Source organism: Asanoa iriomotensis, from assembly GCF_016862515.1.
GTDB classification, from domain to species: Bacteria; Actinomycetota; Actinomycetes; order Mycobacteriales; family Micromonosporaceae; genus Asanoa; species Asanoa iriomotensis.
Genome location: NZ_BONC01000002.1, coordinates 55,090 through 280,168, shown reverse-complemented (window position 1 = coordinate 280,168; position 225,079 = coordinate 55,090). Strand labels below are relative to the sequence as shown.

225 protein-coding genes, 1 tRNA gene and 2 pseudogenes (2 of these 228 running past the window's edge) are annotated in these 225,079 nt (G+C 71.3%); 82 read left to right on the top strand and 146 right to left on the bottom strand.

The features are described from left to right. Both Air01nite_RS03070 and Air01nite_RS03065 read right to left on the bottom strand, forming a co-directional pair. Positions 1–1,078 carry the 5' portion of a glycoside hydrolase family 16 protein gene (locus Air01nite_RS03070; protein WP_239090445.1) on the bottom strand. 164 nt of this gene lie to the left of the window's left edge, so the window shows 1,078 of its 1,242 coding nt (coding positions 1–1,078); the start codon lies at positions 1,076–1,078; its stop codon lies off the left edge, out of view. A gap of 116 nt (positions 1,079–1,194) precedes the next feature. Beyond that, complete coding sequence (locus tag Air01nite_RS03065; protein WP_203700215.1) at positions 1,195–2,871, bottom strand: substrate-binding domain-containing protein; 1,677 nt, start codon at positions 2,869–2,871, stop codon at positions 1,195–1,197. A 471-nt stretch (positions 2,872–3,342) separates the two neighbouring features. Between Air01nite_RS03065 and Air01nite_RS03060 the strand changes: the two genes are divergently transcribed. Further along, on the top strand, positions 3,343–3,873 hold the full coding sequence (locus tag Air01nite_RS03060; RefSeq protein ID WP_203700214.1) for a GNAT family N-acetyltransferase: 531 nt from the start codon (positions 3,343–3,345) through the stop codon (positions 3,871–3,873). Positions 3,874–4,053: 180 nt separating this feature from the next. On the opposite strand, the gene Air01nite_RS03055 is transcribed toward Air01nite_RS03060, so the two are convergent. Continuing rightward, positions 4,054–4,332 (bottom strand): hypothetical protein, encoded by a 279-nt coding sequence (locus Air01nite_RS03055; RefSeq protein WP_203700213.1) that lies wholly within the window; start codon positions 4,330–4,332, stop codon positions 4,054–4,056. A gap of 172 nt (positions 4,333–4,504) precedes the next feature. Here Air01nite_RS03055 and Air01nite_RS03050 point away from each other — a divergent pair, with 172 nt between their 5' ends. Both Air01nite_RS03050 and Air01nite_RS03045 read left to right on the top strand, forming a co-directional pair. Then, positions 4,505–6,211: an aminotransferase class V-fold PLP-dependent enzyme gene (locus Air01nite_RS03050; protein WP_203700212.1), complete on the top strand. Its 1,707-nt coding sequence runs from the start codon at positions 4,505–4,507 to the stop codon at positions 6,209–6,211. Positions 6,212–6,265: 54 nt separating this feature from the next. Next, a complete protein-coding gene (locus Air01nite_RS03045; protein ID WP_203700211.1) occupies positions 6,266–7,222 on the top strand; it encodes a S1C family serine protease in 957 nt (318 codons plus the stop codon). Positions 7,223–7,281: 59 nt separating this feature from the next. Here Air01nite_RS03045 and Air01nite_RS03040 read toward each other — a convergent pair whose 3' ends face one another. The 3 genes from Air01nite_RS03040 to Air01nite_RS03030 form a co-directional block, all read right to left on the bottom strand. After that, complete coding sequence (locus Air01nite_RS03040) at positions 7,282–8,943, bottom strand: choice-of-anchor A family protein (protein ID WP_203700210.1); 1,662 nt, start codon at positions 8,941–8,943, stop codon at positions 7,282–7,284. 103 nt (positions 8,944–9,046) lie between these two features. Beyond that, a complete protein-coding gene (locus Air01nite_RS03035) occupies positions 9,047–10,417 on the bottom strand; it encodes a cystathionine beta-synthase (protein WP_203700209.1) in 1,371 nt (456 codons plus the stop codon). A gap of 64 nt (positions 10,418–10,481) precedes the next feature. Then, positions 10,482–10,838: a YkvA family protein gene (locus Air01nite_RS03030; protein WP_203700208.1), complete on the bottom strand. Its 357-nt coding sequence runs from the start codon at positions 10,836–10,838 to the stop codon at positions 10,482–10,484. 159 nt (positions 10,839–10,997) lie between these two features. Between Air01nite_RS03030 and Air01nite_RS03025 the strand changes: the two genes are divergently transcribed. The 3 genes from Air01nite_RS03025 (at position 10,998) to Air01nite_RS03015 (ending at position 14,232) form a co-directional block, all read left to right on the top strand. Then, on the top strand, positions 10,998–12,116 hold the full coding sequence (locus tag Air01nite_RS03025) for an SGNH/GDSL hydrolase family protein (protein WP_203700207.1): 1,119 nt from the start codon (positions 10,998–11,000) through the stop codon (positions 12,114–12,116). Continuing rightward, positions 12,113–12,907: an SGNH/GDSL hydrolase family protein gene (locus Air01nite_RS03020; protein WP_203700206.1), complete on the top strand. Its 795-nt coding sequence runs from the start codon at positions 12,113–12,115 to the stop codon at positions 12,905–12,907. The genes Air01nite_RS03025 and Air01nite_RS03020 overlap by 4 nt, the downstream gene beginning before the upstream one ends. A gap of 62 nt (positions 12,908–12,969) precedes the next feature. Next, on the top strand, positions 12,970–14,232 hold the full coding sequence (locus tag Air01nite_RS03015) for an acetyl-CoA C-acetyltransferase (RefSeq protein WP_203700205.1): 1,263 nt from the start codon (positions 12,970–12,972) through the stop codon (positions 14,230–14,232). A 303-nt stretch (positions 14,233–14,535) separates the two neighbouring features. Here the strand turns inward: Air01nite_RS03015 and Air01nite_RS03010 are convergent, their stop codons facing one another. Continuing rightward, a complete protein-coding gene (locus Air01nite_RS03010) occupies positions 14,536–15,339 on the bottom strand; it encodes an ABC transporter substrate-binding protein (protein WP_275408175.1) in 804 nt (267 codons plus the stop codon). 70 nt (positions 15,340–15,409) lie between these two features. Continuing rightward, on the bottom strand, positions 15,410–17,248 hold the full coding sequence (locus Air01nite_RS03005; protein WP_239090444.1) for a glycosyltransferase family protein: 1,839 nt from the start codon (positions 17,246–17,248) through the stop codon (positions 15,410–15,412). Between the two features lie 99 nt (positions 17,249–17,347). On the opposite strand from Air01nite_RS03005, the gene Air01nite_RS03000 reads away from it, so the two are divergent. After that, positions 17,348–17,428 (top strand) — tRNA-Leu (locus Air01nite_RS03000). Positions 17,429–17,443: 15 nt separating this feature from the next. On the opposite strand, the gene Air01nite_RS02995 is transcribed toward Air01nite_RS03000, so the two are convergent. From Air01nite_RS02995 to Air01nite_RS02985, 3 genes are all read right to left on the bottom strand, one after another. After that, the gene (locus Air01nite_RS02995; protein WP_203700204.1) at positions 17,444–18,583 is read right to left on the bottom strand and encodes an acyl-CoA dehydrogenase family protein; all 1,140 of its coding nucleotides are present in this window, start codon (positions 18,581–18,583) and stop codon (positions 17,444–17,446) included. Further along, positions 18,576–19,400, bottom strand: coding sequence for a GNAT family N-acetyltransferase (locus Air01nite_RS02990; protein ID WP_344386544.1), 825 nt, complete (start codon positions 19,398–19,400; stop codon positions 18,576–18,578). Before Air01nite_RS02990 ends, Air01nite_RS02995 begins: the two co-directional genes overlap by 8 nt. A 61-nt stretch (positions 19,401–19,461) precedes the next feature. Next, entirely contained in the window at positions 19,462–20,406 is a 945-nt protein-coding gene (locus Air01nite_RS02985; protein ID WP_203700202.1) for an RNA polymerase sigma factor, read from the bottom strand. A gap of 107 nt (positions 20,407–20,513) precedes the next feature. On the opposite strand from Air01nite_RS02985, the gene Air01nite_RS02980 reads away from it, so the two are divergent. The 3 genes from Air01nite_RS02980 (at position 20,514) to Air01nite_RS02970 (ending at position 22,503) form a co-directional block, all read left to right on the top strand. Then, complete coding sequence (locus tag Air01nite_RS02980; RefSeq protein WP_203700247.1) at positions 20,514–21,320, top strand: Bax inhibitor-1/YccA family protein; 807 nt, start codon at positions 20,514–20,516, stop codon at positions 21,318–21,320. 87 nt (positions 21,321–21,407) lie between these two features. Beyond that, positions 21,408–22,169, top strand: coding sequence for a Bax inhibitor-1/YccA family protein (locus Air01nite_RS02975; RefSeq protein WP_203700201.1), 762 nt, complete (start codon positions 21,408–21,410; stop codon positions 22,167–22,169). A gap of 10 nt (positions 22,170–22,179) precedes the next feature. Continuing rightward, positions 22,180–22,503, top strand: coding sequence for a hypothetical protein (locus tag Air01nite_RS02970; RefSeq protein WP_203700200.1), 324 nt, complete (start codon positions 22,180–22,182; stop codon positions 22,501–22,503). Here the strand turns inward: Air01nite_RS02970 and Air01nite_RS02965 are convergent. Continuing rightward, a complete protein-coding gene (locus tag Air01nite_RS02965) occupies positions 22,500–23,321 on the bottom strand; it encodes an alpha/beta fold hydrolase (protein WP_203700199.1) in 822 nt (273 codons plus the stop codon). The genes Air01nite_RS02970 and Air01nite_RS02965 overlap by 4 nt on opposite strands. Positions 23,322–23,424: 103 nt before the next feature. On the opposite strand from Air01nite_RS02965, the gene Air01nite_RS02960 reads away from it, so the two are divergent. The 10 genes from Air01nite_RS02960 to Air01nite_RS02915 all read left to right on the top strand — a co-directional run bounded on the left by Air01nite_RS02960 (position 23,425) and on the right by Air01nite_RS02915 (position 32,227). Further along, positions 23,425–23,757, top strand: a complete 333-nt coding sequence (locus tag Air01nite_RS02960) for a PadR family transcriptional regulator (protein WP_203700198.1) — start codon at positions 23,425–23,427, stop codon at positions 23,755–23,757. Continuing rightward, positions 23,754–24,743: an HAAS signaling domain-containing protein gene (locus Air01nite_RS02955; RefSeq protein ID WP_203700197.1), complete on the top strand. Its 990-nt coding sequence runs from the start codon at positions 23,754–23,756 to the stop codon at positions 24,741–24,743. The genes Air01nite_RS02960 and Air01nite_RS02955 overlap by 4 nt, the downstream gene beginning before the upstream one ends. Positions 24,744–24,916: 173 nt before the next feature. Next, positions 24,917–25,609, top strand: a complete 693-nt coding sequence (locus Air01nite_RS02950) for a dienelactone hydrolase family protein (RefSeq protein WP_203700196.1) — start codon at positions 24,917–24,919, stop codon at positions 25,607–25,609. Between the two features lie 12 nt (positions 25,610–25,621). Next, a complete protein-coding gene (locus Air01nite_RS02945; RefSeq protein WP_373310298.1) occupies positions 25,622–26,362 on the top strand; it encodes a uracil-DNA glycosylase in 741 nt (246 codons plus the stop codon). 2 nt (positions 26,363–26,364) lie between these two features. Further along, positions 26,365–27,078 carry a DUF4129 domain-containing protein gene (locus tag Air01nite_RS02940; protein ID WP_203700194.1) on the top strand — a complete coding sequence of 238 codons (714 nt, stop codon included), beginning with the start codon at positions 26,365–26,367 and terminating at the stop codon, positions 27,076–27,078. After that, complete coding sequence (locus tag Air01nite_RS02935) at positions 27,075–27,710, top strand: hypothetical protein (protein WP_203700193.1); 636 nt, start codon at positions 27,075–27,077, stop codon at positions 27,708–27,710. Before Air01nite_RS02940 ends, Air01nite_RS02935 begins: the two co-directional genes overlap by 4 nt. After that, entirely contained in the window at positions 27,707–28,762 is a 1,056-nt protein-coding gene (locus Air01nite_RS02930; protein WP_239090443.1) for an AAA family ATPase, read from the top strand. Before Air01nite_RS02935 ends, Air01nite_RS02930 begins: the two co-directional genes overlap by 4 nt. A gap of 70 nt (positions 28,763–28,832) precedes the next feature. Beyond that, the gene (locus tag Air01nite_RS02925) at positions 28,833–30,197 is read left to right on the top strand and encodes a DUF58 domain-containing protein (RefSeq protein WP_203700192.1); all 1,365 of its coding nucleotides are present in this window, start codon (positions 28,833–28,835) and stop codon (positions 30,195–30,197) included. Continuing rightward, positions 30,194–30,760, top strand: a complete 567-nt coding sequence (locus tag Air01nite_RS02920; RefSeq protein ID WP_203700191.1) for a hypothetical protein — start codon at positions 30,194–30,196, stop codon at positions 30,758–30,760. The genes Air01nite_RS02925 and Air01nite_RS02920 overlap by 4 nt, the downstream gene beginning before the upstream one ends. A gap of 87 nt (positions 30,761–30,847) precedes the next feature. Then, the gene (locus Air01nite_RS02915; RefSeq protein WP_203700190.1) at positions 30,848–32,227 is read left to right on the top strand and encodes an NAD(P)/FAD-dependent oxidoreductase; all 1,380 of its coding nucleotides are present in this window, start codon (positions 30,848–30,850) and stop codon (positions 32,225–32,227) included. A gap of 41 nt (positions 32,228–32,268) precedes the next feature. Here the strand turns inward: Air01nite_RS02915 and Air01nite_RS02910 are convergent, their stop codons facing one another. The 7 genes from Air01nite_RS02910 to eno all read right to left on the bottom strand — a co-directional run bounded on the left by Air01nite_RS02910 (position 32,269) and on the right by eno (position 36,630). Continuing rightward, a complete protein-coding gene (locus Air01nite_RS02910; RefSeq protein ID WP_239090442.1) occupies positions 32,269–32,460 on the bottom strand; it encodes a hypothetical protein in 192 nt (63 codons plus the stop codon). Between the two features lie 18 nt (positions 32,461–32,478). Beyond that, the gene (locus Air01nite_RS02905; RefSeq protein ID WP_203700189.1) at positions 32,479–32,682 is read right to left on the bottom strand and encodes a ribbon-helix-helix domain-containing protein; all 204 of its coding nucleotides are present in this window, start codon (positions 32,680–32,682) and stop codon (positions 32,479–32,481) included. A 30-nt stretch (positions 32,683–32,712) separates the two neighbouring features. Then, entirely contained in the window at positions 32,713–33,630 is a 918-nt protein-coding gene (locus Air01nite_RS02900; RefSeq protein ID WP_203700188.1) for a Ppx/GppA phosphatase family protein, read from the bottom strand. 10 nt (positions 33,631–33,640) lie between these two features. Further along, positions 33,641–34,144 (bottom strand): amino-acid N-acetyltransferase, encoded by a 504-nt coding sequence (locus Air01nite_RS02895; RefSeq protein WP_203700187.1) that lies wholly within the window; start codon positions 34,142–34,144, stop codon positions 33,641–33,643. Further along, on the bottom strand, positions 34,144–34,659 hold the full coding sequence (locus Air01nite_RS02890) for a DUF501 domain-containing protein (RefSeq protein WP_203700186.1): 516 nt from the start codon (positions 34,657–34,659) through the stop codon (positions 34,144–34,146). Before Air01nite_RS02890 ends, Air01nite_RS02895 begins: the two co-directional genes overlap by 1 nt. Then, positions 34,656–35,273 carry an FtsB family cell division protein gene (locus Air01nite_RS02885; RefSeq protein WP_203700185.1) on the bottom strand — a complete coding sequence of 206 codons (618 nt, stop codon included), beginning with the start codon at positions 35,271–35,273 and terminating at the stop codon, positions 34,656–34,658. Before Air01nite_RS02885 ends, Air01nite_RS02890 begins: the two co-directional genes overlap by 4 nt. A gap of 70 nt (positions 35,274–35,343) precedes the next feature. Further along, positions 35,344–36,630: a phosphopyruvate hydratase gene (eno, locus tag Air01nite_RS02880; RefSeq protein ID WP_203700184.1), complete on the bottom strand. Its 1,287-nt coding sequence runs from the start codon at positions 36,628–36,630 to the stop codon at positions 35,344–35,346. A 91-nt stretch (positions 36,631–36,721) separates the two neighbouring features. Here eno and nudC point away from each other — a divergent pair, with 91 nt between their 5' ends. Then, positions 36,722–37,534: an NAD(+) diphosphatase gene (gene nudC, locus Air01nite_RS02875; RefSeq protein ID WP_239090441.1), complete on the top strand. Its 813-nt coding sequence runs from the start codon at positions 36,722–36,724 to the stop codon at positions 37,532–37,534. Here the strand turns inward: nudC and Air01nite_RS02870 are convergent. The 3 genes from Air01nite_RS02870 to pdxR are packed head-to-tail and all read right to left on the bottom strand — an operon-like array spanning position 37,506 to position 40,925. Beyond that, positions 37,506–37,913, bottom strand: a complete 408-nt coding sequence (locus Air01nite_RS02870; protein WP_203700182.1) for an ASCH domain-containing protein — start codon at positions 37,911–37,913, stop codon at positions 37,506–37,508. The two genes, nudC and Air01nite_RS02870, sit on opposite strands and share 29 nt — an antisense overlap. Then, positions 37,910–39,523, bottom strand: coding sequence for a DUF885 domain-containing protein (locus tag Air01nite_RS02865; RefSeq protein ID WP_203700181.1), 1,614 nt, complete (start codon positions 39,521–39,523; stop codon positions 37,910–37,912). The genes Air01nite_RS02870 and Air01nite_RS02865 overlap by 4 nt, the downstream gene beginning before the upstream one ends. 10 nt (positions 39,524–39,533) lie before the next feature. After that, positions 39,534–40,925, bottom strand: a complete 1,392-nt coding sequence (gene pdxR, locus Air01nite_RS02860) for a MocR-like pyridoxine biosynthesis transcription factor PdxR (protein WP_203700180.1) — start codon at positions 40,923–40,925, stop codon at positions 39,534–39,536. Positions 40,926–40,992: 67 nt separating this feature from the next. On the opposite strand from pdxR, the gene Air01nite_RS02855 reads away from it, so the two are divergent. After that, entirely contained in the window at positions 40,993–41,916 is a 924-nt protein-coding gene (locus tag Air01nite_RS02855) for an EamA family transporter (RefSeq protein ID WP_203700179.1), read from the top strand. Here Air01nite_RS02855 and Air01nite_RS02850 read toward each other — a convergent pair. The 3 genes from Air01nite_RS02850 to mfd are packed head-to-tail and all read right to left on the bottom strand — an operon-like array spanning position 41,880 to position 47,184. Further along, positions 41,880–42,818 (bottom strand): nucleoside triphosphate pyrophosphohydrolase, encoded by a 939-nt coding sequence (locus Air01nite_RS02850; protein ID WP_203700178.1) that lies wholly within the window; start codon positions 42,816–42,818, stop codon positions 41,880–41,882. The genes Air01nite_RS02855 and Air01nite_RS02850 overlap by 37 nt on opposite strands. Positions 42,819–42,826: 8 nt before the next feature. Continuing rightward, the gene (locus Air01nite_RS02845; protein ID WP_203700177.1) at positions 42,827–43,567 is read right to left on the bottom strand and encodes a hypothetical protein; all 741 of its coding nucleotides are present in this window, start codon (positions 43,565–43,567) and stop codon (positions 42,827–42,829) included. Positions 43,568–43,605: 38 nt separating this feature from the next. After that, complete coding sequence (mfd, locus tag Air01nite_RS02840; RefSeq protein ID WP_203700176.1) at positions 43,606–47,184, bottom strand: transcription-repair coupling factor; 3,579 nt, start codon at positions 47,182–47,184, stop codon at positions 43,606–43,608. Positions 47,185–47,484: 300 nt separating this feature from the next. Between mfd and Air01nite_RS02835 the strand changes: the two genes are divergently transcribed. Beyond that, positions 47,485–48,099: an NYN domain-containing protein gene (locus tag Air01nite_RS02835; RefSeq protein WP_203700175.1), complete on the top strand. Its 615-nt coding sequence runs from the start codon at positions 47,485–47,487 to the stop codon at positions 48,097–48,099. Positions 48,100–48,106: 7 nt separating this feature from the next. On the opposite strand, the gene Air01nite_RS02830 is transcribed toward Air01nite_RS02835, so the two are convergent. Next, entirely contained in the window at positions 48,107–49,135 is a 1,029-nt protein-coding gene (locus Air01nite_RS02830; RefSeq protein WP_203700174.1) for a S66 family peptidase, read from the bottom strand. A gap of 143 nt (positions 49,136–49,278) precedes the next feature. Between Air01nite_RS02830 and ppc the strand changes: the two genes are divergently transcribed. After that, entirely contained in the window at positions 49,279–52,071 is a 2,793-nt protein-coding gene (gene ppc / locus Air01nite_RS02825) for a phosphoenolpyruvate carboxylase (RefSeq protein ID WP_203700173.1), read from the top strand. Positions 52,072–52,107: 36 nt separating this feature from the next. Next, positions 52,108–52,845, top strand: a complete 738-nt coding sequence (locus tag Air01nite_RS02820; protein ID WP_203700172.1) for a hypothetical protein — start codon at positions 52,108–52,110, stop codon at positions 52,843–52,845. A 157-nt stretch (positions 52,846–53,002) separates the two neighbouring features. On the opposite strand, the gene Air01nite_RS02815 is transcribed toward Air01nite_RS02820, so the two are convergent. From Air01nite_RS02815 to Air01nite_RS02800, 4 genes are read right to left on the bottom strand one after another with little or no spacing between them, the layout of a single operon-like run. Then, positions 53,003–53,713, bottom strand: a complete 711-nt coding sequence (locus Air01nite_RS02815; protein ID WP_203700171.1) for an ABC transporter permease — start codon at positions 53,711–53,713, stop codon at positions 53,003–53,005. Continuing rightward, the gene (locus Air01nite_RS02810; RefSeq protein WP_203700170.1) at positions 53,713–54,621 is read right to left on the bottom strand and encodes an ABC transporter ATP-binding protein; all 909 of its coding nucleotides are present in this window, start codon (positions 54,619–54,621) and stop codon (positions 53,713–53,715) included. The genes Air01nite_RS02815 and Air01nite_RS02810 overlap by 1 nt, the downstream gene beginning before the upstream one ends. Beyond that, positions 54,618–55,484, bottom strand: a complete 867-nt coding sequence (locus tag Air01nite_RS02805; RefSeq protein WP_203700169.1) for an ABC transporter permease — start codon at positions 55,482–55,484, stop codon at positions 54,618–54,620. The genes Air01nite_RS02810 and Air01nite_RS02805 overlap by 4 nt, the downstream gene beginning before the upstream one ends. Further along, positions 55,477–56,391, bottom strand: a complete 915-nt coding sequence (locus Air01nite_RS02800; RefSeq protein WP_203700168.1) for an ABC transporter ATP-binding protein — start codon at positions 56,389–56,391, stop codon at positions 55,477–55,479. Before Air01nite_RS02800 ends, Air01nite_RS02805 begins: the two co-directional genes overlap by 8 nt. Positions 56,392–56,561: 170 nt before the next feature. Between Air01nite_RS02800 and cysC the strand changes: the two genes are divergently transcribed. The 5 genes from cysC to Air01nite_RS02775 all read left to right on the top strand — a co-directional run bounded on the left by cysC (position 56,562) and on the right by Air01nite_RS02775 (position 60,437). Continuing rightward, complete coding sequence (gene cysC, locus Air01nite_RS02795; RefSeq protein WP_239090450.1) at positions 56,562–58,064, top strand: adenylyl-sulfate kinase; 1,503 nt, start codon at positions 56,562–56,564, stop codon at positions 58,062–58,064. A 158-nt stretch (positions 58,065–58,222) separates the two neighbouring features. Next, on the top strand, positions 58,223–58,510 hold the full coding sequence (locus Air01nite_RS02790) for a hypothetical protein (protein WP_239090440.1): 288 nt from the start codon (positions 58,223–58,225) through the stop codon (positions 58,508–58,510). Positions 58,511–58,799: 289 nt separating this feature from the next. Continuing rightward, on the top strand, positions 58,800–59,561 hold the full coding sequence (locus Air01nite_RS02785; protein ID WP_203700166.1) for a DUF6082 family protein: 762 nt from the start codon (positions 58,800–58,802) through the stop codon (positions 59,559–59,561). Positions 59,562–59,647: 86 nt separating this feature from the next. After that, positions 59,648–59,971 carry an ArsR/SmtB family transcription factor gene (locus Air01nite_RS02780; protein ID WP_203700165.1) on the top strand — a complete coding sequence of 108 codons (324 nt, stop codon included), beginning with the start codon at positions 59,648–59,650 and terminating at the stop codon, positions 59,969–59,971. 1 nt (position 59,972) lies between these two features. After that, entirely contained in the window at positions 59,973–60,437 is a 465-nt protein-coding gene (locus tag Air01nite_RS02775; RefSeq protein WP_203700164.1) for an SRPBCC family protein, read from the top strand. 48 nt (positions 60,438–60,485) lie between these two features. On the opposite strand, the gene Air01nite_RS40940 is transcribed toward Air01nite_RS02775, so the two are convergent. Beyond that, complete coding sequence (locus Air01nite_RS40940) at positions 60,486–62,492, bottom strand: glycoside hydrolase family 26 protein (protein WP_239090439.1); 2,007 nt, start codon at positions 62,490–62,492, stop codon at positions 60,486–60,488. A gap of 186 nt (positions 62,493–62,678) precedes the next feature. Between Air01nite_RS40940 and Air01nite_RS02765 the strand changes: the two genes are divergently transcribed. From Air01nite_RS02765 to Air01nite_RS02740, 6 genes are read left to right on the top strand one after another with little or no spacing between them, the layout of a single operon-like run. Beyond that, on the top strand, positions 62,679–64,511 hold the full coding sequence (locus tag Air01nite_RS02765; RefSeq protein WP_203700163.1) for a GNVR domain-containing protein: 1,833 nt from the start codon (positions 62,679–62,681) through the stop codon (positions 64,509–64,511). Beyond that, on the top strand, positions 64,492–65,883 hold the full coding sequence (locus Air01nite_RS02760; RefSeq protein ID WP_239090438.1) for an O-antigen ligase family protein: 1,392 nt from the start codon (positions 64,492–64,494) through the stop codon (positions 65,881–65,883). Before Air01nite_RS02765 ends, Air01nite_RS02760 begins: the two co-directional genes overlap by 20 nt. Further along, positions 65,880–67,139, top strand: a complete 1,260-nt coding sequence (locus Air01nite_RS02755; RefSeq protein ID WP_203700161.1) for a phosphotransferase — start codon at positions 65,880–65,882, stop codon at positions 67,137–67,139. Before Air01nite_RS02760 ends, Air01nite_RS02755 begins: the two co-directional genes overlap by 4 nt. Beyond that, positions 67,136–68,008 carry a sulfotransferase domain-containing protein gene (locus Air01nite_RS02750; protein ID WP_203700160.1) on the top strand — a complete coding sequence of 291 codons (873 nt, stop codon included), beginning with the start codon at positions 67,136–67,138 and terminating at the stop codon, positions 68,006–68,008. The genes Air01nite_RS02755 and Air01nite_RS02750 overlap by 4 nt, the downstream gene beginning before the upstream one ends. Then, entirely contained in the window at positions 68,005–69,585 is a 1,581-nt protein-coding gene (locus Air01nite_RS02745; protein WP_239090437.1) for a lipopolysaccharide biosynthesis protein, read from the top strand. Before Air01nite_RS02750 ends, Air01nite_RS02745 begins: the two co-directional genes overlap by 4 nt. A 41-nt stretch (positions 69,586–69,626) precedes the next feature. Then, positions 69,627–70,625, top strand: coding sequence for a glycosyl hydrolase (locus Air01nite_RS02740; protein ID WP_239090436.1), 999 nt, complete (start codon positions 69,627–69,629; stop codon positions 70,623–70,625). Here Air01nite_RS02740 and Air01nite_RS02735 read toward each other — a convergent pair. After that, complete coding sequence (locus Air01nite_RS02735) at positions 70,622–71,335, bottom strand: WecB/TagA/CpsF family glycosyltransferase (protein ID WP_203700159.1); 714 nt, start codon at positions 71,333–71,335, stop codon at positions 70,622–70,624. The genes Air01nite_RS02740 and Air01nite_RS02735 overlap by 4 nt on opposite strands. A 104-nt stretch (positions 71,336–71,439) precedes the next feature. On the opposite strand from Air01nite_RS02735, the gene Air01nite_RS02730 reads away from it, so the two are divergent. From Air01nite_RS02730 to Air01nite_RS02690, 9 genes are all read left to right on the top strand, one after another. Then, positions 71,440–72,387: a sulfotransferase family protein gene (locus Air01nite_RS02730; protein WP_203700158.1), complete on the top strand. Its 948-nt coding sequence runs from the start codon at positions 71,440–71,442 to the stop codon at positions 72,385–72,387. Next, positions 72,384–73,301, top strand: coding sequence for a glycosyltransferase family 2 protein (locus Air01nite_RS02725; RefSeq protein ID WP_203700157.1), 918 nt, complete (start codon positions 72,384–72,386; stop codon positions 73,299–73,301). The genes Air01nite_RS02730 and Air01nite_RS02725 overlap by 4 nt, the downstream gene beginning before the upstream one ends. 45 nt (positions 73,302–73,346) lie before the next feature. Continuing rightward, positions 73,347–74,165 carry an alpha/beta fold hydrolase gene (locus tag Air01nite_RS02720; RefSeq protein WP_203700156.1) on the top strand — a complete coding sequence of 273 codons (819 nt, stop codon included), beginning with the start codon at positions 73,347–73,349 and terminating at the stop codon, positions 74,163–74,165. Positions 74,166–74,238: 73 nt separating this feature from the next. Further along, positions 74,239–75,495 (top strand): CysS/YqeB C-terminal domain-containing protein, encoded by a 1,257-nt coding sequence (locus tag Air01nite_RS02715; RefSeq protein ID WP_203700155.1) that lies wholly within the window; start codon positions 74,239–74,241, stop codon positions 75,493–75,495. A gap of 413 nt (positions 75,496–75,908) precedes the next feature. Beyond that, the gene (locus tag Air01nite_RS02710; protein WP_203700154.1) at positions 75,909–76,262 is read left to right on the top strand and encodes a hypothetical protein; all 354 of its coding nucleotides are present in this window, start codon (positions 75,909–75,911) and stop codon (positions 76,260–76,262) included. Between the two features lies 1 nt (position 76,263). Next, complete coding sequence (locus Air01nite_RS02705) at positions 76,264–76,797, top strand: TetR/AcrR family transcriptional regulator (RefSeq protein WP_203700153.1); 534 nt, start codon at positions 76,264–76,266, stop codon at positions 76,795–76,797. A gap of 88 nt (positions 76,798–76,885) precedes the next feature. Beyond that, positions 76,886–77,410, top strand: coding sequence for a SigE family RNA polymerase sigma factor (locus Air01nite_RS02700; RefSeq protein ID WP_203700152.1), 525 nt, complete (start codon positions 76,886–76,888; stop codon positions 77,408–77,410). Continuing rightward, entirely contained in the window at positions 77,407–78,492 is a 1,086-nt protein-coding gene (locus tag Air01nite_RS02695) for a hypothetical protein (RefSeq protein WP_203700151.1), read from the top strand. The genes Air01nite_RS02700 and Air01nite_RS02695 overlap by 4 nt, the downstream gene beginning before the upstream one ends. Before the next feature lie 75 nt (positions 78,493–78,567). Continuing rightward, positions 78,568–79,593, top strand: a complete 1,026-nt coding sequence (locus tag Air01nite_RS02690; protein ID WP_239090434.1) for an aldo/keto reductase — start codon at positions 78,568–78,570, stop codon at positions 79,591–79,593. A 656-nt stretch (positions 79,594–80,249) separates the two neighbouring features. On the opposite strand, the gene Air01nite_RS02685 is transcribed toward Air01nite_RS02690, so the two are convergent. From Air01nite_RS02685 to Air01nite_RS02670, 4 genes are all read right to left on the bottom strand, one after another. Next, the gene (locus Air01nite_RS02685; protein ID WP_203700150.1) at positions 80,250–81,713 is read right to left on the bottom strand and encodes a metallophosphoesterase family protein; all 1,464 of its coding nucleotides are present in this window, start codon (positions 81,711–81,713) and stop codon (positions 80,250–80,252) included. Between the two features lie 46 nt (positions 81,714–81,759). Further along, positions 81,760–82,398: a formylglycine-generating enzyme family protein gene (locus Air01nite_RS02680; protein ID WP_203700149.1), complete on the bottom strand. Its 639-nt coding sequence runs from the start codon at positions 82,396–82,398 to the stop codon at positions 81,760–81,762. Beyond that, the gene (locus Air01nite_RS02675) at positions 82,398–83,003 is read right to left on the bottom strand and encodes a pentapeptide repeat-containing protein (RefSeq protein ID WP_203700148.1); all 606 of its coding nucleotides are present in this window, start codon (positions 83,001–83,003) and stop codon (positions 82,398–82,400) included. Before Air01nite_RS02675 ends, Air01nite_RS02680 begins: the two co-directional genes overlap by 1 nt. Before the next feature lie 66 nt (positions 83,004–83,069). Beyond that, complete coding sequence (locus Air01nite_RS02670) at positions 83,070–84,284, bottom strand: NADP-dependent isocitrate dehydrogenase (RefSeq protein ID WP_203700147.1); 1,215 nt, start codon at positions 84,282–84,284, stop codon at positions 83,070–83,072. Positions 84,285–84,438: 154 nt separating this feature from the next. Here Air01nite_RS02670 and Air01nite_RS02665 point away from each other — a divergent pair, with 154 nt between their 5' ends. Then, entirely contained in the window at positions 84,439–85,236 is a 798-nt protein-coding gene (locus tag Air01nite_RS02665) for an MBL fold metallo-hydrolase (RefSeq protein WP_203700146.1), read from the top strand. A gap of 54 nt (positions 85,237–85,290) precedes the next feature. Here the strand turns inward: Air01nite_RS02665 and mdh are convergent, their stop codons facing one another. Together mdh and Air01nite_RS02655 are read right to left on the bottom strand one after the other, a co-directional pair. Further along, positions 85,291–86,241 carry a malate dehydrogenase gene (gene mdh / locus Air01nite_RS02660; protein ID WP_203700145.1) on the bottom strand — a complete coding sequence of 317 codons (951 nt, stop codon included), beginning with the start codon at positions 86,239–86,241 and terminating at the stop codon, positions 85,291–85,293. 69 nt (positions 86,242–86,310) lie between these two features. Then, the gene (locus Air01nite_RS02655) at positions 86,311–87,366 is read right to left on the bottom strand and encodes a peptidoglycan DD-metalloendopeptidase family protein (RefSeq protein WP_239090433.1); all 1,056 of its coding nucleotides are present in this window, start codon (positions 87,364–87,366) and stop codon (positions 86,311–86,313) included. 574 nt (positions 87,367–87,940) lie between these two features. Here Air01nite_RS02655 and Air01nite_RS02650 point away from each other — a divergent pair. From Air01nite_RS02650 to Air01nite_RS02625, 6 genes are all read left to right on the top strand, one after another. Further along, positions 87,941–89,578 carry a peptide ABC transporter substrate-binding protein gene (locus Air01nite_RS02650; RefSeq protein ID WP_203700143.1) on the top strand — a complete coding sequence of 546 codons (1,638 nt, stop codon included), beginning with the start codon at positions 87,941–87,943 and terminating at the stop codon, positions 89,576–89,578. Positions 89,579–89,688: 110 nt separating this feature from the next. After that, positions 89,689–90,615 carry an ABC transporter permease gene (locus Air01nite_RS02645; RefSeq protein ID WP_203700142.1) on the top strand — a complete coding sequence of 309 codons (927 nt, stop codon included), beginning with the start codon at positions 89,689–89,691 and terminating at the stop codon, positions 90,613–90,615. Continuing rightward, entirely contained in the window at positions 90,608–91,552 is a 945-nt protein-coding gene (locus Air01nite_RS02640; RefSeq protein ID WP_203700141.1) for an ABC transporter permease, read from the top strand. Before Air01nite_RS02645 ends, Air01nite_RS02640 begins: the two co-directional genes overlap by 8 nt. Then, complete coding sequence (locus Air01nite_RS02635; protein ID WP_203700140.1) at positions 91,549–92,745, top strand: ABC transporter ATP-binding protein; 1,197 nt, start codon at positions 91,549–91,551, stop codon at positions 92,743–92,745. The genes Air01nite_RS02640 and Air01nite_RS02635 overlap by 4 nt, the downstream gene beginning before the upstream one ends. Next, positions 92,738–93,739: an ABC transporter ATP-binding protein gene (locus tag Air01nite_RS02630; protein WP_203700139.1), complete on the top strand. Its 1,002-nt coding sequence runs from the start codon at positions 92,738–92,740 to the stop codon at positions 93,737–93,739. The genes Air01nite_RS02635 and Air01nite_RS02630 overlap by 8 nt, the downstream gene beginning before the upstream one ends. Before the next feature lie 64 nt (positions 93,740–93,803). Further along, positions 93,804–94,229 (top strand): hypothetical protein, encoded by a 426-nt coding sequence (locus Air01nite_RS02625; protein ID WP_203700138.1) that lies wholly within the window; start codon positions 93,804–93,806, stop codon positions 94,227–94,229. Here Air01nite_RS02625 and purH read toward each other — a convergent pair. Further along, positions 94,226–95,782, bottom strand: a complete 1,557-nt coding sequence (gene purH / locus Air01nite_RS02620) for a bifunctional phosphoribosylaminoimidazolecarboxamide formyltransferase/IMP cyclohydrolase (RefSeq protein WP_203700137.1) — start codon at positions 95,780–95,782, stop codon at positions 94,226–94,228. The two genes, Air01nite_RS02625 and purH, sit on opposite strands and share 4 nt — an antisense overlap. Beyond that, a complete protein-coding gene (purN, locus tag Air01nite_RS02615) occupies positions 95,779–96,396 on the bottom strand; it encodes a phosphoribosylglycinamide formyltransferase (protein WP_203700136.1) in 618 nt (205 codons plus the stop codon). The genes purH and purN overlap by 4 nt, the downstream gene beginning before the upstream one ends. Positions 96,397–96,497: 101 nt before the next feature. On the opposite strand from purN, the gene Air01nite_RS02610 reads away from it, so the two are divergent. Next, positions 96,498–96,812, top strand: coding sequence for a hypothetical protein (locus tag Air01nite_RS02610; protein ID WP_203700135.1), 315 nt, complete (start codon positions 96,498–96,500; stop codon positions 96,810–96,812). Positions 96,813–96,849: 37 nt separating this feature from the next. Here Air01nite_RS02610 and Air01nite_RS02605 read toward each other — a convergent pair whose 3' ends face one another. Then, positions 96,850–98,322, bottom strand: coding sequence for a cell division protein PerM (locus tag Air01nite_RS02605; RefSeq protein ID WP_203700134.1), 1,473 nt, complete (start codon positions 98,320–98,322; stop codon positions 96,850–96,852). A 606-nt stretch (positions 98,323–98,928) separates the two neighbouring features. Here Air01nite_RS02605 and Air01nite_RS02600 point away from each other — a divergent pair. Continuing rightward, positions 98,929–99,150: pseudogene (locus Air01nite_RS02600) on the top strand (DUF4190 domain-containing protein); the annotation flags it as partial. 53 nt (positions 99,151–99,203) lie between these two features. On the opposite strand, the gene sucD reads toward Air01nite_RS02600, so the two are convergent. From sucD to icmB, 3 genes are all read right to left on the bottom strand, one after another. Then, positions 99,204–100,091 carry a succinate--CoA ligase subunit alpha gene (gene sucD, locus Air01nite_RS02595; protein WP_203700133.1) on the bottom strand — a complete coding sequence of 296 codons (888 nt, stop codon included), beginning with the start codon at positions 100,089–100,091 and terminating at the stop codon, positions 99,204–99,206. A 3-nt stretch (positions 100,092–100,094) separates the two neighbouring features. Next, a complete protein-coding gene (gene sucC, locus Air01nite_RS02590) occupies positions 100,095–101,273 on the bottom strand; it encodes an ADP-forming succinate--CoA ligase subunit beta (RefSeq protein WP_203700241.1) in 1,179 nt (392 codons plus the stop codon). 350 nt (positions 101,274–101,623) lie between these two features. Next, on the bottom strand, positions 101,624–102,028 hold the full coding sequence (gene icmB, locus Air01nite_RS02585) for a coenzyme B12-dependent isobutyryl CoA mutase small subunit (protein WP_203700132.1): 405 nt from the start codon (positions 102,026–102,028) through the stop codon (positions 101,624–101,626). 348 nt (positions 102,029–102,376) lie between these two features. On the opposite strand from icmB, the gene Air01nite_RS02580 reads away from it, so the two are divergent. Both Air01nite_RS02580 and Air01nite_RS02575 read left to right on the top strand, forming a co-directional pair. Beyond that, entirely contained in the window at positions 102,377–103,087 is a 711-nt protein-coding gene (locus Air01nite_RS02580) for a M23 family metallopeptidase (RefSeq protein ID WP_203700131.1), read from the top strand. A gap of 385 nt (positions 103,088–103,472) precedes the next feature. Further along, positions 103,473–104,243: a M23 family metallopeptidase gene (locus Air01nite_RS02575; protein WP_239090449.1), complete on the top strand. Its 771-nt coding sequence runs from the start codon at positions 103,473–103,475 to the stop codon at positions 104,241–104,243. A gap of 193 nt (positions 104,244–104,436) precedes the next feature. Here the strand turns inward: Air01nite_RS02575 and Air01nite_RS02570 are convergent, their stop codons facing one another. Together Air01nite_RS02570 and pcrA are read right to left on the bottom strand one after the other, a co-directional pair. Then, the gene (locus Air01nite_RS02570) at positions 104,437–104,700 is read right to left on the bottom strand and encodes a hypothetical protein (RefSeq protein WP_203700130.1); all 264 of its coding nucleotides are present in this window, start codon (positions 104,698–104,700) and stop codon (positions 104,437–104,439) included. A 134-nt stretch (positions 104,701–104,834) separates the two neighbouring features. After that, entirely contained in the window at positions 104,835–107,243 is a 2,409-nt protein-coding gene (gene pcrA, locus Air01nite_RS02565; protein WP_203700129.1) for a DNA helicase PcrA, read from the bottom strand. Between the two features lie 194 nt (positions 107,244–107,437). Here pcrA and Air01nite_RS02560 point away from each other — a divergent pair, with 194 nt between their 5' ends. Continuing rightward, complete coding sequence (locus Air01nite_RS02560; protein ID WP_203700128.1) at positions 107,438–109,270, top strand: bifunctional metallophosphatase/5'-nucleotidase; 1,833 nt, start codon at positions 107,438–107,440, stop codon at positions 109,268–109,270. 265 nt (positions 109,271–109,535) lie between these two features. Further along, a complete protein-coding gene (locus Air01nite_RS02555) occupies positions 109,536–109,850 on the top strand; it encodes a chorismate mutase (RefSeq protein WP_373310292.1) in 315 nt (104 codons plus the stop codon). Here Air01nite_RS02555 and Air01nite_RS02550 read toward each other — a convergent pair. From Air01nite_RS02550 to Air01nite_RS02535, 4 genes are read right to left on the bottom strand one after another with little or no spacing between them, the layout of a single operon-like run. Next, a complete protein-coding gene (locus Air01nite_RS02550; protein ID WP_203700126.1) occupies positions 109,847–110,593 on the bottom strand; it encodes a GNAT family N-acetyltransferase in 747 nt (248 codons plus the stop codon). The genes Air01nite_RS02555 and Air01nite_RS02550 overlap by 4 nt on opposite strands. A gap of 49 nt (positions 110,594–110,642) precedes the next feature. Continuing rightward, the gene (locus Air01nite_RS02545) at positions 110,643–112,595 is read right to left on the bottom strand and encodes an FtsX-like permease family protein (RefSeq protein WP_203700125.1); all 1,953 of its coding nucleotides are present in this window, start codon (positions 112,593–112,595) and stop codon (positions 110,643–110,645) included. Then, on the bottom strand, positions 112,592–113,263 hold the full coding sequence (locus Air01nite_RS02540) for an ABC transporter ATP-binding protein (protein WP_203700124.1): 672 nt from the start codon (positions 113,261–113,263) through the stop codon (positions 112,592–112,594). Before Air01nite_RS02540 ends, Air01nite_RS02545 begins: the two co-directional genes overlap by 4 nt. Then, positions 113,244–113,786, bottom strand: a complete 543-nt coding sequence (locus Air01nite_RS02535; protein WP_203700123.1) for a PadR family transcriptional regulator — start codon at positions 113,784–113,786, stop codon at positions 113,244–113,246. The genes Air01nite_RS02540 and Air01nite_RS02535 overlap by 20 nt, the downstream gene beginning before the upstream one ends. An 83-nt stretch (positions 113,787–113,869) precedes the next feature. Here Air01nite_RS02535 and Air01nite_RS02530 point away from each other — a divergent pair, with 83 nt between their 5' ends. Next, a complete protein-coding gene (locus tag Air01nite_RS02530) occupies positions 113,870–114,808 on the top strand; it encodes a MerR family transcriptional regulator (RefSeq protein ID WP_203700122.1) in 939 nt (312 codons plus the stop codon). 46 nt (positions 114,809–114,854) lie between these two features. Here Air01nite_RS02530 and Air01nite_RS02525 read toward each other — a convergent pair whose 3' ends face one another. The 7 genes from Air01nite_RS02525 to Air01nite_RS02495 all read right to left on the bottom strand — a co-directional run bounded on the left by Air01nite_RS02525 (position 114,855) and on the right by Air01nite_RS02495 (position 123,475). Then, positions 114,855–115,892: an ABC transporter ATP-binding protein gene (locus tag Air01nite_RS02525; protein WP_203700121.1), complete on the bottom strand. Its 1,038-nt coding sequence runs from the start codon at positions 115,890–115,892 to the stop codon at positions 114,855–114,857. Beyond that, the gene (locus Air01nite_RS02520; RefSeq protein WP_203700120.1) at positions 115,889–116,971 is read right to left on the bottom strand and encodes an ABC transporter ATP-binding protein; all 1,083 of its coding nucleotides are present in this window, start codon (positions 116,969–116,971) and stop codon (positions 115,889–115,891) included. Before Air01nite_RS02520 ends, Air01nite_RS02525 begins: the two co-directional genes overlap by 4 nt. Positions 116,972–116,990: 19 nt before the next feature. After that, positions 116,991–117,983, bottom strand: a complete 993-nt coding sequence (locus Air01nite_RS02515) for an ABC transporter permease (RefSeq protein WP_203700119.1) — start codon at positions 117,981–117,983, stop codon at positions 116,991–116,993. 99 nt (positions 117,984–118,082) lie between these two features. Further along, positions 118,083–119,831, bottom strand: a complete 1,749-nt coding sequence (locus Air01nite_RS02510; RefSeq protein ID WP_203700118.1) for an ABC transporter substrate-binding protein — start codon at positions 119,829–119,831, stop codon at positions 118,083–118,085. 93 nt (positions 119,832–119,924) lie between these two features. After that, a complete protein-coding gene (locus tag Air01nite_RS02505; protein ID WP_239090432.1) occupies positions 119,925–120,971 on the bottom strand; it encodes an ABC transporter permease in 1,047 nt (348 codons plus the stop codon). A gap of 565 nt (positions 120,972–121,536) precedes the next feature. Next, positions 121,537–122,208 (bottom strand): response regulator, encoded by a 672-nt coding sequence (locus Air01nite_RS02500; protein WP_203700117.1) that lies wholly within the window; start codon positions 122,206–122,208, stop codon positions 121,537–121,539. A 7-nt stretch (positions 122,209–122,215) separates the two neighbouring features. Then, positions 122,216–123,475 (bottom strand): ATP-binding protein, encoded by a 1,260-nt coding sequence (locus tag Air01nite_RS02495; RefSeq protein ID WP_275408177.1) that lies wholly within the window; start codon positions 123,473–123,475, stop codon positions 122,216–122,218. A gap of 318 nt (positions 123,476–123,793) precedes the next feature. On the opposite strand from Air01nite_RS02495, the gene Air01nite_RS02490 reads away from it, so the two are divergent. The 3 genes from Air01nite_RS02490 to Air01nite_RS02480 all read left to right on the top strand — a co-directional run bounded on the left by Air01nite_RS02490 (position 123,794) and on the right by Air01nite_RS02480 (position 126,916). Next, positions 123,794–125,245, top strand: a complete 1,452-nt coding sequence (locus Air01nite_RS02490; protein ID WP_203700115.1) for a PspC domain-containing protein — start codon at positions 123,794–123,796, stop codon at positions 125,243–125,245. Next, positions 125,242–125,592 (top strand): hypothetical protein, encoded by a 351-nt coding sequence (locus tag Air01nite_RS02485; RefSeq protein WP_203700114.1) that lies wholly within the window; start codon positions 125,242–125,244, stop codon positions 125,590–125,592. The genes Air01nite_RS02490 and Air01nite_RS02485 overlap by 4 nt, the downstream gene beginning before the upstream one ends. A 97-nt stretch (positions 125,593–125,689) precedes the next feature. Next, a complete protein-coding gene (locus Air01nite_RS02480; RefSeq protein ID WP_203700113.1) occupies positions 125,690–126,916 on the top strand; it encodes a phosphatidylserine decarboxylase in 1,227 nt (408 codons plus the stop codon). Here the strand turns inward: Air01nite_RS02480 and Air01nite_RS02475 are convergent. From Air01nite_RS02475 to Air01nite_RS02455, 5 genes are read right to left on the bottom strand one after another with little or no spacing between them, the layout of a single operon-like run. Beyond that, positions 126,913–127,509 carry an energy-coupling factor transporter transmembrane component T family protein gene (locus Air01nite_RS02475; protein ID WP_203700112.1) on the bottom strand — a complete coding sequence of 199 codons (597 nt, stop codon included), beginning with the start codon at positions 127,507–127,509 and terminating at the stop codon, positions 126,913–126,915. The two genes, Air01nite_RS02480 and Air01nite_RS02475, sit on opposite strands and share 4 nt — an antisense overlap. Beyond that, positions 127,506–128,189 (bottom strand): energy-coupling factor ABC transporter ATP-binding protein, encoded by a 684-nt coding sequence (locus Air01nite_RS02470; RefSeq protein ID WP_203700111.1) that lies wholly within the window; start codon positions 128,187–128,189, stop codon positions 127,506–127,508. The genes Air01nite_RS02475 and Air01nite_RS02470 overlap by 4 nt, the downstream gene beginning before the upstream one ends. Further along, positions 128,186–129,322: a thiolase family protein gene (locus Air01nite_RS02465; protein WP_203700110.1), complete on the bottom strand. Its 1,137-nt coding sequence runs from the start codon at positions 129,320–129,322 to the stop codon at positions 128,186–128,188. Before Air01nite_RS02465 ends, Air01nite_RS02470 begins: the two co-directional genes overlap by 4 nt. Next, on the bottom strand, positions 129,315–130,538 hold the full coding sequence (locus tag Air01nite_RS02460; protein ID WP_203700109.1) for a class I adenylate-forming enzyme family protein: 1,224 nt from the start codon (positions 130,536–130,538) through the stop codon (positions 129,315–129,317). The genes Air01nite_RS02465 and Air01nite_RS02460 overlap by 8 nt, the downstream gene beginning before the upstream one ends. Then, entirely contained in the window at positions 130,535–131,116 is a 582-nt protein-coding gene (locus tag Air01nite_RS02455) for a biotin transporter BioY (RefSeq protein WP_203700108.1), read from the bottom strand. The genes Air01nite_RS02460 and Air01nite_RS02455 overlap by 4 nt, the downstream gene beginning before the upstream one ends. A 69-nt stretch (positions 131,117–131,185) precedes the next feature. Here Air01nite_RS02455 and Air01nite_RS02450 point away from each other — a divergent pair, with 69 nt between their 5' ends. Beyond that, the gene (locus tag Air01nite_RS02450; RefSeq protein ID WP_203700107.1) at positions 131,186–131,821 is read left to right on the top strand and encodes a TetR family transcriptional regulator; all 636 of its coding nucleotides are present in this window, start codon (positions 131,186–131,188) and stop codon (positions 131,819–131,821) included. Positions 131,822–131,899: 78 nt separating this feature from the next. On the opposite strand, the gene Air01nite_RS02445 is transcribed toward Air01nite_RS02450, so the two are convergent. From Air01nite_RS02445 to Air01nite_RS02435, 3 genes are all read right to left on the bottom strand, one after another. Beyond that, positions 131,900–132,739 (bottom strand): CDP-alcohol phosphatidyltransferase family protein, encoded by an 840-nt coding sequence (locus Air01nite_RS02445; protein WP_373310291.1) that lies wholly within the window; start codon positions 132,737–132,739, stop codon positions 131,900–131,902. A 380-nt stretch (positions 132,740–133,119) separates the two neighbouring features. After that, the gene (locus Air01nite_RS02440; RefSeq protein ID WP_203700105.1) at positions 133,120–134,028 is read right to left on the bottom strand and encodes an NUDIX hydrolase; all 909 of its coding nucleotides are present in this window, start codon (positions 134,026–134,028) and stop codon (positions 133,120–133,122) included. A 284-nt stretch (positions 134,029–134,312) separates the two neighbouring features. Next, positions 134,313–135,257 carry an NUDIX domain-containing protein gene (locus tag Air01nite_RS02435; RefSeq protein ID WP_203700104.1) on the bottom strand — a complete coding sequence of 315 codons (945 nt, stop codon included), beginning with the start codon at positions 135,255–135,257 and terminating at the stop codon, positions 134,313–134,315. Positions 135,258–135,403: 146 nt separating this feature from the next. Here Air01nite_RS02435 and Air01nite_RS41825 point away from each other — a divergent pair, with 146 nt between their 5' ends. Then, positions 135,404–135,814, top strand: coding sequence for a PspC domain-containing protein (locus Air01nite_RS41825; protein ID WP_203700103.1), 411 nt, complete (start codon positions 135,404–135,406; stop codon positions 135,812–135,814). 655 nt (positions 135,815–136,469) lie between these two features. On the opposite strand, the gene guaA is transcribed toward Air01nite_RS41825, so the two are convergent. From guaA to Air01nite_RS02405, 5 genes are read right to left on the bottom strand one after another with little or no spacing between them, the layout of a single operon-like run. After that, entirely contained in the window at positions 136,470–138,023 is a 1,554-nt protein-coding gene (gene guaA, locus Air01nite_RS02425; protein WP_203700102.1) for a glutamine-hydrolyzing GMP synthase, read from the bottom strand. 11 nt (positions 138,024–138,034) lie between these two features. After that, a complete protein-coding gene (locus Air01nite_RS02420) occupies positions 138,035–139,072 on the bottom strand; it encodes a hypothetical protein (protein WP_203700101.1) in 1,038 nt (345 codons plus the stop codon). Positions 139,073–139,117: 45 nt separating this feature from the next. After that, on the bottom strand, positions 139,118–140,467 hold the full coding sequence (locus Air01nite_RS02415; RefSeq protein WP_203700100.1) for a sensor histidine kinase: 1,350 nt from the start codon (positions 140,465–140,467) through the stop codon (positions 139,118–139,120). Beyond that, positions 140,467–141,153 carry a response regulator transcription factor gene (locus Air01nite_RS02410; protein ID WP_275408176.1) on the bottom strand — a complete coding sequence of 229 codons (687 nt, stop codon included), beginning with the start codon at positions 141,151–141,153 and terminating at the stop codon, positions 140,467–140,469. The genes Air01nite_RS02415 and Air01nite_RS02410 overlap by 1 nt, the downstream gene beginning before the upstream one ends. A 1-nt stretch (position 141,154) precedes the next feature. Further along, complete coding sequence (locus Air01nite_RS02405; protein ID WP_203700098.1) at positions 141,155–142,816, bottom strand: FAD-dependent oxidoreductase; 1,662 nt, start codon at positions 142,814–142,816, stop codon at positions 141,155–141,157. Between the two features lie 63 nt (positions 142,817–142,879). Between Air01nite_RS02405 and Air01nite_RS02400 the strand changes: the two genes are divergently transcribed. Next, positions 142,880–144,025: an LCP family protein gene (locus Air01nite_RS02400; RefSeq protein ID WP_239090431.1), complete on the top strand. Its 1,146-nt coding sequence runs from the start codon at positions 142,880–142,882 to the stop codon at positions 144,023–144,025. A gap of 21 nt (positions 144,026–144,046) precedes the next feature. On the opposite strand, the gene Air01nite_RS02395 is transcribed toward Air01nite_RS02400, so the two are convergent. Genes Air01nite_RS02395 through guaB form a run of 4 tightly spaced genes read right to left on the bottom strand, consistent with a single transcriptional unit; the run spans position 144,047 to position 148,830 of the window. Further along, positions 144,047–145,450, bottom strand: a complete 1,404-nt coding sequence (locus Air01nite_RS02395) for a M1 family metallopeptidase (protein WP_203700237.1) — start codon at positions 145,448–145,450, stop codon at positions 144,047–144,049. 12 nt (positions 145,451–145,462) lie between these two features. Then, positions 145,463–146,143 (bottom strand): TMEM175 family protein, encoded by a 681-nt coding sequence (locus tag Air01nite_RS02390; RefSeq protein WP_203700097.1) that lies wholly within the window; start codon positions 146,141–146,143, stop codon positions 145,463–145,465. A 17-nt stretch (positions 146,144–146,160) separates the two neighbouring features. Then, complete coding sequence (locus Air01nite_RS02385; protein ID WP_203700096.1) at positions 146,161–147,279, bottom strand: GuaB3 family IMP dehydrogenase-related protein; 1,119 nt, start codon at positions 147,277–147,279, stop codon at positions 146,161–146,163. 12 nt (positions 147,280–147,291) lie between these two features. Continuing rightward, positions 147,292–148,830, bottom strand: coding sequence for an IMP dehydrogenase (gene guaB, locus Air01nite_RS02380; protein ID WP_203700095.1), 1,539 nt, complete (start codon positions 148,828–148,830; stop codon positions 147,292–147,294). A 115-nt stretch (positions 148,831–148,945) separates the two neighbouring features. Between guaB and Air01nite_RS02375 the strand changes: the two genes are divergently transcribed. Further along, complete coding sequence (locus Air01nite_RS02375) at positions 148,946–149,371, top strand: DUF5319 domain-containing protein (protein WP_203700094.1); 426 nt, start codon at positions 148,946–148,948, stop codon at positions 149,369–149,371. 65 nt (positions 149,372–149,436) lie between these two features. Here Air01nite_RS02375 and Air01nite_RS02370 read toward each other — a convergent pair whose 3' ends face one another. Next, positions 149,437–150,258: a helix-turn-helix transcriptional regulator gene (locus Air01nite_RS02370; protein WP_203700093.1), complete on the bottom strand. Its 822-nt coding sequence runs from the start codon at positions 150,256–150,258 to the stop codon at positions 149,437–149,439. A gap of 213 nt (positions 150,259–150,471) precedes the next feature. Between Air01nite_RS02370 and Air01nite_RS02365 the strand changes: the two genes are divergently transcribed. Then, positions 150,472–150,882: a WhiB family transcriptional regulator gene (locus tag Air01nite_RS02365; RefSeq protein WP_203700092.1), complete on the top strand. Its 411-nt coding sequence runs from the start codon at positions 150,472–150,474 to the stop codon at positions 150,880–150,882. A gap of 104 nt (positions 150,883–150,986) precedes the next feature. On the opposite strand, the gene Air01nite_RS02360 is transcribed toward Air01nite_RS02365, so the two are convergent. The 3 genes from Air01nite_RS02360 to groES all read right to left on the bottom strand — a co-directional run bounded on the left by Air01nite_RS02360 (position 150,987) and on the right by groES (position 154,640). Continuing rightward, positions 150,987–152,540, bottom strand: coding sequence for a molybdopterin-dependent oxidoreductase (locus Air01nite_RS02360; RefSeq protein WP_203700091.1), 1,554 nt, complete (start codon positions 152,538–152,540; stop codon positions 150,987–150,989). 74 nt (positions 152,541–152,614) lie between these two features. Beyond that, positions 152,615–154,252, bottom strand: coding sequence for a chaperonin GroEL (gene groL / locus Air01nite_RS02355; protein WP_203700090.1), 1,638 nt, complete (start codon positions 154,250–154,252; stop codon positions 152,615–152,617). Between the two features lie 79 nt (positions 154,253–154,331). Continuing rightward, complete coding sequence (gene groES / locus Air01nite_RS02350) at positions 154,332–154,640, bottom strand: co-chaperone GroES (RefSeq protein WP_505605519.1); 309 nt, start codon at positions 154,638–154,640, stop codon at positions 154,332–154,334. A 216-nt stretch (positions 154,641–154,856) separates the two neighbouring features. On the opposite strand from groES, the gene Air01nite_RS02345 reads away from it, so the two are divergent. Both Air01nite_RS02345 and ybaK read left to right on the top strand, forming a co-directional pair. After that, positions 154,857–156,068, top strand: coding sequence for a class I SAM-dependent methyltransferase (locus Air01nite_RS02345; protein ID WP_203700088.1), 1,212 nt, complete (start codon positions 154,857–154,859; stop codon positions 156,066–156,068). Next, positions 156,019–156,504, top strand: a complete 486-nt coding sequence (gene ybaK / locus Air01nite_RS02340) for a Cys-tRNA(Pro) deacylase (RefSeq protein WP_203700087.1) — start codon at positions 156,019–156,021, stop codon at positions 156,502–156,504. Before Air01nite_RS02345 ends, ybaK begins: the two co-directional genes overlap by 50 nt. A 503-nt stretch (positions 156,505–157,007) precedes the next feature. On the opposite strand, the gene Air01nite_RS02335 is transcribed toward ybaK, so the two are convergent. The 3 genes from Air01nite_RS02335 to Air01nite_RS02325 form a co-directional block, all read right to left on the bottom strand. Further along, positions 157,008–158,282, bottom strand: a complete 1,275-nt coding sequence (locus Air01nite_RS02335; RefSeq protein ID WP_203700086.1) for a sugar ABC transporter permease — start codon at positions 158,280–158,282, stop codon at positions 157,008–157,010. Further along, positions 158,279–159,100: an ATP-binding cassette domain-containing protein gene (locus tag Air01nite_RS02330; RefSeq protein WP_203700085.1), complete on the bottom strand. Its 822-nt coding sequence runs from the start codon at positions 159,098–159,100 to the stop codon at positions 158,279–158,281. The genes Air01nite_RS02335 and Air01nite_RS02330 overlap by 4 nt, the downstream gene beginning before the upstream one ends. 97 nt (positions 159,101–159,197) lie before the next feature. Next, the gene (locus tag Air01nite_RS02325) at positions 159,198–160,310 is read right to left on the bottom strand and encodes a sugar ABC transporter substrate-binding protein (RefSeq protein WP_203700084.1); all 1,113 of its coding nucleotides are present in this window, start codon (positions 160,308–160,310) and stop codon (positions 159,198–159,200) included. A gap of 237 nt (positions 160,311–160,547) precedes the next feature. Here Air01nite_RS02325 and Air01nite_RS02320 point away from each other — a divergent pair, with 237 nt between their 5' ends. Beyond that, a complete protein-coding gene (locus Air01nite_RS02320; RefSeq protein WP_203700083.1) occupies positions 160,548–160,826 on the top strand; it encodes a DUF1707 SHOCT-like domain-containing protein in 279 nt (92 codons plus the stop codon). 10 nt (positions 160,827–160,836) lie between these two features. On the opposite strand, the gene Air01nite_RS02315 is transcribed toward Air01nite_RS02320, so the two are convergent. The 12 genes from Air01nite_RS02315 to Air01nite_RS02260 form a co-directional block, all read right to left on the bottom strand. Continuing rightward, complete coding sequence (locus Air01nite_RS02315) at positions 160,837–162,627, bottom strand: ABC transporter ATP-binding protein (RefSeq protein ID WP_203700082.1); 1,791 nt, start codon at positions 162,625–162,627, stop codon at positions 160,837–160,839. A gap of 73 nt (positions 162,628–162,700) precedes the next feature. Next, a complete protein-coding gene (locus Air01nite_RS02310; protein ID WP_203700081.1) occupies positions 162,701–164,398 on the bottom strand; it encodes an ABC transporter ATP-binding protein in 1,698 nt (565 codons plus the stop codon). A gap of 44 nt (positions 164,399–164,442) precedes the next feature. Further along, on the bottom strand, positions 164,443–164,697 hold the full coding sequence (locus tag Air01nite_RS02305) for a hypothetical protein (RefSeq protein WP_203700080.1): 255 nt from the start codon (positions 164,695–164,697) through the stop codon (positions 164,443–164,445). Positions 164,698–164,708: 11 nt separating this feature from the next. After that, complete coding sequence (gene tsaD, locus Air01nite_RS02300; protein ID WP_203700079.1) at positions 164,709–165,752, bottom strand: tRNA (adenosine(37)-N6)-threonylcarbamoyltransferase complex transferase subunit TsaD; 1,044 nt, start codon at positions 165,750–165,752, stop codon at positions 164,709–164,711. Further along, the gene (gene rimI, locus Air01nite_RS02295; RefSeq protein WP_203700236.1) at positions 165,745–166,176 is read right to left on the bottom strand and encodes a ribosomal protein S18-alanine N-acetyltransferase; all 432 of its coding nucleotides are present in this window, start codon (positions 166,174–166,176) and stop codon (positions 165,745–165,747) included. Before rimI ends, tsaD begins: the two co-directional genes overlap by 8 nt. Before the next feature lie 2 nt (positions 166,177–166,178). Continuing rightward, positions 166,179–166,844 carry a tRNA (adenosine(37)-N6)-threonylcarbamoyltransferase complex dimerization subunit type 1 TsaB gene (gene tsaB, locus Air01nite_RS02290; RefSeq protein ID WP_203700078.1) on the bottom strand — a complete coding sequence of 222 codons (666 nt, stop codon included), beginning with the start codon at positions 166,842–166,844 and terminating at the stop codon, positions 166,179–166,181. A gap of 22 nt (positions 166,845–166,866) precedes the next feature. After that, positions 166,867–167,550, bottom strand: coding sequence for a uracil-DNA glycosylase (gene ung, locus Air01nite_RS02285; protein ID WP_203700077.1), 684 nt, complete (start codon positions 167,548–167,550; stop codon positions 166,867–166,869). Beyond that, positions 167,547–168,032 (bottom strand): tRNA (adenosine(37)-N6)-threonylcarbamoyltransferase complex ATPase subunit type 1 TsaE, encoded by a 486-nt coding sequence (gene tsaE, locus Air01nite_RS02280; protein ID WP_203700076.1) that lies wholly within the window; start codon positions 168,030–168,032, stop codon positions 167,547–167,549. Before tsaE ends, ung begins: the two co-directional genes overlap by 4 nt. Further along, on the bottom strand, positions 168,029–169,093 hold the full coding sequence (locus tag Air01nite_RS02275; protein WP_203700075.1) for an alpha/beta fold hydrolase: 1,065 nt from the start codon (positions 169,091–169,093) through the stop codon (positions 168,029–168,031). Before Air01nite_RS02275 ends, tsaE begins: the two co-directional genes overlap by 4 nt. Beyond that, positions 169,090–170,211, bottom strand: coding sequence for an alanine racemase (gene alr / locus Air01nite_RS02270; protein WP_203700074.1), 1,122 nt, complete (start codon positions 170,209–170,211; stop codon positions 169,090–169,092). The genes Air01nite_RS02275 and alr overlap by 4 nt, the downstream gene beginning before the upstream one ends. Positions 170,212–170,249: 38 nt before the next feature. Then, complete coding sequence (locus tag Air01nite_RS02265) at positions 170,250–171,695, bottom strand: NAD(P)H-hydrate dehydratase (protein ID WP_203700073.1); 1,446 nt, start codon at positions 171,693–171,695, stop codon at positions 170,250–170,252. Then, positions 171,692–172,060, bottom strand: a complete 369-nt coding sequence (locus Air01nite_RS02260) for a holo-ACP synthase (protein WP_203700072.1) — start codon at positions 172,058–172,060, stop codon at positions 171,692–171,694. The genes Air01nite_RS02265 and Air01nite_RS02260 overlap by 4 nt, the downstream gene beginning before the upstream one ends. 148 nt (positions 172,061–172,208) lie before the next feature. Between Air01nite_RS02260 and Air01nite_RS02255 the strand changes: the two genes are divergently transcribed. From Air01nite_RS02255 to Air01nite_RS02245, 3 genes are all read left to right on the top strand, one after another. Next, positions 172,209–172,496 carry a hypothetical protein gene (locus Air01nite_RS02255; RefSeq protein WP_203700071.1) on the top strand — a complete coding sequence of 96 codons (288 nt, stop codon included), beginning with the start codon at positions 172,209–172,211 and terminating at the stop codon, positions 172,494–172,496. After that, positions 172,496–174,106 (top strand): alpha/beta hydrolase, encoded by a 1,611-nt coding sequence (locus Air01nite_RS02250; protein ID WP_239090446.1) that lies wholly within the window; start codon positions 172,496–172,498, stop codon positions 174,104–174,106. Before Air01nite_RS02255 ends, Air01nite_RS02250 begins: the two co-directional genes overlap by 1 nt. 130 nt (positions 174,107–174,236) lie before the next feature. Continuing rightward, positions 174,237–175,097, top strand: coding sequence for a TIGR03620 family F420-dependent LLM class oxidoreductase (locus Air01nite_RS02245; protein ID WP_203700070.1), 861 nt, complete (start codon positions 174,237–174,239; stop codon positions 175,095–175,097). Positions 175,098–175,246: 149 nt separating this feature from the next. Here the strand turns inward: Air01nite_RS02245 and Air01nite_RS02240 are convergent, their stop codons facing one another. Next, on the bottom strand, positions 175,247–175,669 hold the full coding sequence (locus Air01nite_RS02240) for a hypothetical protein (protein WP_203700069.1): 423 nt from the start codon (positions 175,667–175,669) through the stop codon (positions 175,247–175,249). 79 nt (positions 175,670–175,748) lie between these two features. Next, positions 175,749–177,647, bottom strand: coding sequence for a glutamine--fructose-6-phosphate transaminase (isomerizing) (gene glmS, locus Air01nite_RS02235; RefSeq protein WP_203700068.1), 1,899 nt, complete (start codon positions 177,645–177,647; stop codon positions 175,749–175,751). A gap of 204 nt (positions 177,648–177,851) precedes the next feature. Between glmS and Air01nite_RS41510 the strand changes: the two genes are divergently transcribed. Continuing rightward, positions 177,852–179,174 carry an MmpS family transport accessory protein gene (locus Air01nite_RS41510; RefSeq protein ID WP_203700067.1) on the top strand — a complete coding sequence of 441 codons (1,323 nt, stop codon included), beginning with the start codon at positions 177,852–177,854 and terminating at the stop codon, positions 179,172–179,174. 48 nt (positions 179,175–179,222) lie between these two features. On the opposite strand, the gene Air01nite_RS02225 is transcribed toward Air01nite_RS41510, so the two are convergent. Together Air01nite_RS02225 and Air01nite_RS02220 are read right to left on the bottom strand one after the other, a co-directional pair. Continuing rightward, a complete protein-coding gene (locus Air01nite_RS02225; protein WP_203700066.1) occupies positions 179,223–179,987 on the bottom strand; it encodes an ABC transporter permease in 765 nt (254 codons plus the stop codon). After that, positions 179,984–180,901, bottom strand: a complete 918-nt coding sequence (locus Air01nite_RS02220; protein WP_239090428.1) for an ATP-binding cassette domain-containing protein — start codon at positions 180,899–180,901, stop codon at positions 179,984–179,986. Before Air01nite_RS02220 ends, Air01nite_RS02225 begins: the two co-directional genes overlap by 4 nt. Positions 180,902–180,969: 68 nt before the next feature. Between Air01nite_RS02220 and Air01nite_RS02215 the strand changes: the two genes are divergently transcribed. Continuing rightward, complete coding sequence (locus tag Air01nite_RS02215) at positions 180,970–181,725, top strand: TetR/AcrR family transcriptional regulator (protein ID WP_203700064.1); 756 nt, start codon at positions 180,970–180,972, stop codon at positions 181,723–181,725. After that, positions 181,722–182,894: a pyridoxal phosphate-dependent aminotransferase gene (locus Air01nite_RS02210; protein ID WP_275408172.1), complete on the top strand. Its 1,173-nt coding sequence runs from the start codon at positions 181,722–181,724 to the stop codon at positions 182,892–182,894. Before Air01nite_RS02215 ends, Air01nite_RS02210 begins: the two co-directional genes overlap by 4 nt. Here Air01nite_RS02210 and glmM read toward each other — a convergent pair. From glmM to Air01nite_RS02190, 4 genes are all read right to left on the bottom strand, one after another. Beyond that, entirely contained in the window at positions 182,891–184,243 is a 1,353-nt protein-coding gene (gene glmM / locus Air01nite_RS02205; protein WP_203700063.1) for a phosphoglucosamine mutase, read from the bottom strand. The genes Air01nite_RS02210 and glmM overlap by 4 nt on opposite strands. Before the next feature lie 106 nt (positions 184,244–184,349). After that, positions 184,350–184,850: a 30S ribosomal protein S9 gene (gene rpsI / locus Air01nite_RS02200; protein WP_239090427.1), complete on the bottom strand. Its 501-nt coding sequence runs from the start codon at positions 184,848–184,850 to the stop codon at positions 184,350–184,352. Between the two features lie 23 nt (positions 184,851–184,873). Then, entirely contained in the window at positions 184,874–185,317 is a 444-nt protein-coding gene (rplM, locus tag Air01nite_RS02195) for a 50S ribosomal protein L13 (RefSeq protein ID WP_203700062.1), read from the bottom strand. Between the two features lie 128 nt (positions 185,318–185,445). Next, positions 185,446–186,519 carry a uroporphyrinogen-III synthase gene (locus Air01nite_RS02190; protein ID WP_203700061.1) on the bottom strand — a complete coding sequence of 358 codons (1,074 nt, stop codon included), beginning with the start codon at positions 186,517–186,519 and terminating at the stop codon, positions 185,446–185,448. Between the two features lie 151 nt (positions 186,520–186,670). Here Air01nite_RS02190 and Air01nite_RS02185 point away from each other — a divergent pair, with 151 nt between their 5' ends. The 3 genes from Air01nite_RS02185 (at position 186,671) to Air01nite_RS02175 (ending at position 189,768) form a co-directional block, all read left to right on the top strand. Next, positions 186,671–186,928, top strand: a complete 258-nt coding sequence (locus Air01nite_RS02185; RefSeq protein WP_203700060.1) for a DUF6364 family protein — start codon at positions 186,671–186,673, stop codon at positions 186,926–186,928. Next, positions 186,918–187,211, top strand: a complete 294-nt coding sequence (locus tag Air01nite_RS02180) for a type II toxin-antitoxin system PemK/MazF family toxin (protein ID WP_203700059.1) — start codon at positions 186,918–186,920, stop codon at positions 187,209–187,211. The genes Air01nite_RS02185 and Air01nite_RS02180 overlap by 11 nt, the downstream gene beginning before the upstream one ends. 70 nt (positions 187,212–187,281) lie before the next feature. Further along, positions 187,282–189,768 (top strand): hypothetical protein, encoded by a 2,487-nt coding sequence (locus Air01nite_RS02175; RefSeq protein WP_203700058.1) that lies wholly within the window; start codon positions 187,282–187,284, stop codon positions 189,766–189,768. On the opposite strand, the gene thiD is transcribed toward Air01nite_RS02175, so the two are convergent. Together thiD and Air01nite_RS02165 are read right to left on the bottom strand one after the other, a co-directional pair. Further along, positions 189,765–190,571, bottom strand: a complete 807-nt coding sequence (thiD, locus tag Air01nite_RS02170; protein WP_203700057.1) for a bifunctional hydroxymethylpyrimidine kinase/phosphomethylpyrimidine kinase — start codon at positions 190,569–190,571, stop codon at positions 189,765–189,767. The genes Air01nite_RS02175 and thiD overlap by 4 nt on opposite strands. A gap of 87 nt (positions 190,572–190,658) precedes the next feature. Continuing rightward, complete coding sequence (locus Air01nite_RS02165; protein WP_203700232.1) at positions 190,659–191,603, bottom strand: aldo/keto reductase; 945 nt, start codon at positions 191,601–191,603, stop codon at positions 190,659–190,661. A gap of 195 nt (positions 191,604–191,798) precedes the next feature. Between Air01nite_RS02165 and Air01nite_RS02160 the strand changes: the two genes are divergently transcribed. Together Air01nite_RS02160 and Air01nite_RS02155 are read left to right on the top strand one after the other, a co-directional pair. Further along, positions 191,799–192,749 (top strand): glycosyltransferase family 2 protein, encoded by a 951-nt coding sequence (locus Air01nite_RS02160; protein ID WP_203700056.1) that lies wholly within the window; start codon positions 191,799–191,801, stop codon positions 192,747–192,749. A gap of 4 nt (positions 192,750–192,753) precedes the next feature. After that, a complete protein-coding gene (locus Air01nite_RS02155; protein ID WP_203700055.1) occupies positions 192,754–194,244 on the top strand; it encodes a hypothetical protein in 1,491 nt (496 codons plus the stop codon). 37 nt (positions 194,245–194,281) lie between these two features. On the opposite strand, the gene Air01nite_RS02150 is transcribed toward Air01nite_RS02155, so the two are convergent. From Air01nite_RS02150 to Air01nite_RS02135, 4 genes are read right to left on the bottom strand one after another with little or no spacing between them, the layout of a single operon-like run. Continuing rightward, a complete protein-coding gene (locus Air01nite_RS02150) occupies positions 194,282–195,385 on the bottom strand; it encodes a glycosyltransferase (protein WP_203700054.1) in 1,104 nt (367 codons plus the stop codon). A gap of 30 nt (positions 195,386–195,415) precedes the next feature. Further along, positions 195,416–196,402, bottom strand: coding sequence for a lysylphosphatidylglycerol synthase transmembrane domain-containing protein (locus Air01nite_RS02145; protein WP_203700053.1), 987 nt, complete (start codon positions 196,400–196,402; stop codon positions 195,416–195,418). Positions 196,403–196,415: 13 nt separating this feature from the next. After that, positions 196,416–198,101 carry an ABC-F family ATP-binding cassette domain-containing protein gene (locus tag Air01nite_RS02140; protein WP_203700052.1) on the bottom strand — a complete coding sequence of 562 codons (1,686 nt, stop codon included), beginning with the start codon at positions 198,099–198,101 and terminating at the stop codon, positions 196,416–196,418. Between the two features lie 37 nt (positions 198,102–198,138). Next, the gene (locus tag Air01nite_RS02135; protein ID WP_203700051.1) at positions 198,139–198,756 is read right to left on the bottom strand and encodes a class I SAM-dependent methyltransferase; all 618 of its coding nucleotides are present in this window, start codon (positions 198,754–198,756) and stop codon (positions 198,139–198,141) included. Between the two features lie 113 nt (positions 198,757–198,869). On the opposite strand from Air01nite_RS02135, the gene Air01nite_RS02130 reads away from it, so the two are divergent. Continuing rightward, the gene (locus Air01nite_RS02130) at positions 198,870–199,643 is read left to right on the top strand and encodes a hypothetical protein (protein ID WP_203700050.1); all 774 of its coding nucleotides are present in this window, start codon (positions 198,870–198,872) and stop codon (positions 199,641–199,643) included. On the opposite strand, the gene truA is transcribed toward Air01nite_RS02130, so the two are convergent. The 39 genes and pseudogenes from truA to Air01nite_RS01935 form a co-directional block, all read right to left on the bottom strand. Beyond that, on the bottom strand, positions 199,644–200,474 hold the full coding sequence (gene truA, locus Air01nite_RS02125) for a tRNA pseudouridine(38-40) synthase TruA (RefSeq protein ID WP_203700231.1): 831 nt from the start codon (positions 200,472–200,474) through the stop codon (positions 199,644–199,646). 55 nt (positions 200,475–200,529) lie between these two features. Continuing rightward, entirely contained in the window at positions 200,530–201,048 is a 519-nt protein-coding gene (rplQ, locus tag Air01nite_RS02120; RefSeq protein WP_203700049.1) for a 50S ribosomal protein L17, read from the bottom strand. Positions 201,049–201,080: 32 nt separating this feature from the next. Continuing rightward, positions 201,081–202,103: a DNA-directed RNA polymerase subunit alpha gene (locus tag Air01nite_RS02115; RefSeq protein WP_090787972.1), complete on the bottom strand. Its 1,023-nt coding sequence runs from the start codon at positions 202,101–202,103 to the stop codon at positions 201,081–201,083. Between the two features lie 98 nt (positions 202,104–202,201). Next, positions 202,202–202,828, bottom strand: a complete 627-nt coding sequence (gene rpsD / locus Air01nite_RS02110) for a 30S ribosomal protein S4 (RefSeq protein WP_203700048.1) — start codon at positions 202,826–202,828, stop codon at positions 202,202–202,204. Between the two features lie 14 nt (positions 202,829–202,842). Then, on the bottom strand, positions 202,843–203,250 hold the full coding sequence (rpsK, locus tag Air01nite_RS02105; protein WP_030329919.1) for a 30S ribosomal protein S11: 408 nt from the start codon (positions 203,248–203,250) through the stop codon (positions 202,843–202,845). A 19-nt stretch (positions 203,251–203,269) separates the two neighbouring features. Next, positions 203,270–203,650 carry a 30S ribosomal protein S13 gene (rpsM, locus tag Air01nite_RS02100; RefSeq protein ID WP_203700047.1) on the bottom strand — a complete coding sequence of 127 codons (381 nt, stop codon included), beginning with the start codon at positions 203,648–203,650 and terminating at the stop codon, positions 203,270–203,272. Between the two features lie 154 nt (positions 203,651–203,804). Beyond that, positions 203,805–203,918, bottom strand: coding sequence for a 50S ribosomal protein L36 (gene rpmJ, locus Air01nite_RS02095; RefSeq protein WP_023358216.1), 114 nt, complete (start codon positions 203,916–203,918; stop codon positions 203,805–203,807). Positions 203,919–204,013: 95 nt separating this feature from the next. Beyond that, positions 204,014–204,235 carry a translation initiation factor IF-1 gene (infA, locus tag Air01nite_RS02090; protein ID WP_007073013.1) on the bottom strand — a complete coding sequence of 74 codons (222 nt, stop codon included), beginning with the start codon at positions 204,233–204,235 and terminating at the stop codon, positions 204,014–204,016. Positions 204,236–204,420: 185 nt separating this feature from the next. Next, positions 204,421–204,954 carry a DUF1707 SHOCT-like domain-containing protein gene (locus Air01nite_RS02085; RefSeq protein WP_203700046.1) on the bottom strand — a complete coding sequence of 178 codons (534 nt, stop codon included), beginning with the start codon at positions 204,952–204,954 and terminating at the stop codon, positions 204,421–204,423. Between the two features lie 57 nt (positions 204,955–205,011). Beyond that, complete coding sequence (locus Air01nite_RS02080; protein WP_203700045.1) at positions 205,012–207,084, bottom strand: S9 family peptidase; 2,073 nt, start codon at positions 207,082–207,084, stop codon at positions 205,012–205,014. A 44-nt stretch (positions 207,085–207,128) separates the two neighbouring features. Next, positions 207,129–207,986, bottom strand: coding sequence for a type I methionyl aminopeptidase (gene map, locus Air01nite_RS02075; RefSeq protein WP_203700044.1), 858 nt, complete (start codon positions 207,984–207,986; stop codon positions 207,129–207,131). Between the two features lie 75 nt (positions 207,987–208,061). After that, the gene (locus Air01nite_RS02070) at positions 208,062–208,715 is read right to left on the bottom strand and encodes an adenylate kinase (RefSeq protein ID WP_203700043.1); all 654 of its coding nucleotides are present in this window, start codon (positions 208,713–208,715) and stop codon (positions 208,062–208,064) included. After that, the gene (gene secY, locus Air01nite_RS02065; protein WP_203700042.1) at positions 208,715–210,043 is read right to left on the bottom strand and encodes a preprotein translocase subunit SecY; all 1,329 of its coding nucleotides are present in this window, start codon (positions 210,041–210,043) and stop codon (positions 208,715–208,717) included. Before secY ends, Air01nite_RS02070 begins: the two co-directional genes overlap by 1 nt. A gap of 231 nt (positions 210,044–210,274) precedes the next feature. Continuing rightward, positions 210,275–210,718 carry a 50S ribosomal protein L15 gene (rplO, locus tag Air01nite_RS02060; RefSeq protein WP_203700041.1) on the bottom strand — a complete coding sequence of 148 codons (444 nt, stop codon included), beginning with the start codon at positions 210,716–210,718 and terminating at the stop codon, positions 210,275–210,277. After that, positions 210,718–210,900: a 50S ribosomal protein L30 gene (rpmD, locus tag Air01nite_RS02055; RefSeq protein ID WP_203700040.1), complete on the bottom strand. Its 183-nt coding sequence runs from the start codon at positions 210,898–210,900 to the stop codon at positions 210,718–210,720. Before rpmD ends, rplO begins: the two co-directional genes overlap by 1 nt. Further along, positions 210,900–211,514 carry a 30S ribosomal protein S5 gene (gene rpsE, locus Air01nite_RS02050; RefSeq protein WP_203700039.1) on the bottom strand — a complete coding sequence of 205 codons (615 nt, stop codon included), beginning with the start codon at positions 211,512–211,514 and terminating at the stop codon, positions 210,900–210,902. The genes rpmD and rpsE overlap by 1 nt, the downstream gene beginning before the upstream one ends. 31 nt (positions 211,515–211,545) lie before the next feature. After that, a complete protein-coding gene (rplR, locus tag Air01nite_RS02045; RefSeq protein ID WP_203700038.1) occupies positions 211,546–211,935 on the bottom strand; it encodes a 50S ribosomal protein L18 in 390 nt (129 codons plus the stop codon). Beyond that, positions 211,932–212,471: a 50S ribosomal protein L6 gene (rplF, locus tag Air01nite_RS02040; RefSeq protein ID WP_203700037.1), complete on the bottom strand. Its 540-nt coding sequence runs from the start codon at positions 212,469–212,471 to the stop codon at positions 211,932–211,934. Before rplF ends, rplR begins: the two co-directional genes overlap by 4 nt. Before the next feature lie 17 nt (positions 212,472–212,488). Further along, entirely contained in the window at positions 212,489–212,896 is a 408-nt protein-coding gene (rpsH, locus tag Air01nite_RS02035) for a 30S ribosomal protein S8 (RefSeq protein ID WP_203700036.1), read from the bottom strand. Between the two features lie 73 nt (positions 212,897–212,969). Beyond that, entirely contained in the window at positions 212,970–213,155 is a 186-nt protein-coding gene (locus Air01nite_RS02030; RefSeq protein ID WP_033342853.1) for a type Z 30S ribosomal protein S14, read from the bottom strand. 4 nt (positions 213,156–213,159) lie between these two features. Beyond that, on the bottom strand, positions 213,160–213,726 hold the full coding sequence (gene rplE / locus Air01nite_RS02025) for a 50S ribosomal protein L5 (RefSeq protein ID WP_203700035.1): 567 nt from the start codon (positions 213,724–213,726) through the stop codon (positions 213,160–213,162). Then, entirely contained in the window at positions 213,726–214,040 is a 315-nt protein-coding gene (gene rplX / locus Air01nite_RS02020; RefSeq protein WP_203700034.1) for a 50S ribosomal protein L24, read from the bottom strand. The genes rplE and rplX overlap by 1 nt, the downstream gene beginning before the upstream one ends. A 2-nt stretch (positions 214,041–214,042) precedes the next feature. Then, positions 214,043–214,411, bottom strand: coding sequence for a 50S ribosomal protein L14 (gene rplN, locus Air01nite_RS02015; RefSeq protein ID WP_089244879.1), 369 nt, complete (start codon positions 214,409–214,411; stop codon positions 214,043–214,045). A gap of 64 nt (positions 214,412–214,475) precedes the next feature. Continuing rightward, the gene (gene rpsQ, locus Air01nite_RS02010; RefSeq protein WP_203700033.1) at positions 214,476–214,754 is read right to left on the bottom strand and encodes a 30S ribosomal protein S17; all 279 of its coding nucleotides are present in this window, start codon (positions 214,752–214,754) and stop codon (positions 214,476–214,478) included. Beyond that, complete coding sequence (rpmC, locus tag Air01nite_RS02005) at positions 214,754–214,987, bottom strand: 50S ribosomal protein L29 (RefSeq protein WP_203700032.1); 234 nt, start codon at positions 214,985–214,987, stop codon at positions 214,754–214,756. The genes rpsQ and rpmC overlap by 1 nt, the downstream gene beginning before the upstream one ends. Further along, complete coding sequence (gene rplP, locus Air01nite_RS02000; RefSeq protein WP_088647000.1) at positions 214,987–215,412, bottom strand: 50S ribosomal protein L16; 426 nt, start codon at positions 215,410–215,412, stop codon at positions 214,987–214,989. The genes rpmC and rplP overlap by 1 nt, the downstream gene beginning before the upstream one ends. A 5-nt stretch (positions 215,413–215,417) precedes the next feature. Beyond that, the gene (gene rpsC / locus Air01nite_RS01995) at positions 215,418–216,329 is read right to left on the bottom strand and encodes a 30S ribosomal protein S3 (protein ID WP_203700031.1); all 912 of its coding nucleotides are present in this window, start codon (positions 216,327–216,329) and stop codon (positions 215,418–215,420) included. A gap of 113 nt (positions 216,330–216,442) precedes the next feature. Then, positions 216,443–216,901: pseudogene (gene rplV, locus Air01nite_RS01990) on the bottom strand (50S ribosomal protein L22); the annotation flags it as partial. Between the two features lie 35 nt (positions 216,902–216,936). After that, complete coding sequence (rpsS, locus tag Air01nite_RS01985; protein WP_046567212.1) at positions 216,937–217,218, bottom strand: 30S ribosomal protein S19; 282 nt, start codon at positions 217,216–217,218, stop codon at positions 216,937–216,939. A gap of 6 nt (positions 217,219–217,224) precedes the next feature. Beyond that, a complete protein-coding gene (rplB, locus tag Air01nite_RS01980; RefSeq protein ID WP_203700029.1) occupies positions 217,225–218,064 on the bottom strand; it encodes a 50S ribosomal protein L2 in 840 nt (279 codons plus the stop codon). A gap of 12 nt (positions 218,065–218,076) precedes the next feature. After that, positions 218,077–218,379 (bottom strand): 50S ribosomal protein L23, encoded by a 303-nt coding sequence (gene rplW / locus Air01nite_RS01975; protein ID WP_203700028.1) that lies wholly within the window; start codon positions 218,377–218,379, stop codon positions 218,077–218,079. Further along, positions 218,379–219,026, bottom strand: a complete 648-nt coding sequence (gene rplD, locus Air01nite_RS01970; RefSeq protein WP_203700027.1) for a 50S ribosomal protein L4 — start codon at positions 219,024–219,026, stop codon at positions 218,379–218,381. The genes rplW and rplD overlap by 1 nt, the downstream gene beginning before the upstream one ends. Further along, positions 219,026–219,685 (bottom strand): 50S ribosomal protein L3, encoded by a 660-nt coding sequence (rplC, locus tag Air01nite_RS01965; RefSeq protein ID WP_203700026.1) that lies wholly within the window; start codon positions 219,683–219,685, stop codon positions 219,026–219,028. The genes rplD and rplC overlap by 1 nt, the downstream gene beginning before the upstream one ends. Before the next feature lie 13 nt (positions 219,686–219,698). After that, positions 219,699–220,007: a 30S ribosomal protein S10 gene (rpsJ, locus tag Air01nite_RS01960; RefSeq protein WP_007073037.1), complete on the bottom strand. Its 309-nt coding sequence runs from the start codon at positions 220,005–220,007 to the stop codon at positions 219,699–219,701. A 258-nt stretch (positions 220,008–220,265) separates the two neighbouring features. Beyond that, the gene (gene tuf, locus Air01nite_RS01955) at positions 220,266–221,459 is read right to left on the bottom strand and encodes an elongation factor Tu (protein ID WP_203700025.1); all 1,194 of its coding nucleotides are present in this window, start codon (positions 221,457–221,459) and stop codon (positions 220,266–220,268) included. Positions 221,460–221,572: 113 nt separating this feature from the next. Further along, a complete protein-coding gene (gene fusA, locus Air01nite_RS01950; RefSeq protein ID WP_203700024.1) occupies positions 221,573–223,669 on the bottom strand; it encodes an elongation factor G in 2,097 nt (698 codons plus the stop codon). A gap of 33 nt (positions 223,670–223,702) precedes the next feature. Continuing rightward, positions 223,703–224,176, bottom strand: coding sequence for a 30S ribosomal protein S7 (gene rpsG / locus Air01nite_RS01945; protein WP_203700023.1), 474 nt, complete (start codon positions 224,174–224,176; stop codon positions 223,703–223,705). A gap of 1 nt (position 224,177) precedes the next feature. Then, positions 224,178–224,552, bottom strand: a complete 375-nt coding sequence (rpsL, locus tag Air01nite_RS01940; protein ID WP_014440718.1) for a 30S ribosomal protein S12 — start codon at positions 224,550–224,552, stop codon at positions 224,178–224,180. A gap of 395 nt (positions 224,553–224,947) precedes the next feature. Continuing rightward, positions 224,948–225,079 carry the 3' end of a hypothetical protein gene (locus tag Air01nite_RS01935; protein WP_239090425.1) on the bottom strand. Its footprint extends 321 nt past the window's final position, so only the last 132 of its 453 coding nucleotides appear in the window; its start codon lies off the right edge, out of view; its stop codon occupies positions 224,948–224,950.

Genomic DNA, 225,079 nt, shown 5'->3' with positions numbered 1-225,079 from the left:
TGCAGTCCCAGATCTGCAGCTTCGCGCCGTTGGCCGTCGAACCCGACGGGACGTCGAGGCATTTGCCCAGGGCGCGGACCGAACCGTCGGCGGCCCAGGTCCACTGCTGCGCGGCCGTGCCGTTGCAGTCCCACAGCTGCACGGCGGTGCCGTTGGCCGGGTTGGCTCCGGCGACATCCACGCACTTGCCGCCGATGCCGGTGATCCGGCCGCCACCGCTAGGCGGCGGGTTGGTGCCACCCGGCGGGGCGTACGCGCGGACGTAGTCGACCGTCATCGACTGCGGGAAGGTGGTCGAGCCGTCCGGATAACCGGGCCAGTAGCCACCGACCGCCACGTTCATGATCATGAAGAAGTTGTGGTCGAAGACCCAGCGGTCGCCGCCGAGGTCGGCCGGGGTGCGGCGCTGGTACTCGTTGCCGTCCACGTACCAGATGATCAGGTTGGGCGACCAGTCGACCGCGAAGGTGTGGAAGCCGTCGGCGAACGCCCCGCCGATCGAGTAGGCCGCGCCGATGCCCTCGGCGCCCGAGTAGCCCGGGCCGTGGATCGTGCCGTGCACCATGTTGGGCTCGCGGCCGATGTTCTCCATGATGTCGATCTCGCCGCTGGTCGGCCAGTTGACCGGCGCGCCGAGCATCCAGAACGCCGGCCAGATGCCCTGCCCACGCGGGATCTTGAGGCGGGCTTCGAAGCGGCCGTACGTGCGACTGAAGGTGGCCGCGGTGAGCAGCCGGGCCGACGTGTACTGGCAGGTGCCGTAGTGGCACTGGTAGTTGGCCGGGTTCTCCCGGCGCGCGGTGATCACCAGGTTGCCCGCGCCGTCCATGGCGGCGTTGCGGGTGCTGTTCGTGTAGTACTGCTGCTCGTTGTTGCCCCAACCGCTGCCGCCGATGTCGAAGCGCCACTTCGACTGGTCGACGGCACTGCCGGCGGGCCCGTTGAACTCGTCGGACCACACCAGTGGCCCGGGTGCCGGTGCCGCGCTCGCGGGAGCGGCGGCCAGCGGCACCGTCAGCGCGGTGGCGACCAGCATGGCGCTCACCGCTGCTGAGATCAGTGTGCGGGGACGGCGCACGACGATCACCTCTTCAGCCGGATACAAAGACGGACGTAACTATCTGGAAACTTGTCAGATAGATGAACGTCGTGTCAAGAGAGCGCTCTCACCCGGTTGTCAGAATTTCCGCACCATCACCCGTGCAGGCCGCCGGCCGCCACGTGGATGAACACCGCCGACACCTCGTTGGCCGTCGACAGCGTGTCGACATAGCCCTGGGCCGGCTCGAGCGCCTCCTCCAGCTGCGCCGACGACTGCTTGGTGGCCTCGGCGTCGCCGAACACGACCACGCTCAGGCTGACCGGGCTCTCCTCGTCGGCCGCCGCCTTCAGCTCCGCGTTGAGCGCCGCCAGCGTCAGCGTCGAGCCGCGGTCCTCGTTGCGGCCGTCGGTGAAGACCAGGACCCGATTTGGTACGTCCTTGCGGGCGTTCTCCTGCGCGTTCTTGTACGCGGCCAGGATCGTCTCGTACAACCCGGTGCCGTTGGAATGGGTCTCGAGCCCCCGGCAGGTGTCCACCGTGGCCTTGCGGTGCGACTCCGTCAGCGACTCGGCCGGCAGCAGCTCGCGGTAATCGCGCGGCGGGTCGAGCTGCGTGCCGAACTCCCAGACACCCAGCCGGCTGTCGTCGGGCAGGAGGTTCTCGAGCTGCTCGCAGCCCTGGGCGACCAGCTTGATCAGCGACTGGTCGGAGCCCGGCGCCGGGTCGTTCATCGAACCGGACACGTCGACGACCACGAGCAGGTCGGTCTGCCGGTCCTCCGCGTACCAGGTGGCCAGCACGTGGTCGACGTGGTGCGCGCCGAGGAACGGCATCTGTTTCGCCGCCAGCGCCGGCAACTGCTCGGCGCCCGGCGGCGGCTCGTCCGGCTCGTCGGACCTCGGCGAACGCAGGCCGGCGGCGGCGATCGCGGCCGCACCGTCGGGCGAGCCCAGCGCGTCGAGCAGGCGGTCCAGGGCGCCGGCGCGGTCGTCGTCCGCGAGGGCGGCGTTGGTCGGGAACCAGGTGTAGCGCAGCGCCACCCGGAAGTCCTTGCCGGCCAGCACGGCACCCGTGCGGCCCAGCCGGCCGAGCTGCGGCACCAGGGCGTACTCGGCGACCAGGCCGACCTCACCGCGCCGGTCGGGCAGCGCGACCCCGCCGCCGCGCACGGTGCGGGTCTTCGCGTACGCCCGGGACAGCACCTGGGCCGACGCGTCCATGCCCTGCCCCTCCCAGACGGTCTCGGCCATCGACCCCGCGCCGACCATGCCGTCACCGGAGGTGCCCGGGTCGCGCACGGCCAGCCGTACCGCCGGATCCGTGTCGAGGAGGTTGGCCAGGGCGAGCCAGGAGTCGCCGGCGGCGCGCAGCTTCGCCGCGGTCGGCGCGTCGGTGACCATGTAGATCGGGCTGTCGGCGACCACCGTGCCGGCGCCACCGAGGCCGACGGTGTTCTCGGGGCCGAGCCGGGCCAGGTCGAGGTCGGGCGCGGTGCCGACCCACGAGGTGTCGTCGGGGATCCACACGTCGGCGCCGGTCTGCCGCACGGTGTCGGGCGCGGCGCGGCCGTCCGCCACGACGATGTCCATCCGCACGCACTCGTCGGACTTGGTGAGCTTGGGCGCCATCCCGGCGAGCACCGGAGCGAACGACGACGCGGTGACCACCTTCAGCTTGCGGCCGCAGGACGAGGCGCCGGACGTCAGCGCCGACCAGCCGTCGCCGCGGAACACGACGATGCCGGCGGCGACCAGGGCGGGCAGGCCGAGCAGGAGGAAGGCGAACACGGTCAAGCGGACGGCCCCGGAACGGGCCGCGTGCTTACCCATCACGTCGTCAGATCCCCCCTCGACGCGGTCGACCGACCCCCGAAAACCGGTCACATCCGCCGTTATCCCGCGGTGCTCACCAAAATTCGATCTCTGTGTTGCCGCCAAAAGTGGCATATGACCCAGAAAAAACCGTTGCTCGGCACCTCGACGCGTGGATAGCGTGGCCATACACGGGAAAGGAGGTGGTCCAGCTTTGTATAGCACTGGGACTCGTGAGGTGGCTGCCCGCTAGCCGCTGTCCTTGACAGTTTCCGTTCGTCGAGACCGTGTGGCAGCGGTGCGGCGAAACACAAGCAGCCACCCGACCCCCGAGGTGCCGGCCCAGTCCAGCCGGCCCGTGCGTGCACGGTGCACCTCGGGGGTCGACCCATTTCTACCGTCTTTCTGCGAAACTCAAGGCGACCCGTACGGACGACCTACATCGATCCGATCAGACAATCGGCTGACAGCCGTTATGGAGCCATTTCCGTGACGTTCTCACTACGTCTCGCACAGGCCGTGGACATCGACGATATCGGCGCCCTCCACTACGACTCCCGGATTGCCGCCTATCGAGACTTCGTGCCGATTGCCGGGCTCCAGGCGCTCTCTCCGGAATCGCTGGCGGCATGGTGGCGAGAACGATTCACGTACGAGAGCGAAACGCATCGGCTGACGGTCGCGGTCGATGACGGGCGGACGGTCGGGTTCAGCTATGTCGGCCCCGAGGAAGAGCACACGGCGGGCGTCGGCCAGTTGTACGCGATCCATCTCGACCCGGCGACGCAGGGGCGCGGGTTCGGCCGGGCGCTGATGGCGGACGCGCTGGACACGATGCGCGACAACCGCTGGGGCAGCGCCGTGCTCTGGGTGCTCGACGGCAACGCGCACGCCCGGCGCTTCTACGAGCGGGGCGGCTGGCGGCCCGACGGCCGGGAACGGGAAGAACTGATGGGCGCGGCTCCCACCCGCCAGTTGCGTTATGCGCTCAACTGGCTGGGCGAGAGTGCGCGACCTTGATATGCGGGGGAACCGATTGGTCACGCACCCTCGCCCGCCGTACCCAACCGCTGCCGGTGATGCCTGGCCGGAGGCATCGTGACCAGCGGAGGCTAGCCGGTCTCGGACCGCGGGTGGGTGTTTGCGGGAGTGCCGCAGTGCTGGCGGAGCACGCGGCGGTCACCGCGGGTGAAGGAGTCTTCAGTTGGTCGACAACAAGCGCCGGACGCTGTTGAGGTCGTGTCGTGCCGTCCAGCCCTCGCGCCACGAGCGACGGGATGCCGCCAGGGCGTGCTCGGCAACGCGCCGGGAGTGGCAGGGCCAAGCCCCGCCGCAGCCGCCACAGCCGCCGTCGCGACTAGGTCGTGCGTGCCGCCCGAGAATGTCCCGGGCGTCTTGCCAGAGGAGCCGGTCGACGACGTCGTCCGGCGCGGTTTCGCGGTCCGGAGTGGCCCAGACGGTATGGTCGACGCTGACCATCGGTCTCCCTTGATCGCAGCGGCCTGCCGGCCGCCGTACGCATATGGAACCGTCTCGCGGTCGCCCGCAATCGGACAGAGTGTGCGACTTCCCGGATTAATCCGGTTTGTAGAGCTAGCGGCTCCCTGACAATCGCATCCGGAAACCCGTTTCGGGCTCACATACTGACCCCATGAGCACGGCAGAGCCGCCGCTGCTACGCCTGGTACGAGAAGGCGTCATCGGCGATGACCAGGTGATGTGGGGGCCCTATGGGCCGCGCCGGGTGACCTATGCCGACTACACCGCCTCGGGGCGGGCGCTCACCTTCGTCGAGGACTTCATCCGGCACGAGGTGCTCCCCCGGTACGCCAACACGCACACCGAGTCGTCCGGCACCGGGCGGCAGACGACGCGGTTGCGCGAGGACGCCCGGGCGGTGATCCGGGACGCGGTCGGCGGCGACGCGGACACCGTGGTGATCTTCGCCGGTTCCGGCGCGACCGGCGCCATCGACAAGCTCGTCCGGATCCTCGGCATCCGGCTTCCGGCGGAGCTCGACGACGCGTACGGGCTGGGCCGGCTGATCCCGCCCGAGCAGCGGCCGGTGGTCTTCATCGGCCCCTACGAGCACCACTCCAACGAGCTGCCCTGGCGCGAGTCGATCGCCGACGTGGTGGTCGTCCCCGAGGACGCCGACGGGCACGTCGACTGTGCGGCGCTGGCCGCCGAACTGGCCCGGCACGCCGACCGGCCACTCAAGATCGGCTCGTTCTCGGCCGCCTCCAACGTCACCGGGATCATCACCGACGCCACCGCGATCTCCGCGCTGCTGCACGAGCACGGCGCGCTGGCCTGCTGGGACTACGCCGCCGCCGGCCCGTACGTGGACATCGACATGGCCGGCAAGGACGCGATCTTCCTCTCGCCGCACAAGTTCGTCGGCGGTCCCGGCACGCCCGGCGTGCTGGTCGTCCGCCGGCACCTGCTGCGCAACCGGGTGCCGACCGTGCCGGGCGGCGGCACCGTCGACTACGTCAACGCCGTCGAGCACCACTACCTGAGCGACCCCGCACACCGCGAGGAGGGCGGCACCCCGGCGATCGTCGAGTCGATCCGCGCGGGCCTGGTGTTCGCGCTCAAGCAGGCCGTCGGCACCGACCTGATCCGGGCGCAGGAGGAGCGGTTCCGCCGGATGGCGATGGACGCTTGGGCGGCCAACCCCGCGGTCGGCGTGCTCGGCAACCCCCACGCCGACCGGCTGTCCATCCTGTCCTTCGTCGTGCGCCGGCCCGGCGGCCGCTACCTGCACCACAACTTCGTCGTGGCACTGCTCAACGACCTGTTCGGCATCCAGTCCCGGGGCGGCTGCTCGTGCGCCGGGCCCTACGGCCACCGGCTGCTCGGCATCGACCTCGACCGCTCGCACCGGTTCGAGCAGGAGGTGATGGCCGGCTGCGAGGGGATCAAGCCCGGCTGGGTCCGGGTCAGCTTCAACTACTTCCTGACCGACGTGGTCTGCCGCTACATCGTCGAGGCGGTCGACCTGGTCGCCCGGGAAGGCTGGAAGCTGCTGCCGGACTACCGGTTCGACCCGCACTCCGGTCTCTGGCGGCACCGCCGCGGGCTCGCCGAGCCGGCGCTGCGGCTGACCGGGCTGGCCTTCGACGCGGATGGCGTGCGGTGGGCGGACGCGGCGCCCGCGGAACGCGCCCCCGAGGAGGCGCTGCCGGGCTATCTGGCGGAGGCCAGGACGATCTTCCAGGGGTACGACGGCAGCGGGAACGGCGAGGGCGCCGGCGCGCTGGCGGTCTCGCCCGGTTTCGAGGCGCTGCGCTGGTTCGACCTGCCCGCTGTGTGCCTGGGCGCCGAGCCCGAGGGCGTCGCGCGTTCGCTCTGAGCGAATCTCGCCGAACCGCGGCATCCCCGCCGGTCACCCGGTGTTGTGGAAGGCGTGGATACCGAACCGAACGGACCGGAGCGCGACGACGCCGCGCTCGACGCGTACTCGCGGGTCGTCACGACGGTGGCCGCACAGATCCTGCCCAGCGTGGCCGCGGTCTCGGTGCGCACCAGCCGCGGCGCCGGCGCGGGGTCGGCGGTGACCTTCACCGACGACGGCTTTCTCCTGACCAGCGCCCATGTGGTCGAGGGCTCGACCGGCGGCACGGCGACCTTCGGCGACGGTGCCGAGGCCGCCTTCGACGTGGTCGGCCGCGACCCACTCTCCGACCTCGCCGTGCTGCGGGTGCGCCAGCCGGGCGCGCGCCCGGCCCCGCTCGGCGACGCCGACAAGCTGCGGATCGGCCAGCTCGTCGTGGCCGTCGGCAACCCGCTGGGGTTGGCCGGCTCGGTCACCGCGGGCGTGGTCTCCGGGCTCGGCCGATCGCTGCCGGCCCGCGAGGGCCGGGCCATCCGGCTGATCGACGACGTGATCCAGACCGACGCGGCGCTGAACCCGGGCAACTCCGGCGGCGCCCTGGTCGACTCCGCCGGCCAGGTGATCGGGATCAACACCGCGGTCGCCGGGTACGGGCTCGGCCTCGCGGTGCCGATCAACCGCAACACCCGGCAGATCATCGGCGACCTGATCCAGGACGGCCGGGTGCGCCGGGCCTGGCTGGGCGTCGCGGGCGTGCCGGTGCCGCTGCCGCCGCAGGTCAGCGCGCGGACCGGGCAGCGCAACGGCCTGCGGGTCGTCGAGGTCGTGCCGGGCAGCCCGGCCGGCGTCGCCGGGATCTACCTGGGCGACGTCCTGCTGACCGCCGGCGGCCAGCAGATCCAGAACGTGCAGTCGCTGCAGCGCCTGATGCTCGGCCCGGCGATCGGCAACCGGCTGTCGATCACCGTCCTGCGCCGCGGCGCCTTCGTCGACGTGGTCGCGGTGCCGGCCGAGCTGAGCACCCGATAGACAGCGGCGAGCCGGCTCCCTCTGCCGAAGGGAGCCGGCTCGGCCGGGGTGGTGCCGGGTCAGAGTGCGTGTGCGGGGTGGCGGCGGCGCTTGCGGCGCCGGCCGAGCAGCAGCAGCGCGGCGCTCACCACCAGGATGGACAGACCGGCGATGACCAGCCGGACGTTCGACGGGCGAGTGAGGTCCTGACCGCCCTCCGACCCACCCTGGCCGGGCAGCGAGCCGTAGTTGGCGATCACCGCGGGATCGGCGCTACCGGACGGGGTGGCCGCCGCGCTGCCCGTGGCGGTTGCCGACGGGCTCGGGTCCGCGAGCTCACCGCCCAGGTCACCGCCGGCCGCGGATCCGTCACCCAGCACCGGGTCGTCGAAGGCGGTCACGGCCGGATCGCCGGACGCCGCGTTATCAGCCGGCTCGTCGGTCGGGACGGGATCACCAGTCGGCGCCGCGCCGTCGGCCGGACCGCCGCTGTCCGGGGCCGGGCTGTCGCCGGTGCCCGGCCGGGCCGACGGCTCGCCGGTCGGGGGCGCGGGCGCCGCGACCGGGGACGCCTTGTCCGACGGCTCGGGCATGAACGCCGGCTCGGTCGGCCACGACCAGGGCAGCTTGCTGTAGAGCGGAGCCGGGTCGTCGGTGTGCCTCGACGCGGTGGGCCGCGGCCGGGGCCGGTGTGACGGGGAGGCGGCCGGCCGGGTGGCCGCCTTGGTCGGCGGGACGGCGGACGTCGTACCCGCGGAACGGAGTCCGTCCGACGCCGACCCGCACTGCAGCGTGGTGTTGAAGGGCAGGTCGTGCGTCTCGCCGCCGTTGGTCGCCGCCGTGCCGTGCGTGTAGCTCTTGACCACCACGTTGCCTTCGTTGTTGGCGGTGTTGACGTCGGTGAACGCGGCGTACGGCGCGTAGATGGTGCCCTCGGCGGTGTCGGTGCCGACCTGCGTGATCGCCGTGGCGTGCGGGAAGTTCATCAGGATGAACGGCGCCTGGTTGTCGCTGACCCCGGCGAAGTTCGCGGTCCGCCACTCGAAGCTCTCGCCGGTGTCCACGTTGACCAGCAGCGGGGTCGCCGCGCTGGGCTGCGTGTTGAAGGTCAGGTCGGACAGGTTGTTGAACTCGTCGCCGGTCAGCCGCAGGACGTTGGTCCGGTTGGGCGTCAGCGAGATGTACGCCCGCGTGGCGGGCGTGCGCAGTGGCCGGGCCAGCACGTCGCCGCCGGAGTCGCGCAGCGGCACGTTCGCCGTGCAGGTGGCGAACTGTGCCGACCGCTCCCGGAACGTGTCGAACACGCCCTCGAAGTCGAGCGCGTCCTGCGCGGCCAGGCTGGCCTTGCGGTCGCCCGGCACCGGGCCCGGCGGGTCCGCGGCACGGATCAGCACGCTGGCGCCGTCGGCCTTGAGCACCTCCGCGTCGACCACCGGCGGGGCGCCGATCAGGGCCCGGCCGCCGATCACCAGCGGGCTGTCGCCGGCGCCGACGCGGACGTTGCGCTCGGCGGCGATCCGGTAGCCGGCGCCGAAGGTCAGGTCGCCGCCGACCGCGAGGGGCCCTTCGCTCTCGGCGCCGGTGAGCGACGCCTCGTCCTCGACGAGCACCAGGAAGCCGAGCCCGCCCTCGACCGGGTTCACCGGCCCGGTCGCGGCCGCCGGCGTCAACATCCACAGCGAAGCGCCGGCCGCGACGGCTCCCATCGCCGCCGCGGCCACCCATCTGGCTTTCCTGGCCATGCGAAAACCGCCCCCCGAAGCGAATAAACCTCTAAGAGGTAGTATTCACCTCGAATAGGACAGAGTTCGCGTTTTGCGCGAAATGCTTAAATTGGAGAAAAGCTCACCGTGCGCCGAGGTGCGCGAGCAGGTCCTGCCGGGTGATCACGCCCTTCGGCTTGCCGTCGATCAGCACCAGCGCCGCGTCCGACCGCTCCAGCAGCGCGACCGCCTCGCTCACCGGCTGGCCCCCGCCGATCATCGGCAGCGGGGAGTGCATGTGCTTCTCGACCATGTCGTGCAGGTGCGCCTGGCCGGTGAACAGCGCGTCCAGCAGCTCCTTCTCGACGATCGAGCCGGCCACCTCGCCGGTCACCACCGGCGGCTCGGCCTTGAGGACGGGCACCTGCGACACGCCGAACTCGCGCATGCGGTCGATCGCCTCGCGGACCGGGTCGGTCGGGTGCACGTGCACGAGCTCCGGCATCTGACCGTCCTTGCCGGCGAGCACGTCGGCCACGGTCGGCTCGGCGCCGCCGGTGGTCAGGAACCCGTACCGGGCCATCCAGTCGTCGTTGAAGATCTTGGAGAGGTAGCCACGGCCGCCGTCGGGCAGCAGCACGACGATCACGTCGTCCGGGCCGGCCCGGTGGCCGATCTCGAGCGCCGCCGCGACCGCCATCCCGCACGAGCCGCCGACCAGCAGGCCCTCTTCGCGGGCCATCCGCCGGGTGATGTCGAACGAGGTCTTGTCGGAGACCTCGACGATCTCGTCGCAGATCGACTTGTCGTAGGTGTCGGGCCAGAAGTCCTCGCCGACGCCCTCGACCAGGTACGGCCGGCCGGTGCCGCCCGAGTAGACCGAGCCCTCCGGGTCGGCGCCGATCACCTTCACCGCGCCGCCCGAGGCCTCCTTGAGGTAGCGGCCGACGCCGGAGATCGTGCCGCCGGTGCCGACACCCGCCACGAAGTGGGTGATCCGGCCGCCGGTCTGCTCCCAGATCTCCGGGCCCGTCGTCTCGTAGTGCGAGCGCGGGTTCTCCTGGTTGGCGTACTGGTTGGGCTTCCAGGCGCCCGGGATCTCGCGGGTGAGCCGGTCGGAGACGTTGTAGTACGAGCGCGGGTCCTCGGGCGCGACGGCGGTCGGGCAGACCACCACCTCGGCGCCGTAGGCGCGCAGCACGTTGCGCTTGTCCTCGCTGACCTTGTCAGGGCAGACGAAGACGCAGCGGTAGCCCTTGAGCTGGGCGACCAGCGCGAGCCCGACCCCGGTGTTGCCGCTGGTCGGCTCGACGATGGTGCCGCCGGCCTGCAAGAGGCCGGCCTTCTCGGCCGCCTCGACCATCCGCAGCGCGATGCGGTCCTTGACCGAGCCACCGGGGTTGAAGTATTCGACCTTGGCAAGCACCGTCGCGTCGATGCCGGCCGTGACGTTGCGCAGCCGGACGAGCGGCGTGTTGCCGATGAGGTCGACGACGTTGTCGTAGTAGCGCACGGCGTTGTGCCCTTCTGGGTCCGCCCCGCCGGTCGGCGGGTCGATCCCAGCCTACGTGCGCAGGTCAGGGAAGCACGGTGCCGGGTATGACGGCCTTGCCGCGGGCCTCCCAGGCCAGGAACCGCTCGGTCTCGGCCAGCACGGCGCCGGCCAGCCAGGTCACCGCGACGACGTCGTCGACCAGCCCGAACAGGGCCAGGAACGCCTCGGGCACGAAGTCGAGCGGGGAGACGACGTAGATCGTCGCGGCGGTCATCAACGCCAGGCGCATGCCGCCGTCGTACTCGCCGCGGCTCGTCGCTCTGATCATCCGGGGCACGGCGGCGAGCCGCGTGCCGACACCCGGGCCGCCACGGGCACCGGCCGTCAGGGCCTTGCCCAGCGCGACGAATGCCGCGGTGCGCTTCAACGTCTTCGCCATCGGCTTTCGACCTCCTTCCCCACCATGATGCCCAGAACGCGCCACCCCCAATCGCCGCGAGGTTTGTCACCTCGCGGGCCTCGTGGAGCGGGGAAGCACCTTTTCGAGCGCATCAGCGTTAGCCTCGTAGCCGATACATCACACATGGGGGGCACGCCAATGGGGGCAGCCGAGGCAGTGGCCTGGCGCACCGCCGCCCGGACGGTCGCGCGGTTCACGGCCGTCGGTGCGGGGGTCACGGCGTTCGGAGCGGTGGCCGGCGCCGCGCTCATCGTCGGGCAGGCCGAGCAGGCCCGCCGCCGCATCCCGCAGGCGCAGGAGCCGCCACCGCGCGGTGACGGTGTCTACGGCACCCGGTTCCCCGGTGAGCCCATCGAGATGGTCGTGGTCGGCGACTCGTCGGCCGCCGGTTACGGCGTGCACAAGCCGCGCGAGACGCCCGGCGCGCTGCTGGCCACCGGCGTCTCCCGCCGGCTGCAGCGGCCGGTCCGGCTGCACCGGCACGCGGTGGTCGGCGCGCTCTCCGCGGGGCTGCCGCACCAGGTCGAGGCCGCCCTCGAGCGCACGCCGCAGCCCGACCTCGCCGTGATCATCATCGGCGGCAACGACGTCACCCACCGCACCAGCACCCACATCGCCGTGCGGCACCTGGTCAACGCGGTCCGCAAGTTCCGCGCCGCGGGCGCCCGCGTGGTCGTCGGCACCTGCCCCGACCTCGGCACGATCCAGCCGATCCAGCCGCCGCTGCGCTGGCTGGCCGGCCGCTGGAGCCGCCAGCTCGCGGCCGCGCAGACCGTGGCCAGCGTCGAGGCCGGCGCCTGGACCGTCTCCCTCGGCGACCTGCTCGGTCCCCGGTTCGCCGCCGAGCCCGCCCGGATGTTCAGCCTCGACCGGTTCCACCCGTCCGCCGACGGCTACGCGCTGGCCGCCGCCGCGATGCTGCCGACCGTGCTGGCCGCGTTCGGCGCGCCCGAGGAGGGCGTCGCGCTGCGCGCCGGCGAGGGCGTGCGGTCGCTGGCGCAGGCCGCGCAGGAAGCCGCCCGCCAGCCCGGCACCGAGGTCAGCGGCACCCAGGTCGCGGGCCGCGACCGGGGCCCGGCGGGTCGTTGGGCGCAGCTGCGCCGGCGCCCGGCCGCGTGGTTCGGTCCCGGTCCGGGCGGCGCCCGTCGCCTGTTCGGGAACCTCCGCGGAGCCGCGCCGACGTTACCCTTGGAGGCGGCGAGCGAGGAGACGGAGCGCGAGGAGGCGCAGCCGTCCACGGTGGAGGAGTTGGCATGACGTCACGCGGTCTGGCCGGCCGGATCGGCCGCACGGCCGCTTTGACGCTGTTCGCCGGCACGCTCGCCGGCGCGGCGCTGCTGACCGGCGAGTTCGTCGCCGCCCGCAACCGCCGCTACGCCCAACCGCAGCTCGGCCTCGCCCTGCGCACGGCCGTCGGGCGCGAGGGTGCGCCCGAGGTGCGCCTGGTGCTGCTCGGCGACTCCACGTCGCTCGGAGTCGGCGTCGACGACGTCGGCGACACCGTCGGCGGCCAGCTCGCCCGCCTGCTCGCCGACACGGCGGGCCTGCGCGTGCAGCTCTCCTCGGTCGGCGTCTCCGGCTCGCGCTCGACCGACCTGGCCACCCAGGTGGCGCGGGCGCTGCTCGGCGAGCGGCCCGACCTGGCCGTGATCCTGATCGGCGCCAACGACGCGACGGCGCTGCGGCGGCCGGGCGAGTCGGCCGCCTACCTGGCGGCCGCGGTGCGCCGGCTGCGCGACGCGGGCGTCGAGGTGGTCGTCGGCACCTGCCCCGACCTCGGTGCGGCGCGGGCCATCGACCAGCCGCTGCGGGAGATCGCCGGCTGGTGGGGCCGGCAGACGGCGGCCGCGCAGGGCCGGGCGGTCCGGGCGGCCGGCGGCGCGGTGGTCGACCTGGCCGCCGAGACGGGCGCGGTGTTCCGCGCCGACGCGGGCACGCTCTGCTACGACGGCTTCCACCCGTCGGCCGACGGCTACCGGGTCTGGGCACACGCCCTGCTCCCGGCCACATCGGCGCTGGCCGGCCTGGGGCGGTCACCGGCGTCCTGACGCGCCGGAGATTGAGACCAATCGCATCCTCCCGGCTGGTTTCCGGCGGGTTAACGTTTGTTATGGCCATCCAGTCGGACCGCGACGCCGTCATCGTCGCCACCGCTCGTTCGCCCATCGGCCGGGCCGTCAAGGGTTCGCTGCGCGAGTTGCGCGCCGACGACCTGACGACCACGATCGTGCGGGCGGCGCTCGACAAGGTCCCCCAGCTGGACCCGACCACGATCGACGACCTCTACCTCGGCTGCGGCCTGCCCGGCGGCGAGCAGGGCTTCAACATGGCCCGCGTGGTCGCCACGATGCTCGACCTCGACGGCCTGCCGGGCGCCACGATCACCCGCTACTGCTCGTCGTCGCTGCAGACCACCCGGATGGCCTTCCACGCGATCCGCGCGGGCGAGGGCGACGTGTTCATCTCCGCCGGTGTCGAGTGCGTGTCCCGGTTCGCCCGCGGCTCGTCCGACTCGCTGCCGCCCGAGGTGCAGGAGCAGGTCGGCGGCCCCTGGGACAACCCGCGCTTCGCGCCGGCCCGGTCCCGGTCGAAGGCCCGCGCGGCCGGCGGCGCCGAGGTCTGGCACGACCCGCGCGCCGACGGCCTGCTGCCGGACGTCTACCTCGCGATGGGCCAGACCGCCGAAAACCTCGCACAGGTCAAGGGCATCAGCCGCGAAGAGATGGACGAGTTCGGCGTGCGCAGCCAGAACCTCGCCGAGAAGGCCATCGCCGACGGCTTCTGGGCCCGCGAGATCACGCCGGTGACGACACCGAGCGGCACGGTGGTCGCGCAGGACGACGGCCCGCGCGCCGGGGTGACGATCGAGGGCGTGGCCGGCCTGAAGCCGGTCTTCCGCCCCGACGGCCGGATCACCGCCGGCAACTGCTGCCCCCTCAACGACGGCGCCGCGGCGGTCATCGTGATGAGCGCGGGCCGGGCCCGCGACCTGGGCATCACCCCGCTGGCCCGGATCGTGTCGACCGGCGTGACCGCGCTGTCCCCGGAGATCATGGGCCTGGGCCCCGTCGGCGCGTCGCTGCAGGCGCTGAAGCGGGCCGGCATGACCATCGACGACGTCGACCTGGTCGAGATCAACGAGGCGTTCGCGGCCCAGGTGATCCCGTCCTACCAGGACCTCAGCATCCCGATCGACAAGCTCAACGTGATGGGCGGCGCGATCGCGGTCGGCCACCCGTTCGGCATGACGGGCGCCCGCATCACCGGCACGCTGATCAACTCGCTGGAGTGGAACGACAAGACCATCGGCCTCGAGACGATGTGCGTCGGCGGCGGCCAGGGGATGGCGATGATCCTCGAGCGGCTGTCCTAGAAGATCAAGATCTGGATGGCTCGGGCCCGCGCGGGCCCGGACCGTTGCTCCCGCCAGACAACGCTCCGCTGCCAGGCCCGCGGCGGCCCGCGCTCAGGTCGACACCACACCCACGACGGGCCGCCGGCGCAGCCGCGACCGACCGCGGCAGCGTTCGTGCTTGGGTTCGCGCGACGATTCTCGCCGCCGGGCTGCCGATCTTGATCATCCCTTGCTGCCGGAGCAGCAATGTTTTAGCAAGTTGGCGATCGGATCCGAAGGCTTGATTTCCCGATCGGCGTCCCACGCGGGCGCTCGGGCCGCTCAGGCGACGCGGGCGATGCGGCCCTTCTGCGGGTGGCGGACCGCATCGGGATGGAGGATCGCCGCCAGTGCCTCGACGCCGTCGATCACGCGCGGGCCCGGGCGGACGATCAGCGCGTCTGCGTCGATAGCCCAGACCGGGGTGTTCGGGAAGCGCGGTAGGACCGTGCGCGCCTGGTCGATCGCCCCTGACAAGTCATAGCCGCACGGTGACACCACGACCACGTCCGGCGCCGCCGACTCGAAGGTCGCCCACGTCGTCGGCCGTGAGCGGGCGCCCGGGTGGGCCGTGACCGCGACCCCGCCGGCCGCCGTGACCAGGTCCGGGATCCAGTGGCCCGCGCCGAAGGGTGGGTCGGTCCACTCGATCACCGCGACCCGCGGACGCGGCCGACCGGCGACCGCGGCCGAGACCGCGGCCAGCCGGGCGCGCAGCGCGACCACCAGCGCGGCGGCCGCCCCGGAAGCGCCGGCCCGGGAACCCACCTCGGTGATCGAGTCCAGCACCTGCGGCAGGGTGTGCGGGTCGAGGGTCAGCACGTCCGCACGACAGCCGAGATGGTCCAGCGCGTCCGACACCCGACCCGACGGCAGCGCGCACACCCGGCACAGGTCCTGAGTCAGGATCAGGTCGGGCGCCAGGTCCGCGAGGGCGTCGGCGTGCAGCGTGTAGAGGTCCGTGCCCGACGCGGCCGCCGACCGGACATACGCGTCGATCTCCGCCGGGCTCAGGCCGCGGGTGTCCCGGCCGCCGACGATGACCGCCGGGTTGGCACCCGCCGGCACCGTGCACTCGAAGGTCACCCCGACCAGGTCGAGGCCGAGCGCGTACCCGATGTCCGTAGCGGCCGGGAGCAGCGAGACGACGCGCAGGTCAGCCGACTTTCCACGTGGTCGCGTCGGCGATCCGCCTGCCCGGGCCGAGCAGTTGCTCCAGCGTCGTCCGCAGCGTCGCCTCGTTGACCGTGCCGTCGGCCAGCACCACGCACTCCGCGTGCCAGAACGCGAAGTCCTGCCGGGCCTGCGCCCGCTGGAAGTCGCCGATGCCCGGCACCACACCCTCCGTCGCCGCTTGCTTGATCAGCTGCGAGGTGGGCTGCGAGTAGGTGCCCATGGACGCCGTGCCCTCGGCGCCGTAAGGCGCGATGAAGAAGCCCTCGGGGATCGCGAAGCCCGCGTCCGCCGCGGCCGACCAGCGCATCGGCCAGGGTTCCTTGGGTGTCGCCGGCGGCACCGGGACCAGCACGCCGCCCGGCGAGACGCACTCGCGCCAGTGGCCGCCGCTGATGAACTCCGGGACCGGAGCGCGGTCGACGACCGGCAGCGGCTTCGGGAACAGCGGCAGCAGGGCGATCGCGACCAGCGCCGGCACCAGCAGCCGGCCCGGCTGCCAGTCGAGCTTGAGCGCGGCGTCGACGGCGACCACCAGGACCGTGGCGATCAGCGGCATCAGCGCGAGCGCGAACCGCATCGGCAGGGCGCCGTCGACCACCGGCAGGCCGAGCAGCAGGCGGTAGGGGCCCCAGACCTCGGTGCGCGTGCCGTTGACGACCAGATCGGGCCCGAGCGACAGCGCCGCCATCACGACCGCCGCGATCGTGCAGGCGAGCACCAGCGGCTTGCGGATCAGCCAGACCGCGCAGCCGATCGCCACCAGGATCAGCGGCCAGCCGAGGAACGTGTTGTATTCGGCCGGGCCGGTGCTCAGCCGGGCGTTCTCCTCACGGCCGAACAGCGACAGCGGCGAGACCGTCTTGAAGCTGGCCAGGTCGGCCGAGAAGAAGTGCGGGCTGAACACGCCGTTGGGCACGCTCTGCGGCCCCTTGAACTGGAACCACAACGGATAGGCCAGCACGAGCACCGAGAGCACGACCGCGATGCCCAGGCCGGCCGCGGCACCACCCACGACACGGCGGGTGAGGTCGGGACGGGCGGCCGCGTACACCAACGTCATGATCACCAAGGTGAGCGCGGTGAGGAACAGGACCTCCTCGCCGATGAACACCTGGACCGCGACCGTGAGCGCCAGGACCACGCTGAACACCACGATGCGGCGCCAGCCGCGCCGGCCGTCGCGACCCTCGTTGACCGGGTCGGTCGGGTCCGCGGCCCGGACGATCGACACCACGGCCCAGACCAGCACCGGCACCAGCCAGAGCGCGGTCATGTGCAGGTGGCTGTTGTTCTGGGAGACCATGCCGGGCGCGAAACCGCAGAAGCCACCGCCGATCGCCGCCGCGAGCCGGTGCGTGCGCAGCACCCGGCGGAACAACAGGTAGAACGCGACCGCGGTGAGCCCGAGGGTCAGCGTCGCCAGCACCGCGAACGTGACGGGTGCCCCGAACAGCAGCGTCACCGGCGAGAACAGCGCGCCCAACGCGATGACCGTGGTGTTGGCCATCAGGTTGACGCCGTCCGGCGCGTTGAGCCGGTCGGTGAGCAGCGAGAAGTCGCCGTGCAGCACCCGCGAGTCGACCGCCAGGATCCACTCGTAGAGCGTCTGGTCCTCGGGGTTGAGGCCGAGGACCTTGCTGTTGGGCGAGGGCCAGAGCCCATGCATGACGAAGGCTGCCAGCAGCAGGAAGCCGAGGCAGATGGCCAGGTCGGGCAGGTGGGGCCGGAGCCGGTCGACCGACCGCCGGACGACCCGTCGCGGCGCCGGGGGCGGGTCGTCCGGGTCGGCCTGCTGCGCGGCGCGGGCAGTGCTGGTCACGCGCTAGACCCTAGTATGCGAAGTGGCGGGACAGGTGCCGCCTCCACCGTAGCCGGGGGCAACCGGTTACCGTGACAGGCAGTCACCGTCACAAGCGGCGCCCGGGTGGTGGAACGGCAGACACGGCTGCCTTAAAAGCGGCTGCCGAAAGGCGTGCGGGTTCGAGTCCCGCTCCGGGCACCCGCGCAGGCGGGATCAGACGATCAACGCGTTCGGTGGCAGCCCGAGCCGGGTGCGGCCGGCCAGTTCGTAGTGCGCCGCCGACATGTTCGCGTGCTGCGCGGCCGCCATCCCGTCCCGGAAGATCCGGCCGAGCCGGCTCGACGCGTAGAGCGGGTCCGAGCTGCCGGCCTCGTACATGGCCGTCAGCACCGACCGGGCGGTCTCGGCCGCGTAGCTGATCGCCCCGCGCAGCTCACCGCGCTGCGCGTCCGTGGCCGGCGCGCCGGCCTCGGCCGCCCGGTCGAGCCCTCGGGCGCACTCGAAGAGCAGTGCCCTGGCGGCCCCGACCTCCGCCGTGGCCCGGCCCAGCGCGGCCTGCAGGCGCGGCTGCTCGGCGAGCGGCACGCCGTCCATGCCGACCTTGCGCCCGGCCAGCGCCGTCACCTCGTCGACCGCCGCCCGCGCCACGCCGAGCACCACCGCCGCACAGCCCGGGAAGACCAGGTGCACCAGGGGTACGCGGTAGGCCGGGCGGTCGATCCTTGGCGGCACCGCGAACGGCACCACCAGGTCGGCGGGCACCGCCAGGTCCTCGGCCACCACCGTGTCGCTGTTGGTGCCCCGCATTCCGACGACGTCCCAGGTGTCCCGGACCGTCACCGCGGACCGCGGCACCCAGACGATCCGGACATCCGGGCCGGCGTCGGTCAGCTTCGGCCGGTCGCCGTCGAACACGATCGCGGCCAGCGCGACCCAGTCGGCCGACTCGACGCCGCTCACGATCCTCCAGGCCCCGGAGAGCCGGTAGTCGGCACCGTCGTGCACGAGCCGGCCCGGCTGGCCGGAGTTGGCGATGAGCGCGTCGGGTCCGATCCGGGCGAAGCCGGACTCGGGCAGGAAGGCCGCGCTGAAGCCCCAGTTGAGGTTCCAGATCACCCAGGCCACCGGGCCGTCGATCCGGCCGAGCCGCTCGTAGAGCTCCAGCACGGACGCCAGCGGCAGCTCGAAGCCGCCGCTCTCGCGCGGTGCGTTGAGCCGGAACGCCCCGGCGGCGCGTAGCTGGTCGAGCAGCTGCGCCGGGATCCGCCGGGTTTCGTCGGCCTCGTCGCGGTACTTCTCGATCGCCGGCCGGAGCGCCTCCGGCAGCGTCGCGGCGTCAGTGCGGTCAGACATGTTCGTTCTCCCCCGTTGATTCGTTGCGCCAGCGCCAGTTCTGCCTGGCGTAGCGGATCCGCAACCCGGCGCGGAGCAGGTTGTCCAGCGACGGGCTCGTCGTGCCGGGTGCGGGCTTGCCGGTCTCGGCGACCAGCCACCGGCAGCCGGCGGCCTGTGCGGCGTCGAGCCGGGCCGTGATCAGCGCCGTCTGGACGCCCTGGTTGCGGTGGGCGGGCAGCGTCGCCGCCCCGTTGAACAGGGCGAGCTCGCCGTGCACGAACAGGCCCGCCGCGCCGACCAGGTCGGCGCCGTCCCAGGCCCCGAACGTGCGGACGGCCGGGTTTCCGGCCGCGGCCGCCACCATCCGGGCCAGTCCGTCGGTCGGCATGCCGAAGCCGCGGAGCAGCACCGCGGCCCATTCCTCGGCGTCGTCCGGCCCGACCTCGGTCACCCAGAGCCGGGTGCCGCCCGAGGGCCGGACGCAGGCCAGCGGCGCGGCCAGCTTCAGCCACGGCGACATCGGCCGCAGGCCGTGCCTGGCGCTGATCTCGTCCCAGTCCGGCGGCAGCACCGACGGCGCGACCTGGATCACCGCGGTCGGCGTGCCCGCCGCCCGGTAGAAGTCCACGACCCGGTCGACCACCGCGCCGGTGATCGGCTCGGTGTAGCCGAAGCCCAGCGCCTTGCTCCAGTAGGCCACCGGATCGTGCCGCATCGACAGCGCGATGCCTCCGCCGATCCGTGCGGCCGTGCAGTCCAGGGTTGCTGGCGCCCGCGACTCGTACGCGAGCATCGATTCCGCCTCGACCCCCTCGATCGAGGCGATGAATTCCATCGTCACGCCAGCAAGATGCGGGCCGGCCGGTGAAAGTTCGGGTAGGTGCGGGTGGCGCCGATCACGCCGCCAGCGCGAGCGCCTGTTCCGGTCGAGGGGTGTGGAAGAGCTGGCACCGCTGCACGCGGCCGTCCGTGACCTGCTGCACCCAGACCGCACCAGGCGGGCAGTGCTCGGGGTCGTCGGGCGGGCTGATCAGGTCGAACTCCCAGATGTTGAGGTCGCGGCTGGCCACCACGTTGGTCACCGCGTGCCCGACACCGGCGGACAGGTCGCGGTCCATGCCGCGGATCAGGAAGTCGTGGCCGCTGACCTGGCCGCGGTTGGGCCAGAGCGACTCGACCGTCGGCGCGAAGAAGGCGGTCAGGGCCGATCGGAACTCGCCGCGGTGCGCCGCGGCGAACGTCTCCTCCGCTTCGCGCCGCCGGGTGTCGGTGAGCGCGGCCGCGTCGTCGTGCGCCGTGTCCGCGGTGGCCAGCAGGGACTCGCCGAGCTTGCGGCGCGCTTCGCTCAGCCGGCTGCGCACGGTGCCGACCGGCACGCCGCAGACAGCGGCGATGTCCTGGTAGGCGGTGACCCCGGTGAAGTGCCGGAGCATGATCACGAGTCGCTGTTGCGGCGTCAGCTCGGCCAGCGCGTGCCAGACCCAGTCGCGCGAGGCCTGGCGGTCGAGCAGCTCCGCCGGGTCCGGCTCGGTCGACGGCAGGGTCAGCGCGAGGCCGTCGTCGAGCGACGTCTCGGCCGGGCCGCGCAGCCGCATGCGGCAGGCGTTGCGGACCACCATCCGCAGCCACGGGCCGACGGCGGCCGGGTCGCGCAGGTCGCCGATGCGGCGCAGGGCGACGAGGGCGGCCTCCTGCACGGCGTCCTCGGCGTCGGGTCCGGGACCGAGGATGCTGAGCGCGACCGCGAGCTGGGCGGGCCGGTGCCGGGTGAGCAACGAGCCGAGGGAACTGACGTCGCCGGCCTGGGCGGCGCGCGCCAGATCGGCGTCGGTGTCTGCCATTTGCACCAAGCTACGCGCGGCCCGGAGCAGTCCGAACGTGATTCTCCACTTACTCGCGCCCAACCAGTACCCTTTGAGCACCTAATTCGTCCTCAGGAGGCGTGACTGTGAAGACGTCCAACCCGGTGCTGGCGGGGCTGGGCCGCGAGGCGGAGCGTTCCGCCACCGGCCAGTACGGCCAGCCGGGGTACGCACAGCCGTACCCCGCGGGCACGGGGGCCTACCCGGCCGCACCGCCCGCGGTACGACCGATGTCGATCGATGACGTCGTTGTCAAGACTGTTGCTCTCCTCGCGCTCGTCGGCGTCTCGGCCGCGGTCGCGTGGAACGTGGTTCCCGATTCGCTGCTCGGCCCGGTCTGGATCACCTCGGCCATCGTCGGGCTGGTCCTCGGCCTGGTCATCTCGTTCATGCGGATGGCCAACCCGGCGCTGATCATCGCGTACGCGGTGATCGAGGGTGTGTTCGTCGGTCTGGTCAGCAAGTTCTACGAGAACATCGCCGGCTACTCAGGCATCGTCCTGCAGGCCGTGGTCGCCACGTTCGGCGTCTTCTTCCTGATGGCGATGCTCTACAAGGCCAAGGTCATCCGCGCGACGCCGCGGTTCCAGAAGTTCATGATCGCGGCCCTGGCCGGGGTGTTCGCGGTCATCATGATCAACCTCGTGCTGTCGCTGTTCGGCTTCAACACCGGGCTGCGCGACAACGGCGCGCTCGGCATCGGCTTCAGCCTGGTCTGCATCGTGATCGCGTCGCTCAGCTTCGTGCTGAGCTTCCACGAGGTCGAGGAGGGCGTCCGGATGGGCCTGCCCGCGCGCTACGCGTGGGTCGCCGCGTTCGGCATCCTGGTCAGCCTGATCTGGCTCTACCTCGAGGTGCTGCGCCTGCTGAGCTTCCTGCAGGGCGACGACTGACCCTGGACAACGGAAAGCGCCCCCGACGTCGCGAGACGCGGGGGCGCTTCCATTTTCGGCGGCTATCGTCAAAGCCGGGGGTGCGCCATGGAGAGTTCGAACCCGGTCCTCAGCCACCTCGACGACACCGCTCGCACGCAGCGCCAGGTGCTCGGCCAGGCTCCCTTCGAGCGCGCGATGACCGTCGACGACGTGGTCGTGCGCACCGTCGCGCTGGTCGCGCTGACGACGGCGGTCGCCGCGGTGGCCTGGTTCACCATCCACGGCGGTGCGGCCCTGCGGTTCGGCCTCATCGGCGGCTCGATCGGCGGGCTCGTGCTCGTTCTGGTGATCAGCTTCCGGCGCATCACCAACCCCTTCGTGATCAGCCTGTACGCGATCCTCCAAGGCGTGCTGCTCGGGGTGGCCAGCCGGGGCTTCGAGGAGCTCTACCCCGGCATCGTGATCCAGGCGGTGATCGGGACGCTCGGGGTGTTCCTCGGCATGGGGCTGCTCTACCGGGCCCGGATCATCCGGGCCACGCCCCGGTTCACCCGCTTCGTGATCGGTGCGCTGATAGGCGTGGTCGTGCTCGGCTTCGCCAACCTGATCGTGTTCTGGATCAGCGGCCGGCAGGGCCTCGAGGTCTACACGCAGACGGGCCACGTCAGCTGGGTGCCGTACGTGTTCGCGATCATCTGCATCGGCGTCGGCGCGATGACCTTCATCCTCGACTTCGCCGCCGTCGAGCAGGGCGTCCGCTACGGCCTGCCACGCCGATACGCCTGGTACTGCGCGTTCGGCATGCTGGTCGGCCTGATCTTCCTCTACTGGCAGATCCTCCGCCTGCTCAGCTACATCCGCCGCTAGCCTCAACCCCGTGACGGATCAGGATGATCTCGGGCGGGTCGTCGACCTGCTGACCCGGCAGGTCTCCCACTGGCAGCCACCGCGCTGGTCGGCTCCGGCCGCGGTTGGCGACGAGACCCGCGGCGACGCGGTTTACCGGCTGGTCCAGCGGCTCGCCGACCTGGCCGCCGACGTGGAGGGCCGGGTCCGCCGCGAGGTGCCCCGCCTCGACAACGACGCCTCCCTGCCCGACCAACTCCGGGTCGTCGCCGCCGACCTGGTCGCCGCCGACCCGGCTCCCGAGGTGCTGGCGGCCGCCGCGGGCGACGTGGCCGCGGTCCGGGCCCTCCTCTAGACCTTGCGATAGCCGCCGTTCCACCAGGTGGTGACCAGGTCCGCGTACGTCGTGGGCGCCTCTTCCCAGGTGAAGTGCCCGGCGTCGACCAAGTCGAGCCTGCTGTGCGGCAGGCGGTCGTGCAGGAACTCCCCGTTGACCGGCGGCACCGCGCGGTCGTCCCGGCCCGCGATGATCTCGACCGGCGTCTCCAGCCCGCCGAGCAGGTCGCGGAGCACGGGCAGATCCTCCGGGTACGCCCGCGCGTAGCTCATCGACTCGACGAACTTGTCACCGGCGTACGACGAGAGGTAGTCCTCCCGGATCTCGCTGGGCAGGTCGTACCCCTCGATGGTGTCGAGGGCCTGGCCGACGATCTCGCGACCGTCCACCGCGCGGTACTCGTCGACGCTCGGTTTCAACACCCAGTCCCGCAGCGGTCCCTGCAGCGTGATCGGCACGCTGGTGGCGCCGCTGCCGACCACCAGGCTGCGCAGGCGCCCGGGATGGTTGGCCGCCGCGAACAGCGCGGTGCCGGTGCCGACGTCGGGGCCGACGACGTGCGGCTGGTCGAGCCCGAACTCGTCGGCGACGTGGACCACGAAGTCGCCCATCGCGTGCGGTGACATGATCGCGTCGCGGCGCTGCGACTTGCCGAAGCCGGGCAGGTCGATCGCGACCAGGTGGGTGTCCTCGGCGAGCTGCGACCACATCTGGTCGAACGCGTAGACGCTCTCCGGCCAGGGGCTCAGCAGCAGCGCGTCGGCGTCGCGCGGGGCCGTCTCCGCGTAGCGGACCTCGAGGCCGTCGATCGTGCGGTACCGCGGCTTGATCTCCATGGTTACCCCCTTTCGCCCGAACGTACCCCGATATGTCGGCTTCACCCATCGGCGCTATTGCGTTCTTGACACTATCTCGCATTGCGGAGTAGCTTCCTCCACCGTGGACACCACCCAACTGCTCAAGGGGGTGCTCGACCTCGCGGTGCTGGCCGTGCTCAAGGACGAGGACGGCTATGGCTACGACATCCTGCGCCGGCTCCGGACGGCCGGGCTGGACGAGGTCGGGGACGCCTCCGTCTACGGCACTCTGCGGCGGCTCTTCCAGGCCGGGCTCCTGAACACCTACGTCGTGCCGAGCGAGGAAGGGCCGCACCGCAAGTACTACGGCCTCAACGCCGCCGGCCGCGACCAACTCAACCGCGCGGGCAAGACCTGGCGCAACTTCGCGTCCACGATGGACGCCCTGCTCGACGAACGGGGGGTGGCGGCGTGAATGTCGCGACTGAGCAGGACGAGTATCTCGACGGGGTCCGGCGGGCGCTGGCCGATCTCGATCCGGCGACCCGGGACGAGCTGCTCGAGGACCTTCCCGAGCACCTGACGGAGGTCGCGGCCGAGGGCGAGGGCACGCTGGTCGAGCGGCTCGGGCCGCCCGAGGCGTACGCGGCCGAAATGCGCGCCGCCGCCGGGCTCGGCGTCGCGAGGACGACCGCGCGCGGGATCGACGACCGGGTGGCCGCCGGTGTGCGCCGGCTCCGCGGCGCCCTCGGCGTCGCCGACCGCAAGGCCGGCCCGGTCCTGGGCTACGGACGGGCCAGCGAGTTCCTGCGCATGTTGCTCCCGGCCTGGTGGGTGCTCCGCGGCTACCTGGTCGCGATGGCGATCACCGTGCTGACCACCGGCAGCGGGTTCGGCCTGCTGCCCCGGCTAGGCGGCAGCACGCTGGCCGCCGTGCTGGTCCTCGCGGTCTGCGTGCTGGCGTCGATCTGGCTCGGTCGGCGCGAGGCCGGGCTGCGTCCGGTGTGGCGGGCCGGCATCGCCCTCGGCGGCCTGTTCCTCTTCGTGTTCGGGCTGGTCGGGTTCGACAAGGCGGACGACCACGGCACCGTCTGGTTCGACCAGACCCAGACCGTCTCGGTCAACCAGTACGAGTACGTGCGGGACGTCTACGTCTACGACCAGTACGGCAACCCGCTGACCAACGTGCGCCTGTTCGACCAGGACGGCAACCCGATCCAGATCGGCGACCCGTACCGCTGCCTGAGCTTCGACGACTACAAGGCGAAGGTCGAGGCCATCGGCGAGACGTATCCGTACTGCCCGCAGCGGCCGCCGTACCTGGTCGCGCCGCAACCGGGCGTGGTCGCCCCGCCCGACCGCGGCGAGCCGATCGTCGTCTCTCCAACGCCGACGGAGCCGACCGACACACCAGCCTCCCCGGAGCCGACCGGCACACCGGAGCCGACTCCGACCAACTGATCAGCGTATCGACCGTCATCGAGAGCGACGTGGCGTGCACCGAGCGCGAAAAGCGAGGTGTATGCCACGTCGTTGTCGTCTTTCGTTCGCCTGTCCGGCATGGCAAGGTTTTGGCACCGCTACCCGCGGACCAAGAGGCAGCCGACGACGTCTGACCCCGACAGGAGAGGCCCATGGGCCCGAAGATCAGCTACCCGAGCAACGGAGATTCCACCGGGGCCTACCTCGCATTGCCGGGTGGTGCCGGAGCACCCGGTGTGATCGTGTTGCACGAGTGGTGGGGCCTCACGCCGCACATCACCGCCATCGCCGACCGTTTCGCCGACGCCGGGTTCGTCGCCCTGGCGCCCGACCTCTACCGGGGCGAGTCGACCGGCGACCGCGAGGCCGCCGCCCGGCTGGTGGCCGGCATGCCGATCGACCGGGCGGCCGCTGACATCGTGGGCGCGGCCGACTTCCTCGCCGCGCACCCCGACGTGGCCGGCGAGATCGGCGCCGTCGGCTTCAGCACCGGCGGCAGCCTCGCGCTCTGGGCGCCGACGCTGTCCGACCGCGTCACCGCCGGGGTGGGCTTCTACCCGTCGATCCCGTGGTCGCGGCTCTCGCCCGACTGGTCCGGCTACGCCGGCAAGCACGCGGTCATCCACTGCAGCGAGGAAGACGGCACCTCGGCCGCGACGGAGGTCGCGGCGGCCGCCGACGCGATCCGCGCGGCCGGGGGCACCGCCAAGCTCTACGACTACCCCGGCAGCCGGCACTCCTTCTTCAACGACGACCGGCCCGAGAGCTACGACCGGGTCGACGCGGTGACCTCGTGGGCCCGCACGATCGAGACGGTCCGCCGGCTGGCGCCCACGGTGGTGTAAGAACAAGCGGTGGTGGTGCACTCCCCCGCTGAAGTCGTCGCGCGCGCGTCCAGTTCAGCCGACTTGGGCGCGCTGGACGCGGGCGTCGTCGACTGCTTCGCTTGCCCGCGCCTGGTCGCGTGGCGCGAAGAGGTGGCCGCGACCAAGCGGGCGGCCTTCCGCGACCAGGTCTACTGGGGACGGCCGGTGCCCGGCTTCGGCGTCGCCGATCCCCGGATCGCCATCCTCGGCCTCGCGCCCGCTGCGCACGGCGGCAACCGCACCGGCCGGATCTTCACCGGCGACCGCTCCGGTGACGTGCTGTTCGCGGCGCTGCACCGGGCGGGCCTGGCCAACCAGCCGACCAGCGTCTCCGCCGACGACGGGCTCGCGCTGCACGATCTGCGCATCGTCGCGTCGGTCCGGTGCGCGCCGCCGGACAACAAGCCCACACCGATCGAGCGCGACACCTGCGCGCCCTGGCTCTGGCGCGAGCTGGAGCTGATAAAACCGACAGTGCGCGTCGTGGTCGCGCTGGGTGCGTTCGCTTGGGCCGCGTGGTGGCCCGCGATGAGCAGGGTGTACGGCGGCACGCCGCCCATGCCGCGCCCGGCGTTCGGCCATGGGGCACACTGGACGAGCCCGGACGGTGGAATTCCTCACCTGCTCGGGTGCTATCACGTCAGCCAGCAGAACACCTTCACCGGCCGGCTGACGCCCACGATGCTCGACGAGGTCTTCGCTCGGGCGAAGGAGCTGGCCAGGGGGGCTTGAGCGTGGATCTCGCATCCTTGCGCCGCTGGTGGCCGCTCGCGCTCGTGGTCGGTCTGCTCGGGCTCGCCGCGTTGTCCGCCGGCCATTCGTCGTTGCAGATCGGTGAGGTCGACGCGCGCCCCGCGCCGACCCCGGCGGTCGGCGCGCAGGAAGACTTCAGCACCCCGATCGCGCCGACGTTCCCGCCGACACCCGACGAGGTCGCCGCCGCCGAGCCCCGCGAGCTGCCCGGCTGGCTGGCGCCGGCCGCGGCCGTGCTCTGCGCCGCGGTCGTGCTCGTCGTGGTCGTGCTGGTGGTCTGGATCCTCGTCCGCGACGGCCTGCGCCGGCTGCGCCGCCGCCCGGTCCGCTACGCCGAGGAATCGGCCCCCGCGCCCAACGCCGACCAGGTGGTCGCCGCGGTCGACGCCGGCCTGACCGACCTGTCCGACACTGACGGCGACCCCCGCCGCGCCGTGATCGCCTGCTGGCTGCGGCTCGAACAGGCGGCCGCCGCGGCCGGCACGCCCCGCCAGGTCGGCGACAGCCCCACCGACCTGGTCTACCGCCTCCTGCACGCGCACCAGATCAGCGCCGACGTGCTGGCCGCGCTGGCCGACGTCTACCGCGAGGCCCGCTACGCCACCCACACGGTCGACGAGCGGATGCGCACCCAGGCCCGCTCCGCCCTGCAGCGCATCCGCACCGAGCTGACGACCGCCGAGGTGTCGGCATGACCCGAGCGACGAGCGCGGAATATGACGACGACCTCGACGACCGGGTCGACGACGAGACGCTGATCGACGACCTCTTCACGTTCGAGGAGGACGACGAGCCGGCCGAACGCGCCGACCGCGGCAGCACCGGCGCGCGCTGGTGGGTCAAGGCGGTGCTGTCCGGCGTCGCGCTCGCGGCGGTCGTGGTGTCCGGTGCGCGGATGTTCGGCTACTCGGTGCCGATCCCGGCCGTGGTCGGCGTGATCGCCGCGCTGATCGGCCTGCGCCGGGTGACCAGCCTCCTGCGCCCGGCCACCCTGACCCGCAACCGCCGGCGCGCGCCCGCACCCGTCGAGGACGGCTCCTACGACTTCACCGACCGCGACGCGCTGCGCACGGTGGTCGGCCGCTGGGAGCGGCTGCTGCAGCGGGCCGGCAACGACAACGGCTCAGCCCGCGCGGTGCAGCGCACGCTGGCCGAGATCGCCGACGAGCGGCTGCGGCAGCGGCACGGCGTGACCCGGGCCGGCGACCCCGACCGCGCCCGCGCCCTGCTCGGCGACCCGCTCTGGGCCTACCTGGCCACCCCGCCCACCCGCAACCTGGCGCCCCGCGACGCCGAGGCCTACATGCAGTCATTGGAGAGGCTATGAAGGACCTGGTCCCCGTCCCCGTCTACGAGGTCGGCCGGATGGCGCGGGCGGTGCTCGACTCGGTCGGCAGCGTGGTGGTCGGCAAGCGTGACTCGCTGGAGCTGGTGCTGGCGGGCATCCTGGCCGGCGGGCACGTGCTGCTAGAGGACCTGCCGGGTCTCGGCAAGACGCTCACCGCCCGGTCCTTCGCGCAGGCCCTCGGCCTCGACTTCCGCCGGCTGCAGTTCACCCCCGACCTGCTGCCCGCCGACGTCACCGGTTCGTTCCTCTACGACCAGCGGCGCGCCGACTTCAGCTTCCGGGCCGGCCCGGTGTTCACCAACCTGCTGCTCGCCGACGAGATCAACCGGACGCCGCCGAAGACCCAGGCCGCGCTGCTCGAGGCCATGCAGGAGAAGCAGGTCTCGGTCGAGGGCGTGACCTACCGGCTGGACCCGCCGTTCCACGTGCTCGCGACGGCCAACCCGATCGAGTACGAGGGCACCTACCCCCTGCCCGAGGCGCAGCTCGACCGGTTCCTGCTCCGGGTCTCGTTCGGCTACCCGGACCGCGACGAGGAGTGGGAGGTGCTGCAGCGGCGGATGTCCCGCCGGCAGGAGGAGGCCGAGCTGCAGCCGGTGGTCGACGCCGGCACGCTGCGCGGCATGCAGGCCGCGATCGAGGACGTCGCGGTCGAGGACTCGATCGGCCGCTACATCGTCGACCTGACCGCGGCGACCCGCGAGCACGCGTCGGTGCTGGTCGGCGCCTCCCCGCGTGGCTCGCTGGCGCTGCTGCTGCTGGCCCGGGCGAAGGCCGTGCTCGCCGGCCGCGACTACGTGGTGCCCGAGGACGTCAAGGACGTTGCTGTGCCGGCCCTGTCGCACCGGATCACGCTGCGGCCCGAGATGTGGCTGCGCCGGGTCGACCCGTCGTTCGTCGTCTCCGAGGTGCTGGCACAGACTCCCGCCCCGGCCAGCGGCGCGCTGCCCAGCTACAACGCCATGACCGACACGAACGGGGGCGTCCGCCTGGCCGAGGTGCCGGCGCCCTCCCGGCACGCTTCGCAATGAGCGAGCGTAGCGAGCGCAGCCAGCTCAGTCCCGTGCGGTCAGGCCGGGGCTCGCGCAGCGAGCCACGAGCATGACCCTCGTGGACGACCGGCCGCTTGGGGCTGAGCAGCCGGCGGTCGCGCCCGAGGAGCAGACCGAGCCGCAGTGGGTGCCGACCCGCGCGCTCGGGCGGGCGGTGCTGCTCACCGGGCTGCTGCTGATCGCCGGCGTGCTGCTCGGCCGGGTCGACCTCGTGGTGCTCGCGGCGCCGTTCGCGATCGGCACCGCGTTCGCGCTGCGCCGCCGCCCGGCTGCCGTGCCGAAGGTCCGGCTCGGCACCGACGACAACCACCACGTCGAGGGCGCCGCGCTCACCGCCGGCGTGCAGGTGGTCAACCGTGACACCGTCGGGTACGACCTCGTGGTCGTGCGTACCCTCGTCTCGCCCTGGCTCGCCGTGAAAGAGGCCGACCGGCCGCACGTGGTGACGATCGCCCGCGGCGGCTCGGAGGAGATCGAGCTCGACGGCGAGGCACGGCGCTGGGGCCGGCACCCGCTCGGCCCGGCGTCGGCCCGGGTGACCGCCTGCGACGGGCTGATCGCCGGGCGCCCGGTGGTGAGCAGCGCGCGCAACGTCCGCGTCTACCCGATGACCGACCCGTTCGACGCCGACGAGGCCATGCCCCGCGCGGCCGGCCTGGTCGGTGGGCACCGATCCCGCCGGCCGGGTGAGGGCGGCGAGCTGGCCGGCGTGCGGATCTTCGGCCCGGGCGACCGCCTGCGCCGGGTCGACTGGCGGGTCTCGCTGCGCACCGAGCGGCTGCACGTCGCCTCGACGCTCTCGGACCGGGACGCCGAGGTCGTGCTGCTGCTCGACGTGCTCAACGAGGCCGGCCGGTCGGGCGGGATCAAGGGCTCGGCTTCGGTGATCGACATGACGGTCCGCTCGGCCGCGGCGATCGCCGAGCACTACCTGCACCGCGGTGACCGGGTGTCGCTGCTGGAGTACGGCCCGGTCGCGCGCCGCCTGCGCCCGGCGACCGGCCGCCGGCAATACCTCACGGTGCTGGAGTGGCTGCTGGACGTGAAGGTCTACCCGGCGGAGTTCCAGCCCTACGACACGGTCTTCGGTTCCCAGGTGCTGTCGCACAACGCGCTGGTCGTGGTGCTCACCCCGCTGATCGACAACCGCTCGGCGGAGATGCTGGCCCGGCTCGCCCGGTCCGGGCGCTACGTCGTCGCCGTGGACACGCTGCCCGCCAATTCCGCGCCGCCCACCCGCGGCCCGTGGACCGAGATCGCGCACCGCACCTGGCGGCTCGAACGCGACAACATGATCGGCCAGCTCCGCGAGCACGGCGTGCCCGTGGTCGCCTGGGCCGGCGCCGGCAGCCTCGACATGGTGCTGCGCGACGTGGCCCGGCTGGCCTCGGCGCCGAAGGCGGTGGGCCGATGATCGGCGCGATGATGAGCTCGCTGCGCCGGCTGCAGACCAAGATCGCCCGGGCGACCCTGATCCCGCTGCTGGTCCGCGTGGGGATCTTCGCCGCCTTCCTGGCCGCGATGGGCTTCGCGTTCCCGCCGGCGCTGTTCTTCGGGCGCGCCGTCGCCGTTCTTGTCGTGGTCGCGGCGATCCCGGCGCTCGTGCCGCGGGGAGCGGCCACCACGCTGCTCGTCGTCGCGATCGTGGTCGGCTGGGTGGTGGTCACCGCCGAGTCCGTCGAGGGCATCCAACTCTGGCGGCTGCTCGGCCTGTCCACCACGCTCTACCTGGCGCACACGCTCGCCGCGCTGGCGGCCGTGCTGCCCAGCGACGCGATGGTCGCCACCGAGGTGCTGGCCCGCTGGGTGGCCCGGGCGGCGGCCGTGGTGCTCGCCGCGGCGGTCTGCGGCGTGCTGCTGGTCTCGATCGCCGGCATCGGCGACGACGAGGCGCTCACCGTGGCCGCCCTGGGCGGATTGGTGGTGGCCGTCACGGTCGCCGGGGTGCTGGGCTGGCTGGTCAAGCGCAGGGCCTGATAGTCATGGAGGTCACATGGTTGTCCTCCATCACAAATCGCCCTTCTGAGTGCGCATTCCGGCACCGAGAAGGGGATCGTTGATGTCGTGAGACGTCAACGGATTCTCGTGGTCGGTGCCGGGCACGTCGGGCTCTACGCGGCTCTGCGCATGCAGAAGAAGCTGCGTTCCCGTGAGGCCGAGGTGATCGTCGTCGATCCGCAGCCGCACATGACCTACCAGCCGTTCCTGCCGGAAGCCTCGGCGGGCAACATCTCCCCGCGGCACTCCGTCGTGCCGCTGCGCCGGGAGCTGCGACACTGCACGATCGTCGCCGGTTCCGTCACGGACGTCTCCCACGAGCGCAAGGTCGCCACCGTGCAGCCCATCGTCGGGCCGCCGCGCGAGATCGAGTACGACCACATCATCGTGGCGCCCGGTTCGGTGTCCCGCACCCTCCCGATCCCGGGCCTGCGCGAGCACGGCATCGGCTTCAAGACCATCGGTGAGGCCATCTTCCTGCGCAACCACGTGCTCGACCAACTCGACGTCGCGGCCGCGACCACCGATCCGGAGGTACGCCGGCGGGCGCTGACCTTCGTCTTCGTCGGCGGCGGCTACGCCGGCATCGAGGCGCTGGCCGAGATGGAGGACATGGCGCACGACGCCGTGCGGCGCTACTACCCCGAGATCTCCACCGACGAGATGCACTGGGTGCTGGTCGAGGCCACCAACCGGATCCTGCCCGAGGTCGACCGCGACATGGGCGCGTACACCGTGCAGGTCCTGCTCAAGCGCAAGCTCGACATCCGCCTCGGCACGCGGCTGGAGTCGTGCGTCGACGGCGTGGTCAAGCTCTCCGACGGCGACAGCTTCCCGGCCAACACGATCGTCTGGACCGCCGGCGTCAAGCCGTCGCCGATGCTCGACTTCGTCGACCTGCCGAAGGACCAGCGCGGTCGCCTGACCACCAACGCGAGCCTCCAGGTCGTCGACGGCGACCGGGTGGTCGAGGGCGCGTGGAGCGCCGGCGACTGCGCCGCGGTGCCCGACCTGACCGGCCCGCCCGGAGCGATGTGCTCGCCGAGCGCACAGCACGCGGTGCGGCAGGCGAACCGCCTGGCCGACAACATCCGCGCGGTGATCCGGGGCCGTCAGCCGGTGGACTACAAGCACAAGCACGTCGGCAGCGTGGCCAGCCTGGGCCTGCACAAGGGCGTGGCGCAGGTCTACGGCATCAAGCTGACGGGCCCGCTCGCCTGGATGATGCACCGCGCGTACCACCTGAGCCGGATCCCGTCCTTCAACCGCAAGGTCCGGGTCATGATCGACTGGATCCTGGCCTTCTTCCTCCGCCGCGAGGTGGTCTCCCTGGGCCAGCTGCACGCGCCGAAGGACGAGTTCGTCGACGTGACACCACACATCGACCCGCCACCATCGGTGCCACTGCCGCCAGAACGAGAGCCGGCGATGTCCGGCCGCAGATAACGAAAGGGGCGCCCGCACCGGGGCGCCCCTTTTGCTTCCGCTCAGAGATAGAGCGCGCGGAACTCGCGCGCGATGTCCGGGACGTCGGTCATCGACCCGTCGGCGACCGCCATCACGAGCGCTTCGGCCTGGTCCACGTCGACGTCCTGGATCGGCACGTCGTTGATCGCGAGCAGAATCCCCGTGGCCACCCACGCGAGGCGCTTGTTGCCGTCGATGAGGGCATGGTTCATGCAAACCGTGGTAGTGGATCACTCCGCCAGCCGGTGCAACAGCTCGGGGTCGCGCTCGACCACCTCGCCCGCCAGGCCCCGGATCCGATCGCGACGGCTCCGCGCCGAGAGGTATTCCTCTACGGCCACGACGATGGTGGCGTTCAACGAGCGACGGTCTTCTTCGGCAAGCTGCTTGAGCCGCTCGTGCAATCCGTCGGGAAGATCGACCGTGGTGATCATACGGACCGTACGCAGGCAATTTCCGGGCCGTTAGACCAGGCTGTAGGCGATGCCGTCCAGGATGTCGTGTTCTGAGGCCACCACCGACGACATGCCGGCGCGTTCCATGATGACGCGGAGGACCAGGGCGCCCGCGCCGATCACGTCCGCGCGGCCCGGGTGCATGATCGGGTTTTCGAGGCGCTCCGCCGGGGTTTTCGAGAGCAGGTCCGCCGTCACCTTGGCCACGTCGTCGTAGGAGACGCGGGCGTGGTGGATGCGTTTCGGGTCGTACCCGGGGAGGTCCAGGGCGATGCCCACCACCGTCGTGACCGAACCCGCGAGCCCGACCAGCGTCGCCGCGTGCCGGCCCGGAACCACGGACAGCGCGTGGTCCACCGCCGCCGCGATGTCGGCTTCCGCCGCCGCCACCTCCGCGGCCGTCGGTGGGGTGCTGTGCAGGTGCCGTTCCGTCATCCGGACGCAGCCGATGTCCATCGAGATCGCCGCGTCCGGGCCCGCGGCCGACGAGCCCGTGACGAACTCCGTCGACCCGCCGCCGATGTCGACGATCAGGTACGGCGCCGGCGCGACCAGGCCGCGCACCGCACCCGTGTAGGACAGCCGCGCTTCCTCGTCGCCCGTCACCACCTCCGGCGCGACCCCGAGCGTGGTCAGCACCATCCCGGTGAACTCGCCCGCGTTGGCCGCGTCCCGGGACGCCGACGTCGCGCACATCCGCACCCGGGACGCACCGAGCGCCCGGATCTGGGCCGTGTAGTCCGCCAGCGCCACCCGGGTCCGCTCGATCGCCTCCGGGGCCAGCCGGCCGGTCTGGTCGACTCCCTGGCCGAGCCGGACGATCTCCATCCGGCGGGTCACGTCGACGAGGCGGCCGTCGGGGCCGATGTCCGCGACGAGCAGGCGGATGGAGTTGGTCCCACAGTCGATGGCAGCTACCCGGGTCACAAGGTCGACACTACGAGAGGTGCAGCAGCATCCGCGTGTTGCCCAGGGTGTTGGGTTTCACCCTTTCCAGGTCGAGGAACTCGGCAACACCTTCGTCGTACGAGCGCAGGAGCTGCTCGTACACCGCGGGCGGCACCGGGGCGCCGTCGATCTCGCGGAAACCGAACCGGCCGAAGAACTCCGTCTCGAACGTGAGCACGAACACCCGCCGGACGCCGACGTCGCGGGCCGCGGCCAGCAGCGCGGTCACCAGGTCGACGCCGATCTTGCGGCCCTGGTGTGCCGAGTCGACCGCGACCGTGCGGATTTCCGCCAGGTCTTCCCACATCACGTGCAGCGCGCCGCAGCCGACGACCGTCGAGCCGTCGACCGCGACCCAGAACTCGAGCACGTCCTCGTAGAGCGTCACCGTGGCCTTGCTGAGCAGCCGCCCGCCGGTGCTGAACGTGTCGATCAGCCGGCGGATGGCCCGCACGTCGCCGGTCCGGGCCCGGCGGACGACGATCTCGGCCATCAGCCGGCGACCTCGACGCACGGGCCGCCGTCCCACCACGACCCGATCTCTTCCAGCGCTTCGTCGCCGAACGGGTTGACGCCCGGGCCGACGGCGAGCGCGTGGGCGACCAGCACGTGGAGGCACTTGACCCGGCCCGGCATGCCGCCGGCCGAGATCCCCTCGATCTCCTCGACGTGCCCGACCGCCTCGCGCCGCGCCAGGTAGTCCTCGTGTGCGGCCCGGTAGCGCGCCGCCAGCTCCGGGTCGTCGGCGAGCCGGGCGGCCATCTCCTTCATCAGCCCGGCGGACTCGATGCGGCTGCACGCCGCCGTCGCCCGCGGGCAGGTCAGGTAGAACAGCGTCGGGAACGGGGTGCCGTCGGCGAGCCGCGGCGTCGTCTCCACGACGTCGGGCAGCCCGCACGGGCAGCGGTGCGCGACGTTCCGGATGGCCCGCGGCGGACGCCCGAGCTGGGCTGCCACGGCCGCCCGGTCGCGCGTGGAAGCCTCCTCGCGCACAGGTGGAGGAATCATCGGGCACTCTCCGCGTTGGCGGCCTCGACGCTCGACCAGAGCGTGTCGTACCAGGGATCGGGCTCCGGTGGCGTCGCGCCCGGCGGCGGCAGACCCGCGTCGCGGGCGGCGCCGTCCGGGTCGGAGAGCAGGATCAGCAGCTCTTCGCCGGGGAGGACCATGAAGAAGCGGCTCCTCGCCTGGGTCTTGATGTAGTTCGGGTCTTTCCAGAGCGCGGCCTGGTCCTGCAGCTCCTTGATCTTCTCGCGCTGCGCGGCCTGCGCCGATTGCATCTCCGCGATGTCGGACTGCTGGTTGAGATAGACCCGGATCGGATACGTGTACGCGAGCGCCAGCGCGATCAGCACCGCGACGAGCACGGTCGCCCGGCCGGTGAGCCGGCGCGGCTGTGGTGCCGCGGTGCGCCGGGCGCTGCTGGTGGCGGCCGCGGTGCCGGCCCGGCGGGCGGCCGGCCGCGTGGCCTTGCGCGGTGTGTTGGCCGCGCGCGCGGTGCCGACCGCGGTCGGCTCACGTGCGGTCGACCTCGCGGACCCACGCCCCGTGGAACCCCGGGCGGCGCTGCCGGTCGGGCGGCGGGAGGGCCCCTGACCGCTCGGCATGCGGCGCTGCGTCACAACCCGACACCCCCTCCCCCGAGGTCCCGGCGCGCCGGGGCCTCCGCGGAGGCCCCGGACGCACGCGGGGTCAGCTAGCCGAACGGTACCTCGGGAACGCGCCGGCACCGGCGTAGCGCGCCGCGTCCGCGAGTTCCTCTTCGATCCTGAGGAGCTGGTTGTACTTGGCGACCCGGTCGGACCGGGCCGGCGCGCCGGTCTTGATCTGGCCGGAGCCCACCGCGACCGCGAGGTCGGCGATCGTGGTGTCCTCGGTCTCGCCGGAGCGGTGGCTCATCATCGTCGAGAAGCCGGCCCGGTGCGCCAGGTCGACCGCGTCGAACGTCTCGGTCAGCGAGCCGATCTGGTTGACCTTGACCAGCACGGCGTTGGCGGCGCGCTCGGCGATGCCGCGGGCGATCCGCTGCGGGTTGGTGACGAACAGGTCGTCGCCGACGATCTGCACCCGGTCGCCGACCCGCGCGGTGAACCCGGACCAGCCGGCCCAGTCGTCCTCGGCCAGTGGGTCCTCGATGGACACGATCGGGTAGTCCGCGACGAGCTTCTCGTAGTAGGCGCTCATCTCGTCGGAGCTGCGCTTCTCGCCCTCGAACGTGTAGACGCCGTCGGCGAAGAACTCGGTCGCGGCCACGTCGAGCGCGAGCACGATGTCGGTGCCGAGCCGGTAGCCGGCCTTCTCGACCGCCTCCGCGATCAGGTCGAGCGCCGCGGCGTTGGTCGGCAGGCTCGGCGCGAAGCCACCCTCGTCGCCCAGGCCCGTGGACAGGCCCTTGGCCTTCAGCACGGTCTTGAGCGCGTGGTAGACCTCGGCGCCCGAACGGACGGCCTCACGGAAGGTCGGCGCGCCGATCGGCGCGATCATGAACTCCTGCACGTCGACGTTCGAGTCGGCGTGGGCGCCGCCGTTGAGGATGTTCATCATCGGCACCGGCAGCAGGTGCGCGTTGGGCCCGCCGAGGTAGCGGAACAGGCTCAGCCCCGCGGAACCGGCGGCCGCCTTGGCGACGGCCAGCGACACGCCGAGGATGGCGTTGGCGCCGAGCTGCGACTTGTCGGGGGTGCCGTCGATGTCGAGCATCTTCTGGTCGATCAGCCGCTGCTCGCTGGCGTCGAACCCGATGAGCTGGTCGACGATCTGGTCCTCGATGTTGGAAACGGCCTTCTCGACGCCCTTGCCGTTGTAGCGCTGCTGGTCGCCGTCGCGCAGCTCCAGCGCCTCGAACGCGCCGGTCGACGCACCCGACGGCACCGCGGCCCGCGCGATCGTGCCGTCGTCGAGCCCGATCTCGACCTCGACGGTGGGGTTGCCGCGCGAGTCCAGGATCTCCCGGGCCTCGATTGCCTCAATGGTGCCCACTGTTTACGACTCCTGCCGTGTGTTGATGTCGTGGTCTCACGGCCGCGACGCTGCGTCCCGAAGAAGGGTATCGGGCGCTACCTTGGACTCCGTGAGCCGGTTCGTGCCCGACGCGGTGGGCGTGGCGCCACCCAGTCCTGCTGACCACTGCGTGCTCGTCGCTGGTCGCCGCCTGTTGGCGCCGTTCCCGCGCCACGCCGACGTCGCCGGGCTGCCCGACGACGTGACCTGGGTGCCGCTCGGTGCTCTGGACGGCGTACGCGTCTGGGCCGCCGGGCTGCCCGAGAAGATCGACTCGCTAGGCCGGTGGCGGGCCTGGCCGTCACTCGCCGCGACGCTCGACGAGCCGCTGGCCGCGCTGGCCGGGCGGGCCTTACAGATCGTGACGTGGCGACGCAGCCACCGGTTCTGCGGGGCGTGCGCGACCGAGCTGACCGACGTACCCGATGAGCATGCTCGGCGGTGTCCGGGTTGTGACCTGTATGTCCCGATGCAGCTCTCCCCCGCGATCCTGACGGCGATCCGCCGGGGCGACGAGATCCTTCTGGTCAAGCACACGTACGGGCCGACCGAGCTGTGGGCGCTGGTGGCCGGCTTCGTCGAGGCCGGCGAGTCGCTGGAGGAGGCGGTGCACCGCGAGGTGGCCGAGGAGGTCGGGCTGACCGTCGACGGGCTGCGCTATTTCGGCAGTCAGCCGTGGGCGATGTCCGGCCCGGGTGTGATCCTCACGGGCTTCATGGCCACGGCCGCGCCAGGCGCCGAGCCGGTGATCGACGGCAAGGAGCTGGCCGAGGCCCGCTGGTGGCCGCTGCGCGAACTGCCCGACGCGCTGCCGCCGAAGTACTCGATCTCCCGCTGGCTGATCGACGCCGCCGCTAAGTCAGCAGGCGGAACCGCTGGCTGACGATCGGCGTGTCGTCGTCCACTGTGAAGCCGGGGTCGCCGAGCTCGGCGCGGACCTCGGGGCTGTGCCAGAACTCCTCGTGGTCGGCCCGCCACTCGGCCACGGAGATGAAGCCCTCGCCCTCGTCGATCGCGTGCCGCAGGTCGACGTCGCCGAGCCGGACCACGCGCACCTCGGTGAGCTCGATGGCGGCGACCCGGTTGCCGGCCGAGTCGAGCACCGCGGACACCTCGCCCGCGACCGGCAGCGGCTCGTCCACGTAGCCGGCGAGCAGCGCCGAGGTGCTGGTCTTCGCGCCCGACAGGATCGCCGCCACCAACTTGTCGCGCAGCGGGCCGGGAAAGCCGAACTCGACGGTGGGCAGCTCGTCGAGGTTCACGACACACCCAGCAGCAGGGGCAGGTGACGCGGCGGCGGCGAGCCGTGGGCGATCATCGCGTCGTGCCAGGCCCGCGTGGACGTGCCGGCCGGGCGGCGCAGCGCGGTGTCGAGGATCTCCTGGTAGCCGACGAAGTACGTGGACAGCTGCGTCGAGGTGAGCAGCGCGCGGCGCCACTTGCCGGCCGCCTCGCCCTCTTCCTGGAAGCCGGGGCCGGTCATCAGCGCCATCGCCGCGTCCTGCGTCATCCCGTCACAGTGGACGGCTTGGTCGAGGATCGCGTTGATGGTCATCCGCAGCTGCATCTTGAGCTGCTGGAGGCGGATCGGCAGGCCGCCGAAGCGCAGCCCGGCCATCACCTCCTCGGCGTACACCGCCCAGCCCTCCGCGAACGGGCCGGAGACGCCGAGCTTGCGGACCCGGGTGGTGCCCTGGAACCGGCGCGAGTGGGCGAGCTGCAGGTAGTGGCCCGGCATCGCCTCGTGCACGGTCAGGTTGCGGATCATGTGGTTGTTGTATTCGCGGTAGAACGACTCCACCCGCTCCGGCGACCAGTCGGCCGGCGTCGGCGAGATGCAGTAGAACGTCGGCAGCTCCGCGGTCTCGAGCTGGCCCGGCGAGTCGCAGTAGGCGACGGCGACGCCGCGGGCGAACTCCGGCATCTCCTGGATCACGCACGGGTCGTCGACGAGCGTGACCAGGTCGTGTTCGCGTACGAAGTCGGTGGTCTCGACCATCGTCGCCTTCGCCAGCTCGACGATCGTGTCGTTGTCGGGGTGCTCGGCGCCGAGTCGGCCGAGCGCCTCGCGCACGGTCTCGTCGGTCGCCGGCCCACCGGTCAGCTCGGCGGCGGCGCGGCGCAGGTCCTCGCCGACGCGCACCAGATTTTCCCGGGCCTTGGCCAGCACCTGGTCGGCGGTCAGCTCGGTGTCGAGGGTGTGCCAGAGCCGGGCCTCCCAGAGCCGCCGACCCAGCCGCGGGTCGCGCTCGGCGGCCGGCAACTGCTCGCGCAGCCAGTCGGCGAACTCGGTGAGCGCCGCGACCGCCCGGGCCGCCGCCGGCTCGACGGTCGCCCGCATCGGCGGCGCCTCGTCGAGCATCGCCGGCACCTCGTCCCGGACCAGCGCGGCGGTGCCGGCGAACTGGCCGATCGCGGTCTCGACGTGGATCCGCGGCATGTCCTTGAGCGCCGCGCGCGCGGTGGCCAGCGCGTCGGGCACGGCTTCGAGGCGCTGGGTCAGGCTCTCCAGGCGCACGTCGACCGGGGCGAACGGGCGCGCGATCAGCTCGTGGATCAGGTCGCCCGGGTTGTGCGTGAGCGGGTTCCACTCGTGCTCGCGCACCTCGGACAGCTCGAACATGCCACGCTCGACGCGGGCGGCGAGGATCGCGTGGTCGACCTGCTCCTGCGTGTCGAGCGCGTCGCTGTCGACCTCGGCCAGCGCGCCGCTCGCGTCGCGCAGCATCGCGAACCGGGCCAGGACCGCGTCGGCGGACAGGTCGGGCAGCTCGCCGTCGAGGCGATGGTCGCCGGCGGACGCGGCGAGGTGCGGGTCGCTGTCGAGCAGCGCGTCGACGATCCGCTCGGCGAGAGGCACGAAGTCGGGCATGGAGTCCAACCTAGACGAGTTCGCTCAGCCGGCGTACGCAGGCCGTGAGGCGGTCCGGTGTCTGCCCCGCGTACCCGATGACCAAACCGGGTGGTCCGCCCGGGGTGAGCCGCGTCGCGGACAGCGGCACCGGTCCGAGGCCCGCGGCATGGGCTTTCGCGCCCAGCGCGGCGTCGTCGGTGCCCGGCGGCAGCTCGACCACCAGGTGCAGGCCGGCGGCGACACCGTGCACCCGGCAACCCGGGAGGTACGTGCCGATCGCGGCGACGAGCGCGTCCCGGCGTCGCCGGTGTGCCCGGCGGGCGTGCCGGAGCTGGCGGTCGTAGCCGCCGGTGGCCAGCAGGTCGGCGAACGCGAGCTGTTCGAGGGTCGGGCCGCCGTAGTCCGCGGCCGCCTTGGCGGCGACGATCGACACGAGCCGGTCGCGCGGCGGGCACAGCCAGCCGAGCCGCAGCGCCGGTGCGAGCGCCTTGCTGGCCGAGCCGAGGTGCGCGACCACGTCCGGCGCGAGACCCTGCAGACAGCCGACCGGGTCACGGTCGTATCGGAACTCGGCGTCGTAGTCGTCCTCGACGATCAGCCCGCCGGTCTCCCTGGCCCAGTCGATCAGCGCCGCCCGCCGGTGTGGCGCCAGCACGACACCGGTCGGGTACTGGTGCGCGGGCGTGACCATGACGGCCTGCACGTCGCCGGCCCGCAGCGCGGCGACATCCAGGCCGTCGCCGTCGACCGGGATCGGCACCAGGGTCAGACCCTGCGCGAGCATGTGCGTGCGGATGCTGGGGCTGCCCGGCTCCTCGACACCGAACCGGGTGGCGCCGGCCTGCCGCAGATGATGGGCGACCAGCGCGAACGCCTGCGCGGCGCCGGTGGTGACCACGATGTCGCCGGCGGTCAGCCGGGCGGCCCGGACGCGGCCGAGATAGTCGGCGAGGGTCTGCCTCAGCCGGGGCGCGCCGGTCACACCGGTGTAGCCGAGATCCTGCGCGGTGGCCTCCGCGAGTGCGCGCTCGTAGGCACGACGCCAGGCGGCACGGGGGAAGGCCGCCAGGTCGGGCTGGCCGGGTCGCAGATCGGGGGGCAGGTTCCCGCCGAACGCTCCGCCGTGGCTTTGCTCTGCATCCAGATACGCACCACCCGCATTGGAAGGTGCGGATCTGGGTGCAGAGCTGACGGCGGTGCCTGAACCGCGTTCGGCGAGTAGCCGGCCCTCGGCGATGAGCTGCTCGTATGCGCCGACCACCACCCCTCGGGAGACGCGCAGGTCGGTGGCGAGCTGGCGGCTGGACGGCAGCCGGGTGCCGGGCGCCAGCCGCCCGTCGGCGATCGCCGCCCGCAGCGCCGCGGCGAGTTGGTCGCCGAGGCCCGGGCTGGACCGGTCGAGGTCGAGCAGCGCCTCCATGTGGTCTCCTCAACGGGGTTGCGAGTGGACCTGTCTAGCGGACCATTCTGCTCATAGCGTCGGTCCCATGACCATCTCCAAGGGCACCGCCGTCGGCTTCTGCGTGCTCGGCATGACGCTCGTCGGCAGCTCGGTCGCGGTGAGCCAGTTGCTGCTGGACTACCCGACGCTGACCGCGCAGGCGCTGCGCTACACAGCCGCGGCCGCCGTGCTCTTCCTGATCGCGCACCGGTTTCCCCAGCTCGGCGGTGCCCGCCCCGGCGTCCGCCCCACCCCGCGTGAGCTGGGCATCCTGCTCGTCGTGGCGGCGACCGGGATGGCCGGCTTCAACGCGTGCATCATGCTGGCCCTGCACCACGACACCGAACCGGCGGTGGTCGGCACCGTCATCGGGGTCGCGCCACTCGGGCTGGCCCTGCTCGGGCCGCTGGTGGCGGGGTCGCGGGCGCGGCCGAGCGCGCGGATCGTGGCCGCCGCGGTGGTGGTCGTCGGTGGCACGGCGCTGGTCGAGGGCACCGGCCGGGCGACGCCGATCGGGCTGCTCGGCGCGGGCGGGGCGCTGGTCGGGGAGATCCTGTTCTCGCTGCTGGCCGCCGTCGTCCTGCCGCGGCTCGGTGCCGTGCGGGTGGCGGCCTACTCCTGCGCGCTGGCGGTGCCGTTGCTGCTGGTGGGTGCGCTGGTGGCCGGCGAACCCGCGGCGTGGCGCCTGCCGACGGCGGCCGAGGCCGGCGCTCTGGTCTACCTCGCCGGCCTGATGACGGTCGCCGCGTTCGTGGTCTGGTTCATCGGGCTGGAGCGGCTCGGCGTCGAGCGGGCCGGCATCCTGGTCGGGCTGATGCCGGTCGCCACGCTGGTCACCGCCGCCGTGATGGCGACGGCGCTGCCCGGGTTCGGCCCGGCACTGGGGGTGCTGATCGTCGCAGCGGGCCTGGCCTTCGGCCTGGCATCCCCTGATCAGGAGCGCTCGGCGGCCCTGACGGCCTCGGCATAGCGGAGTGCGGCGGCCCGCAGCGCGGCCTCCGGGTCCTCGCCCGCGGCCCGGGCCGCCGCGACCAGCCGCAGCAGCCGGGAGCCCAGGTCGTCGCCCTCCGGGAGGGCCACGTCGAGGTGCGCCCGCTCCGCCCGCTGCAGGAACTTGGCGGCCAGCGCCAGCGCCGGCTGCGAAAGCGCGACCCCGTCCATCGCCGAGTCGCGGGACTTCTCCGCCTTCTTGATCTGCTCCCAGTTCTTGATGATCTCGTCGATCGAGCCGACCTCGGTGCCCGCGAACACGTGCGGGTTCCGGCGGATCATCTTGTCGACCAGGCCGGCGGCGACGTCGTCGACCGACCACCGCTGGTCCTCGGGCAGGTCCTCGGCCAGCCGGGCGTGCAGGACCACCTGGAGCAGCACGTCGCCCAACTCCTCGCGGAGCCCGGCGAGGTCCTCGGCCTCGATCGCGTCGTAGGCCTCGTACGCCTCTTCCAGCATGAACTGGGCCAGCGACTGATGGGTCTGTGCCCGCTTCCACGGGTCGCCGCCGGGCGAGTAGAGGCGGTCCATCACGGCGACCGCGTCGAGCAGGCGGGCGCCGGCCGGGTCCCAGGAGCCGTAGGTCACCTCCAGCTCGGCCAGACCGGGCTGGCGGGCCAGGCGTACGCCCAGCTCACGGGCCAGGTCGGGGTCGCCGGTCGGCCCGGCCAGCCAGATGACGTCGGACTCCCGGGCGTGCTCCAGCAGCGCGTCGACCCGTGGCGGCACGATCGTCACCGCGCCGCCGGCGGCCCGCACGGCGTCGGTCAGCGGGCTCTCGGCCGCGGCCAGCACGGGCTGCGCCCGCACGGCGTCCCAGGCCTCGGCGGTCAGCAGCCCCGCGGGCAGCCGCGGGGAGGTGACCAGCAGGAGGATGCGCACCGTGCTGGCTAGGCGCGGTCGGAGACCGCGTCGCTGCCGTCGAGGTACGGGAGGTCGTAGAAGACCGCGCCCTGCTGCGAGGAGACCACCATCGGGGCCGACAGCGGCAGGTAACGGGGGTTGACTGTGGTGTCGCTGGCCGACGCCGCCTTCTCCAGCATGCCGGTGAGCTGGTACGCGGCCGCGACGAACTCACCGTTGCCGAACGCCTGCTTGATCTGCGCCAGGTCGAAGCCCGCCTCGATCGCCTCGACCTTGACCAGGGCGTCGTACACGCCGCGCAACTGGTCCTCGGTGACGGCCGGGACGTTGCTGCCCATCTTGGCGAAGATGCCCTGCGAGAGGTTGACCCACTCGGTGTAGTCCTTGACGTACTGGGTGGTCGCCGGGACGCCCAGCTCGGCCGCCACCTGGTCGGCGGTGACCGCGTTCATCGGCTGCACGCCCTGCTCGGCGGCGACCTTGCGGCCCAGGTCGAGGCTGACCTCGAGGTCGACGACCTGCTGGCGGCTGACCGCCGGGCCCGGCGACTTGGTCGGCTCGGTGCCCGGCTGCTGCTGCTCCTCGGCCGCCGGCGTCGCGGACGCGGCCGCCTGCGCCCCGTCGAAGATCTGCGTGACCTGGTCTTCGGTCACCTTCCGGTCGCCCAGGTAGGCGGCGACGGACGGCTCGGAGCGGCAGGCCGCCAGGCCGCCCAGACCGAGGGCGGCGACGACCACGATCGACGCGATGCGGCGGGCACGAAGCATGGTCGACACTCTCTCACGCCGTTCTCGCCGGCCGGTTCTCACCCCAGCACGTCCCGGACCAGCTGCTCGCACCACTGCAGCAGCGCCTGGTCGCGCAGCGGCTCGCCGCCGACCCTCCTCGTCGTCGGGCGGGGCACGCTGACCTGGTCGATCGCCGACTTGTAGACCGAGTCCGGGTGGTAGCGCTTGAGCCGCAACTGCCGGGAATCGGGCAGCGGCACCGGCGAGAACCGCAGGTGGCGGCCCTGCACCGACACGTCGGTGATCCCGTGGGAGCGCATCACCAGTCGGAACCGGGCGATCGCCACCAGGTTCCTGACCGGCTCCGGCGGCTCGCCGTAGCGGTCGGTCAGCTCGGCCACGATCGCGTCGAGCTGCTCGGCGGTGCGGGCCTCGGCGAGCTTGCGGTACATCTCCAGGCGCAGCCGCTCGACCGCGATGTAGTCGTGCGGCAGGTGGGCGTCGACCGGCAGGTCGATCTTGAAGTCGAGGTCCTCCTCGGGCTTCTCGCCCTTGAACGCCGACACGGCCTCGCCGACCATCCGCACGTAGAGGTCGAACCCGACGCCCTCGATGTGACCGGACTGCTCACCGCCGAGCAGGTTGCCGGCGCCGCGGATCTCGAGGTCCTTCATCGCCACGTACATGCCGGCGCCCAGCTCGGTGTGCTGTGCGATGGTGGCCAGCCGCTCGTGGGCGTGCTCGGTCAATGGCTTGTCCGGCGGGTAGAGGAAATACGCGTACGCCCGCTCCCGGCCCCGGCCGACCCGGCCGCGGATCTGGTGCAGCTGGGCAAGGCCGAGCAGGTCGGCCCGCTCCACGATCAGCGTGTTGGCGTTGGGGATGTCGATGCCGGACTCGACGATCGTGGTGCAGACCAGGACGTCGTACTCCTTCTCCCAGAAGCCGACCATGACCTTCTCCAGGGCGTCCTCGCCCATCTGGCCGTGCGCCACCGCGACCCGCGCCTCGGGCACCAGCTCACGCAGCCGGCGCGCGGCCCGGTCGATCGACTCGACCCGGTTGTGCAGGTAGAAGACCTGCCCGTCGCGGAGCAGCTCGCGGTGGACGGCCGCGGCGACCTGGCGGTCGTCGTGCGCGCCGACGAAGGTCAGCACCGGGTGCCGCTCCTCCGGCGGGGTCGCGATCGTCGACATCTCCCGGATGCCGGTGATCGCCATCTCCAGCGTGCGCGGGATCGGCGTCGCCGACATGGTCAGCACGTCGACCGACGTGCGCAGGGACTTGAGCTGCTCCTTGTGCTCGACGCCGAAGCGCTGCTCCTCGTCGACGACGATCATGCCGAGGTTCTTGAACCGGGTCGCCGACTGCAGCAGCCGGTGGGTGCCGATCACGATGTCGGCGGTGCCGGCGGCGGCCATGTCGAGCGTCTGCTCGGCCTCCTTCGGCGTCTGGAACCGGGACAGTTGCCGGATCTGTATCGGGAACTGGTTCATCCGGTCGGTGAACGTGTTGAAGTGCTGCTGCGCGAGCAGCGTCGTCGGGACGAGCACGGCGACCTGCTTGCCGTCCTGCACGGCCTTGAACGCCGCGCGTACCGCGATCTCGGTCTTGCCGTAGCCGACGTCGCCGCAGATCAGCCGGTCCATCGGGATCGCCTGCTCCATGTCGCGCTTGACCTCGTCGATCGCGCTGAGCTGGTCGGGCGTCTCGGTCCACGGGAAGGCGTCTTCCAGCTCGCGCTGCCACGGCGTGTCGGGACCGAAAGCGTGGCCCTTGGACGCCTTGCGGGCGGCGTACAGCTGGATGAGCTGCGCGGCGATCTCGCGGACGGCCTTGCGGGCCCGCGCCCTGGCCTTCTGCCAGTCGGAGCCGCCCATCTTGTGCAGGGCCGGCGTCTCGCCGCCGACGTAGCGGGAGAGCTGGTCGAGCTGGTCCGTCGGCACGTACAGGCGGTCGCCGGGCTGGTTCTTCTTGCTGGGCGCGTACTCGATGACCAGGTATTCGCGGCTCGCGCCGTTGACGACGCGCTGCACGAGCTCCACGTATTTGCCGATGCCGTGCTGCTCGTGCACGACGAAGTCGCCGTTGCGCAGCTCGAGCGGGTCGATGGTGTTGCGCCGCCGCGACGGCATCTTGCGCATGTCGCGGGTGGTCGCGCCGCGCCCGCCGGTCACGTCGTTGCCGGTCAGCACGACCAGCTTGGACGCCTCGTCGACGAAACCGTGGTTGAGCCCGCCGCAGGTGACCAGCACATCGCCGGCCTTCGGCGGTGCGTCGATGCCCTCGGTGAGCACGGCGCCGAGACCGGCGTCGCGCATGACCTCGACGGCCCGTTGCGCCGGCCCGTGCCCCTCGAAGACGAGCGCGACGGCCCACCCCTCGGTGCGCCACTGCGCGACGTCCTTGATCACGCGCTCGGTCTCGCCGTGGTAGAGGGCGGTCGGCTGGGCGGCGAGGGCGATCGCGTCGCCGGTGTCGGGGGTGACGGTGACGGCCTCGACGGGGTCTTCCCAGGGCTGCGGCTCGGCCTCGACGACGCTCTCCACGAGCCCGAACGGCGACACGGACCACCAGGGCTGCCGAAGCGCCTCGGCCGCGTGCCGCACTTCGGCCAGGGTCTTGAAAGCGGCGGCGCCGAGGTCGATCGGCGCCTGCCCGCCGACGGCGGCCGCGGCCCAGGAGGCCTGGAGAAACTCGTCACTGGTGCGCACGAGGTCGTGCGCCCGGGTCCGGATGCGCTCGGGGTCGCAGAGCAGCACGTGGGTGTTCGGTGGCATGCAGTTGACGAGGAGCTCGAGCTGGTCAGTGCCGACGAGCGCCGGGGCCAGCGACTCCATGCCCTCGACGGGGATGCCCTCGGCGAGCTTGTCGAGGATCTCGAGGAGTTCGGGGTGCTTCTCGCTGAGCTGTCGCGCCTTGTTTCGGACGTCGTCGGTCAGCAGCAGCTCGCGGCACGGCGGCGCGAACATGGTCTCGACCTTGTCGATGGTGCGCTGGTCGGCGACGGCGAAGGTGCGGATCTCGTCGACCTGGTCACCCCAGAACTCGACGCGGGAGGGGTGCTCGTCGGTGGGCGGGAACACGTCGAGAATCCCGCCGCGTACGGCGAACTCGCCGCGCTTGGTCACCAGATCGACCCGGGCGTACGCCATGTCGTTGAGCCGGTGCGCGACGTCGTCGAGCTCGGCCTCGGCGCCGGTGCGCAGCTCGACGGGCTCGAGGTCACCGAGCCGCTTGAGCTGAGGCTGCAGCATGCTGCGGACGGGTGCGACGACGACCTTGACGGGGTTGTCGCCGGGGTGGGCGAGCCGCCGCAGGACGGCGAGCCGGCGCCCGACGGTGTCGGAGCGAGGCGACAGCCGCTCGTGGGGCAGGGTCTCCCAGGCGGGATAGCTGACGACCTGGTCCGCGGGCAGCAGGCTGCCGAGCGCGGCGGCGAGATCGTCGGCCTCGCGGCTGGTGGCGGTGACGGCGAGCACGGGGCGATCGGCACCGTCGGCCTCGGCCGCGACGGCGGCGACGACGAACGGACGAAGGGCGGCGGGCGCGGTGAGATCGAGCCCGTCGGCGTCGGGGAAGCCGGCGCGGGCAAGGTCGCGCGCACGGGCCAACCCCGCGTCACCCAGGGCCGCGGCCAACAGACCATGAAGCATGGATGATCCTCTCGGGCACGCAGGACGGCCCCCCAGCCGGGTAGGCAGGGGGGTGCGACGTGCGGGTTCAAGCGTACGCCGGGGGTACGACACGACGCGTCTGCGTTTCTCCGGGCGCTTGAACGGTGCTGGTGCCCGATTTGTTCCGCAAGATGGCCGCATCGGGGCAGCGCCCGCGCGGGACCGTCGCTAGCGTCCCGCCACGTTGGCAAAGAAACGGCCCCCTTGCGGGGGCCGTCGGGCCAGGGCGGCGAAGCCCTGGCGGGGTGAGACAAGTGTAGCGGAACAAGGGAGGAAGCGGTGCACCGCGTAATCGCGTATGTGGATGGCTTCAACCTCTACCACGGCTTGCGCGAGCGCTTCGGACGGCAGTTGCACTGGCTCGACCTGGAAGCACTCGCCACCTCGCTGCTGCGGCCCGACCAGCGACTCCGCGGGGTTCGTTACTTCACCGCCCGGGTTCGTGACCAGCCGCGGAGTGCTGATCGTCAGCAGAAATACCTGGCCGCGCTCGCCGCGCACTCGTCGGTGCTGGAGATCGTCGAAGGGCGGTTCCAGGAACGAATGATCGTTTGCAATACCTGCGGGTCGCGGCGACGGTCTTACGAGGAGAAGGAAAGTGACGTCAACTTGGCTGTTGCGATGGTGCGGGACGCATTGCTGGACCGGTTCGACACGGCCTTACTGATCTCCGCGGACGCGGATCTCGCACCGGCGATCAACGAAATCCGGAAGCTCGGCGGCGGGAAGCGGGTTGTCGCCGCGTTCCCGCCACGACGGCGGTCGGATGCGCTACGCCGACTGGCCGACGGATCTTTCACGATCGGCGACGCGAAGCTGCGCCGGGCCCAGTTGCCGCCCAGGGTCGGGCGGCCGAGCGGGCCCGTGCTCACGCGTCCCGCCTATTGGAGTTGACCCGCGGTCAGTAGTGCACCCGGATCCGCCGCGCGTCTGCGTCGACCTCGGCCTCGCCGCCGTAGGGGAGGACCAGTTGCGGGTCTGTGTGGCCGATGTCGAGGTCCAGGACCACGATCGCGTTCGGGGCGTATTCGCCTACCGCGCGCAGCACCGCCGCCCGTTGTTCTTCCGCATACGCGCGCTTGGCGTCCGGGGACAGTCGCTTGTCGAGCAGTTCCCAGCATTTCGCCCGGCCGACCAGGATCGCCGGGAACTGGCCCAGCCAGCCGCGTTCCCCCAGGTTGCGGAGCATGTAGTAGACCTCCGTCGCCGGCGGCATGTCCTCCGACGTCTCCGTGAAGAAGATCGCGTTCGGGGGTGGTGCGGCGACCACGTCCGCCGCGAGCAGCCACGTCAGGACCTCGATGTTGCCGCCCCACAGGCGGCCGCCGGCCGCGCCGCCCGCGCCGTGCCACTGCCAGCCCGACGACGGGAACATCGGCTGCGTCTGCGACTCGTAGTCGGGCGTCTGCCACGAGATGGACTCGTCCGTGTAGTCCGGCGACTCCGTCAGGTCGTACCAGTCGGAAGTGAACAGCGCCGCGGACAGCGACTCGGCGGTCAGGGGGTGCATGGCCCCGGCCCGGCCGAAGTGCACCAGGATCGAGCCGCCGTGGTAGCTGACGATGCCGAGGCCGCTGAGGTAGTTGAGCAGCGTGGTGTTGTCCGAATAGCCCAGGAACGGCTTCGGGTTGGCCCGCAGCACCTCCGGGTCGAGGAACCGCAGCAGGCGCAACTGGTCGTCGCCGCCGATCGTGGACAGGACCGCGGAGATCGACGGGTCCGCGAACGCCGCCATGACGTCCCGGGCCCGGTCGGCCGGGGACGCGCCCATGACCCGGGTCGTCGGATATTCCACCGGCTCCAGCCCGAACTCCGTCCGCAGGCGGCGCAGCCCCAGCTCGTACACCGTGGGGAAGAGAGCGGGCAGGCCCGCGGAGGGTGAGATCACCGCGACGCGCGACCCGGGTCGCGGCTTGGCTGGGTAATCCATGCAAGCAGGCTAGCTAGCCTCGCAAACGGGATTAACCACGCAATTCGCGCGGCCCACACCGCACGCCTGCCCAGCCGGCGCAGGTAGCATCATCAAGCACGGGACAGCGCTGTCCGCCCTGCACCGCCGTAAGGAGCGCACCCGTGTCCGACCCCACCGGTCCGACCACCCCCGACGACCCGGACGCCGCCCTCCGAGCCGACATCCGCCGGCTTGGCACCCTGCTCGGCCACACGCTGGCCCGCCAGGAAGGCCGCCCGCTGCTCGACCTCGTCGAGGAGATCCGTGCCCTCGTGCGCAGCGACGCCGAGGCCGCCGCGACCCGACTGAGCTCGATGGACGTCACCACCGGCACCAAGCTCGCCCGGGCCTTCTCCACCTACTTCCACCTCGCCAACATCACCGAGCAGGTGCACCGCGCCCGCGAGCTGCGCCGGCAGCGGGCGACCCAGGGCGGCTGGCTCGACCAGGCCGCCAAGCTGATCGCCGAGCGCGGCGTCCCGGCCGACGAGATCGCGGCCGCCGGCCGGCGGCTCGCGGTGCGGCCCGTGTTCACCGCCCACCCGACCGAGGCCGCCCGGCGGTCGATCCTGTCCAAGCTGCGCGCCGTCGCCGACGAGCTCGACGCCGAGGCCGCCGAGAGCGTCCTGTTCGGTGCACCGCCGCACGCCGACGACCGCCGCCTCGCCGAGCTGCTCGACCTGCTCTGGCAGACCGACGAGCTGCGGCTCGACCGGCCCGACCCGACCGACGAGGCCCGCAACGCGATCTACTACCTGCGCGACCTCTACGCCGACGCCGCGCCGCAGGTGCTCGACGACCTGGCCGACACCCTGCGCCGGCTCGGCATCGAGACCTCGCCGACCGCGCGGCCGCTGACCTTCGGCACCTGGATCGGCGGCGACCGCGACGGCAACCCGTTCGTGACACCGGCGGTCACCCGCGACGTGCTTCTCATCCAGTACGAGCACGGCATCCAGGCCACCGAGCAGGCCCTCGACGACCTGATCAACGAGGTCTCGGTGTCCCGGCGGCTGCGCGGCGTGTCCCTGGACCTGTCCGCGAGCCTGGCCCGCGACCTCGACAACCTGCCCGAGGTCGCCGAGCGGTTCCGCCGGGTCAACGCCGAGGAGCCCTACCGGCTCAAGGCCCGCTGCGTGAAGGCCAAGCTGGCCAACACCCGGCTGCGGCTGGCCCGCGGCACCGCGCACGTGCCGGGCCGCGACTACCGCGGCAACACCGAGCTCATCGCCGATCTCGAGCTGATGCGCGCGTCGCTGGCCCGCAACGCCGGCCAGCTCACCGCCGTCGGCAAGCTTGCCAGCGCGATCCGCACCATGTCGGCGTTCGGCCTGCACCTGGCCACCATGGACATCCGCGAGCACGCCGAGGCCCACCACCTGGTGCTGGCCCAGCTCTACGGCCACGTCGGCGAGGTGGCCGACTACCGCAGCCTGCCCCGCGACGAGCGCACCAAGCTGCTCGCCACCGAGCTGGCCGGCCGCCGGCCGCTGGCCGGGGTCGGCACCGCGTTGACCGACGGCGCGCGCAAGACGTTCGACGTGTTCACCGCCATCCGCGAGGCACAGGACCGGTTCGGCCCCGAGGTCATCGAGTCCTACATCATCTCGATGACGTTGGGCGTCGACGACGTGCTCGCCGCTGCCGTGCTGGCCCGCGAGGCCGGCCTGGTCGACGTGCACGGCAACCGCGCCGACGTCGGCTTCGTGCCGCTGCTGGAGACGCCGGCCGAGCTCAACGCGGGCGGTGAGCTGCTCGACGAGCTGCTGTCGCTGCCGGCCTACCGCACGCTGGTGCGGGCGCGGGGCGACGTGCAGGAGGTCATGCTGGGCTACTCCGACTCCAACAAGGAAGCCGGCATCACCACCTCGCAGTGGTCCATCCACCGGGCGCAGCGCGCGCTCCGCGACGTCGCGGCCCGGCATGGCGTGCGCCTCACGCTCTTCCACGGTCGCGGCGGCACCGTCGGGCGGGGCGGTGGCCCGACCCACGAGGCGATCCTGGCCCAGCCCTACGGCACCCTGGACGGCTCGATCAAGGTCACCGAGCAGGGCGAGGTCATCTCCGACAAATACACGCTGCCCGCGCTGGCCAGGGAAAACCTGGAGCTGACCGTGGCGGCCGTGCTCCAGGCGACGCTGCTGCACACCGAGCCGCGCCAGCCGCAGGAGATGCTGTCCAAGTGGGACGACGCGATGGACGTCGTGTCCGCGTCCGCCTTCTCGGCGTACCGCGGCCTGGTCGAAGATCCTGACCTGCCCGACTATTTCTGGGCCTCGACGCCGACCGAGCTGCTCGGCGCGCTCAACATCGGCTCCCGGCCGGCCAAGCGGCCCAACGCCAACGCCGGTCTGGGCGGGCTCCGGGCGATCCCGTGGGTGTTCGGCTGGACGCAGTCGCGGCAGATCGTGCCCGGCTGGTTCGGCGTGGGTTCCGGCCTGCAGGCCGCCCGTGCCGCCGGCCTCGCGCCCGTGCTCGCGGAGATGCACGGTGAGTGGCACTTCTTCCGGACGTTCCTCTCCAACGTCGAGATGATGCTGACCAAGACCGACCTCAACATCTCGCGGCGGTACGTGGAGACGTTGGTGCCCGAGCCGCTGCGGCGGATCTTCGAGACGATCGAGGAGGAGTACGAGCTGACGAAGCGCGAGGTGCTCGCGATCACGGGTTCGCCGGCGCTGCTGGAGAACAACACGGTGCTCCAGCGCACGCTGGCCGTCCGCGACTCCTACCTCGAGCCGCTGCACCACCTGCAGGTCGCCCTGTTGCGGCAATACCGCGACTCCGGTGCGGCCGGCCGGACGGTGGCGACGGCTCCCGGCGGGCGGCGCGCGCCCGGCGACGGGCAGGCGCTGGAACGGGCGCTGTTGACCACGGTCAACGGCATCGCGGCCGGGATGCGCAACACGGGCTGATTGTTTCTGTCGGACCCGCCTGCGACCATCAGCACCATGACGGGGGTTGATGTGTTGCGGCGGGTCAGGCCGCAGGTGGTTCCGGCGACGCGGGTCGCGCTGGCCCTGCTCTGGCTGGTGTGGGCGGTCGCCGCGTGGTGGACGGCACCGCGCGCGGCGACCCTCGACGAGGCGCGGGCCGACGCGGCGGCCGGCCGGATCGTCGCGCACCAGTGGGCCGACTCGTTCGGCGAGACGCTCTGGTTCGGGCGACTACGGTTTTCGCTCGACGCCGACGGGGTCGACCCGGTGCTCGTCTGGCGCACCGGCTTTGGGCGGGTGCACTACACGCTCATCCCCGACGTCGTCACCGAGCCAGGCCCGCGCGGCGACGTGGTGGTGGAGCCCAACCCGGCCGACGATCTCCGCGCGGCGATGCCGGACAGTCAGCGCGGCACCGTCCTGCCCTACTTCGCCCCGGTCCTGGCCGTGGTGATCACCCTGATCTGCCTGGCGATCCTGATCCAGGGGCCGGCGCCGAAGCTCGGCACCCGATGGTTCTGGTTCTTCCTGGGCGGGTTGCCGTTCGGGCTCGGCGTGCTGCTGTGGCTACGCGCCGAACGCCCGTGGGCCGAGCCCGAGGACCCGGCACCGGACAGAAAGACCGGCCAGCCCAGCCGCTACGGCGGGCTGACCGGTCTAGGTCTGATGATCCTCGGCGGGATCGTCATCTCGCTCCTGGTCGCGCTCCGACGCGGCCTACCGGAGTGGTTGGTGCCGAGCGCGCTGCCTTAGGGACGCCTCGACGCGCTGGCCGGGCTGGGCGAGGGTGTGCCGTCGGCTGGCCCGCGCCTCACCGCGGCGGGCCGCGCCTCACCGCGGCGCCGCGCCTCACCGCGGCGGGCCGCGCCTCACCGCGGCGTCGCGGTGGTCGACGCGATGCAGCCCGTCCCTAGCTCGTCTCGCCCGTCACCGAGAACGACTCCAGGCGGCGGATCGCCAGTGCCAGGAAGCCGACCGCGACCACGATGCTCATCACGACCGCGACCGTGAAGGAGACGTTGCCGCTCAGCAGGGGCGAAGAGGATGCCTTGTCGGCGATGGTCAGCGCGTACTGCTGCACCGAGAGCACCCGGGTGCCGCTGACCAGGTTCGACAGCAGGCCCTCCCAGACGATCACGTAGACCAGGCCGAGCAGCACCGGCCGGCGGGAGATCAGGCTCAACGCGACGAAGATCGTCGAATAGAGCACCGCGCCGACCGTGGAGCCCACGATCAGGCCGAGCCCCAGCCGGGGACCCGACGCCAGCGCGCCCACGATGTAGAAGGGAACAGCCGCGGTGGCCGCCGTGACCCCGATCGCGACCAGCAGCTTCGGCACGACGATCCGCCAGCGGGCCAGCGGCTTCGACAGGATGTGCGTGATCGTGCCGTCGTCGATCTCCGCGCCGAGCACGCCCGTGCCGACGATCAGCGCGACGATCGGGAGCAGCGTCGTGAAGCCGAGCGCCACGATGACGGGCTGGGTCCAGTCCGACGCGTTGATCCCGTTGAACCGCGGGATCAGCGCGATGCCGACCATGAGGATGGGCAGGGGCAGCAGCAACAGGAACCGCCGCCGGCCGAGGAGGCCGCGCGTGGTGATCCAGGCGACCGTGGACATCAGGCCTCCACCAGGTAAGAGAAGACGCTTTCCAGGGACTCGTCGGAGGGCAGCAACCGGCGCACCCGGATGCCCTCCTTGAGCGCGATCCGGGGCAGCGCCCGGGTGAAGCTGCCGTAGTCGCCGGCGCGCACGGTCAGACCCTCGCGGGTCAGGTCGACGCCGTTGACCGACGGCTGGTGCATGAGTGCGACCGCCAGCCGCCGGTCGTCGGTGGACTGCACCGCGAAGACGTGCGGCCGGTTGGTCATCAGCCGGCGGATCGTCCGGTAGTCGCCGGACGCCGCGAGCCGGCCCGAGACCATCACCTGCACGATCCCCGACAACTGCTCGACCTCTTCGAGGATGTGCGAGCTGAACAGGATGGTGCGCCCGTCCTGGCCGAGCCGGTTGAGCAGGTCCATCATGTGCATCCGCTGCCGCGGGTCCATGCCGTTGAACGGCTCGTCGAGCAGCAGGACGTCGGGCTCGTGCACCAGGGCGGCGGCGACCCGGGTGCGCTGCCGCATGCCCTTGGAGTAGGTGCCGATCCGGCGGTCCTTGAACTGCGCCATCTCGACCAGGTCGAGCGCCCGCGCCGTGGCCGCGGCCGGGTCGGGCAGGCCGTGCAGCTTGGCGCTGACGAGCACGAACTCCTCGGCGCTGAGGTACGCGTGCACCGACTCGCGCTCGCTGACCAGGCCGAGCTTGCGGTAGACGGCGGGGTTCCGCCAGGTCGACTCCCCGTCGACGGTCAGCGTGCCGCGCGACGGCGGCAGGAAGCCGGCCATCATGTGCAGCAGCGTGGTCTTGCCCGCGCCGTTGGGGCCGAGCAGCCCGGTCACGCCGGCGCCGAGCGACATGGTCACGTCGTTGACGGCCACCACGTTGCCGTACCAGCGGGAAACCCCCGTTACTTCGACGCTCATGACTGCGACACCTTCCGGTAGCGGGTGACCAGCAGCGTGGCGCACGCCGCGATGAGGCCGATGGTGACCAGGGCGTACAGCGGCCCGAACGACCCGACACCGAAGCCGGCTTCGTTGGACGGCTCGAAGAGCCAGTCGCCGACACCGCTGACCAGGCTGACCGGGTTGACCAGCCCGGCGAGCTCGCGCACCGACTCCGACGGCAGGATGCTGAGCACCCCCACGATCGGCGCGGTGACCAGGAACGAGCCGACGATCGCGGCCGCGGCCACCGCGCGCCGCTTGAGCAGCGACGCGATCAGGACCGCGATGCTGCCGAAGACCAGCGCGTACAGCGCCGTGTAGATGATCCCGAGCCCCATGTCGGCCAACTCGTTCATCACGTTGCCGAAGCCCTTGACCGAGAACGCGGCGCCGATGAAGACCAGGATCTGGCCGCCGCCGAAGACCAGCACGATGCCGGTGACCAGCGCGGCGAGCTTCGCCATCGCGTAGTCGGCCGGGCGCAGGGGTCGGGAGAAGTAGAGCGGCAGGACCCCGCTGTGCAGGTCGCGGGAGACCAGCTCGGGCGCGGCGATCGCCACGAAGAGCACGAGAAGGGTGCTCAGGACCTGCGGGAACATCGCGTACGTGAGGACGACCTCGCCCGTCTGCGACCGGATGGCCATCACCACGATGCCCACGATCGCCACGACGGCGACGACCAGCCACGGGAAGATCTTGGCCTTGAAGCTGCGACCCAGGCCGAACACGGTGCGCAAGCTCTGGCTGTACAGCGCGAGGAACGTGTCGCCGCGGCCGAGCCGTTCGCCGTCGTACCGCTGATATCCGATGTCGTGAATGACACCCGCGGGGCTAGACATGCGCGGCCTCCCGGTCGGCGAAGAGCTCGGCCACCCGGTGGCGGCGCTGGTCGAGTCGGTGCAGCGGCAGGTCGAGATCGGCCACCGCGGTCAGGATGCGGTCGTACGTCAGGTCGTCTTCCAGTGGAATGAGCAGCGCGTGCCCGTCGCGGGTGACCGGCAGCCGCATCTCGAGCAGCCGGGCCTCCAACTCCCCGTCGCCCTCGCTCACCTCGACGACCAGCACGTCGGTCGAGGTGGTCATCGCGGAGACGTTGTCGGAGCGCAGCAGCTTGCCGCCGTCGATCGCGATGAGGTGGTCGCAGATCCGCTCGACCTCGCCGAGCAGGTGGGAGCAGACCACGACGGAGATGCCGAACTCGGTGCCGATCCGCTGCACGAGCGTGAGCATCGCGTCGCGGCCGGCCGGGTCGAGGCCGTTGGTCGGCTCGTCGAGGAGCAGAAGATCGGGATCGTGTACGAGGGCCTGGGCCAGCTTGACCCGCTGCTTCATGCCGGTGGAGTAGCCACCGACCTGCCGGTAGCGCTCCTCGTAGAGGCCGACGTGGCGCAGCGCCTCGGACGCGCGCTCACGCGCTGTGGTCTTGGGCAGCCCGCTCATCCGGCCGAGGTGGGTCACCAGCTCGGCGGCGGACAGGTCGGGCGGCAGGCTGTCGTGCTCAGGCATGTAGCCGACCCGGGCCCGGACGCCCATCGGGTCGACGGTCGGATCCAGCCCCAGCACCTGGACCCGCCCAGAAGTCGGCGGCAGCAGGCCGAGCAGGATCTTGATCAACGTGGACTTGCCCGCGCCGTTGGCGCCGACCAGCCCGATGATCCCCGGCTCGACGCTGACCGTCAGGTCGGACAGCGCGGTCACCCGGCCGCCGTACGTCTTGGTGAGCGACTCGGTCGCGATGAGTGTCACGCGCCTCAGCGTATGACCCAACGTCACTGCCGGGGATCCGGCGCACCCCCGATCCCGCCATTAAGGGGTGCGGGTTGTGTGGGTCCGCTCGACCCTGACGGTACGGTGCTGAGACACTTTGGGCGCGGATGGACAAGAGGGGGTTGGGGTTGAGCGAGCGCGGGTGGCTGATGCCCGACGAGATGCTGCGCGACGCGCCGGCGTACAACCCCCGGCCGTCCGAGCTCGCGGACCTTGAGCTGCTGCTCTCCGGCGCGTACGCCCCGCTCACCGGCTTCCTGGGTCGGATCGACCTGTTGTCGCTGCAGCGGCGGGGGCGCCTGGAGGACGGGACGCCGTGGCCCCTACCGGTGACCCTGGAGATCCCGGAGGGCTTGGCGCTCGGCCTGGAGCTGTCGGATCCGGCGCAGCGGTCGGTCGTCCTGACCGACCAGGAGGGCGCCCCGATCGCGGCGCTGGAGGTCAACGACGCGTGGCCGACGCGCGACGGCCGCTACGGGGTGGGTGGCACGGTCCGCCAGCTCGGCGACGGCCGGCACGGCCCGTTCCAGCGGCTGCGACGCACACCGGCCGAGGTCCGCGACCTGCTGCCACCGGGCCGGGTGCTGGGCGTGGTCGCCGACCGCCCGCTGCACCGGCCGCAGCTGGCGCAGATCGCGCACGCGGCGCGTACCCTCGCCGCACATCTGTTGGTCCTGATCCCGGTCGGCGATGCCGGCCCCGGTGGTTTGTCACCCGAGGTGCTGGTCCGCACGGTGTTCGCGGCCCGCGACCGGATGCCCCCGGCGACGCTGGTCGCGGTGCCGCTGGTGCGCCGCGGTGACGAGATCCGGGACGCGCTGCTGCGGGCCCGGGTGGCCTCGGCCTACGGCGTGACCCACCTGCTGTCGACGGGCGAGATGCTCTCGGGCGGCGGCCCGCGGGTCCTGGTGCCGCGGGAACTGGCCTACGACAACCGCGACGGCCAGTGGCGCTGGCGCGACGACATCCCGCCGCGGAACCGCCGGTTGGCGCTCACGAACGACGAGATCGACGACCTGTTGGACCGGGGCTTCCCGCTCCCGGAGTGGCACACCCCGCCGGCGGTGGCGAAGGAACTGGCCCGGGCACGGCCGGCGCGCCGCCATCGGGGCCTGGTGGTCTTCATGACCGGCCTGTCGGGTTCGGGCAAGTCGACGGTGGCGCGGGGCGTCGCCGACCACCTGCGCGAGACCGGCGACCGCACCGTGACGCTGCTCGACGGTGACGTGGTGCGGCGGGAGCTGTCGGCCGGCCTGGGCTTCAGCAAGGAAGACCGCGACCTGAACATCCGCCGCATCGGCTGGGTGGCGGCCGAGGTGGCCCGGCACCGGGGGATGGCGATCTGCTGCCCGATCGCACCGTACGCGTCGGCCCGGAAAACGGCCCGCCAGATGGCGACGGACGCGGGGGCGGGCTTCGTGCTGGTCCACGTGTCGACGCCACTGGAGGTCTGCGAGCGCCGGGACCGCAAGGGCTTGTACGCGAAGGCACGGGCGGGCCTGATCAAGGGCATGACGGGCATCGACGACCCGTACGAGGCCCCGGTCGACGCGGAACTCACGATCGACACGAGCCAGCTGAGCGTCGACGAGGCCGTGGACGCGGTCCTCCACCACCTCACCGAAACAGGCTGGGTCGAGCCCAAGCTCTGACTCGCTTCAAGGGCTGATCTCCCTGCCCCGGGCGTCCGCAAACACTTTTAGTGGTTACCATGGTCTGATGCCGGGCCGACACGCCTGACAGCGGACGCGTTGGTACCGGTGCGCTGTGGAAGTATGGATTTGTCCGTTTTGACTCTTTCCCTGGGGGCATGGGCGTGACCGACATGGTTGCCGGCGAGTCGATGAAGATCGTTCGCCGCCACGGCTCGGCCCCCGCGGAGCGCTGCGGCACGAACGTGACCTGCCCCGACGTGTTCGAGCTCGCCGACGGACGGTTCGCCGTCATGGGGTTGGACGCCACCGCCCACCTCGACCACGAACTCCGGGCGCTGCGCGCCGCCCGGGCCGCCGAGGAACGGATCGTGGTGCTCCCCCGCGAGGTCATGTTGGCCGCTCTGCGCGATATAGATCGGCAGGAGCTCGGGATCGGCAAGTGACCGCCGCCCCGAAAGAACGCGACGAGAAATATTGCAAGGCTCGCCAAAGGCGATAGCGCGGTATAGCGTTTGCAGGGCGACGCATCCCGCTTGCAATTTCTCGATGCCAGGTGGCAGAACGGGGTGCCGCTCCATGCCGACCAGCCGACTGCGACATGGCGATCATTCCATTCATTCACGGGCGCCCACGTCAACGCTGTGGCGCAGGTTAGCATCGTGCTGTCAACATCTAGGTATGACGATCCGCAAAACGCTGCTGCCCTTTCGTTCTTTTCGCCTTGCCTAGACATTGGACGACGACATGGGCGAACCAGTGATGGGCGAGAGAGCGCTCTGGCGGGCCCGCCGGCTCCTGTCCTGGGCCGTCCTGCTGCTGGCCGGCGTCGCCGGTGCGCTCGTCGTCGGCCTCGCGGCTTCCAGCGCGATCGCGGGCACCGCGACGGACGCGGACTGGACGGTCCGGGCGAATGTCGGAGAGGCCTTCGGTCTGCTGAACGCGATCTTTTCCGGCTTGGCGCTGGCTGCCGTTGTGGTGACCTTCTGGATGCAATTCACGGAACTGCGGTCGCAGCGGGCCGAGTTGGCGGTCCAGCGCGATTCACTCGTGCGGACGCAGGCAGAACTGCACCGAAGTGCCGAGGCCGACCTTCGCCGGCTGCACGTCGATCTGGTGAAGATGTCGATCGCCGACCCGGATCTGGCCAGCGTGTGGCCAAAGGTGACGGACTCGATCGAGCGACACCGGCAGTACCTCTATGCGAACCTGATCCTCCAGCACAATTGGCTCCAGCTTCAGATCAGCGACTTCAGCGAAACCGAGCTGCAAAGCACATTCAGATATCTCTTCTCCAGCCCGATCATCAGGGAATACTGGATCATGACCGGCGGCGTGCGCGGCCGAGTCGTCGTGCCCGGGACCTTCGAGCACCGGATGACGCTGTTGGGCGACGAGGTCTGCGCGGAATACGAGCACGTGCTCCGCACCCAGCACGGCCGCCACGGCACGATGCCGGACTGGACCGCCCGCACGGAGGCCGCCGAAGCGGCCTAGCCCGAGGATCGGTTGACATCGGCCCGCCTGAGGCGCATATTCAACCTAGGAGTTAATTAACCGAGTGGTTGAGGAAGGCGGCGGACGTGGACCGGCTGAGCGAGGTGTTCGGCGCTCTCGCTGATCCGACGCGGCGGGCGATTCTGGCTCGGCTCGCGGAGGGGGAGGCGACGGTCAACCAGATCGCCGAGCCGTTTCCGATCAGCCTGCAGGCCGTCTCCAAGCACCTGAAGGTGCTCGAGAAGGCCGGCCTGATCACTCGGGGCAAGGAAGCGCAGTGGCGGCCGTGCCGGCTCGATGCGGCTCCCCTGCGTGAGGTCGCCAACTGGGTGACCACGTACCAGCGGTTCTGGGAAGAGCGCTACGACGAGCTGGGTGCATACCTGAAGCAGATCCAGAAGGAGAACTGAGATGCCCAACAACCTGACCGTGACCACGCCGTCCGATCTCGAGGTCAAGATGGTTCGCGTGTTCGACGCGCCGAAGGCCTTGGTGTTCGCGGCGCATGCCGAGCCTGAGCACGTCAAGCATTGGTGGGGCCGGGGCAATCCGCTCGACGTCGAGATGGACTTTCGGGTCGGCGGCAACTGGCGCTTCGTCGAGCACGCGCCCGATGGCGACTGGGCCTTCCGGGGTGAATACCGGGACATCCAGGCGCCCGACCGGATCGTGCAGACCTTCGAGTTCGAGGGCATGCCCGGCCACATCTGCGAGGAGACGCTGGAGCTGACCGAGGAGGGCGGCAAGACCACCGTCACCAGCGTCACCCGGTTCGACACCAAGGAGGAGCGCGACGGCATGATCGCCTCCGGCATGTCGGAGGGCGCCGGTCAGTCCTACGACGCCCTGGCCGACTACCTGGCCAAGCTGTCCTGAGCAGACGCGAACGGGCCCGGTCCACAAAGGACCGGGCCCGCGCGCGTGTCACGGTTTGCGGGTCAGGTCCACCTGGAAGGTCGGTTCCTGACCCAGCCGGCGGTACGCGGCCAGACCGTCCGACGTCCGGGTCACCCGCGAGTCCTTGCCGCTCTGGTCGGCCGGCGTGTCGAAATAGACGAGCGCCTTCATCCGCGGGAACAGCGACATCTGCTTGGCCACCGAGTCGTAGAACTCGGCCATGTGACCGGGGTTCCGCGACGAGTACCAGACGCCCCACTCGGCCAGCATGAACGGCTTGGTCGGATGCTTCGCCGCGGCGTAGTTGTAGAAGCCCGGCCAGTTCGGCGCGCTGCTCGACGTGCGGTTCATCATCTCCTCGAAGTCGCCGTAGCCGTACTCCCCGGGCTCGCTGTGCGCGTAGACGTCCCAGGCCAGCCAGTCGACCACGTCGTCACCGGGATACAGCGCCTCCCACCACGACTGGGTCAGCCACGGGATGTACGCCATGTGCACCATCACCGAGACCAGGTTGGTCACGCCCTGGGCGCGCAGCCGGTTGATCACGTACCGGAACATGTTCCGATAGTCGGTGGCCGTGTAGCCGGAGCCGCTGGCCGGGCGCACGTCGTTCTCCGGCTCGTGGTGCACCGTGAAGAAGAACGGCTCCGTGAAGTTGTCGCGGATGTGCTCGGCCAGCCGATCGAGATAGTTGTCGGTGTCCTCGTCGCCGCGGGCGATCTGGGCCCAGCTCGCGCCGGTCGGCTTCCAGTTGAGGAAGAGCAGGCGCGGCTTGGCGGGGTCGCGGGCGATCCGCATCTCCATCGAGGTCGGGAAGATCTCGGTGCCCCGGTGGTAGGCGTGATAGATCGCCTGCGTGCGGCCGGTGTCCGACTCGAAGTCGGCGAGCGCCTCGTCACGCGGCTGGTCGGTGTGCGCACCAGGGGCGACACCCCAGAGCGCCCCACACGTGGGTACGAGCTTCGGCCCGAGCGTGCAGCGCGGATCGCCAGGCCCGGTCGGGCTGGTCGTCGGCGTCGGTGAGGTCGGCCCGGTGGTGGGCGGCGTCGTCGGCGCGGGCGTGGTCGGGTTGGCGGTCGGCGGCGTCGTCGTCGGGTTCGTCGTGGGCGGCGGCGTCGTCGGACCAGCGGTCGGCGGCGGGGTCGTCGGACCAGTGGTCGGCGGCGGCGTCGTCGGAGCAGTGGTCGGCGGCGGCGTGGTCGGGTCGTCCGTCGGGTCCGGGCTGGGCGGGTCCGTCGGATCGTCGGTCGGCGTCCCAGGCAGCCCAGGCAGATCGGGCAGGTCCGGCAGGTCAGGGAGATCCGGGAGGTCAGGCATGTCCGGCAGGTCCGGCACCCCAGGAAGGTCGGGCAGGTCTGGCAGGTCCGGCGGAGGCGGCAGGCTGGGCCGAGGGAACGACGGCATCGCCGGCGGCACGGGGGGCTGCGGCATCCCGGCCCACGGCCGCACCGCGTCCTGCCACGACACCCGCAGCGTCGGCGCGTCCAACTCCCGCGCCGCCGTCACACCGTCGGCGTCGTAGAAGTCCCCGAGCCCGCCACCCGCCGCCGTCACGGCGAACGCATAGGTCCCCCGCCCCTTGATGGCCGAGGAAACGTCGAACCGCACCGACCTGTCGGACCGCCCGGGCCGGGCCGCGGCGATCACCGAGCCGAGCCGAGGCGCGTTCAGCTTGTCGAGCCTGTCCTCGCGCCAGGACGTGCCCGGCACCTCGCTGATCTCCAGCAGCCCCGGCAGCGCGCCGGCCCGCCGGGTCAGTGTGATCTCGGCCCGCGCCGGCTTCCGCGACGCCCGCTTGCCGGTCACGTCGAACTTCAGATAGGTCACCGCGGCACCCGCGCCCAGCCCGCCCGCGACCAACTGGACGCGACTCCCACTCGGACTCTCACCGGTCGTCGTCGCGTAGCCGTCGGCGCTGGCCGTCAGCCGCAGGTCCGGGTCAGAACCGAGGGCGCCCCCGACGACACCCAGCAGGACGGCGAAGCCGGTCAGCCCGGCGACGAGCGCGGCACGCGCTCCGAGTGGTCTGGCCATAAAGATTCCCTCCATCGTGACGCCTGGCGGCCGGCGTGGCGGATGGTGCACAAGACCGACTTTAACCAAAATTAGCTACTTGGGGGCATTAGCCGTTTTTCTGGGTTACTGACGGCCTGGCCTTTTGTACCATTCATCCCCCCACGGGCGAGTTACGCGTTACCCGTCACGCCCGTTGAACCTCCCGTGGAAACCACCGGCCCCACCGCACCCGACCTGTCCGACTACCTCGGCCTGCTGCGCAGGCAGTGGTGGCTGGTGGTGCTCGGATGCGCGCTCGGCATCGGCGGCGGGTTCGGGGCGACCCAGGCCATGCCGAAGACCTACGAGTCGGTCACCTCGGTGCTGGTGCAGCCGGCCGGCCAGGACACCAACGTGGCCGGCGGGCGCACCAAGGGCGACATCAACCTCGACACCGAGGCGCAGCTCGTCGGCTCGACCCAGATCGCGGTAGGCGCCGCCGAGCTCCTCCGCGCCGGCGACGCGCCGGACGTGCTGGCCAAGGGCGTCTCGGTGACGGTCCCGGCGAACACCGCGGTCCTGGAGATCACCTACAAGGCGGCGGACCCGGCCCGCGCCCAGGCCGGCTCGCACGCCTTCGCCGAGGCGTACCTGCGCAACCGCGAGGCCAGCGCCCAGGCCGGCATCGACGCACAGATCTCGGCGCTGACCACCAAGGTCAAGCAGCTCAACCAGAACCTGACCCAGATCAACTCGAAGCTGGCCGGGCTGTCCGACGGGAGCGCGTCGCGCCCGAGCCTGGAGAGCCAGCGCAGCACCAACCAGAGCCAGCTCAACTCGATCAGCGGCAAGCTGAACGACCTGACCACGGAGACGGTCAGCGCCGGCAAGATCATCAGTGACGCGCAGCTGCCGGACACGCCCAGCAAGCCCAACAAGAAGCTCAACCTGGCCACCGGCGCGATGCTGGGTCTGCTGCTCGGCCTCTCGATCGCGGTGGTCCGGGAGCGGCTCGACCGCCGCGTCCGTGCGGCCGGTGACGTCGAGCGGGTCGCCCGCGTGCCGGTGCTGGCCGAGCTGACCATCGCCTCCGGACCACAGCTCGACGAGATCTTCCAGCCGTACGCCGCCGGCGGCCGCACCTTCAACCGCCTGCGCAACGAGGTGCTGGCCAGCCTGCGCACCGAGGACCGGGTGGTGGTGGTCGCGGGTGCCAGCCGGGGCGTCGCCTCCACCCTGGTCGCCGCGAACCTGGCCGCCGCCATGGCCCGCAGCGGCAGCGAGGTCGTGCTGCTCGGCGCCCACCTGCCGGACAGCCTGGTGGACGCCGCGCCGCTGGCCCGGCTGTTCGGGGTCGGTGCGACGCCGGGGCTCGGCGACGTGCTGACCGGCAAGGTCGCGCTGCGCGCCGCCGTGCAGCGGGCGCCGCGCGTGCCGTCGCTGCGGGTCGTCACCACGGGCGGCACCGGCAGCGCCGGCGGTCTGCTCCAGTCGCAGGCGCTGCGCCAGGTGCTCGCCCAGCTCCGCCGCCGCGACTGGTACATCGTGATCGACGCGCCCTCAACGGCCAGCAGCGCCGACGCGCAGAGCCTCGCCCGGCTCGCCGACGCCGCGATCCTCACCGTCGAGCTGCGCCGCACCCGCCGGCCGGAGGTGGTCGACGCGGTCGCCCAGCTCACCCGGGTCGGCACTCCGCTGCTGGGCACGGTGGTCATCCCGAAGCTGGCACCGGGCGTCGAGAACCGCCACGGCGACGACGAGGCCGACTTCAACCAGGACGACGACGCACCGGACTTCGACGACCTGCGCGACCTCGACGAGTCCGGCGACCTGGCGCGCGAACTGCCCCGGGCCCGGGCTCGCGCCGGCGTCGACGACTCCGGCGACCTGAGCGTCGCGGGCATCAACCTGGCCGGCCAGGCCCGGGTCCGCAACCGGCCGGCGGCGGCCCGCACCAAGCACGAGACCGACCCGGACACCGCGGTGCTTCGCCGGCTCGACAACGAGACGCTCCGTGACATGGACCGCTCGACCAACAATGGTCACAGCGCTTCGTGAGCGCCGCCGTCACGCCCGGGCGTGGCGGCCGCTCACACCCGAGGCCTGGCTGCCGGCCTGGCCCCTGACCGGGATCCTGCTGCTCTATCCCCTGTGGTGGGCGCTCGGCCTCGGCGTGCTGATCTTCCCGCTGGCCGCGGTGCCGATGGCCTGGTACCTGGTCAAGGCCCAAGCCGCAGGCCGCAGCGTACGGCTGCCGCCCGGTTTCCTGTTCTGGGTCGTGTTCCTGGCCGTGCTGGTCATCGGCGTCGCCGTGCTCGGCGCGGACCCGACCGGCACCGTGCCCGAGCGCGGGCTGTCCCGGATCCCCGGGGCGCTGTTCCGGCTCGGCGAGTACGCGGCGCTGACCGTCCTGCTGCTCTACGCCGGCAACCTCACGGAGCGTGAGCTTCCCCTGGCCAGGCTGGTCAAGCAGCTCGCGTGGCTGTTCGTGGTCACCGTCGCCGGCGGACTGCTCGGTGTGTTCGCGGGCACGTTCGAGTTCACATCGCCGATCGAGTTGCTGCTGCCCGAGCACATCCGGGACAAGGGCTTCATCCGCAGCCTGGTCCACCCTTACGCGGCCCAGATCCACGACATCCTCGGCGACGACCGGCCCCGGCCGGCAGCGCCGTGGGGCTACACGAACACCTGGGGCAACAACTTCTGCCTGCTGATGGTCTGGTTCTGCGCGGCGGTGTTCGGCGCGGCCACCCGGCGCCGCACCCGGCTGCTCGCGGTCGCCTGCCTCGCGGTCTCGGTGATCCCCGTGGTGATCTCGCTGAACCGCGGGCTGTGGATCGGGCTGGGGGTCGCGGCCCTGTACGCGGCCGTACGCCTCGCCGTGGCCGGCCGGATCTGGGTGATCGGTGTGCTGATCGCCGGGCTGGCCGCGGTCGGCGCGGCGCTGGCGGTCACCCCGCTGGGCGACGTCGTCTCCGCGCGGCTCGACAACGGCAAGTCCAACGGCGTCCGCTCGTACCTGGTCGAGCGGGCCGTGACCGGGTCGACCGAGTCGCCGCTGATCGGCTTCGGGTCGACCCGCACCACGATCGGCGGGCGCAACTCGATCACGGTCGGCGAGAGCCACGACTGCGAGCGTTGCGGCAACTTCACAATCGGCGGCAACGGCCAGTTCTGGCAGCTGATCTTCGCGCACGGACTGATCGGCACGATCGGCTACCTGGGCTTCTTCGGCTACGGGATCTGGCGGTTCCGGCGCGACCGCAGCCCGGTCGGCATCGCCGGAAGCTGCGCGCTGGTCGGCTCGTTCGCCGCGATGTTCTGGTACAACACGCTGGTCACCCCGCTGGCGTTCATGTTCCTGGCGTACGCGCTGCTCTGGCGCAACGACGTGCGGCCCCAGCTCCCCGGAGAAAAGGTGACCCCTTGAGCCCTGTTGCCACGGCGCCGGCCCACCTGCGCGCGCAGGACGCCAAGCTGCGCGCGGCGTACCTCCGTGAGGTGCTCGACCTGCTCTATCCCCCGCCGTGCTTCAGCGACGGTGCGCCGGGCGACGACCCGGACGGCCGGGTGGCCGGCGCCGCGGTCGCGGACTACCTGGTCGTCCCGGACGTGCGCCGGCCCCGGCTGCTGGTGCCCGCCCGCTCCCGCCGGATCGCCGCCGCCGCCGTGCGCCGGTACGCCGAGCCGCAGGGCCGGGTCGCCAAGCTCAAGCGCGACGCGGTGGTCACCGCCCTGCGCACCGGCGCGAGCGGGCTGCTGCTGCGGGACCGGGTCCGGGTGTACGGGCCCGCGGCCGAGACCATCGACGGCTACCTGCACCGCGTGCTCGGCGCCGACGTCGCGTTGAGCATCCATATCGGACCGGCGCGGGCCAACCGCAAGCCCGTGCTGCAGCTCATCTCCCGCGACGGGCGCACGGTCGGCTTCGGCAAGCTGGGCACCGGACCGCTGACCCGCCGGCTGGTGCGGGCGGAGACCGCCGCGCTCAACGCGCTCGCCCACGCCGTCGTCGCGGACGTCACGATCCCGCAGGTGCTGCACAGTGGACAGTGGCGCGGCCACCAGGTGCTGGTGCAGAGCGCGCTGCCCGTCTGGCAGCCCCGCGCGCCGCTGGCCGCCGACCGGCTCGCCGCCGCGATGCGGGCCGTCGCGCTGTGCTGCGGCACCTCGAAGGGCTGGCTGTCGACCAGCCCCTACTGGTCGGAGCTGCGCGAGCGGCTGGGCTCGGTGGCCGACCGGCCCGACGGCGCCGCGCTGGCCGCGGCGGCCCGCGACCTGGCGACCCGGGCCGGCGACACGGATCTGCGGTACGGCGCCTGGCACGGTGACTGGTCGCCGTGGAACATGGCACCGCTGGCAGGCTCGCTGCTGGTCTGGGACTGGGAGCGGTTCACCCTGGGTGTCCCGCTGGGCTTCGACGCGCTGCACTACGAGCTGCAGCGGCGGATCCAGACCGACCCGGACGCGGCAGCCGCGGTGGAGCGCACGGTCTCCCGGGCCCCGGTGCTGCTCGCACCGTTCGAGGTGCCGGCCGCCGCGGCGGAGCTGACCGCGCTGCTCTACCTGATCGACCTGGCCGCCCGCTATCTCGCCGACCGGCAGGCCGAGGCCGGCGCCCGGCTCGGCGTGCTGGGCACCTGGCTGCTGCCCGTACTCGTCCGCCGCGTGGAGGCGTTCCGGTGAAGTCGTCACATGTCCCGAACCCGGTAAAGCGGGTCGTCCACTTCGGATCGCGATCGTACGGGCGGATCACCGCGCCAGCCCGGATGTTGCCGTCGTTCCTGATCTGCGGCGGCCAGCGGTGCGGCACGACCTCGCTCTACCGCGCGCTGGCCGCGCATCCGGTGGTGCTCAAAGCCGTGCTGCACAAGGGCGTGCACTACTTCGACACCTCGTATCAGCACGGCCTGGCCTGGTATCGCGGGCACTTCCCGTTGCAGCGCACCGCGACGAAGGTCGAGGAACGCTTCGGCGTGCCGGCACAGACCTTCGAGTCGAGCCCGTACTACATGTACCACCCGCACGCGGCCGCCCGGATCGCCCGCGACCTGCCCGGCGTCAAGCTCGTCACGCTGGTCCGCGACCCGGTCGAGCGGGCCTACTCGCAGCACGCGCACGAGCTGGCCCGCGGGTTCGAGGCGGAGCCGTCGTTCGCCCGCGCGCTGGCGCTCGAGCCGGGCCGGCTGCACGGGCAGGAGGAACGGCTCGCGGACGACCCGACCTACTACAGCTTCGCCCACCAACACCACGCCTACCGGGCGCGCGGCGAGTACGCGTCGTACCTGGCCGCCATGGCGACCCGGGTCGGCCGGGACCAGATCCTGGTGGTGGAGAGCGAGCGGTTCTTCGCCACCCCCGAGGCGGTCTACGACGAGGTACTCGGGTTCCTCGGGCTGCCGAACCTCGGCTACCCACCGTTCGAGCGGCACAACGCCCGGCCGCGCGAGTCCGCGATGGACGCGCGCACCCGGCGGGACCTCACCGCACACTTCGCGGCGCACGACGAGCGCCTGACCGAGTGGCTCGGCCACCCGCCGGTCTGGCGCCGGTGACCGCCCCGCCCGCCTTCCTCGCCGACGCGCCCACCGACGCCGCCGAGACGAAGAAGGCGATCGGCGGAGTCGCGCGGGGCGGGGTCGCGGGGATCCTCGGCGCCGGCGTGGCCGGGCTCGCCGGGCTCGCGGTCACCTGGCTGGTCGCGCACCGGCTCGGCCCCGAGCACGCGGGCGCGTTCTTCGCCGCGACCGCGGCGTTCGTGCTCACCTCGACGCTGGCGAAGCTGGGCACACAGACCGGGCTGGTCTACTGGCCGGCCCGGTTGCGGGCGCGCGGCCACGGTTTCCTGCTCGGCGCCTGCCTGCGCAGCGCGTTCACGCCCGTGGCGTGCGCCGCCCTCACGGTCGGCGTGGTGCTGTTCGCGGCCGCGCCGGAGCTAGCCCGGCTGACCGCGGGCGACGCGTCGCCGGCCGTACGCGCCGAACTGGTCCGGCAGTTGCACCTGCTGGCGGCGTTCGTGCCGCTGGCGGTGCTGTCGGACACGCTGCTCGCCGCCACCCGCGGCTACCGGCTGATCCGGCCGACCGTGCTGCTGGACAAGCTGGTCCGGCCCGGGCTGCAGACGCTCGGCGTCGCGGCGGTCGCGTTCAGCGGTGCGGCCGGGCCGAGCCTGTTCGCGCTCGCCTGGGCGCTGCCGTACGTGCCGACCGCGCTCCTGGCGGCTTACGCGTTGCGCCGGGCTCACGCGCAGACCATGGCCGACATCGTGCCGACCCGGGTGAAGCGGTCGCACCGGGCCAGCATGCGCAAGGCGTTCTGGCGGTTCACTGGGCCGCGTTCGGTCGCCTCGGTCGCGCAACTCGCCCTGCAACGGGTCGACGTGCTGCTGGTCGCCGCGCTGGCCGGGCTCGGCGCCGCCGGCCTCTACGCGGTCGCCGGGCGGTTCGTGGTGCTCGGGCAGTTCGCCAACCAGGGCATCACGCAGGCGGTCCAGCCGAGGTTGGCCGAGGCGCTCGCGGTCAAGGACCGGGCCGCCGCCAACACCCTCTACCAGACCGCGACCGGGTGGCTGATCCTGCTGACCTGGCCGCTGTATCTGCTGGTGATGACGTACGCGCCCGCTTATCTGAGCGTCTTCGGCCCGGCCTTCCGGGACGGCGGGTCGATCGTCCTGGTGCTGGCGGCCGCGATGCTGGTCGCGACCGGCTGCGGGATGGTCGACATCGTGCTGTCGATGGCCGGGCGGACGTCCTGGAACCTCGGCAACGTGCTGGTCGCGCTCGGCCTGACGATCGCGCTGGACCTGGCGCTGATCCCGCGGCTCGGCGCGCTCGGTGCGGCGATCGGGCTCGCGGCGGCCGTCGTGGCCAACAACGTGCTGCCGCTCGCTCAGGTCGGGTTCGGGCTGCGGCTCCACCCGTTCGGTGCGGGTTGGCTGTCCGCGGCCGCCGTCACGGTGGTCAGCTTCGGCGTCGCGCCGCGGGTGGTCGGGCTCGTCCTCGGTGGTGGTCCACTCGCGACGGTTGTCGCGCTGGGTGTCGCGGGCGTCACCTATCTGGCTGGTCTCCGCCTCCTGCGCCGGCCTTTGGCGTTGGACGCTTTGCGGGCGCTGCGTCCCGGTCGCCGGCGTTGACAGCCACGGGTTTACGGCCCGTCCGACGAAAGAGGAGAAACGTGGTCGCGCGTATCCCTGCCGCCGTTGTGTCCGTCGTCGTCGTGGCCGCACTGGCCGCCTGCACCGCGACCACCCCGAAGCCCGCGCCCTCGGCCGATTTCGGCCGGCGCCCGGCCGGCGTGGCGACGAAGACCGGACCGTTCGACAGCGGGCCGGTCAAGGCGCCGGGCGACAAGGTCTGGGTCGGCGCGTGGGTCAAGCCGTCGGTGTGGGGACAGGCGGGGCGCAGGGAGGCGGTCGCCGGCGTGGAGAAGTCGCTGGGTCGGCGGTTCGACGTCATCAACACCTACCGCACGTTCGACGAGAAGTTCTGGACCGAGACCGACAAGGAGTACGTGAAGCGCGGCAGCATCGTGATGGTCAGCTGGGCCTCCGGCGACACGCGGTCCATGTTGGACGGCCAGCACGACGACACGATCCGCGAACAGGCCCGCCGGGTCGCCAAGGCGAAACAGCCGGTGATGATGCGGTTCCGCTGGGAGATGGACCGGCCCAACCTGCGCGCGACGATGTGGTCGCCGGAGGACTACATCGCGGCGTGGAAGTACACCCGGCAGATCTTCAAGGCGGAGGGCGCGACGAACGCGTCGTGGGTCTGGTGCCCGACGGCCGAGGGCTTCGACCGGGGTGACGCGCCGCTGTTCTACCCGGGCGACGACCAGGTGGACTGGACCTGCGTCGACGTGTACGCGAGCAGCGAGTACCGGCCGCTGGACGAGCTCATGGGCAACTTCCTCAAGTGGGCGGCGCAGCGGCCCAAGCCGATCATCGTGGGTGAGTTCGGCGTGGCGCGGGAGTGGGGTCCGCAGCGCCGGGCGGAGTGGATCAGGGACGCCACGCGGGTCTTCAAGGCCAACCCGCAGATCCGCGCGGTCGCGTACTTCGACTCCGACCCGGACGACAACCCGCGCACCCTGCATTTCAAGATCTCCGACGACGAGCCGGCGTTCGGCGCGTTCCAGGAACTGGCGTCGGAGTTGTCCGGTGGCAAGCCTTAGCGTTTCGTCGCGGTTGCCAGGAGCTTCAGCGCGTACGGGGCGTCGTGGCGCAGGTAGCGGCGGGCCAGCCGGCGGGGCTCGCGGGTGAGGCGGTGTGCCCACTCCAGGCCGGCGCGCTGCATCCAGGCCGGGGCGCGGTGCTGGTGCCCGGCCACGAAGTTGACGGCCATCCCGCAGCCGAGGAACCAGGCTGCGGGCAGCGCCGCCCGCAGCCGGCCGATCAGCCTTTCCTGCCGGGGGAAGCCGATGCCGACGAAGACCAGGTCCGGTCCGGCCTCGGCGACCGCGGTGACCGCCTCGTCCACCGCGCCCGGGTCGGCGTCGAAGCCGAACGGTGGCGAGCGGTGGCCGGCGACGGACAGGCCGGGAAACTCCGTGGCGAGGCGGTCGGCGGCCCGCTCGGCGATGTCCGGGGTGTCGCCGCCGAGGACGAACACGGACCGGGCGTCGGCGGCCAGACCGGCGGAGAGCGACCAGATCAGGTTGGATCCGGTGACCCGTTCGGGCAGCGGGTTGCGGGCGAGCCGGCTGGCCCAGACCAGCGGCATGCCGTCGGCGACGACCAGGGTGGCATCCTCCAGAAAGGACTGCACCTCGGGGCACGATCGGGCCCGCCGCACAATGTCCACGTTCGGGGTCAGGATGCGGCCGCCGTGCCCCCTCGCGAGGGCACGCCGCACCACGGCCACCACTCGGCGCTCGGTGATCATGTGGAGCCGCGAGCCGTCCAGGTGAACTCGGGCAAATCCATAATGAAGCGACACTTCGGCTCTCCCGCTCGTTATGTGGTTGAAACGAGCGAAGGTGGGTAAAAGTGGCACGGCTTCTCTTCGTCGGCGGGCTGGGCCGCAGCGGCACCACGCTGGTCGAACGGCTGCTCGGTGAGCTGCCCGGGGTCTGCGCGCTCGGGGAGGTCGTGCACCTCTGGCAACGCGACATCCGCGCCAACGAGCGGTGCGGGTGCGGGGAGCGGTTCGCCGCGTGCGAGTTCTGGACCCGGGTGGGTGAGGTCGCGTTCGGCGGCTGGGCCAACGTCGACGTCTACCGCGTGCTGGCGTTGCAAGCGGCCGTGGAACGCACTCGGCACATCCCGCGGCTCGCCTCGCCCCGGCTCCCCGACGACTACCGGGCCCAGGTGCGGGAGTACGCCGGCTACTACACCGCGGTCTACCGCGCCGCCGCCGAGGTGACCGGGGCGTCCGTGCTCGTGGACTCGTCGAAGCACAGCGCGCTCGCGCACTGCCTGCGCTGGTCGACCGGGCTCGACCTGCGGGTGGCGCACGTCGTGCGGGACCCGCGGGGTGTCGCGCACAGCTGGACCAAGGTGGTGTCCCGACCCGAGGCCGACGGCGAGAGCGAGATGACGCGCTACTCCCCCGGCCGCTCGGCGATGCTCTGGAACGCGCACAACGCGGCCTTCGGCCTGCTCGCCCGGCGAGGTGTGCCGCTGCTGCGGGTCCGGTACGAGCAGTTCGTCGCGGATCCGCGGGCGGGGCTCTCGTCGTTGGCGTCCTTCGCCGGGCTCAGCCTCGGTGAGTCCGATCTGGACTTCCTCTCCGAGGCGCACGCCGATCTCAGCGTCGGACACAGCGCGGCCGGCAACCCGATGCGCTTCTCGGTCGGTCGGATCCCGCTGCGCCGCGACGACGGCTGGCTGCGCGGGTTGCCCGCCACGGACCGCCGCCTGGTCGGTGCGGTGTGCGCTCCGCTGCTGCGGGCGTACGGCTATCCGGTCATGGTCTCCCGCGGGGGTACGCGATGAACGCGTGGCCGTCGGTCGGCGTGGTGATACCGACCCGGAACCGGCCGGAGCTGCTCCGGAAGGCGTTGGCGGCGGTGCGGGCGCAGGACTATCCCGGGCCGTTGCGGGTCGTGGTGGCGTTCGACCAGACCGCGCCCGATCTGCTGCTGGCCACCACGGACGGCGTACCCGTGCTGGTCATCTCGAACTGGCGCACCTCCGGGCTGGCCGGCACGCGCAACAGCGGCATCCTCGCCCTGGACACGGAGCTCGTCGCGTTCTGTGATGACGACGACGAGTGGGCGCCGGACAAGCTGCGGGTGCAGGTGCCGGCGCTGCTCGCCTCGTCGGCCGAGTTCTCGACGTGCGCGATCGCGGTGTCGTACAAGGGAAAGGTCACCCCGCGGCTGGCCGGGATGGCCTCGGTCGGTGTCGCGGAGCTGGCCCGCTCCCGGATGGCGATGCTGCACTCGTCGACGTTCGTTATCCGGCGCACGGCGCTGGTCGAGTCGGACCGGATCGGCCTGGTCGCGGAGGACGCGCCCGGCTCGCAGAACGAGGATTGGGACCTGCTGCTGCGGGCCGCGCGCCGGCACCCGATCGCGCACGTCGACGAGCCGCTGGTGCAGGTGCTGTGGGGGCGGTCGTCGCATTACGTGTACGAGTACCAGACGAAGATCTCGTCGCTGCGCTGGATGATGGAGCGGCATCCGGAGATCCGGGGCTGCCCGCCCGGCGCGGCCCGGGTGTATGGGCAGCTCGCCTGCTGGAACGCGGCGACCGGCAACCGGGCCGAGGCATGGAAGTGGACCCGGGAGGCCGTCCGCGCGAACTGGCGCGAGCCGCGCACGGCGATCGCGGTGGCCGCGATGACCGGTGCGGTCAAGGTGGACAACGTGCTGTCGACGCTGCACCGCTACGGGCGCGGGATCTGACCGACCTCTCGGTTTTTGTCGGGGGGTGTGGCTACATTCAGCGCCGTGAAGGTGACTGTCGCCGACGGCGTCGCGCTCAGCGTGCGACACAGGGTGGCCCAGGGTCGCGCGGGTTCGTCGGCGCCCGCGTTCCTGTTGGTCCACGGCTTGGCCTCCAACGCCCGGCTGTGGGACGAGGTGGCCGCCGCGCTGGCCGCGGCCGGGCACCCGAGCTATGCCGTCGACCTACGCGGCCACGGGTCGTCCGACCTGCCAAGCGGGGGCTTCGACACCGCGACGGCGGCCGCTGACCTGGCTGTGGTGGTTTCCTCGCTCGGGCTCGACCGGCCCGTGGTGGCCGGGCAGTCGTGGGGCGGCAACGTGGTCGTCGAGTTCGCCGCGTTGCATCCCGCTTCGGTGGGTGCGCTGGCCCTGGTCGACGGCGGGTGGATCGACCTGCCGTCGTCGTTCGGGTCGTGGGCGGCGTGCGCGGCGGCGTTGCGGCCTCCGGAGCTCGACGGGTTGCGCGCCGACGACCTGCGCGCGCACCTGCGCAGGGGCCATCCCGACTGGTCGGCGGCCGCGGTCGAGGCCACACTGGCCAACCTGCGGGTCGACCCCGACGGGCGGTTGTCACGGCGGCTGCCGATCGACCGACACATGGAGATCGTCCGGAGCATGTACGACCATCCGCCGCAGCAGTGGTATCCACGCTTGACCATGCCGGTGCTGCTGATGCCGGCCGGCGCCGCTTCCCGGGTCGAGTCGGCGGCCACGGCGATCCCGTCGGCAACGGTCCACGCCTACGCCGGCGGCGACCACGACCTGCACGCCCAACAGCCCGCCCGGGTAGCCGCCGACTTGCTGACGCTGGTGCGACCATGAGCGACCGCCGCGAGCGAATCAACCAACACAGCGCCGCCGGCGAATGCCGGGTCTCGCGAAGCGAGGCACGGGCATGAGCCGGCTGCTGGTGGTGATGGGGTCCGGTGAGACGGCGCCCACGATGGTCAAGCCGCATCGGGCCGTCTTCGCGCGGGTGAGCGGGCCCGCGGCGTTGCTGGACACGCCCTATGGCTTCCAGTCCAACGCCGACGACATCTCGGCGCGTGCGGTCCGCTACTTCGACCAGAGCATCGGACAGCCGGTCTCGGTGGTCTCGTGGCGGCGGCCGCCCGACGACTCGGTCGCCCGGGAGCGCGCGCTGGCCGCGCTGCGCGACGCGGGCTGGGTGTTCGCGGGCCCGGGGAGCCCGACCTACACGCTGCGCCAGTGGCGCGACACGGCGATCCCGGAGCTGCTGGCCGACAAGCTGACGCGGTCGGGCGTCGTGCTGTTCGCCAGCGCGGCGGCGCTGACGCTGGGCACGCACACGGTGCCGGTCTACGAGATCTACAAGGCGGGCATCGAGCCGCACTGGGCGCCGGGCCTCAACCTGCTCGAAGCGGCGATCGGCTTCCCGGCGGTGCTGATCCCGCACTACGACAATGCCGAGGGCGGCAACCACGACACCCGCTACTGCTATCTCGGCGAGGGGCGGCTGCGTGCGCTCGAGGCCGAGCTGCCCGACGGCCGTCTGATCATCGGCGTCGACGAGCACACGGCGGTGACCTTCGACCTCGACGCGAAAACGGCGACGGTGTCGGGCAACGGTGTGCTGACACTGCGCCAGGCCGGTGCGAGCGCGGTCTTCCCGGCCGGCTCGGTCCTGTCCTTCGCCGACCTGGCCGCGGGGCCGTCGGCAGATGGGCCGGTGGGCGTGCCGCCGCAGCCGCGACCGGAGTCCGAGGCGACCACGGCGCCCGACCAGCCGTCGCTGCGCGGCGCGGCCGACGAGCTGGACGCCCGCTTCGCGGCGGCGCTGGCGGCGCGCGACGTCGACGCCTGCGTGGCCGCGATGCTCGCGCTCGAACAGGCCATCGTGGACTGGTCGGGCGACACGGAAACCAGCGACGGCGCCGACTATCCGCGCTCGATCCTGCGCGGGATGGTGGTCCGGCTGGGCGAGCTGGCCCGCCGCGGCGCCGCGGACCCGGCGGAGACGGTCGGGGCATTCGTGGACGCGCTGATCGATCTGCGCGCCCAGGCGCGGGCCAACCGCGACTACGCCACGTCGGACACGGTCCGCGACCGACTAGCGGCGGCGGGGGTCGAGCTGCGCGACACCCCCGCCGGCACCACCTGGTCACTCACCGAAGCCGCGCCTTCGACCTGAGGCCCGAGGCCCGAGGCCTGAAGCCCGAGGCCCGAAGCCCGAAGCTGAAGCCCGAAGCCCGAAACCCGAAACCCGAAGCCCGAAGCCCGAGACCCGAAGCCCGAAGCCCGAGACCCGAAGCCCGAAGCCCGAAGCCGAAGGCCCGGGGCCGGAGGCCTGAGGCCGGAGGCCTGAGGCCCGAGGCCTGAGGCCCGAGGCCTGAGGCCCGAGGCCTGAGGCCCGAGGCCTGAGGCCCGAGGCCCGAGGCACGAGGCACGAGGCCCGAGGCACGAGGCCTGAGGCCCGAGGCCTGGGGCTTGAGGCCCGAGGCCTGGGGCTTGCGGTGAGGGGGCTCACGGGGAAACGGACTCCCGGGTCCGGTAGCGTCGAGCCCAACCGGACCTGGGAGTCCGGATCACCGGGGGAGATCGACGATGTGGCACGCGCGGATCAGCGAGGCCGTCCGTGAGCTGGCGTTCGAGCCGACGCTGCCGTTCGAAGAGGCGTTGGACAGGTTCTACGCGCCGGACTACGAGCACCGCAATGACGGCGAGGTGCTCGACCGCGCCGGGTTCGCGGCGATGGTCGCGGGGATGCGCGACCAGATTGCCAGCGGGACGGTGACCGTGCTCGACGAGCTGCGCGCCGGGTCGACCTATGCCGAGCGGCACGTCTACGACGTCACGATGAAGGACGGCAGCCGGCTGCACCGGGAGCTGTACGTGTTCGCGACCTGCGCCCCCGACGGGCGCTTCCGGAGCATCAGCGAGACCGGCTTCGACCGCTGAGATGACCGAGGTCACCCATCGCCGCACCGACGCCCGTCGCAACCACGAGCGCGTCGTCGCCGCGGCGCGGGAGCTGTTCGCCCGGCACGGTCTCCGCGTCACCGTGCCCGAGGTCGCGGCGCACGCCGGCGTCGGGCGGGCTACCGTCTACCGCAGCTATCCCACCAAGGATGACCTGGTCCTGGCCATCGCAAAGGACAGCTTCGCCGACCTCGCGGCCTGGACCAGGACGGCGGTCGACACCCGCACGCCGCTGTCCGCCTACGTCCCCGAGCTGTTCGCCCGCCTGGCCCGGGACCGCGGCCTGGCCGAGGCCTTCCTCGACGCCCGCCTCGTGCCCGCCGCGGACCTGCTGCACCTGATCAGCGGCCTGGTCGACACGGCCAAGGCAGCGGGCGAGGCGCGCACCGACCTGAGCGCGCTCGACCTGCGCGTCCTCCTCTGCGGCCCGGCCCGCCAACTCGTCGCGCTGGACGAGTGGGACCCGGACCTGTGGCGCCGCCACGGCGCGATGGTGGTCAACGCACTGCGCTGAACGCGGCCAGGGTCACGGTTTGCCCGCCGCGTGCAACCTCGGGCCGGCTGACCGCCGTCTTGCTCCCGACAGAAGGGAGCACGGACGCGTGAAGGGACCCGACGAGGAGGAGTTTCGTGAGTTCGTCACCAACGCCCGGGACACGTTGCGCGGCATCGCCTACCTGACCTGCGGCAGCTGGGCGATGGCCGACGATGCCGTCGGGGCCGCGCTGAGCAAGCTCTACGTCCGCTGGAACCGGATCACCTCCCCTTACGCGTACGCCCGGCGCACCGTGGTGCTCGCAGCCATCGACGAGACCCGGCGCCCGTGGCGACGCGAACAGGCCGCCGGCCACCTCCTGCCCGACCGTCCCGAACCCGACCCGTTCGGCGCCGTCGACGAAGCCATGCGCGTCCGCGCGGCGCTCGCCCAGGTGCCGCCCGGCCAACGCGCCGTCCTGGTGCTCCGCTTCTACGAGCAGCTCAGCGTCGAGGAGACCGCCGAGGTGCTCGGGCGCAGCCAGGGCACGGTCAAGAGCCAGACCGCCCGGGGGCTGGCCGCGCTGCGCGCCGCCCTCGACGTCAACGAAACCCCCGTCACCACACCGCAGCGAGGAGAGCGCACGCCATGAGCGACATCCGCCAACTGCTCGAAGCAGCCAAGGCCGACCCACCGCCGCCGGCGGAGAGCGTCGACGAGATCCTCCGCGCCGGACGCCGACGCCTGCGGCGCTCCCGCGCCAAGGCCGTCAGTGGTGCCGGCCTGGGCGTGGTCGCCGTCGCGACCGCGCTGCTGGTGGCGACGGCCGGCGGGCCGACCGGGACGCCCGCTTCACTGGACGTGGCGGGCGTCGGGCCCACGACCGAGCCCTTCAGCCTGACCTTCGCGGGCTACGCGGTCGGCGCGTTCACGGTCACCGACCCCATGCTGGTCACACCCGGCTACCAGCAGGCGCTCGTGCGGACCGAGATCGACCCGGGCGGCGGCCTGACCACGGTGGACGCCGGCGAGCTGACCGTTTATAACCCCGGCGTCTTCAGGCCCGACCGGTTCACCGAGGCCAGCACCCCGATCGAGGTCGGCGGCCGGCCCGGGTTCGCCACCATGCTCGACCGCGAGTTCACCTTCGGCGAGCGGGGAACACGCAGGGCCACGGTCCGGAAGACCGTCGCGCTCCCCGCCGTCGCATGGCAGTACGCGGACGGCGCGTGGGCCACGCTCGAGTCGATCAACCTCGACAACCGGGGTCTGCCGGCCGACGACGTGCGCCGGCTCGCCGAGGCGTTCACCGTGGGCGCCGCACGACCGGCGACGACGCCCGTCAGGGTCGGGCACATGCCGGCCGGGTGGGAGCTGGCGAGCGTCGGGCGCAGCCTGGTCAGTGGCGCCACCGACGTGTCGGAGGCCATCTGGGTCCGCACCGGCACCCGGTTCGACTCACTCACGGCGCCGGTGGACCTCTACGCGACAGGCCTTCCGACGGTGGCGGTCCGCGTCTCGGTGGTCGAGACCGAGGGCCCCTACGCCCACCCGGTGAAGCCGCCCTGCCCCTCCGGACAGCACTTCTGCGACCGGCCGATCGACGCCCGCTTCTACGCGGAGGTCGAGGACCGCTCGGGCGCCCTGTCCGGCGCCGAGGTCGCGGCGATCACCGACGGCCTCGAGTTCGCCAACGTCGACCAGCCGCGCACCTGGTTCCCGGTGCCGGCCTGATCCGCGGGCCCCGCGCGGCCGACCCGAGCCGGCCTCGGGTTAGATTGGGCGCCGCTTCGCGGTGAGGAGAGACAAATGCGCTATCGCCGGCTCGGCTCCACGGGAACCATCGTCTCCACGCTGTGCCTCGGCACGATGACGTTCGGCGCGGAGACCGACGAGCCCGGCTCGCACGCGCAGCTCGACCGGTTCGTCGAGGCCGGCGGCACCTTCCTGGACACCGCCGACGTCTACACGCGCGGCGTCTCCGAGCAGATCGTCGGGCGTTGGCTGAGCGCGCGGCCGGGCGTACGCGATCGCCTGGTCATCGCGACCAAGGGCCGGTTCCCGATGGGCGACGGCGCCAACGACGCCGGTCTGTCCCGGACCCACCTCTCCCGCGCGCTGGACGCGAGCCTGTCCCGGCTCGGCGTCGAGACGATCGACCTCTACCAGGCGCACGCCTGGGACCCGCTGACCCCGATCGAGGAGACGCTGCGCTTCTACGACGACGCCGTGCGCGCGGGGAAGATCCGCTACGTCGGTGTCAGCAACTTCGTCGGGTGGCAGCTCCAGAAGGCCGTGCTGCTGGCGCGGTTCGGCGGGCTGCCGCCGATCGTCACCCTGCAGCCGCAGTACAACCTGCTGGCGCGCGACATCGAGCACGAGGTCGTGCCGGTCTGCGTCAACGAGGGCGTCGGCATTCTGCCCTGGTCGCCGCTGGGCGGCGGCTGGCTGACCGGCAAGTACCGCCGTGACGAGTTGCCCACCGGCGCGACCCGGCTGGGCGAGAACCCCAACCGGGGCGTCGAGGCGTACGCGGGCCGCAACGCGTCGGAGCAGACCTGGCAGGTGGTCGAGGCGCTCGGCGAGATCGCGCTGGCGCGCGGCGTCTCGATGGCCGCCGTCGCGCTGGCCTGGCTCGCCGACGCGCCCGCGGTCACCTCGGTGATCCTCGGCGCCCGGACGACCGCGCAGCTCGACGACAACCTGACCGCCGGCGACCTGGTGCTCGACCCGGCCGAGCGGGAGCGCCTCGACAAGGTCAGCGAGCCGCGGGTCGCCGACTACCCCTACGGCCGCGCCGGCATCGACCAGCGCGGCCGCCTCCTGCCCCAGTAGTGCTCTGTAGGCGCGGCAGCGCCTGGCGGGGTAAGCGGTGGTGACACCCCGCCGGCTCGAGTGCGGCACCGAGTCGGTGGGCCTGGCGCGGCAGGGTCGAGACCCGGGAGCGACCCGGGTGGGGCAGTGATCGAGTGCAGCCGGTCGGGCACCCGCCACGCGATACTCATGATCGGGTGCGTCCCGTCCGCGTCTTCCGCGGCGTGTCGCACAGACCGGCTGCACACGATCAGCACACAACCCGGACCCGAGCAGGTCCGCCGCACACGATCAAGAAAGACCGGCCCGCGTCACGGACGATCCACGCCGGATGGGCCCTATCGGCAGCTGGGAAACACCGTGCCGACGAGGACGCAGTCGGTGCCCTTCGCCGTGTTGCCCGAGCGGTCAAAGAAATGGACGTCCCACGTCGGGGCGGGGTCCCGGAGCACCGCGTAGCCCCAATCGTGCCGGGTGACGAACCCGGCGACGTTCAGCCGGAAAGGCCCTATCGGCAACTCGGAAACACCGTGCCAACGAGGACGCAGTCGGTGCCCTTCACCGCGCCGCCGAAGCGGTTGAAGAAGCGGACGTTCCACGTCGTCGTGCGGTCCCGGAGCACCGCGTAGCCCCAATCGTGCCGGGTGACGAACCCGCGACGTTCAGCCGGACAGGCCCTATCGGCAACTCGGGAACACCGTGCCGACGAGGTCGCAGTCGGTGCCTTTCACCGCGTTGCCCGAGCGGCTAAAGAAGCGGACGTTCCACGTCGTCGTACGGTCCCGGAGCACCGCATAGCCCCACTCGTGCCGGGTGACGAGCTGGGCGATGTTCAGGCCGTTGACCGGCTTGTTGATCAGTTGGCTGTCGACCCAGGTCTGTGGATCGAGCTCCGTGCCCGACGAGCCGACGGTCAGCTGCGGTGGCCGGCGGTCCGCGGTGCCGCTGGTGACCGCGAGCATCTGGTAGAGGTGCACGTGCCCGGAGAGCACGAACGTGATCCGCCGGTCGAGCCGGCCGAGCGTGCTCGTGGCCAGGGCCGCGTCGAGGGTGTGGTCGATCCACTCCGGGTTGGCGGCCGGCGTCTGCCCGTTGACCGCCCACAGCGGCGAGTGGCTGAGCAGCAGGTTGTCGCCACCGCGGACCAGGTTGTTGTTGATCTCGTTGAACTGGTCGCGGTACCGGCGCTCCAGGTCGGTGTGGTTGCAGCTCGCCGGCTGTTCCTCGTCGGCGGCGCAGGACGTGTCCATCAGCAGCAGGCTCAGCGTGCCGGCGTCGATCCGGGCCGGTGGGGTGTAGTCCTGCGGGTGCTGCGGGTCGCAGGCGGTCGAGCTCGGTGCGGCCGCCAGGTAGCGGAACCAGACCGCGCCGGCGCGGCCGCAGTTCTCGTGGTTGCCGCGGACGAACACGAACGGCGCCGTCGCCAGCAGGCGGGCGGCCGGCTCGAAGAAGTCCGTGACCAGGCAGCCCCAGGTGTGCGCGTTGTTGCCGAGGCCCGGCGCGCCGCACAACGGCTCACGCCAGCGCTGCGGCGCCGAGCGGTAGAGATAGTCACCGACGTGGACGACGAGATCGGGCCGCGCCGGCTCGCGGGCGGCGCTGTCGGACACGTCCGCGAACGGCCAGCGCTGCGGCGTGCACCGCTGGATCTGCGCCGGAGCCGCGGGCACGCGGCAGCCGGTGTCGCCGATCAGGGCGATGTTGCCGGGCCGGCGCTTGGTCGCGCCGGTCTGGGTCCAGTCCGGCAGCGGGACGTCGCCGTTGGCGCTGGGGCGCACCGGGATTCCCTGCGTGGTCGAGACGTCGACCCGGGCCCGGGTGGCGTTGTCCTCGACCAGCAACGAGCAGAGGGTGGCCGTGGTCGGATAGACGGTCACCACGCCGTTGGGGACCATCTGGTGCCGGACGGTCTGCGTACCCGTGGTGATCTCCACGAACGGGCATTGAGCGGCGGGCGTGGCGAACCGGACCTGCGTGCCGCCCCGCGTCTGTTGGCCGGGCGGGACGAGCTGGGTCCAGGCCCAGGCGACCGGGGGTGGCAGGGACGGGTTTCCGTAGCCTTCACCGGCCGAGTCCGGCCGAGCGGCCGCCGACAACGGTGTGAGTGCCGCCGCGAGCAACAGACCCACGGAACTCAGCACGAACCGACGCTGCACCCGGGGATCATTTCAGGAGAAACAGCGCAAACTACGCATTTCGTGCGAGTCGGAAGCCCACGTCGTCGACCTGGAAGGTCGGGTGGCTGCGCCGCCGCACCGACGCGCGGCAGCTCCACTGCTCGTCGAACCACCCGCCGCCGCGCAGCACCCGGTAGCTGCCGTAGACCTCCGCGTCGTAGACGTCCCAGCACCAGTCCCACACGTTGCCGAGCATGTCGTGCAGCCCCCAGGCGTTCGGCCGCAGCGAGCCCACCTCGTGGATCCGCTCGCCGGAGTTGCCGCGGTACCAGGCGATCTCGTCGAGTGGCCCGTAACGCGGCCCGGTCGTGCCGGCGCGGCAGGCGTACTCCCACTCCGCCTCGGTGGGCAGCCGGTAGCCGTCGGCGGTGACATCCCACTCGACGTGCTCCCCTTCGACCGCGTAGGCCGGCGCCAGTCCCTCGACGAGGGAAAGGGCGTTGCAGTAGCGGACCGCGTCGAACCACGAGACGCTCTCCACCGGCAGGCGATCGCCGCGCGCCGCGCTGGGCCAAGCGCCGGTGACGGCACCGTAGGAGGCCTGGGTCACCGGAACCGAAGCCAGGCGGAACGCGGCGACCGAGACGGACCACCGCCGCTGGGTGCGCCGGTCCGCCAGCGTCACCACCCCGGCGGGCAGCGGCACCATCAACTGGCTTCGACGATCGCGCCGTAGCCGGCCGCCACCAGGGCCGCCTGGGCAAGGTCGATCCGCGCGCCGGTGAGGTCCAGCTCGGTGACGTTGATGCCGCTCAGATCCGCGCCGCGCAGGTCGGCGCCCTTCAGCACCGCGCCGCGCAGCCGGGCGCCCGCGAGGTCGGCGCCGCGCAGGTCGCACTTGGTCAGATCGGCGTCGGCGAAGTCGGCGTCGCGCAGCTTGACCCCGGCCAGCGATACGCCGGCCAGCTTCGCGCCCCGGGCCACCACGAACGACCAGTCGCCGCCGGTGACGGTCAGCGGGCGCAGGTCGCAGTCGGCGAACGTGGTGCCGGTCAGCTTGCAGTCGTCGAGCCGGGCGTTGAAGAACGGTGACTTGCGGATCGTGCAGCGCAGCAGCGCGCACCGGGTGAGCACGGCGCTGCTGAACTTGACCAGCGACAGGTCGCACTCCACGAACCGGCAGCCGGTCAGCTCGGCCTCGGTCAGGTCGACGTCGTCGAACGCGCAGCCCTCGAACGTCACGCGCTCGAACGGGTCGAGCGCCCAGTCCTCGACCGCGAACCGCTCTCCGGTGAAGGTCGCCCCCGCATCCATGCCGCCCAGCATGCCAAGAGGCCCACCCGCACGGCAGCGGCGGGTGGGCCTCGGGACAGAAAGAGATCAGGCCAGCTTGCGGGCCAGGTTCTCGTCGAGCGCGTTCATGAACTCGTCGGTGGTCAGCCACGGGGCGTCCCGGCCGATCAGCAGCGCGAGGTCCTTGGTCATCTGGCCGCCCTCGACGGTCTCGATGCAGACCTGCTCGAGCTTGGTGGCGAAGTCGGTGACCGCGGGGGTGTTGTCGACCTTGCCCCGGTGGGCCAGGCCGCGGGTCCAGGCGAAGATCGACGCGATCGGGTTCGTCGACGTCTTCTCGCCCTTCTGCCACTGCCGGTAGTGCCGGGTGACCGTGCCGTGCGCCGCCTCGGCCTCGACGGTCTTGCCGTCCGGCGTCATCAGCACCGAGGTCATCAGGCCCAGCGAGCCGAAGCCCTGCGCGACGGTGTCGGACTGCACGTCACCGTCGTAGTTCTTGGCGGCCCAGACGAAGCCGCCCTCCCACTTGAGCGCCGCGGCGACCATGTCGTCGATCAGGCGGTGCTCGTAGGTGATGCCGGCGGCCGCGAACTCGTCCTTGAACTCGGCGTCGAAGACCTCCTGGAACAGGTCCTTGAACCGGCCGTCGTACGCCTTGAGGATCGTGTTCTTGGTCGACAGGTAGACCGGGTAGTGACGCTCGAGGCCGTAGCGGAACGACGCCCGGGCGAAGTCGCGGATCGAGTCGTCGAAGTTGTACATGCCCATCGCGACGCCGCCGCCGGGGAAGTCGGCGATCTCGAACTCCATCGGCTCCGAGCCGTCGGCCGGGGTGTAGGTGATCGTCACGCGGCCCGGGCCGGGCACCACGAAGTCGGTCGCCTTGTACTGGTCGCCGTGCGCGTGACGGCCGATCACGATCGGCTTGGTCCAGCCCGGCACGAGCCGCGGCACGTTGGACATGACGATCGGCTCGCGGAACACGACGCCGCCGAGGATGTTGCGGATGGTGCCGTTGGGCGACCGCCACATCTTCTTCAGGCCGAACTCCTCGACCCGCGCCTCGTCAGGGGTGATGGTCGCGCACTTGACGCCCACGCCGTGCCGCTTGATCGCGTTGGCGGCGTCGACGGTGACCTGGTCGTCGGTCGCGTCGCGGTGCTGGATCGACAGGTCGTAGTACTCGAGGTCGAGGTCGAGGTACGGCTGGACCAGCTGCTCGCGGATCTGCTTCCAGATGATCCGGGTCATCTCGTCGCCGTCGAGCTCGACGACCGGGTTCGCTACCTTGATCTTGGCCATCGGCCGGCGCTCCTCTCGGACTTCTCGTTAGCAGTACGAGCGTACTGCATAGGGAATTCGTCCTTGGCACCTGGTCCTCCGGACGGCGCAGATCAAGACCTAACAGGCCCGATGAGGGACCTCACCGCCCCCCTCACCGTGGGACCATCAGGCGATGCCCCTCCAGTACCAGGCCGGAGAAGCCACGATCATCGCCCTGTCCGACGGCGAAGGTCCTTTCTTCGAGCCGCGAACGAAGGCATTCCCCACGGCAACACCGGATGATTGGCGCAAAGCGGACGAAGCCGATGCGGCCTCCGTAACCGCCGGCGGCGATTGGCTCCTGCGCTTCCGCTGCTTCGCGATCCGGCTCGGCAACCGCACCGTGCTCGTCGACGCCGGCATCGGCCCGGCCGACTCGCCCGCCGCCTCCTGGGCCCCGGTCCCCGGCCGGCTCCCCGCCGCGCTCGACGAGGCCGGCATCCGCGCCGACGAGATCGACACCGTCGTGCTGACGCACCTGCACACCGATCACATCGGCTGGGCGGTCGCGGCCGGGGCGCCGTTCTTCCGCAACGCCCGCTATCTGATGCAGCAGACCGAGATCAAGGCCATCGAGGAGTACGAGGCTCCGGCCGGCCCCTACGCGCTGGAGCCGCTGCGGGCCGCGGGCCAGCTCGACGCGATCGACGGCGAACACCGGCTGGCGCCGGGGTTGCGGGTCATCCACACCCCCGGCCACACGCCCGGCCACCAGTCCGTCCTGCTGGAGACCGGCGACGAGACCGTGCTGGTCACCGGCGACCTCCTGGTGCACGCCGTGCAACTGGTCGCACCGGAGACGGCGTACACCCACGAAATGGACCCGGAGCTGGCACGGGCGACCCGCGTCGCCCTCCTGCGGGAGGCGCGCGAGAAAGGGGCCACCCTGGCGGTTCCCCACCTGGGTGACCCCTTCGTCAAGCTGCGGTGAAAGGAACGGACCGTTATTAACGCTATGCGTTAATAACGGTCCGTTCCTTTCAGATCAGAGGTTCGCGACGTCGCCCTGCTTGGCGCGGACCGCCTCGGCGGCCTCGCCCAGGGCGGCCCGCTCCGACTCGGTGAGGTCGGTCTCGACGACCCGCTTCACGCCGCCGGCGCCGATCTCGGCCTCGACGCCCAGGTAGACGCCGTTGATCCCGTATTCGCCGTCGACCCAGGCGCAGACCGGCAGCACCGCGCCGCTGTCCTCGGCGACCGCGCGGGCCATCCGGGCGGCGGCGGCCGACGGGGCGTAGTACGCCGAGCCGGTCTTGAGCAGCGCCACGACCTCGGCGCCGCCGTTGCGGGTGCGGACGACCAGCTCCTCGATCTTGTCGGCCGGCAGCAGCTCCGACAGCGGCTTGCCGTTGACGGTGCACTGCGACGGCACGGGCACCATCGTGTCGCCGTGCGAGCCGAGCGTCAGCGTCTTGACCGTGCCGACCGGGACCGCCAGGGTCTCGGCGACGAAGTTGCTGAAGCGGGCCGTGTCGAGCATGCCGGCCTGGCCGAGCACCCGGTTCTTCGGGAAGCCGGTGGCGATCTGGGCCAGCGCGGTCATCTCGTCGAGCGGGTTGGACACCACGATCACGACCGCGTCGGGCGCGTGCCGGGCCACCTGCTCCGAGACGCCCCGGACGATCTTGGCGTTGGTCTCCAGCAGGTCCATCCGGCTCATGCCGGGCTTGCGCGGCAGGCCGGCGGTGATCACCACGATGTCCGAGCCGGCGATCTGCTCGTAGCCTGAGCCGTCGGTGCCGGTGGTGACGCCGACGACCTGGGTCTCGAAGCCCTCGATCGGCCGCGACTGGTTCATGTCGAGGGCGAGACCCTCGGGCTTGCCGTCGATGATGTCCGTGAGCACGACGGTCTCGAAGACGTCGTACTCGGCCAGCCGCTGCGCCGTCGTCGAGCCGTAGAAACCGGCACCGACGACGGTGACCTTCTTGCCCATGGTCGCCTCAACTCCCTGTTACCGGCAGATTTCCCGCGACCGTATCAGCGCCGGTCAGGGTCTCCTTACCTAGGGGCACCAGCCGTTCAGCGGGTCACTCCGGCCGGTCCAGAGGTAGGCGTCGCTGATGTAGCTGCCGTCCCGCAGCCGGGTCCAGAGGTTCGTGCTGACGCCGTCCCGGCCGGTGTGCGTCTCGCCCCGGACGGAGCACGCGATGTCGACCGTCTCGCCGTCGGCGACCTCGCCGACCTGGTCGTAGCTAGTGGCTGGCCCGGCCCGCCGGATCGTGTAGGTGCCGCCGTCCGTGTCGACGATGCCCTGGCGGAAGCCGAGCCGGCCGTAGTTGTAGAGCCCGTCGCCGACGTCGGCCCGCTCCGAGCCGTGCAGCGCGTAACCCTCGTAGGACGCACCGGTCTGCCGGATCACCCACTTGCCGATCGCGTGCCCGTTGATGGCGACGTACTTGTTGTTGTAGCGCAGCGAGAAGTGCACGTGCGCGCCGGTCGAGGAGCCGCCGCAGGAGACGTCGTTGCCGATGTTGCCTAGGAAGACCCCGTCGCCGATCCGCTTGCCGCTGACCTTGATGTTGCCGGACAGGTGGTAGTAGTCGGTCGCCCAGCCGCGGTCGTGGATGACCCGGATCCACCCCTTTCCGGACGAGCACATCGTGTACGCGAGCCCGGCGCGCGCCGACAGCACCTTGCCGTCACCGCCCGACAGGTCGATCGAACTGCGCACGCTGGTGCTCATCGGGTGCGGCCCGCCGGTCAGCGTCCAGGTCTGGCCGTTCGCGTAGGGCAGCCGCAGGCCGGTGCGCCGGTCGAGGGCCTCGGTCCGGCTGCGGTCGACGCCCAGGACCTTGCGCTCCTCGGAGCTGAGGATCGGTGACCGGCTCGCCAGATTCGCGAACGCCCGCTCACCCTCCAGGGCGGCCGTCCAGCCGTTGTCGTCGCGATGGGCGATGAAGAGCCAGCCCTCCGGGTAAGCTCCCGCCACCTTGGCGGCGGCCAGCACCGCGGTGCCGAAGCCCCAGGTGCCCGTGGTCCGTGAGGCGATGTTCACCTGCGGCTCGGGCGTCGGCACGGCGCTCGCCTTGCTGCGCGCGATCAGCATCTGCCGGACCACGTCGGCAAGGTCCGATCTCGGGCCGGCGTGCGCGCTGCCGGCGACTCCGGAAAATGCGATGAGGGCGGTTAGGACGGCAGATGCGGCTATTGCGATACGGAGTCGCATAACACGATGATCGGAAATTGGGGCATCTCGGTCACGCCGCCACGCCGGTCGAGCGGCTTTCGACATGTTCCCGCCGCCTTCGGCGCCGCCCGTCGCAGCACCTGGACCCGGTCGCTCCGGTCGTTGGCCAGCTCACCAGAGGCTGTTCACAGTGGGTAGTCGTCCGCTCGCCGCGCGCCGCCCGCCATGTCGGACTTATCCGTCTTATGGACGGGCCGTTTTGCTCCGAATCCTAGGGCATAATTTTCCCCGGCCCACTCGTGACCTTGCCCAGAGTGGCCGTTCCACAACAGACGAAGAGCTTGACCCGCAACACCTGGCGGACCGGCGTCGTGACCTCGTCGTGATCGGCCGGTTTTGGCTGAGGCAGTCGGTTGACTTACCTTTGCCGTCGTTGCACTGCGTCACCCGACCGGTGGCGCGTCGACCGCGCGCGAGCACGAGCAAGTGCCACCAAGGAGGCTCCATGCAGGTTCGCAGGCTGATCGCCGGAACCGTCGTACCCCTGGCCGTGACCGCGGGTCTGGTCGGATGCAACAGCGGTGACTCGGCGAAGGTCGATCCCAACGGCGTGGTCAGCATCCAGATCGCCGAGCCTCAGCACATGACGCCGAGCAACAGCAACGACGCCAGCGGCATCCAGGTGCTCTCCGCGCTGTTCGCCCCACTGGTCAACTACGACGACAACTTCAAGCCCGTGCCGGACGCGGCCACCTCGATCGAGTCCAAGGACCACAAGGTCTGGACGATCAAGCTCAAGGACGGCTACACGTTCCACAACGGCGAGAAGGTCACCTCGCAGAACTACATCGACGCCTGGAACTACGCCGCCTACGGCCCCAACGCGCAGAACAACGGCTTCTTCTTCAGCCGGATCGCCGGCTACGGCGCCACCCAGCAGGAAAGCGACCCGGACGGTCCGGAGGGCCCCGAGAAGCCCCCGGCGCCGAGGGCCAAGACCATGAGCGGCCTGAAGAAGGTCGACGACCTGACCTTCCAGGTCACGCTCTCGCAGCCGTTCACCGAGTTCGAGACGATCCTCGGCTACAGCGCGTTCTACCCGCTGCCCAAGGCCGCCTTCGCCAGCGAGGGTGTGCTCAAGGAAGACTTCGAGAGCGCCCCGATCGGCAACGGCCCGTTCATGATGAACGGCAAGTGGGAGCACGACGCCAAGGTCGAGGTAGCCAAGTACGACGCGTACCCGGGCACCAAGCCCAAGGTCGGCGGCGTCGAGTTCCGCATCTACCTGCAGCCCAGCGCCGCGTACGCCGACGTGCTCTCGGACAACCTCGACGTGATCCCGCAGATCCCGACCGAGAGCATCCCCACCGCTCCGGACGACCTCGGTGACCGCTTCCAGCGCAGCTCGGCGTCGCAGTTCCAGTTCCTCGCGTTCCCGACCTTCGAGCAGGACTTCGCCAACCCGCAGGTCCGCAAGGCGATCTCCAAGGCGATCGACCGCGACGAGATCGTCCGCTCGGTCTTCAAGGGCTCGCAGCAGTCGGCCCGCTCGTTCGTCTCGCCCGTGGTCGCCGGCTACCGGGAGAACGCGTGCGGCGACGCGTGCGAGTACGACCCGAAGGCGGCCAAGACCCTGTACGACCAGGCCGGCGGTCCCAAGAAGATCCAGCTCTCGTACAACGCCGACGGTCCGCACAAGGACTGGATCGACGCGACCTGCAACCAGCTCAACGCGAACCTCGGCGTGCAGTGCACCACGGTGCCCGAGGCGAAGATCGCGGACCTGCTGAACAAGGTCGAGGAGAAGCAGAACGTCGGCATCTTCCGGCTCGGCTGGATCATGGACTACCCGTCCATGGAGAGCTACCTGGGCCCGCTCTACACGACCACCGGTTCGTCGAACTACTACGGCTACAGCAACACCGAGTTCGACAAGCTGGTCCAAGAGGGCAGCGCGGCCGAGACGCCGGAGAAGTCGATCGAGAAGTACCAGCAGGCCGAGGACATCCTGGCCCGCGACCTGCCGGTCATCCCGCTGCGGTTCGCGCAGAACAACTACGGCTTCTCGACCCGGGTGCAGAACGTGGTGGTCGACCTGTTCAGCCGGATCGACCTCAACCAGATCGAGGTGCTCGGCAACTGACCTGGCGCGCGGCGCGACCGCCGGTTCCGCACGGTACCGGCGGTCGCGGCCCATCCGGGGACGCGAGGTAAGTTCATCCCCCTGACCCCGGCGCACAGAGACTGGCACGCATGGCTCGCTACATCATCAGGCGTCTCCTCCAGATGGTCGTCACCTTCATCGGGACGACCTTCGTGGTGTATGCGCTGATGTTCGCGAACCAGAACGACCCCCTCCAGGCGCTCGCGGGCGACCGGCCGGTCAGCGACAACGTCCGGCAGGTGCTGACCGAGCAGTACCACCTCAACGAGCCGTTCCTGGTGCAGTACGGCTACTACATGCAGGGCCTGCTCACCGGCGACCTCGGGCGGACGCTCACCGGCCGGCCGATCGGCGACGTGATGTCCGACGCCTGGCCCAACACGATCAAGCTGGCCCTGCTCGCGCTCTTCTTCGCCACGCTGTTCGGCATCACCGCCGGCCTGGTCGCCGGCCTGCGCCGCGGCAGCATCTTCGACAACACCACGCTGGCGCTCACGCTCGTGGTCGTCGGCCTGCCGATCATCGTGCTGGCCCCGATCGCCCAGCTCGTCTTCGGCGTCAAGCTGGGCTGGTTCCCCACCACCGCGGGCGCCCGGCCGAGCCTCTACGGGCTGATCCTGCCCGCGCTGGTGCTCGGCGCCGCGTCGACGGCGACCATGATGCGGCTGACCCGCGCCTCCGTGGCCGAGAACGTGCGCGCCGACTACGTGCGCACCGCGCGCGCCAAGGGGCTCTCCGCCCGCCGCGTGGTCGCCGTGCACGTGCTGCGCAACTCGCTGATCCCGGTGATCACGCTGATCGGCGTCGACCTCGGCACGCTGATGGCCGGCGCGATCGTCACCGAGGGCGTGTTCAACATTCCCGGGGTCGGCTCCAAGCTCCTGCTCGGCATCCAGACCGAGGACGGCCCGCTGGTGGTGGGCTTCGTCAGCGTGCTGGTCATCGTCTTCCTGGTCACGAACCTGCTCGTCGACCTGCTCTACGCCGTACTCGACCCGAGGATCCGGTATGAGTGACCTCGAGATGGCGGCGACGACCGAGCTCGGCACCCACGCGGCGGACACCCCGCCGGCCGGCGCGACGCCGCCACCCAAGACCCGCAGCCTGGCCGCGGACGCCTGGTACGACCTGCGCCGCAACTGGATCTTCTGGGTGGCGGCCGCCCTGGTCGTGCTGGTGATCCTGATGGCGGTCGTGCCCGGCCTGTTCAGCGGGGCCGACCCGACCGCCTGCAACACCCGCCGGCAGTTCGCCGGCCCGTCCGGCGGCGCGATCCTCGGCTACGACTTCCAGGGCTGCGACGTCTTCTCGCGCACCGTGCACGGCGCCCGCGCCTCGGTGCTGGTCGGCCTGTTCGCCGTGCTCCTGACCGGGGTGATCGGCCTGGTCTTCGGCATGCTGGCCGGCTACTTCGGCGGCTGGCTCGACGCGCTGCTCTCCCGGGTGGTCGACGTCGTGCTCGGCATCCCGCTGCTGCTCGCCGCCATCGTGCTGAGCAAGCGGCTCGCCGCCGACCGGCAGGGCTCCGGCATCGCGACCGTGGTCATCGTGCTCGGCATCCTCGGTTGGACCACGGCGGCCCGGGTCATGCGCTCGTCGGTGCTGACCGCGCGCAGCCAGGACTACGTGGCCGCGGCCCGGATGCTCGGCGCCGGGCCTCTGCGGATCATGTGGCGGCACATCCTGCCGAACGCCCTCGCGCCGTTCATCGTCGTGCTGACCATCACGCTCGGCACGTTCATCGCCACCGAGGCCACGCTCTCGTTCCTCAACATCGGCCTGCGCCCGCCGGCCATCTCCTGGGGCATCGACATCGCCACGGCCGGCAAGCACGTCCGCGAGGCGGCCATGCCCCTGATCGCACCCTCGCTGTTCCTCACCCTGACGGTGCTCGCGTTCATCATGCTGGGCGACGCCATCCGGGACGCCTTCGACCCGAAGCTGCGCCGATGACCTACCAGTACCCGTCCCACGGCCAGGGCCAGGGCTACGGCCAGGGCTCCGGCCAGGGCCAGAGCTACGGCCACGGCTACCCCGACTCGCCGACGGCGCCCGTGGTCGCCGGCTGGAACGACGACCGCACGGGCTGGGACACGCCGACCGCCGCCTGGTCCACGCCGCCGACCCGGGCCCGGGTGGAGCGGCCGAGGTCCGGCGAGCACCTGCTGGACGTGCGCGACCTGTGGATCGAGTTCGCCACCAGGGACGGCGTGGCGCGGGTGGTCAACGGCGTGTCCTTCCACGTCGACCCCGGCGAGACGCTGGCCATCCTCGGCGAGTCCGGCTCCGGGAAGTCGGTCACCGCGCAGGCCGTGCTGGGCATCCTGGACACTCCCCCGGCCGTGGTCCGCAGCGGTCAGGCGCTCTTCAGCGGCGAGGACCTGCTGACCATGACGCCGGAACGCCGCCGGCAGGTGCGCGGCCAGGAGATCGCGATGGTCTTCCAGGACGCGCTGTCGGCGCTCAACCCGGTCTACCCGGTCGGCTGGCAGATCACCGAGGCGCTGCGCTCGCGGCGTGGGGTCAGCAAGGCCGAGGCCCGCCGCCGGGCGGTCGAGATGATGGATCTCGTGCAGATCCCCGCCGCCGCGCAGCGGATCGACGACTACCCGCACCAGTTCTCGGGCGGCATGCGGCAGCGCGTGATGATCGCGATGGCGCTGGCGATGCGGCCGAAGGTGCTGATCGCCGACGAGCCGACCACCGCCCTGGACGTGACGGTGCAGGCCCAGATCATGGACCTGCTCGCGACGCTGCGGGCCGAGTTGGAGATGGCGCTCATCCTGATCACGCACGACCTGGGCGTGGTCGCCGACGTCGCGGACCGGATCACGGTGATGTACGCCGGGCGGGTCGTCGAACACGCCGACGTGCACACGTTGTACGGCGCGCCGGCCCACCCGTACACCCGTGGCCTGCTCGCCTCCGTGCCCCGGCTGGAGCGGCGCGGCCAAGGGCTGCACTCGATCAGCGGCACCCCGCCCAACCCGGTGGCCATTCCAGCCGGGTGCGCGTTCCACCCGCGCTGCCCGTACGCGCAGCAGATGTGCCGGATGACCGAGCCGACGCTGCTCCGGATCGGCCGCCTGGACCGGGCGAGCGCCTGCCACTTCCCGCCGGAGGCGCTCGATGCCCGTCATGCCTGAGCCGATCCTGCGGGTCGAGAACGCGGTCAAGCACTTCCCCATCACCCGCGGCGTCGTGGTGCCCCGGAAGATCGGCGCGGTCAAAGCGGTCGACGGTGTCAGCTTCGACCTGCGCCCGGGCGAGACGCTCGGACTGGTCGGCGAGTCCGGCTGCGGCAAGTCCACCCTGGCCAAGCTGCTGATGCGGCTGGAGTCACCGACCGCCGGCCGGGCCTTCCTCAAGGGGCACGACCTCTTCCGGATGCGCGCCGGCGACCTGCGGCGGCTGCGACGCAGCATGCAGATGGTCATGCAGGACCCCTACACGTCGCTGAACCCGCGGATGACGGTCGCCGACATCGTCGGAGAGCCCTTCGAGATCCACCCGGACGCCGCCCCGCCGGGCAACCGCGACCGGGCGGTCCGGGAGCTGCTGGAGCAGGTGGGCCTGTCGCCCGAGCACGCCAACCGCTATCCGCACCAGTTCTCCGGCGGCCAACGCCAGCGCATCGGCATAGCCCGCGCGCTCGCGCTGCGCCCCGAGGTGATCATCTGCGACGAGCCGGTGTCGGCACTCGACGTGTCGGTGCAGGCCCAGGTGGTCAACCTCCTGGAGCGCCTGCAGGACGAGCTCGGGCTGGCGTACATCTTCATCGCGCACGACCTGTCGGTGGTCCGGCACATCAGCGACCGGATCGCGGTGATGTACCTCGGCCGGATCGTCGAGACCGGCACGGCGGACCAGGTCTACCTGCGCCCGACCCACCCGTACACCCAGGCGCTGCTGTCGGCGGTGCCGGTGCCGGACCCGACGGCCCGGGCGCGCCGCCAGATCATCCGCCTGTCCGGCGACGTGCCGTCACCCGCCGACCCGCCGAGCGGCTGCCGCTTCCGCACGCGCTGCTGGAAGGCCCAGCCGCGGTGCGCGAGCGAGGAACCCCCACTGTCGCAGCGCGCCGTCGACCCACACCCGTCCGCCTGCCACTACGCGGAACTGCACCAGGTCATCGCCTGACGCCCGCCGATCTCGCGGGAACCCGGGACCGGCGTCGCGGCTCTGCTCCTACATGGTCATGAGTGTGCGGCGTCCCGGTGTGGTGCTGGCCTGTCTGCTGCTGGTGCTGGCGGGCGGCTGTTCGGGGGACCGGGACGCCGACGTCACACCACCCTGTGGCACGCCGGTCAACATGGAGATGCAGGGCACCGGGTCGCTGTGGGCGCTGTTCTTCCCCACCGAAGGGCAGACCGCACCGGTCATGTCCGGGAAAGAGACGAAGATCGTCTGGAAGATCGGCGGGTCCGGCGACTTCACCGTGAGCGCCACCGGCCCCGACGCCACCCCGGCCACGCTGGTCTGGGGGCCCACCGGCCACGGTGCGAGCAGTTGGGAAAGGCCCGGCACCGAGTACGGCACCGGGTTCCTCTTTCCCAAGGCCGGCTGCTGGACGTTCACCGCGCAACGCGCCAGCGGCGAGCAAGGCGAGCTGCGGCTGACCGTCGCTTAGTGGTAGAAGTGCCGGGCTCCGGTGAAGTACATCGTGACCCCGGCCGCGTTGGCCGCCGTGACCACTTCCTCGTCGCGGACCGAGCCGCCCGGCTGGACCACCGCGCGGACGCCCGCGTCGGCCAGGATCTGGAAGCCGTCGGCGAACGGGAAGAACGCGTCCGAGGCGGCGACCGCGCCCTTGGCCCGCTCGGCGCCGGCCCGCGACACCGCCAGGCGCGCGGAGTCGACCCGGTTGACCTGGCCCATGCCGACGCCCACCGAGGCGCCGTCGTGCGCGAGCAGGATCGCGTTGGACTTCACCGACCGCACCGCCCGCCAGGCGAACGCCAGGTCGGCCAGCTCGTCGTCACTGACCGGCGCGCCGGCCGCGAGCCGCCACGCCGCCGGGTCGTCGCCGGGCGCGTCGATCGCGTCGCGCATCTGCACGAGCACGCCGCCGGTGATCGGGCGCCACTCGGCCGGCAGCGGCGCGAACGCCGGCGCCTTGAGCAGCCGGAGGCCCTTCCGGCGGGACAGCACCTCCACCGTGCCGTCCGCGAAGCTCGGCGCGACCAGCACCTCGGTGAAGATCTCCGCGACCTGCTCCGCCATCTCGAGGCTGACCTCGCGGTTGACCGCGATCACGCCGCCGTACGCCGAGACCGGGTCGCAGGCGTGCGCCTTGCGGTGCGCCTCGGCCACGTCGTCGCCGACCGCGATGCCGCACGGGTTCGCGTGCTTGATGATCGCGACCGCGGGCGCGTCGAAGTCGTGCGCCGAGCGCCAGGCGGCGTCCGCGTCGACGTAGTTGTTGTAGGACATCTCCTTGCCGTGCAGCTGCTCGGCCTGGGCGAGGCCGGCCGGCGCCGCCGGGTTGGTGTAGAGCGCCGCCTGCTGGTGCGGGTTCTCGCCGTACCGCAGCGGCGTCTCTACGTGCAGCGTGAGCCCCGCGAAGGTCGGCCACTCCGCGGGCGCCACCGTCGTCGCGAAGAACTCGGCGACCGCCACGTCGTAGTCGGCGATGTCGGCGAACGCCCTGGCGGCCAACCCGCGCCGCTGCTCCAGGGTGAAACCGCCGTCGGACAGAGCGGAGAGCACCATCGGGTACGCCGACGGCGAGGTCACCACGGCCACCGAGGCGTGGTTCTTGGCGGCCGCGCGGACCATGGCCGGGCCGCCGATGTCGATCTGCTCGACGCACTCGTCCACGGACGCGCCCGAGGCGACGGTCTCCTGGAACGGGTACAGGTTGGACACCAGCAGCTCGAACGGCGCGATGTCCAGGTCGGCGAGCTGGCTCACGTGGGTGTCGAGCCGGGTGTCGGCGAGCAGGCCCGCGTGCACCCGCGGGTGCAGGGTCTTCACCCGGCCGTCGAGCACCTCGGGGAAGCCGGTCAGGTCCTCCACCTTGGTCACCGGCACACCCGCGGCCGCGATCGCCGCGGCCGTCGAGCCCGTGGACACGATCTCCACACCGCCGGCATGCAGGGCGGTCGCGAGCTCGGCCAGCCCGGTCTTGTCGTACACGCTGACCAGGGCGCGCCGCAGCGGCCGCCGGGCGTCGTCGTTCATGGGATGGTGACCTTCCTTCCGGTGATGGTCCAGCCCTCGCGGACCAGGCGGCCGACGTTGTCGACGAGCTGCCTGCGCTCGGCGACCTTGATCCGCTCGGTGAGCGTCTCCTCGGTGTCGTCGTCCAGCACCGGCACCGCCACCTGGGCGACGATCGGTCCTGTGTCGACACCCGCGTCGACGAAGAACAGCGTCGCGCCGGCCAGCTTGACCCCGTAGGCCAGGGCGTCGCGCGGGCCGTGGATGCCCGGGAACGCCGGCAGCAGCGCGTTGTGCGTGTTGAGATAGCGATCGCCGAACGCGTCGAGGAACCGCGCGCCGACCAGCTTGAGGAAACCGGCCGAGATGACCAGGTCGGGCTGGTGCGCGGCGACCCGCTCGGTCAACGCGGCGTCCCAGGCCTCGCGCGTCGGATGGTCCTTCACCCGTGCGACGAAGGTCGGCAGGCCGGCGGCGGTGGCCCGGTCGAGGCCCGCGATGCCGTCGCGGTCGGCGCCGACGGCGACCACCGTCGCGCCGTAACCGGGATCGGCGGCGGCGTCGAGCAGAGCGGCCAGATTGCTGCCGGAGCCGGAGATCAGGACCACGAGGCGAGCGGACGCGGGCACGTACATAGACACTACCGGCCTGGTCGGGCACGCCTCGCGACCGGTCTTGACGCAGTGATGATCTTCCAGGAATATCGGCAGGCTAACTAGCCTGGAGGGACATTCCCGTGACGAACCCATACCCGCCGCAGGGCTACGGCCCGCCGGCCCAGCCGCAGAACAACACGCTGGGCCTGCTGGCGATGATCATCGGCATCCTGTCGATCCCGGGCGCGTGCTGCCGCGGCGTCGGTGGCATCGTGCTCGGCGCCGCCGCGATCGTGCTCGGTTACCTGGGCAAGCAAAAGGTGGCGCAGGGGCTGGCCAACAACGGCAGCCAGGCTCAGGCCGGCTTCATCTGCGGCATCGTCGGCGCCGGCCTCGGTCTGCTGATCCTGATCCTGGCCGTCCTGCTCAGCGTCGTCGACCTGCCCGGCAACTGATCCGTCCCGGCCCTCGCCGCACAGGTCCGGATAGGACCTACGGGCCGGCGAGGGCCCGGGTCGCCGCGGCGCCGACGGTGGCGCCGACGGTAACCACGAGCGCGCCCGCGAGGGCCACCTGCCACGGCACCGGGCCCATCTCGGCCAGCCTCGGCCCGCCGACCGGCCCCCGGGAGCACAGCGCCGCCGCACCGAGCAGCAGGCCAGCCACCGGCCCGCCGACCGCGGCGGCGCCGACCAGCGAACCCCACGAGCGGTGCCGGCCGTGTGCGTCACCGGCGCGCAGCCGAAGCACTCGGCGGGCCAGCAGCCACCCGGCGATCATGCCGGCCACCAGCGGGATCGCGAGCAACAGCGCGCCCAGGCCACCGACCGGGCCGTCGGGTATGCCGGCGACCAGCGGCAGTGGCAGCAGCGTGCCGACGTCGACCTCAGTGGTGCGCACGGTGGTGTCGACACCCACCGCGAAACCAGGGCCCAACAGGTAAGCGGTCGCCCAGATCGCGGCGTTCGGCGCGTACGCGAGGCAGATCAGCGTGATGCCCACCTGCCCGGCGACCCCGGTGTGATAGGCGCCGAGCACGTCACCCGCCTCACCGCCGCTGAGCGCCACGGACAGCCCGGCCACCGCCGCACCCGTGCCCAGCACCAGCACCGCGCCGACCACGCCGGTGCGGATCCCGTCGCGCAGCACCGGCGGCATGCGCACGGCGGTGACCCGCAGGGCTCCGGTCACCCGCAACGCGCCGACCAGCGCCGCCAGCGTGCCGAAGACGAGCAGTTGCAGGAACGCCCGCAGCGCGGAGACCTCGAGGCCGGGCTTGGCGGCGAGCAGCGCCGCGGCCGCACCGACCACGGCGTAGCCGAGCCCGACGGTGCCGGCCACCTTGGCCGCCTCAACCGGGTTCCCGCGGTGGGCGATGCCGTAGGCCCGGCTGGTGTGCACGCCGGCGCGGCTGACCCGCCAGGCCGCGAACACGCCGACCGCGAGCGGGGCCAGGCCGAGCGGGCCGAGCGACGTGCCCAGCGGCACGCCGTGTGCGAGCAGCCAGCCGGCGAGGCCGGCCCGGGTGGCGCCGCCGAGTTGGCCGGCCCCTTCGGTGAGCTGGGCGAGGGTGAGCGCGACCGCCACCGGCAGGAACGAGAAGCAGGCCGCGAACAGCGCGGCGACCGGGCCGGCGACGAGCAGGGGCGCGCGGTTGCCGGGTGGTGCCGGGCGCTGGCGGGGCAGCCGGACCGTCGGGCGGTTGCCGACGTCGATGCGTTCGGTGGTGCGCTCCCCGACGGCGATCCGCTCGGTGGGGCGTTGGCCGGCGTCGTCGGGCTCCTCGGGCTCGGGTTCCGGCTCCGGCTCCGGCGGGGGCTCCCGCGGCACCGGCGGGTCGTCGTGGCGTGGGAGGTCGAGGCCGATCGCCTGCTCGTCCGTGCCCATGCCGGGGATGGGGCCCGTGGGCGGGTCCCGTCGGTCGTCGGCGGCCGGGGACTGGCCGTCGGGGTTCGGACTGCGCATCGCCGACTACTTTTTCACGCCGGCACCACGGGTCCCGCGCGACACAACGGACGTCGATCATCGAGTAAACCGGCAAAGGCGGACAAGCTTCGTAAAGTCGGAGATAACATACGGCGAACGTTGTGATCGGCCCGAATGACCGGGAGGCGCCGCATGACCGCCGAATATCCGCCCCGCGGGCAGGATCCGGACGAGCCGCATCGACCTGCCGGCCCGCCGCCGGGCGGCGCGGCGCCCGAACCCACTTTCGGACCACCCGGGTCACCGACGGGCCCGTCCTATCCGCCCGGCGGTCCGGTGACCCCCGGCGCCAACCCGGACCCACCGGGCTACCAGCCGCCGGCCGGCCAACCCGGCCAAGGGGCCGGTTACCCGACGCCGCCACCGGGTCAGGAGCCGCCGCCGTACGGACAGCCGCCGGGATACGGGCCGCCGCCGGGCGGATACCCGCCGGGGCAGGAACCGCCGCCCGGGTATCCGCCGCCGGGCTATCCGCCGCCGGGTTACCCGCCGCAGGGCGGCGGGCCGGGCGGACCCGGCGGCCCGGGTGGACCAGGCGGCCCAGGTGGGCGCTATCCGTGGGGGCGGGGCTCCGGCTGGGGCGCGCAGGACCACACGACGCTCTGGGGCGTCCTCGGCATCGTGATCGGCCTGATCTGCTGCGGCGTGCTCGGCATCCTCTTCGGCGTCCTGTCGCTGCGGGACGCGCGCCGGTTCGGCAAGTCGCAACTCCTGGGCTGGCTGGCGATCGCGCTAAGCGTGATCAACATCGTGGCCAGCCTGGTACTCAACTTCACCCGCCAGTACCCGGGCGTCTATTACCACTGAATGGAAACGGGGTACGGCGACGCGCGCCGTACCCCGTACCCGATGAAATGCCGTTATCGGCTCTGGATGATCTCGCGCATCAGGCGCGCGGTCTCGCTCGGCGTCTTGCCGACCCGCACGCCGGCCGCCTCCAGCGCCACCTTCTTCGCGTCGGCCGTGCCGGCCGAGCCCGAGATGATCGCGCCCGCATGCCCCATGGTCTTGCCGGGCGGCGCGGTGAAGCCCGCGATGTAGGCGACCACCGGCTTGGTCACGTGCTCCTTGATGAACGCCGCCGCGCGCTCCTCGGCGTCGCCGCCGATCTCGCCGATCATGACGATCGCGTCGGTGTCGGGGTCGTCCTGGAACGCGGCCAGCGCGTCGATGTGGGTCGTGCCGATCACCGGGTCACCGCCGATGCCGACGCTGGTCGAGAAGCCGATGTCGCGCAGCTCGTACATCAGCTGGTAGGTCAGCGTGCCGCTCTTGCTGACCAGGCCGATGCGGCCGGCGGGGGTGATGTCGGCGGGGATGATGCCCGCGTTCGACGCACCCGGCGACGCGATGCCCGGGCAGTTCGGCCCGATGATCCGCGTCTGCTGGCCCTTCTCGACGTTGTAGGCCCAGAACGCGGCGGTGTCGTGCACCGGCACGCCCTCGGTGATCACCACGGCCAGCGGGATCTCGGCGTCGATCGCCTCGACCACGGCGGCCTTGGTGAACTGCGGCGGCACGAAGATGACGGAGACGTCAGCCCCGGTCTCCTTCATCGCGTCGGCGACCGACGCGAACACCGGCAGCGCCGTGCCGTCGAAGTCGACGGTCTGGCCCGCCTTGCGCGGGTTGACGCCGCCCACGACGTGGGTGCCGGCGGCCAGCATCCGGCGGGTGTGCTTGGAACCCTCCGAGCCGGTCATGCCCTGAACGATGACCTTGGAGTCCTTGGTCAGCCAGATCGCCATGTCTCAGACCCCCGCAGCCGCGAGCTCGGCGGCACGCTGCGCCGCACCGTCCATCGTGTCCACCCGCTCGACGAGCGGGTTCGCCGCGCCGTCGAGAATCGCCCGACCGGCCTCGGCGTTGTTGCCGTCCAGCCGGACGACCAGCGGCTTGGTGACCGCCTCGCCGCGCTGCTCGAGCAGCGCCAGCGCCTGGATGATGCCGTTGGCGACCTCGTCGCAAGCGGTGATGCCGCCGAAGACGTTGACGAACACGCTCTTGACGCTCGGGTCGGAGAGCACGATCTCGAGGCCGTTGGCCATGACCGCCGCGCTCGCGCCGCCGCCGATGTCGAGGAAGTTGGCCGGCTTGACGCCGCCGTGCGACTCGCCCGCGTACGCGACGACGTCGAGCGTCGACATGACCAGGCCCGCGCCGTTGCCGATGATCCCGACCTCGCCGTCGAGCTTGACGTAGTTGAGGTCCTTCTCCTTGGCGGCCCGCTCCAGCGGGTCGACCGCGCTCTGGTCGACCAGCGCCTCGTGGTCGGGGTGCCGGAAGCCGGCGTTCTCGTCGAGCGTGACCTTGGCGTCGAGGCACAGCACGCGGCCGCCGGCCACCTTGGCGAGGGGGTTGACCTCGACCAGCGTGGCGTCCTCGGCGACGAACGCCCGCCACAGCTTGATCGCGATCTCGATGATCTCGTCGGCCACCTCGGCGGGGAACTGCGCCTTGGCGACGATCTCCTTCGCGGTCGCGACGTCGACGCCCTTGTTGGCGTCGATGGCGACCTTGGCGACCTTGTCGGGGGTCTGCGCGGCGACCTGCTCGATGTCCATGCCGCCGGCCACGCTCGCGATGCACAGGAACGTGCGGTTGGCGCGGTCCAGCAGGTAGGAGAAGTAGTATTCCTCGGTGATGTCGGCGGTCTCCGCCAGCATCACCTTGTGGACCGTATGGCCCTTGATGTCCATCCCGAGGATGTCGCTCGCCCGGGCATGCGTCTCCTCCGGCCCGTCGGCCAGCTTCACGCCGCCGGCCTTGCCGCGGCCACCGACCTTGACCTGGGCCTTCACGACCACGCGGCCACCGAGGCGCTCGGCGATCGCGCGGGCCTCCTCCGGGGTCTCGGCGACACCGCCGGCGAGCACGGGGAGCCCGTGCCGCTCGAAGAGATCGCGCCCCTGGTACTCGTACAGGTCCACGTCTACGCGTCCCGTCCTCATCCGGCCGGCGCACCGTTGCGCCGCGCCCATTCTGGTGTTTGAGGGGAGCCTATCCACGCGGGCGGAGTCGGCAACCCGGCTGGGTCGCGGGTGTGCGGCACTCCACAGGGTCGGGCTTCCCGGAAATTTCTGAGATGGCGCGTAACCGCCGGATAAGGGCGTCGTTGATGTGAGTGTCGGCACGCAAGCGACAAAGCCGACGAAGACGGCCGATGCCCTGTCGGTCGAGGGGTGGCGGCGGGGCATCGTGCATAGAGAGGCCGGGCGTGTGAGGGGTGCGTCCGGCCTCTCCCCTTTTCTGCTTTCTTACTAAAGCGCCTTTCGGCAGCTCAGCCGACAGGTTGCGCGACGTTTTCCCGAACCCAGTCGACGATGGTTTGGGTGGGTGCGCCCGGCGTGAAGATCTTCGCCACGCCCATCCGCTGCAATTCGGGAATGTCGGCTTCGGGAATGATGCCCCCGCCGAACACCACGATGTCGCCGGCGCCACGGGACTCGAGCAGTTCGAGGACGCGCTTGAACAGCGTCATGTGCGCGCCCGACAGCACAGACAGGCCGACCGCGTCCGCGTCCTCCTGGATGGCGGTCTCGACGATCTGCTCCGGTGTCTGGTGCAGACCCGTGTAGACGACCTCCATGCCGGCGTCGCGCAGCGCGCGCGCGACAATCTTGGCGCCCCGGTCGTGGCCGTCCAGGCCCGGCTTGGCGACCACAACCCGCACCCGTGCACTCATGCTCGTGCCTCCACATGGCTTCGTTGCCTGAACGAACGGTAACCCGGTCGGGCCCTTAGGGGCGACACCGGGTCCGGCGCGCCACATAACAATAAGTAATGCTCTATGTGACGGAGAGCTATTAACGAGGCTCCCCACAAAAGGTTACGAAATCAGGCATTCCACTGCGGGCGGTCGGACTTAATGTCCGCGAAACGCTTCTTCAGCTTGAGAGTCGCTTAAGGGTTGGCTACCGTGTCCCACGGCTGCCAATCCGATCCCCCCGGAAAGGCACTGCGGATCACCGGCGTTCACCCCCCGTGAGCAAACGCCGCGGCCGCCCCATTGTTCCGACAACGGAGGGTGTGCGTGCGCCAGCGCTTGTCGTCTGAGAAGGACCGCTATCGCGGCCGGCGACGCGTCCCTACCCCGCCCCGCAGTCGCTACGCGATCGTGGTCACCGGCGCGTTCGTCGGTGCCGGCGTGGTCGCCCTCGGCGCGAGCGCGATGCCCGACGCCAAGGCCGTCGACCCCCAGGTCCTCGACGCGCTGCACGGCAGCGCGGTCGACAACGCGCTGCAGGAGCGCGGGCAGAGCGCGGAGAAGGCGTCCCGGTCCGAGGACCGCTCCGCCGACAAGATGGAGACCTCGCTCGCCGAGCCCTCCGACATCTGGCAGCTCCCGCTCACCGGCTACACCTTCACCAACCCTTACGGCATGCAGGGCAAGCAACTGCACGCCGGCATCGACCTGGTCGCGCCCGAGGGCACCCCGTTCGCCGCGATGCACGCCGGTGTCGTCAAGGAAGCCGGCTGGATCGGTGGATACGGGATGGCCGTGATCATCGACCACGGCGACGGCACCGAGATCATTTATGGCCACGCCAGGCAGGTCTTCGTGCAGAAGGGCCAAGAGGTCAAGGCCGGCGACATGATCGGTCTGGTCGGCAGCACCGGGCACGCGTACGGGTCGCAGCTGTGCATCGAAACGCAGGTGGACGGCGAATCCACCGACCCGATCCCGTTCCTGAAGGAGCGCGATGTGGACATCCAGCTACAGGTCGCCTCAATCTACGGCTGAGTAGCGAGCCCTGCACGCAGGGCAGTGTCCGCTCGACCGCCCGTCGCACACGCGATGGGCGGTTTTTTGTCGCCCGTCGACCGGCAAAGTTTCCTACGCCACAGCGACCGATGTGACGGCCGCCACTCCCGAGGCTTGCGGGCGTACCGGGGTGTAGCGGGCCGAATCGGGACATAGCCGCCCTCACTCAGCGTGGTCATCGACACGGCATACGCCTAGCCGTCGCGGCGTTGAACACGGCTCGTACAACCATTTGCCGGTCCGTGCCGCACAACCACGGAGGTTCACCCTCGTGCATCCGAACTACCCGTACGACCAACAGCCCGAGCAGGAGTTTCACGCTCAGGACAGCGAGATCGAGCAGGCACCGCAGGGCCCGCTCGGCATCCGCGACCGCGTGCGCTCCTCGCTCGTAGGACGCGGTCGCGTGGTCGCGCTCGCCGCTGTCGGCCTGCTCGGCCTCGGTATCGCGGGTGGCGCCGTCGCTACTCTGGGTGACGACTCGACGTCACCCACCACCATCGCGGTGGCCGACCAGCAGGCCCGCATTGACGCCGCCAGCCGTGCCGACCGCGCCCTGCGCTCCCCCGTCGCCATCCCGACCGTCAACCCGACCACCGCGGCCGCCACCCCCACGGCCACGGAGAAGGCCGAGACGAAGTCGACCAAGAAGGCGGCTCCAGCGACGAAGAAGGCCACCCCCAAGGCCACCACCGCGAAGCCCAAGGCCGCCGGCCCGGTCATCTCGAAGGCCGGCTGGACCTCACCGATGCCAGGCTCCGAGATCACCTCGTGCTTCGGCATGCGCTGGGGAGTCCCCCATCAGGGCATAGACTTCGCGATGCCGGAGAACACCCCTGAGCGGGCCGCCGCGGCGGGCACCGTGATCGCCGCCGGCTGGGCGTACACCGGCTACGGCATCTCGGTGGTCATCGACCACGGCGACGGCTACTTCACCCACTACGCCCACCAGAACCGCACCGCGGTCGAGGTCGGCCAGCAGGTGAAGGCCGGACAGATCATCGGCTACGAAGGCTCCACCGGCGACTCGACCGGTCCGCACCTGCACTTCGAGGTGCACCAGGGCGCCATGTGGAACCAGATCGACCCCGCGCCGTTCCTGAAGGCGAAGGGCGTGCCGATCAACGGCTGCTGAGGCCGAGGCTTCCCCCACCCCCCGGAAACGATGGGTCCGGCTCCTTCGGGAGCCGGACCCATCGTCGTCTTCGCGCCCCAGGCGGGAGTCGAACCCGCTGATGGCCGCTTTAGAGGCGGCTGCCCGGCCGTTGGGCTTCTGGGGCTCGGGCACGGGGGCGAGCGTCCCGAGTGGGGCGCCCACCCCCGCCTGGTCAGGACGCCTGGGCGTCGGACTTGGTCGCGGCCTGGAACTCGGCGGGGCTCAGCGAGCGGCCGAGCTGGTCCAGCGTGCGGAGGACGAGCCGCTGGTTGACCACGCGCTGGTTCAGCAGGGTCAGGGCCGCGGCTTGCCGCCAGACCTTCTGCTGCAGCCAGCGGGTGGCCTGGGGCAGCTCACCGGCGAGCTGCGCCTTGAGCGCGTCCCGTTCGGCGCGGAGCTCGACGAGCTCCGCACGCAGATCGGTGGTCTGAGTCACTTCTTCTTCACCTCCCCTCTTCGTTCGAGGGAGAGGTGGAGGTGTCCGCCCGGCAGCACGAATGACCAGAAGCAGCCGTTGTCGGACCTAGTAGTGCGGCATGTCCAAAACGATAGCCGGTCGGGTCAAGAGCGCTAGAGCTTCTCGACGGGCGCGTGGCGCAGGACCAGCCACATGGTCTGGTCGCCGAAGTCGATCTGGGCCCGGGCGCTCGGCCCCTGACCCTCGACGGCCAGCACCCGGCCGAGGCCGTAGCGCTGGTGGTTGACCCGGTCCCCGACCGCGACCTTGGGCGCCGCCTGCTTGAGCTCGCTCGCCGTCGACAGCTTGCTGCCGTCGATCCCCAACCGGGCCGCCAGGGCCGCGGCCTTGGGCGTGCCCCCGGAGAAGCCACCGCCCCGCGCGGCGCCGCCGGCGGACCCGCCGGCACCGCGGTTGCCCACGCCGCCGCCCGTGCCGGACCACGACGTGTAGGCGCCCTCGGTGCGCTCCCAGCGGACCAGTTCCTCCGGCAGCTCCGCGACGAACCGCGACGTCGGGTTGTAGGAGGGCGCACCCCAGGCCGACCGCGTCACCGCCCGCGACAGGTAGAGCCGCTGGCGGGCGCGGGTGATGCCCACGTAGGCCAGGCGCCGCTCCTCCTCGAGCTCTGTGTTGTCGCCCAACGCGCGCATGTGCGGGAACACACCGTCCTCGAGCCCGGTCAGGAAGACGATCGGGAACTCCAGGCCCTTGGCCGTGTGCAGCGTCATCAGGGTGACCACGCCCTGGTGGTCGGGGTCGTCGGCGGGCACCTGGTCGGCGTCGGCGACCAGGGCCACCTGCTCCAGGAAGCCCGCCAGCGTCGCCCGCTCGTCGTTGCCCTCGACCCGCTCGGTGAACTCGCGGGCCACCGAGACCAGCTCCTGCAGGTTCTCCACCCGGCCGGCGTCCTGCGGGTCGGTGCTCTCCTCCAGCTCCGCGAGGTAGCCCGACCGGGTCAGGGCCGCCTCCAGGACCTCTTCGGGAGGCGACGTCTCCGAGAGCTCCCGCAGGCCGTCGAGCAGCGCCACGAAGTCGCCGATGCCGTTGACCGCCCGGGTGGAGATGCCGGGTGCCTCGCTCGCCCGCCGCAGGGCCGCGCCGAAGGAGACGCGTTCGCGGCTCGACAGCGCCTCGACCGCGCCCTCGGCCCGGTCGCCGATGCCGCGGCGCGGGGTGTTCATGACGCGGCGGATGCTGACCGTGTCGTCGTCGTTGACGATCGAGCGCAGGTAGGCGAGCGCGTCGCGGACCTCGCGCCGCTCGTAGAAGCGCACACCGCCGACCACCTTGTAGGGCAGGCCGACCCGGATGAACACCTCCTCGAACACCCGGGACTGCGCGTTGGTGCGGTAGAACACGGCGACGTCGCCCGGTCGCGCGCCGGCGTCGTCGGTGAGCCGGTCGATCTCGCGGGCCACCCAGTCGGCCTCGGCGTGCTCGGTGTCGGCGACGTAGCCGACGATGCTCTCGCCGGCGCCCTGGTCGCTCCACAGCCGCTTGGGCTTGCGCGACGGGTTGCGGCTGATCACCGCGTTGGCGGCGTTGAGGATCGTCTGGGTGGAGCGGTAGTTCTGCTCCAGCAGGATGGTCCGCGCGTCGGTGTAGTCGCGCTCGAACTCGAGGATGTTGCGGATCGTCGCGCCGCGGAAGGCGTAGATGGACTGGTCCGCGTCGCCCACCACGCACAGCTCGGCCGGCTCCAGACCCTCGGTGCCGGAGACCAGCTCCTTGATCAGCACGTACTGCGCGTGGTTGGTGTCCTGGTATTCGTCGACCAGCACGTGCCGGAAGCGGCGGCGGTAGGACTCGGCGACGTGTGGATGCGACTGGAACAGGTGCACCGTCGTCATGATCAGGTCGTCGAAGTCGAGCGCGTGCGCCTCCTTGAGGCGCCGCTGATAGAGGGTGTACGCCTCGGCGACCGCGCGCTCGATCGGGCCCTTGGCGCGCTCGGCGAAGGTCTCCTGGTCGACCAGCTCGTTCTTGAGGTTCGACACCTGCGCGGCCAGGCCGCGGGCCGGGTGGCGCTTGGGGTCGAGGTCGAGCTCCCGGGCGACGAGCTGCATCAGGCGCCGCGAGTCGTCGGCGTCGTAGATGGAGAACGTCGACTTGAGACCCGCGTGCTCGTGCTCGGCCCGCAGGATGCGCACGCACGCGGAGTGGAACGTCGACACCCACATCTGCCGGGCGCGGCCACCGACCAGCGCGGCGACCCGCTCCTTCATCTCACCGGCGGCCTTGTTGGTGAAGGTGATCGCGATGACCTGACCGGGGTGCACGTCGCGCGCGGCGAGCAGATAGGCGATCCGGTGGGTGAGCACCCGGGTCTTGCCCGAGCCCGCGCCGGCCACGATCAGCAGCGGCGAGCCGGCATGGGTCACCGCGTCGCGCTGTGGGCCGTTGAGGCCGGCGACCAGGGCGTCGGGGTCGAGCTTGGGCCGCCGGGGCCGGCTGTCGCCGTCGGCGGCGAGCACGGCCGGTCCGCTGTCTGAATTGGGGAGTTCGAAGAGAGCACGCATCGCACCGCGAAGTCTATTCCGACCGTCCGACAACTTCCGGCGGCGGTCGTGTGCCCGAACGGCCCGGTCAAACCCCTATCCGACACCCTGCCGTCATCGATGTGGGCCTGGTGTCTTGTCGCCCGAAAGTGAACGATGACCTCTGTCGCGTCTCCCCTTCCGGGTGACCCCCTATCGATCGCACAGGATGTGACATGCCGATCACGAGTCGACCAAGTCGGTTGCTGCGCTATCTCGCGGCACCGGCCCTCACCCTCGGGGTGATCGTCGCCCTGCCAGCGGCCGGCCCGTCCTCGACGGCCGCCGCCGCACCCGCGTTCCAGCCCGTTTCCGTGTCGTTCGGGCACTCGAACGGCGCCAAGCTGGCCCAGGGCAACCTCCTCGGGTTCAACGATTTCCACGGCTCCATCGACCCGCCCGCCGGTTCCGGCGCGGCCGTCAACGGAGTCCCGGCCGGTGGCTCCGAATACCTGACCACCACCGTCAAGCGGCTGCGGGCCGAGGCCAAGAGCGAGGGCCGCCTGTCCACCACGGTCGGCGCCGGCGACATGGTCGGCGCGACGCCGCTGGTCAGCGCCGCGTTCCACGACGAGCCGACGATCGAGATGCTCAACGTGCTGGGCATGGAGATCACCTCGGTCGGCAACCACGAGTTCGACGAGGGCACGGACGAGCTCAAGCGCCTCCAGTACGGCGGCTGCCACCCCGTCGACGGCTGCCAGGACGGCGACCCCTTCTACGGCGCCGACTTCACCTACCTCGCCGCCAACGTCGTCACCAAGCGGCTCAACCTGCCGCTGCTGCTGCCGTTCAACATCCGCATCGTCGACGGCGTGCCGGTCGGCTTCGTCGGCATGACGCTCGAGGGCACCCCCGGCATCGTCAACCCGGCCGGGATCCAGGACGTCAACTTCAAGGACGAGATCGAGACCGCCAACAAGTACGCGACGCTGCTGCGCCTGCTCGGCGTCAAGTCGATGGTGCTGCTGCTGCACGAGGGCGGCGGCCAGTCCGGCACGCAGCCGGTCGACGGCTGCAACAACTTCTCCGGGCCGATCGTCGACATCGTCAAGGGCCTGCGCCCCGAGTACGGCATCGTCGTCTCCGGCCACACCCACCGCTTCTACTCGTGCAGCCTGCCGAACTCCGCGGGCCAGAACGTCGTGGTCACCAGCGCCGGCACCAACGGTCAGCTGGTCACCGACATCGACTACACGCTCGACAAGAAGACCGGCAAGTTCGCCGCGATCACCGCCCGCAACGTGATCGCCGAGAACGGCGTCCGCAACGCGGACGGCACCTACCAGACCAACCCGGACGGCACCTTCGTCCGCAACGCCGCCCTGGTCGACCCGGCCGCGAAGAAGCTGGCCGACAAGTACCGCACCGCGGTCAGCCCGATCGCCAACCGGGTGGTCGGTGCCATCAGCGCCGACATCGTCCGTGACGTCCAGCCCAACCAGGAGAGCCCGCTCGGTGACGTGATCGCCGACGCGCAGCTCGCCTGGACCCAGGGCGACGGCGCGCAGATCGCCTTCATGAACCCCGGTGGCATCCGGGCCTCGCTCTCGTACGCCAACTCCCCCGGCGGCGAGGCGCCCGGCCAGGTCACCTACGGCGAGGCGTTCACCGTGCAGCCGTTCAACAACCTGGTCGTCACCCAGACCGTGACCGGCGCCCAGATCAAGAACGTGCTGGAGCAGCAGTTCGTCGGCTTCGGCGGGCAGACCACCCAGCGGGTGCTGCAGGTGTCGGCGGGCTTCACGTACACCTACAACACGACGCTGCCGGCGGGCGCGCGGGTCAGTGGGATCGCGCTGAACGGCACCCCGATCGACCCGGCCGCCAGCTACCGGCTCACCACCAACGACTTCCTCGCCAACGGTGGTGACGGCTTCACCAACCTCACCGCAGGCACCAACCGCACCACGGCGCCCGGTTTCGACGTCGACGCGCTGGTCGGCTACCTCGGTGCGAACGCACCGGTGGCGCCCGGCCCGGCCAACCGGATCACCCGGGTCAGCTGACCGGATGACGGTGGCGCCCGGGCCGTCCCGCTGTGCGGGATGGGTCGGGCGCCACACCCCGGGCAGCCTTGCGCGGGTTTGGCGGCCGCGGGCATACTTGGCCACGTGATCCAGCCGTCGCGATTTTACTTTTACTACGGCACCGGGAGTCCGGCAGCTGTAGGTCGCGCCTGAGCACAAGACCTGCGAGAAGCCCCGGGCTCCTGGAGCCCGGGGCTTTTCTCGCCTCGGGGTCCAGGCAGCCGCCCACCGAAAGACACGAGACATGGCCCCCGAGGAGCACGACATGAGCGCCAACACCGTGGCCCAGCCGACCACCGGCACCGACGACGCCGCCGCCGCGCAACGCATCCGCGGCATGCGGGAGCGGATCGACGAGATCGACACCGCGATGATCGAGCTGTGGCAGGAGCGCGCCCGCCTCTCCCAGCAGGTCGGCGCCACCCGGGTCGCCTCCGGCGGCACCCGCCTGGTGCTGTCCCGCGAGCGGGAGATCCTGGAGAAGTTCCGCACGGCCCTGGGCGCCGACGGCACCCAACTCGCCCTGCTCATCCTCCGCGCCGGGCGCGGGGCGCTCTAGCGCAGGACGTTCCAGGTCTCGGCGGTGTGGAAGCCCATCGAGGCGTAGAGCGGGGCGCCCATCGCCGACGCGTGCAGGAAGGCGGTGTGCGCACCGTCCGGGTACGCGTCGCGCAGCACGGCAGCCGTCGCCAGCCGGCCGTAGCCGCGCCGCCGGTGCTCCGGCGGCACCGCGATGTTGAACACCCCGACCAGGTCGTCGACCAGCACGCCGAACGAGGTGGCCACGACCTCGCCGGCCACCTCGACGACGTACGCCCGGGTGGCCGGGTGGTCCAGCAGGGCCGGGGCGCTGAAGCCGTCGAAGATGTGCTCGGGCGCCTCGAAACCGTCGGCCAGCGCCCGGCGGTAGAGGTGCTGGTCGGCACCCGACACGCGGCGGACCGCGCCGGTGACCTCGTCCCGGCCGGTCAGGTCCTTGAGCATGAACGGCTGGGTCGTGCGGTTCTCGAGCCCGTGCCGCGCCGCGATCGACGCGACCCGATCGGCCTCCGCCGCGCCCCGCACCTGCAGGCTCCACGGCAGCTGGGCCAGCCGTGGCGAGTCGGCGAACGCCGCGATCTCGTCGGTGTCGAGCGTCGGGCCGGTCTGGATCACGCCGTTGAGCGTCGGCACCGGCAGGCCGGTGACCACCTCCGCGGTGCCGCGCGCACCGACCCGGCAGAACCCGTCCGGCAGCGTCTCCGCGCAGACCGCGATCGCCCGCAACCACGCCGCCACGGCGACGTCCACCCGATCAGCCACGCGACGACCGTACGAGGAAACCGCCACGAGGTCAGCCCAAGGTGACCGATCACTCGTAACGGACCGCGTCGTGCCGGGTCGTGGCGCCGACCAGCGGCAGCGCGAACAACGCGAACACCAGCGCGGCAAGCATGCCCGCGCCGACGGCCGCCAGCACCGGCAGGCCGGGACCGGTCCACACGAGACCCTCCGCGCGCGTGGTGGCGTACGCGGCGACCAGCCCGAGCGCCACCCCCGCCAGCGAGGTGACCAGCATGGTTGCCACGGTCTCGACGAGGATCGCCAGGCGGAGCTCACCCAGGCGTACGCCCGACGCGCGGAGCAGCGCGAACGGCCGTCTCCGCTCCGCCAGGCCGCCGATCACACCGGCCGTGAGCCCGCAGGCGCCGATCACCAGCACGAACAGCGCCGCGACGCCGCCCAACCGGTCGAAGTCGGCGAACAGCGTCTCGAGGTGGTAGTCGACCGGGTCGCGGTCGGTGTTGACGATCGCGTTGGGCATCAACTCGGCCACCGCGCCGCGCACCCGATTCTCGCCGGCCAGGCTGCCGTCGTAGGGCACGTCGTAGTCGTCCGTCCCCGGGCGGTGCACCGCCAGCGGGAGGTCCAGCGGCATGCCGCCCGTGTTGACCCGGACGACGCCCGCCGGGATCCGTTTCGCCTCCTCACCCACCGGCGGGCCCGGGCGGTCGGCCGTGCTGCCGAGATAGGCCGCCGCCATCGCGGCCAGCGCCACGGCGGCGACCGCGCGGAAGGTGGCGCGTGGGTCGTAGGCGATCCGCCGGGCGGCCAGCAACGCCGGCGCCCGCCGGCTGAGCCGGGCCACGCCGCGGGCGGCCCGCAGGCACAGCCACGGCCCCACCAGCACGACGCCGGCCACCGAGAGCAGCGCGAGCATCGGGCGCAGTTGGGCGAGCGTCTCCGGCCCGACGCGGTCGCGCAGCGGCACGAGGGCCAGCAGGCCCGCGACGCCGACCCCGAGCGGCAGGGCCGTCCACGCGGTCGGCGGGGCGCGGCGCGCGCGGCGCTGCACCGACAGCGGGCTCAACTGGACGTGCCAGAGCGAGGCCAGCGTCGTGGCGACCGCGAGCGCCGGCAGGCCCGCCAGCACGAGCGCCAGCTCCCAGCCGGGCACGCGGACGTCCTCGACCCAGAAGTGACCCCGTTGGAACACCACGGTCGCGGCCAGCACCCGTCTGCCCAACTCGTAGCCGCCCCAGGCGAGCAGCGTGCCGGCGCCCGCGGCCAAACCGGTCTCGGTCGCGGCCACGAGGGCGGTCTGCGCCCGGGTCGCGCCGACCAGGCGGAGGCTGGCCAGCCGCCGATCCTGCTGCCCCGCCGCCACCCGAGTCACGATCACCAGCAGGAACAGCACGGGTACGAGCACGAACACGGTGCCGACGCCGATGCCGGCGGCCTGGATGGTCAGCACGCCGACGCGCGGCGCGGAGCGGAAGAAGCCGTGCAGCTCGGCGACCGAGCCTACGCCGCGGAGCTGGTCCGGCGTGCGGCCGATGATCGCGACCAGCTCGTTGTCGTGCGCCAGCCCGGCCGGCCCGATGGTCATCGTGTCGCGGCCCGGGAAGCGGTCGTCGAGCTGGTCGCCGGGGGTGGCGGCGAGCAGCCGGCGCAAGGCCGGCGAGACGGCGATCTCGCCGGGCCCGGGCAGCCGGTCGATGCCGGGTGGCACGGGCGGGTCGGCGCCGAGGGCCGCCACGTAGGCGCGGGTCATCGGCGTGCCGTCGTAGTAGTCGCTGACCGCGAGGAACAGCGCGCCGTCGGGCTTCTCGGCCGGTGGGTCGGCGACCTCGCCGTCGACCACCGCCGTCGCGGCGTCCTGCCAGCTGATCCGCTCGGCCCGGCCGAAAGCTGCGTTCGGCGCGCTGAAGGCGAGCAGCAGCAGCGCGCCCGCGACACCGATGCCGGCCGCGGTGAAGCCCCGGCGCAGCCGCTGTTCCCGGCCGCCGGCGACGGCCAGCCGCAGGGCGACGAGCGCGTTCACGGTGCACCGACCGGCGCGGTGTCACGGCCGTCGCGCACGAGCACGGTGCGGTCCGCGTGCGCGGCGACCCGCGGCTCGTGCGTGACCAGCAGGACGCTGGTGCGCTGCGCGTGTGCCGCGTCGACGAGGAGCTCCATCACGTGGTCGGCGGCGACGGAGTCGAGCGCGCCGGTCGGCTCGTCGGCGAACACCACCGCGGGGCCGGCGACCAGCGCCCGGGCCAGCGCCACCCGCTGGCTCTCGCCGCCGGACAGCTCCGCCGGCATCCGCTCGTCGAGCCCGTCGAGCCCGAGGCGGTGCAGCCAGTCGCGGCCCGCCGCCAGCGCGTCGCGCCGGCGGCGACCGGACAGCAGCAACGGAAGCGCCACGTTCTCGACGGCCGGCAGCTCCGGGACGAGCTGGCCGAACTGGAAGACGAAGCCGAACGCGGTGCGCCGCAGCCGCACCCGGTCGCGGTCGGGCAGGTCGTCGATGCGACGGCCGGCGAACCAGACCTCGCCGGAGTCGGGGCGCAGGATGCCGGCGAGGCAGTGCAGCAACGTCGACTTGCCGGAGCCGCTCGGCCCCATCACCGCGACGACCTCGCCCTCGGCGAGGGTGACGCCGGCGCCGCGCAGCGCGTGCGCGGTCCCGAAGGACTTGTGCAGGTCACGACCCGTCAGAATCACCGCGCACCTCGTCGGCCAGGGCGCGCAGCCGCGCGGACGTGTGGTCGATCCACCGGAGGTCGGCCTCGATGTGGAAGAGCTGGTAGTCGGCGAGGATGGCGTCCTGGTTGGTGGTCGCGGCCCGGCGGGCGCGGGTCAGCGCGGCCATCGCGGCCAGGTGGGTCTTCCGTTGCGCGTCGAGAAACTCGTCGGCCGGGCGGCCGGACAGCAGCGCCAGCACGACCTTGGTGAAGAGCACCGGCTGCAGCAGCGGCTGCGGCTGCTCGGGCTCCCCGAGCCAGGCGCCCAAGTCGGTCACCCCCTCCTCGGTGATCGCGTAGCGCTTGCGGTCGGGACCGGCACCGGCCTCGACGCCGACGACCTCGATCAGGCCGTCGCGGGTGAGCTGGGCCAGGGCGCGGTAGACCTGGCCGAACCGGACGGGCTTCACGCCGCCGAACCGGCGGTCGTAGGACTGCTTCAGGTCGTAGCCGTGTCGGGCGGACCGTTCGAGCAGACCGAGCAACGCGTACGAGACTGTCACGGTGATGACTATACTCAGCGGGTATACCCAATGGAAGTAGTCCCGCTTGCATCTCCACCAGGTGGAGATTGGAGGGTGGACGCATGCGGGAGCGGTACTCGATCGGGGACCTGGCGCGCCGCACCGGGCTGCCGGTGCGGACGATCCGGTTCTACTCGGACTCCGGGCTGCTGCCGCCGACCGACCGCAGTCCCGCCAACCACCGCCGCTACGACCTCGCGGCGGTCGCCCGCCTCGACCTCGTCCGCACACTTCGCGAGCTGGGGCTCGACCTCGCCACGATCCGGCGGGTACTGGCCGACGAGCTCACGGTGGCGCAGGCCGCAGCCCGGCACGCCGACGCGCTCGACGTGCAGATCCGGGTGCTGCGCACGCGCGCGGCCGTGCTGCGGGCGATAGCGAGCCGGGCTGAGCCGCCCAACGAACCCAACCCTGAGGAGCTGACCCTGATGCATCGTGTCGTGCGACTGTCCGAGGACGAACGGCACCGCCTGATCACCGACTTCGTCGACCGCGCCTTCGGCGGCCTGGACGTCAACGAGGACTTCGTCGCCTGGCTGCGGTCGGCGCTGCCGTACCTGCCGGACGAACCGACCACCGCACAGGTCGACGCCTGGATCGAGCTGTCGGAACTGGTCCGCGACGAGGACTTCGTCGCGAGCGTGCGGCGGATGGCCGAGCACCAGGCCGCCGAGATCGCCGAGGGCGGCCGGATGGGACTGCACCACGAGCTGACCATCAAGGTGCGCGACCGGGTCACGGCGGCCATCGACGCGGGCGTGGAACCCGACTCGCCGGCCGCCGCGGAGATCCTGTCCGACGTGGTCGCGCGCTACGCCGAGACGTTCGGCACCGAGGACACGCCCGCCTACCGGGCCAAGCTGGTCACCCGGCTGCGGACCGCCGACGACCCACGGGTCGAGCGCTACGTGCGGCTGATCGGCATCATCAACGACTGGCCGGAGACGCCGCCGCTCGGGCCGGTCTTCGGCTGGCTGATCGCGGCCCTGGACCCGAAATGACGACGACCGGGCAGGCGACGGCCTGCCCGGTCGGATCGTCGCGGTGCTACTTGATGGCGCCGTCCTCCGGGAAGTGGCAGGCGGCGACGGTGCCGTTGGACTTGACCGTCAACGGCGGCTCCTCGCTCGCGCACACCTCCTGCGCCTTCCAGCAGCGGGTGCGGAAGCGGCAGCCGGACGGCGGGTTGAGCGGCGTCGGCACGTCGCCCTCGAGGCGGATGCGGCCCGACGCGCCCATCTTGGTCACGTCCGGCACGGCCGAGAGCAGGGCACGGGTGTACGGGTGAGCCGGGCGTTCGTAGATCGTCTCCCGGTCGCCGATCTCGACCATCTTGCCGAGGTACATGACCCCGATCCGCTGGCAGAAGTGCCGCACCACGGCGAGGTCGTGCGCGATGAACACGAACGCCAGGTCGAGCTCGCGCTGCAGCTCCCGCAGCAGGTTGATGACCTGCGCCTGGATCGACACGTCGAGCGCCGAGACCGGCTCGTCCGCGACGATGATCTTCGGCCGCAGGGCGAGCGCGCGGGCCACGCCGATGCGCTGCCGCTGGCCGCCGGAGAACTCGTGCGGGTAGCGGTTGTAGTGCTCCGGGTTGAGGCCGACCAGCTCGAGCAGCTCCTGGACGCGCTTCTTCACGCCGCCGGGCGGGTTGATCCCGTTGACCTGCAACGGCATCGCCACGATCCGGCCCACCGTGTGCCGCGGGTTCAGCGACGCGTACGGGTCCTGGAAGATGATCTGCATGTCCTGTCGGAGCTGACGCAGGCCGCCACCCTTGGCGTGGGTGATGTCCTTGCCCTCGAACGTGATCTTCCCGGAGGTCGAGTCGAGCAGGCGGACCAGCATGCGGCCGGTGGTGGTCTTGCCACAGCCGGACTCGCCGACCAGGCCGAGCGTCTCGCCCGCCCGGACGGAGAAGCTGACGCCGTCGACCGCGCGCACCAGGCCGGTCTTGCCGAACATCCCGGACCGCACCGGGAAGTGCTTGGTCAGGTCCTCGACGACCAGCAGGGGCTCGCCGGCGGGACGGGACGGCCCGACCGGCTCCGTGCCGGGCTCCTGGACCAGGGTCTCGGTCATTGCGCGACTCCAGCGGACGGTGCGATGTCTTCGGCGTAGAACTTCTGGCGGTCCGCCTCGGACAGATGACAGGCCACCAGGTGACCGCGCTCCTGCACCTGGTGCAGCTCGGGCACCTCGGTGAACGAGCGGTCGCCGTTGCGGCCGGCGTAGCGGCAGCGCGGGTGGAAGGCGCAGCCGGACGGCAGGTTGATCAGCGACGGCGGGTTGCCCTTGATCGGCACGAGGTCGGCGTCGGCGTCGCCGTGCAGCGACGGCACGCTGGCCAGCAGGCCCCAGGTGTACGGGTGCTGCGGCCGGCGCATGACCTGCTCGACGCTGCCGAACTCGACCGCGCGCCCGCCGTACATGACCAGAACGTCGTCGGCGACCTGGGCGACCACGCCGAGGTCGTGGGTGATCATGATGATCGCGGAGTTGAACTCGCGCTGGAGGTCTTCGAGGAGGTCGAGGATCTGTGCCTGCACCGTCACGTCGAGCGCCGTGGTCGGCTCGTCGGCGATCAGCAGGTCGGGGTCGTTGACCAGGGCCATCGCGATCATCGCGCGCTGGCGCATACCGCCGGAGAACTCGTGCGGGTACTGATCCGCGCGGCGCGCGGGCTGCGGGATGCCGACCCGGCCGAGCATGTCGACGGCACGCCTGCGGCACTCGCTCTTCGACGCGTTCGGGTGGTGGACCTTGTAGGCCTCGGCGATCTGCGCGCCCACCTTGAAATAGGGGTGCAGCGCGGACAGCGGGTCCTGGAAGATCATCGACATGTCGCGACCACGCAGGCGCCGGGTCTGCTCCTCGGACATGCCGACCACGTTGCGCCCACCGACCAGGATCTCGCCCGAGATCCGGGCGCGCTTGGTGTTGTGCAGGCCCATGATGGTCAGCGACGTGACGCTCTTGCCGGAGCCGGACTCGCCGACGATGCCGAGCGTCTGGCCGCGTTCGACCGAGAACGAGACGCCGTCGACGGCCTTGACGATGCCGTCCTCGGTCGGGAACTGCACCCGCAGGTCGTTGACCTTGAGGTATGGCCCCGTGTCGGTGGTCGCCGGGCTCTGGGGCGCCGAGGTTGGTGCGGTCACTGTTGTTCTCCCTCGCGCTTCAGCTCAGCCGGACCCGTGGGTCGATCACGGCGTACAGCACGTCGACGATCAGGTTGGCCACGACGATGAACACCGCCGCCAAGAGCACCGTAGCGACGACGATCGGCAGGTTGAGGAACCCGACGGCCTCGACGGTCTCCTTGCCCAGACCGCGGAGACCGAAGATGGTCTCGGTGATGAACGTGCCGCCCAGCGACGCGCCGATGTCCAGGCCGGCGATCGTCACGATAGGCGTGATCGCGGCGCGCAGCGCGTGCTTGGTGTAGACCCGGCGCAGCGGCAGGCCCTTGGCGCGGGCGGTGCGCACGAAGTCCTCGGACAGCGTCTCCAGCATCTGAGCGCGGGAGAGCCGGGCGTAGATCGCGGAGTTCAGGAAGCCCAGCGTCACCCAGGGCAGGATCAGGCCCTGTGCCCACTTCGCCGGATTCTCCGTGAACGGCGTATAGGACGGGAACGGCAGCAGGCCGGTGGTATAGACCAGGAGGAAGAGCAGGATCAGGCCGAAGAAGAAGACCTGCATCGACGCACCGGTCAGCGAGATGCCGATCGCCAGCTTGTCGAACAGGGTGCCTCTGCGTAATGCCGAGACCATGCCCAATGACACGCCTATCAGCAACCACAGGATGGCCGCGCCGATGACGATGCTGATGGTGACCGGCACGGTCCGGCTGAGGATCGTGGTCACCGCCTCGTCGTTGCGGAACGAGTAACCCAGGCAGGGCGCGTCGCAGCGCCGCTCGAAGGCGGTGCCGTCGGCGTAGGTGCGGCCGACGAAGATGCCCTTCATGAACTTGGTGTACTGCGTGACGATCGGCTCACGCAGGCCGAGCCGGGTCTCCACCTGGGCGATGCTGGCCGCGTCACAGTTCTTTCCGCACATCACCTTGGCCGGCGACGACGGCACCGCGAAGAACAGACCGAACACGATGATGCTGATCGCGATGAGCGTTACGACGCCGACTAGCACGCGTCGCGTAAGAAACCGGACCATGGTGCGCACCTATCCGATGGAGATTGCCGGTGGGTGCGGGTGGCCGTCCTGGTGGGAGGCCACCCGCACCCGCTTACAGGCGGTTCGGGAACTTGCTGGTTACTGCTTGACGAAGATCTTGTTCAGCTGCAGAGCGCCGAACGCGTCACTCAGGTAGGCGTTGCCGACCTTCGAGCCGTACAGCTCGTGAGTGGCGTCGTAGTACGCCGGGATCTCGGGCAGGAAGTCGGTCATGAGCTTCTTGTCCAGAGCGGTCCAGGCAGCGTCCTGCTCGGCGGCCGGCATCGCACGGATCTTGTCGATCTCCGTGTTGATGCTGTCGTCGTTGAAGTACGCGAGGTTGTTGTTGCCCTCGTCGGCGATCTCACGGCCGTCGTACAGCGGCGGGATGATCGTCGAACCGGTCGGCCAGTCCGAACCCCAACCGTGCAGGTAGAGGTCGTACGGGTTGTTCTTGCGGCCAACCTGGTCGTAGTAGCTGGTCGACTCGATCGCCTTCAGGGTCACCTGGAAGCCGGCCTTCACCAGGCTGGCACGGATCGCCTCGGCCTGCGCGGTACGCAGCGCGGTGTTGCTGTGCGCGAGCACCAGCGGCGGCGGCGTGGTGCCACCGAGGATCTCCTTGACCTTGTTGACGTCACCGGTCGGCGGGGCGTTGTAGACGTCGAACGCCTCGAAGCCCGCGGTGGTCGGCGACATCAGCGTGCTGGCCGGCGTGCCGGCGGACGTGCCACCGATCGCCTTGAGCGCGGCGTCACGGTCGAGGCCGTAGTAGAGCGCCTCGCGGATCTTCTTGTCCTTGATCCGCAGGTTGTTCACACCCAGGTACCAGACGTACTGCGTCGGGCCCTTGGCAACCCGGTTGGCCACGTTCGCGGCCGTCGTCCGCGGCAGCACCGCGGGCGGGGTGTCACCCCAGGTCAGCGAAGCCTGGTCGGCCGGGGCGTCGGCGACGAGCCGCTCAGCGATCTGCTGCTGCTCGAGACCGAAGGTGAACTTGTAGCCGTCCGGGTAGGCGGTACGGATCGGGTCCGTGTTCGCGTCCCAGTTCGGGTTGCGCTCGAGCTCGAGCGCGTTGTCACGGGTGTAGGACTTGACCTTGTACGGACCCGAGGAGAACGGCTTCAGGTCGTACTGGCCCTTGGTGTCCTTCGCCTGCGGGACCGGCGCGGACGTCGGCAGCGCGGCCGCGTACGGCATGTCGCAGTGCGGCTCGGCGAAGGTGAACTTGATGGTCTTGTCGTCCGGCGTGTCGATGCCGGCCGGCATCGCACCACCCTCGTAGGGGCCCTTGTAGGTGGCGTTGTAGCCGCCGCCCGGGTAGAGCCACTGCTGGATGTAGTGCGGACCCTCGTTGAGCTCCGGCGCGAAGCTGCGGGCGATGCCCCAGGCGACGTCCTTCGACGAGACCGCGGAACCGTCCTCGTACTTCAGGCCGTCGCGGAGCTTGAACTCCCAGACCTTGCAGTCCTTGTTGACGTCGGTGCCCGGGTTGGTGGCCAGGTCGCCGACCAGCAGCATCTTGCCGCTGCCGTCCTCGACGTAGCCGGCGAGCGACCGGTAGATCAGGTTGCCCGTCAGCTGCTGCACGTTGACGTAGTTACGGGCGGGGTCGAGGTGCTCGAAGTCCGAGACCTGCATGACCGTGATGACGCCGCCCTTGGTGGCGCCGTCGACGGCCTTGGCGGGGCCGGTGTTGTCAGCGGCCTCGTAGGAGATCGACCCGCTCTGGGTCTTGGCCTCCCCGCTGTCGCCGCTCCCGCCTTCATTGGTAGTTGCATTACAACCCGTGGCGGTCAACGCCACGGCAAGAGCGCCGACGACCAGCGCTCCTCCCTTAATTCGCACGATCTTCTCCCTTCCCGCCCGGCTGGGGCTCCCTCAGCTCCCGAGATTTCCGAACGAAACGTGCGTGGTGCAAAAGTCTTTGTCGCGCGCGGCTTATCGCGTGGACTTCGGGTCCAATGCGTCGCGCAGTGAGTCACCGAGCAGGTTGAACGCGAGGACGAGGATGAAGATCGTCAGGCCCGGCCACAACGTGTACCAGGGGTCGCTGGCGACGTACTGGATCGAGTTGAAGATCATGCGGCCGAGGTCCGGCGTCGGCTCGATGACGCCGATGTTGACGAAGGCCAGCGCGGCCTCGGTGGTGATGAAGGCCGGCACGTTCAGCGACAGCGTGACCAGGATGGGCGCCCAGATGTTGGGCAGCAGCTGCCGGAAGAGGATGTGCCCGGTGTTGGCGCCGGCCGCCCGGGCGGCCTCGACGAACTCCCGCTCGCGCAGGGCGATCACCTGGCCACGCACGAGCCGGGCCGTGTAGGTCCAGCTGAACAGCGCGAAGGTCGCGATGATCAAGATGACGCGGAAGCTGGCCGGGATCGCGTCGCGCTCGCCGTAGAAGTTGTCCTCGACGATCGGGATGATCGCGAGGGCGAAGATCAGGAAGGGGAACGCCAGCGTCAGGTCGATGACCCAGTTGATCGCGGTGTCCAGCCAGCCGCGGGCGTAGCCCGCGACGATGCCGATCAGGACGCCGATGGCCGAGGCGACGATCGCCGCGGCGAACGCGATCAGCAGCGACGTGCGCATGCCGTAGACCAGCTGCATCAGGATGTCGCGGCCGTTGCCCGGCTCGAGGCCCAACCAGTGCGTGCCGTTCATTCCGCCGGCGTAGCCGAGCGGCATCGCGTAGTCGTTGAGCTTGTCGGTGAACGGCTGCGTCGGCGCTATGCCGCGCAGCTTCTCGATCACGGGCGAGAGCAGCGCGATGACGACCAGCACCAGCAGCGTGATCGCGCTGACCTTGGCGGTGCGGTCACGCTTGAGCCGCAGCCAGGCGAGCTGGCCGGGCGAACGACCGACGAACGCCTTTGCCTTCTCGCCAACAGGGGCATCGACCGGGGAATTGACCTCCAACGCTACGGTGCCGCCCATGCCATCCGTTGTGGTGGCGGGGAGCTCGGGCGTCGAGTCGGTCTTCCTCATGGACGGGGGCCTCCTAGATCGGACGAAGGGTCGCTCCGCCTGTTCGGCAAAAGCTAGCCCGCATGAAGCGACTTCGGAATAGTCGAATGCATCGTTCAGATAACAGCTACGTCTCCGAACGAGCAGTCGGGTGTAACAGCGAGCCGACTGTGCACATCAGACGGAAGGCAGCGCAAATCGGACCAAATCGACGAACCCCCGTGCGATCGATTCGACCGATTTGCAACCTTCCACAAGTGAGCCCAGCAGCCACCCGCCATCATTCCGGCACGCTCCGTGCAGATGACGAGACGCGTCGGCGGAGATTTTAGGTTGCACGGATGGGGGATTATTGAACTGGAGCCTTGCGGCCACACAGCGGGTTGTGTCACCGCCGTCGGCGCGACGCGAAGTAGATCAAACACATCCCCGCGCGATCGCACAAGGGTTTGCCCGGCGCCGAAACAAAAGCTTCATGACCGCTACGCACCGCGGAGATGGCAGCGGAGCGGAGCGTAGCGGTGGCTGGCGGGAGCGACGGTCCGGACCACCGCGAATCCGAGTAAATATCTCTATATGTGGAGATTTACACCAGTCGGCGGTCCGCTGCCCAGCGTGACAGCTCGTAGCGGTTCGACATCTGCAGCTTGCGCAGGACGTTGGACACGTGCGTCTCGACCGTCTTGATCGAGATGAACAGCTCCTTGGCGATCTCCTTGTACGCGTAGCCGCGGGCCAGCAGCCGCAGCACCTCGCGCTCGCGGTTGGTGAGCTGGTCCAGCTCGGGGTCGGCGACCGCGGTGTCGGAGCGGCTCGCGAAGGCGTCCAGCACGAAGCCGGCCAGCCGTGGGCTGAAGACGGCGTCACCGTCGGCTACCCGGCGGATCGCGGCGGCCAGCTCGTCGGAGGAGATGGTCTTGGTGACGTAGCCGCGGGCGCCGGCGCGGATCAGGCCGATCACGTCCTCGGCGGCATCGGAGACGCTCAGCGCCAGGAAGCGGACCTGCGGGTGGGTCCGGCGGACCACCTCGAGCACCGCGCGGCCGCCGCCGTCGGGCATGTGCACGTCGAGCAGCACCACGTCGGGCTCCAGGGCGCTGATCCGGCTGACCGCCTCGGCCACCGTGCTGGCCTCGCCGATCACGTCGACGCGGCCGGCCAGCTCGGCCCGGACCCCGGCCCGGAACATCGCGTGGTCGTCGACGACGAAGACCCGCAGCGCCTCGGGTGCGTCGGTCGGCGTGGCGTTCTCGGTCATCTCGGGCTCACCTGTCCTTGCTGGCATTGGCGTTGTTCTGGGGCACCCTGGCGATCGGCAGGAAGAGCCGCACCTCGGTGCCGGTGCCGGGCTCGCTGCGGATCTCCGACCGGCCGCCGTGGCGGGACATCCGGCCGATGATCGAACCGCGCACACCGTGCCGCGTCTCTTCCACTGTAGAGGGGTCGAAGCCGGCGCCGCGGTCGCGGACGAAGACGCTGAGCTGTTCCGGCTCGACCTCGGCGTAGAGGGAGACGGTCTGCACCTTGGCGTGCCTGGCGGCGTTGACCATGGCCTCGCGGGCGGCGGCGACCAGGGCGCCGACCCGCTCGTCGGTCTCCCGGTCGCCGACGATCACGGTCTCCACCGTGATCGCGAAGGTGTCCTCGACCTCGGCCGCGGCCTGCTCCAGCGCGGCCGCGAAGCGCTCGGTGGGCGAGGCGGTGGGCTTGTAGAGCCAGTTGCGCAACGAGCGCTCCTGGCCGCGGGCCAGCCGCTGGACCACCTTGACGTCGCCGGCGTTGCGCTGGATCAGCGCGAGCGTGTGCAGCACCTGGTCGTGCACCATGGCAGCGACCTCGGCGCGCTCCGTCTCCCGGATCCGGCCCTCGCGCTCGGCGCGGAGCTGGTTGAACGTGCGCCACAGCGCGGGGCCGGCGACCACGGCGACGCCGAACAGGCCGACGAGCGCGAAGATCACGCCGTTGACCACGGCGCCGATGTTGCCGGCCGGCGCGTAGACCGCGACGACGCCGATGATGCCGGTCGCGACCAGCACGCCGCCGCCGATGAAGCGGAGCAGGAAGGCCCGGCGGTCGCTCTCGTCGACCACCGCGCCGAGCCAGGGCATCTGGGGCAGCGTCTCGCTCCACTGGCGGCGCCGCTCGGGGTCGGACTGGTGCCAGATCACCCCGGCGCCGACCGCGACGAGCGCGACCATCCAGCCGCCGGTGGCCGCGGCGCCGACCGAGTTGAGCAGGAGGCCTTGTGAGATCAGCACACCGAAGCCGATCAGCAGGAACGGCAGCACCTGGGCCCAGCCTCGGCGGGGCACGTCGGCGGCGGTGCGCGGGCGCTGCGGCAGCACGGCCCAGAACGCGGCGTAGAGGAGCAGCCCCAGACCGCTGAACCCCAGCAGCAACACGAACGCCACGCGCACCCGGGAGACCGGGATGCCGAGGTGTTCGGCGAGGCCGGTGGCCACCCCGGCGACCATGCGGTTGTCGCGGGCGCGGTACAGGCGGGCTGCTGCGGTCGGTGCGGTGATGGCGAAACTCCTTCCGGGTGGTTCCGATCGTCACACGCACAGCCACCCGCCGACCACGGGGAGGCCCCTTAAGGCCTGTCCTGCCGGTCAACGTGGCCTGCGACGGGCCCAGCCGCCGTGTGGCGGCGTCCCGGGATCACCCAAATACAACACCGGTATTCGGGCAATCCCAGGCCACCACCACACGACACCTGGACTCTGTCTCGGCTCACGTTGACCGGCAGGACAGGCCCTAACCTGCGGCGCGTTATTTCTCAGGGTGGGCTCAGGGTCGGGTCCGGAGGCCGCTCGGGCGCCGCTGCGGCCAGTATCGACGCTATGACCGAGACCCCCGAGACACCGGCCGGCGCGGGCCCGGCGGACGAGGCCGCCGCGCCGCCGCCCGGACCACCACCGCCGCCACCGCCCGGTGCCGGCGCCGCGCCCGGCACGGCCGCGTTCGCCACGCGGTACGGGCTGACCCGCCCACACAGCGGGCGGTACCTCGCCGGGGTCTGCGCGGCGATCGGCCGGGCCACCAACACCGACCCGATCCTGTGGCGGGTGCTGTTCGCCGTGCTCACCGTCTTCTTCGCGGTCGGTGTGCTGATCTACGTGACCGCGTGGCTGCTGATCCCGGCTGAGGGCGACACCGCGTCGCCGATCGAGGCGGTGCTCGGCAAGGGCCGCTCCAGCATGTCGCCGGTGACCGCGATCGTCCTCGGCGTCGGCTGCACGGTGCTGTTCGGCTTCCTGGTCACCGACGCGTTCCGGGCCTTCGTGCTCGGCGCGGCGATCCTGATCGGCGGCGCGCTGCTGCTCAACCGCAACCAGCGCGGGCCGCAGCCCGTGCCGTCCGGGCCCGCCGACCAGCGGTTCTCGTGGTCCAACGTGTCGCCGTGGGCGGGGACCGCGCCGTGGCAGGCAGAGCCGGCCGCCCCACCGCCGGCTCCGGCTCCCGCCCCGGCCGCGGCGCCGCCGCCGGTCGCGGTCGACGAGCCGACCGAGCAGGTGTACGCGGCGCCGGCGCCGACGGCGCAGTTCCCACCGGTCACGGGGCCGTACCCGCCGCGGCAGCAGCAGGGCTACCAGCCGCCGTTCGCGCCCTACGGCCCGTACGGCGGGCCGCCCACGCCGCCCCCGGCGCCGCCGCGGCCGGCCAAGCCGCCGAAGCCGCCCAAGGAGCGCTCGGCGCTGGGCGCGGCGACGTTCTCGCTGATCTTCGTGGCGATGGGCGTCGTGGCGATGCTCGACCTGCTCAACGTGATCCGGGTGCGGCCGACCACCTACTTCGCCGCCGCCCTCCTCACGATCGCGCTTGGCCTGCTGGTCGGCACCTGGCTGGGCCGGGCGCGCTGGCTGATCGCGCTCGGCCTGGCCGCTGCGGCCGCGCTGGGCATCTCCTCGATCGCCGAATATCAGGTCGACCACGACAAGCTCGGGCCCCGCGAGGCGGTCTGGGAGCCGACCACGATGAACGAGTTGCGGCCCAACTACCGGCTGCCGTTCGGGGACGCGCGGCTCGACCTGACCAGCCTCGACTTCGCCGGGCAGAGCAAGGAGGTCGCCGTCACCCTCAACGCCGGCGATCTCGAGGTGCGGGTGCCCGACAACGTCGACGTGGTCGCCGACGTCACCGTCGACGCCGGCGACGCGCAGGTCTTCGACCAGTCGATGAGCGGGCTCGGCCAGTCGACGACCGTCGAGGACAACGGCTCGGACGGCGCCGGCGGCGGCTTGCTGCGCCTCACGATCCACGTCAACACCGGCCGCGTGGAGGTGAACCGATGAAGCCGCACCGCACAGACCTGCTCTCCCTGACGTTCGCGATCATCTTCCTGGCGATCTTCGGCTGGTGGGTGTTCGCCCAGGTCGTCCACGTCAACGTGCCGCCGGCGGGCTGGTGGGTGGCGTTCGGGCTGATCCTGCTGGGTCTGCTCGGCCTGATGGGCGCGATCCGGTCCGCGAGCAACGCCAACGCGGCACAGCGTTCGGCCGTCCCGGCCGCCGATCCGGCGCCGTCGACGGATCTCTCGGTGGCGCCGTCGGTCGACCCGTTCGTCGACCCCGAGCCGGTGACGCTGCCTGATCTCGGCGAGCCGGTGTCGGCTCCGCCGCGCGGTCAAAGTCACGACTAACCAGCTGCGGCACCTATGCTGGCCGGTGGAGGTTTGTCGCCTCCGCCGGTCAGCGCCGTTTTGTCCTAATTCCGACCCGCCGAGGAGCCAGCCCGAAATGACCGCCTCCCCCGCGCACACCGTCGGCGAGCGCGCCGCGCGCACGCTCACCGCCGAGCTCGCCCGCCACGCCGGCCCCAAGACCGCCCTGGTGGTCGGTGCCGCGCCCGGGTCGGAGGTGCTCCGGGCCGCGTTCGACGCCCTGCTGCCGGGTGACGCGCTGGTCGTCACCCCGAGCGCGGGCACGACCAGCGCCGACCTGCGCGCGCACGTGCACCAGCAGGGGCAGTGGATCGTCGACCGGGTGCGGGTGGCCGAGTCGGTCGGCGAGTCCGACCCGGCGCACGTCGTGATCGTCGCGGAGCCGCTGACCGGCTCCGCCGAGGACGCCCGGGCGACCATCGACGGTCTGGCCAAATACCTCGCGGACGGCGCCGTGCTCGCCGTCGCGGCGCCGGCACTGCCCGGGCTGACCGGTGGCGCCGCCGCCGAGCTCGACCGGCAGGCCGCGCTCTTCGGTGTCGGCTCCGACCTGGTGCTGGCCAACCGCCCGCCGGTCCGGGTGCACCGGCTGCGCTTCACCGCCGCCGAGGCGGCGACCGCCGAGCGGCTCGCACCGGCCTACCGGCCGTCCAGCGTCCCGCTGACCCGCTCGATGCACATCGACTCCAACGGCGTGGTCGCCGCCAGCATCGCGCTCGGCGTGGCCGCGCTGACCCGGCGGGCCCGGCCCTCGTCCAAGCTGTGGCTCATGCCGGCGCTGGCCGCGCTGCCGGTCGCGGCGTTCTTCCGCGACCCGGAGCGGGACGTGCCGGAGGACCCGTCGGCCGTGGTGGCGGCCTCCGACGGCAAGGTCCTCTCGGTCGAGCGGGTGACCGACGAGCGTTTCGGCGACGGCGAGTTCCTGCGGGTCGCGGTGTTCCTCTCGGTCCTCGACGTGCACGTCAACCGCAGCCCGGTGGCCGGCAAGGTGGTCGACTACTTCGTCACGGACGGCGGCTACGCGGCGGCGATGAACCCGGCGGCCGAGCACAACGTGGCCGCGTACACGGTCCTCGACACCACCCGCGGCACCGTCGTGGTGGCGCAGCGGACCGGCCTGATCGCCCGCCGGATCGTGCAGCGCGCGCCCGTCGGCGCGCTGCTCGCGCGCGGCGAGCGGTTCGGCCTGATCCGGTTCGGCTCGCGCACGGACGTCTACCTGCCGGCCGACACGGCGGACGCCCTCGTGGCGCCGGGCGACCGGGTGGTCGGCGGTTCCTCGGTCATCGCGCGCTGGCGTTAGTCGACGCCGCGGGCGGTTAGGGCATCCGCCAGGTCGTCCGCGTGTTTCAAGGTCATGATCAGCAGGGGTACGACGAAGGCCAGCGGTGCCAGGGGTACGCCCCGGGCCCGCTGAGCCTCGCGGATCTGGGTCGCGTAGCCGGCGATGACCGGGATCGTCGTGATGGTCATCGAGAGCATGAGCGCGACCCGGCCCGGGTTGACGCCCAGACGCCGCAGCGGGGTGAGTGCCCGCTCGATCGCGTCGACCAGGCGTTCCGTGCGGGTCGTGAGGGTGACCAGGTTGGCCAGCAGGATCACGACGACGACCCGGCCGGCGTTGGCCGCGACGGTCTGCCAGGGCAGGAAGAATATCTGGCCGACCGCCAGCACCAGCACGATCCAGCGCAGTCGCCAGGCCTCCTGGCCGAGGTCGCGCGGGCCGAGGCCGGCGAGGAGATAGGCGCCGGCGACACCCGCCACCGCCGGCGCGAGCAGCCACGGGTCGGCCGGTGCCAGCGAGAGCGCCAGCGCGAGGGCCATGACGATGAGGAGCTTCGGGCCCGCGGGCAGCCGGTGCAGCGCGCTGTCGCCGGGGCGGTACAGCGAGATCACGCCTGGTCCACCTCGTACTTGGCGATGACGGACGCCGGATCGCCGAGGTCGATCAGCCGGCCGTCCTCGAACCGCAGCGCGATGTCGCACCTGGCGGCCAGGCGCAGGTCGTGGGTGGCGAGGACGAGTTGCTGCGGCATCTCGTCGAGCAGGAAACGGGCGATGCGGCGGCTGTTGGCGGCGTCCAGGTAGGCGGTCGGCTCGTCGGCCACCACCAGGCTCGGCTCCCCGATCAGCACGGCGGTCAGGGCGAGCAGTTGTTTCTCGCCGCCGGAGAGGGTGTGTGCGGGCGCGTCGGCGTACTCGACGAGCCCGACCCTGGCCAGCGCGGCGCCCACCCGCTCGCGGATCTCGGCTCGGGACAATCCGCGGCCGCGCAGCGAGAACGCCGCGTCCTCGGCGACCGTCGGCATGATGATCTGCGTGTCCGGGTTGCTGAACACGAAGCCGACCCGGCGGCGGAGCTGCTTCGCCTGGCGGACCGGGTCGAGGCCGTGCACCCGCACCTGGCCGGCGGTGGGGGTGACCAGGCCGTTGAGCGTACGGGCGAAGGTGGACTTGCCTGATCCGTTGGCACCGATGACCGCGATCCGTCGCTGGTCGAGGTGCACCGACACGTCGTGCAGGGCGACCCGCGCGGGGAACTCGACCGTGACGGCGGACAGCTCGATGGTCCTCATCGGACGACCTCGAACAGCGCGGCCACGCCGAGGCCGCCGCCGACCGCCGCCGTGGCCAGCCCGCGGGTGCCGGCGGGGGCGCCGGCCCGCACCAGGCGGCTGAACAGGCGGACGACGCTCACCGCGGCACTCGCGCCCCAGGGGTGGCCGAGGGCGAGGGCGCCGCCGTCCGCGCAGACGCGCGGGTCGTCGTCGGCCAGGCCGAGCCGGGTCAGCGCGGCCAGGGCCTGTGCGGCGAAGGCCTCGACGATCTCGATGGCGGCCAGGTCGGCGGTGGTGGTGTCGGTCTTCGCCAGGAGGTGCTCCACCGCGGGGACCGGGCCGAGGCCGGGCAGGGCCGGGTCGCAGCCGACGGTGGCGGTGGCGATCAGGGCCAGGCCGGGTGCGTCCCCGCGGTGCGCCGCCGGGACCAGTGCGACGGCGGCGGCGCCGTCGCTGTCGCGGCAGGAGTTGCCGGCCGTGAGCGTGCCGCCGTCCTCCGCGTCGGGGAACAGGGCCGGGAAGCGGGCGAGCATGTCCGGGATGCGGGCGCGGGGGCCGGTGTCCTCGTTCGCGCCTCGGATGGCGACCAGTTCGGCGTCGAAACCGCCGATCTCCCTGGTGTGTACCGCCCGGCGGTGGCTGCGGGCGGCGTAGGCGTCCTGTCGTTCCCGGCTGATCGCGTCCTTGGCGGCGAGGTCCTGCGCGGCGCGGACCATGTCGGGGTCGGGGTGCCCAGGCGGCGCGAACGGCGCCCTCGCGTAGGGGACCCCGCCGGCGATCCGGGTCGGGGCGGTGGAGCAGCTCTCGACGCCGCCGGCGATCCGGAGGCGGTCGTCGCCGGCGCGGATCGCCTCCGCCGCGGTGATGATCGCGGCGAGGCCGCTGCCGCACTGGCGGTCGATGGTCATGCCGGGCACGGCGACGTCCAGGCCCGCGGCCAGGGCGGCGACGCGTGCGATGTTGCCGCCGGGTCCCATGCAGTTGCCCAGCACGACGTCGCCGACCTCGGTGCCGGCGGTCGTGTCGTCGAGGCAGGCGCGGATGGCCGCGGTGGCCAGGTCAGCGGCGGTCAGGTCGGCGAGGGCGCCGCCCTTCACCGCGATAGGCGTGCGCCGGGCCGCGACGACGACGGGTGTGTTCGGCTCAACCAAGGCGGCGCACCCGCCCCTCGATCGCGTCGTGCCGGATCCGCTCGCGGGCCGGCTTGCCGGTGGCGGTGCGGGGCAGCCGGTCGGTCCAGAACCAGCGGCGCGGTCGGTGGCTGCCGGTGAGCAGCGACCCGGCGCGTTCGCGCAGCTCACGGGCGGTGGGTGGGCGCTGCCCGGGCTCGGTCTCGATGACCGCGGCCACGAGCTCACCGGCCCGCTCGTGCGGGAGCGCGAAGACGACGGCGTCCGCGATCCCGTCGATGGCCAGGAGGGCGGCCTCGACGTCCTCGGGCACGACGGTCGCGGCGGCGGTCAGGATGGCGCCGTCACTGCGGCCGCGCAGCCGCAGCTCGGTCCCTTCTTCGACCAGGTCGCCGACCGTGGCCCAGCCGTCGAGGTCGCGGCGGAGCGGGCCGTCGGTCGTGCCGAGGTAGCCGTCGGCGAAGTAGGCGGAGCGGACCCAGAGCACGCCGCCGTCCACGCGGAGCTCCACGCCGTCGAACGGGCGCAGGCCCCGGCCGTCCTCGTCGGCGGCCACGAAGGACAGTTCGGCGGCGCCGTAGTAGCTGACGACCCGGATTCCGGCGTCCTCCGCGCGGGCCCGAAGGGCCGGGTCGAGCCGGGCGCCGCCGATGAGCGCGACGCGTACCCGATGCGCGGTTCGGGTTTCGAGCAGGTCGCGGAGGGCGTAGGGGGTGCCGTGCAGCACCGTCGCGTGTGCCAGGTCGGCGCGGGAGACGCCGTGCGTGCGGGGCAGCAGGACGGTGGCGCCGAGGTGGCGGGCGTGGGCGACCGAGAACATGGTCACCGACGAGACCAGCGGGGACGGCAGATAGATGGTGTCGTCCGCGGTGAGGCCGGTCAGCCGCTCGACGCCGCGGAACGAGGCGGCCCAGGAGGCGGCGGTGCGCACGATCATCCGGGGCGCGCCGGTGCTGCCGGAGGTGAAGGTGCCCCAGCCCATGCCGGGTTGTGGCGGCGCCTCCTCGGCACGCCGCTTCAGCCCCGCCCAGTAGGTGTCGTCCCAGCGGTCGTCGCCGACGAGCGGCACACCGCCGGCCTCGTGCACGGCGAGGGCGGTGACGAGTGCCGCCACCCGGTCGCGATCGCGGACCGGCACGACCTGGCCGTGGGCGATGTCGCTCCGCGCGTCGTCGATCCGCTGATCGAGCTCCGCCGCGGTGAGCGCGGTGTCGCCGTGGATCAGGCCGCCTGTCACGCCCTGACCCTGATGGGGTTGCCGAACGCGCGGGGGTAGGCGCGCCAGAGCGCCATCGTGATGATCGTGGCGGCCACGGTCTTGAGCAGGTCGCCGGGGAGGAAGGCGGCGCTGGTGACCGCGGTCTCGCCGACCGGTAGCCCGGTGACCATGGACTGCACGGGGATGCCGATCGCGTAGACGACGCCCACGCCGCCGACGAAGCAGCCGAGCGCGGTGCGCCACCAGACCGGCGGGCGGCTGCCGAGCCGGACGATCAGGCCGACCACGAACGCGCCGAAGATCCAGCCGATCAGGAAGCCCGCGGAAGGCCCCACGAAGACGCCGGCGCCGCCACGGCCGCCGGACAGGAGCGGCAGCCCGGCGAGGACGAGCACGAGAAAGATGACGACGGCGGCGGCACCACGCCAGGCGCCGAGCACGGCGCCGGCGAGCATGACGCCGAGCGTCTGCGCGGTGATCGGCACAGGCCCGCCGATCGGGATGGCACCCGGGATACCCAGGACGGCGATGATGGCGGCGAACACCACGATCCGTGTGACGTCGCGCGTGTCGAACCTGCTCGGACGGTCGTCCATCGACTCCCTCTCTTGAACGCCGTTCACCTGAACACCGTTCTCCTGAACGGCGTTCACTATAGTGGTGTGATGCCGAGATCGGATAGCAGCGGTTATGTCCGAAACACCCGCGAGGACGTCGTGGCCGCGGCGATGGAGATCCTGGATCAACAGGGCTTGCCGGACCTGACGATGCGACACCTGGCGAACACGCTGGGGGTGGCACCGAGCGCGCTGTACTGGCATTTCCCCAACAAGCAGACACTGCTGGCGGCGGTCTCGGACCGCATCGTCGCCGGCGCCCGCCCGGCCGGTGCGTCCGGCGACTGGCGGGCCGCGGTCCGCGCCGAGGCGGCGTCGCTGCACGACGCCCTGCTGTCGTTCAAGGACGGCGCGGAGGTGGTGTCGAGCACGCTCGCCCTGGGCTTGGGGGCGGCGGACCTGCAGCGGCGGCTGGCCGCGGCTATTGGCGGAGGCGGCTTCGACGCGCGGACCACGGGATTGGCCGCGGAGACCATGGTCCACTTCATCGTCGGCCACGCGTTCCACCGCCAGCAGCGGATGCAGGCGGACAGCTTGGGCGCGGTGGCGGCCGAGCATTCTCTGGACCACTCAGACCCGGCGGACCACACGCCTGAACCCCAGGCGTTCGATCTCGGCATCACGCTGCTGGTGGCCGGCCTGGACGCTCAGCTCCGCCCGACCCCACCCGTCCCGGCCCACTAGCCGGCTGCCGGGTTCGGGCCCCGGAAATGGCGCGGCCCCCGCCAAGACTGGCGGGGGCCGCGTGGGTCTTTGGTCGGGTCAGGCCGTGTGGCGTTGGCGTAGCCAGAGGAGGGGGCCGCTGACCAGGTAGGCGACGACGACCGCGAAGAACGTCGCGCGGATGTCCAGGAGGGCGCCGACCACCGGGACCAGCAGGAGCCACGGCGGCAGCTTCACCAGGCGGGCCAGCTTGGCGTAGGGGAAGCTCGAGACCATCGCGAACGCCAGGAGGGCGACGCCGGCCACCACGACCGTGCCGGAGACCGGCAGGCCGATCAGGACCGCGAGCGCGAGGACCGCGGCGGCCATCGTCGTGGGGACGCCGCAGAAGAAGCGGCCGTCCTTCGGCGAGACGTTGAAGCGGGCCAGGCGGATCGCGGCGCAGCCGGCGACCAGGGCGCAGGCTATCGCCGCGCCGGCGGTGGAGACGGTGCCGTGCAGCGACGCGTACACGACGACCGGCGCGGCCAGGCCGAACGAGCACATGTCGGCCAGCGAGTCCATCTGGGCGCCGAACGGGCTGGCCACGCCCAGGCGGCGGGCCAGGATGCCGTCGAGGCCGTCGAAGACCACGCAGGCGACCAGGCAGATCGCGGCCACCCGGACGTCGCCCTGCATGGCCAGGAAGATGGCCAGCAGGCCGAGGCCCAGGCTCGCCAGGGTGCAGCCGTTGACCAGGGCGAACTTCGCGCGCCGGGCGAGCGTGCGCTCACCGGGGAGGAGCGGGATCGACATGCCGACCGCCACCGGGGCCGCGCCGCTCGGGCCGACCGCCGGGCTGACCGGGGCGATCGCCTGAATCTCGCGGACGGCCAGTGGGTCGACGGTGTGGCTGTCGGGATGCACCACGGCGACCCGCGAACGCCGGCCGACCCGCACGCGCAGGACCTGCCGCGCGAGGTTGCCGCTGCCGCGACGCAGGCCGGACCACCGGCGACCACCGGGGCGCGGGCTGTCGAAGGCGAGCCGCGGACTATCGATGGTGCTACGCCGACGCCAAGGGGCTCTCGGCACGTGGTCCTCCAGGTCCGGGGATCGGATTTCTCCGTCGCCAAGTCGAGCGACCGCCCGATCTTGCGGTCTACACCATCGCACAGATGGGGCTGATTGGCGAGACTCGTACACGGTCCAATCGGTTGAACCAGCACGAACGCGACAGTGTTCACTTAAACGGCATAGCCGACGGTTTGAGCTCTTGGCCCAATCACCGAGTATACGACCTAGGCGGCAACATTGGTGATTTGTGCCGTCTGTGCAGCTCAGCCGCCCCAAGCCGGGATCGCGTTCGCGGCGACATCGGTGAGGGTAAGCCCCCTCAGTTCCGCGCGGGAGAACCAGCGTGCGTCGGTCGTCGATCCCCCCACCTCAGCCACGCGCGGCTCGGTGGGCACCGGGACATCGACGCGGTACGTTACCCGCACCGCGTGCCAGTCCATCGGATAGCCCTCCGGCCCGAGCGCGCGGGGGTTCCGGTGATCGGAAACCGACAACAGTTCGATGACCTCACCGCCCTGCCCGGACTCCTCGGCCAACTCCCGCAGCAGCCCGGCCGCCGGCTGCTCACCGAAGTCGGTGCCGCCGCCGGGCAGGTGCCACTTGCCGGCACCGGGAAACCCTTCGGAGATCTGAGTCAGGAGTACGCCCCGCGCCGAGGTCACCAGCCCGTAGGCGGCGAACCGCTGACCCCGATCAACCGGCAACGGCGGTGGCATTCCCCGCCGCCCTCGCGGATGCGGCGCGGCGAAGTCCAGCGGGACCACCGGCTGGCCGAGGAGTTCGGCGGTGAAGGGCATCAACCGCAGGTCGGCCAGGTCCCGCTCGGCGAACCATGCGACATCGTCGCTGGTACCGGCCACCTCGCTACGCAGGATCCCGCGGCGCACGCGGACCTCGTACACGATGAGATCGAAATGCCAGGAAAGATCGATGTCCCACAGCTCACGCACGGACGCGATCGCGGTGATCGGCCGGCCGATCTCGATCTCGAGCCCGGTCTCCTCGCGGTACTCGCGGTCGAGCGCGTGGGTGGGCGACTCACCGTGCTCGAGGCCGCCGCCGGGAATCTGCCAGACGCCGGGAAAGTCGGACCGATCCGAAGACCGAGCCAACAACACCCGCCCACCATCCCGGCACAGCCCGTACGCCCCGATCCGCCGCCGCCGCTCCATGAACAAACGATCTTAGTGGGACCGCTGGATCAGCCAGGCCGTATCCGGCCGGTCGGCGCGAGCCGGAATCGCAGCTGTGCGTGATACCGGCGTCAGGGCCGCCGCCAAGCGTCGGCTGGGCCCGACGCAGGATGGCGCCTCGACGAAACACGGTGCGTACGGCGTCCGCGGTCACCTCCGTGATCGCGTCCCCGGGCAGGCCGCGGACGTCGTCGACCGGGAACCAGCGAGCGTCGTCGGTCGAGCCACCAACGTCGCCCGCCGCCCGCGCGACCGGATAACGCCTAAGGAAACGCCGCGCGGACCGCGTCCGCCGTCACCTCGGTGATCGCGTCCTCAGGTAGGCCGCGGACGTCGTCGACCGGGAACCAGCGGGCGTCGTCGGTGGAGCCGCCGACGTCGGCGACCTTTGGCGCCACCGGGTTGTCGACGGCGACGCGGTAGAAGGCGCGGACGCCGTGCCAGTCGATGGGGTAGCCCTCCGGGCCCAGCGACGCCGCGTCGCGGTGGCTCGCTACGCCGAGGAGTTCCACCAGGCGGCCCGCCTGGCCGGTCTCCTCGACCAACTCGCGGAGGAGGGCGTGGCCCGGCTGCTCGCCGAAGTCCGTGCCGCCGCCCGGCAGGTGCCAGCAGCCCGCACCCGGGTAGCCCGCTGCGACCCGGGTCAGCAGGATTCGGCCGGCCGGGTCGGTGGCTACCGCGTACGCGGCGAAGCGCTGGGCGCGGTGCAGGCCGTCCGGGCCCGGGGCGGCGTAGAAGGAGGGGAAGTCCGGGGTTTCGTCAGGGCGCAGGTCGATGGTCGCCGGCGGCAGGCCGAGGGCGGTGGCCGTGAACGGGCGCAGCGGCAGGCCCTTGGCCTCGTCCAGCGTGTGCCAGCGGGCCAGGTCCGTGGGGTGGCCGACCCGGTCGACCAGCGTGCCGCCGCGGACCGAGGCGGCGTAGATGAGACGGTCGGTGTGGATGGTGACGCCGCGGTGCGGGAGGGCACGCATGTCGGCGAGCACGTCCTGCAGGCCCGTCACCGTGATCGACAGGCCCGTCTCGGCGGCGGACTCGCGTACAACCGTGTGGTTGGGGTCCTCGCCATGATCGACAGCGCCGCCGGGGAGGGACCAGGCGCCCGGGGTGCCGGACCGGGTGGATGCCCGGACCAGGAGCACGCGGCCGCTGCCGTCGGTGCAGACGGCGTAGGCCGCGATGCGGCGAACCGGTTCGAGCGCAGGGGTCACAGAGGGAGATTCTTCCCGAATCACTCGACACCTCCGGGGCCGGAGTCGGATTGCTGACACTTGATCACCCGCAGGGGTCCAGATTCAGGGTAAGGCTCCGGGCGGTACCCGAGGTAGAACCGTCCTGCCGGGTGGACCGTAGAAGCATGACGACGAGCGCGAACCCACCGTACAAACAGCTACGCCGCACCTCCGACGACAAGATCATCGCAGGCGTCTGCGGCGGCCTCGGCCGCTACTTCGGCGTCGACCCGGTCCTGATGCGAGTGATCTTCGCGATCACCGTGGTCCTGACGGGCGGCCTGGCGCTGTTCGCCTACCCGGTGCTGTGGTTCCTGATGCCGGAAGACCCGCCGGCCGCAAGCATGTGGTCAAGCGGCGGCGCGACGGCGAACTGGCAGGCCCAGACGCGTGGCGGGAGCACCTATCAGCCGCCGACCTACCAGCCGCCGGCCAATCAGGACCCGTACCAGGCGCCCTACCAGGCCCCTGCCGACCAGCCGCCGGCCCCGCCGGCAAGCGGCACGGGCCAGGGCGACGATCCCAACCGGGCGTGACGCGGCCGCGCTGGCTCGCGCAGGTGGGCCAGCGGCCACATAGGACCAGGCCGCCGGACTGACGCTATCCGGCGGCTCTGGACCAAACCGAAGCCGAAGGCCATCAGGAACGGGGGCCTTCGGGAGAGCGGATCGCGCGCTCAAATTCTGCTGACGGCAAGCCGGACAGACCCGCCACAGGGGCCTTGAGAAACCTGGCGCATCTCAGTGGCATCGGGGCCACGCAAGCCCGCGACCTCAGCCCTGGCGACCGGACCACCTCAGGCCGCGAGCCAGCGGACCTCAACCCTGGCGGCCCGACCACCTCAGGCCGCGAGCCAGCGGACCTCAACCCTGGCGGCCCGACCACCTCACGCCGCGAGCCCGCGACCTCTGGCCAAGCCGCCCGACCGCCGCCGCTCAAACGAACCCGCGACCTCAGGCGAAGCTGCCCGTGGCCCGGGGCCAACCACGCTCGCGACCTCAAGCCCCAGGCGGGCCGACCGCCGCCGTGGCCCAACTAAGCCCACGACCTCAGTCCAGAGACCTCGTGGCGTCGGAGCCAAGCAAAACCACGCGACCTCGGCCCGGGGCGGCCCCAACGTCGGGCATTAGCCCGAGCGGTCTGGCCGACTCGGCCCGAGCTAGCCCGCGGCATGCCGGATGCGTTGCGGGGTCACTCCCACTCGATGGTGCCCGGGGGCTTGCTTGTGACGTCGAGGACTACTCGGTTGACTTCCGGGACCTCGTTGGTGATCCGCGTGGAGATGCGGGCGATCACGTCGTAGGGCAGGCGGGACCAGTCGGCGGTCATCGCGTCCTCGCTGGAGACTGGGCGCAGGACCACCGGGTGGCCGTAGGTGCGGCCGTCGCCCTGGACGCCGACGCTGCGGACGTCTGCCAGTAGCACCACCGGGAACTGCCAGACGTCGCGGTCCAGGCCCGCCGCGGTCAGTTCGTCGCGGGCGATCTGGTCCGCTGCCCGGAGGATGTCCAGGCGGTCGCGGCTCACCGCGCCGATGATGCGGATCGCCAGGCCCGGGCCCGGGAACGGGTGGCGCCAGACCATCGCGTCCGGTAGGCCCAGGGCCGTGCCCAGCGTGCGGACCTCGTCCTTGAACAGCGTGCGGAGGGGCTCCACCAGCGCGAACTTCAAGTCGTCGGGCAAGCCGCCCACGTTGTGGTGGGACTTGATGTTGGCCGTGCCGGTGCCGCCGCCTGATTCGACGACGTCCGGGTAGAGGGTGCCCTGCACCAGGAACTCGACGTCGCCTTCAGCTGCCACCTCGCGGGCCGCCTGCTCGAAGACGCGGATGAACTCGCGGCCGATGATTTTGCGCTTCTGTTCCGGGTCCGTCACGCCGTCGAGCGCGCCCAGGAAGCGGTCCGCGGCGTCGACGACCTTCAGCTTGACGCCCGTGGCCTCGACGTAGTCCTGCTCCACCTGCTCCGCCTCGCCCGCGCGGAGCAGGCCGTGGTCGACGAAGACGCACGTCAGCTGGTCGCCCACGGCCTTGTGGACCAGCGCCGCCGCCACCGCGGAGTCGACGCCGCCGGAAAGGCCGCAGATGACCTCCTTGTCGCCGACCCGTTCCCGGATCGCGGCGACCTGGTCGTCGATGATGTTGTCGGGCGTCCAGCTCGGCTCGACGCCCGCGATGTCGTAGAGGAACCGCGTCAGCATGTCCTGCCCGTGGGCCGTGTGCAGGACCTCCGGGTGGAACTGGGTGCCGGCCCGCCGCCCGACCAGGTCCTCGAAGACCGCCACCTCGGCGCCCGGCGTCGCGGCCGTGACCGTGAAACCGGCCGGGGCCGCGGTCACGCTGTCGCCGTGGCTCATCCAGACCGGCAGCGACGCCGGCAGGTCACGCAGCAGCACACCCGCCTCGGGGGCCACGGTGAGCACAGTGCCACCGAACTCCCGGCGGCCGGTGTGCGCGACCGTGCCGCCCAGCGCCCGCGCCATCGCCTGGAAGCCGTAGCAGATGCCGAACACCGGGACACCGGTCTCGAACAGGTCGCTGTCGACCTGCGGGGCACCAACCTCGTAGACGCTGGACGGGCCGCCGGACAGGATGATCGCCACCGGATCCTTGGCCAGCATGTCCTTGACGGGCATGGTGTGCGGCACGATCTCGGAGTAGACCTTCGCCTCCCGCACCCGGCGCGCGATGAGCTGTGCGTACTGCGCGCCGTAGTCGACGACGAGAACCGGGCGTGGCGTGGTCATGCGTCCGGAGTTTACCGACCGTGCGCGGCCACCTGACGCTCGCTCACCCCCTCTCGTGGGCCTGCGGGACGCAGCTCACGCCGGCCGATCACCCAACGGGTGACGACCAGCAACAGCACAGCCGCCAGCGTGAAGAGGACGTTGCCGAACAGCCGTAGTCGGTCGCCCGGCCCGTAGAAGGCGGTCAGCACGAAGCCCAGCCAGGCATAGGTGAGCAGGGCCCCCGCCAGCAACCCCAGCAGGTGCCGGTCACCCCAACTGGGCCGCCGGGCCAGCCGAGCGACACCGACCGCGGCGGCCGCCACGACCACCACGTCGAGCCCGAAGCCGAGCCAACTCTCGGACGCCGCCGCATGGAGGCCGGCCGTAACGAACGTCACCACACCGACCACCCAAGGCGGCGGCAACCGCCGGCCCGACGCCATCTCGTCATTCCCCGCCGTCAGCGTTGACACGGGTGACACAGGTCGGGGGCGGGGCAGCAAGAAGGCGAGCGCCACCAACAGGACCGCGGCGGCCGCGGCCACGGCGAGCTGGTGCGGCGCGGCCAGGAAGCCTTCTTGTTCGCGGAGGTCCCGGAAGATCAGCCAGCAGCCGAACAGGTAGACCACGACCGTGACCGACAGGCCGAACCAGCCCAGCCACGGCTCGGTGCGCCGGGCCGGGAACCACAGCTCCACCAGCGCGATCGGCACCCCGATGCTCCACACCGTGTGGCCGATCAGGAAGGCGAACGCGTGGTAGGCGCTCACCCCCACCCACGGCACCGGAGTGACGCCGGCCTGGTCGAGGCCCTCGAAGGTCTGGTTGAACAACGACTGGTCGACCAGCCCAGCCTCGATCACCCCGTAAGCCGTCGCCAGCAGGAAGATCGAAGGCCAGCCACGGCCGGTGCGGCGGGCGACCTCGCGCACCAGCAGCGCGCCGCAGCCGTAGAGCGGGACCAGGAACGGCAGCAGCGGCAGGCGTTGGACAGGGACATTGCCCAGCAGGTATTCGCCCACCCACGGAGCGAGGACGAGCAACACCAGAACGGGCCAGAAGCGCATGGCAACCAGCCTGCGGGGCGGCTGTGAGGTGGCGATGAGGCGAGATTAAGAATCCGATGAGAGCGGCAGCGTCACCGTGAACACAGCCCCAGCAACCGAGATCGTGCCGCCGTGCGCCGTCACGATCGACCGCGCGATCGCCAGACCCAGTCCCACGCCGGAACCCGCACCCCGCGCCGGATCACCTCGGAAGAACCGCTCGAACACGGCCTCCGAAAGCTCCGAGGGCACACCCGGCCCCTCGTCGGCCACCACCAAACGCGCACCCCCGGAAACCGCGGAAACAGCCACTGTCACCGCACCCGCGCCGTGCGAACGCGCGTTGCCAACCAAGATCCACACCAGCCGCCGCAACGCCTCCGGATCCCCCGACACCACCGCCGACGACCCCGAGCACGACGCCGACGCCTGCCGGCACACCGACCGCGCCACCGACAACAAATCCACCGAGACAGACGACAACCCCACCCCGCCGTCGGACCGGGCCAGCAGCAGCAGATCGTCCAGCAGACCGGCCATCCGCGCACTCTCCGCGACAAGATCATCAAGCGCGGCCGACCGATCAACCGACAGCGCATCAGGATGGTCGCGCAGGAACCCCACGTTGCCGCGAATCGTCGTCAACGGCGTACGCAACTCGTGCGAGGCATCCGCGGTGAACCGCCGCTGCGCGGCCAGCGCCGACTCGGTCCGCCGGTACGCCGCCTCCAGCCGCCCCATCATCGTGTTGAAGCTGACCGTCAGCCGACCCAGGTCGTCGCGCTGCCGCACGGCCGGCAACCGCCGCGTCAAATCCTCCGACCCGCCCACGGAGTCCGCCAGCGACGCCAAGGAACGCAACGGCCGCAACGCCCGCCCGACCGCGAACCACGTCGCCGCGAACGCCGCGACCAGGCCGAGAATCCCGACCGTGCCCAGCACGACGATCATCCCCTGCCGCTGCACCTCGAGAGCCCGCAACGGTTGCGCCGCGACCACATGCCCACCCGGCCACGGCACCACCCGCACCCGGGTCGTCACGCCCGAAACGGTCACAGTCGCCATAGCCGAGCCGGACCGCGAAGCCGAGTCGAGCAACGACGCCGGCACCCGCACCGGCCCGCCACCCACATGCCCGGTCGCCGCCAGCACCGAGCCCGACCCGTCGAGCACGAACACGACCGCCTCACCGGTCGCCACCGCGTCGATCGGCACCAGCGGCGTCCGCCCGGCCACCTCGGACACCGGCAGGTCCGACAGCGCGGAGACCGCCGCGCCGGCCCGCTCGGTCAACAGCCGGTCCTGGTCGGTGGCGAACCCGTACGACAGCAGCAGGTAGATCAACACGGCGACCACCGTGTAGATCGCCGCCACCACGGCAACCCCGAACAACGTGACCCGCGCCCGGATCGACATCACGGACCGTCCCGCAGCACATAGCCCACGCCCCGCACGGTCTGCACCAACCGCGCCTCCCCACCCGACTCCAGCTTGGACCGCAGATATCCGATGTAGACGTCCACGACGTTGCTGGCCGCCGGCAAACCACCCCAGACCGCCGCCAGGAGCTGCGCCCGGGTCAACACCTGCCGTGGATGACGCGCGAGATGCGCCAACAGGTCGAACTCCAGAGCGGTCAACGCCACTGAGCGCGCACCGCGTCGCACCGAGCGCGCGGAAGGGTCGACCGCGAGATCCGCGAACCGCAACACACCGGATGGGGATAAAGGCGCCCGCCGCAACAGCGCCCGCACCCGAGCCAACAGCTCCTCCGGCGCGAACGGCTTCACCAGATAGTCGTCCGCACCGGCGTCGAGCCCGGAGACCCGGTCCTCGGTCGCATCCCGCGCGGTCAACATCAGCACCAACGCCGTCCCGCCACCGGCCCGCAGCGCGCGGCAAACACCAAAGCCGTCGAGCACAGGGAGATTGACGTCGAGCACCACGAGATCGGGTGCGTCGCGGAGAGCGGCGGCGAGACCGGACGGCCCGTCAACGGCAACAGAAACCACATAGCCGGCGTACGACAGCGACCGCCGCACCGCCGCGGCCACCCGCGCGTCGTCCTCGACCACGAGCACCCGCGCCGCCACGATGGGCAGGCTAGCGCAGCGCGCCCGGCGCCGAGGGCGGCACAGCGGGCCGCACCGGCCACACCCGCTCGACCGGCGCGTAATCAGACCCGAGCGGCGGCCGCGGATCAGCCGACCCGCGAACAGGCCAGAACGACAACGCCCGCTCGGCCAGCGCGGTGATCGTCAGCGACGGGTTGACGCCGAGGTTCGCCGGCACCGCCGCGCCGTCGACGACGTGCAGCCCCGGATGCCCGTACACCCGTTGCCAAGGGTCGACCACCCCCGAAGCGGACGACGACCCGATCACCGCACCGCCCAGAATGTGCGCGGTCAACGGGATGTCGAACGCCTCCGTCAGCGACCCGCCCGGCACCCCACCGATCTCCTCGGCCAGCATCCGCGCGGCGGTGTTGCCGGCCGGGATCCAGGTCGGGTTCGGCGCGCCATGGCCGGGCAGGGTGACCAACCGCCCCCGCCGCCAGCCCAGCGTCAACGAGTTGTCGAGCGACTGCATGACGAGCGCGATCACTGTGCGCCGCGACCAGTCCCGCACCGACAGCGCCCGCAGATAGGTCAACGGCCGGCGGGCCAGCGTCACCAACAGTCGCCGGACGCGATGCGGCCCGCCGTCGACCAGCGCCGACTGCAACAGCCCCATCGCATTGGAGCCGCGCCCGTAACGAACCGGTTCGACGTGCGTACGCGCATCGGGGTGAAAAGAACTGGTGATCGCCGCACCTGACGAGTAGTCGACGGCGGACCGCCCCGGCACCGTCGCGCCGAGGATCGACTCGGAGTTGGTCCGCGTCAGCGCGCCGAGCCGCGTCGACAGCCCCGGCAACGCACCCGCGGCCCGCATCCGGTGCAGCAACGAGACGGTGCCCAACGCCCCCGCCGCGAACACCACCTGGTCCGCCTCGACGACCGAGCGCCGAAAGCCGCCAGTCTGCACGGTGGAAACCGCGTAACCCGAGGCGAGCGGACGCACCGCGACCGCCGTCGTCAACGGCCGGACCTCGGCGCCGAGCCGCTCGGCCAGATAGAGATAGTTCTTGACCAGGCTGTTCTTGGCTCCGTGCCGACAGCCGGTCATGCACGCGCCGCAGTGCAGGCACCCGGTGCGCGCCGGCCCGGCCCCACCGAAATAGGGGTCGGGAACCGTCTCCCCCGGACGTCCGAAATGGATCCCGACCGGCGTCGGACGGAACGTCGACCCCACACCCATCCGCTCGGCCACCGCCCGCATCGCCCGGTCCGCCGGCGTCATCGCCGGGTACGTGGCAACGCCCAGCATCCGCTTCGCCTGGTCGAAGTGCGGAGCCAACTCGGCACGCCAGTCGGTGATCCCACCCCACTGCGGATCGGCGTAGAACTCGGACAACGGCTCATAGAGCGTGTTGGCGTAGACCAGCGACCCGCCACCCACCCCGGCCCCGGACAGCACCAACACCTTGTCACCCGAAGAACGCCGCCCGGCCGGCCGCAGCACACTGAGCCGCTGGATGCCGAAGCACCGCAACCGCGGCGCCCAGAGAAAGCTGCGCAGCCGCCACGAGGTCGCCGGCAGCTCGTTGTCGGCGAACCGCCGCCCGGCCTCCAGCACGAGCACCGAATAGCCCTTCTCCACCAGGCGCAACGCGGCGACACTGCCCCCGAAACCGGAGCCGATGACGACCACGTCGTAACGCATGCCCTCATCATTACCGGCCAGTAGCCTGTTGCGCCATCGCGAACTTCCGTCATCATTTCGGGCGTGACAGGCACGGGGAGCGACGAGCGTCCGATCTGGCAGCGGTTGACCACGGGGCGCGGGCCGCTGGTCCTGATCGCCGCGGCGGTGGTCGTGGTCCTGCTGATCGGCGGCGCGGTGTTCGCGGCCACCCGCGGTGGTGACGACGCCGCACCCGCGCAGGCCGCGCCGAGCCCGTCACCGACGACCCGGCCCACCGAGAGCGCGCCGACCCCGACCCCGACGGTCCAGCCCGGCGCCGACATCAAGGGCCCGCTCGACATCCTGCTGGTCGGCGTCGACACCCGCGTCTCCGTGCCCAGCTGGGAGCCGCACGCCGACGCCGTGCTGATCCTGCACGTCACCGAGAACCTCGACCGCGGCTACCTGTACTCGCTCCCCCGCGACCTGCTCGTCGACATCCCGGCGTTCAAGAAGTCCGGATACAGCGGCGGCCGCACCAAGCTGACCCACGCGATGAGCTACGGCAGCCGGCGGGGCAAGGCCAAGCCGTCCGCCACACAGGGCTATGAGCTCCTGCGCCAGACCGTCAGCCGGTACACCGGGATCAAGGACTTCGACGCGGGCGCGATCCTCAACTTCGGCGGCTTCGACCGGCTGGTCGACGAGCTCGGCGGCATCGACATGTACGTCGACCAGCAGGTCGTCTCCAAGCACCGCCAGCCCAACGGCAAGCTGCGCACGCTGCGCGGTGGCGACTACGTGGGCCCACAGGCGACCTACAACCCGGGCAACAGGCACTTCGTCGGCTGGCAGGCGATCGACTATGCGCGGCAGCGGTACACCGCCGGCGGCGACTACACCCGCCAGCGCCACCAGCAGCAGCTGATCAAGGCGATCCTCGCCAAGGCGCTGGCCAACGGCCTGCCCACCGACGCGGCCGCGATCGAGCGGCTGTTCAAGGCGCTGGGCGACTCGGTCGACTTCATCGCCGGCGAACGCACCCCGATCGACTTCGGCTTCGCCCTGTCGAAGCTGCGCCCGGCGACCCTGACGTTGGTCTCGCTGCCGGGCAGCGGCGTCGGCAAGGGCAGCGCCTACCGCGGCGAGCAGCTCACCGCGGCCGGCCGCGGCTTCATCACCGCGCTGAACGCCGGCCGCGCGGACACCTACCTGCGCGCCAACCCCACCCTGGTGGTCAAGCGTTAGGGGTGGCTCGTGAGCCAGCCCTTAACTGCCGGGCTTGGGCGGCGGGGTCTTCGAGGTCAGCCAGGTCATCAGGAAGTCGCGCAGGGGCTTGCCGGAGACCCGTTCGGCCAGCGCGATGAACTCGTCGGTGGTCGCGCTGGCGTTGCGCTTCGTGTTGGCCCACTCCTGCAGGATCTCGAAGAACGAGTCGTCGCCGACCTCGAGGCGCAGCGCGTGCACGACCAGGCCGCCGCGGACGTAGACCGAGTTGCCGAACAGCCCGGACGTGCCGGGGTCGTAGCTCGGATCACCCCAGTTGACGCTGCTGTACGCCTTGTCGAAGGACTCCTGCACCGGCACGCCGGTGTCGTGCTCGGCCCACAGCCATTCCGCGTAGGTCGCGAAGCCCTCGTTGAGCCAGATGTCCTTCCACGCCGCGATCGACACGCTGTCGCCGAACCACTGGTGGGCCAGCTCGTGCGCGACCACCCACTCGCTGGTCGAGGCGCCGAAGAACGAGTTGCTATAGACCGGGCGGGCCTGGGTCTCCAGCGCGTACCGGATCCGGTCGTCGACGACCACGACACCGCCATAGGCGTCGAACGGGTACGGCCCGAACTGGGTGGCCAGGAAGTCGGCGACCTCGCCCGTACGCGCCATCGCCTTGTCGGCGTTGGACCCGCGCGGCAGCGTGTTGTCGACCGCGGTCACGAGCGGCTTGCCCTGGTGTGTCCCGGTGGTCACCCGGTAGTCGCCGATCACCACGGTGGACAGATAGCTGGCCATCGGCGAAGACTCCCGCCAGCGCCAGGTGGTCCAGCCGTCCTTCGACGTCCGCTCACCCGGCACCCCGTTGCTCAGCACCGACAGACCCGACGGCACGGTCATCTCCAGCCCGAAGGTGGCCTTGTCGCGAGGGTGGTCGTTGACCGGGTACCAACTGCTCGCCGACTCCGGCTGACCGAGCGCGATCGCACCCTTGTCGGTGGCCAGCCAACCGCCGGTGCCCAACTCCGGGCTGGTGATCGGCTGGGGCACGCCGGCGTAGGTCACCACGGTCGTGAACGTGCTGCCGTCGCGCAACCCGGACGCGGGCGTGACGACCAACTCGTCGGCCTCCCGCTTCTGCTCCGCGCCGGCACCGTCGACCGTCACCGAGGACACCTCGGGGCCGCGGAAGTCCAGGTTGAACCGGGACAGGTTCTGGGTGGCCTTCGCCGTGATCTTCGCGGAGCCCTCGAGCCGGTCGTTGCCCGGGTCGTACCGCAGCGTCAGCGCGTAGTCGGTGACGTCGTAGCCACCGTTGCCGTACGTCGGGAAGTAGGGGTCGCCGATCCCGGGGGTACCCGGGGTGAAACTCTCGCCGGCCTGGCCGGAGTCGGTGCAGGCGGCCGCGCCGCCGATGGTCAGGGTCGCGAGGACCGCGAGCGCCGATCGCCTGATCATCATCACGAGAGCCTATTCTCCCTGTGTCACGGTCGGGTCTTCGTCACGCGGTCTGCGGACGGGTCGGTCGGTGGACGTGGTGAACCGCTGCACGACGAACAGCAGGAGCAGCGAGTAGAGCCCGAGGTTGCGGTTGACCAACGTCAGCAGGATGGCCAGGCCGAACACCGCGGTGGTGCCGACCGTCGGCAGGATCTGGTCCCGCAGCGACCGGTGGTCGTCGGCGTTGCGCAGCCACGGGTGCGTGGCGACGTACCAGGCCTGCAGCAGCATCAGCAAGCCGATGCCGAAGAGCACGAGCAGGTAGAACAGCGCCGCGCCGGCATCCGTCGCGTCCTCGGAGAACAACCGGGCGGTCGGGTACGGCAGGAAGACGATCAACAACAGCCAGAGCGCGTTGATCCCGAGCAGCTTCTCGTCGAAGTCGGCGAGGTACTCCCACAGTCGACGATGGGCCCCCCAGAACTGCGAGATCACCAGGAACGAGACCGCGAAGCCGAGCATCTGCGGCGCGAACCGGTTGAGCTGGTGGAGGATCGGCTCCTGCGGGTTGTCCGTGGCGATGTCGACCAGCGGCAACACGAGCAGCGTGAGCGCGATCGCCATGGTCGCGTCGCTGAAGTTGACGGCGCGGTCGAGGCTTCGACCGCGCCGTTCACGTTCCTCGGCTCGTGCGTCCGTTGGATCGGACATAAGCCCCAGTATGACTGTTATCGGTCGATGACCAGGCCGACCTTCTGGAACTCCTTGAGGTCGCGGTAACCGCACTTGGCCATCGCGCGCTTGAGCCCGCCGAACAGGTTGAGCTGCCCGTCCGGGTCGTCGGCCGGGCCGTAGAGGAGCTGCTCCAGGCTGCCCAGCGGCGGCCCGGCGACTCCGAACGCGCCGCGAGGGAGCTTGGGGTGGCTCGACACCGAGTGCCACCACGCGCCGTTGGCCGGCGCCTCGCTGGCCTGGGTGAGCGGCTCGCCCAGCATCACGGCGTCGGCACCGCAGCCCAGGGCCTTGGCGATGTCGCCGGAGGTCTGCACGTCGCCGTCGGCGATCAGGTGCACGTACCGGCCGCCGGTCTCGTCGAGGTAGTCCCGCCGGGCCGCGGCCGCGTCGGCGATCGCGGTGGCCATCGGCACCCGGATGCCGAGCACGGTGTCGGTGGTGGACCACTCGTCGGCGCCGACCCCGACGATCACGCCGGCGGCGCCGGTGCGCATCAGGTGCAGGGCCGTCTTGTAGTCGGTGCAGCCGCCGACGATCACCGGCAGGTCGAGGTCGGCGATGAACTCCTTGAGGTTCAAGGGCTCGTCGGTGGTCGACACGTGCTCCGCGGAGACCAGCGTGCCCTGGATGACCAGGAGGTCGACACCCGCGTCGAGGATCACCGGGGCCAGCGCGAGCGTGTGCTGCGGCGACACCCGGACGGCGACGGTGACGCCACCCTCGCGGATCTCGCGGACCCGCTCGCCGATCAGCTCGGGGCGGATCGGCTCGGCGTAGACCTCCTGCAGCCGGCGGGTCGCCGGGGCGTCCTCGTCGAGCCCGGCCAGCTCCTCGAGGATCTTGCGCGGGTCCTCGTAGCGGGTCCAGAGGCCCTCGACGTTGAGCACGCCGAGGCCACCGAGCCGACCGAGGGCCACGGCCGAGGCCGGGCTCATCGTCGCGTCGCTCGGGTGGCCGACGCAGGGGATCTTGAACGGGTACGCGTCGAGCTGCCACGTCGTCGACACGTCGTCGACGTCGCGCGTGCGGCGGCTCGGCACGATCGCGATGTCGTCGAGGTGATAGCCGCGCATCGCGGTCTTCCCCAAACCGATCTCGACCACGTCACGCACGGATAGAGCTCCTTATCGAGAGTGGTAGTTGGGAGCTTCGACCGTCATCTGGATGTCGTGCGGGTGGCTCTCCTTGAGGCCCGCCGCCGTGATCCGGATGAGCTGGCCGCGCCGGTGCATCTGCTCGATGTCGGCCGCGCCGACGTAGCCCATCGCCGCCCGCACGCCACCGATGAGCTGGTGCGCGACGCGGTTGAGCGGGCCACGATAGGGCACCTGGCCCTCGACGCCCTCGGGCACCAGCTTGTCCTCGCTGAGCACGTCGTCCTGGAAGTAGCGGTCCTTCGAGTAGGACCGGCCCTGGCCCCGGGACTGCATCGCGCCGAGCGAGCCCATGCCGCGGTAGGACTTGAACTGCTTGCCGTTGACGAAGATCAGCTCGCCGGGGCTCTCCTCGCACCCGGCCAGCAGGCTGCCCAGCATCACCGAGTGGGCGCCGGCCACGATCGCCTTGGCGATGTCGCCGGAGTGCTGGATGCCGCCGTCGGCGATCACCGGCACACCGGCCGGACGGGCCGCACGGGTGGCCTCCATGATCGCGGTGATCTGCGGCACGCCGACGCCGGCCACGACCCGGGTGGTGCAGATCGCGCCGGGGCCGATGCCGACCTTGACCGCGTCGGCGCCGGCCTCGACGTGGGCCTTCGCGCCCGCGTACGTGGCGACGTTGCCGCCCACGACCTCGACCTGGGTCTCCCGCTTGAGCCGGGCGACCATCTCCAGCACGTTGCGGCTGTGCCCGTGCGAGCTGTCGACCATCAGCACGTCGACACCGGCGTCGATGAGCAACCGGGCCCGCTTGTAGGCCTCGTCGCCCACGCCGACCGCGGCGGCGACCCGCAGCCGGCCGGCGTCGTCCTTGGTGGCGTTGGGGTACTGCTCGCTCTTGGTGAAGTCCTTCACGGTGATCAGGCCACGCAGCCGGCCGCTCTCGTCGAGCAGCGGCAGCTTCTCGACCTTGTGGGTGCGCAGCAGCGCGAGCGCCTCGTCCTTGCTGACCCCGACCGAAGCGGTGACCAGCGGCATCCGGGTCATCACCTCGTGCACCGGCGTGTTGCCGTTGGTCACGAAGCGCATGTCGCGGTTGGTGACGATGCCCACCAACTCGCCGCCGTTGTCGACCACCGGGACGCCGGAGATGCGGTAGCGGCCGCACAGCGCGTCCACGTCGCGGATGGTGTCGTCCGGACTGCAGGTCACCGGATTGGTGATCATGCCGGCCTCGGACCGCTTGACCAGGTCGACCTGGAGCGCCTGGTCCTCCATCGACAGGTTGCGGTGCAGCACGCCGATGCCGCCGTTGCGGGCCATCGCGATCGCCATGCGGGCCTCGGTGACCGTGTCCATCGCGCTGGACATGAGGGGAATGCCGAGACGCACGTTGCGGGTGAGCAAGGTGCCCGTCGCCACCTGGCTCGGCACCACGTCGCTCTCGCCCGGCTGAAGGAGGACGTCGTCGAAGGTCAGGCCGAGCGGCACGGTCGCCGCGGGCCCGGCCCCCGGGTCTCCGAAGGTGCCGAACGGCAAGTCGTTGACGGGCGAGTTGTCCATGATTTGTCCCCTCAGCGGCGCGATACGTCATGCTACCCGCGCAGGCGTGCCGGCCGGCCGGCGCGCCCCGCTCCGGGCAGGCGCGATGGGCCGGAAAACGACTACGGTGGGAAGGGTGAACGACGAGCCCATCGATCCGTTCAAGGACGACCCCGGCGCGGGGCTCTCCGACGACGCGGGCGACGAAGACCCGACCCTCGACCCGTTGACCGAGGTCGAGCGGCAGGACGTGCTCGAAGACCTCGCCGACCTCGAGGTTTACCAGGCTCTGCTCGGGCCGGTCGGGATCCGCGGGCTGGTCATCGAGTGTGAGGACTGCCACGAACCCCACTATTTCGACTGGGACCTGCTTCGCGGCAACCTGCGGCACCTGTTGAGCTCCGGCCGCCCCCGGGTGCACGAGCCGGCCTACGACCCTGACCCCGATCACTACGTGACCTGGGAATACGCGAAGGGCTACGCCGACGGGGTGCACGACACCCTGGCGGACGAAGCCGACGATCCCGAGCCACCCGGCAAACCGGGCGGCCCGGGCTCCTGATCGTCACTGCCTGATCGGCACGTCGGGCCGGCCGAGGAGAGGGGTGCGGCCGGCCTTTCCGCGCGTCAGGCCACCAGGCCTGAGCGGAAGCCCGCGGCTACCGCGTGCGCGCGGTCCCGCGCGCCCAGTTTCCGGAACAGCCGCCGGGCATGGGTCTTGACGGTGTCTTCCGACACGAACAGCTCGCGCCCGATCTCGGCATTGCTCTTCCCGTCAGCCATGCCACGCAACACCTGGAGCTCCCGCTCGGTGAGCGCCGCGCGCCGGGTGACCGGCTCCTCGCGCCCATAGCGGTTGACCGGGTCCGCCTGGGGCCCGAAGTAGCGACCCTCCTCGGCGTTGTCGCGGACGTCGATGCCGGGACCCACGTCACCGCGCTGCGCCGGGACGACGGCGGACGTCGACTCGGCGAGGCCGATCTGGGGGTGCCCGACGCCCACGCCGGCCTGCATCCGCATCGGCCCGGCGTTGCGCGCGGACGCGGCGCCGGCGAGCCCGCCGACCGCGGCCGGCACCCGGCCGGCGACGCAGAGCAGCAGGACGGCCTTGGCCACGACGCTGACCAGGTCCTGGTCGCCGCCCTGGATGAGGGCTCGGGCTCCGGCGTTGACGGCGGCGGCCGCGATCCTCGGGTCCTCGGACCCGAAGAGCACGATCGTCGCCCCCGGCGCTCGGCCCAGCACGCGCTGGGTGAATCCGACGGTGTCCGGTCTGGTGACGGCTGTGTCCGCGAGCACCACGTCGGCTGGGCGCTCGGCGAGACGGAGCAATACCTCGGGCTCGGATACCGCAGTTCGCACGGCGCCGGCTACTCCGAGCCGGGCCGCGGCCGCATTGACGTTCTGCGCGGCCTGCGATGTCCGAACACAAACGAGGACAGTACGCACGGTGGTCCTCCTCTCCTCATAGAAGAGGACCACGGAGCGCAGAGATCATTACGGCGTTTCAACGGAAAGAACAGGAAAGTTCCGGACAGTTCGCCACGCCGGTGCGGTAGGTGCGTGCAAGGAATCGATCAGGCACGTGTGAGGTGACACCGCCGGGGGTAGTTACGGCCCTAGTCCAGTACGGCGCGGAGGCGCGCGGAAGGAGAGGTGCCGATGTCCAACGTACGCAGGCTGCCCGGGCCTATCGACGAGCGTTGGGATTGGCAGCGGCTCGGCGCCTGCCGGGGCCGCGACAGTGCCCAGTTCTTCCATCCCGACGGTGAGCGCGGCTCGTCCCGCAACCGCCGTGAGACGCAGGCCAAGACGGTGTGCGGCACCTGCCCGGTGCGCGCAGAGTGCGCGGCGCACGCGCTGTCGGTGCGCGAGCCCTACGGCGTGTGGGGCGGTTTCAGCGAGTCAGAGCGGCTCCGGCTGCTGGCCACCGGCTGGGAGGACCTGGCCGACCGGCGGCACACGAGGGTCGACGTGGAGCGGCTCGAGGCACGCCTCGGTCGCCCGCACAAGTCGGCGGTCCCGGCCGCCGTGCGGCACTCCCCCGCGCCGGCCCAGCGGCGCGCGAGCTGACCTCATTCTTCCGGTCCGGGACCCTAGCGGGGTCCCGGACCGTGTTTCTGAAGGCGCCTGGTCCTACGGACGTCGCAGATCAAGACCGAAGCCCTGATGAGGCTTTATCCGACGTTCACCGACACCGTGTGGTAGCCGGTCGCGCCGTCGGGCACCACGTCGGCCGGCTGGCTCGTCTGCGTCTCGCCGGTCTTGTCGGTCGCCCGTACCCGCAGCTTGTGATCGCCGGTCGTGGCTTCCCAGTGCCAGGACCACTGCACCCAGGTGTCGTCGGAGACCGCGCGGGCGAGCCGGGCCTCCTGCCACTCCTCGTTGTCGACCTGCACCTCGACCTTGGCGACGCCGCGGTGTTGCGCCCAGGCGACCCCCGCGACGGTGACCGGGCCGGCGCGCAGGTCGCCGCGGCCGCGCGGGGTGTCGATCCGCGACTGCGTCTTGATCGGACCCTGCGCCGACCAACCGCGGGGCACCCAGTAGGCGTCGTAGTCGGCGAAGCTGGTCAGCTCCAGCTCGACGACCCACTTGCAGGCTGAGACGTACCCGTAGAGGCCTGGCACGACCACGCGCACCGGGAAGCCGTGCTCGATCGGCAGCGGCGCGCCGTTCATGCCGACGGCGAGCATGGCGTCGCGGCCGTCGCGCAGCACCGACGTCGGCGTCCCGCAGGTCCAGCCGTCGACGGAGCGGCCGACCACCTGGTCCGCGCCGTCGAGCGGCTGCGCCTCGTCCAAGAGCGGTTTCAGGGGTACGCCGAGCCAGCGCGCGTTGCCGATCAGGTCCCCGCCGACCTCGTTGGAGACGCAGGCCAGCGTGACGTAGCGCTCGATCATCGGCCGGGCAAGCAGGTCCGCGAACGTCAGCCGGATCTCCTTGCGCACCCGCCCGTGGATCCGCAGCGTCCACTCCGCTGGATCGACCTGCGGCACGACGAGCGCGGTGTCGATCCGGTAGAACGTGTCGTTCGGAGTCACGTAGGAGGAGAGGTCGGCCAGCCGCAGGTCGGCGCCCGCCGGCACCTCCGGCGCGGGGGTCGCCGGTGCCGGCAGTCGCACCTCGGAGCGGGCGACGGAGACGCTGCGCCGGGTCGACAGCCAGCGCCCTGCGAAACCCAGGGCGGCCGCGCCGGCGATGAACAGCAGGCCGCTGCGCAGGAACCGGCGCCGGCCGGCGAGCGCCTCGTCCTCCTCCTGCACCGACGGCGCCACCAGCTCGGTCACCTCGGCCGGCGCGAGCGGGCCGACGACCAGCAGCCAGAGCGTGGCGCCCGCGGCGGCGGCGCCGAGCAGCGACGGGAAGGCCGCCCCGACACCCGCGTCCGGGCGGGTCAGGGCGGAGGCGACGCCGACGGCGGCGAACAGGCCGATGCCGGCGAAGCCGACCGCCAGCCAGCGCACCGACAGCGCGCCGATGGCCGCGGCGAACAGGCCGAGCAGCACCGCCGTGCCGATCAGCAGGGCGGTCTTGTCGTGCACGCCGAACAGGGTGATCGCGAACTGCTTGAGGCTCTCCGGGACGTGGTCGACGACCACGCCGCCGACGGCGACCAGCGGGGCGCTGCGCGACCCGGTCACCACGGCGACCACCTCGGCCAGGCCGAGCGCGACGGCGGCGGCCGCGACACCGGCCAGCGCACCGAACTTCCACGACTTGCGCGTCACGGCAGCAAGTGTGCTCCAAAAAGAACCGCGCGACCGGGGTGGCCCCCAGCCGCGCGGATCTTGTAATGGATTTGTCAGAACCCAGGGCCGTGCTGGTGACCGTGGCCGTGGCCGTGACCGCCCTCGGCGGGCTCCGCCTTCTCCGGCTTCTCGACCACCAGGCTCTCGGTGGTGAGCAGCAGGCCGGCGATCGACGCGGCGTTGAGCACCGCGTTGCGGGTCACCTTGACCGGGTCGATGATGCCGGCCTTGCCCAGGTCGACGAACTCACCGGTCGCGGCGTTGAGGCCGTTGCCCCAGGCCAGCTCGCGGACCTTCTCGACGATGACGTAGCCGTCGTGGCCGGCGTTCTCGGCGATCCAGCGCAGCGGCTCGTTGAGCGCCTTGCGGACGATCGAGACGCCGGTCTTCTGGTCGCCGGTCAGGCCCAGGTCGCCGTCGAGCGCGGAGACGATCTGCACCAGGGCGGCGCCGCCGCCGGGAACGGTGCCCTCCTCGACCGCGGCCTTGGTGGCGGCGATCGCGTCCTCGATGCGGTGCTTGCGCTCCTTGAGCTCCACCTCGGTGGCGCCGCCGGCCTTGATCACCGCGATGCCGCCGGACAGCTTGGCGAGCCGCTCGGAGAGCTTCTCCTTGTCCCAGTCGGAGTCCGACGCCTCGATCTCCTTGCGGATCTGCGAGACCCGCTCGGCGACCTCGGTGTCGCGGCCCCCGCCGTCGATGACGGTGGTGTTGTCCTTGTCGATGACGATGCGGCGGGCCGAGCCGAGCTGGTCGAGGCCGACCTGGTCGAGCTTGTAGCCGAGCTCGGGGGCGATCACCTCGCCGCCGGTCAGGATCGCCATGTCCTGGAGCATCGCCTTGCGCCGGTCACCGAAGCCCGGCGCCTTGACGGCGGCGATCTTCAGCGTCTTGCGCACCGCGTTGACCGCGAGCGTCGCGAGCGCCTGGCCCTCGACGTCCTCGGCCACGAGCAGCAGCGGCTTGCCGGACTGGACGACCTTCTCCAGCAGCGGGAGCAGCTCCTCGACCGCGGAGATCTTCTGGGTGGTGATCAGGATGTACGGCTCGTCGAGGACCGCCTCCTGCGACTCCGGGTCGGTCACGAAGTGCGGGGAGATGTAGCCCTTGTCGAACTGCAGACCCTCGGTGACCTCCAGCTCGGTGGCCAGCGTCGAGCCCTCCTCGACGGTGATGACACCGTCGCGGCCGACCTTCTCCATCGCCTCGGAGATCAGTTCGCCGATGGTGGCGTCCTGGGCCGAGATGGTGGCGACGTTGGCGATCGAGCCCTTGGTGTCGACGTCGGAGGCCTTGCCGAGCAGCGCCTCGGAAACCGCGTTGGCGGCCGCGTCGATGCCACGCTTGAGGTCGCTCGGGCTGGCGCCGGCGGCCACGTTGCGCAGGCCCTCGCGGACCATCGCCTGGGCCAGGACCGTCGCGGTGGTGGTGCCGTCACCAGCCACGTCGTTGGTCTTGGTCGCCACCTCCTTGACGAGCTGGGCGCCCAGGTTCTCGTAGGGGTTGGTGAGCTCGATCTCCTTGGCGATGGTCACACCATCGTTGGTGATCGTCGGAGCGCCGAACTTCTTGTCGAGGACGACGTTGCGCCCGCGCGGGCCGAGGGTGACCTTGACCGTGTCCGCGAGGGTGTTGACGCCGTGCTCGAGAAGGTGCCGAGCGTCGTCCGAGAAGCTCAGGATCTTTGCCATTTAAAGTCCCTTCAAACGCGCGAGGCCCCGGCCCGGGCAGAACCGGTCCGGGGCGACGCGCACTTCAGCTTCTGGTCGCTTACTTCTCGATGACCGCGAGGACGTCGCGGGCGGAGAGCACCAGGTACTCCTCGCCGGCGTACTTGACCTCGGTGCCGCCGTACTTCGAGTAGATCACCGTGTCGCCGACCTTGACGTCAACCGGGACGCGGTTGCCGTTGTCGTCGACCCGGCCCGGGCCGACGGCGATGACGGTGCCCTCTTGCGGCTTCTCCTTGGCGGTGTCGGGGATCACGATGCCCGACGCCGTGGTCGTCTCGGCCTCGTTGGCCTGGACGAGGATGCGGTCCTCGAGCGGCTTGATCGCAACCTTGGTCGCGGTAGTCACGGGCATACCCTCCTGGGGTATCAGGTTCGTAACCGGCCGAGGATCCGGCCGGCGCCAATTTGCCTCATGCCACCAGGGCGGGTCCGTCGTCGCGGGTGCCGGGCCTGCCTGGCGTTGTTGGCACCCTCAGACCGAGAGTGCTAATCGCAGGTTATTCCGCGACTAGCACTCCGTCAAGGAGAGTGCCAGCCCGCCACACCGCGGGAGAATCGGTCCGTGAACGTTGCCGTGCTGCGTACGCCCGCTGGTGAAGCCGCTCTGTCCAGGGCGACTTCGCTGGCCGGCGGCGACCCGCTCGCCGCGGCCGCCGCGCTGCGGTCGGCGGGCGTGCCGCCCGACCTTGCCTCCGCCGCGCTGACCCAGGCCACGTTACGCCGGCAGGCGGTCGTGAAGTTCGGCGTCGACGCGGAACACCTGTTCTTCACCCGGGCGGGCCTCGAGCAGGCCACCCGATCGGTGGTCGCGGAGCGGCGGGCGGCCCGGCTGGTCGCGGCCGGCGTGCGGTCGCTGGTCGACCTGGGGTGCGGGATCGGTGCGGACGCGCTGGCGGCCGCCCGGGCGGGGATCCGGGTGGTCGGCGTCGAGCTCGACGAGACCACCGCGGCGGTCGCGGCGGCGAACGGGGCCGGGCTCTTCTCGGTGGTACAGGCCGACGCCACGACCTTCGACGTGAGCGGCTTCGACGCGGTGTTCTGCGATCCGGCCCGCCGCTCGACGGGTGGCCGCCGGGTGTTCGACCCGGCCGCGTACTCGCCGCCGTGGGACTTCGTCGAGGGCCTGGCCGCCCGGGTGCCGCGGCTGGCGGTCAAGGTGGCGCCGGGTTTCGACCACGCCCGCGTGCCCCCTGGTGCGGAGACCGAGCTGGTCAGCGTCGACCGCGACGTGGTCGAGGCGACACTGTGGTGCGGCGAGCTGGCGGCGGTGCCGCGCCGGGCGACCGTCCTGCGAGCTGGGGTGGCGGGCGAGCTGACCGGCTCGGGCACGGAGGCGGCCCCGGTCGGCCCGGTCGGCGAGTTCCTCTACGACCCCGACGGCGCCGTGGTCCGGGCGGGGCTGGTGGCGGAGTTCGCCACCCTGGTCGACGGCCGGCTGGGCGATCCGACGATCGCTTATGTCTGGTCCTCCGCGGCGGTGGCGACGGGTTTCGCGCGATGCTTCCGGGTGACCGACGTGCTGCCGTTCTCGCTCAAACGACTGCGGGCCGAACTGCGCGCCCGCGGTGTGGGAACGGTGGAGATCCTCAAGCGAGGCTCGGCCCTGGACCCGGCCCAGCTCCGGCGCGACCTGCGGCTGTCCGGGCCGGCGTCGACGTCGCTGCTGCTGACCCGAGTGGCGGGTGCCCAGGTCGCCGTCCTGGCGACACCGATAACCTTCGAGGGTGGCCAAGCGAGCCCAGGGAACCCCGGCGACAGTGGTGCTGACGCGTGAGAAGGTTCCGTTCACCACGCATCCGTACGAGGTCGACCCGAAAACGCCGGCCTACGGCGAGGCGGTCGCGGCGGCGCTCGGCATCGACCCACCCCGGGTGTTCAAGACCCTGGTCGCCACGGTCGACGGCCAACTCGGCGTGGGCGTGGTGCCGGTGGCCCGGTCACTGGACCTGAAGGCGCTCGCGGTCGCGCTTGGTGGCAAGCGGGCCGCGATGGCCGAGCCTGTTGCCGCGGAACGGGCGACCGGCTACGTCACCGGTGGCATCTCGCCGCTGGGACAGCGGTCGCGGCTGCCGATCGTGCTGGACGAGTCGGCCCTGGGGCACGAGACGATCTTTGTTTCTGCCGGTAAGCGGGGGCTGCAGCTTGAGCTGGCCCCGTCGGATCTGGTGCATCTGACGGGTGCGGCGGTCGCCGCTATCGCTACGTCTTGAACCGCCATTTGGTGCGCACCGCTTGGGTGGATCTCCTCGTCGGGCGTGGCCTTAGGGCATCAGGATCTCCGGATGGGGACAAGGTCGTTCGTCCGGTTGGGCGCTCCACCTTGTCCCATCCGGAGATCCTGATTGGTCGGGCTACGCCCGACGAGGAGATCCACCCCCTGCCCCCGGGGGAGGGGTGTGCGGGCGCCGGGTGGTCTCGTGGCCGGGTCATCGCCGCCCGTCGCGGTCTGACCGGCACAACCGACGTGCCATGCGCGGTGGTCCCGCGGCCAGGTCACCGCCGCCAGCCGCGGTCGGACCGACACAACCAACCAGCCCCGCGCGGCGGTCCCGCGGCCACGCCACCACCGCCAGCCGCGGCCCGACCAACCTTGTCACCGTCCGGAGGTTCTGGTCGCCCTGAGCGAAGCCCGACGACGAGATCCGCCCAACAGACCGCAACCAAAGAAAGAAGGCCCGGCGGCACAGCCGCCGGGCCTTCCTCAGAACAAGCGCTAGACCCGACCCGTAGACCGAGCCCGCCGGCGCGAGATCGCGTCGACGCTTGCCGCTACCAGCAGGACCAGGCCCGTCACCATGTAGACCACGGCGGACGGCTGGTTGAGCAGGCCCATGCCGTTGATGATGATCGCGATCACGAAGCCACCGAGGATGGCGTCGACGATCCGGCCCTTGCCGCCGAAGAGGCTGGTGCCGCCGATGACCGCCGCGCCCACCGCGTACAGCAGCGTTGAGGCGCCACCGGTTGACGGCGAGATCGAGTTGTCGCGGCTGGCGAGCATGATGCCGCCGACCGCTGCCAACGTCGATGCGATCATGAAGCAGGCCAGCTTGACCATGCCGACGTTGATGCCGGCGCGGCGGGCCGCCTCGGCGTTGCCGCCGACCGCGTAGACGTGCCGGCCGAACGACGTCTTGGTGAGCACGAAGGTCAGGCCGACCAGCAGGACGAGCAGGATCGCCACCACGATCGGGACGCCCTTGAGCGAGGTGATCGCGGGGTTGCGGCTGCGTTCGATGCTGAGCCAGTACGTGGCCAGACCGAGCAGCACCACCAGCGCGGCGATCTTGGCGAAGGTCACCTGGATTGCCTCAGCGGTCAGGCCGCTGGCCCGGCGCTTCGCGCCCCGTCGCAGCACGATGGCCGCGTAGCCGACGACAACCACGGCGAACAGCGCCCAGCCCAACCAGACCGGCATGTCGTTGTTGTTGATCGCACGGAGCGTCTCGTCGCGGATCGGGATCGTGCCGCCCTCGCCGATCAGCTGGAGCAGCACGCCCTGCAGGCCGAGGAACGCCGCCAGGGTCACGACGAACGACGGGATGCCGAGCTTGGCCACCAGCAGACCGATCAGCAGGCCGACCACGGCGCCGGTGACCAGACAGGCCAGCAGGCCCACCGGCCACGACCAACCCCAGCGCGTGACCACGACGCCCATCACCGCCGCCGCCGTGCCCGCCGTGTAACCGGCCGACAGGTCGATCTCACCCAGCAACAGGACGAAGACCAGGCCCATCGCGATGACGATGACGGCCGCCGCCTGGTGGATCAGGTTGGCGAAGTTGAACGCGTTGGTGAACGTGTTGGGGCGCAACGCCGCGAACACGATGACCAGGGCGATGATGCCGAGCAGGGCCGGCAGGGAGCCGGCGTCGCCGCCGCGGACCCGGGCCCACCAGTTGCCGACCGCGGCGGCGAGCGGGTTGGTCGGGGCCGCCGTCTCGTCGACGTGCTCCTCGGGGGTCTCGACCTTCGTCGGGGTGCTCATTTCAACTCCCCGTTGCCGTTGGTGATGCCACCGATGGCATCCGACCGGCCGGTCGTGATGACCTCGACGACCTGGTTGCTCTTCACGTCCTTGGCCTTCATCTGTGCTGCCATGCGACCCAGGTAGAGGACCGAGATCCGGTCGGCGACCTGGAACACGTCGTTGAGGTTGTGGCTGATCAGCACGACCGCGAGGCCGTTGTCGGCCAACTGGCGCACCAGCCGCAGCACCTGCTCGGTCTGCGCGACGCCGAGGGCGGCGGTCGGCTCGTCGAGCACCACGAGCTTGGAGTTCCAGATCACCGCGCGGGCGATCGCGACCGTCTGGCGCTGGCCACCGGAGAGGCTGGCGACCACCTGACGGATCGACTTGACCGTGCGGACCGACAGGCCGGCCAGCGTCTCCTGAGCCCGGCGCTCCATGGTCGCCTCGTCGAGGATGCCGTTCTTGGTGACCTCGCGGCCCAGGAACAGGTTGTCGACGATGTCCAGGTTGTCGCAGAGCGCCAGGTCCTGGTAGACGACCTCGATGCCGAGATCGTTGGCGTGCTTGGGGTTCGTCACCGAGACCGGCCGGCCGTCGAAGACGTACTCCCCGGAATCGAACGGCTGACTGCCGGCGATCCCCTTGATCAGGGTGCTTTTGCCCGCGCCGTTGTCGCCGACGAGCGCGGTCACCTGTCCCGCATATGCATCGAAGTCCACGTCCTGCAGGACGTGGACCGCACCGAAGCTCTTGTTGATACCACGCAGCGAAAGCAGCGGCGCGGCGTCGTCCGTCGCCGTCGCCGCCCCCGCAGCAACCTCCGGCACCGTCATGGTCACCTCACTAGTTGTTTCCCGGCCCGGCAGTAACCGTGGCCTTAAGCGCCCAGAGGGCCCGGCAGGTCATCCCTGCCGGGCCCTTCGGCATTGGTTACTGAACGCCGGCGGACGTGCAGAGCGCGGCGTACTGGCCGGTGCAGATGTCGCTGGCCTTCCAGAAGCCGTCAGCGATGACGTCCTTGACGGAGTCCTTGAAGATGGCCTGCGGGGTGGCCAGGGCCGACGGAACGTCCTTGTTGAGGACGGTGTCCTTGACCGTGCCGTTGACCAGGTCGCTGCCCGGGGTCTCACCGTTGATCAGAGCGATCGCCAGCTTGGAGGCGGTGTCGGCCTCCTTCTTGATGGCCTTGTAGACCGTCATGCACTGGTTGCCGGAGAGGATGGCCTGCAGGCCTTCCTTGCTGGCGTCCTGGCCCGTGATCGGGACCTTGCCGTTGAGGCCGTTGGCGGTCAGGCGCGCGATGATGCCCTGCGCCATGGTGTCGTTGGCGGAGATGACGCCGTCAACCTTGCCGCCGGCCTGGGTGTAGAGCTGCTCGAACGCGGTGCCCGCGACGGTGGCGTCCCACTTACCGGTCTGGTCGCCGACGATCGTGTAGTCGCCGCTGTCCACCTTCGGCTTCAGCGCCTCGTCGTAGCCCTGCTTGAACAGCGCGGCGTTGTTGTCGGTGGGGTCACCGTTGATCTTGATGATGTTGGCCTTGGTCTTGCCAGCGTCGGTGAGGCACTTGGTCAGGCCCTCGCCCATCAGCTTGCCGACCTGGACGTTGTCGAAGGAGACGTAGTACGACGCCTCGCCGCCGAGGGTCAGGCGGTCGTAGTCGATCGTCTTGATGCCGGCGCCCTGTGCCTTCTTCAGGCAGGCGCTGCCGGAGTCAGAGTCGAGGTTGACGATGAGGAGGACGGACACGCCCTCGTTGATCATGCTGTCGCAGAGGGTGCCGAACTTGGCCTTGTCGCCGTCGGCGTTCTGGATGTTGGCGGTGATGCCGGCGCCGTCGAACGCGGCCTTCAGCAGCGGACGGTCGTTGGCCTCCCAGCGCGGCGAGGTCGCGGCGTCGGGCAGGATCACGCCGACCTTCTTGGCAGCGCCACCGCCGCCGGCGGCGGCGCCGTCGCCCGAGTCATCGGACCCACAACCCGCAAGTGCCAGTGCGCCGACCGCAGCAGCGGCGACGGCGACCGACAGAAATCGGTTACGCATAACCTTGGACTCCTTCATGGCCGTTGAGCGGACCGCGCGGGGGCGAACGGCTCTGTCAGCCTCCCGGACCCTCACGATCCGAAACACAAAATACTCGCGCATTTGCTGACCTACCTCGCGCGGTCGACACGCTGCCGTAACGATCCGGTCACGGCACTGGAACCGGCTTCAGCGCATTCGTACGAGGCGAGAAAGCGCTCTCAGAGCGTACGCTTTCGGCCGCAGGGAGGGGATAGGTTGACTTTGGATACTCGTGCGTCGGACGACGATAGACAGCGCGTGGTCGAGCTGTTACAGCAGCACACGGCCGTCGGGCGACTGACGCTGGACGAGTTCACGGACCGTGTCGACAACGCGTACGCAGCCCGCACTCTGCGTGATCTAGCGGTTGTGACCAGCGACCTTCCGGCGCTTCCGGACAAGCCCGGCGCGGTGCGCCGAGACCTGATTGTGCTCTTCGCGATCGCAGCCGTGACCTTGTTGTTACTCGCCCTCTACATGGCCGTGACCCGTTAAGGACGACCGGTTACGCCACTGTCGAATAAGGACTTTCTCGCCGTTTCTGGCTCGAATGCCCGCCTGTGCCGTGCCATGACTCCCAGAGCGCCGCGTACGAGCCCCCGGCCGCGACCAACTCGGCGTGGGAACCCAGCTCCGTGATCCGCCCGTCCTCGACGACCGCGACCCGGTCCGCATCGTGTGCCGAGAACAACCGGTGCGCGATCGCGATCACCGTGCGCCCCTGGAGCACTGCGGCGAGTGAGCGTTCCAGATGCCGGGCCGCCCGTGGGTCGATCAGCGAGGTGGCCTCGTCGAGCACCAACGTGTGCGGGTCGGCCAGCACGAGCCGGGCCAGCGCGAGCTGCTGGGCCTGTGCCGGCGGCACCGCGTGGCCACCCGTGCCGACCATGGTGTCCAATTCGGACGGCAGGGCGGTGACCCAGTCGAGCGCGTCGACGGCGGCCAGGGCCGACCGCACCTCCTCGTCGGTGGCACCCGGCTTGGCCATCACCAGGTTGTCGCGCACGGTGCCGATGAAAACGTGGTGCTCCTGTGTCACCAGGGCGACGTGCGAGCGCAGCTCGGCCAGCGGCAGCTCGGCCAGCGGGACGCCGCCGACCGTCACCGAGCCCGCGGTCGGCGCGTGGATGCCGGCCAGCAGGCGGCCCAGCGTCGACTTGCCGGCGCCGGACGGGCCCACCATGGCCAGCCGCTCGCCGGGCTCGACCACCAGGTCGATGCCGTGCAGGACGTCGCGACCCTCCACATAGGCGTATCGCACACCCTCGGCCACCAGGCGCTCGCCGCGAGACGACGGCGACTTCGCCGACGCGGGCGCGGGCTTGCCGGCGACGCCGAGCAGGCGGGCCAGCGAGGCGCCGCCGACCTGCAGCTCGTCGAGCCAGGACAGCAGCCGGTCGAGCGGGTCGACCAGCGCCTGCACGTAGAGCGTCGCGGCGGTCACCTGGCCCAACGTCACCCAGCCCTCGAGGTAGAACCAGCCGCCGAACAGCAGCGTCGCCACCACCGGCACCACGTAGCCGACCTCGACGATCGGGAACCAGACCGTGCGCAGCATCAGCGTGTAGCGCTCCGCGGCGTAGGAGCGGGCGATGTCGCCGTCGGTGCGGGCCCGGCGGCGATCCTGCAGGCGCAGCGCCTCGGTGGTGCGGGAACCCTCGACGGTCTCGCTGATGCCGTCGGTGATGTCCGAGTAGGCGGCGTTCTCCCGCAGGTAGCCGGCCGGGGCCCGGCGCAGGTACCAGCGGGTGCCGAACCAGAGCAACGGCACCGCGATCAGGCACGGCAGGGCCAGCAGCGGGCTGGTGAGCACGATCGCGCCGACCACGAACGCCGCCGTGACGATCGCGATCAGCGTCTCCGGCATCGCGAACCGCACGCTGTGCGACAGCGCCGAGACGTCGCGGGAGGTGCGGGTCAGCAGGTCGCCCGTGCCCGCACGCTCCACGGTGGACAGCGGGATCGCCAGGATGCGGTCGACGAACTCCTCGCGCAGCTCGGCCAGCACCCGCTCGCCGAGCCGGGCCGACCAGAACGAGGCGAACCGGGTCAGCACCGCCTGTGCCACGACGAAACCGGCGATGGCCAGCGCGATCTCGTCGACCGTGCGGGTGCTGGTGCCGGCCGAGAGGCCCTCGACCAGGTTGCCCAGCAGCCGCGGCGCGACCAGGCCAGCGACGGCGGCCAGACCGTGCAGCCCGAGCACGAGCCCGAGCTGGCGCGGGTGCCGGCGCACCAGCCGCCGCGCGTACCGCCGCACCTCGCGTGCATCCGCGACGGGCAGTTGCCGGCTCATGCTCGTGTCTCGCTTCGCGAGACCCGGCCTGAGCCCGCTGCGCTGAGCTGGCTGATTCGGTCGCTGCGCTCCCTCATTCGTCTTCCCCTCGGGTAACCGCCGCGGCGTAGTCGGGTCGGTCGCGCAGCAGCTCGCGGTGGGTGCCGGCGGCGACGACCCGGCCGTCCGCGACGAAGGCCACCTCGTCGGCCCGGTCGAGCACCAGCGGACTGGTGGTGCAGACCACGGTGGTGCGGCCGGCCCGGGCGGCGCCGAGCCGGGCCGCGATCCGCGCCTCGGTGTGCGCGTCGACCGCGCTGGTCGGCTCGACCAGCACCAGCGTCTCCGGGTCGGCGACCAGCGCCCGGACCAGCTTGAGCCGCTGCTGCTGGCCACCGGAGAACTCCCGGCCGCGTTCGGCGACCGCGGCGTCGAGCCCGTCAGGCAACGCGTCGACCACGTCGCGGGCGCTCGCGGTCTCGAGCGCGGCCTCGACCGCCTGGTCGCCCACGGCCCGCGGGTCGAGCTCGCCGCGCAGCGGACCGGCGAACAGCCGGGCGTCGTTGTCGGCCACCAGGATCCGCCGACGGACGTCGGAGAGGTCAAGATCCGCCAGGGGTACGCCGGACAGGGTGACCGTGCCGTCGGCGAACCGGCCGAGGCGGTCGGCGATCGCGGCCGCGTCGCCCGGATCCTTGGCGGCCACCGCGGTGAACCGTCCTGGTTGGACGGTGAGCCCGGACTCCTCGTCGCGCAGCGGCCCGGGCGCCGCGGTGGTCGGCGCGGGCGGGGACGCGAACTCCGGCACCAGGGTGAACATCCGCACCACGCGCCGGGCGGCGACGTGCCCCTTCGTGATCCGGTCGATCGCCTCGGTGAGCTGGCGCAGCGGGCTGACCAGGAAGGCCGTGTAGCCGTAGAGCGCGACCAGCTCCCCGGCGGTGATCTCGCCGCGCAGCGCGAACCGGGCGCCGAGCCAGGTGACCAGCACCAGGAACATGCCCGGTAGCAGGACCTCCGAGGCGGCCAGCAGCGACTCGATGCGGGCCACCCGTACACCCGCGGACCGGAGATCCTGCGACTCGGCCCGGTAGCGGCCGGCGAAGGTCGACTCGCCACCCACGCCGCGCAGCACCCGCAGGCCGCCCACGATGTCGCCGGCCCGGGTCGTCAGCTTGCCCTCCTGGTCGCGGTAGACCTGCTGGCGGCGTTGCAGCGGCTTGATCAGCGCGCCGGCGACCAGCACCATCACCGGCGCGCCGAGCACGACGACCAGGCCGAGCGGCACGGACGTGTTGAGCAGGATGACGGCGACGGTGACCACGGCGACCAGGGAGCCGGTGCCGCGGGCGGTGATGTCGAGCGCGCCGCCGATGTGGTTGATGTCGGAGGTGCCGATGCTGACCACCTCGCCCGTGGCCAGCCGCTTGGGCAGCGTCGCGCCGACCCGGTTGGCCTGGGCGACGGTGAGCTGGACGGTGCGATAGGCGGCGGAGAGCCAGTTGAACGCGGCCATCCGGTGGCGCAGGATGCCCGTCGCCGCTGTCACCACGCCGAGGCCGAGCAGCACGGCGCCCCACTGGAGCAGTGCGCCGGAGTCACGGGCGGTCAGGCCGGCGTCGATCGCGCGCCCGACCGTAGCCGGGACGAGCGCCTGGCTGACCATCCAGAGCGTGGCGAAGGCGATCGCGGCCAGCAGCGAACGCCAGGTGCGGGCCGCCAGCCACACCAGGTAGCGGGTGGCCGACCGGACGTCGGGATCGCCGGGGTCGGCGACGGGTAAGGGCCGCATAGCAGGGCCGAAGTTAAATGATCAACTTCGGGCGGCGCCACCGATTATCGGTCGACCAGGGTGAAGTCCCACTCGTGCGGTGGCCTGGCCACCAGCAGCGGTGGCGGGGCGGCCAGCCGCTCGGGGTCGCTGCGCCATCTGGAAATCACGACGCACCGGTCGTCGGACGACGAGAACACCTCGCTGGTGATGTGCAGCGGGCTGACCTCGATCCGCGGGAGGGCCGTGTCGCAGATCCACTCGACCAGGTCGGGCATGCGCCCGGGCTCGGCGCGGACCTCCCACATGCGCACGATCACGTTGCCGGACACTACACACTCACGAGCGTCAACGGCATCGCCGAGTCGGCGGGCAGATCCAGCCGGCTGGGCCGCACGCCGGCGGCGACCAGGTGCGACCCGAGCGCGGCGACCATCGCGCCGTTGTCGGTGCACAGCTTCGGCCGCGGCACCCGCACCGTGATGCCGACCTTCGCCGCCCGCTCCTCGGCCATCGCACGCAGCCGGGAGTTGGCGGCCACGCCGCCGCCGATCACCAGGGTCTCGACGCCATTCTGCCGGCAGGCGTCGATCGCCTTGGCGGTCAGCACGTCGCACACCGCGTCCTGGAAGGACGCCGCGACGTCGTTGACCGGTACGGGCTCGCCGGCCCGCTCGCGCGCCTCGACCCAGCGCGCCACGGCGGTCTTCAGCCCCGAGAAGGAGAAGTCGAACCGGTGCGCGGCCTGGTCCTTGGCCGCGGTGAGGCCACGCGGGAAGGCGATCGTGGCCTGCCCCTCGCGGGCCGCGCGGTCGATCGGCGGGCCGCCCGGGAACGGCATGCCGAGCAGCCGGGCCACCTTGTCGAACGCCTCGCCCGCGGCGTCGTCGATGGTCGAGCCGAGCGGCACGACGCCGCCGGCCAGGTCGTCGACCAGCAGCAGCGACGAGTGCCCGCCGGAGACCAGCAGCGCGATCGCGGGCTCCGGCAGCGGGCCGTGCTCCAATGTGTCCACCGCGACGTGGGCCGCGAGGTGGTTGACGCCGTAGACCGGCTTCTCCGCGGCGATTGCGTAGCCCTTGGCCGCGGCGACCCCGACGAGCAGCGCGCCGGCCAGGCCGGGACCGGCGGTGACGGCGATCGCGTCGACGTCGGCGAGCGTCACGCCGGCCTCGTCGAGCGCGCGCTGCATGGTCGGCACCATGGCCTCGAGGTGCGCGCGGCTGGCCACCTCGGGCACCACGCCGCCGAACCGGGCATGCAGGTCCACACTGGACGCCAGTGCGTCGGCCAACAGCGTCGTGCCCCGCACGATGCCGACGCCCGTCTCGTCGCAAGAGGTCTCGATGCCGAGGACCAAAGGTTCGTCAGTCACGTCTCATCACCAGCGCATCGGTGTTACTGGGTTGGTAATAGCCCCGGCGTACGCCGATGGGCTCGAAACCATAGGTGGCGTAGAGCTTCTGCGCCGGGGCGTTGTCGACCGCGACCTCGAGCAGCACGGCCCGGGCGCGTTGCCGCTCGGCCTCGGCCAGCAGCGCCTCGAGCATCCTGCGGCCGATGCCCTGGCGCTGGGCGTCCCGCCGCACCGCGATGTTCTGTATCCACGCCTCGTCGCCGTTGACCGCGAGGCCGCCGTACCCGATGATCCGTCCCTCGCCCTCGGCGACCAGGTAGAAATGGCCGCTGGACAGCTCGTTCCAGAACATGCCGGCCGACCACTTCTCGTCGCCGAACAGGTCCTGCTCGATCGGCAGCAGGTCGGCGATGTGCCACCAGCGCAGCCGGCTGAGGGTGATCGTCACCGCAGCACCGGCTTGTGCCCTCCCGCCGCGACGGCGTCCGGGCGGCGGAGGTAGAGCGGGGTGAGCGGCTCGCCGGGCGCGTTGCCGCGGACGCGGTCGGCGGCCAGCCGGACGAACGCGTCGACCATCGGGTAGCGGGGTTCGTCGAGCACCTTGAGCCCGATGCGGTCGGCGTACTTCAGGGCGCCGTCGCCGACCGCGACGGTCGCGGCGGCGGCGCGCTCGGCGGCCACCTCTGGGAGGTCGACGTGCGGGCCGTCGATCCGGGTGCCGGTCGGGTCGTAGAGCGCCCAGTAGACCTCGCGCCGGCGCGCATCGGTCGCGACCAGGGTGACCTGGCCCGGCACGCCGCCGAGGGCGTCGAGCGAACAGACGCCGTACACGGGGATGCCCAGGGTCTGGCCCATGCTGGCCGCCGTGACCAGGCCGACCCGCAGGCCGGTGAAGGGGCCCGGGCCGGTGCCGGCGACGATCGCCCGCAGGTCGCGGACGGTGGCACCGGTCTGGCGCAGCACCTGGTCGATCTCAGGGGCCATCAGCTCGCCGTGCGCCCGCCCGTCGACCGCGCGCAGTTCGGCGGTGACGGCCTGGCCGGTCGAAGTGACGTCGGCCACGGCCGCGGTAACCGCGGGCGTCGACGTGTCGAGGACGAGAACCAGCACGATATGCACCTTATCCGGCTCGTCAGGCCGGAGCCGAGCGGCTCCAGTCGATCGGGGTCAGGCCGGCGTCGGCGAGGGCCTTGTTGGCCGCGCTGAACGGGCGGCTGCCGAGGAAGCCGCGGGGGTTGAGCGGGCTCGGGTGGCCGGCCTCCAGCACCACGTGCGCGGGGTTGGTGACCAGGGCCGCCTTCTTGCGCGCGTAGCTGCCCCAGAGCAGGAACACCACCCGCTCGGGTTGGTCCTGGAGCGCCTCGATGGTGGCGTCGGTGAACGCCTCCCAGCCCTTGTTGGCGTGCGAACCGGCCGCGCCCTCGCGCACCGTCAGCACCGCGTTGAGCAGCAGCACCCCTTGTGTGGCCCAGCCACGCAGGTCACCGCCGTCGGGTGCGGCGGCGCCGAGGTCGGCGGCGAGTTCCTTGTAGACGTTGCGCAGCGACGGCGGCACGCGTACGCCCGCCTGCACGCTGAAGCTGAGCCCGTGCGCCTGGCCGGCCTTGTGGTAGGGGTCCTGGCCCAGGATGACGACCCGGGTGTGTGCCGGCGGGCACAGCCGGTAGGCGGTGAACAGGTCCGGCAGCGGCGGGAAGATCGTGGTCGCCTGGTATTCGGCGTCGACGAACGCACCCAGGTCGGCGGTCGCGGCCGGGTCGAGGTGCGGGGCCAGCGCGGTCTGCCACTCCTGCGGGAGCAGGTCGGTCAGGTTCACCGGGCGTCCTGCGTGAGGGTCGCGATCCGGGCCGCCCAGTCGCCGCCGGCCGGCACCAACTCCACGACCCGGGTGTCGTCGTCGCGCCGGTCGATGCGTACCCGCAGATGGTCGTCGCGCAGTTGCTCGACGATGCCTTCGCCCCACTCGACGACCGTGACCGCGTCGTCCATCGAGGCGTCGAGGTCGAGCCCGTCGATCTCGGCGAGCGGGTCGGCGGCGGTGCCGATCCGGTAGGCGTCGGCGTGCACGAGCGGGACGGTGCCGCCCCGTGCCTGGTCCGGCCGGTGCACCCGGGCGATCACGAAGGTCGGCGAGGTGATGTCGCCGTTGACGTGGAGCCCGGCGCCGATGCCCTGGACCAGCGCGGTCTTGCCGGCGCCGAGCGGGCCGGTGAGCACGACCAGGTCGCCGGGGCGCAGCAGCGCGGCCAGCCGGAACCCGAACGCCCGGGTGTCGTCAACGGTGGTCAGCTCGATCATGCGGAAATCTTCTCCAGGAAGGCGATGAGCAACGTGTTCACCTCGTCGGCGTGTTCGAGCATGACGACGTGCCCACTGTCGTTGATCTTCACGAACTCCGCGTCGGGCAGGTGCCGGAGGATCTCTTCGGAGTGCGCGACCGGTGTGATCATGTCTTTGTCGCCGACGATGATGACCGTCGGGGTGCGCTCCAGCGCGACCAGTGCCGGGTAGCGCGCGTGGGTGTAGAGCGTGCGCAGGTAGCGGGCGACGGTGTCGACCGAGGTGCGCGCGTTCATCTTTTCCACATAGGACACGAGCGAGGGGCTCGGGCGCGACTCGCCGAAGCCGTAGCGGCGGGTGAGCAGCCAGGCCAGGTCGGTCGCGGCGACCCGGGCCCGGTCGATGGTCGGGCCCGTCAGCCGGGTGGCGCTGTTGACGAGGGGCAGCAGCGGGCCGCCGACCCGGCCGATCAGCGCGGGCAGGCCGAGGCGGGTCTCGTCGATCAGGCCGCCGGACGTGGCGATCAGCACGCAGCCGCGCACCCGGTGCTCGAAGAACTGCGGGTAGAGCTCGGCGAAGGCCATGATGGTCATGCCGCCCATCGAGTGGCCGACCAGGATCAGCGGACCGTCGGGCACGGTCTCCTTGAGCACCGCGTGCAGCGTCTCGCCGAGCGCGGGCAGCTCGTATTCGCCGGTCTCCAGCTTGCCGGAGCGGCCGTGGCCGGGCTGGTCGTAGAAGACCATCCGGTGCTCGCCGCGGGCGGTCAGGGCGGTGCGCTGGAAGTGGAACGTGCCCATGTCGAGGCAGAAACCGTGGACGAAGACGATGGTCGCCTCCGCCGGCTCGGCCACCGTCGGCTCGACCACCTCGACGTGGATGTCGGTGCCGTCGGCGGTGCTGACGGCCAGGACCTCGTCGTAGGGCAGTCGGTCGAAGGGCTCGTCCACGTAGGGGTCAGTCACGCCGCGCTTCGAGCGGCGGACGACCGCACGCTCGACCGCGATCCCGGTGGCGATCCCGGCCGCGGCCAGACCGACCACCGCGCCGACGATTCCCGCGCGGCGTCGGGTGCTCATTCACCGTCCTCGCCGTCGTACACCCGAGGGACCCTGGTGCTCCCGAACCGGGTGACGATCTCGTAGTTGATGGTGTCGATGGCGTCGGCCCAGTCGTCGGCGGTGGGCTCGCCGTTGTCGCCGGCGCCGAACAGGGTGGCCACGTCGCCGGGCGCGACCGGCTGGTCGCCGACGTCGAGCACGATCTGGTCCATGCAGACGCGGCCGGCAATGGTGTGCCGCTCCCCCGCGATGGCGACCGGGCCGAGGTTGGAGGCGTGCCGCGGCACGCCGTCGGCGTAGCCGAGCGGGACCACGGCGAGCGTGGTCTCCCGGGTGGTCGTGTAGGTGTGGCCGTAGGAGACGCCGGTGCCGGCCGGGACCCGCTTGGCCAGCATCACCCGGGCCCGCGCCGTCATCGCACGGCGCAGCCCGAACTGCTCACCCGGCACCGGGGACAGGCCGTAGACCGCGATGCCGGGGCGGACCAGGTCGAAGTGGGCGTCGGGGCGGGTCAGCGTGGCGGCCGAGTTGGCGATGTGGCGCAGCGGGGGCCGGACACCGAGCCGCTCGGCGACGGCGATCGCGTCACGGAACGCCGCTAGCTGGTTGTCGATGGTCTCGTGGCCGGGCGCGTCGGCGTAGACGAAGTGGCTCCACACCCCGACGATCTCGATCGCGCCGTCGGCCTCGGCCTTGGCTGCGGCCTCGACCAGGGCCGGCCAGTCGTCGGCGGTGGCGCCGCCGCGGGACAGGCCGGTGTCGATCTTGAGATGGACCCTGGTGGGGCGTTCGGCTCTTTGCCCTGCCTTGATCATCTCGTCGAGCTGGCCGAGGCTGGCGGCGCTCAGGTCGATGTCGTTGGCGACGCCCTCGTGCAGCGGCAGGCCGGGGCTGAGCAGCCAGGCCAGGACGGGTGCGGTGATGCCGGCCCGGCGCAGGCCGAGCGCCTCGTCGAGGGTGCAGACGCCGAGCCAGGTGGCGCCGCCCTTGAGCGCCGCGCGGGCGGCCGGGACCATGCCGTGGCCGTAGCCGTCGCCCTTGACGACCGCCATCACCGCGGCGCTCGTGCCGGCGCGCAACCGGGCCACGTTGTCGCGGATCGCGTCAAGGTCGACGCGGACTTCGGCTTGCCACATGCTGCCCAGCGTACTGGTGGGTAGTGACGTTTTCCGGTTCACCTGGTCAGGTGTTCGATGACGGGGCGTAAGGCGTCCGCGACGTCTGGGGCGGTAACCGGGCCGTGGCGGGCGGCTTCGCGGCCGGCGAGTCCGTGCAGGTAGGCGGCTGTGACGGCGGCCACTTCCGGGCGCAGGCCACCGGCCAGGAGGGAGCCGAGCAGGCCGGCCAGGACGTCGCCGGTGCCGCCCGTGGCCAGTGCGGCCGAGCCGGTCGGGTTCGCGTACGCGGTGCCGCTCGGGGTGGCGACGATCGTGCGGTCACCCTTGAGCAGGACCACGGCGTTGGTGTGCGCGGCCAGCTTCTGCGCCGCGCCGACCCGGTCGTTGCCGGGCTCCTCGCCGGCCAGGCGGGCGAACTCGCGGTCGTGCGGGGTGAGCACCATCGGCGCGCTGCGCCCGCGCATCAGGTCGGCCATCGTGCCGCCGACCAGCAGGTTGAGCGCGTCGGCGTCGAGGACGACGGGGAGGCTGGTGGCGAGCACCGTGCGGACGGCCGTCGCGGCGGTCTCGTCGGTGCCCAGGCCGCTGCCCACCACCCAGGCCTGCACCCGGCCGGCGTCGGTGATCCGGTCGGTGGCGATCACGCTGGGGTGGGCCTGCACGACGTACTCGCGGGCGGTGCCGGCGTAGCGGACCATGCCGGTCGGGCCGGCCAGCGCACCAGCCGTCGACATGATCGCGGCACCCGGGTAGGTCATCGAGCCGGTGGCGATGCCGACCACGCCGCGGGTGTATTTCTCGTCGGTGGGGCGGTGCTTCGGCAGGGCCTGCGCGATGTCGGCGCGGTCCGGCACCAGCACCGCGGGATCGGCGCGCAGCCAGGGGCGCAGGCCGATGTCGACCAACTCGACCTCGCCGGCCAGCGGTGCGGCGGGGCCGACCACATGGGCCGGCTTCAGGCAGCCGAAGGTGACGGTGACATCGGCTCGGACGGCTTTCCCGGGTACGTCGCCCGTGTCGACGTCGACGCCGCTGGGCACGTCGACGGCGACCATGGTGGGGCGCTGACCGTGCCGGCCACGGCGTTCCAGGGTGCGGTGGAGGGTGGTGGCGGCGCCGCTGCGGAGGCCGCCCTTGGCGCCGATGCCGACGATGCCGTCGACGACCAGGTCGATCGTGCGCGGAGGTTGGTCCTGGGCGCGGCCGCCCGCCTGGGTCAGGGCCGTCAGGCCTTCCCGGTGGACTTTGGCCGGGTCGAGGACGACCGCGGTGACCGCGGCGCCGCGCCGGGCGAGGATGGCGCCCGCGTAGAGGGCGTCGCCGCCGTTGTTGCCCGCGCCGATGAGGAGGGTGACGTGTGCGCCGTACACCTGCTCGAGAATGAGCGCGCAGCGGCGCGCGAGTCCCGCGGCGGCGCGTTGCATCAGGGTGCCCTCCGGGAGGCGGGCCATCAGCGCTTCTTCGGCCGCCCGCACGTCGGCGACCCGCCAGGCCGGCCTCACTGCTCCGCCACCACCATCGCGGAGGCGATGCCGCCGTCGTGGGACAGGCTCAGGTGCCAGCGGTTGACGCCGCGCTCGGCGGCCGCGGCGGCGACCGTGCCGCTGACGGTGAGCCAGGGCCTTCCGTCGGGGTCGGTGACGATCTCGCAGTCGTGCCAGTGCAGGCCGGCGGGGGCGCCGAGCGCCTTGGCGACGGCCTCCTTGGCCGCGAACCGGGCCGCGAGCGACTCCGGTGAACGCGGATTGCCGGATCCGGTGAATCGCTCCCCTTCGGTGAACAGGCGGTCACCGAGCAGGGGTGTGCGCGACAGCGCCCCGGTGAACCGTTCGACGAGGACGACGTCGATCCCGACAGCGACGATCATCGGACCAGCCTATTAGCAGCCGGTGTACGCGTGGGGCAAGCCATGTGGACAGCCGGCCTGGGCTGGGTCTCCTGGTTGTCCACAGCCCCGCCTTCCGCGCTTGTGGCCGCCCTAGCGTTCTGGCATCGCCTTTGTCTGGAGGTTTGCCGTGGACGGTGACCTGAGTGTCGAGCCCGGTCTGTTGCGGGACCGGGCGGTCGAGCTGGAGCTGGTGGCGCGGGGGCTGGCCGCCGGGTTGGGTTCCGATCTGTGCGTGCCCGCGCCGGATTGGTCCTCCGGCACCTCGTTGGCCGAGCTGTCGGGTGCGGTGGCTTCCTCCCTGGGTGCCGCCGCCGCGCGGGTGGCGCACTCCGGTGGGTTGCTGCGGGAGGCGGCGGGTGCCTATGAGGACGCTGACGTTCGGGCCGCGCGTCGGCTCGGTGGGGTGGGCTGGTGATGGTGACCTACACGCAGTTGTGGCGGGCGGATCCGGCGGCGTGGCGGGCCGCCGGTGCGGCGTGGTCGCGGCTGGCGGAGGCGGTCGGGCGGCGAGCCGCGGAGCTGGGTGCGGTGGCCGGGCGGGTCACCGACGGGTGGCGCGGAGCGGCCGGCGCGGCGGCCGGTGGTCACGTGCGGCGGCTGCGGGAGCCGCTCGACGCGGCCCGGCTGGCGTTCGTCGAGACCGACCAGGTGCTGTCGGGTTTCGCGTCCGGGCTGGCCCGGGCGCGCGGCATGCTCGCCGCGGCGGTGGCCGCGGCCGGGCCCGCCCACGTCGAGATCGACCGGTCGGGGCGCACGGCGCCGGACGTCACGGTCACGGGGATCGACCGGGTGGCCGCGCTGCACGCGGCCGACCGGGTCGGGGCCGGGATCGCCGCAGCGCTCTCCGCGGCTGCCATGGCCGACCGCACCGCGGCCGCCGCCCTCGACCGCCTTGCCGCGGCGGCGGCCGCGGGCTGGCCGTTGGCCGTGCCCCGGTCACGGCCGCCGTTCGGCACACCGCCCGGGGTCGTGCGCCAGTGGTGGGCCGGGCTGACGGAGCCCGAGCGGCGCTGGCTCCTGCTGTTCGAGCCGGCCTATGTCGGTCGCCTCGACGGCGTCCCGGTGTGGGCGCGCGACCTCGCCAACCGGTCGCTGCTCGCGGGCCAGCGCGCCGGGCTGGTGCGGGAGCGGGCGCTGGCCGTCAAGACGGCGATGCCCCGGCACGCGGCGGTGTCCGCCAGCCACCGGCTGGTCGGGCTGATGTCCGGCATCGACGCGGTCTCCGCCCGGTTGTCGGCCGAGACGGGCGAGCGCGCCTACCTGCTGTCGCTGGACCCGACCGGCGACGGCCGGGTGGTGCTGGCGGTCGGCGACCCGGACCGGGCCGACAACGTGCTGACCTACGTGCCGGGCATGACCGCCGACCTGCGCGCGGTCCGCGACGACCTGGGCCGGGTCGAGGCCCTGGCGGCCCGTGCGGCGGCCGTCGACCAGGCGCAACGCACGTCGGTGGTGCTGTGGCTCGACTACGAGGCGCCGTCGTTCCTGGACGAGGCGATGTTCGCCGCGAAGGCGGAGTCCGCCGGGCCGGCGTTGCACCGGTTCGCGGAGGGTCTACGCACGACCCACGAGGGCCCGCCGGCGCAGCAGACGGTGCTGGGGCACAGCTACGGGTCGTTGACCGTCGGCACGACCGCCCGCACTTTCGGGTTGCCCGCCAACGATCTGATCTTCATCGGCTCGCCTGGGGTGGGCACGGATGAGGCGTCGACGCTGGGCATCCCGCCATCGCACGTCTGGTCTAGCACGGCGGCCAACGACCCGATCGCTTACCTGGCGCCGGGTTGGCGTGAGCCGTTCAACCGAGCGGCGGCGTTGCTGACGGATCCGCTGTCGCCGGACCTCCGACCTCGCCCGAGCGAAGACCTGTGGTTCGGCCGCAACCCCACGGACCCGGCCTTCGGCGGCCGTGTCTTCACCGGGGAGCCGTTCGGTCACAGCGGCTACTGGCGCGCGGACAACGACGCCCTGACCGACATCGCCCAAATCGCCCTGGGCCCGGAACACCAGTCCCGAGTGGAGTGACCGACATGCCCGACCGCTCACACCCCGATCGTGCTGACATGAGGCAGCACACACCGTCGGCGAACGGGTGTGCGCTCGCGCGGGGTTCGTGCGGCGGTGCGATGGGGCGAGGGCCGGTAGCGTCGCGGGCATGGAGACGCGGGCGGCGGTCGGGCGGGTCGGGTTATGGAGCCGGGAGTTCCGCGGTGCGGATCCGGCGCTCGCCGGCGACGCGGCGGCTGAGATCGAGGCGCTGGGTTACGGCGCCATCTGGATCGGGGCGTCGCCCGACGTGCCGGCCGCGCGGCCATTGCTCGACGCGACCTCGCGGATCGTGGTGGCGACCGGGATTCTCAGCGTCTGGCAGCACGACGCCGTGGGGGTCGCCGCGCGGACCGCCGGCTTGACCGCCGAGCACCCGGGTCGGTTCCTGCTCGGGCTCGGGGTGAGCCATCAGCCTTCGGTGGCCGGATACCGGCAGCCTTACGCGAAGATGGTCGACTACCTGGACGCGCTCGACGCGGCGCCCCGGCCGGTGCCACCGGCGCAGCGGGTGATCGGGGCGCTTGGTCCGCGGATGCTGCGGCTCGCCGCGGAGCGCACCGCCGGGGCGCACCCCTATCTGGCGCCGGTGGCGCATACGGCGGCGGCACGCGCTGAGCTGGGCCCCCGACCGCTGCTCGCGCCCGAGGTCAACGTGGTGCTCGAGGCCGACCCGGCAACGGCTCGCCGCGCCGCGCGGGCTCACCTGGAGCGCTATCTGGGGCTGCCGAACTACACCAACAACCTGCGCCGCTTCGGCTTCACCGACGACGACCTCGGCGCCGGCGGCAGTGACCGGCTGGTCGACGGCCTCTACCTGTGGGGCGACGAGGAGCGGATCCGCGAAGGCGCCGCGGAGTATTTCGCCGCGGGCGCTGACCACGTCGCCGTCCAGGTCATTCGGTCGACCCCGGACGCCCTCCCGCCGCTGGCCGAATACCGCCGGCTGGCGGCGGCGCTCATCGGGTGAGGCCTCCCTGGCTTGCTCGACCTCCACCACCCGGCGGCCTTGCCGGACCTCCACGCCCGGTAGCCCTATCCGACCTCCACGATCAGGCGGCCTTCCCGAAGCCTACGAGCCGGCAGAACCCGGCCGCAGTAGCCGAGGCGGTGGCCCCGTCACAGCTCGATGCGGCTCCACCACCACGGGATGTCCCGGCGGACGAAGGGGTTGTGGACCGTGCGGCTCAGGTAGTGGTCGTCGAGCGGTCGCATGGCCTCGCGCAGTTCGCGTCTTGCCTTGCGGCGCAGCGCCCACGTCGCGCGTTCCAGGGTCGTGCGCACGTGTGGGTCGCGCGAACACCCGGCGTCCGGGTGTTCGTCCGTCCAGCGCCAGAAGCGGTCGTCCGGCGGTCGCCGGACCGATATGGACCAACGACGGAACGAATGTGCCACCTCGCCAGCACGGAAACCGTTGGCCCGCTCGAACGCGGCGATCTGGCGGTTGGCCGAGGCGGACAACCCGCGGATCACCGGTGGGCGGCCAGATTTCGACCGGCTGGGCAACGCGGACCTGAGCTCGCCCGGGGACCGGCGAGGCATGGACACTTCCAAAAGGGAGCCGTCTCGACTCCCCTGATTAGAGCACGCGGCGCGGCCGGCCGGCCGCGCCGCGTTTCGGCTATTCGACCGTGACCGACTTGGCCAGGTTGCGGGGCTGGTCCACGTCGTGGCCGCGGGCCGAGGCGATCTCGCAGGCCAGCACCTGGAGCGGGACGGTCGTGACCAGCGGCGCCAGCAGCGTGGGGGTGCGGGGCACGGCGATCACGTGGTCCGCGTACGGCAGGACCGCCTCGTCGCCGTCCTCGGCGATGACGATCGTGCGGGCGCCGCGGGCGCGTACCTCTTGGATGTTCGAGACGATTTTGTCGTGGAGCATCCCGCGGCCCGCCGGCGACGGGACCACGCAGACGACCGGCGTGCCGTGGTCGATCAGGGCGATCGGGCCGTGCTTGAGCTCGCCCGCCGCGAAGCCCTCCGCGTGCATGTAGGCGAGCTCCTTGAGCTTGAGTGCGCCCTCCAGCGCGACCGGGTAGCCCACGTGGCGGCCGATGAACAGCACCGTGCCCGCCGACGCCAGCTCGCGGCCCAGCTCGCGGACCGGCTCCATGCGGTCGAGGAGCTCGCGCAGCTTGTCGGGCATCTCCTGCAGCTGCGCGACGACGGCGCCTACCTCGTCCGCGTACTTGATGCCGCGGACCTGAGCCAGGTGCAGGCCGATCAGGTAGCAGGCGACGAGCTGGGTCAGGAACGCCTTGGTCGAGGCGACCGCGATCTCCGGGCCGCCGTGGGTGTAGAGCACCGCGTCGGACTCGCGCGGGATGGTCGAACCGTTGGTGTTGCAGATGGCGAGCACTCGGGCCTTCTGGTCCTTGGCGTGCCGCAGCGCCATCAGGGTGTCCATCGTCTCGCCCGACTGGGAGATCACGACGACCAGCGTGGACCGGTCGAGCACCGGGTCGCGGTAGCGGAACTCGCTGGCCAGCTCGACCTCGCACGGGATGCGGGTCCAGTGCTCGATGGCGTACTTGGCGACCAGCCCGGTGTGGTAGGAGGTGCCGCAGGCGACGATGAAGATCTTGTCGACGTCGCGGAGGTCCTGGTCGGTCAGGCGGACCTCGTCGAGCCGGATCTCGCCGTGCTCGGTCAGGCGGCCCAGCAGGGTGTCGGCGATCGCCTGGGGCTGCTCGGCGATCTCCTTGAGCATGAAGTAGTCGTAACCGCCCTTTTCGGCCGCCGACGCATCCCAGTCGATGTGGAAGTCGCGACCGCTGGCCACGGCGCCGTTGAAGTCGGTGATCTCGATGCCCTCGGGCGTGATCAGCACGACCTGGTCCTGGCCGAGCTCGATCGCCTCGCGGGTGTGCTCGATGAACGCCGAGACGTCGCTGGCCAGGAAGTTCTCGCCGTCACCGCGGCCGACCACGAGCGGCGAGTTGCGCCGGGCCGCGGCCACCGCGCCGGGCGTGCCCGCGTCGGTCGCCAGCAGCGTGAACGCGCCCTCCAGGCGCCGGCTCACGCGGCGCATCGCCTCCGCGAGCGCCTGCGGGCCGCCGAGGCCGGGGTTTTCCAGGTGGACGGCGGCCAGCGCGATCTCCATCAGGTGCGCCGCGACCTCGGTGTCGGTGTCGCTGGCGAACTCGACGCCCGTGGCCTCCAACTCGGCCCGCAGGCCGGCGAAGTTCTCGATGATGCCGTTATGGATGACGGCGACGCGACCGTTGCGCGACACGTGCGGGTGGGCGTTGCGGTCCGTCGGGCCGCCGTGGGTGGCCCAGCGGGTGTGGCCGATGCCGGTCGTGCCGGTGCCGATGTGGGTTTCCGCGGTGTCGATCGGGCGCTCGGCGAGGGCCTTCTCGAGGTTGGCCAGCTTGCCGGCGCGCTTCTCGGTCAGCAGGCAGTCGGCGCCGACCACGGCGACGCCGGCCGAGTCGTAGCCGCGGTATTCGAGCCGCCGCAGCCCGTCCAGCACGATGCCGAGCGCCGGTCGGGCGCCCACGTAACCCACGATTCCACACATGAGCCAGACTCTAGCCGAAATTCGCTCATGCCGCGTGCTCGAAAGTGTGCCTATCAATCATCTGACATGAGCGATGCCACGTGTACGGAGGGTGGTCGCCTGCCCGTCCGGCGGGCGTAGGGACGACTGCCCGGTGTGGACGGCAACCGGTACTGTCGGCCCGTTACGCCGCGTTCGAGTCAAGCCCCGCCTCTTGGAGCGCAGATGAGTCGTCCCACCCCTCCCGAGCCCGCCCCGTCGGACGACTCCGGCCCCACCGCCCCGCTGAGCCCGGCGGCCCCGTCGGCGACCCCAGGCGGTGACCAGCCGGCGCCGAGCTTCACCGTGCCGCCGGCCACGTCCGTCGATGCGCCGCAGCCCACCGACACCGATACGACCTCGCCCATGCCGACCGCCGCGGCGCCCGCCGATCCGGGGACGCCGCCGCCCGGTCCGAAGCCGCCCTCCGTCGGAGGCCAGGCGGGGCGGCCGACCGCCCCACTGCCCCCGCCCGCCCCCGCGCCGACGGCGCCCCTCCCCCAAGGCCCGCCGGCGGCGCACCGGGGCACGCCGACCTTCACCCCCGGATCGGCCCCCGTCTACCCCAGCGCGCCGCCGCCCACCGGCAGCCCGGTCGGCTACCCGTCGAGCGCCCCGCCCGGCTACTCCACCGACACCCCGCCCGCCGGTGGGGACAAGGCCTACCCCAAGACCTCGCCCCTGCCGCCCGGTGCCAACCCGTACGACCCGGCCTACAGCGGCCCCGCCGAGCCCAGCCCCTACGCCCGACCGCCGGGCACCCCGCCGGACGCGCCGTTCGCCCCGCCGGACGCGCCGTTCGCCCCGCCAGAGCCGGGACAGGCGCACGCGCAGGCCCCGGTGACCGCACCGCCGAGCGCCAACCCCTACGCGCCCCCACCGGGCTACCCGAACCCCTACGGCCAGCCGGGCTACCCGACGCCGGCCTCCGCGCCGTACAACCCGTACAACGCGGCCCCCGCCTACGACCAGCCCGTCAAGCGCAGGCGCGGCAACGGCCCGATCATCGCCCTGATCGTCGTGCTCGCCCTGCTCTTCTGCGGTGGCGTCGCCACCGCCGGCGTGCTGCTGATCGCCAACCGCGACGACGACCCCGTGATCACGCAGCCGACCAACCCCGCGCTCCCCGAGCCCGAGGTGCCGGACAACCCGGCCCCCGATCCGACCTTCGAGTTGCCCGACGACCTCGACGACCTACCGACCGAGCTGCCCGGCCTGCCGGGTGTCGCCGGCAAGACCGTCGTCTACGAGGTCACCGGCAGCGGCCGGGCCGACATCACGTACGTCGACGACCTCTCCGGCGAGACCCGGCAGCTCAAGAACCAGCGCCTGCCGTGGAAGCACCAGTTCACCAGCACCAACGGCTCGTTGCTGCTGACCGTCAGCGCCAACCGGTCCAGCGGCGACAACGACGGGCTCGGCTGCCGGATCACGGTCGACGGCAAGCAGGCCGTCCTCGACACCGGCAGCATCATCGGCGCCTTCTGCATCGGCACGATCTTCGGCTGACGCTGACGAACCGAGCGACGCCGGGCGAACGGACCGGCGCCGCCGGCATCAGGCGGTGCGGCGCCGGAACAGGACCGCCGCCCAGGTGAACGCCACCAGCGTGATCCCGCCGAACCAGATCAACGCGATCCACCAGCTCGACCCGATCGGCGTGCCCATCAGCAGCCCCCGCGTGGTCTCCACGATCGGCGTGATCGGCTGGTGCTCCGCGACACCGCGCAGCCAGGTCGGCAGCGTGTCGACCGGCACGAACGCGCTGCTGACGTACGGCAGGAAGGTGATCGCGAACGTCGCACCGCCGGCCGCGTCCACGCTGCGTACCAGCAGGCCGAGGCACGCGGCCAGCCACGAGATCGACAGCATGAACAGCGCGAGGAACCCGATCGCCGCGAACCACTCGCCGACACCCGCCGCCGGGCGCCAGCCGACCAGCAGGCCGACCCCGATCACGAGGGCCATCGCGACCAGGTTGCGGGCCACGCTGGCGACCACGTGTCCGGTGAGGACGGCCGAGCTGACCACCGGCATCGAGCGGATCCGGTCCATGATCCCGCCGACCATGTCGTGGGTGACGCTCACCGCGGTCGTGGACGCGCCGAACCCGGCACACAGGATGATGATCCCGGGTACGACGTAGTTGACGTACTCCGTGCCGGTGTTGACCGCACCGCCGAAGATGTAGACGAAGATCAGCATCAGCATGATCGGCAGCATGACCGCCATCAGCAGCGCCTCGACGTTGCGCGCGGAGATGCGCAGGCTGCGGCCGATCATCGCGAGCGAGTTGTCGACCGCCCAGTAGGCGCTGGTCATCGCGGGTTACCTCCGGTCAGGGCGAAGAACACGTCGTCGAGGGTGGGCCGGTGGATGGCGACCTTGTCGACGGTCGCGCCGACCTTGTCCATCCGTTGGAGCAGTTCACGGACCTCGGCCGCGGTGCCGGTGGTCGCGACCGTCACCGACCGCTCACCGGACGCGGGGACATCGAGGTCGGCCACCGCGAGGGCCAGGGCGGCCGCGGACGCGAACTCGAGCTCCACCCGCTCACCGCCGACCCGCACCTTCAGCGACGCCGCGGTGCCGTCGGCGACCGCGACGCCGTGGTCGATCAGCATGATCCGGTCGGCGAGCTGGTCGGCCTCCTCGAGGTACTGCGTGGTCAGGAAGACGGTCGAGCCACCGGCCGCCAGCGAGCGGACGAATGACCACATCTGCTGCCGGCTCCGCGGGTCGAGCCCGGTCGTCGGCTCGTCCAGGAAGATCACCGGCGGTGCCGTCACCAGGCTCATCGCCAGGTCGAGCCGCCGCCGCATGCCGCCCGAGTACGTCTTGACCAGCTTCCGCCCTGCCTCGGCGAGGTCGAACCGCTCCAGCAGCTCGACCGCGCGCTGCCCGGCGGCCCGCCGACCGAGCCGGCACAGGCGGCCGACCATGACGAGGTTCTCCCGCCCGGTCTGCAGCTCGTCGACCGCCGCGTACTGCCCGGTCAGGCTGATCTTCCGGCGCACCTCGAACGCCTCGGAAACCACGTCGTGCCTCATCACCGACGCCCGGCCGGCGTCCGGCCGGACCAGCGTCGCCAGGATCCGCACGAGCGTCGTCTTGCCCGCCCCGTTGGGCCCGAGCAGCCCGAACACCGTGCCGGCCGGCACGGTCAGGTCGATGCCGTCGAGCACGCGCTGGCTGCCGTAGGACTTCGAAACCCCATGGACCTGGATCGCGTCCACGCCCTCCCCCAAACTGTTTATGCCCTACACGAATTGGTTTAGGCTATACGCAGTTCTAGGATGGGGCAATGCCCGAGCTGCCACCCGGTGTCGACGTGCTGTGGGGACGCCGCGAACAAGCCAAGCGCGGCCCGCGCCCCAACCTCAGCATCGAGCAGATCGTCGACGCCGCGATCGACGTCGCGACGGCCGACGGGCTCGGCGAGGTGAGCATGAGCAAGGTCTCCGACCGGCTCGGCAAGTCGGCGATGTCGCTCTACCGCTACGTCCGCAACAAGGACGAGCTGCTCCAGCTGATGATGGACGTGAGCGCGGTCAAGGCACCGCCACCCGAGCCCGACGACACCCTGGGCTGGCGCCCCAACCTGGAGCGTTGGGCGCACGAGCTGGTCGGTCTCTATCGCAGCCACGCGTGGGTGCTGCACATCCCGATCGGCCCGACCCCGCCGATCGGCCCCGGGCAACTCACCTGGCTCGACCGGGCGCTGGCCTGCCTGCGGCCGACCCGGCTGCCCGCGGAGATCCGGATCGGCGTGGTGATGCTGCTGCTCACCTTCATCCGCGGCCAGGTGCGGATGACGCAGGAGATCAACCAGACGGCCGTCAGCCCGGCCGAGGGCCAACCGACCTACGGCGAGATGATGCGCACGGTGGTCGACAAGCACCGGCTGCCCGATCTGGCCCGCATCGTCGACGAGGGCGTCTTCGACGACCCCGGCGAGGGGATCAGCGACCAGGAGTTCGACCTGGAGGTCCAGTTCGGGTTCATGATGATTTTCGACGGCATCGAACGCCTGGTCCGCGCGTACGAGGAGGCACAGTGACGGATCCGCTGATCGCGCGGATGCGCCCGTTCGGCACCACGATCTTCGCCGAGATGTCGGCGCTGGCCGTGCGGACCGGCGCGGTCAACCTGGGCCAGGGCTTCCCGGACACGGACGGTCCGCCGGAGATGCTCGACGCGGCCGCCAGGGCCATCCACGACGGGCACAACCAGTACCCGCCCGGCCCCGGAGTCCCGGCGCTGCGGGCCGCGATCAGCGCGCACCAGCGGCGGTTCTGGGGTCTCGACTACGACCCCGACGGCGAGGTGCTGGTCACGGCCGGCGCGACCGAGGCGGTCGCCGCCGCGATCCTGGCGCTCTGCGAGCCCGGCGACGAGGTGGTCTGCTTCGAGCCCTACTACGACTCGTACGCGGCCACGATCGCGCTGGCCGGTGCGGTGCGCCGGCCGGTCACGCTGCGCCCGGGCGCCGACGGCCGCTACGCCGTGGACCCCGACGAGCTGCGGGCCGCGTTCGGTCCGCGTACCCGACTGGTGCTGTTGAACTCACCGCACAACCCGACCGGCAAGGTCTTCACGCGCGCGGAGCTGGCCCTGGTCGCGCAGCTGTGCCAGGCGCACGACTGCTACGCCGTCACCGACGAGGTCTACGAGCACCTGGTGTTCACCGACGCCGCGACACCGCACGTGCCTTTGGCGACGCTGCCCGGCATGCGCGACCGCACGCTGCGCATCTCCTCGGCCGGCAAGACCTTCTCGTGTACGGGCTGGAAGATCGGCTGGGCCAGCGGGCCGCGCGACCTGGTCTCGGCGGCCCTGCGGGTCAAGCAGTTCCTGACGTTCGTCAACGGTTCGCCGTTCCAGCCCGCGGTCGCGCTCGCGCTCGGCCTGCCGGACACGTACTTCGCGGAGTTCCGTGCCGGGCTGCAGGCGCAGCGGGACCTGCTGCTCGCCGGCCTGCGCGACGCCGGGTTCGGTGTGCTCGCGCCCGAGGGCACCTACTTCGTGACGGCCGACATCACCCCGCTGGGCGGCACCGACGGCGTCGAGTTCTGCCGGTCGCTGCCGGAGCGCTCGGGCGTGGTGGCGGTGCCGACGCAGGTGTTCTACGACGACGTCGACGCCGGCCGCCACCTGGTGCGGTTCGCCTTCTGCAAGCGGCCGGCGGTGCTCAACGAGGCGGTCGCGCGCCTGCGCAAAGCCGCCTAGGCGGCGGGCGAGGCGGCGCGCACGACGGCGGCGAGGCGCTCGGCGACGTCGCGGGCGGTCTCGGCGGTCGCCGCCTCGACCATCACCCGCACGAGCTGCTCGGTGCCGGAGGGTCGCAGCAGCACCCGGCCGGTGTCGCCCAGCTCGGCCTCGGCCGCCGCGGCCGCCTCCAGCACGGCCGGCGCCTGGGCACCCGCGGTGCGGTCGCCGACCGGGACGTTGATCAGCACCTGCGGCAGCTTGGTCACCACCGACGCGAGCTCGGCCAGCGACTTGCCGGTGGCGGCGATCCGGGCCATCAGGTGCAGGCCGGCGAGGACGCCGTCGCCCGTGGTCGCGTACGCCGGCATGATGATGTGGCCGCTCTGCTCGCCGCCCAGCGACAGGCCCGAGCCGCGCAGCTCGTCGAGCACGTAGCGGTCGCCGACCTTGGTCTCGACCAGCCCGATGCCCTCGCCGCGCATCGCCAGCTTCAGGCCGAGGTTGCTCATCACCGTGGTGACCAACGTGTCGCTGGTCAGCGTGCCGGCCTCGCGCATCGCGAGCGCGAGGATCGCCATGATCTGGTCGCCGTCGACCTCGTCGCCGGTGGCCGTGACCGCGAGGCAGCGGTCGGCGTCGCCGTCGACCGCGAGGCCGAGGTCGGCGCCGTTGGCCAGCACGGCCTCGCGCACGGTGTCGAGGTGGGTCGAGCCGCAGCCGTCGTTGATGTTGATGCCGTCGGGCTCGGCGTGGATCGCGATGACCTCGGCGCCGGCCTCCCGGTAGACGACGGGGGCGATGTCGGCGGCCGCGCCGTTGGCGCAGTCGACGACCACCTTGAGGCCGGCCAGCGGCTGGGTGATCGAGCCGACGAGGTGCTGCACGTAGTGGTCCGCGCCGTCGAGCAGGTCGTGCACGCGGCCGACGCCGGCGCCGGTGGGCCGGGTCCAGCCGGCGGTGCCGGCCTCGATCGCCGCTTCGATCTTGTGCTCGATGTCGTCGGGCAGCTTGTGCCCGCCGGCCGCGAAGATCTTGATGCCGTTGTCGGGCATCGGGTTGTGCGAGGCCGAGAGCATGACGCCGAAGTCGGCCTTGGTCTCGGCCACCAGGTAGGCGACCGCGGGGGTCGGCAGCACGCCGACCCGCACCACGTTGGCGCCCGCGCTGGTCAGGCCCGCGACGGTGGCCGCCTCGAGCATCTCGCCGGACGCGCGGGGGTCGCGGCCCACGACGGCCAGCGGCGGGTGGGAACGGTCAACTTCGGCGAGGGTACGGGCGGCCGCGACCGCCACGGCGAGCGCGAGCTCGGGGGTGAGGTCGGCGTTCGCCTTCCCGCGTACCCCGTCAGTGCCGAAGAGACGGCCCATGGAAGAACCTCCGCTGTCTGTGTGAGGGGGAGCAACCCAAGAATGCCAACGGCCGGGCTGCCGTCGCATCAAAGCGACGACACATCCCGGCCGGATGGTTAGCGAATCAACGCTTGGAGTACTGCGGGGCCTTACGGGCCTTCTTGAGGCCGTACTTCTTGCTTTCCTTGACCCGGGCGTCCCGGGTGAGGAAGCCGGCCTTCTTGAGCGCCGGGCGGTCGTCGCTGTCGTTGGCGATCAGCGCGCGGGCGATCGCGAGGCGCAGCGCGCCGGCCTGGCCGGTGATGCCGCCGCCGCGGAGGTTGGCGATGACGTCGAACGCCTCGGCCTTCTCGGCGGTCACCAGCGGCTCGCGGATCAGCTGCTGGTGCACCTTGCTCGGGAAGTATTCCTGGAGCTCGCGGCCGTTGCAGGTGATCTTGCCGCTGCCCGGCACGATGCGCACCCGGACGATGGCTTCCTTGCGCCGGCCGACGGTCTGGATCGGGCGGTCACCGCGCGGTGCGCGGGTCGCGGGGGCGGGAGCCGCGGCGGTGGCCGTGGCGGTCGTCGCGGCCGGCGCGGCCTCGGCGACGGCGGCCGGGGTGGGCGCGCTGATGTCGGTCATGTCTGTGGCTTCCTCGTCCGCGCTCACTGCGCGATCTGCTTGATCTCGAACGGCACCGGCTGCTGCGCGGCGTGCGGGTGCTCGGCGCCGGCGTAGACCTTCAGCTTCTTGATGAGCTGACGGCTGAGCTTGTTGTGCGGGAGCATGCCCTTGACGGCCAGCTCGATCGCGTGCTCGGGGCGCTTGGACAGCAGCTCCTCGTAGCCGACCTGCTTGAGACCGCCCGGGTAGCCCGAGTGCCGGTAGGCGACCTTGGTCTGCCGCTTGTTGCCCGTCAGGGCGACCTTGCCAGCGTTGACGATCACGACGAAGTCGCCCGTGTCGACGTGGGGGGCGAAGGTCGGCTTGTGCTTGCCGCGCAGCAGCGTGGCCGCGTGGGTGGCCAACCGGCCCAGCACGACGTCAGACGCGTCGATGATGTGCCACTGACGCTCGATCTCACCCGGCTTCGGGCTGTACGTACGCACAGGTTTACCTTGTCTCGTCGTCGTCGGTCTGGGGTCGCACGCCAGAATGTCGCGTCGCGCACAACAGCAGACAACAATACCTGCTGCGAGCAGGCAGGGTCAAAACGGGGTTGTGGCCGTGGCCGAGGTCAGTCTACAGCTAACCGATAGCCTCTCTTCACCACGGTCTGCACCACTCTAGGGATGCCCAGGCCGGCTCTCAAGCGGGCCACCGCCATCTCGACCGCGTGCTCGTCGGCGCCCCTCGGCAGGGTGCGCAGCAGGGCAGCCCGGGAGAAGACCCGGCCCGGCTCGGTGGCCAGCGCCCGGAGCACCGACATCGGGCCCGGCGCGAGCGGCTTGAGGGCGCCGTCGACCACGGCCGCGTGCCCGCGCAAGGTCAGGTCATGGCCGTTGACCTGCACGTTCACCGCGCGGGGCGGCAGCTCTTTGATGATCGCCCGGACCAGCGCGCCGAGCCGGGCGCGGCCCGGCGCGACCACCGGCACGCCGAGGCGGCGCAGCGGTGCCGCGGAGACCGGGCCCACGCAGGCGACCAGGACGTCCTCGCGCAGCGCGGCCAGCAGGTCGTCGGCGCTCGGGCCGGCCGCCCTGATCAGCGCGTGGACGGCCGGCGCGGAGGTGAAGGTGACGGCGTCGACCAGTCGGCCGGTGACCAGGTCGACCATCCGGTGCAGCGGGGCCGGGTCGAGCGGGGGCGCCCAGCGGTACAGGGGTATCTCGATCACGGTGGCACCGGCCGCCTCCAAAGCGGCCGTCCACTCGGGCTGGCGCTCACCGGGCAACTGCATGGCCACGACCTGACCGCGTACGCCCCGGTGGCGGAGGTGGTCGATGACCTCGGCGTACGTCTCTTCGACGGGTGCGCCCTCGCCCCTTACCCGGGGATCCCTGGTTACCACGTATGCCTGAGCCAGCACGCCGCGCAGCGGCTCGGCCAGGCCCCAGCCGTCGGCGGCCTCCAGCCAGCCGCGCATGCCGATCGAGGTGTTGGCGACCACGATGTCCGGCGGGCGGTCGAGGCACGCCCTGGTGGCGGCGCGCAACTCCGTGTCGTCGGCGAGCGGCACGATCCGCAGGGCCGGTGCCAGGACGACCCGGGCGCCGCGCCGTTCCAGCATGGTGCCCAGGACGTCGCGGGTCCGGTCGGCGGTGACACCGATGGTGAAACCAGCCAGTTCGGCGGACGCCGGGCGGTCCATCAGGGTGTCCGAACCGGCCGTTGGTACATGTCGGGAAGCGTGCCGGTGCCCCGTTTCGGCGGGGCGTCCCGTTTGTTTCGAAAGTGCTAAGAGCCGCTAGATCCGCTTTCGGGGCGTACCCGCTTATGGTGGTCTTGGTATGGTCGTTGGTATGACCGCCAAGGTGACTCTCTCGTTCTCCGACGAGACCATCGAAGAGGCCCGCCGGTTCGCCAAGCGCGAGGGGATGTCCCTGTCCGCGTGGATGGACCAGGCCGCCCGCGAGAAGGCGGTCCGCGAGCTGTTCACGGCCCACGCGGCCGTGGTCGGCCGGGCCGCGGGCGAGCTCGACGCCGCCGCGCTGGCCGACGAGCAGGAGGTCGCGATGGTTCACGACGCCCTCTTCGGAGGCGACGGGCGTGCCGCGTAGGGGCGAGATCTGGCGCATCGACGGCGCCCGCGAACGCCTCGGCCTGGTGATCAGCTCCGACCTCTACAACAGCACCGACGTGCCCATCGTGATCGTCGCCGAGGTCGTCGAGTCCGACCTGCTCCGCGACTCACCGCTGGCCGTGGCGATGGGGTCCTATGTGGTCATGCCGGACCGCCTGTCGTCGCCGATGAAGAAGTGGTTCACGGACGTCGTCGACGTCGCGGACAGCGATGTGATGTTTCGCGTCTCCAGGGCGCTGCGTATCCTTCAGAACCTCTGACGCTGGGTAGTTATCCACAGTCTCCGATCGGCGGGTGGCGGTCGGCTGGCGAGGGCCGTACCGTGCCCGCATGGCCTATCGGACCTGGGGCAGGGTGCTGCTCGCGGCGCTCGGCGTCGGCCTGCTCGCTGGTGCCGGCCAACTCGGTTTCGCGTACGGGCTCGGCGTGGTGCGCTTCGCCCGTGACTTTGAGCAGTTGTCCGGGCAGTGGACGGCACACCTCGCCTGGGTCGCGTGGTTCGCGATGTTGGCGGCGGTGGCCGGCGGCCTGGCGGGCAACTGGCTGATCCGCCGCGACGGCCTGCCGGAGACGGTCGGTTCCCGGGTCGCGGTGTCGGTCGCCGGCGGGGTCGGCGCGCTCGCGGTCGCGCCGCTCGCGATGCTGCCCGCCCGCGTGGCGACGGTCGCTTCCGGCGATGCCGTGACGATCGCGGGCCTGTCGGCGGCGCTCGGCGCGCTGGTCGGCGTGTTCGCCGCCGCCGCGGTGCTCTCGCTGCGGGTGGCCGGTCTCAACCTGGGCGCGGTCACCGTCGTGGTCTGGGTGGTCGCGCTGCTCTCGGTGGCGCCGTCGCTGGCGCCCGAGGATCCGTTGCCCGAGGTACGCCTGGGCGTGCTCGACGCGACCTGGCTCGGCGCGGGGCTGGCCCAGCGGCTGGCCGTGATCGTGATGCCGGCGCTCGCGCTGGCGGTCGGTGCCGGCATCGGCGCGCTGGCCCGGTGGCGCGGGCTGCCGCTGATCCCGGTCGCGGTGTCCGGCGTGGTGGGTCCGGCGCTGCTCGCCCTGGCCTACCTGATCGCGGGGCCGGGCGACGGGTCCGACCGCTACCAGGCGGCGCCCTACTGGGGTGCGCTGATCGCGGTGGCCGCGGGTGGGCTGGGCTCGGTCCTGGCCGCGGTGGCCCGGCAGCTCACGTCCGGTGACCGCGACACGGCCGGTCCGCCGCCGCGGCACGGTGACCACACGGCCGAGGTGTTCCCGGGTTACACCGGCGGCACCACCGAGGTGACGACCGGCGGCGACGAGGGTCACACGGAGAGCTTCGACGCGTTCGGCGGTGGCCGTGATCCGGGCCCCGGCCCGACGAGCGCCTTGAGCGGCGGCTCGGCGGACCGCGACGGCGACACCTTCGGTGCCGGGTCCGGGAGCGAGCCCGGGCCGCGACGTGCGCGGGACCTCGGCGACGTGGAGCGATCCACCCCACGGGCCACCAGCGGGTCGCTGTTCAGCTCGCCCACGCCGGTAGCGCCGCCGCGGCAGCCCGAGATCGTCTCACCGCCGCCCGGTCCCGAGCCGACGCCGGTGCGCCCGTTCGACCGGCAACCGGCACCCGGACCGGGTGACTGGCGCACCGACAAGACCTCGACGTTCAATTCCGCGTCGGTGCCGGTGGTGCCGGCCCCCGCTCACCAGCAGCGGGACGACAATGACCTGCACCAGCGACCGACCTCCATCCGACCGCAGCCGGCGACCCCGAGCCGTGCGCCGCGCCAGGCGGGCCCGGGCGAGGGCGGGCTGGGCCCGATCGACCTGCCTGGCCAGCAGGGCGGGTCCGGCTCCGCGGGCCTGAGCTGGTCCGAGCGCCCGGGCGCGACCGCCCGACGCGACACCTCCGCCACGCCGGCCGGCAGTGGTGAGATGCCCGACTGGCGGCTCGCGCCGCCGGCCTGGACGCCGCCGCCGCACGTCCCGCCGGGCGAGCCGGCGACGAGTCCCGGCGCTGACGACGCGCCGGCGGCCGAGGCAGCACCGGCGAAGGAGCGCAAGCGGCGTGGCCTGTTCCGCCGCAAGGAGAAGCCGGCACCCGACACCGACTGGGTCGACGTGCCGACCTCGCCGGAGCCCGCTGGGTTCCGTTCCGACGCCGGCATCGAGGCCGACACCCGTTCACGGTCGAGCGTCGAGCCCGACGCGGGTTCGCGGCGTGACGCCGACTCCGGGTCCCGGTCCGGCGCTGGTTCCGGGCCCGACCAGGGCGAGCGCGAGTCGCCGGCGGCCACCGGGCCCCGTGGGTTCGGTTTCGGCGATCTGGTCAGCAGCCGGTTCGGTGGCGATGATCGCGACGACTCCAGCGCCGGCACGTCCGGCCGCCACGGCCACGACGACGACTCGGACCGCCGATCCTGGAGCTCGCGCGCCGGCGACGAACCAACGGCCGACCAGCCGCGGTCCGGGCGGAAGGCCAGCCGCGCCGAACGCCACCTGCGCAGCGTCGACGCGAGCGACGGCGACTGGGACATCGACGACCCCGCGCCGGCGCCGGCCGACGACCCGCAGGGCGACGAGCCCGGCGACGACGAGAGCCGCTCGGCACCGTCGCGCGGGCTGTTCCGGCGCAAGGGCAACAACTCCGAGAGCACGGAGACCCGCCTCGAGCCGGCCGCGGCCGACAAGACCGAGCCCCGCCGCCGCGGCAAGAGCGACAAACCGATCGGCGAGCGCGATGAGGACTACGTCGACTGGGTCACGGGCCTCGGCGCCCCGGAGCCCGTCAACGAACGCCGCCGCGACGAAACGCCGCGCCGCAGCCTCCGTTCGACGACCCGCCAGGAGGACTAGGCCGAGAAAGCGGCGAAGGTCGGCCAGCCGAAGTGGTTGAGTGGGCCGCTGCCGTTGCCCAACTGCCACTCGCGGGCGCCGACCAGGCTGCGGCTCACGTACTCCTTGGCCGCCACCAGCGACTCCAGCACGTCGTCGCCCTGTGCCAGGCGGGCGGCGATCGCGGCCGAGAACGTGCAGCCCGTGCCGCGGCTGTTGCGGGTCTGCACCCGGGGGTAGCGCAGGAAGCGCGCGCCCGCGTCCGTCCAGACCGCGTCGACCGCCTCGTCGCCCGCGACCATGTCGCCGCCGGTCACGACCACATATTTCGGGCCGTTGGAGGCGATCTGCGCCGCCGCCCCGGCCATGTCGGCCGGTGTCGAGACCGGCCAGCCGACCAGCGCCGACGCCTCGTCGCGGTTGGGTGTCGCCACCGCCGCGTACGGCAGCAGGCGCTCCAGCGCGCTGACGACGCCCCGGCGCCGGCCCGACGCCGCCTCCAGCACCGGGTCGACGACCAGGTTCGGCAGCAGGCCCGAGCGGGCCTTCGACGTCACCGCCGCGGCGGCCTCCGCCGTGGCCAGCATGCCGACCTTGACCGCCTTGAACGTCATGTCCTCCAGCACGGCCGTGAGCTGCGCCGACACGACGTTGCCGGGCAGCTCGAACACGTCCTGGACGCCGCGGGTGTTCTGTGCCGTCACCGACGTCGCCACCGTCGCTCCGTATAGCCGCATCGCGGCGAACACCTTCAGGTCCGCCTGCAGCCCGGATCCGCCGCTGGAGTCCGAGCCGCCGATCGCGAGCACCGCGAGTGGTGTCATGGGGTCCTCCCGCCTCTCGTCCTACACGGGTAACACGAGAGGCGGGGCCGGCAACGGACTAAATCGCACTACCGATCGACAGCGGGCTCACTCGAGGGCGCGCAACTCCGCGAGATCCGCGGCCGACGGCTGCCACGCGACCGCGGCCGCGTTCTCGCGGACCTGGTCCGGCGTGGTCGCCCCAGAGATCACCGACGCGACCGCCGGCATCGCCGCCAGGCCGCCGAGGGCCACGTCGAGCAGGGACAGACCCCGCGCGGACGCGTACGCCTGGAGCGCCTCGATCCGCGACCACGGCGCGTCCCGCAGGTGATGGGCGAACCGCTCCTTGTGCAACCGCGTGCCGGACCGCGCCGACTCACCCTGCCGGTACTTCCCGGTCAGCAGGCCGCTCTCCAGCGGGAAGAACGGCAGCACGCCGAGCCCGAACCGCTCGCACGCCGGCACCAACTCCGCCTCGATCCCGCGGTTGAGCAGGCTGTAGTGGTTCTGCACGCTGATGAACGGCGCCCAGCCGCGGGTGCGCGACACCCACGCGGCGTCGGCGACCTGCCACGCGGCGAAGTTCGAGCACCCGATGTAGCGGACCTTGCCAGCGGTGACGAGATCGTCGAGCGCCGACAGCGTCTCCTCGATCGGCGTCGCCGGGTCCGGCTCGTGCATCTGGTACAGGTCGATGTGGTCGGTGTTCAGCCGGCGCAGCGAACCCTCGACGGCACGCAGCACATAGCGGCGGGCGCCACGCGCGCCGAGGTCCGGTCCGTTGACGCCGGACATCGGCTTGCCGAACTTCGTCGCCACCACCACGTCGTCGCGACGACCCTTCAAGGCAGTGCCGAGAAAACGCTCGGAAAGCTCATGACCGGCCCCGCCATAGGTGTCGGACGTGTCGAAGAAATTGATTCCCAACTCCAACGCGGAATCGACGACCGCGTGGGCCGCGCTTTCGTCGATTTCGCGGCCGAAGGTGTTGCAGCCGACGCCGGCAACCGAGACGACCAGTCCCGAACTGCCTAGGCGGCGATAGTTCATCGTGCTCACGCCGCACTCCAGAAATGAGGGGTTCTTTCACATCCCGCGCCCATTAATAAACCATGGGTCACGGTGTCGGACGACAGCCCGCGCAGTTTTGCATGGCACTATCCTTTGCGCGGGCATTGCTCGATTCTGACACCTTTGTGGCGGCCGCTCACATTCGGCCGCCGCCGATGGGAGCGTGGATCCCGAATGACGGCACCCACCAGGTTCCAACAGCGGTCGACCGCCGCGGAAGCAGCCCCCGCGGCGCCGGAGCAGTTGGACGTGACCGTCGTGCTGCCGTGCTACAACGAGCAGGACCACGTGCTCAAGGAGATCGAGCGGATCTCCGCCGCGATGGACCGCAGCGGCTACAGCTACGAGGTGCTGGCGATCGACGACTGCTCGACCGACAGCACCCTGTCCGTGCTCCGCGAGGCCGAGGTGCGCTTCCCCAACCTGCGGGTGATGCCGTTCCACCGCAACGGCGGCTCCGGGACGGCCCGGCGGATCGGCACCCAGCAGGCCCGCGGCGAGATCGTCGTGTGGACCGACGCCGACATGACCTACCCCAACGAGCGAATTCCGGAGCTCGTGCAACTGCTGGAGAAGGACCGCAACATCGACCAGGTGGTCGGTGCGCGGACCAGCGAGCAGGGCACGCACAAGCTGCTCCGGGTGCCGGCCAAGTGGGTCATCCGCAAGATCGCCGAACGACTGACCGGCACGAAGATCCCGGACCTCAACTCGGGCCTGCGGGCGTTCCGGCGCCAGGTGTCGCTGCCGTACCTGCGGCTGTTGCCGCCCGGGTTCTCCTGCGTCACCACGATCACGATGGCGTTCCTGCACAACCAGCACGACGTCCGGTACGTCTCGATCGACTACGCGAAGCGCGCCGGCTCGTCCAAGTTCCACTTCGTCCGCGACGCCTACCGCTACATCCTCCAGGTCGTCCGGATGGTCACCTACTTCAACCCGCTCAAGGTGCTGATGCCACCGGCGCTGTGGTTGATCGCCATCGGCGTGGTGAAGGTCGTCTACGACGTGATCGCCCACCCGGTGCGGGTCGCCAACAACACGATCATGCTGCTCACGACCGGCTTGATCATAGCGGCGGTGGCGCTCCTGGCGGACCTCATCGTGCGGTCCCGCTCCGAATAGCCTCGTGACCGCAACCACGCTCGCCACCCACGACGAGACCACGCCACCGCCCCCGCGACTCTCCACCGCGGACCGCCGCGGCTGGCTGGGCGTCGGCGCGATCACCCTGCTCCTGGCCGCGACCTGGGCGCCAAGGCTGACCATGCCCTACGGCGACAACCACATGGGCCGGATCATCAGCCGGTACGCGCTGCACCTGGCGAACCTGCAGGAGCGCGGAATCGTCGGCTCGGACTTCAGCGCCGACTGGGCGCCGTACAGCAGCGCCGCCTACGCACACCACCCGCCGGGCCTCAACATCCTGGTGGCGCTCTTCGGCCTGCTGCCGGGCAAGCAGGAGTTCCAGGTGTGGCTGGCGCCGTTCGTGCTGGCCCTGCTCGTGGTCCCCGCGGGCGCGGCCCTGCTCCGCGGCCTAGGCATCCGCTGGCCGGCCACGCTGCTGGCCGTGGGCCTGATGGCCTCGACGACGTTCTTCTGGGTCTACAGCCCGATCATGTTCGACCTGGGCCCCATCCTGCTGATCTCGGCAATGGTCGTGGTCCTCCGCCGCAGGGACTACGACCCGCCGCGCCGCCTGCTGGTGATCGCCTGCGCCGCGGCCCTGCTGGCAACGCTGATCTCCTGGCCGGGCATCGGCTTCGCGGGCGCGATGGGCCTCTGGCTGCTGGCCGGCCGCCGCCGCGTAGACCGGGTAGTGGTCGCCGTAGGCGCCGCGATGCTGATCGGCCTGCTGATCAGCCTGACCTTCATCGTCGGCGTCAGCGGCGTGGCCGACCTGACCAACCAGGCGGAGTTCCGCACCCAGGGCGGCGCCTTCACCTGGGAACAGTTCTTCCGCCGCCAGAAACTGAGCCTAGAGGCCCTGCTCCCACCCTGGTATCTCTTGCTGCTGGCCGCCGGCGCCGTCGTCGGCCTGTGGGACCGCCGCACCCGCGCCTACCTGGCGTTCGCGGTCGCCTTCAACGCCTTCTGGACGTTCGGCCTCAACAACGGCGCCTACATCCACGACTACTGGAACTACCCGCTACTGATCCTGGGCCTGGTCGGCATGGGCACACTCCTCGACCACGCACTCGGCCGCCTCCCGGCCCGCCCGGCCCTCATGGCAGCCACGGTCACGGCCCTGGCCCTGGTGGTCGCCCTCGGCACGATCGTCCTGGGCCGCACCAACCGCGTCTACGTCGACGGCCCTGCCGACGCGGGCCGCCTGGTCTCGCAACACACCCCAGCCCCCGGCCAACAAACAGCCTGGCTAGCGGGCGGCGGCCTGTCGACCCCACGCTGGTACGCCTACTACTGGAACCTGCCCCCGAAATCCGTCACGCCGGAAACCCTGGCGACCAACCAGGCCAACCCCCCCGACCTGGTCCTGATGGACCTCCGCAGAATCCCGAACTGGCTACCCAAAACCATCGGCGACCGCGCCCTGGACCGCGAGGGCTCCTACGCCCTGCTCCGCATCGCAGACCTCAAGGCCGCCCAACTCAAGCCCTGAAGACCCACCCTTGCTCGGACCCGCGATCGCCGTGTGGTCAGTGGCTTTCCTGGAACGCGGGTGTGGTCGGCTGGGTGAGGCGGGCGCGGATCGGGGCCACGACGGTGGCGGCGGTGAAGTGGGTTGTCGCGCGGGCTGCCGCCCGGCGCTGGAAGGTCGCGAGGAGCGATCGGTCGTCGGCCAGCGAGCGCAGCGTCGCGGCCAGGGCCGACGCGTCGCCCGGCGCCACGAACAGCGCGTCGTCGCACAGGGTGCGGCGTTGCGGTGCCGTGTCCGAGGTGACCACCGCGCAGCCCGCGGCCGCGCCCTGGAAGACCTTCGTCGGCACCACGTTCTGGGCCTTCTCCGTCGTGCCGAAGATGCCCAGTGCCACGTCGTGCGACGCGACCAGCGCCGGCAGGTCCGCGAACGGCACCCAGTCCAGCCAGGTCACCCTGGTGTTGGCAGAAGCGGCCGCGCGGCAGGCCGCGTACTCCTGGCCCGCGCCGACCATCGTCACCTCGATCCGCTCGTCGCCGGCGAGTGACGCCAGTGCGTCCCCGATCGTCAGGGCGCCGTGCAGCGGAGTGAAGAGGCCCACGAAGACCACCCGGAGCGGTCCCTCAGCCCTCGGGGCGCGCACGAACCACTCCCGGCCCGCACCCACCGGTGCGACCACGCCGGACGCCGGCAGCGCCGCGAGGTGCTCGGGCGTGTCGACCACCACCAGGTCCGCGGCGGCCAGGGCGCCGCGGTCGATCCGGCGCATCAGCTTCGCTTTCAGGCCGCCGCCCGAGGTCAGGCTGCGGTCCTGGGCCGTGCCCGCCGCGGAGACCAGGTGGTCCAGCACGATCGGGGTGCGGCGGAACAGCCGCCGGGCCAGGCGCACGTCGAAGTGCCCCAGGTAGCCCACCAGCACCGCGTCGACGGCCGGTGCCCGGCGTGCCCGCCACGCCAACACGACCCAGCAGCGAGCCAGCAGCCAGGCCAGCTTGGGCAGCCGCCATGGCTGCCGCAGCATCGCCACCCGGCCTGCCGTGTCGAGCGCGAGCGGGACGTTGATCTCGACCACCTCGTCGCCCGACGCCCGCAGACCCTCCAGCAGGACACCGACCCGGGGGTGACGGCGCACGTCGTACGTGCCGAAAGCCAGCCAGCGCATCGCGGTAGCTTAACCGACCAAAAGGGACGATCAGGGCGCGGCCGGTGCCGAGTCCGGGATGGTGTCGATGTCGGGCGTCGTCACGATCGGGCGGCGGGGTGGGCGGTTGGTCAGCATCGTGACGGCCGGCCAGACCAGGTCCGCGACCGTGATCAGCAGGCGCGAGACCAGCGCGGCGACCAACGCCACCGGCTCCGTCACCGAACCCGCGAGCAGCACGAGCAGCGCCGCCTCCCGCGGGCCGAGCCCGGCGGGCGCGATCGCCAGCAGGAAGCCGATCGACCAGGCCCCGGCGTACGCCGCGACGGACCGGACGATGAGGTCGGATCCCCCGGCGCCGAGGTCGAGCAGCAGCGCCCACAGATGCGCACCGAAGCACACCCAGCTCGCCAAGCCCCAGAACACCGACAGCCCGATCGCCCGCGCCGACAACGAGTGCGGCATCGGGTCGCGGCGGGCCAGTCGCATCGCCAGCGCCAGCAGCCGGTTGAGCACCGGCGGGAGCATCGCCACCACGGCGACCGGCACCGCGAGCAGCGTCCACCAGTAGTCGTCCCACGCCCGCCCGCCGAGCACCGGCAGCACCACCGCGGTGAGCAGCAACCCCGTGCCGAGCGAGATGAACATCGTGATCAGCACGGCGGCGGCCGACGACCGGCCCGGCACCTGGTAGGCCTTGCCGAGCCGCATCTGGGTCAGCACCGGCCAGACCTTGCCGGGAAGATATTTCCCGAGCTGGCCGACGAAGAAGATCCGCATCGCACCGGCGAGCGGCACCTGGCTGCCGAACTCCGCGAGCAGCACCCGCCAGCTCAGGAACGAGCACCAGACCGCGACCAGCGCGGCCACCAGCGACAGCGTGATCGCCGACGCCGACAGGTCGCCGATCACGCCGCGCACCTCGGACCAGCGCTTGCTCACCGCGTACGCGACATACGCCAGGAATGCCGCCGTGACGACGATCTCGGCGACCCGGCGCGTCACCGACTTCCGCGCGGCGTTGGTAGCGGTCGGCACACGAGCACGATACCTAGAGTGCCTCGTCACCCCAGACAGGCTCGGCCGTCTCGGTCACCTCGCCGTCACCCGCGAAGCGGATGAACCGGTCGAACGAGCGGGTGAACCAGCGGTCGTGGGTGACCGCGATGACCGTGCCCTCGAACGCGGCCAGGCCCTGCTCCAGCGCCTCGGCCGAGGCCAGGTCGAGGTTGTCGGTCGGCTCGTCGAGCAGCAGCAGCGTCGCACCGGACAGCTCCAGCAGCACGACCAGGAAGCGCGCCTGCTGCCCGCCGGAGAGCGTGCCGAACCGTTGGTCGCCCTGCCCGGCCAGTTCGTAGCGGTTGAGCACTTTCATCGCCTGGTGCCGGTCGAGCCCGGTGCGGTGCTCGTCACCCCGCCACAAAATCTCGACGAGGGTACGGTCCATCAGCTCGGGCCGGTCGTGCGTCTGCGAGAAGTGCCCGGGCCGCACCCGCGCACCGAGCCGGGCCGACCCGCCGTGCGCGACCGGCGCCAGCTTCTCGCCGCCGTCGACCGGCAGGTTGGCCGGGTCGGGGTCGGTGCCACCGCGGGCGAGCAGGCGCAGGAAGTGCGACTTGCCGGTGCCGTTGGCGCCGAGCACCGCCAGCCGGTCGCCGTACCAGAGCTCCAGGTCGAACGGATAGGTCAGCCCGTCCATCTCCAGCGCGGAGCAGATCACCGCCCGCTTGCCCGTGCGCCCGCCGGTCAGCCGCATCCGGATGTCCTGGTCGCGCGGCGGGGTCGGCGGCGGGCCGGCCTCCTCGAACTTGCGCAGCCGGGTCTGCGCCGCCCGGTAACGGGACGCCATGTCGGAGTTGTACGCGGCCTTCTGCTTGTACATGAGCATCTGCTCGCGCAGCTTCTGGTGCTCCTCCTCCCAGCGCCGCCCGTCCTCCTCGAGCTTCTCGTGGCGGGCGACCCGCGCCTCGTGCCACGACGCGAAGCCGCCCGGGTGCACCCAGGCGCTGCCGCCCTCGACCGCGACCACCCGGTCGGCGGTCTGCGCGAGCAGCTCACGGTCGTGCGAGACGTAGAGGACGGACTTGCCGGACTCTCGCAGGCGGGCCTCCAACCAACGCTTGCCGGGGACGTCGAGGAAGTTGTCGGGCTCGTCGAGCAGCAGCACCTCGTCGCTGCCCCGAAGCAGCAGCTCGAGCGCGACGCGCTTCTGCTGCCCGCCGGAGAGGGTGCGCACCGGCCGGTCGCGGGTCTGCTCCCACGGCTTGTCGAGCACGATCGTCGACACGGTGTCAAACAGCACCTCCGCGTCGTATCCCCCGGCCTCGCCCCAGGCCGCCAACGCGTCCGCGTACGCCACCTGCGCCTTGCCCGCCGTGGTGCTGAACTTGCCCCGCAACTCGGCCGCGTGCATGGCCCGCTCGGCGGTCGTCACTCGCTCGCCGGCCGCGCGCAGCGGCGGCGCCGCGAGCGAGAGCACCAGCTCCTGGAGGGTGGTCTCGTCGCCGACCATGCCGATGAACTGCCGCATGACGCCGAGCCCACCCGCGCGGGCCACGACGCCGGTGCGCACCGGGAGGTCGCCGGCGACCATCCGCAGCAGCGTGGTCTTGCCTGCGCCGTTGGGGCCGACCAGCGCCACCTTGGCACCCTCGCCCACCCGGAACGAGACGTCGGCGAACAGCTCACGGCCGTCGGGCAGCACATGCCCGACCCCGGCGACGTCGATGTATCCCACGCCGGAATGGTGCCCGACGCGACCGCCCGCCGTCTCGTCAATTCCGCCCGGGACCGAGTGACCTCGCGACGCGCAGCACGCGGAAGCCCTTCTGGCTCGCGTGCCGGGTGACCTCCCAGCCCTCGTCGACCAGCCACCGGTGCAGCGAGTCGCCGCCCAGGTGCTTGCCCGCGACCAGCCACGCGACCCCGTCTGGAGTCAGCCGCGGCAGCCAGCGCCCGAGCAGCGCGTGCAGCTCCGTCTTGCCGACCCGGAACGGCGGGTTGGACCAGATCTGCGCGAAGCCGACACTCTCGTCGACCTCGTCGGGCGCCGACACCCGCACACCGAGCGGCCCGCCGTTGGCCAGGGCGAGCGCCCGGGCCCGCGCGTTCACGTCGACCGCATAGACCGCCGCGCGCGGCGCCACCGTGGCCAGCACGCACGCGATCGGCCCGTACCCGCAGCCCAGGTCGAGCAGGTTCCCGTCGAACCCGGCAGGAGGCAGCACAGCCTTGCGCAGCAGCACCGCCGTGCCCGGGTCGAGGCGGTCAGCGGAGAACACCCCGCCGGCCGCGCGCAACCGGAACTCGTGCCCTCCGGCGGCGAACTCGACGGTGCGCTCCGGCCCGGCCGCGGCGGAGGGCTCGACGGTGAAGTAGTGGTCCCCGGTCACGCCCCGCATTCTCGCCCACCCCGCGCGCGGTCACTCGAACGGGCGCCACACTTTCGGCGGGCGCCGCGTCGATCGCCGCCGTGCCGCCGCGCGCACCGCCTAGCGTGTGCCGCGTGCTTCCCCGGCGCATCCTCGCGGCCTGGCGGTCACCGGACTTTCCGCCACGGCATCTATGGTCATCGGTCTCGCCGCTCCGCCATCCGCGGCCAGCCTTGCTGGCCGGTGTCCTGACCCTGCTCCTGCTCTGCGGCACGGGCACCTACCTGCTGGCCCGCGACGAGGCGGCACAGCAGGCGGCCTCCGGGCAGCCCGCCGCCGCCATCGTGTTGCGCGAGCTGTCCTCGCGGGCCGACGACCCGCGCCCGCTGACCACCGCCGAGGTCTTCCCCGACGAGGTGGTGGTCGCGGGCCCGACCGCCAACAGCTACCGGGTGCTGCGGGTGCAGGCGTTGCAGCGGTGCTCGGTGGTGGCCGAGGGTGCCCTCGTCGCCCTGCTCGAGTCGGCCGGCTGCGACCAGGTGGTCCGGGCGACGCTGCGCTCCCCCGAGGGCGGCTACGTGATCACCGCGGGCCTGCTCAACCTCGCCGACTCGGCGGGCGCGGAGGCGGTGCACGGCGGCATCAAGGCGCTGCTGGACAACGGGAGCGGCCGCCTGCGCGGCCTGCCGGCCGGCCGCGGCACGGGCGGCCTGACCGGCGACGCCACCCAGCTCGGCTGGCAGGTCAGAGGCCATTTCCTGGCGTACGCGGTGATCGCGCGTACCGACGGCGGCAAGATCTACCCGGACGACCCGACCGCCCACCAGATCCTCTCGGACCTGATCGAGCACTACCTGCGCACCCGCGTGCTCGACCGCCGCGCCTCCTGCGGCGCGCCCGCGTGCTGATCAGTCGGCGGGGATCCGGAGCCGGCGGGTGGCGGCGGCGCGGGCGGCGAGCGCACCGGCGTCCTCCGGGTAGCCGACCCCGACCAGCGTCAGGCCGTGCGCCGGTGCCACCGTCACCGCGCTGCTGCGCTCGCGCCGCGTGAGCTGGCCGGCCGGCCATTCCGGCGGGCGCCGGCCGTCACCGGCGACCAGCATCGCGCCGACCAGGCTGCGCACCATCGCCTGACAGAACGCGTCGGCCTGCACAGTGGCCACCAGCACGCCGTCGGCGGCGGTCCGGTGCCAGTCGAGCCGGGTCACCTCGCGGATCGTCGTGGCGTTCTCCTTGCGCTTGCAGAACGCGGCGAAGTCGTGCTCACCGACCAGCCCCGCGGCGGCCGCGTTGAGCCGTTCCACGTCGAGGGCACGCGGCCAGGCCAGGGTGTCCCGGCGCCGCAGCGGCGAGGCGCCCCAGGGCGCGTCGGTGACCCGGTACTGGTAGCGGCGGTAGGTCGCCGAGAAGCGCGCGTCGAACTCGGCCGGCGCCTCGGCCAGGGCCATCACCCGCACGTCGCCGGGGAGCAGCCCGGCCAGCCGGCGCAGCAGGGTCGGTCCGGTCGCCGCCCAGACCGGGTCGGGCAGGTCGACGTGCGCGACCTGGCCGGTGGCGTGCACGCCGGCGTCGGTGCGACCGGCCACGGTCAGGCCGGTCGCCACGCCCGCGCCGAGGATCTGCTCCAGGACCTCGAGCAGGGCGCCCGCGACGGTACGCCGCTCCGGCTGCACCGCCCAGCCGGAGAACTCGGTGCCGTCGTAGGCGATGTCCAGTCGCGCGCGCACGCGTACCCCCAGATGAGACGAAGAAGGCGCCCCGCGAAGGGCGCCCTCATCGTCGTTGCCGTGCTGCTTACTTGTCGTCGTCCTTGGTCTCGGCAGCGTCCGCCACCGGCGCGTCGGTCGACGTCGCGCTGGCCGGGGGCTCGTCCTCGCGGGTGAGCGCCTCGACCTTGTCCCGCTGCGCGGCGGCCTTGCGGGCCGCCTTCTTCGCCGGCGCGGCCGGAGCCTCGACCAGCTCCTCGACGAGCTCGATGATCGCCATCGGCGCGTTGTCGCCCTTGCGCGGAACGGTCTTGACGATCCGGGTGTAGCCACCGCTGCGGTTGGCGTACCGCGGCGCGATCTCGTCGAACAGGTTGAAGACCACGTCCTTGTCCCGGACGACGGTCAGCACCCGGCGCCGGGCGTGCAGGTCACCGCGCTTGGCCTTGGTGATCAGCTGCTCGGCGAGCGGACGCAGGCGCTTCGCCTTCGTCTCGGTAGTGGTGATCTTCCCGTGCCGGAACAGCGCCGTGGCCAGGTTGGCCAGCAGCAGCCGCTCGTGCGCCGGGCTACCGCCGAGGCGGGGACCCTTGGTGGGCGTGGGCATCGTTGGTGCTCCTCAGGTGTCGCAGCGGGGTGTCAGAGCTGCTCGGTCTCGCGGTAGTCGTCGGTGTCGTAGTCAACCTCGCCGAAGGAGTCCACGACGTGCGCGGGGTCGAAGTTGGGCGCCGAGTCCTTCAGGCCCAGACCCATGCCGGCGAGCTTCATCTTGACCTCGTCGATCGACTTCTGACCGAAATTCCTTATATCGAGGAGATCGGCTTCCGTGCGCCCGATGAGCTCACCGACGGTGTTGATGCCCTCGCGCTTGAGGCAGTTGTACGAGCGGACGGTCAGGTCCAGCTCCTCGATCGGCAGCGCCAGGTCGGCAGCGAGCTGCGCGTCCTGCGGCGACGGGCCGATGTCGATGCCCTCGGCGGTCTCGTCGAGCTCGCGGGCCAGGCCGAAGAGCTCGACCAGGGTGGAGCCGGCGGACGCCAGAGCGGTGCGCGGGCCGATCGACGGCTTGGTCTCGACGTCGATGATCAGCCGGTCGAAGTCGGTGCGCTGCTCGACACGGGTCGCCTCGACCTTGTAGGTGACCTTCAGCACCGGCGAGTAGATCGAGTCGACCGGGATCCGGCCGATCTCGGCACCCGCGCTCTTGTTCTGGTTCGCGGTCACGTAGCCACGACCCCGCTCGACGGTCAGCTCCATGTCGAGCCGGCCCTTGCTGTTGAGCGTGGCGAGCTTGAGGTCGGCGTTGTGCACCGAGACGCCGGCCGGGGGCTGGATGTCGCCCGCGGTCACGTCGCCGGGGCCCTGCTTGCGCAGGTACATGCTGACCGGCTCGTCGTGCTCGGAGCTGACGCACAGCTCCTTGACGTTCATGACCAGCTCGACGACGTCTTCCTTGACGCCCGGGATGGTGGTGAACTCGTGCAGCACGCCGTCGACCTTGATGCTGGTGACGGCCGCACCCGGAATCGAGCTGAGCAGGGTGCGCCGGAGCGAGTTGCCGAGCGTGTAGCCGAAGCCGGGCTCGAGCGGCTCGATGGTGAACCGGGAACGGGTCTCGCTGATCGACTCCTCGGAGAGGGTCGGCCGCTGGGTGATGAGCACTTCGTTTCTTCCTTCGTTCGGGACCGCCCACTATTTGACGGTCGCCTTGTGGTTGCCCCGCGCCGCGACCGAAGGCCGCGGCGCGGAGCCACCGAGCGCTACTTGGAGTAGAGCTCGACGATCAGCTGCTCCTGGACCTGGGTGTCGATCACCTGGCGGGCCGGGAGCGAGTGCACCAGCACCTTGTGCTGGGTGGGGATGGCCTCGAGCCACGCCGGCACGGTCTTGGAACCGGCTTCGGCCTGGGCCACGATGAACGGGGTCAGCTCCTGCGACTTCTCCCGCACCTGCACGATGTCGTGCTCCTTGACGCGGTACGAGGGGATGTCGACCTTCTTGCCGTTGACCACGAAGTGGCCGTGCTTGACGAGCTGACGCGCGTGGTCGCGGGACTTGGCCAGGCCGGCCCGGTAGACCACGTTGTCGAGGCGCGACTCGAGGATCTGGAGCAGGACCTCACCGGTCTTGCCCTTCTTCGAGACGGCTTCCTCGTAGTAGCCGCGGAACTGCTTCTCCAGCACGCCGTACACGCGGCGGGCCTTCTGCTTCTCACGAAGCTGGAGCAGGTATTCGGTCTCCTTGGTGCGGCCGCGGCCGTGCTGTCCAGGCGGGAAGGGCCGGGACTCGAACGGGCACTTGGGACCGTCGCACTTGCTGCCCTTGAGGAACAGCTTCATCTTCTCCCGCCGGCAGCGGCGGCAGTCAGCACCGGTGTAACGAGCCATTTCTCTCTAACCTCTCAGACCCGACGACGCTTAGGCGGACGGCAACCGTTGTGCGGCTGCGGGGTGACGTCGGCGATCTGGCCGACCTCGAGGCCCACGGCCTGCAGCGAACGGATGGCGGTCTCCCGGCCGGAGCCGGGGCCCTTGACGAACACGTCGACCTTGCGCATGCCGTGCTCCATGGCCCGGCGCGCGGCGGCCTCGGCGGCCAGCTGCGCGGCGAACGGAGTCGACTTGCGGGAGCCCTTGAAGCCAACCTGGCCGGCGGAGGCCCAGGAGATGACCGCACCAGTCGGGTCGGTGATCGACACGATGGTGTTGTTGAAGGTGCTCTTGATGTGCGCCTGCCCGTGGGCGACGTTCTTGCGTTCCTTGCGCCGGACCTTCTTGACAGCGGCCCCGGCACGAGCCTTCGGTGGCATAAGTCTTCTGCGCTCCTAGTTACTTCTTGCCGGGCTTCTTCTTGCCGGCGACGGTCCGCTTCGGACCCTTGCGGGTGCGCGCGTTGGTGCGAGTGCGCTGCCCACGGACAGGGAGACCCCGGCGGTGCCGGATGCCCTGGTAGGTGCCGATCTCGACCTTGCGGCGGATGTCCGCGGCGACCTCGCGGCGCAGGTCGCCCTCAACCTTGAAGTTGGCCTCGATGTAGTCGCGGAGCTGGACCAGCTCCTCGTCCGTGAGGTCCTTCGCACGCTTGTCCAGGGACACGCCGGTCGCGCCAAGGGCTTCCTTGGCGCGGGTCCGACCGACCCCGTAGATGTAGGTGAGCGCGATCTCCATGCGCTTTTCGCGCGGGAGGTCGACGCCAGCTAGACGTGCCATGTGCGGGCGTACTCCTCGTGTGTTCGCGGAGGTCTGTGCCCCTCCCACCCCGCGTGCCCGCGCGGGCCCTGGCCTCCGACCAGGGGTGTGCCACGAGTGCGCCTTCTGCTCCCGCGGCTGGGACGAGCTTGTTCAGTTGGTGCCGCTCAGGGACTCAGCCCTGGCGCTGCTTGTGGCGCGGGTCGTCACAGATGACCATGACCCGGCCGTGCCGGCGGATGACCCGGCACTTGTTGCAGATTCGCTTGACGCTCGGCTTGACCTTCACGGTTTGCCTTTACTTCCCATCAACGCCCGGCGGCGCCGCACTTGGCATGCCGGACCGTCGTAACGGACGGGGACTGGACGTCCCGTCGCCAGGTGTTACTTGTAGCGGTAGACGATGCGCCCACGAGTCAGGTCATATGGCGAAAGTTCCACCACGACCCGGTCCTCGGGCAGGATACGGATGTAGTGCTGCCGCATCTTGCCGCTGATGTGAGCCAAAACCTTGTGGCCGTTTGCGAGCTCAACCCTGAACATGGCGTTCGGCAATGGCTCGATGACCCGACCCTCGATCTCGATGGCCCCGTCTTTTTTCGGCATGTCCTCCGCTGTCCTGACGTCGGTGTTCCGGATCGGGCACAGAGTCTCCCGAGCGAGGGATCACTCAGGCCAGCCGCGGGCTCTGTCACCGCCGAAGCGCGTGGCGGGCATGACAGAGCGGACGCTGTGCGCCGACGGTCCATACTACGCGGGGGTACGCATCGACGCCAAACCGGCGTCGACTCTTATTCCTCGTCGTCGTCCTTGGCCCGCTCGCGCTGCTGTTCGCGGGCCCGCTCGCGGGCCTGCTCGGCGGCCCACTTCTGCGGCTCGCCGCCGACCAGCCCGCCGATCGTGGAGACCAAGAGTACGGCCCCCCACGGTCCGGCGACCCAGGCCGGCCAGAAGTAGAGCCACTCGGCGGTCATCAGGCAGATCACCGCCCATATCGCCACGACGATCGCGACGGTGGCGAAGTAGCCGTCCCAGGTGTGCGAGAGCCAGCGGGCGGTCGCGTTGGGATAGCGCCCGTCGGGACCCGGCACGAGAGGGTCGTTGCGCCTGGGAACCATGAGCTGCGAGCTGGCCGTGGGTGCCACGGTGTCCGGGAGGTCGTCGAGGATCCCGTCGAGATCACCGAAGGTCTTGGCCGCGTACGTCGTCCGCAGGCGTTCGTCGTATTCCGACAGGTCCAGGCGCCCTAGCTCGAGGGCCGCGCGGAGCTGCTCGGCCACGTGCTGCCGATCCGCGTCACCCGCCCGCATCTGACGCCGGTCCATCCTCCGAGCATGCCATCGGTCGGCCGGTTAGGTGCGGCCGGATGAATGTCTCGCGGATTACGAAACGGACGCACGCACCTCTGGACGAAGCGCGTCGCGGAGGAACTCATGCTCCGCATGCAGGACGAGGGCCGCGTCGGCGCCGTTGAGCATGTGGCTGCTGGTCGGAAGCGTCAACACCTGGTGCGGGCGACCAGCGGCGAGCAGCGCGGTCGAGAGGAGCAGGGTGTGCGCCGGGTGGACGTTGTCGTCCAGCAGGCCGTGCACGAGCAGCAGCGGCCGGCGCAGCGCCGGGGCGTCGGCCAGCAGCGAGTCCGCGTCGTAGCGGGCGGCGTGCTCGTCTGGGTGCCCGAGGAAACGCTCCTGCCAGTGGGTGTCGTAGAGCCGCTGGTCGGTGACCGGAGCACCGGCGACCGCGGCGTGGAAGACGTCGGGTCGGCGCAGCACCGCCCGCGCCGCCAGGTAGCCGCCGTAGGACCAGCCGCGGATGCCGACCCGGTCCAGGTCCAGGTCGGGATGCCGGTCGGCGGCGGCCCGCAGGCCGATGATCTGGTCCTCGACCGCGGCGGCGCCGAAGTCGCCGTGCACCGTCTTCTCCCAGCGGGGGCCGCGGCCCGGTGTGCCCCGCCCGTCGACGACAACCACCGCGAAGCCCTGGTCGGCGAACCACTGCGAGGTCAGGTACGCGTGCTGTGCGGCGACCACCTTCTGCGCGCCGGGGCCGCCGTACGGGTCGAGCAGCACCGGCAGCCGGTCGCCGGGTCGATGCCCGGTCGGGAGCAGGACGGCGGTCCGCAGGCCCAGCTCGCCGGCGGCGAACAGATCGAACGCGGGTGTGACCGGCGCGGTGAGGGCGTGGGAGACGATCGGGCCGCCCGGCTGGACGGTCACGCGCGTGCCCGGCTCGGTCGCGGACCGGCTGGCCAGCACCGTCGTGCCGCCGGCGCGCTGTCCGTCGTGGACACCGGCCGCGTCGGTCAGGCAGCGCGGCCCGGCGTCGGCGGTCCAGAGCCAGACGTGCCGCTGCGTCGGCTCCGTCGCGGCGGCGAACAGCACCGCGTCGCCGTCGACGGCGAGCACGGCCTGCACCTGCAGGCCCGGCGGCGTGACCCGCTCACCACCGACCAGCAGGTGCCGGGTGTCCTCGTGATCCTCGGTCCAGATCAGCGCGCCGGTGCTGGTGCGGGCCGGGGTGCCCGGCATCAGGTTGACCCAGGCCGGGTCGTGCTGCTCGTGCTCGACGGCGGTCACGCCGGTCTCGGGGTCGGCCCGCAGCACCCGCACGCCGGTCTGTGCCCGGTTCTGCACCGCGATGGTCAGGCCGGTCCGGTCCCAGACGACCTCGGCCAGGTACTCGTGCGCCCGCCGGTCCCAGTCGATCTCCACCCGGCCACCGTCGAGGTCGATCACGTGCAGGGAGACGTCGGCGTTGGTGGTCCCGGCGCCCGGATAGCGCAGCGCGACGGGTTCGGCCAGCGGATCGGCGAGGTTCGCGATGTGCCAGATCTCGACCTGGCTCTCGTCGACCCGGGCGACCGCGACCCGCCGGCCCTCCGGCGCCCACCACCAGCCGCGGGTCCGGTGCATGGACTCGGCGGCGACGTGCTCGGCCAGGCCGTAGGTCACGGCGGGCCCGTCCGGCTCCGCGAGCGTCCGCGCGCCGGCGCCGTCGATGCCGATCACGTGCAGCGCGCCGCCGCTGAGATAGCCGACCAACCGACCGCTCGGATCCGGCCGCGGGTCGACCACGCCGCCGGCGGTGGGCAGGACGCGCGCCGTCCCGGCGGCGGGCTCGACCACCACGAGCTGCCCGCCGAGCGCCAACGCGACCACGGACTGCGTGGCGTCGGTGGCGAACGCCGTCACGCCGCCGCCGACCTGCCGGAGCCGCTCGCGCCGGCGCAGCTCGGCCGCCGGCAACGCCGACTCGTCGACGGCCAGCGCGGCCGGGTCGAGCAGCAGTCGTTCGCGCTGGGTGCCGACGTCGTAGGCCCATAGGCAGGCGATCGGGTCGTCGCCGGCACGGCTGCGGGTGAACAGCACCTGGCGCCCGTCACCGCTGACCGCGAACCGCCCGGGCACGCCGAGGGTGAACCCGCGCGTCCGCGCGCGCAGCTCCGGAAAATCCATGCCTCAACCTAGATCACCGACGGGTGGCCGCGGTGCCCCGGAGGTCAGGACGGGGTGGAGGTGGACCGCGCGCCGGCGCGGGCGGTCAGCAGCTCGCCGAGCCGCTCCCGGCCGCCGTCGGGCGCGGTCAGCACCCAGGCGCCGTCGTCGAGCAGCGCGATGGAGTGCTCGACGTGCGCCGCGACGGAGTTGTCGCGGGTCACCACGGTCCAGCCGTCCTCGAGCTCGACCGATCGCGGCGAGCCCATGGTGATCATCGGCTCGATGGCCAGGCAGAGGCCCGGGCTCAGCTTGATGCCGCGGCCGGGGCGGCCGTGGTTGAGCACGTGCGGGTCCTGGTGCATCTCGGTGCCGATGCCGTGCCCGCCGTAGCCGTCGACGATCCCGTAGCGTCCGCCGGCCCGGACCGCGGTCTCCACCGCGTGGCCGATGTCGGTCAGCCGCCCGCGGCCCGAGAGCACACCGCGGGCAGCGGCCGCGATGCCGGCCCACATCGACTCCTCGGCCACCTCGGCCATCTTCACCAGCGCCGGGTTGGTCTCACCGACCGGCACCGTGATCGCCGCGTCGCCGTGCCAACCGTCGAGCACCGCGCCACAGTCCAGCGAGATCAGGTCGCCCTCGCGCAGCACCTGCTGGGGCGACGGGATCGCGTGCACGATCTGCTCGTTGACCGACGAGCAGATCGAGCCGGGGTAGCCGTGGTAGCCCTTGAACGAGGGGACGCCACCGGCGTCGCGGATCACCTTTTCGGCGATCGCGTCGAGGTCGGCGGTGGTCACGCCCGGCGCCACGGCGGCCCGCATCGCGGCCAGGGCGTTGGCCACGACCAGGCCGGCGCGGCGCATCAGGTCGATCTGCTCAGGGGTCTTCAGCTGAATGTTCAGCTGGTGTCGGCGCATCAATCGAGATTACCTAAGCCTTTGGTGGTCCTCAGCCGTCGTGACGCTGCCGCGTCACGACGCCTTCCGGTTGCCCTACCCGCCGTACGAGCGCAGAGCGTCTATCGCTCGCACAGTGACGTCCTCGACGGGCCCGGTGGCGTCGATGCCGACCAGCTTGCCCTGTGCGCCGTAGTAGTCGACCAGCGGCGCGGTCTTCTCGGCGTATTCCACCAGCCGCTTGGCGATGGTCTCGGCCTTGTCGTCGTCGCGCTGGAACAGCTCCGAGCCGCACCGGTCGCAGATGCCCTCGCGGGTCGGCGCGTCGAACTCGACGTGCCAGATCTTGCCGCAGCCGCGGCAGGTCCGGCGGCCGGACAGCCGCCGGATCACCTCGTCGTCGTCGACCACGAGCTCCATCACCAGGTCGAGCGCGGTGCCCAGGTCGGCCAGCAGCTTGTCGAGCGCGGCCGCCTGGGGCGTCGTGCGCGGGAACCCGTCGAGCAGGAAGCCCTCGCCGGCGTCGGGCTCGGCCAGCCGCTCCCGCACCATGTTGATGGTCACCTCGTCGGGCACCAGCTTGCCGGCGTCCATGTAGCGCCTGGCCTCCACGCCGAGCGGCGTGCCCTGGGAGACGTTGGCGCGGAAGATGTCCCCGGTCGAGATCTTGGGCACGGCGAGGTGCGCGGCGATGAACTCGGCCTGCGTCCCCTTTCCCGCACCCGGAGGACCTACGAGAACAAGTCGCACTAGCGCAGGAACCCTTCGTAGTTCCGCTGCATGAGCTGGCTCTCGATCTGCTTGACCGTCTCCAGGCCGACGCCGACCATGATCAGCACGGCCGTGCCGCCGAACGGGAAGTTCATGTACTGCTGACGGTCCAGCCAGATGAAGAAGAAGCTCGGCAGGATCGAGATGACACCCAGGTAGAGCGCGCCGGGAAGGGTGATCCGGCTCAGGATGAAGTCGAGGTATTCAGCCGTCGGCTTGCCCGGCCGGATGCCCGGCACGAACCCGCCGTACTTCTTCATGTTGTCGGCGACCTCGGTCGGGTTGAACGTGATCGACACGTAGAAGTACGTGAAGAAGATGATCAACAAGAAGTACAGCGTGATGTAGATGTAGCTGGTGGGGTCGACCAGGTTGTTCTGGATCCACGACTGCCAACCGTTGAGGTTGTTGCGGTCGTAGAACTGCAGCAGCAGCGCCGGCAGGTAGAGCAGCGACGACCCGAAGATCACCGGGATGACGCCGGCCTGGTTGACCTTGAGCGGTATGTAGGTGGACGTGCCGCCGTACATCCGCCGGCCGATCATGCGCTTCGCGTACTGCACCGGGATCCGGCGTTGGGCCTGCTCGATGAAGACCACGAAGAAGATGATCAGCAGGACGAGCGCGATCACCAGGAAGAACTTCCACCAGCCCTGGCTGAGCTTGATCTGCCAGCCCTCGCTGGGGAGGCGGGCCATGATCGAGGTGAAGATCAGGACGGACATGCCGTTGCCGACGCCGCGGTCCGTGATCAGCTCGCCCAGCCACATCACCACGCCGGTGCCGGCGGTCATCGTCACGACCAGCGAGACCAGGGTGATCCAGTTCGGCAGCGCGGTGTTCGGGACGATCGGGAACTGGTCGCACATGTTGTTGAACAGCTGCCCGGAGCGGGCCAGTGCGACGAACGCCGACGCCTGGAGGACGCCGAGGCCGAGCGTCAGGTAGCGGGTGTACTGCGTGATCTTCGCTTGACCGGCCTGACCCTCCTTGCGGAGCTGCTCGAGCCGCGGGATCACCACGGTCAGCAGCTGCAGGATGATCGACGCTGTGATGTAGGGCATGATGCCCAGCGCGAAGACCGACAGCGACAGCAGCGCGCCACCGGAGAACAGGTTCAGCAGGTTGAAGACGCCACCCGCGTTGTTGTTCGCCATGAGATCCATGCACTTCTGCACGTTTCCGTAGGAAACGCCCGGACTGGGCAGCGTGGCGCCCAGCCGGTAGATCGCGATGATCCCGACTGTGAACAAAAGTTTCTTGCGCAGGTCAGGCGTGCGGAACGCACTGAGAAATGCGGAGAGCAACGTCTTCCTCCTGCGCGGGCGGACCGCCGGGGTCGCGGCGGCCGGGGTGGCTGTCGGTAGTTGTCCGACACCCTGTCGGGAACGGACTCTAACTTATCTGGCTCGGGTGCGGACCAGCTGGCCGCACCCATCCATCAGGAACGATATCCGGCCGGATCGCTCCGGATCAACGCCGGAGGGGCGCGGCACCCGACGGCCTGTTTGACCGTTGGAACCGCGCCCCTGAGCGCTTTACAGCTCGGTGGTGGTGCCACCAGCGGCGGCGATCTTCTCCTTCGCCGACGCGCTGAACGCGTGCGCCGAGATTCGGAGAGATACGCCACTCAGTTCGCCGCTGCCGAGCACCTTGACCGGCTGGCCCTTGCGGACCGCGCCGGCGTCGACGAGCTCGGCCGGGCCGATCTCGCCGCCGTTGGGGAACAGCTCAGCCAGCTTGTCCAGGTTCACGACCTGGAAGACGACCTTGTTCTGGTTGCGGAAGCCCTTCATCTTCGGCAGCCGCATGTGGATGGGCATCTGCCCACCCTCGAACGCCGCCGAGATGTTCTTGCGGGCCTTGGAGCCCTTGGTGCCGCGGCCCGCGGTCTTGCCCTTGGAGCCCTCACCGCGACCCACACGGGTCTTCTCGGTCTTGGCGCCGGGAGCCGGACGCAGGTGGTGGACCTTGATGGTCATTATTCGACCTCCTCGACCTTCACGAGGTGGTTGACCGTGAAGATCATGCCCCGGATCTCGGGCCGATCCTCCTTGACCACCACGTCGTTGATCCGCTTGAGGCCGAGCGAACGCAGCGACTCGCGCTGGTTGTGCTTCGACCCGATCTCGGACCGGACCTGGGTGACCTTGAGGCGTGCCATCACGCACTCACCCCAGCCCGGCTGGCGAGCATCGCGGCCGGAGCCACGTCCTCGACCGCGAGGCCACGACGAGCCGCGACCGCCTCCGGCGACTCGAGCGCCTTCAGGGCCGCCACGGTCGCGTGGACGATGTTGATCGGGTTCGACGAGCCGAGGCTCTTGGAGAGCACGTCGTGGATGCCCGCGCACTCCAGCACGGCGCGGACCGGGCCGCCGGCGATGACGCCCGTACCGGCCGAAGCCGGCTTGAGCAGCACCACGCCCGCGGCGTCCTCGCCCTGCACCGGGTGCGGGATCGACGCTGCGATCCGCGGCACCTTGAAGAAGTGCTTCTTGGCCTCCTCGACACCCTTGGCGATCGCCGCGGGCACCTCCTTGGCCTTGCCGTACCCGACGCCGACCGTGCCGTCACCGTCGCCGACGATCACCAGGGCGGTGAAGCTGAAGCGCCGACCACCCTTGACGACCTTGGCAACCCGGTTGATCGCGACGACGCGCTCGAGGTGCGGGGTCTTCTCGACGGGCGCGTTTCCACGGCCGCCCTCACGGCGGTTGTCGCGGCGACCACCCTCGTTGCCACCGGACCCGCCGCCACGGCGCTGTTGACCTGGCATCAGCAGCCTTCCTTTCTCAGATGTGACGGGGTCAGAACTCGAGCCCGGCTTCGCGCGCGGCGTCAGCCAGCGCGGCGATGCGACCCGCGTACTTGCTGCCACCGCGGTCGAAGACGACCTTCGACACACCGGCGGCCTTGGCCCGCTCGGCGAGGAGCGCGCCGACCTTGCCGGCCAGGGCGCTCTTGTCGCCGTCGGTGCCTCGGATCGAGGCGTCCATGGTCGACGCCGACGCCAGGGTGTGCCCCTTGGCGTCGTCGACGATCTGGGCGTTGATGTGGCGCAGCGAGCGGCTGACGACCAGGCGCGGACGCTCCGCCGAACCCACCAGGTGCTTGCGGACCCGGAAGTGCCGACGCGCCCGGCCCACGGCCCGCTTCGCGGCGACGCCGCGACGGCGCTTGAGTAGCGTGGCGGTCACTTCTTACCTGCCTTTCCAGCCTTGCGGCGGACGACCTCGCCCTGGTAGCGGACGCCCTTGCCCTTGTAGGGCTCCGGCGGACGGATCTTCCGGATGTTGGCGGCCACCTCACCGACCTGCTGCTTGTCGATGCCGGCGATGTGGAACAGCGTGGGCCGCTCCACGGTGAAGGTGATGCCCTCCGGCGCCGGGACGAGAACCGGGTGCGAGAACCCGAGCGCGAACTCGAGGTCCTTGCCCTTCGCGGTGACCCGGTAACCGGTGCCCGCGATCTCGAGGCTCTTGCGGTAGCCGTCGGTCACCCCGACGACCATGTTCGCCACCAGCGTACGAGAGAGGCCGTGCAGTTCCTTGGCCTTGCGCTCGTCGTTGGGGCGCTTCACGACGAGCTCGTTCTCGGCGCGCTCGATGGTGATCGGCTCGGCCAGCGTGTGGCTGAGCTCACCCTTCGGGCCCTTCACCTTGACGGTCTGGCCGTTGATCGTGATGTCGACGCCGGTCGGCACCGGGATCGTCTTGCGTCCAATTCGCGACATTTCTCTTGTCTCCCCGGTTACCAGACGAAGGCGAGGACTTCCCCGCCCACGCTCCGCTTGCGGGCCTGCCGGTCGGTCAGCAGCCCCTGGGACGTCGAGATGATCGCCACGCCCAGACCGCCGAGCACCCGCGGGAGCCCGTCCGACTTGGCGTAAACCCGCAGACCGGGCTTGGACACGCGCTTGATCCCGGCCAGGCTCCGCTCACGGTTCTGGCCGTACTTGAGCTCCACGACCAGTCGCTTGCCGACGACGCCCTCGGTGGGCTCCTCGACCGCCCAGGTGGCGATGTAGCCCTCGCTCTTGAGGACCTCGGCGATGTTCGCCTTGATCTTCGAGTAGGGCATCGTCACCCGGTCGTGATAGGCCTGGTTGGCGTTGCGCAGACGGGTGAGCATGTCTGCGATCGGGTCGGTCATCGTCATGAGTTCTCGTCAACCTTTCTCGCCGTGGTTCCCCGCCAAGGGCCTGCGGCGAAGCGGCATTTCGGGTGGTGGCTTACCACGAGGCCTTGGACACGCCGGGCAGCTCACCGCGGTGAGCCATCTCCCGGATGCAGACCCGGCAGAGGCCGAACTTGCGGTAGACCGCCTTGGGACGCCCGCAGCGCTGGCAACGGGTGTACGCGCGGACCGCGAACTTCGGCTTCGCGGCGGCCTTGAGGATCAGCGCCTTCTTAGCCATGTGTTCAGTTCTCCTTGAACGGGAAGCCCAGGAACTTGAGCAGCGCCCGGCCCTCGTCGTCAGTCGTCGCGGTCGTGACCACCGTGATGTCCATGCCCCGCACGCGGTCGATCCGGTCCTGGTCGATCTCGTGGAACACCGACTGCTCGGTAAGCCCGAACGTGTAGTTGCCGTTGCCGTCGAGCTTGCGGGCGTCGAGGCCACGGAAGTCGCGGATACGCGGGAGGGCGATCGACAGCAACCGGTCGAGGAACTCCCACATCCGGTCGCCGCGCAGCGTCACCTTCGCGCCGATCGGCATGCCTTCGCGCAGCTTGAACTGGGCGATGGACTTGGTGGCCCGGCGGACCTGCGGCTTCTGGCCGGTGATCGTGGCCAGGTCGCGAACCGCACCGTCGATCAGCTTCGCGTCGCGGGCCGCCTCGCCGACGCCCATGTTGACGACGATCTTGACCAGGCCCGGCGTCTGCATCGGGTTGGCGTACTTGAACTGCTCGCGAAGCTGCCCCACGACCTCTTCGCGGTAGCGCTGCTTCAAGCGCGGCAGCGTCTTCTCGGCTGTCGTGGTCATCACAGGTCCTTACCGGTAGTGCGCGCGATGCGCACCTTCAGGTTGTTCTCGTCGCGGCGGTAGCCGACGCGGGTCGGCTTGCCGTCGGAGTCCAGGACCATCACGTTCGACACGTGGATGGGAGCTTCCTGGGTGACGATGCCGCCGGTCTTTGCGCCGCGCTGCGTCGTGCGGATGCGCTCGTGCTTCTTGACCCGGTTGACGCCCTCGACAATGACCTTGTCCTGGCGCGGCAGGGCCTGGATGACCTTGCCCTTGGCGCCCTTGTCCTTGCCGGCGATGACGACGACCGTGTCGCCCTTCTTCACCTTCATGGCTAGAGCACCTCCGGTGCCAACGAAATGATCTTCATAAAACGCTTGTCCCGCAGCTCACGACCAACGGGCCCGAAGATACGGGTGCCGCGGGGGTCGCCGCCATCCTTGATGATCACGGCCGCGTTCTCGTCGAAGCGGATGTACGAGCCGTCCGGGCGCCGCTTCTCCTTGGCGGTGCGGACGACGACCGCCTTGACGACGTCGCCCTTCTTCACACCGGCGCCGGGGATGGCGTCCTTGACGGTGGCGACGATCACGTCGCCGATGCCCGCGTAGCGCCGACCCGAGCCACCGAGGACCCGGATGCACAGGATCTCCCGCGCACCCGTGTTGTCGGCGACACGCAGTCGCGACTCTTGCTGAATCACGTCTATCTCCTCTGTCTGCCAGTCCTCCGGCGCTGCCGGAGCTTGGAAGAACCGGTCGGCTTACTTACTTCGCGCGCTCGAGGATCTCCACGACACGCCAGCGCTTGGTGGCGGACAGCGGCCGGGTCTCCATGATCAGGATCCGGTCGCCGACGCCACACGAGTTCTGCTCGTCGTGGACCTTGAGCTTGCTCGTACGCCGCAGAACCTTGCCGTAGAGCGGGTGCTTGACCCGGTCCTCGACCTCGACCACGACGGTCTTGTCCATCTTGTCGCTCACCACGAGACCCTCACGGGTCTTGCGGCTGGCTCGCTCGGGAGCGGCAGCGGTGTTCTCAGTCATCACGCAGTCACCTCAGTCGGCGCGGCCGAGAGGCCCAGCTCGCGCTCTCGCATGATCGTGTAGATCCGGGCGATCTCCCGACGGATGACCTGCAGCCGGCGGTTGTTGTCCAGCTGGCCCGTGGCCGACTGCACGCGAAGGTTGAACAGCTCCGCCTTGGCGTCCCGCAGCAGCGAGATCAGCTCCTCTTCCGGGAGCTCACGCAGCTCGGAAGCCTTGGTGCCGCCGGCCATCAGGATTCACCCACTTCGCGCGTCACGATGCGGCATTTCATCGGGAGCTTGTGAATCGCGCGACGCATCGCCTCTCGCGCGATCTGCTCGTTGGGGAAGGACATCTCGAAGAGCACCCGACCCGGCTTGACGTTGGCCACCCACCACTCGGGCGAGCCCTTGCCGGAACCCATCCGGGTCTCAGCGGGCTTCTTGGTCAGCGCCTGGTCCGGGAACACCGTGATCCAGACCTTGCCACCACGCTTGATGTGTCGGGTCATCGCGATACGCGCCGACTCGATCTGGCGGTTGGTGACGTAAGCCGGCTCCAGCGCCTGGATTCCGAACTCGCCGAAGACCACCCGGTTGCCGCCCTTGGACGCGCCGTGGCGGTCCGGGTGGTGCGGCTTGCGGAAGCCCTTCGGGGGCTTACGCGGCATCAGCATGGTGGTCAGCCCTCCTGCTGCTCAGTCGCCGGCGCGGCCGGAGCCGTGCTGGCGGTGTCGTTCGTGGTGGGCTCGGCGGCGTTGGCCGCGCCAGCCGACCCAGCGGCCGGAGCCGCGGGAGCGCCACCGGACTGCTCGGCCTGGGCGGCCTGCTGCGCGGCCCGACCCGCCTCGGTGCCGCCGGCGGTCGTGCCGGACGAGCCGGACCGACCGCGGCGCGGACGCTCCGGACGGTCGCCCCGCTCGCGGCGCGGGCGCGGCGCGCCGGCCTCGGCCGGAGCCTCCCGACCCGGAACCGCGTCGCCCTTGTAGATCCAGACCTTCACGCCGATGCGGCCGAACGTGGTGCGGGCCTCGAAGAACCCGTACTCGATGTTGGCGCGCAGCGTGTGCAGCGGGACCCGGCCCTCGCGGTAGAACTCGGTGCGGCTCATCTCGGCGCCGCCGAGGCGGCCGGAGACCTGCACCCGGATGCCCTTGACGACCGGGTTCTTCATCGCCGACTGCATGGCCTTGCGCATCGCCCGGCGGAAGCTGACCCGGCTCGACAGCTGCTCGGCCACGCCCTGCGCGACGAGCTGTGCGTCGGACTCGGGGCTCTTCACCTCGAGGATGTTGAGCTGCACCTGCTTGCCGGTGAGCTTCTCGAGCTCGCCGCGGATCCGGTCGGCCTCCGCACCCTTACGGCCGATGACGATGCCCGGCCGGGCGGTGTGGATGTCGACGCGGACCCGGTCGCGGGTGCGCTCGATGTCGACCTTGGAAATGCCCGCGCGCTCCAGGCCCTTGGACATCATCCGGCGGATCTTGACATCCTCCGCGATGTAGTCCTTGTAGAGCTTGTCCGCGTACCAGCGGGACTTCCAGTCGGTCGAGATGCCGAGCCGGAACCCGTGCGGGTGAACCTTCTGACCCATTACTCGGTCCCTTCCTCGGCGGTCTCCGTCGCCTCGGTCGCCTTGGCGGCCTTCGTGGCCTTGGTGGCCTTCTTCGCGGCCTTCTTGGCCGGCGCCGGCTCATCAGCCGTCGCCTCGGTGGCCGGCGTCTCCTCGGCAGCGGTCTCCGGCGCGGCCTTGGCCGGCGCCTTCTTGGCCGCCGCGGCCTTCTTGCCGGGACGCTGGGCCGGAGCCACAGCCTCGACCGCCACGGTGATGTGGCAGGTGCGCTTGCGGATCCGGTACGCGCGGCCCTGCGCCCGCGGCCGGAACCGCTTCATGGTCGGCCCCTCGTCGACGAACGCCTCGCTGACGAGCAACGCGTCGGGGTCCAGCCGCTCGTTGTTCTCCGCGTTGGCGATCGCGCTGGCGAGCACCTTGTAGACCTGCTCGCTCGCCGACTGCGGAGCGAACTGGAGCACCGTGAGCGCCTCTTTCGCGGGCAGACCGCGGACGAGGTTGACCACTCGGCGCGCCTTGTTCGGCGAGATGCGCACGTGGCGCGCAACCGCCCGCGCGCCCGGAAGCGCCGGAGCGTCGCCCTTGACTGGCATCGCTGTAACCCCTCTGATCCTCTATCTGCACCGCGTCAGCGGCGGCGGCTCTTCCGGTCGTCCTTCTCGTGACCCTTGAACGTGCGGGTCAGCGCGAACTCGCCGAGCTTGTGCCCGACCATCGCCTCGGTGACGAACACCGGGACGTGCTTGCGGCCGTCGTGCACGGCGATCGTGTGCCCGAGCATCTCGGGGATGATCGTGGAACGGCGCGACCAGGTCTTGATGACGTTCTTGGAGCCCTTGTCGTTCTGCGTCTCCACCTTCTTGATCAGGTGGTCGTCGACGAACGGGCCCTTCTTCAGGCTGCGTGGCATCTGCGGTTAACCCCGCTTCCGGTTGGCGTAACGACGGCGGACGATCAGCTTGTCGCTCGGCTGACCCTTGCGGCGGGTGCGGCCCTCGGGCTTGCCCCACGGGTTGACCGGGTGACGACCACCGGACGTCTTGCCCTCACCACCACCGTGCGGGTGGTCGATCGGGTTCATCGCGACACCACGAACGGTCGGGCGCTTGCCCTTCCAGCGCATGCGGCCGGCCTTGCCCCAGTTGATGTTCGACTGGTCGGCGTTGCCGATCTCGCCGACGGTCGCGCGGCAGCGCACGTCGACCCGGCGGATCTCGCCCGAGGGCATCCGCAGCGTCGCGTACTGGCCCTCACGGCCGAGCAGCTGGATGCCGACGCCGGCCGAGCGGGCCAGCTTGGCGCCACCGCCCGGGCGCAGCTCCACGCCGTGCACCTGGGTGCCGACGGGGATGTTGCGCAGCGGCAGGTTGTTGCCGGGCTTGATGTCGGCACCGGGGCCGGACTCGACCGCGTCGCCCTGCTTCAGGTCCTTCGGCGCGATGATGTAGCGCTTCTCGCCGTCGGCGTAGTGCAGCAGCGCGATGCGCGCGGTGCGGTTCGGGTCGTACTCGATGTGCGCGACCTTGGCCGGCACGCCGTCCTTGTCGACCCGCTTGAAGTCGATGATCCGGTACTGCCGCTTGTGGCCGCCGCCCTGGTGCCGGGTGGTGATCCGGCCGTGAGCGTTGCGCCCGCCCTTCTTCGGCAGCGGGGCCAGCAGCGACTTCTCCGGCGTCGACCGGGTGATCTCAGCGAAGTCGGCGACGCTGGAGCCTCGCCGGCCCGGCGTCGTCGGCTTGTACTTACGGATAGCCATTGTCTATACCCCTCAGCTGACCGGGCCGCCGAAGGCCTCGATACGGTCGCCCTCGGCCAGCTTCACCATCGCGCGCTTGGTGTCCTTGCGCTTGCCCCAACCGGAACGGGTGCGCTTGCGCTTGCCCTCCCGGTTGAGGGTGTTGACGGTCAGCACGCGGACGTTGAAGATCTGCTGAATCGCGATCTTGATCTGCGTCTTGTTGGCGCCGGTGGCCACCTCGAACGTGTACCAGTTGCGGTTCAGCTCGCTGTAGCTCTTCTCCGAGACGATCGGCGCGACGATGATGTCGCGCGGATCCGCGATGGTCGCCATCAGTTCTCCTCCTGCGCGGCCTCGGCCGGCACACCCAGGAACTCGTCCAGGGCGTCCTTGGTGAAGACCACGTCGTCGGCGACCAGCACGTCGTAGGTGTTGAGCTGGCCGGCCTCGATCAGGTGCACCCGCGGCTCGTTGCGCAGCGAGAGCCAGTTGTTCTCGTCGGCCTCGGTCAGCACCACGAGCACCCGCTTGGCGGTGGTCACCCTGGCCAGCGTGGCCAGTGCGGCCTTCGTCGACTTGGTGTCGCCGTTGACGAAGCTCTCGACCACGTGCAGGTGACCGTCGCGGGCCCGGTCGGAGAGGGCGCCACGCAGGGCGGCGGCCTTCATCTTCTTGGGCGTCCGCTGGCTGTAGTCACGCGGGACCGGGCCGTGCACCACGCCACCGCCGGTGAACTGCGGTGCGCGCAGCGAGCCCTGCCGGGCGCGGCCGGTGCCCTTCTGCTTGTAGGGCTTCTTGCCGCCACCGCGAACCTCGCCGCGGGTCTTGGCCTTGTGCGTGCCCTGGCGCGCGGCGGCCAGCTGGGCCACCACGACCTGGTGCATCAACGGCATGTTGGCCTGCACGTCGAAGATGTCGGCGGGCAGCTCGACCGAGCCGCTCTTGCCACCGTCGACGGCGATCACGTCGACCGAGGTCATCACGCACCACCCTTCGTGGCCAGCGTCTTGGCCGCGGAGCGGACCAGGATCAGCGCGCCCTTGGGGCCCGGGATGGCGCCCTTCACGAGCAGCAGGTTGTTCTCGGCGTCGACCGCCTGGACCGTCAGGTTCTGCACGGTGTAGCGGCGACCGCCCATGCGACCGGCCATCCGGACGCCCTTGAAGACGCGACCCGGGGTCGCGCAGGCGCCGATGGAACCGGGCGAGCGGTGCTTGCGCTCGACACCGTGGCTGGCGCGCAGGCCGTGGAAGCCGTGGCGCTTCATGACGCCGGCGAAGCCCTTGCCCTTGGTGCGGCCGGTCACGTCGATCGTCGCGCCGGGCGCGAACGCGTCGACGGTGACCTCCTGGCCGGGCTCGTAGTCACTGGCGTCGGTCGTGCGCAGCTCGACGATGTGCCGTCGCGGCGCGACGCCGGCCTTCGCGTAGTGACCGGCCTTCGGCTTGTTGGCCTTGCGCGGGTCGATCGCGCCGTAGGCGAGCTGCACGGCCGAGTAGCCGTCCTTGTCACCGGTGCGGACCTGGGTCACGACGCAGGGGCCGGCCTGGACCACGGTGACCGGGACGACGCGGTTGTTGTCCCAGACCTGGGTCATGCCGAGCTTGGCGCCCAGGATGCCCTTCACTTGCCTGTCCATGAGTTCGCAGTCCCTACAGCTTGATCTCGATGTCGACACCGGCCGGCAGGTCGAGGCGCATCAGCGAGTCGACCGTCTTCGGCGTCGGGTCGATGATGTCGATCAGCCGCTTGTGCGTGCGCATCTCGAAGTGCTCGCGCGAGTCCTTGTATTTGTGCGGCGAGCGGATGACGCAGAAACGGTTGATCTCCGTGGGCAGCGGCACCGGGCCCGCGACCTGCGCCCCGGTGCGGGTCACCGTCTCGACGATCTTGCGCGCCGACGAGTCGACGACCTCGTGGTCGTAGGCCTTGAGCCGGATGCGGATCTTCTGTCCCGCCATGGTGGCTTCTGTTCCTTCTCTCGATGCCGCTCTTGTCGTGGGTTTGACCCCACTCCTCCGACCCCCGCGGTCGGGCGTGTCGCGCCCTGTGGCCAGGCTCCGCCGCAAAGCGGCGGTGTCCTTCGGGGGCCGAGCGCCTCTAACGAGGCGCCACGCGCGAGGGTGGCTGTCAACCCAGGGGCGACAGCCACCCGTCGCGTACGCAACCTGACTAGTATGCCGGATCGACTCCGGCAGGTCTAATCGGGGGTTACCTGTTTACTTGATGATCTTCGTGACGCGACCGGCGCCGACCGTGCGGCCACCCTCACGGATCGCGAACTTGAGGTTCTCGTCCATGGCGATGGGCTGGATCAGCTTGACGGTCATCGTCGTGTTGTCGCCCGGCATGACCATCTCGGTGCCCTCAGGCAGCGTGACGACGCCGGTGACGTCCGTGGTCCGGAAGTAGAACTGCGGACGGTAGTTCTGGAAGAACGGGGTGTGCCGGCCGCCCTCCTCCTTGGAGAGGATGTAGACGGTCGCCTCGAACTCCGTGTGCGGGGTCGAGGTGCCCGGCTTGACGACGACCATGCCGCGCTCGACGTCCTCGCGCTTGATGCCGCGCAGCAGCAGACCGACGTTCTCGCCCGCACGGGCCTCGTCGAGCAGCTTGCGGAACATCTCGATGCCGGTGCAGACCGTCTTCATCGACTTCTCCTTGATGCCGACGATCTCCACCTCCTCGTTCGGCTTGAGGATGCCGCGCTCGGCGCGGCCGGTCACGACGGTGCCACGACCGGTGATCGTGAAGACGTCCTCGATGGGCATGAGGAACGGCTTCTCGGTCTCGCGCTCGGGCTGCGGGATCGCGGTGTCGACCGCGTTCATCAGCTCCATGAGCTTGTCGGTCCACTCGGGGTCACCCTCGAGGGCCTTGAGCGCCGAGACGCGCACGACCGGCAGGTCGTCGCCCGGGTACTCCTGAGCCGAGAGCAGCTCGCGGACCTCGAGCTCGACCAGCTCGAGCAGCTCCTCGTCGTCGACCATGTCGCTCTTGTTGAGCGCCACGACGATGTAAGGAACGCCGACCTGGCGAGCCAGCAGCACGTGCTCGCGGGTCTGCGGCATCGGGCCGTCGGTCGCCGCGACCACCAGGATCGCGCCGTCCATCTGCGCGGCACCGGTGATCATGTTCTTGATGTAGTCGGCGTGACCGGGGCAGTCGACGTGCGCGTAGTGCCGCGCCTCGGTCTGGTACTCGACGTGCGCGATCGAGATCGTGATACCGCGGGCCTTCTCCTCCGGCGCCTTGTCGATCTCGTCGAACGGCGTGTAGGGGTTCACGTCCGGGTACCGGTCGTGCAGGACCTTGGTGATGGCCGCGGTCAGCGTCGTCTTCCCGTGGTCGATGTGACCAATGGTGCCGATGTTGACGTGCGGCTTAGTCCGCTCGAACTTCGCCTTCGCCACTGGTGTCCTCCTCAAGGACTTCTTGTTCCGTGCGTCCCCGGCACCCTATGGCACCGACGACAGTGTCTACTTTGTGGGTGCTGGGACGATGAAGTCCCAGCACCCTCACACAGCTATTCGCCAGTTGCCTTGGCGATGATCTCCTTCGCGACGTTCTGCGGAACCTCGGCGTAGGAGTCGAACTGCATGCTGTAGCTAGCCCGGCCCTGGGTCTTCGACCGCAGGTCACCGACGTAGCCGAACATCTCCGACAGCGGCACCAGGGCCCGGACGACGCGAGCGCCGGAGCGCTCCTCCATCGCCTGGATGATGCCGCGGCGGGAGTTCAGGTCGCCGATCACGTCGCCCATGTTCTCCTCGGGCGTCGTGACCTCGACGGACATCATCGGCTCGAGCAGTGCCGGGTCGGCCTTGCGGGCCGCCTCCTTCAGCACCATCGAGCCGGCGATCTTGAACGCCATCTCGGACGAGTCGACCTCGTGGTACTGACCGTCGAGCAGGGTCAGCTTGAGGCCCACCAGCGGGTAGCCGGCGAGGATGCCGTACTGCATGGCGTCCTGCGCGCCCGCGTCCACGGAAGGGATGAACTCCTTCGGGATGCGGCCACCGCTGACGGCGTTCGCGAACTCGTACGTGGGCGAGTCGTTGTCGAGCGGCAGCGGCTCGAGGCTGACGATCACCCGGGCGTACTGGCCGGAGCCGCCCGTCTGCTTCTTGTGGGTGTATTCGATCTTCTCCACCTTGCGGCGGATGGTCTCGCGGTAGGCCACCTGCGGCTTGCCGACGTTGGCCTCGACGTTGAACTCACGCCGCATCCGGTCGACCAGGATGTCGAGGTGGAGCTCGCCCATGCCGGAGATGACCGTCTGCCCGGTCTCCTCGTCGTTGCGAACCCGGAAGGTCGGATCCTCCTCGGCGAGGCGCTGGATCGCGGTGCCCAGCTTCTCCTGGTCGGACTTGGTCTTCGGCTCGATCGCGACCGAGATGACCGGCTCCGGGAACGTCATCGACTCCAGGATGACCGGGCTGGCCGGGTCCGACAGCGTGTCGCCGGTGGTGGTCTGCTTGAGACCCTGCACGGCGATGATGTCACCAGCCTGCGCCGTCCCGCGCTCTTCGCGCTTGTTGGCGTGCATCTGGTAGATCTTGCCGATCCGCTCCTTGCGGTCCTTGGTCGAGTTGATGACCGGTGAACCGGAGTCGATCGTGCCGGAGTAGACCCGCACGTAGGTGAGCTTGCCCAGGTGCTTGTCCGTCTGGATCTTGAACGCGAGCGCCGAGAACGGCTCCGAGTTCGACGGCTTGCGCTGGAGCGGGGTCTCACCGTCGGTGGCGACGCCCTCGACCGCCGGGATGTCCAGCGGCGACGGCAGGTAGTCGACGACCGCGTCGAGCATGGGCTGCACGCCCTTGTTCTTGAAGGCCGAACCGGTGAGCACCGGGTTGGCCTTGCCCGCGATCGTGGCGCGGCGGATGCCGGCCTTGATGTCCTCGACGGTGAGCTCCTCACCCTCGAGGTACTTCTCGGTGATGGTGTCGTCGACGTCGGCGAGGGTCTCGATCAGCTTCTCGCGCCACTCGGCGGCCTGGTCGGCGAGGTCGGCCGGGATCTCCTCGACCGCGTAGTCCTCACCCTTCTGGGTCTCGCCGCGCCAGGTCAGCGCGCGCATCCCGATCAGGTCGACGACGCCGATGAAGTCGGACTCGTTGCCGATCGGGATCTGCAGCACCAGCGGGGTCGCGTTGAGCCGGTCGATCATCATCTGCACGCAGCGGAAGAAGTCGGCACCGGTGCGGTCGAGCTTGTTGACGAAGCACATCCGCGGAACGTTGTACTTGTCGGCCTGCCGCCAGACGTTCTCGGTCTGGGGCTCCACGCCGGCGACGCCGTCGTAGACGGCCACCGCGCCGTCGAGGACCCGCAGCGACCGCTCGACCTCGACCGTGAAGTCGACGTGGCCGGGCGTGTCGATGATCTGGATCGTGTGATCCTTCCACTCGCACTTGGTGGCGGCGGAAGTGATCGTGATGCCCCGCTCCTGCTCCTGCTCCATCCAGTCCATGACGGCAGCGCCCTCGTGGACCTCACCGATCTTGTACGTGATGCCGGTGTAGAACAGGATCCGCTCGGTGGTCGTGGTCTTACCAGCGTCGATGTGCGCCATGATGCCAATGTTGCGAACCCTGGCGAGCGCGTCTGCGGCGGCCACTTCAATCCCTCTTCGTCGTCGTTCGGTGGGTGGTTACCACCGGTAGTGGGCGAAGGCCTTGTTGGACTCCGCCATCTTGTGCGTGTCCTCGCGTCGCTTCACCGCGGCACCGAGGCCGTTGCTGGCGTCGAGCAGCTCGTTCATGAGGCGCTCGACCATGGTCTTCTCCCGGCGGGCCTTCGAGTACTGCACCAGCCAGCGCAGACCGAGCGTGGTCTGGCGGGGCGCGCGCACCTCGATCGGCACCTGGTAGGTGGCGCCACCGACACGGCGGCTCTTCACCTCGATGGCCGGCTTCACGTTGTCCATCGCCCGCTTGAGGATGACGACGGGGTCGGTGCCGCCGCTCTTCTCACGAGCGCCCTCGAGCGCGCCGTACACGATGCGCTCGGCGAGCTGCCGCTTGCCGCGCAGCAGGATCTTGTTGACCAGCTGGGTCACCAGCGGGGAGTTGTACACCGGGTCCGCGACGAGCGGACGGCGGGGAGCAGGTCCCTTACGCGGCATGTCAGCTCTTCTCCTTCTTGGCGCCGTAGCGGCTGCGGGCCTGCTTGCGGTTGCGGACACCCTGGGTGTCGAGCGAGCCACGCACGATCTTGTAACGCACGCCGGGAAGGTCCTTCACCCGGCCGCCACGCACGAGCACGATCGAGTGCTCCTGCAGGTTGTGGCCGACACCGGGGATGTAGGCGGTCACCTCGATCTGGCTGCTGAGCTTGACGCGGGCGACCTTGCGCAGCGCCGAGTTCGGCTTCTTCGGGGTGGTGGTGTACACGCGGGTGCACACGCCGCGCCGCTGAGGGCTGCCCTTCAGCGCCGGGGTCTTCGTCTTGCTCGTCTTCGCCTGCCGGCCCTTGCGGACCAGCTGCTGAATGGTTGGCACCGGGTTTTCCGCTCCCTTCGGCCGCTTCCTCGCGGCCGCGCCTGTCGCCTCAACCGCCCGGGTGGACGGTTCTCCAACACTCCGACCGGGCCAGGTGCTCCCGGTACCCGCGGTCGGGCGTGTCGGCCTTTCCACGGTCCCCGTGCGCGCTGACGCGAGCCCGGGATTTCTGCCATTGTTCGTGCTCACGCACTCGGCGGCTGGTCGCTGCCTGGCCAGAACGGTGCGCGCACGCACGGATTGCCCGGGCGAGCCCGGGCACGAAAGGAAAGAGTACCCATCGCGAGCGCGCAGGTCAAAACCCCTGTGACACCCGCGGTTGGTCCCTATCTCCGTCAATTGTAGCGACTGTCCCGGCGCACTGCCGAGCCAGGCACTTTGCCCGGAAGGCCCGCTTACACGGCGAGTTGGAGCGCGAGCGCGGCGAAGAACGCGATCAAGGCGATGACCAGCCCGACGATGCCGCACACCACGCCCGCGGTGGCCAGCCCCTTGCCCTGGAACCGCATCGAAGCGGCCGGCCCGAC

What these genes read in the sequence shown, in the direction of transcription:
- Air01nite_RS02865 (WP_203700181.1), bottom strand. Translation starts at nt 39,523, where the DNA reads ATGCCCGACTTCGTGCCTCTCGCCGAGCGGATCGTCGACGCGCTGCTC.
- Air01nite_RS02185 (WP_203700060.1), top strand. Translation starts at nt 186,671, where the DNA reads ATGACCGCCAAGGTGACTCTCTCGTTCTCCGACGAGACCATCGAAGAG.
- Air01nite_RS02500 (WP_203700117.1), bottom strand. Translation starts at nt 122,208, where the DNA reads ATGACCGAGAACGCCACGCCGACCGACGCACCCGAGGCGCTGCGGGTC.
- Air01nite_RS02505 (WP_239090432.1), bottom strand. Translation starts at nt 120,971, where the DNA reads ATGAGGAAGACCGACTCGACGCCCGAGCTCCCCGCCACCACAACGGAT.
- Air01nite_RS02995 (WP_203700204.1), bottom strand. Translation starts at nt 18,583, where the DNA reads ATGTCTGACCGCACTGACGCCGCGACGCTGCCGGAGGCGCTCCGGCCG.
- rpsD (WP_203700048.1), bottom strand. Translation starts at nt 202,828, where the DNA reads ATGGCTCGTTACACCGGTGCTGACTGCCGCCGCTGCCGGCGGGAGAAG.
- Air01nite_RS02080 (WP_203700045.1), bottom strand. Translation starts at nt 207,084, where the DNA reads ATGGATTTTCCGGAGCTGCGCGCGCGGACGCGCGGGTTCACCCTCGGC.
- Air01nite_RS02560 (WP_203700128.1), top strand. Translation starts at nt 107,438, where the DNA reads ATGCCGATCACGAGTCGACCAAGTCGGTTGCTGCGCTATCTCGCGGCA.
- Air01nite_RS02990 (WP_344386544.1), bottom strand. Translation starts at nt 19,400, where the DNA reads ATGGAATTCATCGCCTCGATCGAGGGGGTCGAGGCGGAATCGATGCTC.
- Air01nite_RS02680 (WP_203700149.1), bottom strand. Translation starts at nt 82,398, where the DNA reads ATGGTGCCGCTGCCCGCCGGGGTGGTGACGCTGGCGGACCGGCGCACC.
- Air01nite_RS02335 (WP_203700086.1), bottom strand. Translation starts at nt 158,282, where the DNA reads ATGAGCACCCCGACGAAGGTCGAGACCCCCGAGGAGCACGTCGACGAG.
- Air01nite_RS02675 (WP_203700148.1), bottom strand. Translation starts at nt 83,003, where the DNA reads ATGGATGCGGGGGCGACCTTCACCGGAGAGCGGTTCGCGGTCGAGGAC.
- Air01nite_RS02845 (WP_203700177.1), bottom strand. Translation starts at nt 43,567, where the DNA reads ATGCTTCGTGCCCGCCGCATCGCGTCGATCGTGGTCGTCGCCGCCCTC.
- Air01nite_RS02330 (WP_203700085.1), bottom strand. Translation starts at nt 159,100, where the DNA reads ATGACGGTGCCGGAGGTTGCTGCGGGGGCGGCGACGGCGACGGACGAC.
- alr (WP_203700074.1), bottom strand. Translation starts at nt 170,211, where the DNA reads ATGTGGCAAGCCGAAGTCCGCGTCGACCTTGACGCGATCCGCGACAAC.
- Air01nite_RS02735 (WP_203700159.1), bottom strand. Translation starts at nt 71,335, where the DNA reads ATGATCACCGAGCGCCGAGTGGTGGCCGTGGTGCGGCGTGCCCTCGCG.
- Air01nite_RS02455 (WP_203700108.1), bottom strand. Translation starts at nt 131,116, where the DNA reads ATGGACGACCGTCCGAGCAGGTTCGACACGCGCGACGTCACACGGATC.
- Air01nite_RS02775 (WP_203700164.1), top strand. Translation starts at nt 59,973, where the DNA reads ATGCCCAACAACCTGACCGTGACCACGCCGTCCGATCTCGAGGTCAAG.
- Air01nite_RS02790 (WP_239090440.1), top strand. Translation starts at nt 58,223, where the DNA reads ATGGGCGTGACCGACATGGTTGCCGGCGAGTCGATGAAGATCGTTCGC.
- Air01nite_RS03040 (WP_203700210.1), bottom strand. Translation starts at nt 8,943, where the DNA reads ATGGCCAGGAAAGCCAGATGGGTGGCCGCGGCGGCGATGGGAGCCGTC.
- Air01nite_RS02895 (WP_203700187.1), bottom strand. Translation starts at nt 34,144, where the DNA reads ATGGCCGAGATCGTCGTCCGCCGGGCCCGGACCGGCGACGTGCGGGCC.
- Air01nite_RS02965 (WP_203700199.1), bottom strand. Translation starts at nt 23,321, where the DNA reads ATGGAGATCAAGCCGCGGTACCGCACGATCGACGGCCTCGAGGTCCGC.
- Air01nite_RS03050 (WP_203700212.1), top strand. Translation starts at nt 4,505, where the DNA reads ATGAGCACGGCAGAGCCGCCGCTGCTACGCCTGGTACGAGAAGGCGTC.
- sucD (WP_203700133.1), bottom strand. Translation starts at nt 100,091, where the DNA reads ATGGCGATCTGGCTGACCAAGGACTCCAAGGTCATCGTTCAGGGCATG.
- Air01nite_RS02480 (WP_203700113.1), top strand. Translation starts at nt 125,690, where the DNA reads ATGACCGCCTCCCCCGCGCACACCGTCGGCGAGCGCGCCGCGCGCACG.
- Air01nite_RS02555 (WP_373310292.1), top strand. Translation starts at nt 109,536, where the DNA reads ATGGCCCCCGAGGAGCACGACATGAGCGCCAACACCGTGGCCCAGCCG.
- purH (WP_203700137.1), bottom strand. Translation starts at nt 95,782, where the DNA reads ATGAACGACGACGCCCGGCGGCCGCTGCGGCGCGCCCTGGTCAGCGTG.
- Air01nite_RS03020 (WP_203700206.1), top strand. Translation starts at nt 12,113, where the DNA reads ATGACGTCACGCGGTCTGGCCGGCCGGATCGGCCGCACGGCCGCTTTG.
- rpmD (WP_203700040.1), bottom strand. Translation starts at nt 210,900, where the DNA reads ATGGCACGCCTCAAGGTCACCCAGGTCCGGTCCGAGATCGGGTCGAAG.
- Air01nite_RS02985 (WP_203700202.1), bottom strand. Translation starts at nt 20,406, where the DNA reads ATGGCAGACACCGACGCCGATCTGGCGCGCGCCGCCCAGGCCGGCGAC.
- Air01nite_RS02150 (WP_203700054.1), bottom strand. Translation starts at nt 195,385, where the DNA reads ATGCGCTGGCTGGCTTTCGGCACGTACGACGTGCGCCGTCACCCCCGG.
- rplB (WP_203700029.1), bottom strand. Translation starts at nt 218,064, where the DNA reads ATGGCTATCCGTAAGTACAAGCCGACGACGCCGGGCCGGCGAGGCTCC.
- purN (WP_203700136.1), bottom strand. Translation starts at nt 96,396, where the DNA reads ATGTACGTGCCCGCGTCCGCTCGCCTCGTGGTCCTGATCTCCGGCTCC.
- rpsK (WP_030329919.1), bottom strand. Translation starts at nt 203,250, where the DNA reads ATGCCACCGAAGGCTCGTGCCGGGGCCGCTGTCAAGAAGGTCCGGCGC.
- Air01nite_RS02165 (WP_203700232.1), bottom strand. Translation starts at nt 191,603, where the DNA reads ATGAACTATCGCCGCCTAGGCAGTTCGGGACTGGTCGTCTCGGTTGCC.
- Air01nite_RS02525 (WP_203700121.1), bottom strand. Translation starts at nt 115,892, where the DNA reads ATGACCGAGACCCTGGTCCAGGAGCCCGGCACGGAGCCGGTCGGGCCG.
- rpsC (WP_203700031.1), bottom strand. Translation starts at nt 216,329, where the DNA reads ATGGGTCAGAAGGTTCACCCGCACGGGTTCCGGCTCGGCATCTCGACC.
- rpsE (WP_203700039.1), bottom strand. Translation starts at nt 211,514, where the DNA reads ATGCCAGGTCAACAGCGCCGTGGCGGCGGGTCCGGTGGCAACGAGGGT.
- rplC (WP_203700026.1), bottom strand. Translation starts at nt 219,685, where the DNA reads ATGGACAGGCAAGTGAAGGGCATCCTGGGCGCCAAGCTCGGCATGACC.
- Air01nite_RS02245 (WP_203700070.1), top strand. Translation starts at nt 174,237, where the DNA reads ATGGAGACGCGGGCGGCGGTCGGGCGGGTCGGGTTATGGAGCCGGGAG.
- Air01nite_RS02820 (WP_203700172.1), top strand. Translation starts at nt 52,108, where the DNA reads ATGACGGGGGTTGATGTGTTGCGGCGGGTCAGGCCGCAGGTGGTTCCG.
- Air01nite_RS02920 (WP_203700191.1), top strand. Translation starts at nt 30,194, where the DNA reads ATGATCGGCGCGATGATGAGCTCGCTGCGCCGGCTGCAGACCAAGATC.
- pdxR (WP_203700180.1), bottom strand. Translation starts at nt 40,925, where the DNA reads ATGGAGGCGCTGCTCGACCTCGACCGGTCCAGCCCGGGCCTCGGCGAC.
- Air01nite_RS02930 (WP_239090443.1), top strand. Translation starts at nt 27,707, where the DNA reads ATGAAGGACCTGGTCCCCGTCCCCGTCTACGAGGTCGGCCGGATGGCG.
- rpsH (WP_203700036.1), bottom strand. Translation starts at nt 212,896, where the DNA reads ATGACGATGACCGACCCGATCGCAGACATGCTCACCCGTCTGCGCAAC.
- rpsJ (WP_007073037.1), bottom strand. Translation starts at nt 220,007, where the DNA reads ATGGCGGGACAGAAGATCCGCATCCGGCTCAAGGCCTACGACCACGAG.
- Air01nite_RS02975 (WP_203700201.1), top strand. Translation starts at nt 21,408, where the DNA reads ATGGAGAGTTCGAACCCGGTCCTCAGCCACCTCGACGACACCGCTCGC.
- Air01nite_RS02490 (WP_203700115.1), top strand. Translation starts at nt 123,794, where the DNA reads ATGACCGAGACCCCCGAGACACCGGCCGGCGCGGGCCCGGCGGACGAG.
- Air01nite_RS02690 (WP_239090434.1), top strand. Translation starts at nt 78,568, where the DNA reads ATGCGCTATCGCCGGCTCGGCTCCACGGGAACCATCGTCTCCACGCTG.
- Air01nite_RS02925 (WP_203700192.1), top strand. Translation starts at nt 28,833, where the DNA reads ATGACCCTCGTGGACGACCGGCCGCTTGGGGCTGAGCAGCCGGCGGTC.
- Air01nite_RS02910 (WP_239090442.1), bottom strand. Translation starts at nt 32,460, where the DNA reads ATGAACCATGCCCTCATCGACGGCAACAAGCGCCTCGCGTGGGTGGCC.
- rpsM (WP_203700047.1), bottom strand. Translation starts at nt 203,650, where the DNA reads ATGGCACGTCTAGCTGGCGTCGACCTCCCGCGCGAAAAGCGCATGGAG.
- glmM (WP_203700063.1), bottom strand. Translation starts at nt 184,243, where the DNA reads ATGGGCCGTCTCTTCGGCACTGACGGGGTACGCGGGAAGGCGAACGCC.
- Air01nite_RS02190 (WP_203700061.1), bottom strand. Translation starts at nt 186,519, where the DNA reads ATGGACCGCCCGGCGTCCGCCGAACTGGCTGGTTTCACCATCGGTGTC.
- Air01nite_RS02670 (WP_203700147.1), bottom strand. Translation starts at nt 84,284, where the DNA reads ATGGCCAAGATCAAGGTAGCGAACCCGGTCGTCGAGCTCGACGGCGAC.
- Air01nite_RS40940 (WP_239090439.1), bottom strand. Translation starts at nt 62,492, where the DNA reads ATGGCCAGACCACTCGGAGCGCGTGCCGCGCTCGTCGCCGGGCTGACC.
- rplW (WP_203700028.1), bottom strand. Translation starts at nt 218,379, where the DNA reads ATGGCGACCATCGCGGATCCGCGCGACATCATCGTCGCGCCGATCGTC.
- Air01nite_RS02515 (WP_203700119.1), bottom strand. Translation starts at nt 117,983, where the DNA reads ATGGTCCGGTTTCTTACGCGACGCGTGCTAGTCGGCGTCGTAACGCTC.
- Air01nite_RS02530 (WP_203700122.1), top strand. Translation starts at nt 113,870, where the DNA reads ATGCGGGAGCGGTACTCGATCGGGGACCTGGCGCGCCGCACCGGGCTG.
- Air01nite_RS02470 (WP_203700111.1), bottom strand. Translation starts at nt 128,189, where the DNA reads ATGAGGACCATCGAGCTGTCCGCCGTCACGGTCGAGTTCCCCGCGCGG.
- groL (WP_203700090.1), bottom strand. Translation starts at nt 154,252, where the DNA reads ATGGCAAAGATCCTGAGCTTCTCGGACGACGCTCGGCACCTTCTCGAG.
- Air01nite_RS02030 (WP_033342853.1), bottom strand. Translation starts at nt 213,155, where the DNA reads ATGGCTAAGAAGGCGCTGATCCTCAAGGCCGCCGCGAAGCCGAAGTTC.
- pcrA (WP_203700129.1), bottom strand. Translation starts at nt 107,243, where the DNA reads ATGCGTGCTCTCTTCGAACTCCCCAATTCAGACAGCGGACCGGCCGTG.
- Air01nite_RS02830 (WP_203700174.1), bottom strand. Translation starts at nt 49,135, where the DNA reads ATGGATTACCCAGCCAAGCCGCGACCCGGGTCGCGCGTCGCGGTGATC.
- Air01nite_RS41510 (WP_203700067.1), top strand. Translation starts at nt 177,852, where the DNA reads ATGAGTCGTCCCACCCCTCCCGAGCCCGCCCCGTCGGACGACTCCGGC.
- rpsQ (WP_203700033.1), bottom strand. Translation starts at nt 214,754, where the DNA reads ATGACTGAGAACACCGCTGCCGCTCCCGAGCGAGCCAGCCGCAAGACC.
- rpmC (WP_203700032.1), bottom strand. Translation starts at nt 214,987, where the DNA reads ATGGCCGGCGGCACCAAGGCTTCCGAGCTGCGTGAGCTCCCGGAAGAG.
- Air01nite_RS02275 (WP_203700075.1), bottom strand. Translation starts at nt 169,093, where the DNA reads ATGAGCACCCGACGCCGCGCGGGAATCGTCGGCGCGGTGGTCGGTCTG.
- Air01nite_RS02485 (WP_203700114.1), top strand. Translation starts at nt 125,242, where the DNA reads ATGAAGCCGCACCGCACAGACCTGCTCTCCCTGACGTTCGCGATCATC.
- Air01nite_RS02240 (WP_203700069.1), bottom strand. Translation starts at nt 175,669, where the DNA reads ATGCCTCGCCGGTCCCCGGGCGAGCTCAGGTCCGCGTTGCCCAGCCGG.
- Air01nite_RS02710 (WP_203700154.1), top strand. Translation starts at nt 75,909, where the DNA reads ATGTGGCACGCGCGGATCAGCGAGGCCGTCCGTGAGCTGGCGTTCGAG.
- rpsG (WP_203700023.1), bottom strand. Translation starts at nt 224,176, where the DNA reads ATGCCGCGTAAGGGACCTGCTCCCCGCCGTCCGCTCGTCGCGGACCCG.
- Air01nite_RS02395 (WP_203700237.1), bottom strand. Translation starts at nt 145,450, where the DNA reads ATGATCAGGCGATCGGCGCTCGCGGTCCTCGCGACCCTGACCATCGGC.
- Air01nite_RS02440 (WP_203700105.1), bottom strand. Translation starts at nt 134,028, where the DNA reads ATGGAGCGGCGGCGGCGGATCGGGGCGTACGGGCTGTGCCGGGATGGT.
- Air01nite_RS02405 (WP_203700098.1), bottom strand. Translation starts at nt 142,816, where the DNA reads ATGCGTTACGACGTGGTCGTCATCGGCTCCGGTTTCGGGGGCAGTGTC.
- Air01nite_RS02215 (WP_203700064.1), top strand. Translation starts at nt 180,970, where the DNA reads ATGCCCGAGCTGCCACCCGGTGTCGACGTGCTGTGGGGACGCCGCGAA.
- Air01nite_RS02665 (WP_203700146.1), top strand. Translation starts at nt 84,439, where the DNA reads ATGCCCCTCCAGTACCAGGCCGGAGAAGCCACGATCATCGCCCTGTCC.
- Air01nite_RS02715 (WP_203700155.1), top strand. Translation starts at nt 74,239, where the DNA reads ATGAGCCGGCTGCTGGTGGTGATGGGGTCCGGTGAGACGGCGCCCACG.
- Air01nite_RS02640 (WP_203700141.1), top strand. Translation starts at nt 90,608, where the DNA reads ATGAGTGACCTCGAGATGGCGGCGACGACCGAGCTCGGCACCCACGCG.
- Air01nite_RS02760 (WP_239090438.1), top strand. Translation starts at nt 64,492, where the DNA reads ATGGTCACAGCGCTTCGTGAGCGCCGCCGTCACGCCCGGGCGTGGCGG.
- Air01nite_RS02695 (WP_203700151.1), top strand. Translation starts at nt 77,407, where the DNA reads ATGAGCGACATCCGCCAACTGCTCGAAGCAGCCAAGGCCGACCCACCG.
- Air01nite_RS03065 (WP_203700215.1), bottom strand. Translation starts at nt 2,871, where the DNA reads ATGGGTAAGCACGCGGCCCGTTCCGGGGCCGTCCGCTTGACCGTGTTC.
- Air01nite_RS02935 (WP_203700193.1), top strand. Translation starts at nt 27,075, where the DNA reads ATGACCCGAGCGACGAGCGCGGAATATGACGACGACCTCGACGACCGG.
- rplX (WP_203700034.1), bottom strand. Translation starts at nt 214,040, where the DNA reads ATGAAGGTGAAGAAGGGCGACACGGTCGTCGTCATCGCCGGCAAGGAC.
- Air01nite_RS02310 (WP_203700081.1), bottom strand. Translation starts at nt 164,398, where the DNA reads ATGCGGCCCTTACCCGTCGCCGACCCCGGCGATCCCGACGTCCGGTCG.
- Air01nite_RS02950 (WP_203700196.1), top strand. Translation starts at nt 24,917, where the DNA reads ATGGGCCCGAAGATCAGCTACCCGAGCAACGGAGATTCCACCGGGGCC.
- icmB (WP_203700132.1), bottom strand. Translation starts at nt 102,028, where the DNA reads ATGAGTGCACGGGTGCGGGTTGTGGTCGCCAAGCCGGGCCTGGACGGC.
- Air01nite_RS02705 (WP_203700153.1), top strand. Translation starts at nt 76,264, where the DNA reads ATGACCGAGGTCACCCATCGCCGCACCGACGCCCGTCGCAACCACGAG.
- mfd (WP_203700176.1), bottom strand. Translation starts at nt 47,184, where the DNA reads ATGCTTCATGGTCTGTTGGCCGCGGCCCTGGGTGACGCGGGGTTGGCC.
- guaA (WP_203700102.1), bottom strand. Translation starts at nt 138,023, where the DNA reads ATGACCACGCCACGCCCGGTTCTCGTCGTCGACTACGGCGCGCAGTAC.
- Air01nite_RS02805 (WP_203700169.1), bottom strand. Translation starts at nt 55,484, where the DNA reads ATGTCTAGCCCCGCGGGTGTCATTCACGACATCGGATATCAGCGGTAC.
- Air01nite_RS02390 (WP_203700097.1), bottom strand. Translation starts at nt 146,143, where the DNA reads ATGTCCGATCCAACGGACGCACGAGCCGAGGAACGTGAACGGCGCGGT.
- Air01nite_RS02605 (WP_203700134.1), bottom strand. Translation starts at nt 98,322, where the DNA reads ATGCGCAGTCCGAACCCCGACGGCCAGTCCCCGGCCGCCGACGACCGA.
- Air01nite_RS02635 (WP_203700140.1), top strand. Translation starts at nt 91,549, where the DNA reads ATGACCTACCAGTACCCGTCCCACGGCCAGGGCCAGGGCTACGGCCAG.
- map (WP_203700044.1), bottom strand. Translation starts at nt 207,986, where the DNA reads ATGCGCCGACACCAGCTGAACATTCAGCTGAAGACCCCTGAGCAGATC.
- Air01nite_RS02905 (WP_203700189.1), bottom strand. Translation starts at nt 32,682, where the DNA reads ATGATCACCACGGTCGATCTTCCCGACGGATTGCACGAGCGGCTCAAG.
- Air01nite_RS02085 (WP_203700046.1), bottom strand. Translation starts at nt 204,954, where the DNA reads ATGGACCGGCGTCAGATGCGGGCGGGTGACGCGGATCGGCAGCACGTG.
- Air01nite_RS02250 (WP_239090446.1), top strand. Translation starts at nt 172,496, where the DNA reads ATGGTGACCTACACGCAGTTGTGGCGGGCGGATCCGGCGGCGTGGCGG.
- Air01nite_RS02450 (WP_203700107.1), top strand. Translation starts at nt 131,186, where the DNA reads ATGCCGAGATCGGATAGCAGCGGTTATGTCCGAAACACCCGCGAGGAC.
- glmS (WP_203700068.1), bottom strand. Translation starts at nt 177,647, where the DNA reads ATGTGTGGAATCGTGGGTTACGTGGGCGCCCGACCGGCGCTCGGCATC.
- mdh (WP_203700145.1), bottom strand. Translation starts at nt 86,241, where the DNA reads ATGGGCAAGAAGGTCACCGTCGTCGGTGCCGGTTTCTACGGCTCGACG.
- Air01nite_RS02160 (WP_203700056.1), top strand. Translation starts at nt 191,799, where the DNA reads ATGACGGCACCCACCAGGTTCCAACAGCGGTCGACCGCCGCGGAAGCA.
- rpsI (WP_239090427.1), bottom strand. Translation starts at nt 184,850, where the DNA reads ATGACCGACATCAGCGCGCCCACCCCGGCCGCCGTCGCCGAGGCCGCG.
- cysC (WP_239090450.1), top strand. Translation starts at nt 56,562, where the DNA reads ATGCCCGACGAGATGCTGCGCGACGCGCCGGCGTACAACCCCCGGCCG.
- tsaE (WP_203700076.1), bottom strand. Translation starts at nt 168,032, where the DNA reads ATGATCGAGCTGACCACCGTTGACGACACCCGGGCGTTCGGGTTCCGG.
- Air01nite_RS02645 (WP_203700142.1), top strand. Translation starts at nt 89,689, where the DNA reads ATGGCTCGCTACATCATCAGGCGTCTCCTCCAGATGGTCGTCACCTTC.
- thiD (WP_203700057.1), bottom strand. Translation starts at nt 190,571, where the DNA reads ATGACACCACTCGCGGTGCTCGCGATCGGCGGCTCGGACTCCAGCGGC.
- Air01nite_RS02225 (WP_203700066.1), bottom strand. Translation starts at nt 179,987, where the DNA reads ATGACCAGCGCCTACTGGGCGGTCGACAACTCGCTCGCGATGATCGGC.
- Air01nite_RS02420 (WP_203700101.1), bottom strand. Translation starts at nt 139,072, where the DNA reads ATGCGCTTCTGGCCCGTTCTGGTGTTGCTCGTCCTCGCTCCGTGGGTG.
- rplE (WP_203700035.1), bottom strand. Translation starts at nt 213,726, where the DNA reads ATGACCACGACAGCCGAGAAGACGCTGCCGCGCTTGAAGCAGCGCTAC.
- guaB (WP_203700095.1), bottom strand. Translation starts at nt 148,830, where the DNA reads ATGGACAACTCGCCCGTCAACGACTTGCCGTTCGGCACCTTCGGAGAC.
- Air01nite_RS41825 (WP_203700103.1), top strand. Translation starts at nt 135,404, where the DNA reads ATGACGACGAGCGCGAACCCACCGTACAAACAGCTACGCCGCACCTCC.
- Air01nite_RS03015 (WP_203700205.1), top strand. Translation starts at nt 12,970, where the DNA reads ATGGCCATCCAGTCGGACCGCGACGCCGTCATCGTCGCCACCGCTCGT.
- Air01nite_RS02315 (WP_203700082.1), bottom strand. Translation starts at nt 162,627, where the DNA reads ATGAGCCGGCAACTGCCCGTCGCGGATGCACGCGAGGTGCGGCGGTAC.
- Air01nite_RS03030 (WP_203700208.1), bottom strand. Translation starts at nt 10,838, where the DNA reads ATGGCGAAGACGTTGAAGCGCACCGCGGCATTCGTCGCGCTGGGCAAG.
- rplO (WP_203700041.1), bottom strand. Translation starts at nt 210,718, where the DNA reads ATGACCATCAAGGTCCACCACCTGCGTCCGGCTCCCGGCGCCAAGACC.
- Air01nite_RS02725 (WP_203700157.1), top strand. Translation starts at nt 72,384, where the DNA reads ATGAACGCGTGGCCGTCGGTCGGCGTGGTGATACCGACCCGGAACCGG.
- rpsS (WP_046567212.1), bottom strand. Translation starts at nt 217,218, where the DNA reads ATGCCACGCAGCCTGAAGAAGGGCCCGTTCGTCGACGACCACCTGATC.
- rplP (WP_088647000.1), bottom strand. Translation starts at nt 215,412, where the DNA reads ATGCTGATGCCGCGTAAGCCCCCGAAGGGCTTCCGCAAGCCGCACCAC.
- Air01nite_RS02650 (WP_203700143.1), top strand. Translation starts at nt 87,941, where the DNA reads ATGCAGGTTCGCAGGCTGATCGCCGGAACCGTCGTACCCCTGGCCGTG.
- Air01nite_RS02815 (WP_203700171.1), bottom strand. Translation starts at nt 53,713, where the DNA reads ATGTCCACGGTCGCCTGGATCACCACGCGCGGCCTCCTCGGCCGGCGG.
- Air01nite_RS02810 (WP_203700170.1), bottom strand. Translation starts at nt 54,621, where the DNA reads ATGAGCGTCGAAGTAACGGGGGTTTCCCGCTGGTACGGCAACGTGGTG.
- Air01nite_RS02890 (WP_203700186.1), bottom strand. Translation starts at nt 34,659, where the DNA reads ATGATTCCTCCACCTGTGCGCGAGGAGGCTTCCACGCGCGACCGGGCG.
- Air01nite_RS02630 (WP_203700139.1), top strand. Translation starts at nt 92,738, where the DNA reads ATGCCTGAGCCGATCCTGCGGGTCGAGAACGCGGTCAAGCACTTCCCC.
- Air01nite_RS03055 (WP_203700213.1), bottom strand. Translation starts at nt 4,332, where the DNA reads ATGGTCAGCGTCGACCATACCGTCTGGGCCACTCCGGACCGCGAAACC.
- Air01nite_RS03025 (WP_203700207.1), top strand. Translation starts at nt 10,998, where the DNA reads ATGGGGGCAGCCGAGGCAGTGGCCTGGCGCACCGCCGCCCGGACGGTC.
- infA (WP_007073013.1), bottom strand. Translation starts at nt 204,235, where the DNA reads ATGCCGAAAAAAGACGGGGCCATCGAGATCGAGGGTCGGGTCATCGAG.
- Air01nite_RS02415 (WP_203700100.1), bottom strand. Translation starts at nt 140,467, where the DNA reads ATGTCGATCCGGGCGCGGGTCACGTTGTTCGGGGTTGCCGTGGTGGCG.
- rplQ (WP_203700049.1), bottom strand. Translation starts at nt 201,048, where the DNA reads ATGCCCACGCCCACCAAGGGTCCCCGCCTCGGCGGTAGCCCGGCGCAC.
- Air01nite_RS02855 (WP_203700179.1), top strand. Translation starts at nt 40,993, where the DNA reads ATGACCATCTCCAAGGGCACCGCCGTCGGCTTCTGCGTGCTCGGCATG.
- Air01nite_RS02175 (WP_203700058.1), top strand. Translation starts at nt 187,282, where the DNA reads ATGGCCTATCGGACCTGGGGCAGGGTGCTGCTCGCGGCGCTCGGCGTC.
- rplD (WP_203700027.1), bottom strand. Translation starts at nt 219,026, where the DNA reads ATGACCTCGGTCGACGTGATCGCCGTCGACGGTGGCAAGAGCGGCTCG.
- Air01nite_RS02365 (WP_203700092.1), top strand. Translation starts at nt 150,472, where the DNA reads ATGTCCAACGTACGCAGGCTGCCCGGGCCTATCGACGAGCGTTGGGAT.
- Air01nite_RS02325 (WP_203700084.1), bottom strand. Translation starts at nt 160,310, where the DNA reads ATGCGTAACCGATTTCTGTCGGTCGCCGTCGCCGCTGCTGCGGTCGGC.
- rplF (WP_203700037.1), bottom strand. Translation starts at nt 212,471, where the DNA reads ATGTCGCGAATTGGACGCAAGACGATCCCGGTGCCGACCGGCGTCGAC.
- Air01nite_RS02260 (WP_203700072.1), bottom strand. Translation starts at nt 172,060, where the DNA reads ATGATCGTCGCTGTCGGGATCGACGTCGTCCTCGTCGAACGGTTCACC.